The 230,686-nt window shown below is 30.9% G+C and carries 252 protein-coding genes, 1 tRNA gene, 2 pseudogenes and 1 CRISPR repeat array (2 of these 256 only partly in view); of the genes and pseudogenes, 121 read left to right on the forward strand and 134 right to left on the reverse strand.

Going from position 1 to position 230,686, the window contains the following annotated elements; all coding sequences use genetic code 11:
• On the reverse strand, window positions 1-220 hold the beginning of the coding sequence (locus DFR85_RS14285) for an ABC transporter ATP-binding protein (protein WP_110269164.1). 695 nt of this gene lie to the left of the window's left edge; 220 of the gene's 915 nt are visible here — the first part of the coding sequence; its start codon is at window positions 218-220; the stop codon falls past the left edge of the window.
• A 42-nt stretch (window positions 221-262) separates the two neighbouring features.
• Window positions 263-664, reverse strand: coding sequence for a transferase (locus tag DFR85_RS14435; protein WP_110269165.1), 402 nt, complete (start codon window positions 662-664; stop codon window positions 263-265).
• A gap of 125 nt (window positions 665-789) precedes the next feature.
• Here DFR85_RS14435 and DFR85_RS14535 point away from each other — a divergent pair, with 125 nt between their 5' ends.
• Both DFR85_RS14535 and DFR85_RS14560 read left to right on the forward strand, forming a co-directional pair.
• The gene (locus DFR85_RS14535) at window positions 790-2,472 is read left to right on the forward strand and encodes an MFS transporter (RefSeq protein ID WP_110269166.1); all 1,683 of its coding nucleotides are present in this window, start codon (window positions 790-792) and stop codon (window positions 2,470-2,472) included.
• Complete coding sequence (locus DFR85_RS14560; protein WP_162582518.1) at window positions 2,396-2,803, forward strand: MarR family winged helix-turn-helix transcriptional regulator; 408 nt, start codon at window positions 2,396-2,398, stop codon at window positions 2,801-2,803. Before DFR85_RS14535 ends, DFR85_RS14560 begins: the two co-directional genes overlap by 77 nt.
• Here the strand turns inward: DFR85_RS14560 and DFR85_RS14635 are convergent.
• From DFR85_RS14635 to DFR85_RS14960, 4 genes are all read right to left on the reverse strand, one after another.
• The gene (locus DFR85_RS14635; RefSeq protein WP_110269168.1) at window positions 2,792-3,484 is read right to left on the reverse strand and encodes a TIGR00266 family protein; all 693 of its coding nucleotides are present in this window, start codon (window positions 3,482-3,484) and stop codon (window positions 2,792-2,794) included. The two genes, DFR85_RS14560 and DFR85_RS14635, sit on opposite strands and share 12 nt — an antisense overlap.
• Window positions 3,485-3,633: 149 nt before the next feature.
• Window positions 3,634-5,412, reverse strand: coding sequence for a hypothetical protein (locus DFR85_RS14725; RefSeq protein WP_110269169.1), 1,779 nt, complete (start codon window positions 5,410-5,412; stop codon window positions 3,634-3,636).
• 4 nt (window positions 5,413-5,416) lie between these two features.
• The gene (locus DFR85_RS14880; RefSeq protein ID WP_110269170.1) at window positions 5,417-5,941 is read right to left on the reverse strand and encodes a hypothetical protein; all 525 of its coding nucleotides are present in this window, start codon (window positions 5,939-5,941) and stop codon (window positions 5,417-5,419) included.
• Between the two features lie 205 nt (window positions 5,942-6,146).
• Complete coding sequence (locus DFR85_RS14960) at window positions 6,147-7,133, reverse strand: alcohol dehydrogenase catalytic domain-containing protein (protein ID WP_210433925.1); 987 nt, start codon at window positions 7,131-7,133, stop codon at window positions 6,147-6,149.
• Between the two features lie 237 nt (window positions 7,134-7,370).
• Between DFR85_RS14960 and hsp14 the strand changes: the two genes are divergently transcribed.
• On the forward strand, window positions 7,371-7,751 hold the full coding sequence (gene hsp14 / locus DFR85_RS15845; RefSeq protein WP_110269171.1) for an archaeal heat shock protein Hsp14: 381 nt from the start codon (window positions 7,371-7,373) through the stop codon (window positions 7,749-7,751).
• Between the two features lie 4 nt (window positions 7,752-7,755).
• Here hsp14 and DFR85_RS16170 read toward each other — a convergent pair whose 3' ends face one another.
• The 5 genes from DFR85_RS16170 to DFR85_RS16190 form a co-directional block, all read right to left on the reverse strand.
• Window positions 7,756-9,216, reverse strand: a complete 1,461-nt coding sequence (locus DFR85_RS16170; RefSeq protein ID WP_110271719.1) for an ABC1 kinase family protein — start codon at window positions 9,214-9,216, stop codon at window positions 7,756-7,758.
• A 37-nt stretch (window positions 9,217-9,253) separates the two neighbouring features.
• On the reverse strand, window positions 9,254-9,985 hold the full coding sequence (locus tag DFR85_RS16175) for a DUF929 domain-containing protein (protein WP_162582520.1): 732 nt from the start codon (window positions 9,983-9,985) through the stop codon (window positions 9,254-9,256).
• 44 nt (window positions 9,986-10,029) lie between these two features.
• On the reverse strand, window positions 10,030-10,530 hold the full coding sequence (doxA, locus tag DFR85_RS16180) for a thiosulfate:quinone oxidoreductase small subunit (RefSeq protein WP_110269173.1): 501 nt from the start codon (window positions 10,528-10,530) through the stop codon (window positions 10,030-10,032).
• A gap of 5 nt (window positions 10,531-10,535) precedes the next feature.
• Window positions 10,536-11,084 (reverse strand): thiosulfate:quinone oxidoreductase large subunit, encoded by a 549-nt coding sequence (doxD, locus tag DFR85_RS16185; protein ID WP_110269174.1) that lies wholly within the window; start codon window positions 11,082-11,084, stop codon window positions 10,536-10,538.
• A 387-nt stretch (window positions 11,085-11,471) separates the two neighbouring features.
• A complete protein-coding gene (locus tag DFR85_RS16190) occupies window positions 11,472-12,671 on the reverse strand; it encodes an MFS transporter (protein WP_110269175.1) in 1,200 nt (399 codons plus the stop codon).
• A gap of 241 nt (window positions 12,672-12,912) precedes the next feature.
• On the opposite strand from DFR85_RS16190, the gene DFR85_RS16195 reads away from it, so the two are divergent.
• Together DFR85_RS16195 and DFR85_RS16200 are read left to right on the forward strand one after the other, a co-directional pair.
• The gene (locus DFR85_RS16195) at window positions 12,913-14,142 is read left to right on the forward strand and encodes an MFS transporter (protein WP_210433926.1); all 1,230 of its coding nucleotides are present in this window, start codon (window positions 12,913-12,915) and stop codon (window positions 14,140-14,142) included.
• Window positions 14,143-14,182: 40 nt separating this feature from the next.
• The gene (locus tag DFR85_RS16200; protein ID WP_210433927.1) at window positions 14,183-14,761 is read left to right on the forward strand and encodes a hypothetical protein; all 579 of its coding nucleotides are present in this window, start codon (window positions 14,183-14,185) and stop codon (window positions 14,759-14,761) included.
• A gap of 43 nt (window positions 14,762-14,804) precedes the next feature.
• Here the strand turns inward: DFR85_RS16200 and DFR85_RS16205 are convergent, their stop codons facing one another.
• On the reverse strand, window positions 14,805-14,996 hold the full coding sequence (locus DFR85_RS16205; RefSeq protein ID WP_110269176.1) for a hypothetical protein: 192 nt from the start codon (window positions 14,994-14,996) through the stop codon (window positions 14,805-14,807).
• A 279-nt stretch (window positions 14,997-15,275) separates the two neighbouring features.
• Here DFR85_RS16205 and DFR85_RS16210 point away from each other — a divergent pair, with 279 nt between their 5' ends.
• On the forward strand, window positions 15,276-16,268 hold the full coding sequence (locus DFR85_RS16210; protein WP_162582522.1) for a hypothetical protein: 993 nt from the start codon (window positions 15,276-15,278) through the stop codon (window positions 16,266-16,268).
• Window positions 16,269-16,324: 56 nt separating this feature from the next.
• Window positions 16,325-16,606, forward strand: coding sequence for a hypothetical protein (locus DFR85_RS16215; protein WP_110269178.1), 282 nt, complete (start codon window positions 16,325-16,327; stop codon window positions 16,604-16,606).
• A 4-nt stretch (window positions 16,607-16,610) separates the two neighbouring features.
• On the opposite strand, the gene DFR85_RS16220 is transcribed toward DFR85_RS16215, so the two are convergent.
• Entirely contained in the window at window positions 16,611-16,925 is a 315-nt protein-coding gene (locus tag DFR85_RS16220) for a hypothetical protein (RefSeq protein ID WP_110269179.1), read from the reverse strand.
• Window positions 16,926-17,420: 495 nt separating this feature from the next.
• Here DFR85_RS16220 and DFR85_RS16225 point away from each other — a divergent pair, with 495 nt between their 5' ends.
• Window positions 17,421-17,657, forward strand: coding sequence for a hypothetical protein (locus DFR85_RS16225; RefSeq protein WP_162582524.1), 237 nt, complete (start codon window positions 17,421-17,423; stop codon window positions 17,655-17,657).
• Here DFR85_RS16225 and DFR85_RS16230 read toward each other — a convergent pair.
• The 5 genes from DFR85_RS16230 to DFR85_RS16250 all read right to left on the reverse strand — a co-directional run bounded on the left by DFR85_RS16230 (window position 17,646) and on the right by DFR85_RS16250 (window position 22,769).
• Window positions 17,646-18,983: an MFS transporter gene (locus DFR85_RS16230; protein WP_349290784.1), complete on the reverse strand. Its 1,338-nt coding sequence runs from the start codon at window positions 18,981-18,983 to the stop codon at window positions 17,646-17,648. The genes DFR85_RS16225 and DFR85_RS16230 overlap by 12 nt on opposite strands.
• A 181-nt stretch (window positions 18,984-19,164) precedes the next feature.
• Window positions 19,165-19,761 (reverse strand): sulfite oxidase-like oxidoreductase, encoded by a 597-nt coding sequence (locus DFR85_RS16235; RefSeq protein WP_110269181.1) that lies wholly within the window; start codon window positions 19,759-19,761, stop codon window positions 19,165-19,167.
• A gap of 85 nt (window positions 19,762-19,846) precedes the next feature.
• Window positions 19,847-20,995: an MFS transporter gene (locus tag DFR85_RS16240; RefSeq protein WP_110269182.1), complete on the reverse strand. Its 1,149-nt coding sequence runs from the start codon at window positions 20,993-20,995 to the stop codon at window positions 19,847-19,849.
• Between the two features lie 36 nt (window positions 20,996-21,031).
• Window positions 21,032-21,868 (reverse strand): ABC transporter permease, encoded by an 837-nt coding sequence (locus DFR85_RS16245; protein ID WP_110271720.1) that lies wholly within the window; start codon window positions 21,866-21,868, stop codon window positions 21,032-21,034.
• Window positions 21,864-22,769, reverse strand: coding sequence for an ABC transporter ATP-binding protein (locus DFR85_RS16250; RefSeq protein WP_432417919.1), 906 nt, complete (start codon window positions 22,767-22,769; stop codon window positions 21,864-21,866). Before DFR85_RS16250 ends, DFR85_RS16245 begins: the two co-directional genes overlap by 5 nt.
• A 425-nt stretch (window positions 22,770-23,194) precedes the next feature.
• On the opposite strand from DFR85_RS16250, the gene DFR85_RS16255 reads away from it, so the two are divergent.
• The 3 genes from DFR85_RS16255 to DFR85_RS16265 all read left to right on the forward strand — a co-directional run bounded on the left by DFR85_RS16255 (window position 23,195) and on the right by DFR85_RS16265 (window position 25,586).
• On the forward strand, window positions 23,195-23,749 hold the full coding sequence (locus DFR85_RS16255) for a DUF3800 domain-containing protein (protein WP_110269184.1): 555 nt from the start codon (window positions 23,195-23,197) through the stop codon (window positions 23,747-23,749).
• A gap of 267 nt (window positions 23,750-24,016) precedes the next feature.
• On the forward strand, window positions 24,017-24,925 hold the full coding sequence (locus DFR85_RS16260; RefSeq protein ID WP_110269185.1) for a tetratricopeptide repeat protein: 909 nt from the start codon (window positions 24,017-24,019) through the stop codon (window positions 24,923-24,925).
• Window positions 24,926-24,980: 55 nt separating this feature from the next.
• A complete protein-coding gene (locus tag DFR85_RS16265; RefSeq protein WP_110269186.1) occupies window positions 24,981-25,586 on the forward strand; it encodes a hypothetical protein in 606 nt (201 codons plus the stop codon).
• 125 nt (window positions 25,587-25,711) lie between these two features.
• On the opposite strand, the pseudogene DFR85_RS16270 reads toward DFR85_RS16265, so the two are convergent.
• The 10 genes and pseudogenes from DFR85_RS16270 to DFR85_RS16315 all read right to left on the reverse strand — a co-directional run bounded on the left by DFR85_RS16270 (window position 25,712) and on the right by DFR85_RS16315 (window position 33,685).
• Window positions 25,712-26,737: pseudogene (locus DFR85_RS16270) on the reverse strand (transposase).
• Window positions 26,738-27,045: 308 nt separating this feature from the next.
• Window positions 27,046-27,483 (reverse strand): hypothetical protein, encoded by a 438-nt coding sequence (locus DFR85_RS16275; protein WP_162582526.1) that lies wholly within the window; start codon window positions 27,481-27,483, stop codon window positions 27,046-27,048.
• Window positions 27,484-27,494: 11 nt separating this feature from the next.
• Window positions 27,495-28,172: a hypothetical protein gene (locus DFR85_RS16280; protein WP_110269187.1), complete on the reverse strand. Its 678-nt coding sequence runs from the start codon at window positions 28,170-28,172 to the stop codon at window positions 27,495-27,497.
• A 156-nt stretch (window positions 28,173-28,328) separates the two neighbouring features.
• Window positions 28,329-29,951, reverse strand: coding sequence for a S9 family peptidase (locus tag DFR85_RS16285; RefSeq protein WP_110269188.1), 1,623 nt, complete (start codon window positions 29,949-29,951; stop codon window positions 28,329-28,331).
• A 272-nt stretch (window positions 29,952-30,223) separates the two neighbouring features.
• Complete coding sequence (locus DFR85_RS16290) at window positions 30,224-30,484, reverse strand: hypothetical protein (protein ID WP_110269189.1); 261 nt, start codon at window positions 30,482-30,484, stop codon at window positions 30,224-30,226.
• Window positions 30,485-30,609: 125 nt separating this feature from the next.
• Window positions 30,610-30,750, reverse strand: coding sequence for a hypothetical protein (locus DFR85_RS16295; protein ID WP_162582527.1), 141 nt, complete (start codon window positions 30,748-30,750; stop codon window positions 30,610-30,612).
• Window positions 30,751-30,758: 8 nt separating this feature from the next.
• Window positions 30,759-30,974: a hypothetical protein gene (locus tag DFR85_RS16300; RefSeq protein ID WP_162582529.1), complete on the reverse strand. Its 216-nt coding sequence runs from the start codon at window positions 30,972-30,974 to the stop codon at window positions 30,759-30,761.
• Between the two features lie 440 nt (window positions 30,975-31,414).
• On the reverse strand, window positions 31,415-32,563 hold the full coding sequence (locus tag DFR85_RS16305) for an MFS transporter (RefSeq protein ID WP_210433946.1): 1,149 nt from the start codon (window positions 32,561-32,563) through the stop codon (window positions 31,415-31,417).
• On the reverse strand, window positions 32,560-33,402 hold the full coding sequence (locus DFR85_RS16310; protein ID WP_110271721.1) for a glycine-rich domain-containing protein: 843 nt from the start codon (window positions 33,400-33,402) through the stop codon (window positions 32,560-32,562). The genes DFR85_RS16305 and DFR85_RS16310 overlap by 4 nt, the downstream gene beginning before the upstream one ends.
• A 43-nt stretch (window positions 33,403-33,445) precedes the next feature.
• On the reverse strand, window positions 33,446-33,685 hold the full coding sequence (locus tag DFR85_RS16315) for a hypothetical protein (RefSeq protein ID WP_246252955.1): 240 nt from the start codon (window positions 33,683-33,685) through the stop codon (window positions 33,446-33,448).
• Window positions 33,686-34,141: 456 nt separating this feature from the next.
• Between DFR85_RS16315 and DFR85_RS16320 the strand changes: the two genes are divergently transcribed.
• Together DFR85_RS16320 and DFR85_RS16325 are read left to right on the forward strand one after the other, a co-directional pair.
• Window positions 34,142-37,642 (forward strand): MMPL family transporter, encoded by a 3,501-nt coding sequence (locus tag DFR85_RS16320; RefSeq protein ID WP_110269194.1) that lies wholly within the window; start codon window positions 34,142-34,144, stop codon window positions 37,640-37,642.
• A 107-nt stretch (window positions 37,643-37,749) separates the two neighbouring features.
• On the forward strand, window positions 37,750-39,069 hold the full coding sequence (locus DFR85_RS16325) for a PQQ-binding-like beta-propeller repeat protein (protein WP_110269195.1): 1,320 nt from the start codon (window positions 37,750-37,752) through the stop codon (window positions 39,067-39,069).
• Here the strand turns inward: DFR85_RS16325 and DFR85_RS16330 are convergent.
• Together DFR85_RS16330 and DFR85_RS16335 are read right to left on the reverse strand one after the other, a co-directional pair.
• Window positions 39,034-39,807 (reverse strand): ParA family protein, encoded by a 774-nt coding sequence (locus DFR85_RS16330; RefSeq protein ID WP_110269196.1) that lies wholly within the window; start codon window positions 39,805-39,807, stop codon window positions 39,034-39,036. The genes DFR85_RS16325 and DFR85_RS16330 overlap by 36 nt on opposite strands.
• 36 nt (window positions 39,808-39,843) lie before the next feature.
• Complete coding sequence (locus DFR85_RS16335) at window positions 39,844-40,236, reverse strand: hypothetical protein (protein ID WP_110269197.1); 393 nt, start codon at window positions 40,234-40,236, stop codon at window positions 39,844-39,846.
• 125 nt (window positions 40,237-40,361) lie between these two features.
• On the opposite strand from DFR85_RS16335, the gene DFR85_RS16340 reads away from it, so the two are divergent.
• Entirely contained in the window at window positions 40,362-40,517 is a 156-nt protein-coding gene (locus tag DFR85_RS16340) for a hypothetical protein (protein ID WP_162582531.1), read from the forward strand.
• A 1,594-nt stretch (window positions 40,518-42,111) separates the two neighbouring features.
• On the opposite strand, the gene DFR85_RS16345 is transcribed toward DFR85_RS16340, so the two are convergent.
• A complete protein-coding gene (locus DFR85_RS16345) occupies window positions 42,112-42,729 on the reverse strand; it encodes a hypothetical protein (RefSeq protein ID WP_110269198.1) in 618 nt (205 codons plus the stop codon).
• Window positions 42,730-42,840: 111 nt separating this feature from the next.
• Between DFR85_RS16345 and DFR85_RS16350 the strand changes: the two genes are divergently transcribed.
• The 3 genes from DFR85_RS16350 to DFR85_RS16360 are packed head-to-tail and all read left to right on the forward strand — an operon-like array spanning window position 42,841 to window position 45,114.
• Window positions 42,841-43,617 (forward strand): hypothetical protein, encoded by a 777-nt coding sequence (locus DFR85_RS16350; RefSeq protein WP_162582533.1) that lies wholly within the window; start codon window positions 42,841-42,843, stop codon window positions 43,615-43,617.
• Between the two features lie 36 nt (window positions 43,618-43,653).
• Entirely contained in the window at window positions 43,654-44,496 is an 843-nt protein-coding gene (locus DFR85_RS16355; RefSeq protein WP_162582535.1) for a hypothetical protein, read from the forward strand.
• A gap of 33 nt (window positions 44,497-44,529) precedes the next feature.
• Window positions 44,530-45,114, forward strand: a complete 585-nt coding sequence (locus DFR85_RS16360) for a ParA family protein (protein ID WP_162582537.1) — start codon at window positions 44,530-44,532, stop codon at window positions 45,112-45,114.
• On the opposite strand, the gene DFR85_RS16365 is transcribed toward DFR85_RS16360, so the two are convergent.
• Both DFR85_RS16365 and bluB read right to left on the reverse strand, forming a co-directional pair.
• The gene (locus DFR85_RS16365) at window positions 45,106-46,557 is read right to left on the reverse strand and encodes a carboxypeptidase M32 (protein ID WP_210433928.1); all 1,452 of its coding nucleotides are present in this window, start codon (window positions 46,555-46,557) and stop codon (window positions 45,106-45,108) included. The genes DFR85_RS16360 and DFR85_RS16365 overlap by 9 nt on opposite strands.
• 77 nt (window positions 46,558-46,634) lie before the next feature.
• Window positions 46,635-47,300 carry a 5,6-dimethylbenzimidazole synthase gene (gene bluB, locus DFR85_RS16370; protein ID WP_110271722.1) on the reverse strand — a complete coding sequence of 222 codons (666 nt, stop codon included), beginning with the start codon at window positions 47,298-47,300 and terminating at the stop codon, window positions 46,635-46,637.
• A gap of 275 nt (window positions 47,301-47,575) precedes the next feature.
• On the opposite strand from bluB, the gene DFR85_RS16375 reads away from it, so the two are divergent.
• Complete coding sequence (locus DFR85_RS16375; protein ID WP_110269203.1) at window positions 47,576-47,848, forward strand: ACT domain-containing protein; 273 nt, start codon at window positions 47,576-47,578, stop codon at window positions 47,846-47,848.
• Entirely contained in the window at window positions 47,849-49,189 is a 1,341-nt protein-coding gene (locus DFR85_RS16380) for a DUF711 family protein (protein WP_110269204.1), read from the forward strand.
• On the opposite strand, the gene DFR85_RS16385 is transcribed toward DFR85_RS16380, so the two are convergent.
• Window positions 49,186-50,901 carry a hypothetical protein gene (locus DFR85_RS16385; protein ID WP_110269205.1) on the reverse strand — a complete coding sequence of 572 codons (1,716 nt, stop codon included), beginning with the start codon at window positions 50,899-50,901 and terminating at the stop codon, window positions 49,186-49,188. The genes DFR85_RS16380 and DFR85_RS16385 overlap by 4 nt on opposite strands.
• A 274-nt stretch (window positions 50,902-51,175) precedes the next feature.
• On the opposite strand from DFR85_RS16385, the gene DFR85_RS16390 reads away from it, so the two are divergent.
• A complete protein-coding gene (locus DFR85_RS16390; protein WP_246252956.1) occupies window positions 51,176-52,042 on the forward strand; it encodes a hypothetical protein in 867 nt (288 codons plus the stop codon).
• Here DFR85_RS16390 and DFR85_RS16395 read toward each other — a convergent pair.
• The 3 genes from DFR85_RS16395 to sul7d (DFR85_RS16405) form a co-directional block, all read right to left on the reverse strand.
• Window positions 51,929-52,564, reverse strand: coding sequence for an aspartate racemase/maleate isomerase family protein (locus tag DFR85_RS16395; protein WP_110269206.1), 636 nt, complete (start codon window positions 52,562-52,564; stop codon window positions 51,929-51,931). The two genes, DFR85_RS16390 and DFR85_RS16395, sit on opposite strands and share 114 nt — an antisense overlap.
• A gap of 113 nt (window positions 52,565-52,677) precedes the next feature.
• Entirely contained in the window at window positions 52,678-53,205 is a 528-nt protein-coding gene (locus tag DFR85_RS16400) for a hypothetical protein (protein ID WP_110269207.1), read from the reverse strand.
• A gap of 43 nt (window positions 53,206-53,248) precedes the next feature.
• Entirely contained in the window at window positions 53,249-53,431 is a 183-nt protein-coding gene (sul7d, locus tag DFR85_RS16405) for a Sul7d family chromatin protein (RefSeq protein WP_110271724.1), read from the reverse strand.
• 224 nt (window positions 53,432-53,655) lie between these two features.
• Here sul7d (DFR85_RS16405) and DFR85_RS16410 point away from each other — a divergent pair, with 224 nt between their 5' ends.
• Both DFR85_RS16410 and DFR85_RS16415 read left to right on the forward strand, forming a co-directional pair.
• On the forward strand, window positions 53,656-55,119 hold the full coding sequence (locus DFR85_RS16410; protein WP_110269208.1) for a thiamine pyrophosphate-binding protein: 1,464 nt from the start codon (window positions 53,656-53,658) through the stop codon (window positions 55,117-55,119).
• Between the two features lie 71 nt (window positions 55,120-55,190).
• On the forward strand, window positions 55,191-55,730 hold the full coding sequence (locus tag DFR85_RS16415) for a hypothetical protein (protein WP_110269209.1): 540 nt from the start codon (window positions 55,191-55,193) through the stop codon (window positions 55,728-55,730).
• Here DFR85_RS16415 and DFR85_RS16420 read toward each other — a convergent pair.
• From DFR85_RS16420 to DFR85_RS16440, 5 genes are read right to left on the reverse strand one after another with little or no spacing between them, the layout of a single operon-like run.
• A complete protein-coding gene (locus tag DFR85_RS16420; protein ID WP_110269210.1) occupies window positions 55,701-56,240 on the reverse strand; it encodes an RNA-processing protein in 540 nt (179 codons plus the stop codon). The genes DFR85_RS16415 and DFR85_RS16420 overlap by 30 nt on opposite strands.
• Window positions 56,240-56,998, reverse strand: a complete 759-nt coding sequence (locus tag DFR85_RS16425; protein ID WP_110269211.1) for a serine protein kinase RIO — start codon at window positions 56,996-56,998, stop codon at window positions 56,240-56,242. The genes DFR85_RS16420 and DFR85_RS16425 overlap by 1 nt, the downstream gene beginning before the upstream one ends.
• A gap of 1 nt (window position 56,999) precedes the next feature.
• Entirely contained in the window at window positions 57,000-57,323 is a 324-nt protein-coding gene (locus tag DFR85_RS16430) for a translation initiation factor aIF-1A (protein ID WP_110269212.1), read from the reverse strand.
• A 50-nt stretch (window positions 57,324-57,373) separates the two neighbouring features.
• The gene (locus DFR85_RS16435) at window positions 57,374-58,564 is read right to left on the reverse strand and encodes a thiolase family protein (protein ID WP_110271725.1); all 1,191 of its coding nucleotides are present in this window, start codon (window positions 58,562-58,564) and stop codon (window positions 57,374-57,376) included.
• Window positions 58,565-58,598: 34 nt separating this feature from the next.
• Window positions 58,599-59,855, reverse strand: a complete 1,257-nt coding sequence (locus DFR85_RS16440; RefSeq protein WP_110269213.1) for a tRNA (N(6)-L-threonylcarbamoyladenosine(37)-C(2))-methylthiotransferase — start codon at window positions 59,853-59,855, stop codon at window positions 58,599-58,601.
• Window positions 59,856-59,903: 48 nt separating this feature from the next.
• Here DFR85_RS16440 and DFR85_RS16445 point away from each other — a divergent pair, with 48 nt between their 5' ends.
• From DFR85_RS16445 to DFR85_RS16475, 7 genes are all read left to right on the forward strand, one after another.
• Window positions 59,904-60,320, forward strand: coding sequence for a translation initiation factor IF-2 subunit beta (locus DFR85_RS16445; RefSeq protein ID WP_110269214.1), 417 nt, complete (start codon window positions 59,904-59,906; stop codon window positions 60,318-60,320).
• Between the two features lie 5 nt (window positions 60,321-60,325).
• Window positions 60,326-60,622 (forward strand): DUF424 domain-containing protein, encoded by a 297-nt coding sequence (locus tag DFR85_RS16450; protein ID WP_110271726.1) that lies wholly within the window; start codon window positions 60,326-60,328, stop codon window positions 60,620-60,622.
• A 5-nt stretch (window positions 60,623-60,627) separates the two neighbouring features.
• Window positions 60,628-61,335, forward strand: a complete 708-nt coding sequence (locus DFR85_RS16455) for a 60S ribosomal export protein NMD3 (protein WP_110269215.1) — start codon at window positions 60,628-60,630, stop codon at window positions 61,333-61,335.
• Window positions 61,332-61,961: a ribonuclease HII gene (gene rnhB, locus DFR85_RS16460; protein ID WP_110269216.1), complete on the forward strand. Its 630-nt coding sequence runs from the start codon at window positions 61,332-61,334 to the stop codon at window positions 61,959-61,961. The genes DFR85_RS16455 and rnhB overlap by 4 nt, the downstream gene beginning before the upstream one ends.
• Entirely contained in the window at window positions 61,961-63,028 is a 1,068-nt protein-coding gene (locus tag DFR85_RS16465) for a TGS domain-containing protein (protein WP_110269217.1), read from the forward strand. The genes rnhB and DFR85_RS16465 overlap by 1 nt, the downstream gene beginning before the upstream one ends.
• Before the next feature lie 242 nt (window positions 63,029-63,270).
• Window positions 63,271-65,118, forward strand: coding sequence for a type II secretion system F family protein (locus tag DFR85_RS16470; RefSeq protein ID WP_168367099.1), 1,848 nt, complete (start codon window positions 63,271-63,273; stop codon window positions 65,116-65,118).
• A gap of 220 nt (window positions 65,119-65,338) precedes the next feature.
• Window positions 65,339-67,060, forward strand: a complete 1,722-nt coding sequence (locus tag DFR85_RS16475) for a type II/IV secretion system ATPase subunit (RefSeq protein ID WP_110269218.1) — start codon at window positions 65,339-65,341, stop codon at window positions 67,058-67,060.
• 20 nt (window positions 67,061-67,080) lie between these two features.
• Here DFR85_RS16475 and DFR85_RS16480 read toward each other — a convergent pair whose 3' ends face one another.
• The 5 genes from DFR85_RS16480 to DFR85_RS16500 are packed head-to-tail and all read right to left on the reverse strand — an operon-like array spanning window position 67,081 to window position 71,434.
• Window positions 67,081-68,322 carry a glycosyltransferase family 2 protein gene (locus DFR85_RS16480; protein ID WP_168367100.1) on the reverse strand — a complete coding sequence of 414 codons (1,242 nt, stop codon included), beginning with the start codon at window positions 68,320-68,322 and terminating at the stop codon, window positions 67,081-67,083.
• Entirely contained in the window at window positions 68,319-68,837 is a 519-nt protein-coding gene (gene ppa / locus DFR85_RS16485) for an inorganic diphosphatase (protein WP_110269220.1), read from the reverse strand. Before ppa ends, DFR85_RS16480 begins: the two co-directional genes overlap by 4 nt.
• A 38-nt stretch (window positions 68,838-68,875) precedes the next feature.
• Window positions 68,876-69,412 carry an HD domain-containing protein gene (locus DFR85_RS16490; protein ID WP_110271727.1) on the reverse strand — a complete coding sequence of 179 codons (537 nt, stop codon included), beginning with the start codon at window positions 69,410-69,412 and terminating at the stop codon, window positions 68,876-68,878.
• 2 nt (window positions 69,413-69,414) lie between these two features.
• Window positions 69,415-70,746, reverse strand: a complete 1,332-nt coding sequence (gene thiD, locus DFR85_RS16495) for a bifunctional hydroxymethylpyrimidine kinase/phosphomethylpyrimidine kinase (RefSeq protein ID WP_110269221.1) — start codon at window positions 70,744-70,746, stop codon at window positions 69,415-69,417.
• Complete coding sequence (locus tag DFR85_RS16500) at window positions 70,724-71,434, reverse strand: MoaD family protein (RefSeq protein ID WP_110269222.1); 711 nt, start codon at window positions 71,432-71,434, stop codon at window positions 70,724-70,726. The genes thiD and DFR85_RS16500 overlap by 23 nt, the downstream gene beginning before the upstream one ends.
• A 21-nt stretch (window positions 71,435-71,455) precedes the next feature.
• Between DFR85_RS16500 and DFR85_RS16505 the strand changes: the two genes are divergently transcribed.
• Window positions 71,456-71,884 carry a hypothetical protein gene (locus tag DFR85_RS16505; protein WP_110269223.1) on the forward strand — a complete coding sequence of 143 codons (429 nt, stop codon included), beginning with the start codon at window positions 71,456-71,458 and terminating at the stop codon, window positions 71,882-71,884.
• Here the strand turns inward: DFR85_RS16505 and DFR85_RS16510 are convergent.
• On the reverse strand, window positions 71,876-74,125 hold the full coding sequence (locus DFR85_RS16510) for a 4Fe-4S dicluster domain-containing protein (protein WP_246252957.1): 2,250 nt from the start codon (window positions 74,123-74,125) through the stop codon (window positions 71,876-71,878). The two genes, DFR85_RS16505 and DFR85_RS16510, sit on opposite strands and share 9 nt — an antisense overlap.
• Before the next feature lie 62 nt (window positions 74,126-74,187).
• Here DFR85_RS16510 and DFR85_RS16515 point away from each other — a divergent pair, with 62 nt between their 5' ends.
• Both DFR85_RS16515 and DFR85_RS16520 read left to right on the forward strand, forming a co-directional pair.
• Entirely contained in the window at window positions 74,188-74,931 is a 744-nt protein-coding gene (locus DFR85_RS16515; protein ID WP_110271728.1) for a pantoate kinase, read from the forward strand.
• The gene (locus tag DFR85_RS16520; protein ID WP_110269227.1) at window positions 74,886-75,677 is read left to right on the forward strand and encodes a 4-phosphopantoate--beta-alanine ligase; all 792 of its coding nucleotides are present in this window, start codon (window positions 74,886-74,888) and stop codon (window positions 75,675-75,677) included. The genes DFR85_RS16515 and DFR85_RS16520 overlap by 46 nt, the downstream gene beginning before the upstream one ends.
• On the opposite strand, the gene panB is transcribed toward DFR85_RS16520, so the two are convergent.
• Complete coding sequence (gene panB / locus DFR85_RS16525) at window positions 75,656-76,444, reverse strand: 3-methyl-2-oxobutanoate hydroxymethyltransferase (protein ID WP_110269228.1); 789 nt, start codon at window positions 76,442-76,444, stop codon at window positions 75,656-75,658. The two genes, DFR85_RS16520 and panB, sit on opposite strands and share 22 nt — an antisense overlap.
• On the reverse strand, window positions 76,332-77,009 hold the full coding sequence (locus DFR85_RS16530) for a hypothetical protein (protein WP_110269229.1): 678 nt from the start codon (window positions 77,007-77,009) through the stop codon (window positions 76,332-76,334). The genes panB and DFR85_RS16530 overlap by 113 nt, the downstream gene beginning before the upstream one ends.
• A gap of 53 nt (window positions 77,010-77,062) precedes the next feature.
• On the opposite strand from DFR85_RS16530, the gene DFR85_RS16535 reads away from it, so the two are divergent.
• From DFR85_RS16535 to DFR85_RS16545, 4 genes are all read left to right on the forward strand, one after another.
• Window positions 77,063-77,800, forward strand: coding sequence for an ABC transporter ATP-binding protein (locus DFR85_RS16535; protein ID WP_110269230.1), 738 nt, complete (start codon window positions 77,063-77,065; stop codon window positions 77,798-77,800).
• Window positions 77,794-78,018, forward strand: a complete 225-nt coding sequence (locus tag DFR85_RS31735) for a hypothetical protein (RefSeq protein WP_246252958.1) — start codon at window positions 77,794-77,796, stop codon at window positions 78,016-78,018. Before DFR85_RS16535 ends, DFR85_RS31735 begins: the two co-directional genes overlap by 7 nt.
• 95 nt (window positions 78,019-78,113) lie before the next feature.
• Window positions 78,114-78,971 carry an ABC transporter permease gene (locus tag DFR85_RS16540; RefSeq protein ID WP_246253093.1) on the forward strand — a complete coding sequence of 286 codons (858 nt, stop codon included), beginning with the start codon at window positions 78,114-78,116 and terminating at the stop codon, window positions 78,969-78,971.
• A 32-nt stretch (window positions 78,972-79,003) separates the two neighbouring features.
• On the forward strand, window positions 79,004-79,234 hold the full coding sequence (locus DFR85_RS16545) for an Lrp/AsnC ligand binding domain-containing protein (RefSeq protein WP_110269231.1): 231 nt from the start codon (window positions 79,004-79,006) through the stop codon (window positions 79,232-79,234).
• Window positions 79,235-79,382: 148 nt separating this feature from the next.
• Here the strand turns inward: DFR85_RS16545 and DFR85_RS16550 are convergent, their stop codons facing one another.
• Window positions 79,383-79,682 (reverse strand): ribbon-helix-helix domain-containing protein, encoded by a 300-nt coding sequence (locus DFR85_RS16550; RefSeq protein ID WP_110269232.1) that lies wholly within the window; start codon window positions 79,680-79,682, stop codon window positions 79,383-79,385.
• A 144-nt stretch (window positions 79,683-79,826) separates the two neighbouring features.
• Between DFR85_RS16550 and ccr1 the strand changes: the two genes are divergently transcribed.
• Window positions 79,827-80,003 (forward strand): aCcr1 family cell cycle regulator, encoded by a 177-nt coding sequence (gene ccr1, locus DFR85_RS16555; RefSeq protein ID WP_110269233.1) that lies wholly within the window; start codon window positions 79,827-79,829, stop codon window positions 80,001-80,003.
• Here the strand turns inward: ccr1 and DFR85_RS16560 are convergent.
• From DFR85_RS16560 to DFR85_RS16575, 4 genes and pseudogenes are all read right to left on the reverse strand, one after another.
• Complete coding sequence (locus DFR85_RS16560; protein ID WP_110269234.1) at window positions 79,993-80,607, reverse strand: MBL fold metallo-hydrolase; 615 nt, start codon at window positions 80,605-80,607, stop codon at window positions 79,993-79,995. The two genes, ccr1 and DFR85_RS16560, sit on opposite strands and share 11 nt — an antisense overlap.
• 16 nt (window positions 80,608-80,623) lie before the next feature.
• Window positions 80,624-81,733: pseudogene (locus DFR85_RS16565) on the reverse strand (isopropylmalate synthase); the annotation flags it as partial.
• Window positions 81,734-81,797: 64 nt separating this feature from the next.
• Complete coding sequence (locus DFR85_RS16570; RefSeq protein WP_110269235.1) at window positions 81,798-82,391, reverse strand: 6-hydroxymethylpterin diphosphokinase MptE-like protein; 594 nt, start codon at window positions 82,389-82,391, stop codon at window positions 81,798-81,800.
• 23 nt (window positions 82,392-82,414) lie between these two features.
• On the reverse strand, window positions 82,415-82,618 hold the full coding sequence (locus DFR85_RS16575; protein ID WP_110269236.1) for a hypothetical protein: 204 nt from the start codon (window positions 82,616-82,618) through the stop codon (window positions 82,415-82,417).
• 221 nt (window positions 82,619-82,839) lie between these two features.
• On the opposite strand from DFR85_RS16575, the gene DFR85_RS16580 reads away from it, so the two are divergent.
• Both DFR85_RS16580 and DFR85_RS16585 read left to right on the forward strand, forming a co-directional pair.
• Window positions 82,840-83,325, forward strand: a complete 486-nt coding sequence (locus DFR85_RS16580) for a hypothetical protein (protein ID WP_246252959.1) — start codon at window positions 82,840-82,842, stop codon at window positions 83,323-83,325.
• The gene (locus DFR85_RS16585) at window positions 83,315-83,731 is read left to right on the forward strand and encodes a 6-pyruvoyl trahydropterin synthase family protein (protein WP_110269238.1); all 417 of its coding nucleotides are present in this window, start codon (window positions 83,315-83,317) and stop codon (window positions 83,729-83,731) included. Before DFR85_RS16580 ends, DFR85_RS16585 begins: the two co-directional genes overlap by 11 nt.
• Window positions 83,732-83,827: 96 nt before the next feature.
• Here DFR85_RS16585 and DFR85_RS16590 read toward each other — a convergent pair whose 3' ends face one another.
• Together DFR85_RS16590 and DFR85_RS16595 are read right to left on the reverse strand one after the other, a co-directional pair.
• Window positions 83,828-84,223, reverse strand: coding sequence for a hypothetical protein (locus DFR85_RS16590; RefSeq protein ID WP_162582543.1), 396 nt, complete (start codon window positions 84,221-84,223; stop codon window positions 83,828-83,830).
• Entirely contained in the window at window positions 84,216-85,700 is a 1,485-nt protein-coding gene (locus DFR85_RS16595; protein WP_110269240.1) for a dihydropteroate synthase-like protein, read from the reverse strand. Before DFR85_RS16595 ends, DFR85_RS16590 begins: the two co-directional genes overlap by 8 nt.
• Before the next feature lie 219 nt (window positions 85,701-85,919).
• Between DFR85_RS16595 and DFR85_RS16600 the strand changes: the two genes are divergently transcribed.
• Both DFR85_RS16600 and DFR85_RS16605 read left to right on the forward strand, forming a co-directional pair.
• The gene (locus DFR85_RS16600) at window positions 85,920-86,888 is read left to right on the forward strand and encodes an NAD(P)/FAD-dependent oxidoreductase (protein ID WP_110269241.1); all 969 of its coding nucleotides are present in this window, start codon (window positions 85,920-85,922) and stop codon (window positions 86,886-86,888) included.
• Window positions 86,889-86,890: 2 nt separating this feature from the next.
• On the forward strand, window positions 86,891-87,664 hold the full coding sequence (locus DFR85_RS16605; protein WP_110269242.1) for an inositol monophosphatase family protein: 774 nt from the start codon (window positions 86,891-86,893) through the stop codon (window positions 87,662-87,664).
• Here the strand turns inward: DFR85_RS16605 and DFR85_RS16610 are convergent.
• Window positions 87,624-89,426, reverse strand: coding sequence for an AAA family ATPase (locus tag DFR85_RS16610; protein WP_168367102.1), 1,803 nt, complete (start codon window positions 89,424-89,426; stop codon window positions 87,624-87,626). The genes DFR85_RS16605 and DFR85_RS16610 overlap by 41 nt on opposite strands.
• 114 nt (window positions 89,427-89,540) lie before the next feature.
• Window positions 89,541-91,094, reverse strand: coding sequence for a phytoene desaturase family protein (locus DFR85_RS16615; protein ID WP_110269243.1), 1,554 nt, complete (start codon window positions 91,092-91,094; stop codon window positions 89,541-89,543).
• Window positions 91,095-91,241: 147 nt separating this feature from the next.
• Between DFR85_RS16615 and DFR85_RS16620 the strand changes: the two genes are divergently transcribed.
• Window positions 91,242-92,324: an alkaline phosphatase family protein gene (locus tag DFR85_RS16620; RefSeq protein ID WP_110269244.1), complete on the forward strand. Its 1,083-nt coding sequence runs from the start codon at window positions 91,242-91,244 to the stop codon at window positions 92,322-92,324.
• Window positions 92,317-92,847 carry a phosphoribosyltransferase gene (locus DFR85_RS16625; RefSeq protein ID WP_110269245.1) on the forward strand — a complete coding sequence of 177 codons (531 nt, stop codon included), beginning with the start codon at window positions 92,317-92,319 and terminating at the stop codon, window positions 92,845-92,847. Before DFR85_RS16620 ends, DFR85_RS16625 begins: the two co-directional genes overlap by 8 nt.
• On the opposite strand, the gene DFR85_RS16630 is transcribed toward DFR85_RS16625, so the two are convergent.
• Window positions 92,837-94,498: an acyl-CoA mutase large subunit family protein gene (locus tag DFR85_RS16630; protein WP_110269246.1), complete on the reverse strand. Its 1,662-nt coding sequence runs from the start codon at window positions 94,496-94,498 to the stop codon at window positions 92,837-92,839. The two genes, DFR85_RS16625 and DFR85_RS16630, sit on opposite strands and share 11 nt — an antisense overlap.
• 87 nt (window positions 94,499-94,585) lie before the next feature.
• Between DFR85_RS16630 and mce the strand changes: the two genes are divergently transcribed.
• A complete protein-coding gene (mce, locus tag DFR85_RS16635; RefSeq protein WP_110269247.1) occupies window positions 94,586-95,005 on the forward strand; it encodes a methylmalonyl-CoA epimerase in 420 nt (139 codons plus the stop codon).
• Between the two features lie 52 nt (window positions 95,006-95,057).
• The gene (gene hsp20 / locus DFR85_RS16640) at window positions 95,058-95,573 is read left to right on the forward strand and encodes an archaeal heat shock protein Hsp20 (protein ID WP_110269248.1); all 516 of its coding nucleotides are present in this window, start codon (window positions 95,058-95,060) and stop codon (window positions 95,571-95,573) included.
• Here hsp20 and DFR85_RS16645 read toward each other — a convergent pair.
• Entirely contained in the window at window positions 95,542-96,054 is a 513-nt protein-coding gene (locus DFR85_RS16645) for a ZPR1 zinc finger domain-containing protein (RefSeq protein WP_110269249.1), read from the reverse strand. The genes hsp20 and DFR85_RS16645 overlap by 32 nt on opposite strands.
• Window positions 96,055-96,115: 61 nt before the next feature.
• On the opposite strand from DFR85_RS16645, the gene DFR85_RS16650 reads away from it, so the two are divergent.
• Window positions 96,116-97,681: a GTPBP1 family GTP-binding protein gene (locus tag DFR85_RS16650; protein WP_110269250.1), complete on the forward strand. Its 1,566-nt coding sequence runs from the start codon at window positions 96,116-96,118 to the stop codon at window positions 97,679-97,681.
• On the opposite strand, the gene DFR85_RS16655 is transcribed toward DFR85_RS16650, so the two are convergent.
• Both DFR85_RS16655 and DFR85_RS16660 read right to left on the reverse strand, forming a co-directional pair.
• On the reverse strand, window positions 97,655-98,074 hold the full coding sequence (locus tag DFR85_RS16655) for an SRPBCC domain-containing protein (RefSeq protein WP_110269251.1): 420 nt from the start codon (window positions 98,072-98,074) through the stop codon (window positions 97,655-97,657). The two genes, DFR85_RS16650 and DFR85_RS16655, sit on opposite strands and share 27 nt — an antisense overlap.
• A complete protein-coding gene (locus DFR85_RS16660; RefSeq protein ID WP_110269252.1) occupies window positions 98,071-98,493 on the reverse strand; it encodes an SRPBCC family protein in 423 nt (140 codons plus the stop codon). The genes DFR85_RS16655 and DFR85_RS16660 overlap by 4 nt, the downstream gene beginning before the upstream one ends.
• 35 nt (window positions 98,494-98,528) lie before the next feature.
• On the opposite strand from DFR85_RS16660, the gene DFR85_RS16665 reads away from it, so the two are divergent.
• Window positions 98,529-99,095 (forward strand): nucleotidyltransferase family protein, encoded by a 567-nt coding sequence (locus DFR85_RS16665; protein ID WP_110269253.1) that lies wholly within the window; start codon window positions 98,529-98,531, stop codon window positions 99,093-99,095.
• Here the strand turns inward: DFR85_RS16665 and cutC are convergent.
• Genes cutC through DFR85_RS16700 form a run of 7 tightly spaced genes read right to left on the reverse strand, consistent with a single transcriptional unit; the run spans window position 99,037 to window position 102,995 of the window.
• Window positions 99,037-99,549 (reverse strand): glyceraldehyde dehydrogenase subunit gamma, encoded by a 513-nt coding sequence (gene cutC, locus DFR85_RS16670; RefSeq protein ID WP_110269254.1) that lies wholly within the window; start codon window positions 99,547-99,549, stop codon window positions 99,037-99,039. The genes DFR85_RS16665 and cutC overlap by 59 nt on opposite strands.
• A 5-nt stretch (window positions 99,550-99,554) precedes the next feature.
• Window positions 99,555-100,388, reverse strand: coding sequence for a glyceraldehyde dehydrogenase subunit beta (gene cutB, locus DFR85_RS16675; RefSeq protein WP_110269255.1), 834 nt, complete (start codon window positions 100,386-100,388; stop codon window positions 99,555-99,557).
• A gap of 12 nt (window positions 100,389-100,400) precedes the next feature.
• Window positions 100,401-100,550 (reverse strand): YHS domain-containing protein, encoded by a 150-nt coding sequence (locus DFR85_RS16680; protein WP_110269256.1) that lies wholly within the window; start codon window positions 100,548-100,550, stop codon window positions 100,401-100,403.
• 16 nt (window positions 100,551-100,566) lie between these two features.
• Window positions 100,567-101,292 carry a uroporphyrinogen-III C-methyltransferase gene (gene cobA / locus DFR85_RS16685; RefSeq protein WP_110269257.1) on the reverse strand — a complete coding sequence of 242 codons (726 nt, stop codon included), beginning with the start codon at window positions 101,290-101,292 and terminating at the stop codon, window positions 100,567-100,569.
• Window positions 101,293-101,330: 38 nt separating this feature from the next.
• Window positions 101,331-101,918, reverse strand: a complete 588-nt coding sequence (locus tag DFR85_RS16690) for a hypothetical protein (protein ID WP_110269258.1) — start codon at window positions 101,916-101,918, stop codon at window positions 101,331-101,333.
• A 5-nt stretch (window positions 101,919-101,923) separates the two neighbouring features.
• Window positions 101,924-102,163, reverse strand: coding sequence for a hypothetical protein (locus DFR85_RS16695; protein WP_110269259.1), 240 nt, complete (start codon window positions 102,161-102,163; stop codon window positions 101,924-101,926).
• Window positions 102,156-102,995, reverse strand: coding sequence for an SIS domain-containing protein (locus tag DFR85_RS16700; protein WP_110269260.1), 840 nt, complete (start codon window positions 102,993-102,995; stop codon window positions 102,156-102,158). The genes DFR85_RS16695 and DFR85_RS16700 overlap by 8 nt, the downstream gene beginning before the upstream one ends.
• A gap of 70 nt (window positions 102,996-103,065) precedes the next feature.
• Between DFR85_RS16700 and DFR85_RS16705 the strand changes: the two genes are divergently transcribed.
• The 5 genes from DFR85_RS16705 (at window position 103,066) to DFR85_RS16725 (ending at window position 107,572) form a co-directional block, all read left to right on the forward strand.
• A complete protein-coding gene (locus DFR85_RS16705) occupies window positions 103,066-104,199 on the forward strand; it encodes an amidohydrolase family protein (protein ID WP_110269261.1) in 1,134 nt (377 codons plus the stop codon).
• Window positions 104,168-104,929 (forward strand): tRNA 4-demethylwyosine(37)-methyltransferase Taw21, encoded by a 762-nt coding sequence (taw21, locus tag DFR85_RS16710; RefSeq protein ID WP_110269262.1) that lies wholly within the window; start codon window positions 104,168-104,170, stop codon window positions 104,927-104,929. Before DFR85_RS16705 ends, taw21 begins: the two co-directional genes overlap by 32 nt.
• A gap of 34 nt (window positions 104,930-104,963) precedes the next feature.
• Complete coding sequence (locus DFR85_RS16715) at window positions 104,964-105,191, forward strand: hypothetical protein (RefSeq protein WP_110269263.1); 228 nt, start codon at window positions 104,964-104,966, stop codon at window positions 105,189-105,191.
• A 99-nt stretch (window positions 105,192-105,290) separates the two neighbouring features.
• Entirely contained in the window at window positions 105,291-106,574 is a 1,284-nt protein-coding gene (locus DFR85_RS16720; protein WP_110269264.1) for a glutamine synthetase family protein, read from the forward strand.
• On the forward strand, window positions 106,574-107,572 hold the full coding sequence (locus DFR85_RS16725) for an alcohol dehydrogenase catalytic domain-containing protein (protein ID WP_110269265.1): 999 nt from the start codon (window positions 106,574-106,576) through the stop codon (window positions 107,570-107,572). The genes DFR85_RS16720 and DFR85_RS16725 overlap by 1 nt, the downstream gene beginning before the upstream one ends.
• Here the strand turns inward: DFR85_RS16725 and rtcA are convergent.
• The gene (gene rtcA, locus DFR85_RS16730) at window positions 107,559-108,563 is read right to left on the reverse strand and encodes an RNA 3'-terminal phosphate cyclase (RefSeq protein ID WP_110271729.1); all 1,005 of its coding nucleotides are present in this window, start codon (window positions 108,561-108,563) and stop codon (window positions 107,559-107,561) included. The two genes, DFR85_RS16725 and rtcA, sit on opposite strands and share 14 nt — an antisense overlap.
• 13 nt (window positions 108,564-108,576) lie before the next feature.
• On the opposite strand from rtcA, the gene DFR85_RS16735 reads away from it, so the two are divergent.
• Window positions 108,577-109,002 carry a hypothetical protein gene (locus DFR85_RS16735; protein WP_110269266.1) on the forward strand — a complete coding sequence of 142 codons (426 nt, stop codon included), beginning with the start codon at window positions 108,577-108,579 and terminating at the stop codon, window positions 109,000-109,002.
• On the opposite strand, the gene DFR85_RS16740 is transcribed toward DFR85_RS16735, so the two are convergent.
• Together DFR85_RS16740 and DFR85_RS16745 are read right to left on the reverse strand one after the other, a co-directional pair.
• On the reverse strand, window positions 108,985-110,034 hold the full coding sequence (locus tag DFR85_RS16740; RefSeq protein ID WP_110269267.1) for a Y-family DNA polymerase: 1,050 nt from the start codon (window positions 110,032-110,034) through the stop codon (window positions 108,985-108,987). The two genes, DFR85_RS16735 and DFR85_RS16740, sit on opposite strands and share 18 nt — an antisense overlap.
• Entirely contained in the window at window positions 110,031-110,876 is an 846-nt protein-coding gene (locus tag DFR85_RS16745; protein ID WP_110269268.1) for a PfkB family carbohydrate kinase, read from the reverse strand. The genes DFR85_RS16740 and DFR85_RS16745 overlap by 4 nt, the downstream gene beginning before the upstream one ends.
• 135 nt (window positions 110,877-111,011) lie before the next feature.
• Here DFR85_RS16745 and DFR85_RS16750 point away from each other — a divergent pair, with 135 nt between their 5' ends.
• On the forward strand, window positions 111,012-112,355 hold the full coding sequence (locus tag DFR85_RS16750; protein ID WP_110269269.1) for a RuvB-like helicase: 1,344 nt from the start codon (window positions 111,012-111,014) through the stop codon (window positions 112,353-112,355).
• Window positions 112,356-112,419: 64 nt separating this feature from the next.
• Here DFR85_RS16750 and DFR85_RS16755 read toward each other — a convergent pair whose 3' ends face one another.
• Together DFR85_RS16755 and nadB are read right to left on the reverse strand one after the other, a co-directional pair.
• The gene (locus DFR85_RS16755) at window positions 112,420-112,857 is read right to left on the reverse strand and encodes an NUDIX hydrolase (protein ID WP_110269270.1); all 438 of its coding nucleotides are present in this window, start codon (window positions 112,855-112,857) and stop codon (window positions 112,420-112,422) included.
• 6 nt (window positions 112,858-112,863) lie between these two features.
• Window positions 112,864-114,294, reverse strand: a complete 1,431-nt coding sequence (gene nadB, locus DFR85_RS16760; RefSeq protein ID WP_110269271.1) for an L-aspartate oxidase — start codon at window positions 114,292-114,294, stop codon at window positions 112,864-112,866.
• A 116-nt stretch (window positions 114,295-114,410) separates the two neighbouring features.
• Here nadB and DFR85_RS16765 point away from each other — a divergent pair, with 116 nt between their 5' ends.
• Window positions 114,411-115,142, forward strand: a complete 732-nt coding sequence (locus tag DFR85_RS16765) for a molybdate ABC transporter substrate-binding protein (RefSeq protein WP_110269272.1) — start codon at window positions 114,411-114,413, stop codon at window positions 115,140-115,142.
• Here DFR85_RS16765 and DFR85_RS16770 read toward each other — a convergent pair.
• The 3 genes from DFR85_RS16770 to DFR85_RS16780 all read right to left on the reverse strand — a co-directional run bounded on the left by DFR85_RS16770 (window position 115,126) and on the right by DFR85_RS16780 (window position 117,529).
• Window positions 115,126-115,773, reverse strand: coding sequence for a DUF3834 domain-containing protein (locus DFR85_RS16770; RefSeq protein WP_110271730.1), 648 nt, complete (start codon window positions 115,771-115,773; stop codon window positions 115,126-115,128). The two genes, DFR85_RS16765 and DFR85_RS16770, sit on opposite strands and share 17 nt — an antisense overlap.
• Before the next feature lie 88 nt (window positions 115,774-115,861).
• A complete protein-coding gene (locus DFR85_RS16775) occupies window positions 115,862-116,875 on the reverse strand; it encodes a PTO1314 family radical SAM protein (protein ID WP_110269273.1) in 1,014 nt (337 codons plus the stop codon).
• Between the two features lie 60 nt (window positions 116,876-116,935).
• Window positions 116,936-117,529, reverse strand: a complete 594-nt coding sequence (locus DFR85_RS16780) for a hypothetical protein (protein WP_110269274.1) — start codon at window positions 117,527-117,529, stop codon at window positions 116,936-116,938.
• Window positions 117,530-117,682: 153 nt separating this feature from the next.
• Here DFR85_RS16780 and DFR85_RS16785 point away from each other — a divergent pair, with 153 nt between their 5' ends.
• The 4 genes from DFR85_RS16785 (at window position 117,683) to DFR85_RS16800 (ending at window position 121,878) form a co-directional block, all read left to right on the forward strand.
• The gene (locus tag DFR85_RS16785; protein WP_110269275.1) at window positions 117,683-118,558 is read left to right on the forward strand and encodes a mechanosensitive ion channel domain-containing protein; all 876 of its coding nucleotides are present in this window, start codon (window positions 117,683-117,685) and stop codon (window positions 118,556-118,558) included.
• Between the two features lie 74 nt (window positions 118,559-118,632).
• Window positions 118,633-120,528: a COG1361 S-layer family protein gene (locus DFR85_RS16790; RefSeq protein WP_110269276.1), complete on the forward strand. Its 1,896-nt coding sequence runs from the start codon at window positions 118,633-118,635 to the stop codon at window positions 120,526-120,528.
• 179 nt (window positions 120,529-120,707) lie between these two features.
• A complete protein-coding gene (locus DFR85_RS16795) occupies window positions 120,708-121,463 on the forward strand; it encodes a helix-turn-helix transcriptional regulator (RefSeq protein WP_110269277.1) in 756 nt (251 codons plus the stop codon).
• The gene (locus DFR85_RS16800) at window positions 121,453-121,878 is read left to right on the forward strand and encodes a hypothetical protein (protein WP_110269278.1); all 426 of its coding nucleotides are present in this window, start codon (window positions 121,453-121,455) and stop codon (window positions 121,876-121,878) included. The genes DFR85_RS16795 and DFR85_RS16800 overlap by 11 nt, the downstream gene beginning before the upstream one ends.
• Before the next feature lie 5 nt (window positions 121,879-121,883).
• On the opposite strand, the gene DFR85_RS16805 is transcribed toward DFR85_RS16800, so the two are convergent.
• The 3 genes from DFR85_RS16805 to DFR85_RS16815 all read right to left on the reverse strand — a co-directional run bounded on the left by DFR85_RS16805 (window position 121,884) and on the right by DFR85_RS16815 (window position 123,952).
• Complete coding sequence (locus tag DFR85_RS16805; RefSeq protein ID WP_110269279.1) at window positions 121,884-122,306, reverse strand: PaREP1 family protein; 423 nt, start codon at window positions 122,304-122,306, stop codon at window positions 121,884-121,886.
• Window positions 122,307-122,389: 83 nt separating this feature from the next.
• Window positions 122,390-123,688: an APC family permease gene (locus DFR85_RS16810; RefSeq protein WP_110269280.1), complete on the reverse strand. Its 1,299-nt coding sequence runs from the start codon at window positions 123,686-123,688 to the stop codon at window positions 122,390-122,392.
• Window positions 123,689-123,712: 24 nt separating this feature from the next.
• A complete protein-coding gene (locus tag DFR85_RS16815) occupies window positions 123,713-123,952 on the reverse strand; it encodes a hypothetical protein (RefSeq protein ID WP_110269281.1) in 240 nt (79 codons plus the stop codon).
• A 91-nt stretch (window positions 123,953-124,043) separates the two neighbouring features.
• Between DFR85_RS16815 and DFR85_RS16820 the strand changes: the two genes are divergently transcribed.
• The 3 genes from DFR85_RS16820 to DFR85_RS16830 all read left to right on the forward strand — a co-directional run bounded on the left by DFR85_RS16820 (window position 124,044) and on the right by DFR85_RS16830 (window position 125,844).
• Window positions 124,044-124,409 (forward strand): hypothetical protein, encoded by a 366-nt coding sequence (locus DFR85_RS16820; RefSeq protein WP_246252961.1) that lies wholly within the window; start codon window positions 124,044-124,046, stop codon window positions 124,407-124,409.
• 27 nt (window positions 124,410-124,436) lie between these two features.
• Window positions 124,437-124,901, forward strand: coding sequence for an AAA-associated domain-containing protein (locus DFR85_RS16825; protein WP_110269282.1), 465 nt, complete (start codon window positions 124,437-124,439; stop codon window positions 124,899-124,901).
• Between the two features lie 202 nt (window positions 124,902-125,103).
• Complete coding sequence (locus DFR85_RS16830; protein WP_110269283.1) at window positions 125,104-125,844, forward strand: VIT1/CCC1 transporter family protein; 741 nt, start codon at window positions 125,104-125,106, stop codon at window positions 125,842-125,844.
• Here the strand turns inward: DFR85_RS16830 and DFR85_RS16835 are convergent.
• Window positions 125,828-126,751, reverse strand: coding sequence for an MBL fold metallo-hydrolase (locus DFR85_RS16835; RefSeq protein ID WP_110269284.1), 924 nt, complete (start codon window positions 126,749-126,751; stop codon window positions 125,828-125,830). The genes DFR85_RS16830 and DFR85_RS16835 overlap by 17 nt on opposite strands.
• A gap of 228 nt (window positions 126,752-126,979) precedes the next feature.
• On the opposite strand from DFR85_RS16835, the gene DFR85_RS16840 reads away from it, so the two are divergent.
• The 10 genes from DFR85_RS16840 (at window position 126,980) to DFR85_RS16885 (ending at window position 136,165) form a co-directional block, all read left to right on the forward strand.
• Window positions 126,980-128,353 carry a nucleotide-binding protein gene (locus tag DFR85_RS16840; protein ID WP_162582545.1) on the forward strand — a complete coding sequence of 458 codons (1,374 nt, stop codon included), beginning with the start codon at window positions 126,980-126,982 and terminating at the stop codon, window positions 128,351-128,353.
• Window positions 128,350-129,855, forward strand: coding sequence for a glycosyltransferase family 2 protein (locus DFR85_RS16845; protein ID WP_110269286.1), 1,506 nt, complete (start codon window positions 128,350-128,352; stop codon window positions 129,853-129,855). Before DFR85_RS16840 ends, DFR85_RS16845 begins: the two co-directional genes overlap by 4 nt.
• Before the next feature lie 20 nt (window positions 129,856-129,875).
• A complete protein-coding gene (locus DFR85_RS16850) occupies window positions 129,876-131,207 on the forward strand; it encodes a DEAD/DEAH box helicase family protein (RefSeq protein WP_110269287.1) in 1,332 nt (443 codons plus the stop codon).
• Window positions 131,194-132,639: an endonuclease Bax1 gene (bax1, locus tag DFR85_RS16855; protein WP_110269288.1), complete on the forward strand. Its 1,446-nt coding sequence runs from the start codon at window positions 131,194-131,196 to the stop codon at window positions 132,637-132,639. The genes DFR85_RS16850 and bax1 overlap by 14 nt, the downstream gene beginning before the upstream one ends.
• Window positions 132,636-133,256 carry an HAD-IA family hydrolase gene (locus tag DFR85_RS16860; protein WP_110269289.1) on the forward strand — a complete coding sequence of 207 codons (621 nt, stop codon included), beginning with the start codon at window positions 132,636-132,638 and terminating at the stop codon, window positions 133,254-133,256. The genes bax1 and DFR85_RS16860 overlap by 4 nt, the downstream gene beginning before the upstream one ends.
• Before the next feature lie 745 nt (window positions 133,257-134,001).
• Window positions 134,002-134,187: a Sul7d family chromatin protein gene (sul7d, locus tag DFR85_RS16865; RefSeq protein ID WP_110269290.1), complete on the forward strand. Its 186-nt coding sequence runs from the start codon at window positions 134,002-134,004 to the stop codon at window positions 134,185-134,187.
• Between the two features lie 104 nt (window positions 134,188-134,291).
• Window positions 134,292-134,642, forward strand: a complete 351-nt coding sequence (locus tag DFR85_RS16870) for a twin-arginine translocase TatA/TatE family subunit (RefSeq protein ID WP_246252962.1) — start codon at window positions 134,292-134,294, stop codon at window positions 134,640-134,642.
• Window positions 134,643-134,701: 59 nt separating this feature from the next.
• On the forward strand, window positions 134,702-135,040 hold the full coding sequence (locus tag DFR85_RS16875; RefSeq protein ID WP_110271732.1) for a twin-arginine translocase TatA/TatE family subunit: 339 nt from the start codon (window positions 134,702-134,704) through the stop codon (window positions 135,038-135,040).
• Window positions 135,024-135,884 carry a twin-arginine translocase subunit TatC gene (tatC, locus tag DFR85_RS16880; protein WP_110269292.1) on the forward strand — a complete coding sequence of 287 codons (861 nt, stop codon included), beginning with the start codon at window positions 135,024-135,026 and terminating at the stop codon, window positions 135,882-135,884. Before DFR85_RS16875 ends, tatC begins: the two co-directional genes overlap by 17 nt.
• Window positions 135,885-135,886: 2 nt before the next feature.
• Window positions 135,887-136,165: an ATP cone domain-containing protein gene (locus tag DFR85_RS16885; RefSeq protein ID WP_110269293.1), complete on the forward strand. Its 279-nt coding sequence runs from the start codon at window positions 135,887-135,889 to the stop codon at window positions 136,163-136,165.
• Between the two features lie 217 nt (window positions 136,166-136,382).
• On the opposite strand, the gene DFR85_RS16890 is transcribed toward DFR85_RS16885, so the two are convergent.
• The 10 genes from DFR85_RS16890 to DFR85_RS16935 all read right to left on the reverse strand — a co-directional run bounded on the left by DFR85_RS16890 (window position 136,383) and on the right by DFR85_RS16935 (window position 145,186).
• Complete coding sequence (locus DFR85_RS16890) at window positions 136,383-136,724, reverse strand: transcriptional regulator (RefSeq protein ID WP_246252963.1); 342 nt, start codon at window positions 136,722-136,724, stop codon at window positions 136,383-136,385.
• A gap of 54 nt (window positions 136,725-136,778) precedes the next feature.
• Window positions 136,779-137,219, reverse strand: a complete 441-nt coding sequence (locus DFR85_RS16895; RefSeq protein WP_110271734.1) for a GNAT family N-acetyltransferase — start codon at window positions 137,217-137,219, stop codon at window positions 136,779-136,781.
• Between the two features lie 240 nt (window positions 137,220-137,459).
• Window positions 137,460-138,794, reverse strand: a complete 1,335-nt coding sequence (gene pyk / locus DFR85_RS16900; protein ID WP_110269294.1) for a pyruvate kinase — start codon at window positions 138,792-138,794, stop codon at window positions 137,460-137,462.
• A complete protein-coding gene (locus tag DFR85_RS16905) occupies window positions 138,794-139,300 on the reverse strand; it encodes a DUF1955 domain-containing protein (RefSeq protein ID WP_110271735.1) in 507 nt (168 codons plus the stop codon). The genes pyk and DFR85_RS16905 overlap by 1 nt, the downstream gene beginning before the upstream one ends.
• Before the next feature lie 59 nt (window positions 139,301-139,359).
• Entirely contained in the window at window positions 139,360-140,442 is a 1,083-nt protein-coding gene (locus DFR85_RS16910; RefSeq protein WP_110269295.1) for an FAD-dependent oxidoreductase, read from the reverse strand.
• A complete protein-coding gene (locus tag DFR85_RS16915) occupies window positions 140,439-141,092 on the reverse strand; it encodes a hypothetical protein (protein WP_110269296.1) in 654 nt (217 codons plus the stop codon). Before DFR85_RS16915 ends, DFR85_RS16910 begins: the two co-directional genes overlap by 4 nt.
• A 2-nt stretch (window positions 141,093-141,094) precedes the next feature.
• The gene (locus DFR85_RS16920) at window positions 141,095-141,301 is read right to left on the reverse strand and encodes a MoaD/ThiS family protein (RefSeq protein WP_110269297.1); all 207 of its coding nucleotides are present in this window, start codon (window positions 141,299-141,301) and stop codon (window positions 141,095-141,097) included.
• 23 nt (window positions 141,302-141,324) lie between these two features.
• Window positions 141,325-142,152: a hypothetical protein gene (locus DFR85_RS16925; protein ID WP_110269298.1), complete on the reverse strand. Its 828-nt coding sequence runs from the start codon at window positions 142,150-142,152 to the stop codon at window positions 141,325-141,327.
• Window positions 142,153-142,155: 3 nt separating this feature from the next.
• Window positions 142,156-143,853: a glycosyltransferase gene (locus DFR85_RS16930; RefSeq protein WP_110269299.1), complete on the reverse strand. Its 1,698-nt coding sequence runs from the start codon at window positions 143,851-143,853 to the stop codon at window positions 142,156-142,158.
• Window positions 143,840-145,186 (reverse strand): glycoside hydrolase family 57 protein, encoded by a 1,347-nt coding sequence (locus tag DFR85_RS16935; protein ID WP_110269300.1) that lies wholly within the window; start codon window positions 145,184-145,186, stop codon window positions 143,840-143,842. The genes DFR85_RS16930 and DFR85_RS16935 overlap by 14 nt, the downstream gene beginning before the upstream one ends.
• A gap of 34 nt (window positions 145,187-145,220) precedes the next feature.
• Between DFR85_RS16935 and DFR85_RS16940 the strand changes: the two genes are divergently transcribed.
• From DFR85_RS16940 to DFR85_RS16950, 3 genes are all read left to right on the forward strand, one after another.
• The gene (locus DFR85_RS16940; protein WP_110269301.1) at window positions 145,221-146,465 is read left to right on the forward strand and encodes a sugar phosphate nucleotidyltransferase; all 1,245 of its coding nucleotides are present in this window, start codon (window positions 145,221-145,223) and stop codon (window positions 146,463-146,465) included.
• 174 nt (window positions 146,466-146,639) lie between these two features.
• Window positions 146,640-148,499, forward strand: coding sequence for a glycoside hydrolase family 15 protein (locus DFR85_RS16945; protein WP_110269302.1), 1,860 nt, complete (start codon window positions 146,640-146,642; stop codon window positions 148,497-148,499).
• The gene (locus DFR85_RS16950; protein WP_110269303.1) at window positions 148,496-150,331 is read left to right on the forward strand and encodes an amylo-alpha-1,6-glucosidase; all 1,836 of its coding nucleotides are present in this window, start codon (window positions 148,496-148,498) and stop codon (window positions 150,329-150,331) included. The genes DFR85_RS16945 and DFR85_RS16950 overlap by 4 nt, the downstream gene beginning before the upstream one ends.
• On the opposite strand, the gene DFR85_RS16955 is transcribed toward DFR85_RS16950, so the two are convergent.
• From DFR85_RS16955 to DFR85_RS16965, 3 genes are read right to left on the reverse strand one after another with little or no spacing between them, the layout of a single operon-like run.
• Window positions 150,318-151,757 carry a 4-hydroxyphenylacetate 3-hydroxylase N-terminal domain-containing protein gene (locus DFR85_RS16955; RefSeq protein ID WP_110271736.1) on the reverse strand — a complete coding sequence of 480 codons (1,440 nt, stop codon included), beginning with the start codon at window positions 151,755-151,757 and terminating at the stop codon, window positions 150,318-150,320. The two genes, DFR85_RS16950 and DFR85_RS16955, sit on opposite strands and share 14 nt — an antisense overlap.
• A gap of 9 nt (window positions 151,758-151,766) precedes the next feature.
• Entirely contained in the window at window positions 151,767-153,191 is a 1,425-nt protein-coding gene (locus tag DFR85_RS16960) for an acyl-CoA synthetase family protein (RefSeq protein WP_110269304.1), read from the reverse strand.
• A 31-nt stretch (window positions 153,192-153,222) separates the two neighbouring features.
• Window positions 153,223-154,389: a 3-hydroxyacyl-CoA dehydrogenase gene (locus tag DFR85_RS16965; protein WP_110269305.1), complete on the reverse strand. Its 1,167-nt coding sequence runs from the start codon at window positions 154,387-154,389 to the stop codon at window positions 153,223-153,225.
• 76 nt (window positions 154,390-154,465) lie between these two features.
• Here DFR85_RS16965 and DFR85_RS16970 point away from each other — a divergent pair, with 76 nt between their 5' ends.
• On the forward strand, window positions 154,466-155,554 hold the full coding sequence (locus DFR85_RS16970) for a zinc-binding dehydrogenase (RefSeq protein ID WP_110269306.1): 1,089 nt from the start codon (window positions 154,466-154,468) through the stop codon (window positions 155,552-155,554).
• Here DFR85_RS16970 and DFR85_RS16975 read toward each other — a convergent pair whose 3' ends face one another.
• Window positions 155,555-155,944, reverse strand: a complete 390-nt coding sequence (locus DFR85_RS16975; RefSeq protein ID WP_110269307.1) for a CBS domain-containing protein — start codon at window positions 155,942-155,944, stop codon at window positions 155,555-155,557.
• A 65-nt stretch (window positions 155,945-156,009) separates the two neighbouring features.
• A CRISPR array of direct repeats spans window positions 156,010-159,522; the repeat unit is 24 nt; unit sequence CTTTCAACTCTATGGAAGATTAAC.
• A gap of 1,618 nt (window positions 159,523-161,140) precedes the next feature.
• Here DFR85_RS16975 and DFR85_RS16980 point away from each other — a divergent pair.
• A complete protein-coding gene (locus tag DFR85_RS16980; RefSeq protein ID WP_168367103.1) occupies window positions 161,141-161,281 on the forward strand; it encodes a hypothetical protein in 141 nt (46 codons plus the stop codon).
• A 297-nt stretch (window positions 161,282-161,578) separates the two neighbouring features.
• Here DFR85_RS16980 and DFR85_RS16985 read toward each other — a convergent pair whose 3' ends face one another.
• From DFR85_RS16985 to DFR85_RS17015, 7 genes are all read right to left on the reverse strand, one after another.
• Window positions 161,579-161,854 carry a type II toxin-antitoxin system RelE family toxin gene (locus DFR85_RS16985; protein WP_110269308.1) on the reverse strand — a complete coding sequence of 92 codons (276 nt, stop codon included), beginning with the start codon at window positions 161,852-161,854 and terminating at the stop codon, window positions 161,579-161,581.
• Window positions 161,855-162,202: 348 nt separating this feature from the next.
• Entirely contained in the window at window positions 162,203-162,493 is a 291-nt protein-coding gene (locus DFR85_RS16990) for a hypothetical protein (protein ID WP_110269309.1), read from the reverse strand.
• Between the two features lie 61 nt (window positions 162,494-162,554).
• On the reverse strand, window positions 162,555-162,686 hold the full coding sequence (locus tag DFR85_RS32095; protein WP_281351053.1) for a hypothetical protein: 132 nt from the start codon (window positions 162,684-162,686) through the stop codon (window positions 162,555-162,557).
• A 218-nt stretch (window positions 162,687-162,904) separates the two neighbouring features.
• Window positions 162,905-162,979 (reverse strand) — tRNA-Glu (locus tag DFR85_RS17000).
• A 40-nt stretch (window positions 162,980-163,019) separates the two neighbouring features.
• On the reverse strand, window positions 163,020-163,502 hold the full coding sequence (locus DFR85_RS17005) for a hypothetical protein (protein ID WP_110269310.1): 483 nt from the start codon (window positions 163,500-163,502) through the stop codon (window positions 163,020-163,022).
• Window positions 163,499-164,116 carry a hypothetical protein gene (locus DFR85_RS17010; RefSeq protein WP_110269311.1) on the reverse strand — a complete coding sequence of 206 codons (618 nt, stop codon included), beginning with the start codon at window positions 164,114-164,116 and terminating at the stop codon, window positions 163,499-163,501. Before DFR85_RS17010 ends, DFR85_RS17005 begins: the two co-directional genes overlap by 4 nt.
• Before the next feature lie 32 nt (window positions 164,117-164,148).
• A complete protein-coding gene (locus DFR85_RS17015) occupies window positions 164,149-165,150 on the reverse strand; it encodes an acryloyl-CoA reductase (protein WP_110269312.1) in 1,002 nt (333 codons plus the stop codon).
• Between the two features lie 188 nt (window positions 165,151-165,338).
• Here DFR85_RS17015 and DFR85_RS17020 point away from each other — a divergent pair, with 188 nt between their 5' ends.
• Window positions 165,339-165,770 carry a PqqD family protein gene (locus tag DFR85_RS17020; RefSeq protein WP_110269313.1) on the forward strand — a complete coding sequence of 144 codons (432 nt, stop codon included), beginning with the start codon at window positions 165,339-165,341 and terminating at the stop codon, window positions 165,768-165,770.
• A 23-nt stretch (window positions 165,771-165,793) separates the two neighbouring features.
• Window positions 165,794-166,975, forward strand: a complete 1,182-nt coding sequence (locus DFR85_RS17025) for an amidase (RefSeq protein WP_110269314.1) — start codon at window positions 165,794-165,796, stop codon at window positions 166,973-166,975.
• On the opposite strand, the gene ppcA is transcribed toward DFR85_RS17025, so the two are convergent.
• The gene (ppcA, locus tag DFR85_RS17030) at window positions 166,965-168,497 is read right to left on the reverse strand and encodes a phosphoenolpyruvate carboxylase (RefSeq protein ID WP_110271737.1); all 1,533 of its coding nucleotides are present in this window, start codon (window positions 168,495-168,497) and stop codon (window positions 166,965-166,967) included. The genes DFR85_RS17025 and ppcA overlap by 11 nt on opposite strands.
• A gap of 52 nt (window positions 168,498-168,549) precedes the next feature.
• Here ppcA and DFR85_RS17035 point away from each other — a divergent pair, with 52 nt between their 5' ends.
• A complete protein-coding gene (locus DFR85_RS17035) occupies window positions 168,550-168,996 on the forward strand; it encodes a peroxiredoxin (protein WP_110269315.1) in 447 nt (148 codons plus the stop codon).
• Here the strand turns inward: DFR85_RS17035 and DFR85_RS17040 are convergent.
• Window positions 168,989-170,494 (reverse strand): NAD(P)H-hydrate dehydratase, encoded by a 1,506-nt coding sequence (locus tag DFR85_RS17040; RefSeq protein ID WP_110269316.1) that lies wholly within the window; start codon window positions 170,492-170,494, stop codon window positions 168,989-168,991. The genes DFR85_RS17035 and DFR85_RS17040 overlap by 8 nt on opposite strands.
• 328 nt (window positions 170,495-170,822) lie before the next feature.
• On the opposite strand from DFR85_RS17040, the gene DFR85_RS17045 reads away from it, so the two are divergent.
• The 6 genes from DFR85_RS17045 (at window position 170,823) to nurA (ending at window position 178,721) form a co-directional block, all read left to right on the forward strand.
• Window positions 170,823-171,371, forward strand: coding sequence for a rubrerythrin (locus DFR85_RS17045; RefSeq protein WP_110271738.1), 549 nt, complete (start codon window positions 170,823-170,825; stop codon window positions 171,369-171,371).
• An 88-nt stretch (window positions 171,372-171,459) separates the two neighbouring features.
• A complete protein-coding gene (locus DFR85_RS17050; RefSeq protein ID WP_110269317.1) occupies window positions 171,460-172,362 on the forward strand; it encodes an IS5 family transposase in 903 nt (300 codons plus the stop codon).
• Between the two features lie 152 nt (window positions 172,363-172,514).
• The gene (herA, locus tag DFR85_RS17055) at window positions 172,515-173,999 is read left to right on the forward strand and encodes a DNA double-strand break repair helicase HerA (RefSeq protein ID WP_110269318.1); all 1,485 of its coding nucleotides are present in this window, start codon (window positions 172,515-172,517) and stop codon (window positions 173,997-173,999) included.
• A 7-nt stretch (window positions 174,000-174,006) separates the two neighbouring features.
• Window positions 174,007-175,149, forward strand: coding sequence for a DNA double-strand break repair protein Mre11 (mre11, locus tag DFR85_RS17060; RefSeq protein WP_110269319.1), 1,143 nt, complete (start codon window positions 174,007-174,009; stop codon window positions 175,147-175,149).
• Window positions 175,139-177,736, forward strand: a complete 2,598-nt coding sequence (locus DFR85_RS17065) for an AAA family ATPase (protein WP_110269320.1) — start codon at window positions 175,139-175,141, stop codon at window positions 177,734-177,736. Before mre11 ends, DFR85_RS17065 begins: the two co-directional genes overlap by 11 nt.
• Window positions 177,729-178,721, forward strand: coding sequence for a DNA double-strand break repair nuclease NurA (gene nurA, locus DFR85_RS17070; RefSeq protein WP_110269321.1), 993 nt, complete (start codon window positions 177,729-177,731; stop codon window positions 178,719-178,721). Before DFR85_RS17065 ends, nurA begins: the two co-directional genes overlap by 8 nt.
• On the opposite strand, the gene DFR85_RS17075 is transcribed toward nurA, so the two are convergent.
• The 3 genes from DFR85_RS17075 to DFR85_RS17085 are packed head-to-tail and all read right to left on the reverse strand — an operon-like array spanning window position 178,709 to window position 180,587.
• Complete coding sequence (locus DFR85_RS17075; RefSeq protein WP_110269322.1) at window positions 178,709-179,506, reverse strand: cation diffusion facilitator family transporter; 798 nt, start codon at window positions 179,504-179,506, stop codon at window positions 178,709-178,711. The two genes, nurA and DFR85_RS17075, sit on opposite strands and share 13 nt — an antisense overlap.
• Window positions 179,507-179,515: 9 nt before the next feature.
• The gene (locus DFR85_RS17080) at window positions 179,516-180,121 is read right to left on the reverse strand and encodes a class I SAM-dependent methyltransferase (RefSeq protein WP_110269323.1); all 606 of its coding nucleotides are present in this window, start codon (window positions 180,119-180,121) and stop codon (window positions 179,516-179,518) included.
• Window positions 180,108-180,587 (reverse strand): hypothetical protein, encoded by a 480-nt coding sequence (locus DFR85_RS17085; RefSeq protein WP_110269324.1) that lies wholly within the window; start codon window positions 180,585-180,587, stop codon window positions 180,108-180,110. The genes DFR85_RS17080 and DFR85_RS17085 overlap by 14 nt, the downstream gene beginning before the upstream one ends.
• A gap of 302 nt (window positions 180,588-180,889) precedes the next feature.
• On the opposite strand from DFR85_RS17085, the gene DFR85_RS17090 reads away from it, so the two are divergent.
• Window positions 180,890-181,696, forward strand: a complete 807-nt coding sequence (locus DFR85_RS17090) for a CBS domain-containing protein (RefSeq protein WP_110269325.1) — start codon at window positions 180,890-180,892, stop codon at window positions 181,694-181,696.
• Here the strand turns inward: DFR85_RS17090 and DFR85_RS17095 are convergent.
• The gene (locus DFR85_RS17095) at window positions 181,693-181,989 is read right to left on the reverse strand and encodes an MTH1187 family thiamine-binding protein (protein ID WP_110269326.1); all 297 of its coding nucleotides are present in this window, start codon (window positions 181,987-181,989) and stop codon (window positions 181,693-181,695) included. The two genes, DFR85_RS17090 and DFR85_RS17095, sit on opposite strands and share 4 nt — an antisense overlap.
• Window positions 181,990-182,077: 88 nt before the next feature.
• Between DFR85_RS17095 and DFR85_RS17100 the strand changes: the two genes are divergently transcribed.
• Window positions 182,078-182,482, forward strand: coding sequence for a Fur family transcriptional regulator (locus DFR85_RS17100; RefSeq protein ID WP_110269327.1), 405 nt, complete (start codon window positions 182,078-182,080; stop codon window positions 182,480-182,482).
• Here DFR85_RS17100 and DFR85_RS17105 read toward each other — a convergent pair.
• Window positions 182,463-183,377 (reverse strand): nucleoside hydrolase, encoded by a 915-nt coding sequence (locus DFR85_RS17105; protein WP_110269328.1) that lies wholly within the window; start codon window positions 183,375-183,377, stop codon window positions 182,463-182,465. The two genes, DFR85_RS17100 and DFR85_RS17105, sit on opposite strands and share 20 nt — an antisense overlap.
• 304 nt (window positions 183,378-183,681) lie before the next feature.
• Between DFR85_RS17105 and DFR85_RS17110 the strand changes: the two genes are divergently transcribed.
• A complete protein-coding gene (locus DFR85_RS17110; RefSeq protein ID WP_110269329.1) occupies window positions 183,682-185,430 on the forward strand; it encodes an archaea-specific SMC-related protein in 1,749 nt (582 codons plus the stop codon).
• On the opposite strand, the gene DFR85_RS17115 is transcribed toward DFR85_RS17110, so the two are convergent.
• The 3 genes from DFR85_RS17115 to DFR85_RS17125 are packed head-to-tail and all read right to left on the reverse strand — an operon-like array spanning window position 185,396 to window position 187,259.
• Window positions 185,396-185,722 carry a hypothetical protein gene (locus tag DFR85_RS17115; protein WP_110269330.1) on the reverse strand — a complete coding sequence of 109 codons (327 nt, stop codon included), beginning with the start codon at window positions 185,720-185,722 and terminating at the stop codon, window positions 185,396-185,398. The genes DFR85_RS17110 and DFR85_RS17115 overlap by 35 nt on opposite strands.
• A gap of 33 nt (window positions 185,723-185,755) precedes the next feature.
• Window positions 185,756-186,250: a CBS domain-containing protein gene (locus DFR85_RS17120; protein WP_110269331.1), complete on the reverse strand. Its 495-nt coding sequence runs from the start codon at window positions 186,248-186,250 to the stop codon at window positions 185,756-185,758.
• 31 nt (window positions 186,251-186,281) lie between these two features.
• Window positions 186,282-187,259, reverse strand: coding sequence for a metallophosphoesterase family protein (locus tag DFR85_RS17125; protein ID WP_432417920.1), 978 nt, complete (start codon window positions 187,257-187,259; stop codon window positions 186,282-186,284).
• A gap of 76 nt (window positions 187,260-187,335) precedes the next feature.
• Here DFR85_RS17125 and DFR85_RS17130 point away from each other — a divergent pair, with 76 nt between their 5' ends.
• A complete protein-coding gene (locus DFR85_RS17130; RefSeq protein WP_110269333.1) occupies window positions 187,336-187,971 on the forward strand; it encodes a 2,3-diphosphoglycerate-dependent phosphoglycerate mutase in 636 nt (211 codons plus the stop codon).
• On the opposite strand, the gene DFR85_RS17135 is transcribed toward DFR85_RS17130, so the two are convergent.
• Both DFR85_RS17135 and DFR85_RS17140 read right to left on the reverse strand, forming a co-directional pair.
• A complete protein-coding gene (locus DFR85_RS17135; protein ID WP_110269334.1) occupies window positions 187,930-188,637 on the reverse strand; it encodes a D-aminoacyl-tRNA deacylase in 708 nt (235 codons plus the stop codon). The genes DFR85_RS17130 and DFR85_RS17135 overlap by 42 nt on opposite strands.
• A 17-nt stretch (window positions 188,638-188,654) precedes the next feature.
• On the reverse strand, window positions 188,655-189,539 hold the full coding sequence (locus DFR85_RS17140) for an NAD(P)/FAD-dependent oxidoreductase (protein ID WP_110269335.1): 885 nt from the start codon (window positions 189,537-189,539) through the stop codon (window positions 188,655-188,657).
• A 59-nt stretch (window positions 189,540-189,598) separates the two neighbouring features.
• Between DFR85_RS17140 and trxA the strand changes: the two genes are divergently transcribed.
• On the forward strand, window positions 189,599-190,027 hold the full coding sequence (gene trxA, locus DFR85_RS17145) for a thioredoxin (protein WP_110269336.1): 429 nt from the start codon (window positions 189,599-189,601) through the stop codon (window positions 190,025-190,027).
• A gap of 5 nt (window positions 190,028-190,032) precedes the next feature.
• Window positions 190,033-190,671 (forward strand): hypothetical protein, encoded by a 639-nt coding sequence (locus tag DFR85_RS17150; RefSeq protein WP_110271739.1) that lies wholly within the window; start codon window positions 190,033-190,035, stop codon window positions 190,669-190,671.
• Here DFR85_RS17150 and DFR85_RS17155 read toward each other — a convergent pair.
• Window positions 190,648-191,808, reverse strand: coding sequence for an NAD(P)/FAD-dependent oxidoreductase (locus DFR85_RS17155; protein WP_110269337.1), 1,161 nt, complete (start codon window positions 191,806-191,808; stop codon window positions 190,648-190,650). The genes DFR85_RS17150 and DFR85_RS17155 overlap by 24 nt on opposite strands.
• A gap of 22 nt (window positions 191,809-191,830) precedes the next feature.
• On the reverse strand, window positions 191,831-192,340 hold the full coding sequence (locus DFR85_RS17160; protein WP_110269338.1) for a DUF84 family protein: 510 nt from the start codon (window positions 192,338-192,340) through the stop codon (window positions 191,831-191,833).
• A 28-nt stretch (window positions 192,341-192,368) separates the two neighbouring features.
• Here DFR85_RS17160 and DFR85_RS17165 point away from each other — a divergent pair, with 28 nt between their 5' ends.
• Entirely contained in the window at window positions 192,369-193,235 is an 867-nt protein-coding gene (locus DFR85_RS17165; RefSeq protein WP_110269339.1) for an MqnA/MqnD/SBP family protein, read from the forward strand.
• Here the strand turns inward: DFR85_RS17165 and DFR85_RS17170 are convergent.
• Entirely contained in the window at window positions 193,232-193,951 is a 720-nt protein-coding gene (locus tag DFR85_RS17170; RefSeq protein ID WP_110269340.1) for a hypothetical protein, read from the reverse strand. The genes DFR85_RS17165 and DFR85_RS17170 overlap by 4 nt on opposite strands.
• Window positions 193,893-194,810, reverse strand: a complete 918-nt coding sequence (locus tag DFR85_RS17175) for a cation efflux transmembrane domain-containing protein (protein WP_110269341.1) — start codon at window positions 194,808-194,810, stop codon at window positions 193,893-193,895. Before DFR85_RS17175 ends, DFR85_RS17170 begins: the two co-directional genes overlap by 59 nt.
• 319 nt (window positions 194,811-195,129) lie before the next feature.
• Here DFR85_RS17175 and DFR85_RS17180 point away from each other — a divergent pair, with 319 nt between their 5' ends.
• Both DFR85_RS17180 and DFR85_RS17185 read left to right on the forward strand, forming a co-directional pair.
• Entirely contained in the window at window positions 195,130-195,273 is a 144-nt protein-coding gene (locus DFR85_RS17180) for a hypothetical protein (protein ID WP_168367096.1), read from the forward strand.
• 55 nt (window positions 195,274-195,328) lie between these two features.
• Window positions 195,329-195,910: a hypothetical protein gene (locus DFR85_RS17185; RefSeq protein ID WP_110269342.1), complete on the forward strand. Its 582-nt coding sequence runs from the start codon at window positions 195,329-195,331 to the stop codon at window positions 195,908-195,910.
• On the opposite strand, the gene DFR85_RS17190 is transcribed toward DFR85_RS17185, so the two are convergent.
• The gene (locus DFR85_RS17190) at window positions 195,896-196,555 is read right to left on the reverse strand and encodes a 16S rRNA methyltransferase (protein WP_110269343.1); all 660 of its coding nucleotides are present in this window, start codon (window positions 196,553-196,555) and stop codon (window positions 195,896-195,898) included. The genes DFR85_RS17185 and DFR85_RS17190 overlap by 15 nt on opposite strands.
• 52 nt (window positions 196,556-196,607) lie before the next feature.
• Here DFR85_RS17190 and DFR85_RS17195 point away from each other — a divergent pair, with 52 nt between their 5' ends.
• Genes DFR85_RS17195 through DFR85_RS17205 form a run of 3 tightly spaced genes read left to right on the forward strand, consistent with a single transcriptional unit; the run spans window position 196,608 to window position 197,605 of the window.
• On the forward strand, window positions 196,608-196,949 hold the full coding sequence (locus DFR85_RS17195; protein WP_110269344.1) for a ribonuclease P protein component 4: 342 nt from the start codon (window positions 196,608-196,610) through the stop codon (window positions 196,947-196,949).
• Window positions 196,876-197,127, forward strand: a complete 252-nt coding sequence (locus DFR85_RS17200) for a YhbY family RNA-binding protein (RefSeq protein ID WP_110269345.1) — start codon at window positions 196,876-196,878, stop codon at window positions 197,125-197,127. Before DFR85_RS17195 ends, DFR85_RS17200 begins: the two co-directional genes overlap by 74 nt.
• Entirely contained in the window at window positions 197,114-197,605 is a 492-nt protein-coding gene (locus DFR85_RS17205) for a DUF371 domain-containing protein (RefSeq protein ID WP_110269346.1), read from the forward strand. The genes DFR85_RS17200 and DFR85_RS17205 overlap by 14 nt, the downstream gene beginning before the upstream one ends.
• Here DFR85_RS17205 and DFR85_RS17210 read toward each other — a convergent pair.
• Together DFR85_RS17210 and DFR85_RS17215 are read right to left on the reverse strand one after the other, a co-directional pair.
• Complete coding sequence (locus tag DFR85_RS17210; RefSeq protein ID WP_432417926.1) at window positions 197,507-198,301, reverse strand: class I SAM-dependent methyltransferase; 795 nt, start codon at window positions 198,299-198,301, stop codon at window positions 197,507-197,509. The genes DFR85_RS17205 and DFR85_RS17210 overlap by 99 nt on opposite strands.
• A 107-nt stretch (window positions 198,302-198,408) precedes the next feature.
• On the reverse strand, window positions 198,409-199,410 hold the full coding sequence (locus DFR85_RS17215) for an NAD(P)/FAD-dependent oxidoreductase (protein ID WP_110271740.1): 1,002 nt from the start codon (window positions 199,408-199,410) through the stop codon (window positions 198,409-198,411).
• 163 nt (window positions 199,411-199,573) lie between these two features.
• Between DFR85_RS17215 and DFR85_RS17220 the strand changes: the two genes are divergently transcribed.
• Window positions 199,574-199,927 (forward strand): hypothetical protein, encoded by a 354-nt coding sequence (locus DFR85_RS17220; RefSeq protein WP_246252965.1) that lies wholly within the window; start codon window positions 199,574-199,576, stop codon window positions 199,925-199,927.
• Here DFR85_RS17220 and DFR85_RS17225 read toward each other — a convergent pair.
• Window positions 199,899-200,966, reverse strand: coding sequence for an MFS transporter (locus DFR85_RS17225; RefSeq protein ID WP_110269348.1), 1,068 nt, complete (start codon window positions 200,964-200,966; stop codon window positions 199,899-199,901). The two genes, DFR85_RS17220 and DFR85_RS17225, sit on opposite strands and share 29 nt — an antisense overlap.
• 58 nt (window positions 200,967-201,024) lie before the next feature.
• On the opposite strand from DFR85_RS17225, the gene DFR85_RS17230 reads away from it, so the two are divergent.
• The 4 genes from DFR85_RS17230 (at window position 201,025) to DFR85_RS17245 (ending at window position 204,347) form a co-directional block, all read left to right on the forward strand.
• A complete protein-coding gene (locus tag DFR85_RS17230) occupies window positions 201,025-201,774 on the forward strand; it encodes an NAD(+)/NADH kinase (protein WP_110269349.1) in 750 nt (249 codons plus the stop codon).
• Window positions 201,755-202,243: an NOB1 family endonuclease gene (locus tag DFR85_RS17235; RefSeq protein ID WP_110269350.1), complete on the forward strand. Its 489-nt coding sequence runs from the start codon at window positions 201,755-201,757 to the stop codon at window positions 202,241-202,243. Before DFR85_RS17230 ends, DFR85_RS17235 begins: the two co-directional genes overlap by 20 nt.
• Before the next feature lie 65 nt (window positions 202,244-202,308).
• A complete protein-coding gene (locus DFR85_RS17240) occupies window positions 202,309-203,193 on the forward strand; it encodes a hypothetical protein (protein WP_110269351.1) in 885 nt (294 codons plus the stop codon).
• A 29-nt stretch (window positions 203,194-203,222) separates the two neighbouring features.
• On the forward strand, window positions 203,223-204,347 hold the full coding sequence (locus DFR85_RS17245) for an aminotransferase class V-fold PLP-dependent enzyme (RefSeq protein WP_110269352.1): 1,125 nt from the start codon (window positions 203,223-203,225) through the stop codon (window positions 204,345-204,347).
• Here DFR85_RS17245 and nadA read toward each other — a convergent pair.
• Complete coding sequence (gene nadA / locus DFR85_RS17250; protein ID WP_110269353.1) at window positions 204,304-205,242, reverse strand: quinolinate synthase NadA; 939 nt, start codon at window positions 205,240-205,242, stop codon at window positions 204,304-204,306. The genes DFR85_RS17245 and nadA overlap by 44 nt on opposite strands.
• Window positions 205,243-205,260: 18 nt before the next feature.
• On the reverse strand, window positions 205,261-205,629 hold the full coding sequence (locus DFR85_RS17255) for a hypothetical protein (protein ID WP_110269354.1): 369 nt from the start codon (window positions 205,627-205,629) through the stop codon (window positions 205,261-205,263).
• Between the two features lie 77 nt (window positions 205,630-205,706).
• On the opposite strand from DFR85_RS17255, the gene cobT reads away from it, so the two are divergent.
• Genes cobT through DFR85_RS17275 form a run of 4 tightly spaced genes read left to right on the forward strand, consistent with a single transcriptional unit; the run spans window position 205,707 to window position 208,448 of the window.
• Window positions 205,707-206,732 (forward strand): nicotinate mononucleotide-dependent phosphoribosyltransferase CobT, encoded by a 1,026-nt coding sequence (gene cobT, locus DFR85_RS17260; protein WP_110269355.1) that lies wholly within the window; start codon window positions 205,707-205,709, stop codon window positions 206,730-206,732.
• Between the two features lies 1 nt (window position 206,733).
• Complete coding sequence (locus DFR85_RS17265; RefSeq protein ID WP_110269356.1) at window positions 206,734-207,510, forward strand: sugar nucleotide-binding protein; 777 nt, start codon at window positions 206,734-206,736, stop codon at window positions 207,508-207,510.
• Complete coding sequence (locus tag DFR85_RS17270) at window positions 207,461-207,766, forward strand: transcriptional regulator (RefSeq protein WP_210433929.1); 306 nt, start codon at window positions 207,461-207,463, stop codon at window positions 207,764-207,766. The genes DFR85_RS17265 and DFR85_RS17270 overlap by 50 nt, the downstream gene beginning before the upstream one ends.
• 10 nt (window positions 207,767-207,776) lie before the next feature.
• The gene (locus tag DFR85_RS17275; protein ID WP_110269358.1) at window positions 207,777-208,448 is read left to right on the forward strand and encodes an HAD family hydrolase; all 672 of its coding nucleotides are present in this window, start codon (window positions 207,777-207,779) and stop codon (window positions 208,446-208,448) included.
• Here the strand turns inward: DFR85_RS17275 and DFR85_RS17280 are convergent.
• The 4 genes from DFR85_RS17280 to DFR85_RS17295 are packed head-to-tail and all read right to left on the reverse strand — an operon-like array spanning window position 208,434 to window position 213,383.
• Window positions 208,434-209,117 (reverse strand): phosphoglycolate phosphatase, encoded by a 684-nt coding sequence (locus DFR85_RS17280; RefSeq protein ID WP_432417921.1) that lies wholly within the window; start codon window positions 209,115-209,117, stop codon window positions 208,434-208,436. The two genes, DFR85_RS17275 and DFR85_RS17280, sit on opposite strands and share 15 nt — an antisense overlap.
• A complete protein-coding gene (locus DFR85_RS17285) occupies window positions 209,110-209,937 on the reverse strand; it encodes a TIM barrel protein (protein ID WP_110269360.1) in 828 nt (275 codons plus the stop codon). The genes DFR85_RS17280 and DFR85_RS17285 overlap by 8 nt, the downstream gene beginning before the upstream one ends.
• Window positions 209,938-209,962: 25 nt before the next feature.
• Window positions 209,963-212,938 carry an FAD-binding and (Fe-S)-binding domain-containing protein gene (locus tag DFR85_RS17290; protein ID WP_110271742.1) on the reverse strand — a complete coding sequence of 992 codons (2,976 nt, stop codon included), beginning with the start codon at window positions 212,936-212,938 and terminating at the stop codon, window positions 209,963-209,965.
• Between the two features lie 13 nt (window positions 212,939-212,951).
• The gene (locus tag DFR85_RS17295) at window positions 212,952-213,383 is read right to left on the reverse strand and encodes an HIT family protein (RefSeq protein ID WP_110269361.1); all 432 of its coding nucleotides are present in this window, start codon (window positions 213,381-213,383) and stop codon (window positions 212,952-212,954) included.
• Between the two features lie 152 nt (window positions 213,384-213,535).
• Here DFR85_RS17295 and DFR85_RS17300 point away from each other — a divergent pair, with 152 nt between their 5' ends.
• Window positions 213,536-214,141, forward strand: coding sequence for a cysteine hydrolase family protein (locus DFR85_RS17300; protein WP_110269362.1), 606 nt, complete (start codon window positions 213,536-213,538; stop codon window positions 214,139-214,141).
• Here the strand turns inward: DFR85_RS17300 and DFR85_RS17305 are convergent.
• A complete protein-coding gene (locus DFR85_RS17305; RefSeq protein WP_110269363.1) occupies window positions 214,125-214,337 on the reverse strand; it encodes a hypothetical protein in 213 nt (70 codons plus the stop codon). The two genes, DFR85_RS17300 and DFR85_RS17305, sit on opposite strands and share 17 nt — an antisense overlap.
• A 57-nt stretch (window positions 214,338-214,394) precedes the next feature.
• On the opposite strand from DFR85_RS17305, the gene DFR85_RS17310 reads away from it, so the two are divergent.
• Together DFR85_RS17310 and DFR85_RS17315 are read left to right on the forward strand one after the other, a co-directional pair.
• Entirely contained in the window at window positions 214,395-214,991 is a 597-nt protein-coding gene (locus tag DFR85_RS17310) for a hypothetical protein (protein ID WP_110269364.1), read from the forward strand.
• Window position 214,992: 1 nt separating this feature from the next.
• Window positions 214,993-215,505, forward strand: coding sequence for an NUDIX hydrolase (locus tag DFR85_RS17315; protein WP_110269365.1), 513 nt, complete (start codon window positions 214,993-214,995; stop codon window positions 215,503-215,505).
• Here the strand turns inward: DFR85_RS17315 and DFR85_RS17320 are convergent.
• The gene (locus DFR85_RS17320; protein WP_110269366.1) at window positions 215,494-216,159 is read right to left on the reverse strand and encodes a chlorite dismutase family protein; all 666 of its coding nucleotides are present in this window, start codon (window positions 216,157-216,159) and stop codon (window positions 215,494-215,496) included. The genes DFR85_RS17315 and DFR85_RS17320 overlap by 12 nt on opposite strands.
• Entirely contained in the window at window positions 216,149-217,387 is a 1,239-nt protein-coding gene (locus DFR85_RS17325; RefSeq protein ID WP_110269367.1) for a hypothetical protein, read from the reverse strand. The genes DFR85_RS17320 and DFR85_RS17325 overlap by 11 nt, the downstream gene beginning before the upstream one ends.
• A 189-nt stretch (window positions 217,388-217,576) precedes the next feature.
• Here DFR85_RS17325 and DFR85_RS17330 point away from each other — a divergent pair, with 189 nt between their 5' ends.
• The 7 genes from DFR85_RS17330 to DFR85_RS17360 all read left to right on the forward strand — a co-directional run bounded on the left by DFR85_RS17330 (window position 217,577) and on the right by DFR85_RS17360 (window position 223,229).
• Window positions 217,577-218,242 (forward strand): uracil-DNA glycosylase, encoded by a 666-nt coding sequence (locus tag DFR85_RS17330; protein ID WP_110269368.1) that lies wholly within the window; start codon window positions 217,577-217,579, stop codon window positions 218,240-218,242.
• Window positions 218,243-218,267: 25 nt separating this feature from the next.
• Complete coding sequence (locus DFR85_RS17335; RefSeq protein ID WP_110269369.1) at window positions 218,268-219,875, forward strand: hypothetical protein; 1,608 nt, start codon at window positions 218,268-218,270, stop codon at window positions 219,873-219,875.
• Window positions 219,850-220,692, forward strand: coding sequence for an NAD+ synthase (locus tag DFR85_RS17340; RefSeq protein WP_110269370.1), 843 nt, complete (start codon window positions 219,850-219,852; stop codon window positions 220,690-220,692). The genes DFR85_RS17335 and DFR85_RS17340 overlap by 26 nt, the downstream gene beginning before the upstream one ends.
• The gene (locus DFR85_RS17345) at window positions 220,683-221,492 is read left to right on the forward strand and encodes a nitrilase-related carbon-nitrogen hydrolase (RefSeq protein WP_110269371.1); all 810 of its coding nucleotides are present in this window, start codon (window positions 220,683-220,685) and stop codon (window positions 221,490-221,492) included. The genes DFR85_RS17340 and DFR85_RS17345 overlap by 10 nt, the downstream gene beginning before the upstream one ends.
• Window positions 221,493-221,921: 429 nt before the next feature.
• Window positions 221,922-222,170 carry an ArsR/SmtB family transcription factor gene (locus tag DFR85_RS17350; RefSeq protein ID WP_110269373.1) on the forward strand — a complete coding sequence of 83 codons (249 nt, stop codon included), beginning with the start codon at window positions 221,922-221,924 and terminating at the stop codon, window positions 222,168-222,170.
• Window positions 222,171-222,228: 58 nt separating this feature from the next.
• Window positions 222,229-222,777 carry a hypothetical protein gene (locus tag DFR85_RS17355; RefSeq protein WP_110269374.1) on the forward strand — a complete coding sequence of 183 codons (549 nt, stop codon included), beginning with the start codon at window positions 222,229-222,231 and terminating at the stop codon, window positions 222,775-222,777.
• 122 nt (window positions 222,778-222,899) lie between these two features.
• A complete protein-coding gene (locus DFR85_RS17360) occupies window positions 222,900-223,229 on the forward strand; it encodes a PadR family transcriptional regulator (protein ID WP_110269375.1) in 330 nt (109 codons plus the stop codon).
• Here DFR85_RS17360 and DFR85_RS17365 read toward each other — a convergent pair.
• Window positions 223,211-223,582 (reverse strand): NifB/NifX family molybdenum-iron cluster-binding protein, encoded by a 372-nt coding sequence (locus DFR85_RS17365; protein ID WP_110271743.1) that lies wholly within the window; start codon window positions 223,580-223,582, stop codon window positions 223,211-223,213. The genes DFR85_RS17360 and DFR85_RS17365 overlap by 19 nt on opposite strands.
• A 52-nt stretch (window positions 223,583-223,634) precedes the next feature.
• On the opposite strand from DFR85_RS17365, the gene ilvD reads away from it, so the two are divergent.
• The 4 genes from ilvD (at window position 223,635) to DFR85_RS17385 (ending at window position 228,024) form a co-directional block, all read left to right on the forward strand.
• The gene (gene ilvD, locus DFR85_RS17370; RefSeq protein ID WP_110269376.1) at window positions 223,635-225,314 is read left to right on the forward strand and encodes a dihydroxy-acid dehydratase; all 1,680 of its coding nucleotides are present in this window, start codon (window positions 223,635-223,637) and stop codon (window positions 225,312-225,314) included.
• Between the two features lie 155 nt (window positions 225,315-225,469).
• Complete coding sequence (asd, locus tag DFR85_RS17375) at window positions 225,470-226,537, forward strand: aspartate-semialdehyde dehydrogenase (RefSeq protein WP_110269377.1); 1,068 nt, start codon at window positions 225,470-225,472, stop codon at window positions 226,535-226,537.
• Between the two features lie 91 nt (window positions 226,538-226,628).
• Complete coding sequence (locus DFR85_RS17380; protein ID WP_110269378.1) at window positions 226,629-227,423, forward strand: hypothetical protein; 795 nt, start codon at window positions 226,629-226,631, stop codon at window positions 227,421-227,423.
• 256 nt (window positions 227,424-227,679) lie between these two features.
• Window positions 227,680-228,024, forward strand: coding sequence for a hypothetical protein (locus DFR85_RS17385; protein ID WP_110271744.1), 345 nt, complete (start codon window positions 227,680-227,682; stop codon window positions 228,022-228,024).
• On the opposite strand, the gene DFR85_RS17390 is transcribed toward DFR85_RS17385, so the two are convergent.
• Window positions 228,017-230,686 carry the 3' portion of a S53 family peptidase gene (locus tag DFR85_RS17390; protein WP_110269379.1) on the reverse strand. It continues 567 nt past the right edge of the window, so only the last 2,670 of its 3,237 coding nucleotides appear in the window; the start codon falls outside the window, past its right edge; it ends in the stop codon at window positions 228,017-228,019. The genes DFR85_RS17385 and DFR85_RS17390 overlap by 8 nt on opposite strands.

Below are 230,686 nucleotides of genomic sequence, written 5' to 3' on the forward strand. Positions count from 1 at the left end.
TTTTCTCTTCCCTAGTGACACTGTGGCCTTCAATGAATGCATCTCCAGAAGTAGGAATAACTAAAGTAGAAAGTATTTTTATCAAAGTTGTTTTGCCTGCTCCATTATGTCCTACTAATGAGCCTATTCCACTTTTTAATGTGAACGAAACATCAGATAATGCACTGACTTGCTTATTCTTAAGCTTATAAATCTTAGTTAACTTAATAACGTCTATCAAAATAATTCACCAAAAACATTATTTTTATCAGTAATTAAGTATTTAAACTTTTGTATTAGTCTTTTTTAAAGGTGGAATAACTCCCTTCTGTTTAGCAATTTCTTCCAAAATTTTTATCTGATCTCGATGAAATCCAAGAAATATTCCTTTCCCTTTACCTCCAACATAAAGATTCCCCTTAAATTCCAGTTTTATCTCTGGTATTTCAAGAATCAGAATATGATCATAAATAGGAATCTCTACTTTATCCTTCCATTCAACTTCTGGATAAACACTATGTCTAGGTCTTATTAACCCTCTTATTTTCTCTCCTTCTATATCAATATGGGTAACCCTAGCTCTATTATAACCCCTCACATGTAAGAATAATTTAGATTCGACTTCTTTGCCATCAAGCCAAACTTTACCTTCTATCGGTATTTTCCCAGAAGGCTTTGCTTCCATATCATAAAAAGACGTTTCGATAATAATATTCTTATAAGTTTGCTTGTATTGTTACTTCCCTTTCTAAAAATATAATGATAAATACAAAGAAAATCTTAAAAAGTGGTTCAGTTCCGAATTAATTTATGGAAAGCAAATGGATAGCATTAACAAACACTACGATTGCAATATTCATGGCTTTTGCAAATTATAATATGATAATAATAGCCTTACCAGCTATATTTCAGGGTATAGATTTTAATCCTACTAATCCGAGTGCTATAGCTTACTTACTATGGTTAATCTTAGGGTACATGATAATAACTTCCTCCTTTGTAGTAACGTTGGGAAGAATTTCTGATTCTCTAGGTAGAGCTAAACTCTACACAATAGGATTAGTGATTTTTACTATAGCTTCAGCTCTACTCTCAGCAGTAACAACTAAAGGAACAACTGCAATTTTAGAATTAATAGTTTTTAGACTACTTCAAGGAGTAGGTGGAGGTTTCTTAATGGTTAATAGTGCAGCAATTCTAACAGATTATTTTCCTAGAAATGAACTAGGAAAAGCTTTAGGTCTTAATCAAGTAGCAGGATTAGTAGGAGGAATAGCAGGATTAATTCTAGGAGGAGTCCTTTCTGCTATAAATTGGAGATTCATATTCCTTGTTAATGTTCCAATAGGAGCTTTTGCTGCTATATGGTCATATAGAACTTTAAAAGATATAGGACAAAAAAGAAAAGGTAAGATAGACATCAAAGGAAACATTCTATTTACAGGTTTTATAACTCTCTTTCTAGTAGCTATATCTTACATGCTTATTCCTTATGGTGGATCTCAATTAGGTTTTGGAAATCCTATTGTATGGATAGGTTTGCCAATATCTTTAGCCATGCTTATGGCATTTATATTTGTAGAAACTAAGGTTAAGGATCCAATGTTTAATTTATCCTTATTTAAGATTAAAGATTTCTCAATAGCTAACTTAACAAACTTAACAGCTTCATTAGTTAGACAGGGTATAACAATATTGTTTATATTATTATTAGAAGCTATATGGCTTCCATTACACGGATATTCGTTTTCTTCAGTACCTTTTTGGGCAGGAATTTATCTAATACCTAATTTAGTAGGATTTGCAATATTTGGCAGTTTAGGCGGATATTTATCTGACAGATATGGATCTAAATATTTTACTTCTGGTGGATTATTTATATCAGCAGTTGGATTTGCAATATTGTATTTCCTACCCTATGATTTTAATTATACAATATTTGCTATTACAATATTCATAATAGGAGGAGGAATGGGATTATTCAATTCTCCGAATATGGCAGACATAATGAGTTCAGTACCTATAAATCAGAGAGGCGTAGCTTCAGGTATGAGAGCTGCTTTAGGCAATACAGGCTCCACTGCCAGTGTAGCTATATATTTTGTCATAATTATAAGTGGAATGGCTTTAGCTTTGCCTTCTGCCTTATCTTCTGCATTACATTCTGCAGGAATTTCTAGTGTACCTTATATACCAGCAGCTGTTGCGCTATTTTCTGCACTATTAGGGTATGATCCACTTTCCTCCCTAGCCGCTAAATTACCTCCTTCAGTAGCAGCACAAGTTTCTCAGCCTTCGTTCTTTTCTGACGCTATTGCTCCAGCGTTTATGGCAGGATTTAAAGAGATAGTTCTGATTTCCATAATAATTCTTATAGTGTCTGGAGTACTTTCTCTTATAAGGTCGGGAAATAGAATTGGAAGCGTTGGAGAAATGGGAGGAAATCCTCAAAGGGTTCAGGAATCTCAGGAGATTACTTCAAAGAGAAGCTGAAAAATACGGTTATAGTTCGACAGAGATACAAATATTATATCAATTACATATAAAACCTAGAAATATTACTGAATTATCAGAATTAATAGGTATAGGAAAATCAAGTGTAACGGAAATAATAGAAAAAATGGAAAAAAGAAATTTAGTAAAAAAGATAAAAAATGAAAATGATAAGAGATACACTATTATAAAAATAACTGAAGAAGGAGAAAAGGCGCTAGAACAAACCAGAGAAGAATATAAAAAGATATTATCATCAATTTTGGAGAGAGTAAACGCAGAAGAAGTTATAAAATTTTTTGAAGAAATAGAAAAAGAATTAAATAGGTAGTTGAAAACCACCCTGCTGGCCAGATGGTAAGAAAGGTATTAATGCAGATGCTAATTGTTCAGCAGTTAAGCTATGTATCCATACTCTACCGGGTCCTTGTAAAGTTACAAAGAATAGCCCCTCATGAGCAAATAATAACGATCTTAAACCTCCAACCCTAGATACAGAATATTGCATGCCTTCTTGAAATGCCATCAAATGCGATGCCTCAACTTGTATGATTTCTCCTGGAGCTAGATCTTTTATATATAATCCACCATAAGAATGAATAAATAGATTACCATTACCGTGGAATCTAGCTAGGAATAATCCTTCTCCTCCTAATATTCCTACTGATAGTCTTGCCATTTGGCTATCGTAATTTACTCCATCTTCTGCAAAAAGAAAAGTATGAGATTCTGCAATTATACCTTGTCCATTTAAAGGTATTTGAACTATTTTTCCTGGAAATATACCTGCAAATACTGCTTCACCTGGACCATTAAGTTCTGTAACAAAAAATGTTCCTCCTGTAAGTTCTCTTTTTAATGCTCCGAATAAACCTCCTCTCATTTTAGTTTGCATATTTACAGAAGCAGTTTTCATAAGAAGATGTCCCGCATCTCCAAAAATTTTTTCGCCGGAATTTAAATAAACCTTAACGTACTGTATATCCTGGCCTACAATTTGATACTGTGGCATGCTGTAAACTTAAATGAATAAGATATAAACTTTTTTATTATGATATCTACCTAACATTAAAAAGTAAGTTCTAAACAATTTATAAGCTTTAGTTACATAACTAACCAAGTTTTAGGTCGTAAAAATAGCTTCTTATTTTATAAAAAAGTTTAATCACTTTGAGGATAAACTATTGGTGGACTTTGGACCGGTAATACGAAAGTACCAGACGTTAAATACCCTATATTACTGTAGAATTCTAAGTTAATAGTTTCATATGTTGGAGTAATAACAAACATATTCTGTTGAGTTTTTAGTATATTACTAAGAGACACTGAAGAGAATAGTTGTTGCGGAATAGAGACTATAAGCGTACGATTAACTGATTCTCCAGGTGAAATATTAATGCTTAGTGGAACCTTAACTAGTCCTATAAATTCACCAGACTGAGGACCGCTAGAACCGCTTAAAGAAAATACAAAATATTCATCAAAACTTACATACGCATAATATATCTCTATCGTTTTATTTGATGGATTTGATATAGCGAAATTAAATTTAACAGTTATTGGAGTTTCAACGAAGAAGGATGAAATTTGAGGCTTGACTATGATATTTTCTTCTTTATAAACAGACAATTCCATAGAATTGGAGCTATATATCCCTGAATTGAAAGTACCATTTATTATCCCAGCAAATTCACTAAACCCAGCATTATTAAGATTAAGATTAAAAGGACCTATATTACTAACAATATTACTAACACTAATATTACCTTCCATATTTCCGTCAAACTCTGCATGATAATTAAATACATTAGATTCAGGGTTTTCTATAATAATTTTACCAACAGCAGATCCATTTATATAAGTAGTGAAGTAGCTAATTAGACCAAGAAATCCATAATAATATGATGGAGTAATAGAAATTATACCTTTGCCTTTAATAATAGTAGCACTAGTGGCATTAATAGTCAAAGACTTAATTGCAGTACCGTTTATTGTTCCATCAAAATTCGACAGAGATATCATACTACCTAAAACAGTCATAGAAACACTGCCATTAACTACTAATGTTGGTTGTTGCGAACTTAACAAACTTGGTACTAAAGTTATATTTCCATCAAACATTCCATTTAATGTCAATTGAGAGTTACTACTTAAATCAAAAATACCGGAGATACTTCCGTTAATCTCTAAAGGATTGCTTTCAGGATACATGGATCCGCTGTAATAAGAATTAATATAGAAGAAAGAACTTTCACTAGAAGGACATAATTCTCCACTATATAACGTTAAGGTGTTTCCATATTCTGCCATAAGTGCTTGAAGGGGAGCCGTAGAGTTTATCGTAAATTGAGGATTTTGTAAAACCTTAAAACTATTAGGATTTAGCGAAACAATTCCTGCTGGCTCTGTTTCATACGTTGTTAATATTACTGTATATGGAGGTACTGCTATAATATTACCAAGATTAGTGACTACTGCTATCGCATTATAGTTACCTGATACGGGTATTTTAACTGAGTCATAGCCATTAAACTTACTATTTATATTTGTTTCATTTATTACTATATTTACATTTTTATTTATTACAGTCCATTCATTTTTAGAGTTTAGTCCTAATATAGTTTTAATTACTAACGGAACAGATGGATTATTTTGGAGAATAAGTACATAAAGTTCGGAATTATCGTATACTAAACCAAAATATTTAGGAGTTATTGAGCCCATAGCATTATTAGAAGATAATTGCAGATTATTTCTAATTACTGTTATTTCACTTAGTTGTTGTTGTGAAGAAGTTTCATATATTTGCGCGTTGGCTTGAGCCATATCACTTGATGTGGGTATAGAAAAAATCATATACGATAATGGTATTAATATAACGATAACTATCAATAAAACAAATAGCATTGCTATAACAGGAGAAATGGCTTTTCTATTCATATTCTCACCCAGAAATCCATACGTAGCCTATTCTATAGTACTGCCCATTAAGATTTACAATAAACCATAATATCGCGTTCTCCCCATTTTTTAAATATATAAACTGTACAGAATTGGAATGAGTAGAGTAAATATAGGCATTACCATTATATAATACCGAACCAGAATCAGAATATACTACAATAGGTCTGTAAGAACCAATAGTATAATTAACATTAACCCAACCTTCCGATTGTAAAGGTGTAACATAAGTTTGAGAATTTTGAAGCGAGCTACTTACTTGAAACGCAACTATATACAAGGCTATATTGTAACTAGGAATAAACGGATATATAACGAAATTTATACCACTAGAATTTGAAATCTGTAATTCTCTTATTTGAAGTGACATGCTAATTTCTTGAGCTTGTTTAATATTATTAATATTTGAGGCTTGAATTCCGAAGTATCCACCAAATAAACCTAAAGCTATAAGTCCAATTATAATAGTCGCTATTACAAGTATGAAAGTAGATATTATATTATCCATTTACTTTCACCGTAGTCTATGTATTTTATAGGCGAACATTCTATTTAAATCTATTAGATAAAATAGTTACCATATAAAACCGCCAAAATGAATTATTATCTTAAAATAAAAGGAAAGGTAATTTATTAACAAGACAAAATATAAAATTATTTGGTACGATATTTTCTACATATAAATTATTATCCCTATATTCATAAATTGAATTTTATATAGAAATTAGAATTCTACCTTTTCTCTCTTTAGAAAATAAAGACAACAGAGCTTCTTTTCCATTGCTTAATGGAAATTCCTTCCAAACGAAGGATTTGCATTTATTACAGATTTCTGTTAATTCTCTAAATTCTTCGAAAGTTCCTCTAACAGTACCTATAAATGATATATGTCTAAGATATGCTTGCGTTAAGTCTATTGTAACTTTATTTCCACTTAATGTGCCGAAGAAAACCATTTTACCTCCTTGTTTCAATAATCTAAGTCCTAAATCCCAATATTTACTTCCCAGAGGATTTACGACAATATCTGCCATCTCACCATCAGTTATATTCTTTACTGCTTCCTCTACCTCAGTATACGTTACTACATTACTAGAAACTTTCAATTCATTATTAGTAACAGATACTACAATCCCTCCCATAATTTCAGCTAATTGTGATGCGAAAAGTCCAGCATTTCCTGAAGATCCAAAAACTACTACTACGTCTCCTTTTTTTATCCTTGAATATTTTAGTGCATGATAAGAAGCTAATGCAGATATTGATAATGCTGGCATGATCTCCCAGTCTAGATTTGCTTTAATTACGTTCCTTGCAGGTACTTTAACATATTCAGCATATCCTCCATTTTCATCTATTCCTATTCTTCTTCCCGCTTTGCATAACATTTCTAACCCTCTTTTACAATAGTTGCAATTTCCATCGAAAGTTCTTGTATATACAGCGACTTTGTCTCCTTCTTTTACATTATTAACGTTATTTCCTACTTCCTCAACTATTCCAGAAAACTCTGAACCCGCTATATGTGGAATAGGATTTACCTTCATAGAGGAAATAGTCATATAATCAAGCTGAGTAACTCCAGATTTTACTATTTTTACGAGAACTTCGTCATCTTTTATCATAGGCATATCGACGTCAGAATATTTCAAATTCTCTATTCCATTCTTATCGAAAACAAGGGCTTTCAAGTTCCTCACGATCCTCTAAAGTGCATTCTATGATAAGGTCTGCTTTTTTTCTTTTTGAATTTACCGTTCACTAGTTTCTTTAATATTGAGATTTTAAAAGATTTTTTCTTTTTAATAGATCTTTAAATGTGTAAATTAAGTAGAAGCTTTTTAACTTTGTTATTCATTATATATTATTATGAGACTACTTAGATGGTATTTAATATATAAAATATTGGCTTTCTTCATGAGAAGAGGTGGTAGAAAGTGAGTTTTTCAGGAATAGTAAAGAAAGAAATAACAAAAAGAGTTGAAGATTTAACTAGAAGTTTTTATGAATCTGCGTTGCCTCCTGTTGATATTTATGAAGAAGGGGGTTATTTAATAGTAGTAGCTGATTTAGCAGGCTTCAATAAGACAAACATACATGCAAGGATTACTCCTCAAAATGAGTTAGTAATTGAAGCAGATAGAGAGATAAGCGAGACAGGAACTAAATATCTAACGCAAAGACCTAAAAGTATAAGGAGAGTAATATCCTTACCAGTAGCTGTTAAAAAAGACGGAGAAATAACAGGAAAATACGAAAATGGCGTATTAACATTAAGATTCCCTGTAGAGGGATCAGCTACTGTAAAAATAGAATGATTTTTTAGCCTCTTTTTAATACTACTCCTAAAATAGCTAAGAGAATAGATAGGATAGGTTGCTTAAAAGCAATATATAATATAATTGACAGTACTATAATTGCAATAGGCAATGTTTCATATTTTTCCTTTTTTGGTTTTTCGGGTTTCTCTAGTAACGAGAGTCTGAATTTCCTTATAGCATTAGATAATGTATCCTTAACCTCGTCTATCATTGCTGGAAATACTAGTCCTTCATCTTCAATTAAATCTACTAATCTCTCAAAAAAATTAAAATCAGGATCTATTTGTGTACATGTTCCTCCTAAAGTAGACGTCATTCTAACATAGAGAACCATCTTTTCTGGCAATCTAAGCGGAAATCTATAGAATACCTCGTTTGCTGCCTGTATAAATTCCTCTACTTCCAACGTTTCTGGAGTAACTCCTTGAAACCCTTTTAAAAAGAGTTCTATTCCTTTAGCTAAAAGCTCTCTATCTGCTTCTGGTTGCACAGCATTAAGTTCCTCTAATACTCTTACTAAACCTACACCATCAAGTCTTATTAATGCAGTATATGCTCTTATTAGCTTATTTCTGGTATCCTTATCCATTCTTCCTATCATTCCAAAATCGTAAATTACTATGTTTCCCTCGTCATCAACTGCAATGTTCCCTGGGTGCGGATCTGCATGAAAATACTCTTTTTCTAAAAGGAGAACCATGAAAATTTTAAAGACCCTATAGGCCAAATAGGAGGGTTGAATAATTTTTTTAGCTTCTTCAGACGTTACTTTATGTGCCTTTATATATTCCATAATTAATACTCTTTTTGTAGCGAAATAAGGTTCCGGTACTCTAACATCTGGAAATTCGCTAAGCTCTTCCTTAATTTTTTTCATGTAAAACTCTTCTTTAGTGAAATCCATTTCCTCAAAAATTCTTGAAGAAAAGTCATTAACTATTGCCTTAAAACTCTCGTAGAATGATTCATCAAATAAAAATCTTAAAAATGGCAATAGCCTTTTTATTACTTCAACATCCTCTTTTACAACTTCCCTTATTTTAGGTCTATTCACCTTAAAGACTACTTCATTACCTTCTTTAGTCTTAGCTAAATATACTTGTCCTATACTTGCTGAGGATATAGGCTCATTATTAATTTCAAATTCATTAATTTTTTCTCCTAGATCCTCCTCAATTTCTTTTTTAACTTCTTCCCAAGGAGACGGAGGTACTTGATCTTGTAATCTAGAAAGAACCTTTAAGTAAGGTTCAGGTAAAACATCGGAATGAACAGAAATCATTTGACCCATTTTTATGAAAGCAGGACCTAAGGAAATTAACGCATTAAGAAGCTTTTCCGCTTCTTTTTCCATTTCCTTATCATCTAAACTTTTTCCCTCAAGCATCAATTTTCTATAATGTCTAATCATCAAAACACGTGGAAATAATTTCGTAGCTACCTCAATAGTTCTCTTAAGCATAAAATATGTATAACAAAGAAAGTAAAAGAGATTTGCATTAATCCAAGGTTTCTTCAAGCTTTTCATAATAAGAATAAATACTGCTAGGTACATTTCCGCTGTTTATGTCTTTTAGAAGGCTAGTAGAATTAGTAGAAATCGATAATATTTGCCCTGGAGTAAGAGATGAAGGATATCCTATCAACATCCATGTTCCTTTAGGATCAGTTATAATAAGTACTGTAGCTATATGCGGAGGATTTCCAGAATTAACTACTGATAGCATAAATCCTGCTAAGGGCTCATTAACTTCGTATTTCTCCACTAAAGAATATACCCATTCTGGCGTTTTATTCTTTATAATCTCTAGACCGTATTGAACTAAATTCGTAATCTTAGTACCATTAGGAGTTGCATTAAGGTACTGATTATAAAGATAAATATAATGAAATTGTATAGAAGAATTTGATGAGAAATTTGTAAATATTAAGCCTGGCACGGGTTCACCAATATCCGATTCAAAAATAGAATAATGCGGTTGTACACTAACATTTCCATAATGTCTTAGCATAACATATAGGGGCCAAGATAATGTAGCTCCATAAGGACATCCATACCAAGATATGAAATATATTTCAGTCGAATTACCTGCAAAATCTCTATTCGCTACCTTAACCAAATGGTTTAGTGGATCAGGCATAAATAAAGAAATAACATTCCCCCAATAACTAAAAAGAATTATAAATATAATTGCAATAGCAAAAACTATAGCAGTAATACTTCTTCTCATAATAGCACCATATTGATAAAAAAGAAATATAAAAAGAAAAAAAATTAGCTTATAGTTATTGTTGCAGTAGCCCATCTACTTGGACTTATGGCTGGAGTTACTAAAGTTATTTTATAAGTCCCTGGAGATAAGTGAACTGGAATTATTAGTTGGAACTGTGCCTCGCTTCCTAATATTATTACAAATCCAGAGTAACTATTTACTGAATCTTTCTTATTCTCGTTCCATGGTGCTTGTATTATCTTTACTGTATCATGATATATCTCTGATGAGTTTAGGGTTAATGAATATGTAGAGTTACTTATTATCATCATTGTTCCAGATGCCGGATAAGCGTCTGGTCCATCTATATCTGTTATGTTCAATATTATCTCAGTTCCATTAGATACTGGATATGCATTAGCATATGTAATATCGAGTTTAGGTAATTTCGAATTATTAAATAATGGTCCTACTACGTTACCATACGACCACTGACCTGTTCCTAATATCCAACCAGCAATTAATATTGCGAAAATTATTCCAATTATTACTGTTCTTTCCATTTATATCACCATAATTTGATCCATTTAAGTATTGGAACGTTTTTAGCTAATGGCCTATCTCCAAATTTCTTATATAGGAAATAATCTAAACCAAAAACTCTACCTGGTGCGGTAAGCATTAGAGTTACAGCGCCTGCAGTTAATAATGCTCCTATTTGCCATTCATCTTCACATGTTGATCCTAGCCAGTATGCTGGAGCAAATCCTACAGCCATACCTAATGCTCCTAATGACGCTAACCTAGTCAATAAACCAATTACTATGAATAATCCTACTATTATTTCTACGTAACTGAATATAGTTAAGAAAGTTACATCAAACGCTTTGTTTTCTAGTGTGAATAATAATAATCCTTTGAATGGGCCTGCATGTGGTAAAAAGTTTACTAGCTTTCCACCTACGAAAGACGCTGAATTAGGATCTAGTTTTGCTGGTTTTAATACTGCCTTTCTTAATCCGCCGTCTAGATACATCCAGCCTACTGCAAATCTTACTGGCCATAAGTATTCCATTCTTGTACTATTGCCAGCGTGAAGCATTTCTTTTCCTGCCATCTAATCACCAAATTGAAAGTATCTATCAGAAAGTTTATAAAATTTTCTTTAATTGACTACATTAGTTAATATCTAAGTACTTTTTATAACAAAGATATATATAAGTATTCATTAAAACTTTTACTTATTAAGAAAAATGTTTTATTTTATTAAACTTATTTAACTATAAATTATTCGTTTGATTGCTTACTTTACCTGATTATAATTTCTAATATTATGATCTTGCTAGAATTTAAATCTTACTCAAGTTAAATCTTTTTAAACGTATTATAGAATAGAGAATAAAAATTTTATTTTATCTTAAAAATTAATATAATAAAGTATACGACTTTATTCAAGAACTAAGGACCAAATTAAAACAATTACTTAATATAGTTGAAAAGCACTTTATTCTACTTTTAACTCGCTAGTTTTCAAGGTTTCTGGACCCATCGATAAACCAAATATTGAAATTATTGCTCCTATACTAAGAACTGTAAATGCAGCAATATATGGATTAGATATCTTAGAGAATAGTGAAATATAAATTGAAGAGAATCCTGCTACAATAAATGCTCCATTATAGGAAAAACCAACTCCAGTAGCTCTACTAAACGTCTTAAATCTCTCAGCAAGATAAGCAGGAGATATTGCTGAAGGTAGATTTATCCCAAAACCGAATATTAATGTAGGAAGTAAAAGTGCATGCTCAATTCCAAAATAGAATATTCCTGCAGCTAAAACTGATATTATAGAGCCTATAATAGCCATTGTTCTTCTCCCTATATAATCAGAAATTAATCCTGAAATTATCATTGCAGGTATTCCTATTAAGTTCATGAATAAGGCTAAAGGCCCATAAACTGCAGGAGATAAATGCATTACGGTTCCGAAAAGAACTGGTACGAATTGAGGTCCTGCGTAAATCATTATCCAAAAGCCTATCATTACTAAGATAGTTTGAATAATTGGTTTAAGACCAATTAAAGGAGACTCTTTTTTAGCTTCTAGAAATACCTTTGATTCTGTTAGTTTAGCTCTTATTATTACTGCTAAAGCAGCTGGGATTATACCTAGAATAAATATATATCTCCAACCAATAGATATAAAATCTTTAGTTGGAGCTAAAAATGTAAATAATAGATCAACTATAACGAAACCAACTAATGTACCTGACTGCATTATCCCTGAAGTTAAACCTCTTCTTCTACTTACGCTCTCCATTGCTAATGTAAAACTTGATGATACATCACCTCCTATAAAGACCCCTTGCATAAGCCTTAATAGAGACAGAATAACTGGAGCTAAAATACCTATTTGATAATATGTAGGTAAAAGCCCAGTTAAGCCTATAGTTAAGGAATATCCTAATACTGTGAAAATTAACGCCTTTTTCCTTCCTCTTAAATCTGCCAAATAACCAAAAACAAATCCTCCTAAAGGTCTTGATATTATAGTGAAAACTATTGGTAAAACAGCACCTAAGAGACCTAATGTAGGATAATATAATTTTTCTAATATACTAGCTGTAATAACAACTGCACCTAAATCATAAGAATCCATAACCCATGAAATATATGACCCAAGATAATTTGTCGAATTTGACATGATTTTTTGCACTGACTAGGTAATTAAAAAGTTTTCTAATGTTTGAGGCTAAATATTAACCTTTTTAATATATTGAAAATAAATATTATTTTAATTTATTATTTATAATCTAATATCGTACAAATTATACATTAAACCGATATTTTTTGATAATTATGATTCGTTAGTTTTCAAAGCTTACTTATACATATCGTATGTAAGATTTAAATTTATTTCCTAAAGAATAAACTATCGACCATGAATGATTAGCAGAAATACAGCATTTGTGGCTGTAACATCAGTAATTGCTTATGCTTTACCTACATACGTTATCGTTGCACCAGCATATACTGTAAACCAATTTAATGTAGCACAATGGTTAGCTTTTCTCATAGTTTCTATTCCATTTGGAGGAAGAGTTATAGGAGCTCTTTCATATCAAAAAATAATTGTCTCACTAGGTTCTAGATTAACATTCCTAACTTCATTGTTCTCTTTAGGTATAATTTCAATAGCTAGTGGAATAGTTAGTAACATTGGAATTCTCATAGTATTAAGGCTTTTAGTTGGAGTAATGTTTGGTCTAGCTACTTCATTTGCAGTCGAACAAGCTATAAAAACAGGAAATAGATTCATTACCGCATTAACCATGAGTGGTTGGGCAATAGGATGGATAGGCGGTGCATTTGCATATCTAGATTTGAAGACATGGTACCTAATAGCTCTCTCCGGAGGTATTACAATACCCTTATCTTTACTATATCAAAAAACAGATTCCTTTAAAGGTGAAAAAATAAAACTAGGATTACCATCACTATTGTCAGTCCTAGCTTTCTTTTTCGCCTTCGAACCAGCATTTATATTACAACTTGCTCCTACTATTCTTGAAAAAGAAGGAGGACTAAGTTGGCTTATATTAGGATATTCAATTTCAGTGCCTATGTATTTCATAATTCCTGCATTAGCTAGAATTTTAGGAGAAACTAAAGCAATAATTATTTCCACCTCTATTTCAGCACTATCAGGAACTTTATTCTTTGTTACTGGAATTCCTTATTTAGTAGTAATATTTAATGCGTTTGGTTTAGGTATAAACTCTTTAGCTCCTAGGATATCTCAGTTTTATGGTGCTGGAGCTAGGAACATGGGAGTGGCTTTAAATGCAGCAGCATTAGGTGGCGTAATAGTTCCAGTAGTGGGATCTATTAATATCAAGATTGTTGCATCATTAATAACTGCTATATCAATGATTGCATTACTCATAATGGGAATTAAGGTAAGAGAAGGAATAGCAGTAGGAAATTATAGAAGTACTTCAAATTATAGTTCCATATCAAATAGCGTGGAAAGGTATAATTTAAAATATATAAAAATAATAAATAAATTACAAAATTATATTACAAGAAGTTTTAAAAGAATTAATTTATCTAATAAAAGAGTCTTGGCTATACTAAGTACTATTGACTTTCATTTTTATCATAGATTTGGGTAAAAGTATATTTAATTATTGATTTAGTTTTTCTAGAACATAAATGAAAAATACTATTTTAGCCATAATAGTTATAACTATGTTCGTATCTAGTATGCTAGGATTTTTTATAGGAACTAAAGTAAGCTATGATAAAATAAACAATTATACAATAATAAACGTAAATAGTAAAAATTCTGATCCAATACCTCCTGCAAATATTGGAAACAATCAAGATTATTTAATAAACCCAGTATTTCCAGCCCATACAATAGCTAGCCAGTACGCGTATGTTACACAAGGACAAGGAAAAGTGTTTATAGGAGCTTTATATAATTCTGGAAATGGCTATCTAGCTGGAGCAAAAGGTGCAGCAGTTGTAGCATCAATGCTAGCTTATCAACCATTGACTGAATATAATTACTATCTTTACATAACGGCTCCTTCTCCAATAAATGTAGGAGGAGCAGTAAAAACAGATTCTGCTACAGTAATGTACTTAGCATCAATGCTAGGAGATGTTTCTAATCTTAATAAGTCAATGTACTTCTTAGGAGATGTAGGTTTAGAGGGATATATGTATTCTACAGGAGTAGTTTATCTGAACAAGGGGTTCAAAGGGGGCGGAAGACTCCATCCGTAAGGGTGGAGATGGATAGGCTCCACATGCTTTGCCTCTAACATGGCTAGGCGATGGCTTGAAGAGCCGAAGGAACTACTTGATTAGGGTCAACTTGAGGGCCTTCACTACCTCCTCCCCTATACCTAGTCTTCTTAGTCTCACCCTTGTAAGGCTTGTCTTCTTGTTTAGGAGTGTTGTTCGTGAAAATCGCCGTAGGAGCCCCCTTTGTAGTTACATTTAAATACGTATTTTTCAAATATTCTATTAATGGCAGTCACTGACGGAGTAAGCGTCACTGAGACGCCTTGGTTAAAGCGAGGGTCTATGTGGTACGCCTCTACTCCATTCAACAGTCCCATATTGGGATACTGTGGGTTCACATTAGTGCTCGGGGTCGGAACGACCCTTAGTGCCTGTGGAGCTGAGACCTCTACCTTTGGCAAGCCTCGGCTTTGAAGCAGGAAGCCACGCCCGTTAGGGCGGAGTAGTTCACCAAAGGATAGTACAGCTATATCAAGGAGGAGTTTATTATCTTGTGGTCCCTCAGATGATGGCATTAGCTGAAGGAAAAAATTTCAAAATGGCACAGGAATTTGCACTTCAACATGGTGATGTATTGTTAACTGCAACTTCATTACCCCAAATGTATCAAATAGAGACTCAAAATCCATTACCAGAACCTATAGGGTACTTAGATTTACAATATAACATAACAGCAGGTTTCAAATATTTATCACAAATTTACAGTACTTTATATAACTCATCTACAAATCAAACAATCAAAAATATGGCACAGTCCTATTGGTTAAAAGCCGAGGGATTAGCAGAAGAGGGAGATTATATAGCTTTCTATTTCTTACCTAATCCTGCAGTAAATGCAATTTGCTATCTTCTTAAGACTTCAAATTACAATATATCTAACGGAGTAAATAATGCGATAAAGAACGCAAGTTCTCTTAATAATCTATGGAAAATAGAAACTGCTGCAGAAGCTGCATATCTTTATGATGGTAACATGTCTGATAAAATATTAGCTACCTCGTGGGCAGCATTAAGTTTATCTATTAATGTCGGTCCTTCAATAACTCCTTATGGCTTTTATGAAGGATTATACAATGCGTTTTTAATTGATATCTATGCTGCAGAATATTATGACTCAGTTACTGGTTCAAATTATGGAAATGTGACACTATTGACCAACATTTACAATAATCCAAATGTATTGTATGATTATGGATTCTTTAACAACTATTATGCAGAGTTAGCTATAAACTTTAGTAACTATTTCCTTAAACAACTTAACTCCACATCGCTTTTAGAAGTAAAGAGTTCTATTTATAATTATATGAAGAGCGAAGATAATGTTCTTGAAAATGCCGCTGCATATTATGATGGTCCTTCAATAGTAGGATATCTTATGATGACATACGGTATTCAATCTCATAATATTCGGGATTTATATTATGCAATGCCATTTATAAGAAATACAATGAATACAGAACAACTAACATGGTACAATTCTGATTAAGTTTTATTTAAATTAAGGTAAATTAGTTTTTTAGATTAAATGTTTCACATATTTATATGGAAGAAGTTAGAAAGTTAAAGGAAACTGGTGAAGCTTACGAGAAACTATTAAACGAGGTTTTAAATAAACTTTTTATAATAATTCCTAATTGTGTTGCTTTAAATATGGAAGATAGTTTAATTCCAATTTACGCTCCAAGTGTAACTAAGAATAAGGGTATAATAGCTTTTCCATATAAATGTGAAGGAAGAATAGGTTATATTGTTATTACTGAAAAAGGAGAAGTAGTTTTTGAGGATACTGAAGGAGAATCGAAAATTATTGGAGAGCTCAAATAGATAATTATGCAGATATTATATTATTGATTTTTCCATATAATTTAGTATTTTTATTTTTTATTAGTTCTAATATTTCCTTTATTCCATTGATTATATTTTGCGGATTATTAACTTCGTTTTCTCCAAAAAGAGAAGATAAAAATACTTTTCCGTCTTTTATAACAATTTGAATTTTAGAAAATATTTCACCTATAGCTACTTCATAAGTTACTTCTTCATAAATTCTGAGTTCGTCATTTATTACAGATAGCCTTATCGAAGAACCTTCATAGCAGAATTCTACTGAATCTCCTCTAATATTTAACGATTTAATTTTCATAAATTAATTAACCAAGCTAAATATTAAAATCTTAGCAGATAACAAGCACAAAAGTATTGTAAAAAACATTAAATTAACTTTAAATCTTTTACTAATAAGCCTAATTATTGTTTTTTCTGCTCAGATCCTTGAGCTGGTTTCTTCTCTTTCTTTCCTTTTGCCATATTAGCTCTAATTTAATAAGAATCTTCTAAAGTATTTAAGAATTCCTATCTTATAATTTACTAAATATTAATTATGTAAGTTAACGATTAACTAAGATAAATTTTTAGTTAATCTATGGTAATACATATAAAGTTTATATTAATTTATCAGAATTTATGGATAGAGTTTATTTTTCTTTATTTAGAGTATAGTAACATTTAGCGTTAACTTATAATCAAAATATTACTGCTAATATTAATACCATATTAATTATTAAAATTGATAATTATGGATAATGAGAGGAAATATATACTTTAAGAAAGATCTAAATATATGGAAGAAGCCTTGAGAATGGCAAAGCAAGGGAAGCCTTTAATGGCTATGACAATGATAAAAAGTTACGTTCAAGATAATGTAGAGGGAAAAGATATTAGAAAAATGAATAAAGAATGCAGAGATTTAATTTATGCTATATTATCGACACCTTCTCTAAATGATGAAAGTTGGGGAGTTTTTGTTCCAGCTCCCACAGAAAAGGAAATAGAAATAGTTATAGAAAAAATTAGAGATTGCCTTTCACTCTTTTAATTGAGTTTGTGTCTCTAATTCTTCTAATTCATTAACTTCTTCTAATCTTCTTCCTAAAGTTCTAGGTATAGTAAATATTGTTAATATGCCTGCAATTATCATTTCAAATTCTATTACCATCCATCCTCCAAAGCTTCCTAATAATGGTATTAATGAAGATAGAAGTATTAACTGAGCTATAGCAGCACCCAAATGAGCCAAACCATCAGTCATAGCGTAAGCAGTAGCTCTAGCGTACGTTGGGTAGTTTTCAGTAGCCAATAGATAGTTTAATTGATTTGACCAGCCCACTCCAATAAAGTTACCTATGACCATACCCGTAAAGAATAACGGCATTGATCTATAGAGCCCACCTAATACTGCTATTGCCATACCTAATACAAAGCCAGTATTAGCTAATGTCACTAGAATTCTTCTATCCATTCTTTCAAGAAGTGGCCTAATACCTATAGATCCTAAGAAACTTGCTACACCAGCTAATCCAAATAAGAATATTGCTGAAGCTTCTAGGGAGGAAGTATATCCTAAGACGTCTTTAGTCCATGTAGTAAATAATGTTAAGTATGGGTATTCCCCAAAATACCAGAAAAATATTAGCGCTAAAAGTACAATGTATCTTTTTAAATACTTTGGATTCTTAAATATGCTGAAAGGATTTTTATGGTGAATAGTGTAATTCAATATTTGAGGTTCAGGTAACATATTTACGTTAGCCCTTCTCATTGAAGTTTCTTCCATTCTACTTACTAATCTTCCTGCTTCATCAAACTTATGTGCTTTAGCTAAGAATCTAACAGTTTCTGGTGCGGTAGCCCTTATGGCTAAAGCCATTAATGCAAGAGCTCCGCCAACAGCAAAAACTAATCTCCAACCTATAGTAGGATACGTATCTACCAGTACTGCTCCTAAAAATGGTCCCAAGCCTATTCCTGCCCATCCGCCTATGTAAGCCAGGTTTACGTAAAGACCTCTTTTGGAATTAGGAGCCATTTCTGCTAAGTATGTCATTACTAAAACTAGATCAGCACCTATTCCCATTCCAGTAAGGAATCTAAAAACTGCAAGCATTGGATAATTTGTAGCTAATGCGTCACCAAAGCTTCCTATAGTTGTTAAAAAGGCAGATATTATTAAAGTAGGCCTTCTCCCTATTATATCAGCTAAATAAGAAAGTCCTATTGCGCCAGGGATATATCCGAATAGACCTAAAGCTGCTATCATTGAAGCTTCAGAAGAATTAGTTATAAATGGAATTACTGGTAAAGCCACACCTACGTTTATTACATCGTATAATGTAATAAAGAAGCTAAACCCTAACGCCCATATTAGTGCATATGATAAGCCTCATGCTGGTAGCCTATCAACTCTAGCTATATACCAGTCTGGATTAGTTTTTAAATCGTTTTTATCAGGTCCAGAGCTCGTAGCCATATTTTTTAAAACAGTATAAGTAGTTTTTAAGCTTATCTTTTGTTTAATTATAGTTTGAAAAATTTAAAAATTGTAATTAAAGTATAGGTCTTTTTGGCGAATGTTTTCCTAAATGGCCTTTAAATCTTTCTTCTTCCCAAACGTTACCTCTTTCATGATACCCTCTTTCCTCCCAATAGCCATCTACATATTTATCAATAAATTCAATTTCTGTTAACCATTTAGCGCTCTTCCATCCATATAGATGTGGCATAAAAGGTCTAGCTGGAAAACCTTGCTCTATTGTTAAAGGTTTTCCATTAATTCTTAAAGCTATTATTGAATCTTCGCTTAATGCGTCCTCTATTGGTATAGTAGATGTGTAGCCATCTAATGAATAAAATATAACCCATTTTGCTTCTTCTTTTACTTTAGATTTTTCTACTATATTTCTAATTTTAATTCCTTCCCAATAAACGTCTTTAATACTCCAACCTGTTACACAGTGAAAATCTTTTGTGTATTTCGTATCTATCATTTTTAATAAATCTTCATAGCTAAACTCTAGTTTATTTTCTACTAATCCATTTATCTTTAACTTATAGGTAGAAATGTCCACTTCAGGGACTCCTAAAGCTGCATAATAAATGAATTTTTTAATATATCTTTGTCCATGAGGTAACTGAACTTCCATATCATAAATTGGTCATCTAGAATTAAAAAGAAGTTTTTAAAAAATTTGAATAAGTAAGTTTCTTATTTTAGAGAATCATAGAGTATCATATTTTCTGTTTTAAGAAAATTCTTATAACAAACAAGATAAATGCTAAAGCCACTGGAATTAGAAGAGCAAAGGAATCTCTTATTCCGAAGAAATTAACTATTGAAGAAATTATTATGGGTATAAAAGATGAAAATCCCATCATAATTGCAGAAAAATAACTATTAGCAATATTTCGTTCTTCTACGGAAAAACTTCTAGATATAGAAATTAGGGAAATTGGATATGTAAGACCATGAGGAATTCCAAGAATTACTAGAGCAAGTATGTAAAACATTAGACTAGGAGATATAAATACTAGTAAAAGTCCTATAACAGTTAACGATGCGGCTACCCATATTGGCGTCCAAAGATTTCTTGGTGGTATTACTGTTAATATTAACCTTCCTAGAAAAGAAGTTGCAAAAAATATTCCAAAGAGAGCTGTAGCTAACGAATAAGACGCCTTAAAGCTTTCTACAGCAAATATTCCTCCAAAAGTAGTTAACATACCGAACGGTATACCATACATTAAATTTAATGCTATAGATAATTCGAATCCAGGGTTTTTCCATACAGGAGTGGTTTTAATCCCATTTTCTGGAGCATCGTTAGGGAATTTAATAAAAAAAGAGAAAATAGCTACTAATATAGCAAATAGGGAAAAGAAAAGAAAAGCTTGAAATAGTGTAAATTTTAAGAGAACAACAGATTCAATTAAAGGTCCAAGGATTAATGAAGTACTCAGTGCTAACGTATAAAGAGAAAGCATTCTTTCTCTAGTTCTTTGATCTGGAAATAATCCCGCATATGTCATGATATTGGGCATTATAAGACCCATAGAAAAACCTAAGAATGAAGCAAAAAACCATATATTAAACGGATTAGAGAAATAAAATAATGGAAATATTATAGCATAGAAAATTGAAAATAAAACAAAAAATCTTCTTCGTAATTTAGACTTTAATTTAGAATTAACTAGTCCGCTTGAAATAAAAGCAAAAATAGCAGCTAAAGATGAAACTACTCCTATCAATATACTAGAAAAGTGAAAATCATACCTTGCTATTAATGGTAAAGTTGTTATAATCATATTGTTCGAAGCACGTAATGAAAATGTAATCCCTATAATTATTATTGCGGAAATTATAGGAAAACTCTTGTTCATACAAATGATAGGTGTATAAAAAGATATATCTTTTTCTTAACTTACACGCTTAGGAATGTCTCTATTAATAAAACTAAGGAAAGCTATAACCAAAGAAATGCCAGAGTAAAGTATAACATAAGCTATAGCATCTATTTGTGTTCCTGGTATTGCTGGAAATATTTCTAAGGCTTGCACTATTAATGATGCTCCAGGAATTGTTTGAGCGTAAAGAAAAGGAAGTTCTGTTGCTCCCCAAGAGGGTAATGATATTGCTATAGCTTTGAAAAGAAAAATCCCAGTTAGTTTAGCTACAAATACTAATACTGCACCTATAAGAATTGAACCTATAAGAATTGAACTGGCTATAAGGAAGGCTAAACTGCTTCTTCTTAGTAATTCACCTATCATAAAAGCTATTGAATAGAAAGTTAAAGCAGAGAAAAGAACTGTAGATATTAATTCTGGCAGATATCCAAGAAATTTTTGAGCACCAAAGAAAGAAAAGGAGAACACAAGCGCTAAAGTAACCATAAATAAGTAAATAAGTGACACAAGGATATATCCTCCTAGAAGTTTTCCAAGTGTAAATTGAAATCTTGTTATAGGTTTAGTTAGAAAGAAATCAACAGTACCTTGCTCATATTCTTCTGATAATGAACCTGAAGATATGGATATAGTTATAAAATGTAGAAGTAAACTCTGAGGTAAAAGGACACCTGCTAGCCATAAAAGTGGAGAAATAGGTGCCAATAAATGTTCTATTTTAGGAGTTTTTACTTCAGATAATGCCAAATATGTTCCTACCTCAAAAACTAATGTTATGCCTATTAAACTAATTACTTTTTTTCTAGCTATAGCTCTCTTAATTTCATAGAAAATTATTTTCTCAATCACTTTTACTTGCCTCCTTTATTGCCATTAAATAGGCTTCCTCTAATTCGTCATCTAAATAGAACGACCTTATTTTTATTCCAGATGTTACTAGATAATGAATTAAGTCCTCTCTTCTATCCTCTTTTAATTTCAATATTATCCTCTTATTATCGAATTTGATATTAGTTATATAATCTAAATCTTTTATTACAGATTTTATACTCTCTTTATCGTCACTCTCAACTATTACTATAACTCCTAAAAATTTTTTAATTAAATCTTCTGGAGACCCATGAAAGAATACTTTTCCATTAAAAATAAGATAAACATCGTCTGAAACTTTCTTTACATCATCAAGAACATGAGAAGTCATTAGTATACTTTTGCCATCCTTCCTCATTTCCTTAAGCATTTCCCTCATATTATAATTCAAAGATGGATCTGTCCCTATATTTGGTTCATCCATTATCAATAACTCAGGATTTCCAAGAATTGCTTCTGCTATTGCAATTCTTTGAGTCATACCTTTACTATATTTAGCTATCTTTTTATTTGCGCTATCTTCCATACCTACGATTTCTAAAACTCTTTTAATCTCACTTTTATCAATTCCTTTAATTCTACAACTCATTTCGAGTAATTCTTTTCCAGTCATAAATGGAGGAAGATTTGGTAGTTCTTGAACATAGCCTATTTCTTTAAATATTTTCTTATTTTTAAATGGATCTTTATTAAGAACTTCAACTTTTCCTCTACTGGGGAAAATTAATCCCATTATAATTCTAATTAAGGTAGTTTTTCCAGCACCATTAGGGCCTAATATTGATGTAATTCTACCATTTTCAGCTTCGAGAGATACTCCTCTCAAAGCATGCTTATTACCATAAAATTTCTCTACCTCTTCAGCTCTTACTGACACAAGTATTATTTTAAACTACAAGTTAAAACGGTTTGTTAAATGTGAGATATTGTATTAGTCAATATGCTTAGTGTGTATGATAATATTTATGAAAATATCATGAAAAATATTAGCTAACTGAGACTCAGAAAGTGATTAGTAAAAGACTAAAGTCTTTTTAGAAATATTATTGTTTAAAATAAATTTATAGACAAAAAATACAGCTATTCAGAATAACTATTCTAACTTAAAAATCTTCTAATGGAAAGTAAAGATTAAATACGTTTAGACCAAAGATATATCTTGAGAGGTATCTCTATGAAAATCCTGTTGGACCCCTCGGGGTATACCGAGGAGGATGAAAACAGGTGTATCTTGGACCCCTCGGGGTATACCGAGGAGGATGAAGAGATACTTAATTAATTTTCCTCGTCCTTATTTCTGAAATGAAAAAGTACTATGTTTATGTGGACGAATCCTATAAGGAGAATATATTCGCTCTATCAGTAATTTGGGTTAAAAATCCTGCAGAAGCAGACAGAATAAAGGCCGATGCAGTTAGGAAGATTAACAAGAAATATCATTTTCATTTTAAAAATGATAAATATAATATAAGGAGGATATTTCTTCTAGCTATCTTGAATTCTAAGATAAATTTTGGTATAATTTTGTTCAATAAGATACCAAGATGTTGTAAAGATTATGCAAGATATTATATAGCAGAAGTTATAAATAATTCTCCGTTTGATGAAAACTCACAATTGATAATAACTATAAAAGGAATAGAAGACTGGATAAACAGGAAAAAATGTAATATTTATGACGAATCCATTAATTTCGTTCAAAAAAGAATATTTTATAGAATAAAATATAATGATAGATCAGGATTGGAAATAGCAGATTATATTGCCTCAGTATATGTTTATTGTATATTTAATAATTTTGATTTATGCAAATCCATAAAGGAAAAGATAAGATTTAAAGTAAATGAGAATATTTAATTATATAGTTATTAATACTAAAATATAATAAAAGAGGTGATTCAGTTATCCGAGCGATTAAGGGGATTCATTGCTAATTGTAATAATACGTACTTACTGATATAATATTCAATTCGATTATCGCTGTTACTTTACATCATCTACGTTAATGATTGGAATATTTTAACTTAGCTTGTTTAAATAAAGTGAATTCACAAAGGAAACCTGAATCGACTCTTTTATAAAGGACATAAAAGTGTATATTTTAGTTATATTAATATTTTGGTTATGTTTAAAAAATCTGCTATTTATAGGCATATCACAAGAGCTCTAGAATTATTTAATTCACATAAGTACGATCTAGCATTAAAGGAGATAGATAAAGCACTAGAAATTGATGATAAAGACTATGACTTACATGTCTTAAAATCTATAATATTTTTAAATCTAGCGCAATATAATGAAGCTTTAAATGAAATTAATATAGCGCTCTTAATTGATAATTCTCCATTTGCATACGCTACTAAATCATTTATACTTACTGAACAAGGAAATCTAAGAGATGCTCTTAGCATACTAGATAACATAGAAGATTTAGAGGAATATGAAGAAATAATTTTACAAAAAGCATCTCTTTTAATTTTAATGGATAGAATAAAGGAAGCTTTAGCATTAATTAAAAACATGAATTCAACATCCGCGCATTACATTAGATCATATGTGTATTATAAATTGAAAGATTATGAAAAATCTTTAAATGAGATAGACGTTATTGAAGAAAATACAGTAATTAAGAATCTTTATAAATATATCATAAATATTAAGCAGGAAAAACTGTATAACATAGATTATAGTTCTATTGAAAACAATAATTCTCTTATTATGTTTCTATTTGAATATCTTAATGGGATATATTCATTAAAATATAACAAATATAATGAAGCTATAACGTATTTTAATAGAGCCCTTAAATATAATGAAGATATTATACTAAGATCTATTATAGAAAACATAAATTCAATAAATTTTGACTTAGATCACAAAATAAAATTCTATACGTTTAAGCACGGAAGCATAGTATCAGAATATATAATTTATGAACCTTATACATTAATAAAAATAAATGAACAAATTCATAACAAAAAATATAGACTAGTGCATACAATTAGGTCAACTTTTATTCCTTCTATTTATTAAAATTGATAATTATTATAGCAATGCTTATTTATTACGAAAAGCTCTTTTATCTATAATGCTAAGGTTAACTAAACGTACTGTGACATTACCTATTATAGGATATTCTTTGGCTACATTTTATCTAGTAGGATTTATTTTTTACTTAAAATATCTACATTTTCCAATATTTCTTGATACTGTACTAATAGGAATACCTTTTATAGGAAGAATGCTAACTCCTATATTATATCCTCTATCTGTAATAAAATATGGTATGGAAAAGATTCTATATTTATCTTTAGCAATAATGGGAATAATAAGTATTTTAGAAGAATTTTCAGATAGTTTGATAATACTAATTATATTTAGGTTTATTACTGGAGTACTGTATGGTCTTTCTACATCATCTGCTATAGAAATGGCAAGTATGACTAAAATCAGATTACTTATAGGTCTAACAATGGGTGGTTGGTCGATTGGATGGATATTTTCAGCATTATCTGCGTTTTTTCTATCAAACTTAATGCTATTTACTGGACTTATATCTATACCATTTATATTGTATCCTACACGAAGGCATGGAATTAATTTAATTAGTACTCCAGTAAATAGTATATCCACGCATATTTCAAAAAAGATTAATATAGATTTTTCAGTAAAAGCATTTATAATTTTTTTCTAGGATTTGAACCAGCATTTATCTTAACAAGGGGCGTTCAGTAATAAATATTTCGGTTGAACTTCAAGCATAATGTCAACTAAGATTGCCACGTGTACCTTTCAATCCACGTGGTGATTTGGGGAGGATCACTTAGGCTCATAAGGCTTATTATTATACCAAACACTCCAAATTATTCTAGCCAATTTCCTGGCTAAAGCAGACAACTTCTTTCCCTTCAACTTTTCCTTATGGTTCTCGTAAAATTCTAGTAATGTAGGATTACGAGAGTAATTCATCTCAGCGAGGAAAACAAGCTGCGCAAGTACTTATTACCCTTCTTCGATATTCCCTTACTTACAGTAGCTTTACCGCTCCTCTCAACTATTGGGTCTAAACCGCAGATACGAAGGACTCAGGGTTAGGAAAGCGTTTAATGTCTCCAACAATGCCTATTATTATTCCCGAAGAAAGTTTCCCTATTCCCGGTATAGTTAATAGAACGTGATTTTCAGACTGTAATTGTATCATTTTCTCTACTTCTTTTATTTTCTCGCTTGTTTCCAGTAGTGCTTTAGATAATACTTCGATTTCTTCAAGTACGATCTTTGTGTACTCTAAGTTGTATAATTGTATTTTGAAGTTTCCTTTAGAGAATTCTTCAAGCATTTCCTTGCTTATTTTTTCCTCGTCACTTAGGAATAGTGCTCTTTTTACCCTGTTCTTGTACTTTACTTCAAGGTCTTTTAGGAAGATATATAGTGTTACTAGTTCTTTCAATGGGTTGTAGTTGTACTCCTTTGCCTTGTTTGCCATGTTTATTAGTTTTTGTAGTAAAAATCTGTTTTCCTCTCAAGTCCTTCTCCTTCCATAGTTTTGGCTTACTTGTAGTATCTTGATCCCTTTTTCCTTGAAGTATTGACATGGTTTTATTGATGCTCCTGTCGGTTCGACCACTATTGTGTTTAGTTTCACTTTTAGTATTTCTTCATAACCCTTCTTGTTGTGTAGACCCTCCCCTCACTCGTCACATGATCTTTTGATATGTCTATTCCTAGGATCCCTACCTCTTTATCACACCTATATCCGTGCATATTATCACAATGTTCAGTCCGATGGTAGGGGTTTGTCACGCCCCCGTTCGAAGACTTTGCTTCAGTCAAAGGGTCGACCATGTTTCCCAGTTGGAGAGTATTACTCTCCCCAACTAATTAATCTATATAGGGTTCAAAGGGGGCGGAAGACTCCATCCGTAAGGGTGGAGATGGATAGCCTCCTTTGTGGTTACATTTAAATACGTATTTTTCAAATATTCTCTTAATGGCAGTCACTGACGGAGTAAGCGTCACTGAGACGCCTTGGTTAAAGCGAGGGTCTATGTGGTACGCCTCTGCTCCATTCAACAGTCCCATATTGGGATACTGTGGGTTCACATTAGTGCTCGGGGTCGGAACGACCCTTAGTGCCTGTGGAGCTGAGACCTCTACCTTTGGCAAGCCTTGGCTTTGAAGCAGGAAGCCACGCCCGTTAGGGCGTGATAGTTCACAGAGACAATACTCTCGTATAGTGTAGCTTTAATAGGATATGCATTACTTCCCATAATTGGAAAACCTAGAAGATCATTTATAATTTCTGGAATAATAGTATCAATAACTGGATTTTTAAGCTTTTTAACATTAAATGTTCCTTTATTCATAATATTTACAACATTTGGTCTAGGGATAAACTCACTCTTACCGATATTATCTAGAATAATAAGGATAAGATTAAGAGAAATAGGGCCCAGTATGAATCTAGCCGCAGCAGCAGGCTTCATAATACCTAACGTTGTTGAAATAGGTAATGTAAGGCTAAATTCTTCGGTAATAACCTTACTTTCCTCTTTAATACTTCTAGTATTTATATTATTTGAATTAAACAAAAATAAAATTACTAAATAAGCTTTATTTCAAAATTAGCATCTCCTTCTACTCTTATTTTATCTCCTTTCTTAACAACAAAAGGTCCTATGAAAACACCAGAAGATACATAACCATTTATCTCACCGATCTTTGTTAGCCATTTCAACATTTCCAAAGGTCCACCATAAACAAAATCTGGTTTTCCTTTTCCCATTAATTTATCATTTATATATAATGATACTCCCTTTACTGGAAGATCAATTCTTTCTCCAATGTATAATCTTCCAGCAGCTGAATCGTCTGCCTTTAATTGAAGAGCATTTAAATTCCAAGTATTAAATCTAGTACCTGGAATTTCTATTCCTAATCTAATATCTCTAATACATTCTGGAATATTATTGGAGGAACAATGATTGGCTAAAAATACTACTTCAACTTCAGCAAAATGATTTTGAAACCATAGTTCAACTTCTTTTTCTTGCGTTATCATTGGTTTAGTTAGTATACCATACATTGGTTCCTTTCCTTTAAAACGAATTAAATGTTCCTTTGTAACTAATGATATCTTATATCCGCCCAGACCTTCATCCTTAATTAATTTCGAAGAAAAGTCATTAAATATCCTATTGGACTCTTCCTCAGTAACTTCAAAAGGGTCAATAGATTTTCTAGTTTTATATGCTTCATAGAGAAGATTTGATTTATCCATAATTGTTTAACATTAGGAAAAAATTTAAATCTTAATCCATTCAGTCTCTTTTTTACATTCAAATACAAGATTTATTATAAGATTTCAGCTGAAACACGGTTCGTCATCTTTCAGCTTATTATTTTTCCACATTTACTACTTCTAACTTTCTGTAGTTTATTTGCATTTCTTTATAAATTCTACTGTATTTCTTATAGAGTCAACATAATTTTCTATCTTAGCAAATCCATGACCTTCATTCTCATATATCTTATATTCTATTTCTACTCCCTTTTCTTTCAATTTCTTTACTACTTGTTCAGTTTCCTCGGCAGGACATCTAGGATCATATTCTCCCGCAAGTATCATTAGAGGAGTTTTTATATTATCGATAAAGAAAATTGGAGATCTATCAACCAATAGGTTATGGTCATTCCCCATTTTTATTTCGTCGTACTGTTGAAGAAATTCTCTTTCAAATTGCCTTTCAGTAAACCAATTGACGAAAGGAACTACGGCTACGGCGCTGCACCATATATCCGGATATTTTGTAACAGCCATCATTGTTAAATATCCACCATAGCTAGCACCAGTAACTGCTATTTTATTTAAATTCAAAAATTTTGCAGCATGTATAACGTCTTTTAAGTCTCCTCCTCCTAAGTCTTTATCATTTAAATGATTGAATTTTCTTCCATATCCCGTAGAACCTCTATAATTAGGGCATATCACTTTAAATCCAGCATCTACTAAAAACTGAATCGTAGGACTAAAAGTATTTACACATTCCCAATCTGGTCCTCCATGAATGTAAACTACACCTTTAGTTTCATTACCTTTAGAATAAAGCAATGATGGTATATTTACTCCATCAAAAGATTTGTACTCAACTTTTTTAGGCCTTACGAAATTTCCGCTTATTCCTTCCATAGAATTTGTTAATCTTTCTATATTTCCGTCTTTATCTACTCTATATAAGTCAGAAAATCTATCATAATTTGAACCTAAATAATATAAATAGTTTCCGTCGACATATAAGTTTCTATTGTAACCTTCACTTACTATTATTTTATCATCCTTAATAATATTGAAATCTCCAAAATTATCTTCTATATACACTAATTTATCATTAAAGTATAAAGCTTCGTATTTCTCATGATTAGAAGTTTTTAACCATTTTATATCTCCATTATTAAATATCCCTATATCAAAATAATTATTCTTATTACTTATAAATAGAATTCCATCGCGTGTGAAACATTGGGAAGATGCAGGAAATTCCTCAGACTGCGATAAAGATACTATTTCTTCTCTCCATTTATCTACCTCGAGTATATGAAGATCTTGATCGTATATACCTTGAGAATATGCTACCTTTTTTCCGTCTTCAGAAACACAAAATGAATCTACAGGTATATTTCCTTCACTAAGTCTATTAATCTCTCCACCTTCGTATAAGAAAAGATGTATAGTATTACTTTCTCTATTAGATAAAAAATAAAATTTATCATCAGTTATAAACCAAGGATTTACGTTATCGTACTCATCCTTAAGTATAGGAGAAAGAGATCCTTCAAAGATATAAATCTCTCTCTTCTCACTCCCTTTAGGATCGCCTACAACAGCTAACTTCTTTTCATTTATCCAAGAGACCTCCTCAGCGTAAAAATTAGAGTCTATCCTTCCTTCTCCTAATATGTAAGCTCTAGGAATATCTTCTTCTCTAATGAAAGCTACTCTACCGTCTTTTACATCATAATTAGTTATTGGCTTTATCTTAAACAAGTCTTGGTATTGCATAAGAGGAATATTCACAGTGTTTAAATAACTTTATCATAGATATGTTTTAGAGATTAACGAATTTTCTTGTGCAAGTTAACTCTGAGTATCTATTTTAATACGTAATATTTTAATTTACTAAAAATATAGAAGATCTTTAAACTGCAAAGCAAAATTTGATAAAACCGTCTTTTATAGGATTAAGATTTTCTTATCTAAATATTAGCAATCCAGCAAAAGCGAACTTTATCTCTAAACCTTAATTTAAGATAAATTGTAAATATTTAGATAAATTATCTCAAAATAATTTCCTTAACCACTTTATTTTTTATTTTACTGTAATATCTATCGTTTTTCTTTTCGTAGTATAATCTTATTGAACTGGAAACATAATCGGCAACTCTAATCCCTGGAAGATCTCCCTTAATTTTAAATCTTACATTATTTGTTATTTTTGATAGATCTCTATCAAAACTAAAAATTTCTCTCTTAGGTATAGAAATTCTATCATAAAATATTTCTTTTATATCATGACTCTTCTTTTTAAACTCCATATAGTAGTTTACGGGAATTTATCTTGCTTAAATATTTTCATTCTATTATGTAACGAAATAAATTTTAACTGTTTTATGGCGATAATGTTTTAGGCTTTACGACGAGACATTTAACTTATCTTCTCTTATATTAAATTATTTTTAAGGTAACGTAATACTGCAGGGATTTTCGAAGAAAAGCTATCCATACTTTCAATTAGTTCTTCTACAAATATCTTCCATTTTTCTGCAAAATTTTTGTCATGAATTGCTAAATAATTTCTCACATCTTTATCTATAATAAGACAATAAATATCAATATCCATTTTAGATATATATTTTGTAAATATCTCTCTAACCTCGTCTTTATCATTCTTAAAATGAAATTTATTAATCTAGCTTCATTAATAGACTCATAATAGTGTTTTTCGATATTTCTAGGTTTATAACTTACTACTGCAGAAATTATATAATATTCTGAATCACTGCCTAAAGTTCCAGATTCGTCCATATAAATAAACATTGTAAAATAATAAAAATACTATATCTTAAATTTTAACTTTTCCATAGTCTATAGGATGCATCTTAGGATATAATATGAATATCTTAACAATTGATTAAATTCGATTAGTTTAACTTACAAGAAATAAAAGTACAAAAAAGTTTTTTATAGTAGTGTTTTAATAAAATAATAATATGTGAGAGGATCTGTAGGGGGATACCCACAGGATGAATCTTGAAATTGATAATTTTCTCAGTAAAGATCTATAAAATAAAAGTAATATTGATTTAAACATACATGGAACTAACAGCGTGGACTATATCTTAAGGAAAAAGTAAATTATTGATAGCTTCTAAACTTATAGCCAGTACCTATCGTATAAGTTTTCCTCTATAAGAATAACAAGATATGGTAAAATCTAAATATCATAATTAGAACTACGCTGATATCTAGTTTTCTAATGAGGTGTAAATAACTCTATTTGCAATAAGACCTATTATACCTACTAAAGAGAGTAGAGTAAAGCTTATCTCATAATCATGAATAGAAAACAGATAAGCTGTAATTGAAGTAGAAAATGCTCTTCCAAGTCCTTCTGCCATCCTAGTAGATCCCATTGCCATACCTATTCCTTTACTATGATATTTATATGATACTATATAAGAAATTGATAAAATTATTGGATTTAAAATAATTTCGCCTAACGATATAAATATTATAAACATTGTTAATCCAACTATATTTCCAAGATAGAAAATACTTAAATACGACATAGAAAAGACAAACGAACCTAAAATATACATGTACTTCAAATTTAATTTTGTCATATATCTTCCTATTGGTTCTTGAAATACAGCACCTAGTAAACTGCTTAAGGAAATAAAATAACCTATTAATAAACTAGAAATTTTAAGAATATTGGTAGAATAAACTGTAAAACCAAATAGTACTTGTGAACTTACGAACGCAAATATAAATTGAACTAGAATAATCTCCATTAAATATTTAGATGGTCTAATAAAATATTTTCTATTAACACCATTATTACCGTTTTTTGTATTATTTAATTTATAAGCTATAGGTATAGAAATTAAATTTCCTAAGCTACCTAAAAGAAGAATAAAGTTCCATCCAATATAATAATATAATAAACTACCTATTATAGGTCCAACGACCCAACCTAAATTTATCCCTGCTCTAAATCTAGAAAAAGATAACAAAAGATCTTTTACAGAGGGAGAACTTAAAGTACCAGTAGCTGTAGAAGATGAAGTAACATATAGAGAATTAAGAAATGCCTGAATACTTAGTATTATTATTCCACATATACCATTAGTTAAAAAGAAACCTAAAAATAATACTATCGACGTTAAAAATAATGAGACTACAATAGTATTTTTTGTCCCTATACTGTCAGTTAGATGACCAGCTAAAATATAGGATATTAGTAATATAGGATAACCAAGAGAATAGAATATAATGACTAATAGTGGTGGTAGATGATAAAAATCGTAAAGAGCTATACCAGTATAAGTCCATATTGCGGTTAATGATGAAAATCTTATAATATTTACAGAAAAAATAATTATATCTTTCAGAAAAGTTCACCCAATGGATGATGTATGAATTTTCCAAAAAATATTTCACAAAATTGTTTATATAATATAGAGTGAAGAATAAACAGATGGAAATACATGTCTACTACACCGCTTGGCGCTACATAACTCAATTCTTTTCCGCCATATGCTATATTTAGAGCCATCCATTTTTTAAACTCTAACTCTATTCTCTTTATTATCTCATAATCTATTTTACCAAAATGTGCTATTAACGGGAATCTTTGTTCCGGCACAAATTTAAACTCATCAATGCTATGAAGTAAATTTTCTGATATAGGTGAAAGGTCTAATCGTTCAAGCATAAGTATTCGATATAAACTACTATTATCTAATGATTCCAAAACTTTCTTAGGTAATATAGTTATTTCGTTTACATTATCAGGTTTTAAATTAAATCTTAATCCGAAACTATTGTCGTCATTATTTAATAATTTCTTTAATGAAACATTGTCATGTTTAGGTATTCCCCAAACACTTTTGCTAAATTTTTCGTATTCCTTAGTATGAAGAATAAGAAAGTGCCAATATAGATCCACAGCACCACCTGCAGTAAATAACCTTTTTGGGAAAATAACTGTTAATGCTACAAATCGCCTAAATTCTTTTTCAATCTTTTCTGCTAATTCCCTATCAGCTTTTCCATAATAAATTTTTATAGGCCAAACTTGTTCTGGAGAAAATCTGCGTCCTTTCCATATAAAATTTGATGTAATATATGATAGATCATACGAATCTAAAATCTCTAGCCTTTCTTTTACTTTATCTAATCTTTCTTCTGGAACATATTTACGCAATTCCTCATAATTAATAATACTCATAAAATCACCTTTAAAAACAAAAATAATATCATTTCTTAAAAAATTATTCAAATGGATCTTTATACTCTTCTACCGGATACTTCTTCTCGTCATAATCCACAAATGCACCGCTATACGAATCTCCACAAGGCATTGGAGTTTCTGGCCATATGCTAGTATCAATATTCCCAAAAATCTTTATATATAGCTCTCTAGTCTCTTTATATGCATCCCTAGCTACTGGTCTTGTTCTACTATTTGCTGGTATATGTTCTATTATTTTATATTCTTCGACTTTATCCATTTTTCCTCTAAATTTAGCTTTGCTAGACAGTTTTTTTAACTATAATAATACATTGAAACTTTTTAGAGTGCAATTAAGATCATACGTTATAATTCTCCTTAATATTAAAAAGTATAATAATTATCTATATTAGTAATATATACTTTTTAACATATCCTTAATATTAGAAAATACATTCTTGGTTATGCTACTAAAAGGATTATTAGCACTTTAAGAAGATTTTACAATTATTCTTAGCTTATACTATCTTAATCGCTGAGAATTTTATGAGATTAGTAACGAAGAACTCCAAATATGTATCTGAATTAGAAAATTATTGATTTCCGCTTATTTACTAAATATAAGATATCTCAAACTAAATCAGATCAAATAGACTAAGTTAAAATACCTTAATTTAAGACATAATTAACGTGGAAAAGCTTTTATTAGATATATCTAAATTGCTTTTGACCTTTAGTGTTTAACGGCTTAGCTAAATTCATATCAAAAAAATGGTATGTATTATTAGTAGTATGGGTAATTGTTTTAATAGTAGCAGCACCTTTATCTTCATTATTTTTTAAATCAGTAAGTTATAGTGTTACGATTTCTATCCCTGGAAGCACAGCCTCTAAAGCTGAAAATATAGTTTCTAATTATTTTAAGCTTCAGGGAGCTTCCTCAGCAAACGGTGTTCTGTTACTAAAGGGTAATGCAAGTAAATATTCACTTTTCCTCTCTAATCTAACTTCTTACGGTAACATATCGTTAGAAAGTTTCTACACAATTGAAAAGTCTACGTTGAACGCATCATTATCAAAAATATATCCATCAGCACTAAATTTAACTAAGAATTTTATTAAAATAGCAAATAATGAGACAGAACTCTATTACAATTTATCTAAAAATGCGGAAAAACTTAACTCTACAATACCTAAACTTGAGAATATTACAAATTCAACAAGATTGATTGAGTCAAAATTCTCAGAAGTTAAAGATAACATAAATACTACAACAAACGAAATAGAGTTTCTACATAACGGAATGTATAAGAATTTAACTTCTTTTGAGATACTCAAAGAAGGAGAAGTAAAGGTAAATTCCACAGCATTTAATCTAACTAAATTACTATTTTATCCACAAGTAGCGTTCCTAAAGGTATGGATATCAGTATATGACAATGAAAGTTTACCTTCATATCATAACGTTGCCATATCTAATGAAATCGCTTATAATTATGTTTCTAAAGAACTTGAGGAGCCAGAAGTTAAAGATTTCTTTAATATATTTTTTAAATATTGGAATTCTAGCTACAATTATCAGAAATTAAGTCAATTTCCAGAGAATTCTAGTGTACCATACATTGTTGCAGATAATAGTATATATGATGCTTCTCAGATATTTTTTGCGCAGAATTCTACCACGTTAAATTTTGTAGATTTCATGTTAAAATATTTTAATATAACCAATTTTAATCAGGAAAATACGTTTGAAGATTTTACAGTCAATTATGTTCATACGATCTATAATGTTCCAATATCTCTAGCATATACTTTATATACAACGTCTCCACTAGACGTAGTTCTCAATATATATCACGAAAAAACTAATATTTCCATTTCTCTCCTTAAGGACATTTTAGAAAGTAATACTACACAACAATTTAGTAATATCTCTCTAACTATAATATTGAGTAAAGTTAATTCTACTGAAAGACAATTTATATATCAAGTATTTTATAATATGAGTAAAACTCCTTATGAGTTTGCAGTAAACTACATAAGCTATAAGGCAAATATCTCACCAGAAATAGTAGGAGAATTAGCTAACTTTACACAACCTATACAATATATAAATTATATATCAGAAAAAGAAGCTAATCAAACTGGACTTCCTGTTTGGTTCTTTACTGAACTTATAGAAGACCATAATTATAGTAATTTAACTGCTTATCTAGTAGCACCTAAACTAGCAAAACTCAACTATATTTTAGAAAGATCAAATATTACCGCATTTAATCTAGCACTGTATCTAGAAAATGCTACATGGGAAAAGACAGCAAATATTTCGTCGTTGCTTATTGCCAACTTTGTAAATTCAACAACCTTAATCCATATTAATAACACGAAACTCTATCATACTCTGTATTCAATGATATATTCCAATATATCTCTATCAACTGAAATAAATAAATTAATTTCACAGAATACATTCCCTGTTGAATTAATACAAAATATAACAAATGGATTATTTACAAATAATTATTATATTATAGCAATGAAAGGAAACTTCACATATAAGGAAGCTGAAAATTTTGAAAGCTATGTAGAAAATCAAACACATTTGCAACCATATTTAACGGGACCTAAGCCAGTTACACACTCCTTAGAAGGTATAGCTAACTCGGCGTTTTCAATTGCTATCCCAGTAGGTATAGCTCTGGCAATAATTCTTGCAGGAATATATTTTAGATCAATAGTCGCTGCGTTTGCACCATTAGGAACATATTTAGCTGCATACCTAGCTTCTTCTGTCCTAATTTGGGCAATAGTTGTAAAAATTCTAGGAATAACGATAGATTTTCTGACACCTAGCCAGGTTCTACTGTTAGCCTTAGGATTAGGTACAGATTATGTAGTGTTTATTTCAAGTAGATACATAGAGGAAAGAAAGAAAGGAGTTAGTAAAGACAACGCAGTAGAAGAAGCAGTAAAGTGGGGAGGAAGAGCAGTAACAATTACTGCTTTCGTAGTTATGTTGTCATTCTTGTTCCTATATGTATATAACGTTCCATTCTTCTCTGATACTGCAATAGCCGAAATGTTAGCCGTAGCTGTAGTATGGATAGCTTCTGTTACTTTATTTACATCGATATTAGCAGCATTGGGTGACAAATTATTTTTCCCTAGAAAGCTCAGTAAAAGAGAAGAAAAAGAAGGAAAGGGAATAAGAAGAGCAGGGTTAATAGTAGGAGTTATAACAGCAATAGTAATAATTTCTGCAGTATATGCAGTAACTACTCCATTAACTTTTAACATTTTAGATCTATTACCTCCTAACCAGGCTACTGAAGGAGTTAATTTATTAAGTAGCCAATTTACTTCTGATAACGTATTTCCAATTTATGTTGTAATACCAATTAATAGTACATTTAATGAAAGTACATATCAGTATGCGTTATCCATATATCATCAATTGTCAAGTATCCAAGGAGTTACAGCAGTTGATTCTCCAGTCTCACCCTTAGGCGGAGTAGTATCTTATAATAATTTAAGTGAATACAATTATACACAGTACATCTCTCATGGTTATATGCTATTTTTGGTAAACCAAAAATATCAACCATTTTCTGATAAAGCATTTAACGTCGTAAAGAACATACTTTCAGTCATAGGAAATAAAGGATATGTAGGAGGAGGACCAGTTGATGCTTTTAATATATTGAACTTTGTAAACACAGATTTCGCGGAAATTTTCTTACTGATTACAGTAACTATGTACATTATTTTAGTAATAATGACTAGATCATTTTCAGTAGCTGGCGTAATAATTTTCACTATAATGTCAGCAGTAGCAATAACCCTAGGATTAGAAAGATTAGTATTTTCAAGTATGGGATACTCGCTATTTGCAATAGTACCATTATTCCTTGTAGCTATCATTATAGGCATAGGCATGGATTATAATATATTCCTTGTGGCAAGAATTCATGAGGAATTAGAAAAAGGAAATAATATGGAAAAAGCAGTCGAAATAACAAGAAGTAGAATAGGCAAGACTATAGTATTCTTAGGTCTAATATTTGCAGGCACAATGGGATCTCTTATGCTTGTTAATGCTGCAATACTTCAGGAGATAGGCTTTGCATTAGCTGTTGCAGCTATTTTAGAGACTTCCTTACTTTGGTATTATCTAGCTCCTTCTTTGCTAATACTATTGTATAGAAAACTTAAAGTCAAACCAAAAATGCTAATATAATCTCTATTTTTATATCTAATTTATGTATAAATTGATAATATAGCTAAGAATACATGCTCTATAGTAATAAAGAAAATTTATAATTATCTTTTAACTTATCAACTATAATGAAAAACCAAAAATTTTTGCTTTTTATCTCGTTAATAATTTTGTCTTTAACACTTTTCTCTTTTTTATCTCTATCTTACGTGCATGATTTAACTCTTATTATACATTTTTACAGTCCTCAAAAACCAAAAACTAATACCTTTCAGTTTGAAGGAAATCCTACTCATGTATACTACGTTAATACAACAACTGGATATTTTTCGTTAAATGTGAATAGTGCTATTGTAGTTCCACCTTCTATTTATGGCCAATATCTTATAATTACAACATCTGGACCAATGAATATGCAAACAAGAAGTTTAAACGAAATGCTAGGATGCGTAATAGCAGTTAACATAAATAATGGAAAAATTATATGGAAAGATGTATTTCCGAATCAAATAATGACACAGCCAATAATAGTTAATGGAACAGTAGTTGTAGGCCTTGGAAATGCTTATTTTATTAATTCCACGATCAGAGGAAATGGAACTAATGCTATAGTAGCAATAAACATAGAAAATGGAAAAGAGATCTGGAATTTTTCTACTCTAGGAGAAGATATGCCTACTCCTGTGTATTATAATGGAAATATAATAGAGCCTAATGGAAATGGTTGCATATATGCAATAAATCTGTTAACAGGAACTTTATCATGGAAGACTAAGATATACTCCTATGTTAGTATGTCATCTCCAGTTCTCGTAAATGGGAGTATGTACTTTGGTAGCGCATATCCATATGTATTTTTTGCAATTAATGCGTCTAATGGAAAAATACTTTGGGACGATAACTTTACTGCTTTATATAACAACTATTGTGTTCACGGACTAGACGATTCATCACCAGCATACTCTAATGGAATAGTAACAACATCATTTACTTTATTAAATAATTCTAATTCTTCGATGGTTAGTGATATGCTGACTGCAATAAATGCTACGAGCGGAAGAATTTTATGGGTTCTAAATGAAGGTGTAGGATCTATTCCACCTAACTTAGAATCTCCACCAGAAGTAATCTATAATGGAACTGTATTTCAAGATACACCGTCCGTAGGTATATTATATGCAGTGAATTTAACTACAGGTAAAGTAATATGGGAAATTGATACTGGACCCACTACAAGTAATATTGATATTTATAATAATTATGTAATGATTCAAAATTCTACTGGAACCCTGTTTATAATCAATAACGGAAAAATAACAGAAGAAACGCAATTAGGCGTAATGCCCGGACCTGGTAATTTGTTAATAACTAGAAATTCAATTATACTCGTTGGAATTAATGGAGAGATAGAATCAATCCCCCTTAAGGTATTTCAATTGCCTAGCTAATAATTTAATTTCTTCTGGAATCTCTAGATCCTCTATTTTACCGTTAAATTGAAATAAATTCTCAATAAAAGGTAAAACAAATCCAGAATTTAATTTCGTTTCCTCTAATGCCTCCTTCAAATCTCTTTTACTTTTATCCAATTCTTCTGGATAAGGAGGAACTAAATTTATTATTAGACCATATCCATTACCTAAATTATTTTGACTTTCTATTTTTTTAATGTAGTCTATAGTAGCTTTTATACTAGGCTCTGAAGGGTCAGTAACATAAATTCTTAATATTTTGACTTTTGGGAAATTTTTTAGAAAAATAGAAAGTTCATGTTTAACAATTTCATCATTAAAGTCAACTAAAGAAGGATTATCTACAATATAAAAATCAAATTTCTTCTTCAAAATTTGACTATATAATTCTTCAACCTTGTTTAAGAGGACGGTATTCTTATGAATAATACTAACATCAGTGAAAAATCTTGGGCCTTCTCCGTAAAACTTTATTACAGATATTTTACCATTATTATATTTTTTCTCCGCATAGAATTCTCCATGCTCTTTTCCCTCTATTATTGATTTTACTAATCCATCTCCTTCTAAACCTAATATTCTAGATGTCCAGCCTAATGGATCTCTATCAATTAATAATACTTTTTCACCCATTTCAGATAAAGCTTTAGATAGCAATAAAGAAATAGTAGATTTTCCAGAACCCCCCTTAACGCCAATAATAGATATTCTCATTTTCCCGTTTTATGATGTTTATATATTTTAAAAAAATTATGTTCCTTTTATTATTGAATCTAGATACTTCATTAAGCCAGATTCTACATGTTCAGTCCAAAGAATTTCTGGAACATCCACTGCTAGAAATAGTGGGCTTACTATTAATGCCTCTACTGCAGTAACCCCAAGATTTTGAATCCATTTGCCTATTCCTACATTCACTTTCAAATTCTCAGGTGTATTTTCAAAAGTAAATGTTAATGCTCTGTCTGCAGCTATTAAATCCCTTAATATTCCAGCTTTTTGAGCCTGAACTATTGCTTTATTTCCTTCAACTTTTTGCTGTACTTTATATCCTTCATTTTGAAGATATTGAACAAATTGATTTATTATTTGATTAACATCTTGTTGGGAAGGATATTCTCTTTCTTTCTTAAATATAGCCATGTAGTGAATATTTCCTTATTCAATTTAAAGTTAGTGATTACGAAGAATATAATGCAATTGAAGGATTTAAATATTAAATTAGATAACTTAAAAAAGTTTATATAGTACTTTATCTAAAGCTATTTATGCAAAAATATTTTACTATTTTAAAAACAAACCATTGTAAGACAAACTATGGTCTTTTTGAATGTAAAATTGAAGATGGAAAAGAAAATTGTAAACTTATAGCTTGTGTAGTTCCAAGAGAAAACGAAGAACTATCTCTATACACTAATATTTAAGTTGAAAATTGTTAAGACTATGTTTTTCAAGTTTATATTTTGAATCTTAATTGCAAAGTCGTTTTGAATTTGAAAATAATAATATATTATTGTACTTCTGTAAAATACTAAATATTTTAATATAATATTTACATTTTCAATATATAAAGATTTTAGTAATTAGGTTGAGCTTCATAGAATTTATCATATGTTAATATCAATCCTTAGTTCTTGAGTTCAGTGAGTTGTAGGTAGTTATTCAACTCACCAAAGATATAGTCCTAACGTATACGTTCAGAATATCAAGAATGTGAGAAACTTGCATACCTATCGTTCTCTCATATCTCATAGGATAACAGAAACTCCAAACATTGTTCTATTAATTTCCTTATTACACTCTAATCTCCTTCCCGTCCATAACGGTAGATCCAAAATCATATTACAAATATAAATTCAACACTAAACCTCATATTTTTTCTTCATAAGGAACATATTTCATTATACTCATAACCATGAGTAATAAGAATAAATATATTAAATAATCAATGTAAATAAAACGGATTCTATCATATACATCCCATCATTTTCTAATATTATAATAATATTCCTCAGTTAATCGTATAGAAATATAAAAGATCTAATACAATACTTAAAAATTTCTAAAAAATATTGCAGAGTTAATTATCTAATTTCATTAAATTCACATAAATAACTAATAACAAATAAAAATTATTTTTATTAATCAGATTTTGAGTCTACCGCATGGTGGAGTCTTCCGCCCCTTTGAACCTCCATAAAGATAAATTGTCAAGAAAACTATTATGTTATTTTAATGTATCTAAATAAAAATAGAAAATTTTAAAGCAAGATACATCTAGAATGTTAATTTTTATATGTATAAAAAATTATAATGAGCCGAAGAGCTTATAAACTGTTTAAACATATATAAAAAATATGGTTAAACAAGATAAACTAGGGATTTATTTTGAGGAATGTGACAGTCTTAAAGGATTAGAAATTTGTAGAAGCTACAGTATAGGTAGTGACGTTAGGAGAAGACTATAGTTTGCAAAATATATATTTCTGCAATTTAACTCAAATTTTATGACTGACCGTAAATAGTTATGGCATAGGAAAATATTTCTGATTTACGATTAATATAATCATAAAGATCATGGTTGGAAAATATTTTCTATATGCTAGTTATTTTATAATTATATATTAACTTAGTTCCCAATTAAACTACATATTTGGAATTTTTAGTAGTTTAAGGATTTTCATGAAAAGAGTATTCCAGGATTATGAAAAGATAAATAATCAAGAATATTGAAGCAGTTCATAAAAATACATAGCAAATTAATAATTCCTTAGCTTAATTGAGAAGTAAAGATAATGAGAAACTTTAACAACTATAGACGTTAGAAAGCGACATTTGCTTATATATTTAATATCTGAACTCCATTATTTCAAATAATAGATTAAAAATTATATGATTTATTAGAACTAGATTAGCGGAAAATTCTCCTAACATTTTATCATACAGATATATAAACATAAACTAAATCAAATAAATATAAAAAATTATGGAATTAGTGGTAATGTATTAGTCTTTTAGTCAAGTTGGAGGTAATGGAACAGCAACTGTAGAAGTTACTACATTATCGCCAAAATATACCGTAAAAGTAGCTATAGATGAACTACTTGGAGATGGTAATGGAGTATTTGGTTGAATAAGTATTCCAATATAGTATGTACCACTGGTTAAGGTAATAACAGAAGATGGTGAGGAGACTGCAGATCCTGACGAAATAACTTTAAACTCACCGTTATACCCCCCAGTTGAGCTTTCTATAATTATCCATGCATTAGTTATCGGATTCGTAGTTGAAGTATATGAATATGAAACGTTAGTTATATACAAATTCAATGTTGACGAGGCTGTTAAGGTAACCGCTTCATAGAAGTAGTCATAGGAGGAGTCTGTTATATTTATATCTGCAGTAAAAGAGTTAGCAGGAGTTGTAGTTACGTCAATATAGTATCCTTTCCCGGAAGGTAAAGACACTACTCCATTTGGTCCTACACTTATGGTTAAAGGCGATGAAGTAGAGTATATATTTACTACTCCAGAATAATAATAAATTACGTCTGCCGCTACAACTGGTACTATAGCTACGAGCACTAATATTGGAATTAAGATTCTTCTACTAATATTTAATTTCCTCATAATCATCTATATAAACCTTCTACATGATATTTAATAAGATTAGCTAGAAGATATAGCTTCTTATTTCTACTTTTCATACGAAAGAACTTTTTAATTAACATTTTTATAAACAATTTTGTGGAGATTAATCTAAAGATATTCGTGGTCATTGTTATAATACTCTTAGTTATTGCAATGTTTTCAACCATATACGCAACTAAATTTACAATAAAAAGCGGAAAATTTTATCCTCCTTACGCTAAAGTTATAGGCGCATTTACGTCTAACGGTAAAATTAATGTTGAAATAAAGATAGAGAACGAATCTTTTCCTATAAAAATAGAAGGAGGATATGTAAGTATACTTAATACTCACCAGAAGGAGAATATATCTCCAACTAATTTAACAATATTTAATGTTTCATTTCCCATAACTCGCGATTTAGCTTCTTTTTCAACTGTAAGTGTTAATGGAGTTATTCAAGGCATAATGAAAGGAAATAAGGTTTTTATTACATTTTCTTCGGTAGCTATTCTCCATATATCAATTTCGGTTACTATAATTAATTTTACATACAATAATTATACTGAGGATATTTATTTAAAGATTTTTAACCCTATAAATATAACAATTTTTGGTATAAAATACCCTAGTATATCGAATGCAAATTTATCACAAAGTGTTGTTGGAGGATATTATTTTCCGTTAAATATAACTTTGCCTATAGGAGTTCATTACCTTAATATATCTCTCAATTTTAAAAAATATCCGAACAGCTTAATATATGATAGAAATCTATCTATAGGATACTATTATTACTTTTCCGGTTATCTTCTAACTAGATTATATTTCATACCTCCTCAAAATGATACATTTTATTTATATCATATAGAAGAGTTTAGTCCAATTAGATGATAGATTTAATAATTTATGTTTTTAAAGAAGACGTATATGGGAAAAGAATTAAAAATAAGACCAGAAATAGCGATATATTTATCTATAGTCTTGTTGATACTTTTTACTTGGGTATTTTATCCGATATGGAATTTGAAAAGCATCAATTATGCTCAATTCATAACTCCACTAGGCTTTAAGGTTTATTTCTTTAAGAATAGTTTTCTATTAATATCCCCATTAACAATAACAGCAATTGTCTTCATGATAATTTCAGCTATTATACCAATAATATGGAGATCAAGTAGGTATTCTCTATACGCTTCCTCATTTTCCTTATTTCTTAGCTTTATAATGATAATAAATTCCCTAATTTTCCAGCAAAGATATCTATTTTTTCATGGATATTCTGCTATACCTACAGTAACTGGAACTTTTTACATACTTTTCCCATATAAAACTTACTTTTCTATACCTTTTTACCTTATTTTCGTAGCTATAGCAATTTCTACATTAAATTCAGTAAAGAGAGCTAGATGGATTCCATATAACAGGCTTACATTATTAGAAAAAATAAATTCTGACATTAATAATAAGGGTATAATAACTACTTTTTCTGAATGGTTTGAGAAATTTGGTATATCTTATGCAAGTGAAAGCAATCTATTAAAAACTAAAGATTTGGTTCTCTCTACTGAAGATAAGAAGAGAAATTTATCTGTATTTTTCCCAAGTGGAGAGACAATAGTCTTCGGTAAGAAATACGTTCTTTATATTACAAAGGAAGGCGAAACAAAATATTTGAACATTAATGATGGAATTAAATTGGCTATAGCTAAAGCAATAGAAAGAGCAGATGTAGAAAAAACCCAGATAAAAGAGGAAAAAACATATTTATGAAACAACTAATTTTGAAAGGTGCAAATAATAAAAGTGTCGAGCATTAAGGGAGGAGTAGGAAAATCTACAATCTCAGCTTATCTATCAAAATATCTTAGTAAAAGACATAAGGTATTATTAATTGATGCAGATCTCATAAAGTATTCAGGCTATATAGTAAAGGTCTTTGAAGGATTCTGGAGATTGAAAAGAAATTTAACAGTTTATGAGATCGAGGAGAATGATAACATTGAAAAAATTCTGAAAAATAATTATGAATATGCGGTAGTAGATTGTCCACCTTTTCCAGAAATTATTTGCAATAAAATAGATAGTAATATAGACATCTATGTAAGTGATATAACTTCATTAGATTTACTATTACAATATGTAACAAATAAAAAAATAAAAATTCTTGTCATTAATATGGTACCTCCTTTTCCAGAAGATCTTGAACAAATATCAGAAAAAATAAAAAATCTGGACTTCAATCTTAAAGTTGTTATTCCTTTTATACCTAAGATCTTTATGAGCAAATTTAGAGATATAGAAAATAGCGAAATAGAAATAATAGAAAAAATGTCTAATAGAATAGAAAAAAACAGTTTTAATGGAGAAGTAATTTCACCATTAAGCTAGGTATTTGTCTTTTAGATATTCCACAAAATAAGAAGGATTATAATCCTCATTGAATGCTCTATTAAGTAAAACCTTAGGTGAATATATTGAACCATAGTAACATATCTTATTTTTTAGAAAATCTCTAACACTATCAAAATCTCTTTCTTTTATCTTCTCCTTTAAAGTAGGGAAATTATGATATAACATTCCTGCAACAACGTTTCCTAAAGTATATGTAGGGAAATAACCAAAAGACGCTTGTGACCAATGTATATCTTGTAATGAACCTTCTGCGTCGTTCTTTGGCTGAATTCCTAAATATTTCTCCATAAACTCGTTCCATATTGAAGGTATATCCTTAACATCAATTTCTCCAGCTATCAGCCTTTTTTCTATTTCATACCTTAAAGCAATATGAAAATTATATGTAACTTCATCAGCGTCTACTCTGATCAAACTAGGTCTTACTACATTGAAATATTTATAAATATCTTCCGAATCATATTTTTCCAAAAACTGAAGATTACTCTTCAAAATCGGATATATTACTGATACAAATTCTCTACTTCTACCTATTATATTTTCCCAAAATCTTGATTGCGATTCATGTATTCCAGAAGAAACCCCGCCCCCTACTGGAGTCATATCCAACGACTTATCTATTAATAGTTCATACATGGCATGTCCGCTTTCATGAATCACAGAAAACATAGTCTCCTTGAAATCTTTACCTTCATATCTTGTAGTTATCCTAACATCATCAGCAGAAATTTTAACTGTAAATGGATGAGGAGAGATATCAAGTCTAAATCTAGTTAACGGCATTCCTAGCAGTTTGATGATTTCTTCGTTTACTTTTTTCATTTCGTCTACATTATATTCTACATCTTCTAATTCATGTTTCTTAGGAAATTTATCATCATTCATAATTTTATCTAAGATCTGTTTTAGCTCTGGAAGAAGATATGAAAAAATCTTATCAGCGTCACTAACTGTAAAGCCCTCTTCATATAGATCCAATAACGCATTATATGGATGACCTTCATATCCCAGTTTTTCTGCTATTTTTCTTTCTAATTCCACTATTTTCGTTAAGTATGGCTCAAATTTGAGAAAATTGTTTTCTTTTCTAGCTTGTCTCCACACAATTTCGGCTTCTGAAGTTAGTCTGTTTAGCTCTTCATCTATTTCTTTAGGAACAGCTAAAAAATATTTTATTTCTCTACTTAAAACTCTTTTAACTCCTTTACCAAAATCGTCAAGATCTTCGTCTCTTAGCTTTTCTACGTTTTCCTTAAGCTGCATTATCTTTTCTCTACGTAGTGTAGAAAGTTGAGCAAAGACCTCTCCTCTTGCTTTTGCTCCTTCTTGCGGCATGTATGTTTCTAAATCCCATCCTAAAAGACTTATGGCATAAGAAATACTCCAGGCTTTTCTATATTCGTTTAGAATCTCTTGCATAAACATACTTAAAATGAATGGTTATAATATTAGCTTCTAAAATTCTCATTATGAAGATTAAGTGAAAATGTAATTCATTAGATGGATATGCCATCAAATATGCGCTTAGTGTTCTCATCTGGAATTCCGTTCCACTTGTCTAGAAATATTACTGATGAAAGAGGCAATCGCTTATTCCAGCCTTTTTCTTCTAGCTCAGGCTTCTCTGGAAAATCTGTAACATAACCTAAATCTAAATAGGCTATAAGTTCTACATTAGATGGTATACCTAGAAGTGTTTTTATTACATTCTTGTCCATAAAGCTTACCCAGCCGACACCAATATTTTCAGCTCTAGCAGCTAGCCATAGATTTTCTATTGCTAATACAGTACTGTAAATACAAGTTTCTGGTTGAGTTATTCTGCCTAAAACGTTTGGGCCACACTTATTAAGATCACATGTAACAGCAATGTTTATCGGAGTATCTAAAATTCCTTCTATTTTTATGTTATCAAATAAGTTTCTTTTTTCATTATCAAGTATTTTCCTATATCTTTCTCTTTGTCTTACAACTTCTTCTTTCACCTTTTTTCGCAACTCATAATCTTTTATTATAATAAAATTCCAAGGTTGAGAAAAACCAACCGATGGTGCCAAATGAGCCGCAAATAAAATTCTACCTAATACGTCTAATGGAATTGGGTCTTTTTTAAAATAACTTCTTATATCTCTTCTACTTTTTATAGCGGTATATAATTCCATGGATAAGATATCCATATAAAAAGAAATTAATTTTTCTATAGTATCAATGATTAATTTTTTCAATTTTACTAATAGTAAGTAAATTAATTCCAATAAAAATGATTTATAGTTCATTTAATATCCAAAAATACTAAAAGCGTATTAATAATTATTTTATATAACAATTAGTTAAGGACTAGATCCAATATACTCTTCAATTACTTATAGAGCGATTGAAGTTATAACATGACCAATGAAAACAAAAAGTAAATTAATCCATTATTTTCACTTTCTCTATGGAAACTGCAGTTGTGGTGGTTATTGGAATAGATAAACCTGGTATAGTGGCCGGAATTTCGAGTAAATTGGCCGAAAATAACATTAATATTATAGATATTTCTCAAACAGTTCTAAGAGGAGTTTTTTCAATGATTATGATAGTAGATATTTCTAAAAGTAAAGTAAATATAGGAAAGTTAAGGGAAGAATTAGAAGCTAAGGGAAAGGAACTAGGAGTCGACGTTCTTGTTTACCATGGAGAAGTTTTCCAATATATGGAGAGGATATAAATGAGGTATGATGCTGAAGAAATTGTTGAAGTTATAAGAATGCTTAATGAGCAGGACTTAGATATAAGATCAGTTACTCTTAGTATTAATACTCTATTTGCTATCTCAGATTCTGAAAATAAGGTATTCGATAAAATTAGAAATATAGAAAATATAATAAAAAGATTTGTTTCTGCAGTAAATAAAACTGAAGAAAAGTACGGCATACGAATAGTAACTAAGAGAGTTGCAATATCGCCCTTGCAATACTTTTTAGAAGTCGTTCCTAAAGAAGATTTTGCAATAGAGTTAGCAAAAATACTAGATAGTATTGCTGAAAAAAACTCTGTTGATTATATTAGTGGATTTTCTGCTCATGCTGAAAGAGGACTTAGTTTAGGAAGTAGAGTATTAATGGAGTCCTTATCTTCTGCTTTAAACTCTACAAAAAGAATAACAGGTATGATAAATGCCGCATCAACGTCTGCTGGATTAAATACTGATGCTGTAAAATTATTTACAGATAAAATTTTTGAAATGAGTCCAGAGGCTTCGTCAAGAGTATCGATAATGGCTAATTCTCCTCCAGATTCTCCATTTGTGCCTTCTGCACATCATGGAGAAGGAATGCCAGACGTTATGATAAACATAGCGATAAGTGGACCAGGAGTAATAGAGAATGCTATCAAAACATCTAATCCAAAAAATTTTGTTGAGCTCTATGAGATAATTAAAAAGTCATCCTTTAAAATAACTAGACTTGGAGAGTTAATAGGTAAAAGTGTATCAAAGGAAATTAATGCGCAATTTGGTTCTGTGGATCTTTCAATAGCACCTTCTCCTAAGATTGGAGACAGTGTAGCTGGAATAATAGAATCTATGGGAATAGGAAAAATAGGTGGACATGGTTCAGTGGCAGCTATGGCTTTGCTAATGGATGCAGTAAAAAAAGGAGGAGCTATGGGTACTTCTTCAGTAGGTGGCTTAAGTAGTGCTTTTATTCCAGTAAGTGAGGACTCAATAATGGCTGAAAGAGCATTAGACGGTTCAATAGATTTCTTTACGCTATTATCAATGTCTGCAGTATGTAATTCTGGTATAGATATGGTTGGAATAAGTAAATCACAAGGGAAAGATAAAGTAATAGGATTAATTCTTGATGTGTTATCAATGGGAATAGTTTTGAATAAAATCTTAGGAGTAAGAATTATTCCAGTAGATCAAAAACCTGGAGAGTATATAGATCTTGGTGGGCTCTTAGGCAAGGTTGTTGTCATGAAACTTAAGGATATTAATGTAGAAAGATTCTCAAATATGAAAGGATTTATTCCTAATACGATCAAGAGATTGGAAATGGGCTAGTTTAAGTATAAATAATACACACTTAACATGTCACCATAATAGACTTGAAGTTCCACTTGAGTATAATTAGGAATATCAAATATAGGGAAAGGCGACTTCAGCTCTATTATTTCCCACTTTCCTTCATAAAGTGGTTTTGCCGTATAATTCCATATATAGCCATTAGCAGTTATCATGACCTTATTAATAAATAGCCTAAATTGAGGATAGACAAAAGTTGGTAAATTGCCATTTGATGGATCATAACTTACATTCAAAATTATTTCTGAGTTACTAAATTTAATGACATTAACATGGAAATCATCAGTGTATCCTACGTAATTATAATGATATAACATACCAAGGGAAAATAGTATAATTAATGTTGCTACAATAATAGTTTTGCTATTGATAATATGATTTCTTATAGAATTGAATTTTATTTCTTTTATATCACTTTCTTGCGCAAAACCTAACCAAGACCAATACATTATATAATTCCATAATACCCTATATTCTAAGAGGAAAATAAAATAAGGAAAAGAGCTCCATCTATTCCTAAATTTAGGATAAGTTACAATAAATAAAATTATTTCTGAAATAGCTATTATTATCATAGATATGGTAAAGAAATTTCTCTCTATATAAAACATGCCGTTAAATGAAAATATAGATGGCCCAAAACCAATTCCTATTAACGGCGACGTTATTGGGGATAATACTGCAGAAAAATATAGGCTAGGGGATAATAGTATAAAATAACCATTAGTTATCATAAAAGATAAAATTCCATATAATATAAAATTTTTAATATTTCTTTTTTCCTTATATAAATAAATTAAATAAAATGGCAGTAACGCTAAGGGAGTCTGCTTATATGAGACTGCTAGCCCATAAAATATACCTTTTAGTCTCTCGCTATTCACAAATAGAGATAAAGAAACAAAAAATACCCAAACTATATCGTCAATTCCACCTGCAGGATAGTTAAGATTGTTAATATTTACCATTATGCCTGGAATTAATGCATTAAAAATAGGTAGCATTTTTTTTCTTTTTAAAAAAACATAATATACAAATACTGTCATAAAATAGAAAAATACTAAAGTATATGTAGGAGAAAATCTAAAAAATCTTGCTGGTATTTCAAAAAGAAAGGAAAGAGATGGATACCCTAGCCATGTTACATATCCGCCAGTAGTTAATGGAGTACCAAAAAAATAAGGGCTAAAATCTCGTATAACTTGATAGAGATTAGAAGTCGTAATAGGATTATACGGATTATGTCCACTTAAAAAAACTCCAGCCGATAAATAATCTATAGCTAACTCGTCTGTACCAAATCTAGCAGGTCTTAAAAATAACATATTGAAAACGAAAAACACTAGAAGAATTGCCTCTGATAAGTAATTAAGTAAATATCCTAATAATAATAACCCATAATAGATAATAAACAAAATCACTTCCAAAGATAAACTTAATCCAAGATTAAGTCCACCATATTCTACATAAACAAAAGGAATAACTATGTATTCCGCTATTATTATCCAATAGAAATATTTACTTATATTATATAAATTACTTATAAATAGAAATGTTCCAGATAATAGTAGTAAAAATATATTAATAGAGATATATACTAAATTAAGATAATTAGGATTAGAAAAGAATAGCATATCTAGTGCTAAAAGTACTTGCGAGATATTAAGAGACAGTAATCTTCCCTTATCCACATTAATAGGGACATTACGTAATAGTTATAAGATTATTCATAATCAATTTTTCTTATCTAATATGCTAAATTATGGAAATTAATCTTCTACTTCTTTAAGCCCTAAGGACGAAGATTCCTTCAACACTACGATAAACGTATAATCTAGAAATAGGATTGTATTTAGGAAATACTAGTACGATAATAATGGCTAATATTAAATAGTATGATTCTCGAACCAGATTACATAATAGTAGGTAAATTTTTTTCTTTAGTTCTATACATTTTATCTTAGGTTGAGTATTAACTGTAGATCTGATAGTTGCAAGAAAGTCTTTAAATATCTCTCTAGAAAAGAGGGTACTTTAGAAATAATAGATCAGGCTCCAAAAGCATATCCAGGATTTAAGTCTTATATAAGAAAAATAATTAAAAAAGAGGAGCTCTTATTTAAGGATATAGTTCTAGGCGAGGATATAGTATCCGCAATGGAAAGCGGATATAAAAATGCACTAATGGGATTTTTAAGATCTGCTGAAGAAAGTAATAGATTTATAATAGAACGTGCTTGTCTTACAGTATTCGTTTCTGCTACTACACCAAAGTATATAGATCTTCTTAGAAAAAAGAAATGGCATACTCTTGTTGATCTAGGTTATATTATTAGAGCAGAAAGTGAAGGAACAGGTAGAATGAAAAAGTTTGCAAACAGAAAAGTAAAGCTAGATCAATGGTCTGTATATTTAATGGGGAAACCTTTTTGTAAAAAACACGTCAAAATCCTTGAATATTCCATTCCAGTTGAAGATTTAGAGGAAAAACTTAAAATGAGAATTGATGCTAGATGTAGCTTATGCCATAAACCTGCTGATTATTTCACATTAGCTATGCCTAAGGCTAGTGCCCTTATAGGTCTTGCTGGATACATTAAAGGAAAAGATGTTACAACATTAATGAAAACATACGCAAATATCTCTAGAATATTGCATCCTTATGGATTTAACGATATAAATAAGGATAAAGTATTTACTATCTGGGCTAGAGATTTTTTAACTGTTATTACGGAGATTAATGATCTCCTTAACCTTGTCGACGGAAGCAGAAGCAGCAGTGACGACGGGAATCCTACCATTAAGTCTATCAAGAATAGGAAGGGTAGATAATATAGTACATGCTATATATATTGCATCAGCAGATGATTCTTGGGCAACCTTAGTAGCATCAATAACTAGTTGATGAGGAGTAGATGCTATAGCTGGACCGCCTGTCCTACCTAACGCGATTGATCCTACTACTTTGAATCCTAAGCCATAAAGCCATTTAATTTCGTAATCATGGCGTCTTTGATTATAAGGAGTTATAACGTATAAATTATTAGCCTTTAAGTCTTTCAATTTCTGAACTATAGCCTCTGTTGATATTATTACCGGTTTAGAGAAGAAATTCTTAAGCCTTTTCATTCCATCACTATAGAACACACCATATGAACGAGCGTAGATTATTGCATCTCCTTTTTCTGCTTCCTTCTTTATTTTAGATAATTCATTATACATTCTCTGCATTTCGTCCCTGGAGTTCCCATGTCCTGGGTAATATTTCATATAAAATACATTAACTTGATCAAATACTAGTTTTATGTCTTTGGGTAATACAGGATTCTCCTCTGATACTATTAAGGATATCATACAAAACGATCTAGCTTTGCCGAAAATAATTTTTTCTATAATATTTCTTTAACTATATTAAAACATAGATATCTATCTTATAAGAGAAAAATTGATCTATATTGTAAATATTTTTATGCATCTCCTTGAATTACCCTTACTTTTACTCTATATCCTTTTCCTTCTTTAGTCATTTCGTACTCTAACGTGAAACCACTACATTTTCTTTTAACTATTATTTTATTTTCTGAAAAAGAATACACTGGAGAGCTACAATTCTCATAGAATGGTCTTAATCTATCTTCTATTTCGTCCTGATCTTTGGCATAAAATTCCATATTTAATGAATTTTCGTTATAATACGAATATACCATATGTCTAGAAACTAAAAACGCTACAAACGCGCTTATACCTATCCCAACTATAGAAAGAATTATGGACAAAAATTGTAAAAGATCGCCTAATAGAGGTACAAACAGAAATTTTACTGCAAGAAAAATATATACAGTGGACGCTATTGCAGAGGAAATTATCGATGATATTATTGATGAATATAGTTTTCTTTCAAGAAAAGAATTAGCTAAGCCAACTATTATGGGACCGAGTATAGGTAGCCACCATATAGCCAACGCTAATGGTATGGAATATTTTAGAGATCTCACTAGAAAAAACTCTATCTTAAAAATAAAAAGTATTTCGTTTTCATTATTTTCCTAGCTTGTCTAGTAATTCTTTTGGCGCGTCTTTTTCGCTTACTGCTCCTCTACCAGTTTTTCCGTTATCGTCGTATGTGAATGATACCATTTTCCCTACTTTCCATACTTTCTTTACTTTTGATATGTCTACTTCCTTCTCTTCTCCCTTATACTTGAATTTTACAGTAGTCATATGAGTATGCTTTGCGTCATTAGTTAAAAACATTTCGGCGATAAAGGAAATATTACCATAAGGTTACCTTATGTTTTTCCCTAAATACCGTTAATTTAATCTTATATTATACATAAAATATTCAAAATATTTGTTAATTGGTATTTTTTTCTTAAATATATATACATAAAAGTTTATATACTTTTTATAAAATCTTTTTATACTTCTTAGTATGCTTTAAATTTATGAAATTAGGTTATGAGATTTACAATGTGATTAGAGATTTTACAGATAGAATTTATGGAAATCCTGGCACAACTGAACTATCGTTTTTAAAATACCTTCCAGATGATTTTAACTATTATCTAGCATTAGCTGATGGTATTGCAGTTGGAATGGCGGAAGGATATTATCTTAAGACTGATAATCTAGCCATAGTAAATTTGCATGCCGCTCCTGGTCTTTCTAATGCTGCTGGATTTATACATACTGCTTTCATGGATAGGGTACCAATGCTAATAATAGACGGCGAACAAAGTTCTAAGTATATAGTAGATGAGCCAAGACTCTATGGAGACTTAAAGAACTTACCTTCAGTTAAAGGTTTCTTTGAAATTAAAAATTCTCACGAAGGTCTCAAAATAATTAATAAAGCTATAAGACTTTCCCTTACTCCACCGTATGGACCTACTGTGGTCTCTATACCACAAGATCTAGTAGACGAGGAGGTTAAGTCTATTAAGTTAAATAAATTCAGTGTTAATCAAAACTGTAGTGAATGTACACTAAATTATGTAACAGAAAAGATCAATTCATCAGAAAAAGTTGCCATAGTAGCAGGTTATGAGATAGATGTATTTAATGCCCATGAAGAATTACAAAAATTCGCGGAAAAAATAGGAGCGCCTATATATGCTGAGCCGTTTGCCTCAAGAGCTCCGGCCCTTCATATTGATGGAACTCTACCCAGATATGCTAGTCAAATTAATAAGATTCTTGAGAATTACGATCTGGTTTTAGTTATAGGAGGAAGTCTAAATAATGTTTTATTTCCAGATGAAGAAATTATAGGAAATATAATTGAAATAACGTATGATAGTCTTGAGGCATCAAAGAGAATATGGGATTGTTTTGTATGTAACCCGAAAAGCTTTCTAATAAATATTTTTAATGGAGTCAAACAAAAAAATAAAAAATCACCATTAATATCCATACCAAATGGTAAAAATAAAGAGATTGAAGAAGCTATCAAAACACTATCACTAAATCTTAAAGGATACACAATATTTGAGGAGGCTCCTTCATATAGAGAAACTATTAGGGAAATAATGGGATACAATAAAAGATCATTTTTTGCTAATAGAGCAGGGTTCATAGGCTGGGCTATACCAGCCTCTTTTGGATATTCATCGGCTAAAGGAAAAGCATTCGCCATAGTAGGAGATGGGAGTTTTAACTATAGTTTTCAAGGACTATGGAGTGCAACTAAATATGGAGGAAAAATGAAAGTTCTGGTAATAAATAATGGTGGATATAGATCACTAAAAGGATGGGCAAATTACAATAAGGACTTCCTCTCTCCTGCCACGGATCCTTGGAAATTGGCAAGTTCGTATAATTTTGAATCGAAAGAATTTGATAATCAAACAGAAGCCATTAAATGGCTTATGGAAGACGATTCCCAGAAATTAGCAGAAATAAGAATATGAAAATATCTTACTAAATATAATAATTGAAGTAAAAGAAACGTTTTTATTTAACCCATCATTATCATTTAGTTGTGAATACATTAGAACAACTTATGGAAGAATTCGGATTTACAGATGACGAGATATCTTATGCCCTTGATAAGGCTAAAGGAATAATTTTAGGCTTTGCAATGGAGTATAGAGCTAGGCAGGTTTTGGAGAGTATGAATTTTATTAATGTGAAATCTGTAGATCTCCCTACGCACGATATTGAGGCAGAAAAAGACGGAAGAAGATATTTCATAGAAGTTAAAGCTACAAAAAAATCTCCTACCAAAGAATATAGCGCGTATAAAATTGCTATGATAGCGAAGTTAGGCGGAACTCATTTGACACTTTTAATGACACCAAAACCAACTTTGTATCTAACTGAAGATATATTAAGTGAACCAAAAAGAATTCTCCTTAAATTCTTCAGATTAATATTTGCAGAAGATCTAGTAGATCTAAAAGATTTCTTAGATAATGATAAAAATAGAAAGATAGTTACATCATATGAGAAAGTAATATCGTCATATTTAGATAAAATACCTAATGAAAATTTACTTGATATTGTTAAGTCTGTTTTTTGAGAAATATCTCACTAACTCTTCTTCTGCTTTATCTAGATATTTGTAAACAGTATTATGTTCCCTCCCTTCTATAAGCATATCTATTGCTTTACGCGCTATAGACAATTGATCATATGTACCTATCATCGCAACATAATGATCATAAATAGAAATTATAACTGAAGTGTATTCTTGAATAATTCTCTTGGCCTTACCAGCTTCTCCTATAATTCTTCCTTTTACTCGTCTTATTAAGTCTGGATTACTCCCTAAACTTATTTTTAAATCTATTACGTCTAACTGATATTCGTCACTCATTAATCTTAATGCGTCGTCTATAGAAAAACCTAAACCTAAAGCTTTTATTACTGAAACTACCTTTAGTGCTTCATAAGAATTTTGAGTTTTCGGATCTATTTCGAAAAATTTATTTTTATCATCATAATGTATTTCAACTCCAGATATTTCTTGAAGCCTAGGAATAAGTGATTTTACTTCATTTAACTTCTCGTCAGAGACAGTTACGAACATTATTCTTCACGATTAGGTATCTCAAGCGTCTTTAAAATTTCTTCAGTATCAATAATAGATAAACCTTTCGACTCAAAAAATCTGTTTACATTATTTATATCTCTAATTAGAAAATCCATAGCATTTTCATGGTCTATAGGAACTGATTGACTAACGTCTATAATATATACTCCATCGTAAACCATTATATTATATTCGCTTAAATCACCGTGAACTAATTTTGCTTTATTTACCATGAGTTGCAATTGTGAAATAATGTCACTATATAGGTTATTATCTATTTCTTCGTCTGGAAGCTCTTTAAGTAAAGGAGCTCTAACACCATTTTCGCCAATAAACTGCATAACCAATATATTCTCATAGACATAAATTGGTTCTGGAACTCTTACTCCGGCTTCATGCATTCTTTTTAGATTCTTGAATTCCTTCCTTGCCCACGTATATATTAATTGTCTAGTATTGGATATCTTAATTTTCTCGAAACGCTGATCACCTAGGGTATATCTCTCCACGGCTCTCTTATGAGATGCCGTCGAAACATAATAGATTTTTACTGCATAATATTTTCCATCATATGTACGAGCTGGATAAATTTTAGCCTCTTTACCAGAAGAAATAGATCCCAAATATGTTTCTATATCTAGTCTGCTTGCAATATTTTCTAAATTAACGTAAGTCTTGGGATCTAAAGTAGAATCAACTACTTTAAAAAGATCCTCATCTTTTCTTCTTTTCTCAATTTTTCTTTTTTCCAAAATATTAGCCTCTTAATTGATCTATAATATCTCTTGAAACAATGTTTTCTTCTGTAAGCTTTCTTATTTCATCATGCATATATTTATGTATAATATCACACTTATCCGATTGAAAATCCCAAGGTGCAGTAAGTACTACATCTCCTTCTTTTATCCACACTTTTTTCCTCATTCGCCCAGGTATTCTAGCTACTCTTTGCTTGCCATCAACACATGCAACTATAATATGCTCAGCCCCAAGCATTTTCTTTACAACGCATATAACCTCTCCTTCTTCTGGTTTCATAACCTCTCTTGTAGGAGCTTCCGATCTATCTTTTTTTGGCAATTAATTGACCACCATTTGTATTAGAGATTTCTATGCATAAAAACTTAAGCTTACTTTAGTGGTTTTAATAATTCTATAGCAATAGCAGTTGAGCCTCCTACACCGTGACAAATACTTGCTATACCTCTTCTACCATCCATTTTAGATAAGACATTTATTAATGTTGTTATTATTCTCGCTCCACTAGCTCCTATTGGATGACCTAATGCTATTGCACCTCCAAATACGTTAAGCTTATCATAAGGAATACCTAGATATTTATTAGCTAAGACACTGTTAACTGCAAACGCTTCATTATTTTCAAAGTAATCAAAGTTCGTAATTTCCATATTTATTTTTTTCAATAATTTTTTCACAGCAAAGATTGGAGCTTCAGTAAAACGCCAGCTTTCAATACCTACCCAAGAATAGCCCAAGATTTTAGCTATAGGCTCAACGCCTAATTCCTTTACTGCTTTCTCACTCATTAAAACTAAGGAAGAAGCACCATCAGATAGCTGAGAAGAATTACCTGCAGTATGAAATCCATCATCGCTAAATGCTGGTTTTAATTGAGATAATTTTTCAATAGAAGTATCAGCTCTTATTCCTTCATCTCTATTAATTTTTTTGCCTTTAACCTCTATTGGTACTATTTCTGAATTAAACAAACCTTTTTCTGTAGCTTCAGCTGCACGTCTATTACTTTCATACGCTACTTCGTCTAGCTCTTTTCTTGTAAAATCATGTGCCTTAGCTACCATATCTGCCTCCTTACCCATAAGCATCGTATTGAAAGGATCCGTTAAGCCGTCTACTAACATAGTATCTACAAATTCTAATGATTTACCTAGAAGATATTTCACTCCCCATCTAGATTCGGATTTGAGTGCTAACGCTGCTTGGCTCATACTTTCCATCCCGCCTGCAACAATGACATTAGCATCTCCGCTCTTTATCATTTGAGACGCGTTTATTACACTCATCATGCCAGAAGAACAAACCATATCTAAAGAATATCCATCAACATCGTATGGAATTCCAGCTTTTATTGCAGCTTGCCTAGCTAAATCTTGACCATGACCTGCCCTTAAAATATTACCCATTATACTGATATCGACTAACTTTGGATCCAAATTTACTTTTTCCATAGCTGATTTCATTGCAGTAGCTCCAAGATCTACTGGGCTTACGTCTTTAAACTGTCCTCCAAATTTTCCTATCGGCGTTCTAACTGCCGAAACTATGTAAACATCTTCCATAGATAATAGTAATACATCATACTTTTTAAATTTTTTAAACAATATCTCCTCTCAAATCATAAAATGAAAAGTTATTTATCCTAACATTGTACCACTTGCCTATCTCTGCATTCTGCACTATAACAGGAATATAATTTATCGTTCTGCCTATTTTCGAATTATCTTTACCATTCTCGGTAATAATAACTTTAGAGACTTTACCTAAATATTCTGAATGATTTTCCCGAGCTATTTCCTCATATAGGGAATTAATGATTTTCATCCTTTCAGTTTTAACACTATCCGGAATTTGCTGCATTAATGAGCTCTTTGTATTAGGACGTAATGAGTAAATAGCAATATGTAATTTCTCGAACCTTATTTCCTTAATTAGATCTAATGTATTTTTAAACGCATTTTCGTCTTCTCCAGGATGACCAACTATTATATCAGTAGTTATATTAGCATTCGGTATTTTTTTCCTAATTTCCTTAACTAAGTTCCTATACTCATCAACAGTATACTTTCTATTCATTATTTTCAATACATTATCATCTCCGCTTTGTACTGGTAAATGGAAAAATTTGTATACTTTAGGATCTTTGAATGTATCTATCAAATCATCTATGTTTCTCATAGCTTGTTCCGGCGTCATCATACCTATTCTTAACATGAAATTTCCATCTACCTTAGAGGCCTCTCTAATAACATCCGATAGCTTTACTTTTCCGCCATAATCTAGACCATATGCAGCAGCGTCTTGTCCAGTGAGCTCTATTTCCACTGCACCTTTACTAACAAGATCTTTTATAGTATCAATTATAGCTCTTAATGGATAACTTCTTAATTTTTTCCTAGCAAGCTTCGTTATGCAAAAATTACAATCTCCTGCACATCCGTCTGCAATAGGGATTATCCCAATTTTATTCATAAAAATTCTAGGAGTATGATTTGGTGCATCAGATTCAAGAAATATAACTCTATTTTTAGCTTCAGTAGCATCTATAATTTTGCCTAAAGCTTGCGGACCTATTATAGATGCGTTAGGAGCTATTTTGCTAACTACTCCTGGTTCTGCTCCAGCAAAACAACCGGCTACAATTAATTTTTTACCTAGTTTATTTAATTGGGTTATTCTTTTTTTCATTCTTTCTCCAGTCTCTAGTCTTACATCGCAAGTGTTTAGAACTAGCACGTCAGCATCTTTTGGTGAACTAACTATTTCATGATTTTTATCTTTTAATAACGTCATCATTATATATGTATCTCCTTTATTTAATGCACAACCGTAAGTTTCTATGTATACCTTCATTTTCACCACATATTTTAACCCCGATCTTAATAGATTTAATGTAGAAAAATGTCTTCAGACAAAGAGTATACATATTTGCTTGATAGAGTTTACACAAAGATACCTAAGAAAACTTCAGAGTCTACACAAAATTTACCGTCTTTAATAATATTGAATATAGGAAACACTACTATAATAAGAAACTTTAGTGAATACTGTGATAGATTACGTAGAGAAGATAAATTATGCATGAGGTACTTACTTAAAGAGTTAGCTGCCGCAGGCTCTATAAGCGATAATGGCCAATTAGTTATACAAGGTAAGTTCTCATCTTCAATAATAAACACACTGATGGAAAGATTCATAAGAACCTATGTGCAGTGCAGTACATGTAAGAGCTTAGATACTGTACTAGTAAAAGAGAATAAAGTATGGTTCATACAATGTTTGGCTTGTGGAGCTAAAACTTCTGTTAAACCTTTGTGAGAAAAATGAAAGTAATACTAAATATAATTAGAGGAGAAGGCAACGTTTTTGTTAATATATGTGAAAAAGATTTGCTAGGAAAAGAATTTAGAGAGAATGAAGTAATACTAAATATAAATAAGGAATTTTATGAAGGTGATGAAGTAGATATGGAATATGCTTTTTCACTAGTGGATGAAGCTACTGTAGTTAGCATAGTAGGGAATATACTAGTTGATGAAGCTATAAAGAGAGGATTTGTCCATAAAGATTCAGTATTAGAAGTTTCAGGAGTTAAGTTTGCACAAGTATATAATTTGTGACTACCATGCCGTCTAAATTTTGTGTCCGATGCGGAAAAGAAAACGTAAAGCTCATTGATAGATTATGTATTGATTGCTATATTAAAACAAAAAAGCTTATCCTTCTGCCGAAGGAAATTAACGGCAAAGTTTGTAAGATATGTTATGCAGAATTTCTAGATGGAAAATGGGAAAATATTCATGACAATTTACAAGATTCCGTGAAAGATTTGGCACTAAGAGAAATTTCAAAGAAAATTAGTATTGATAAAAATGTATTAGATTACTCAATAGATTTAGGAGATATATGGAAGGATAGTAATGGAAAAGAACATGTAAAAATAATAGCTAATGGAAAAATAGATAATGAAAAGTTTACAATAAGTGAAGATATTAATATTAACATAGACTATACTATATGCGATGCTTGTAAAAAAAGAAAATCCAAATATTACGAGGCTATAATACAACTTAGAGGAAAGAATGGAAAGTTTTTACTCGAAAAGAGACGCTTATTCGAATCGTTCTTTTCTGAAGAAGAAATATCGAATTTATCTGATATAATAGAAGGAAAAGAGGGAGTAGATTATTATTTTATTAAAAAATCAGTTGCTAAAAAATTAGTATCGTCAGTAGCGTCTATGACAGATGCACAAATAAATGAAAGTTTTCAAGATGAGACAACAAAAAAAGGTAAAAGACTGGCTAAACTAGTAATCTCACTAAGATTATGAGATTAGGAATAGATGAGGCTGGAAGAGGTCCAGTTATTGGACCTATGATAGTAGCAGGTGTATTGATAGACGAAAATGAGGCTAAAATATTGAAAAATTACGGAGTTAAAGATAGTAAGAAATTAAGTAGAAAACAGAGAGAAAATCTAATAAATATCATTACAGAATTTAGCGAATCTTTTGTTGTAACTAAAGTATGGCCTGAGGAAATAGATATTAGAAATTTAAATTGTATAACATATGAAAAAGTTATACAGATAATAGATGCTATGTCAGTGTTTAAACCAGAAATAATTACAGTCGATAAAGTAGGAAAGGAAGAAATAGTGATAGAACAAATAAAACAGCTAGGATCAATACCAAACGTAGTTTTTAAGGCTGACGAAAATTATATAGAGTGTAGTGCTGCTAGCATAGTGGCAAAAGTCTTTAGAGATAGGATAATAGACGAGTTAAAAATAACTTATGGCGACTTTGGAAGTGGATATCCATCTGATCCAAAAACTATAGAGTGGATAAAAAAGATCTATTCTGAGAAAAAAGAACCTCCAAATATATTAAGGCGTTCTTGGAAAATCTTACAAAGAGTAGCTCCTGATTTTTACATAGAAAAGAGGTTGAAATAATGGTTACCAATTTACCCGCAGAGGCTAAAGTTAAATGGCTTAGAGTAATGGATGCAAAAACTACTGACGAGAAGATTAAAGCTATACAAGATTTCCTTAGCAGCGTACCTAAACATAAAGGGACCGAAAACTTGGTATATTGGGCACGTAGACGTTTAGCCGAATTAAGAGAAGAGACTGAGAAACAAAAAAGGAAAAAATCAGCTTCAACTTCCTTCTTTATAGAAAAAGAAGGAGCAGGACAAGTCCTAGTCTTAGGTCGAGAAGAGTTAAAAAATAAAATAGTCAGATTATTAACAAATGTGAAGCAAGATCCCAAAGATTTTCCTATCCCTGCAATGACATATTATGAAGATGTTGGAATCCAACTTATAAATCCCCCTCCTTTGATATTAAATTCTAGATTAATAGTTAGTAAAATACTAGGTCTAGTGAGAAATGCCGACGCATTATTAATAATTGTATATGATGAGAATGAATTTATTAGAATAAAAGAATTTCTTGAGTCAAATAATATTATTCTAGGTAAGCCTAAAGGAAAAGTTATAATAGAACGATCAAGAAATAGTAAAGACGGATTAAGAATAATAAATATGGGTAAAATAGTAGGTTCTTCTGAAAATGATATACGAAAATATTTAGAAGATTTTGGAATTAAATCTGCAATAGTTAAGATATTTGGAGAAATAACTCTAGACGATGTAGAAAAATCTCTTTTTGAAGCTATAGCTTACAAACCTACTGTTATCGTAGCTCTTCATAAATTTAACTCTAATTTACCTGTAATAGAATTTTCTGAGCTTAATAAACTCAGTAAAGCACTTTTTGAAAGTTTAGATGTAATTAGAGTCTATACTAAAGAACCAGGAGAAAAACCTACTAGTGATCCATTAATTCTAAAAAAAGGTACAACAGTACTAGAAGTTGCAAGAAAATTACATAGCGCGCTCTCAGAGAATTTCAAATTTGCCAGGGTATGGGGACCATCTGCTAAGTTCCCTGGACAAAAAGTAGGAGGAGAGCATATATTAGAAGATAAAGATATATTAGAAATTAAAGCTAAGTAAGATATCACTTATACCCTTACTATTCATTTAGTCATTATCTAGTAGTTATACTTAAGAAATTAATTCCATTTCACATATATTATTAGTTATCAAATACATATGGACAATCATAAAATATAATAGAATCTTATAACTCATACAAAGTTTTCATAAGCAGATTAGTTGTATCTGAGAGATCTCTGAAAATATTCAATTAATAGCGTTAAGCAAATAATTTAAACCACAATATGAAAGAGATTTATATGGCAATAAAATTAAAAAGAACATCGAAGTCTAATGTTCAGCATAATTCTAATATCTCCATTCCTTCTATTTTCATGAGTTTTTATAATTGGAACATAGTAGCTAAAATGTCCAAGAACTATGAGAAAAAACTTTTATTAGCAGGCTCAACGGAAGATCCTAGAATATTTGCAGCGAAAATACTTTTCTATACGCTTATTAGCATAGCTCTATCTTTAGTACTTATAATTTTTGGAATAATAATCTTTGTAAAATTTTATCTTCTTTTTAGATTAGCTAAGTATATAGTATTATCATTTATGATGATACTATTTGGGATAATTATTCCGCCAATTACCTACCTCTTACTTAGTATTAATGTCTCACAAGCTATAGATTCTAGGAAAAATGGCATTAATAGTGAAACTTTTGCATTTTCTTCTGTTTTTATCATATTCTTAAGATCTGGACTAAGTCCTAGATTACTTTTTGAAAAGTTACCGAAGACTCAAGCTTTCCAATATATTAATCAAATTATGCTCTATACTAATAAAAGAATAAAATACTTAGGTGAAAGTGTAGAAGAAGCTCTAAGAAATACAACTAGGATATCTCCTTCGAAAATATTTAATGATTTCATTCTAACTTATGTTACAGCAATTCGAACAGGAGCTCCAGTAATAGAAACTATGGAATCAAAAGTAAAAGACCTATTGAAAGAATTCGAATTAATTGGATCATTGGCATCAGATAAGCTTCAGGGAGTAGCCGAAGGTTATGTCATTTGGTTATCTTCTGGTTATATAATGTTCTTTCTTGTATTGATCCTGCAAGCTATATTTCCACAATTAGCAGGAAGTATTCCATTACCACTTATAGGAGCTATTGCAATATTCCTTATTCCAGCAGTAAATCTTGTTTTTATTCTAATGGCTGATCAGATTCAATTAAAGTTTCCTGAGAGAAAAATGAATGCGTATAAAACATTCTATATAACTTTTCCAATTGGTATTATCACTATGTTACTAATTCTAGCAGCAGAACATCAACTAACATATCTAATATTTCTCGACGGATCAACATCAAATATACTGCCAGTATCTTTTGCGATAGCTATAGGTCTTATAATTGCTGCAATTCCACCATATGTTATCTCAGAAAAGGAACTACGAGCTGGTTCTGGCTATGATGAATATGTGGCTGGATTCTTAAGATCTATATCGGAAGGGCTACGAGCTGGCTTACCCCCTGAAACCATAATTTATAATATAAAAGATGCTAAGGAAATGGGGAAATTAAAGGAGATACTTAATTCTGTATATGCTTATATAAAGCTAGGATACCCCCTCAAAGATGCTTTTCAAAAAGCATCAGAAAAAATTAATGATTTCACCTCTAAGATAGCATTAGTCTCAATTTCAGACATGATAGATATAGGGAGCATGACGCCGGAAACTATAGAATCCTTGGCAGATGAAATAGATAGCCAAGTAAGAATAAAAAGAGAATATGAAAGTAAGGTTAAAGTACTAATGTTTACTCCTTATATTGGAGTAGTAATAGCACTAATAGCGGCTATATTTCTTGGAATTGCTTTAGTTAAACTAATAGTCTCACAAAATTTCATGTTAGTAGGACCTTTAGCCGATGCATCAATTCTATTACCTAGAGCCGTTTTCATAGCGTCTATATCTTCAATATTTAATTCATTCCTTGCTGGCTTATTAGTAGGTAAGATAGGGTCAGGCAAAGCAGCTACTGGATTTAAACATTCTGTAATTCTAGTAGTATTAACAATTTTAGTTATATTAATATTACTACACGTAAATCTCTCATTTAAACCGCCGTCTTCTAGTGGATTAATATAATTTTTATACGAATTTGGTTTTTATTATGACATAGCTTCTATCTTACTTAGATTTAAAATTTATATAATTTCATATTATTTTTTGAGAGAATTGTAGAATTATCCAATAATATAAACCACAAGCTAATAGCCTACGTACTCAATAGAACTACAATAAGCTTGAATTATCCAAAATAATATAAACCAAACTATTTATAAGGAAGTTTAACGTAACTTTTTCTATGGCAAGTATTCTATCGAAATTTAAGTTTAATGGTAACAAAGCATCCCAGGGCACTATAGAAACTGAGAAAATTCCTGTAAATCTTTTTCCTGTTTCAGCACCAGTAGAAGAAATAACTGAAATAATATCCGATTATGAAATTGCTATCTTAGATTATGTTCCTCCATCAGTCAAAAATAGTTTCAATAAGGTAAATGTAGAACTAAATATAGCTAATCCACATGTTTTCATAACCTATGACCAAGATAAGGGAATATATAAATATGTGCTTATAGAGCCCCCAATAGATCCTTCTGTATTTAACATTTATAAATTTTTTATATCTGAAATAGAGAGAGAATTGTTAGATAAAAAGGAACAAATAGATTTAGGAAAAATAATTGCGGAATCTGCAATAAAGAGAAAGGATCTTGAAATTATACAAGGAACAAGAGGAGATTTACAGTTATTAAGTACTAGAGGAAAAGTTGCTCTATACTACTTATTGAGAAATATGTTTGGATATAATATACTTACTCCATTGTTAGCAGATTTCAAGATTGAAGATATCTCGTGTAGCGGTCTAGATTTACCAGTATACGTTTACCATAGAGATTTTGAATATATACCTACTAATATCACATTTAGAGAGAAAATGAAAGTAATAGATCAAGATATTGATGGAACAGAATTATTAGATGAGATAGTTATGAGATATGTTTCCTTGTCTGGAAAGACTATTTCAATTGCTAATCCTATAGCTGACGGAATTCTGCCTAAAGGAGATAGAATAGCTGCTACTTTTAGGAAAGAAGTTAGCGCTAGAGGATCCTCATTCGTAATTAGAAGGTTCAATGATAGACCAATTACAATCTTAGATCTAATAAACAGCGGAGTATTATCTCCTCAAGCTGCAGCTTACTTATGGTATGCAATAGATCTTAGAATGTCTTTCATGGTCATAGGTGTTACAGGTGCTGGAAAAACTACAATGCTTAATGCAATTCTGAATTTATCTAAAGAATCGATGAAAATAGTTTCTATAGAAGATATTCCAGAGCTAAGGCTAGCTCAAGATAATTGGGTTCAACTATATTCTAGAGAAGTATATGGAACTACTGGTAAAGAAATCTCACTAATGGATTTATTGAAATTATCTTTAAGATATAGACCAGACATGATAGTTGTAGGAGAAATAAGAGGTCAAGAAGCATATGTATTGTTTCAGGCTCTGTCTACTGGCCATGGTGGTGCTACAACATTTCATGCCTATGATACTGATAGTGCATTAAAAAGGTTAATGAATGAACCATTAAATATACCTAAAGAATGGGTTCCTATGATGAATATTGTTGTTAACGTTAGAAGACTTCCTGTTTTTGTAGGAGAAAAGTTAGTATTAAGGAGAAGAGTGGTTGGCATAGATGAAGTAGCTGACTATAATGATTTTAGAAGAGTTGTAAATTGGGACGCTAGATCTGATTTTCATAATTTGGATTTGGACAGTGCAAAAGTTATGAGACTAAGAATTGAGGAAATAGGTAAAGGCCTGGATGAAGTAAAACAAGAAATAGACAAACGTGCACTTTACTTAAAGTTATTAGCGGCATCTAAGGATGTTATTCAAAATCCTGAGAGTTATAGAGAAGTAAAGAAGTACATTATTAAATACTCATTAAGGCCAGACGAAGCATTAAAAGAAGCGATGAGAATAACATCTATAAAAATTACTAATGTATAGTAAAATCGATATTTTAGTTTTTACAATTCAAACATGGTTATCGATAACAAGAACATTATCAAGAAAAATGAATATTTATTCAATAAAATATCAAATATAGAAATGATAAAGAAAATATATCTCAAAATCTCAACAGAATTTGGTGTAAGATTATCACTATGTATCTTAGGGGTAACACGCCAAGAGAACTTAACTCTAAAAAACCCTTGGATAAAACCAATCATCGCCGCAAATACTACTATTATCCCACTTAAATCAGCTTCCTTCGGATTTTTGGATGAATAAATTAATAGCGAAAATCCATAAATAATGATTGAAATAATGAATATATATACATTTATAGAATATGGTAATAAGGATAAAAGTATAATAATGGATAGAAAAAGTGAATATACGCCCCATTGTATTACATAGAGGAATCCTTCTAGTCCCTTAATTCCTTTTTTAATTAATTTTAATCCATCTAAAAATAACTCTCCTGAACCATATGCCCAACGTTTTATCTGCATATATAAATCATAATAATTCAATGGCGAAAGGATAGATATCGATGGCTCATCAAAATAATATATTCGTATATTATTAAGAGCTAATCTTATTCCTAGCTCAAGATCTTCTGTAACAACATTTTCCTTCCATCCGCCTATATTAACTAAAATAGATTTTTTTATAGCAAACGCCGAGCCATTAGGAAATATATATAACCCTCTCATGAACCTACCTCTGAATAATGAAGACATTGAAAAATCAGTGAAATATGAATATATTCTGCCTATACCTTGAGCATTTCTAACTTTCAACCTTAATGAAATTACGTTATATTTTAGTAAATACGATACATGTTTCAAAAAATCTTTATCTACTCTTGCTTCTGCATCAAGAAATACTAAAAAATCTCCACTGCTCAAATTTACTCCAAAATTTAATGCACCTGCTTTTCTCCCTGTTGGCACTTCTCTCCTTACTATCTTAAAATTCTTTGGATATGGAATAGATAAATATTTTTCAAATATTTCCTGTTTGTCATCTGAAACTATTATAACCTCATAATTATCATAATCAAGTTCAGAAAGGTTCCTTATTAAATCTCTAATAGTATCTACTTCCTCGTCTTTTATTGCTATTATTATGGATATTTTTTTATTTCTATCATATCCTATCTCAACAATCTTCTTACTGGAAAAATATAATGCCTGTAAAACAAACCATATAGAAGAAATAATTGATGATAATAGCAAAAGTATACTTAAGAAAAAACTCATTCCTTCATTTTCCTCTCTATTGCCTCTTTTATTTTTTCCTTAGCTACTGATACTGTGCCCCAACCAGAAGTTTTCACCCATTTGCCTGGCTCTAGTTCTTTATAATGGTCAAAGAAATGATTTATTTTATCTTTAATAGATTGAGGAAGATCTTCTATATCTCTGATAGTAGAGAAACTTGGATCTATTTTATCCTTAGGAACGGCTATTATTTTTTCGTCCTCTCCTTCTTCATCTCTCATATATAGCATTCCAATTGGACGAGCTTCTACTACTGTTCCAGGATAAAATGGATAATTACTTATTACTAGTACATCAATTGGGTCTCCATCTTCGCCTAAAGTGCCTGGCACAAATCCATAATTAAATGGATAAAACATCGAAGTATAAAGTATTCTATCTACTTTTACAATTTCTTCTTCATCATCATATTCATATTTAATATTTGATCCCATAGGGATCTCTATAAATACGTTCACACTATCTGGTGCGTTTTTGCCTGGACCAACTTTCATTTAAGATCAATAGTAACTTTGAGTATAAAGATTTATATTTATTCATAGTTTTTTTCTATAATATTATTTACAAAATCCTTAATCTTGATTAATGGCTCAGTAGAAACTAGATAGTTTATTTCATCTAAATAACTATTAGCTATTTCTTGAGCATCGTATCCTAGTTTTATATATCGCTTAGCCTGAAGTACAGTAGATAGTCTATCCGATAATTTAGCTATATTAGATTCTAACGTTTTTTTCTCCTTGAATTCTATAAATAGATCTACTCCTACTCCTAATTCCTTAAAAGCTTCTAGTTCGACATCTCTTTTATTTATTTTTTCAGAAGTCCATTTTGGAAAATCTCCTAGAATACTCTCTCCAACGTCGTGAAAAAGGGCTATTACAGCGGCATGATCAGGGTTAACATTAACTCCTTTGTCTTTTAGTTTAGAAGCTATGGTAAAAGCTAGTATTGCCGCTTCAAAGCTATGCGAAGCTACTGTTTCTCCAATGGAAGGCGGAATACCCTTTTGCATCCAACCTGTTCTTACAAGATTTTTACACGATATAAGAAGTTTTTCTAATTGCATTGTCATAATGATTTGCATATATATCCTAAAGAATTTTCCATCTCTTCTAAGCTATTTGTCCAAAATCTTATCATAGCTTCTTTGCCTTTTGTCCCTTTATCGAATATTACCTTAGGAATATTACCGTAATTCGCAGCTATGTATTCTATTATCCATTGCATTGTCTTATTTTCTCCGTGAGCTGGTTCTAAATCCCTGTTAATTTCTATTACTTCGTATCCTATTTCTTTGAATAAAGAAATTATTTTCTCGTCGTATTTTATATTAATTAATGAGTTAGCATTATATCCTTTAGAAATTATAGAAAAAAGTAATCTAGCAGTGTGTGTAGGATTCCCGAAAACAGCAGGAAATCCTACTTTAACATTATTATTCCATGTCTTAACTATTCTTCCTCTGAAAGTAGCAATATCATCAATGCTATTAACATAATTAGAATCTATAGAATGTGCAAAATTAGACTGAACTTCTGGAATTAACTTCCAAAAGTTTTGCGTATTCACTATAAAATCGCCAAATTTTACCATATCTTCTAGAACCTCATATTTCATTATTTCTTTAAGTAAGAAGAAAGGATCTACTGGTCCTATTCCCTTTCCTATCTCAAGACCATAAGCTATAGATCCTTGTAGTAAATCTCTTGCGATTCTTATGGCATCTACAATATTATTTCCTTTAGCGATCTCTGCAGCTATGGCAGATGCAAAAACAGAACCAGTACCATGTGTATTTTTTTCGCTAATTCTTCTATATCCTATTTCATAAAAATCCTTTCCGTCATATAAAACATCAAAGCTGTAGTCTCCTTTTATATGACCGCCTTTTATTATTACGTATGGTACTCCATATATCTCGTATATTTTTTTAGCTGCAATTTCTTGATCATTTTTACTCTCTATTTTAACTCCCGATAGTATAGAAGCTTCTACTGCATTTGGAGTTAAAACTGTAGTATTTTTAATAATGTATTTTTTATAATCTTCTATATCATTAATTAGCTGAGTACCGTCTTTTGCATAAATAACAGGATCTGTAACTATTTTATATTGACGTAACTTGTCATTAATCACTTTAAATTGAGCCGAATTATATAGCATGCCTAATTTAACTGAATCTACTTTAAAGTCCGACAATAACCAAGAAATTTGAGAATCCAAAAGTTCTGAAGAAATTGGAAAAATTTCCTTAATACCTAGAGTGTTTTGAACTGTTATTGCACTTACTGCTAAGATTCCGTGAACGCCTAATATCTCAAATACCTTAATATCAGTTTCTACACCAGCTCCATTTCCAGTATCTATACCTGCAACACTAAGAGCTACTTGCTTTTTCATTCTTCTTCACTCTAGTATTTCCTGCAACTACCCAATATTCTCCGTCATCTCTTATTTCAAGTTTCCATATTCCAGTAGTATGTTTGACTAATTCTATAGCTTCGCCTATAGCATTAATAGCATCTTTTCTACCTTTCCCAATACACATTATCAATATCACATTATCTCCAGGCTTCATGTTATCAATTGCATGAATAATCTTTATATTTATTACATCTTTATATTTATCTATAATATATTTTTCTATTTCATTAATTCTTCTTTGTGTATATGTTTCATATGCTTCGTAATCTAGTTCATAAACTTTATGTGAATCTACTAATCCCTTTACGAAGCCCAAGTAAACAACTAATGAACCTGCTTCTGGTGGTGCAGTTTCTCTAAATTTTCTTATTTCTTCTAAAAAATCGAATTTTCCTCTTATTACATCTCCGCCTGCTGGCGGAGGAAGAAACGCTATTTCGTCGCCATTGCTTATATTTCTTATATTTGTCTCACCGTTAATTAAAATGGCTACCTTAATTCCGTTTACACCATTTTTGACATATTCAGAAAATTTCCTACCGTACTTTTTTTCTAAGTCGTTTATTAGACAATCTATATCACTACATTCAGTAGATAATTCTTCCTCTGAAACTCCAGTAATATCTTTCATAAAGGCAAAGTATTTTATAATTACTTTCAACATTCCCACTCTCTACCAGAATTTATGTTAGTTTATATGGAAGAAGATGATAAACTCTTCGATTTATTAGATCCAAATCTTCAAAGTAACAAAAATACTGAAATAATAAAGAAATTGAACGAAATAGAATTCATGGTTAGATCTTTATTACAACAAAGGAGCAAAGAAGCTAGAAGCAATAGTTTATGTGAAAATATATTGGAAAAAACCTATATAATAGTTAATCGAAGAATTAATGAGAATACAAATCCTAACCTATTTATATTAAGAATAGATAACAATAATTATTTGATAACATTTAAAGATACAATTGAACTTTTATACTTTTATATGAAACTAGGAGACAAAATAGAAGATGAAATTCCTAAAAGATTATATCCATTATTTAGTTTTCTAAAAAGAAACGGATTAATTTATCTTGATAGAGAGACAAAGGAGTATAAACTAACTTGAAAATGCTATATCCCCTATTAAATCCCTTATAACTTTCTCTTCTATAACTTTTTTTAGAATTTCTAATAGAGCATCAGAAAATTCCTTTTTAGATACGAGATCTCTTGCCTCAAATTCCAGTTTTGAAGATTCTAAAATCTTTTTTAATAATTCTTCTACTAATGTTAGTATATTTTCTGCTTGTATTGCCTCAATATATCTACCAATTTTTTCTTCCAATAAAACATTATCATTAATTAAACTTTTAAAGAAATTTTTGATATTATCATTCTTTAGTACGTTAGATCTAAAATCTGTTGTAAATCTTTTCCTTACTATAGGTATTGTTAACAATATAAAATAATTTCTACCACCTACTATCCATGTCTCAACTTTTTCAGCTATATCATCAACAGATTCTAATGCTGACTCCCTTAGTGATGTTAACATCACCTCTACAATTTCAGTATCAGAAACTTGTACATTATTATCTCTTTTTTCAGTATTTTCTTTTAAAAATGTAGAATAAACAGATCTGGTACCAAATTTCCATGTAGAGAAAGGACATATAGTTAGCATATCTTTCCTCTTTAATGGAATAGATTGCCCTTTATAAGCAGTAAAAAATAATCCCGCACACTCTTTATCCGAACCTTTAATGCCAAGTTTCTGAGCCCAACATCCTGCATGGAAATCAATATTAATGAAAGGCCTTATAACATCGAAAGCTAAGATCCCTCTATCTCCACTAAGCGTATTATAAACATACAATCCTTCAGGACACATAAAGTATACTCCCTTAGCTCCATATTTTTTCTTCATCTCAATAATCTTTGATACGTCTAATTTTGCCCCTTCAATATTTCCTGAAATATATTTATCAAAACCGCAACAGAGATTATCTATAATTCTAACTCTAGCTGAAGTAGATATTTTACTGCCGTTTTCTAAGAGAAAATCTAAGAGTCCTTCTACTCCCATTGGATCATATTTGTATGAACAACCTATAAACAATAAATAAGGAGGTTGACTTTTATATTTTTCATCTATTTTTGCCTCTAAATCCTTTATTCTAAAACTAACCGGCTCTAGCGATATAGAAACGTTTTCTTTTACGGTGCTTAAAGAAGGTAATATTTCAGTTATTTGCGATATATTTATACCTTCTGGACATGAATCTTCGCATTCCTTACAGCCAAAACATATTTCAAAATTATTTTCTCCAGTTATCATTCTATTGAATTTTCCTAATGGAGAGTAAATTAGATTATTAGTAATCCTAAAAGAAGTACAACTTTCTAAACATAAACCACAATTAACACATCTTGACGCATCAATATATTTATCTTTTATTTTCTCAAAGTTTTTAGGTATTCTAACAGATTTCTTATATTTTTCAATAATAATTTTATGAATAGTATCATATTCTCTTAAAGATGGGAAAGGCAAAACATTAGGATGTTTCTTCAAAAATTCAAACGTTTTATCTAATTCGTCCTCTTTTATATTTCCACACATGACAAAAAATTTTGATGGACTATTGAAACGTATTTCATATCCAAGATATAGCATCCCAGGAAATTCTTTAAGCGATTCTAAAGTAGTAGATCTTAAACATATAGGAATATATCCTTTTTTTATAATTTTTAAAGATTTATCAAAAATAGATTTAATTAAATCTTTAGTATATACTGTATTATTTTTTTCTTTAACAAATGACTTATAAAGAATAGGAATATAGTATCTTTTTTCTCCATCTATGATTAAACTAGACCATGCAAATTGATTTTCGGTGGATGATTCTATTAACTCACTATAATTAACTACAGTAAGTCTAGAGTCTTTTTCAGTATTTTCATAGATATTTTTCTTAAATTTTGGAAATCCAAACTTATAACTACCGAATCCAGAGCCATTAGTTGCAATAAAACCGCCAACACTCCCCCTAGGATATAATGGGAATACTGCTGGATAATAATCCTCCTTTTCTAAGACATTTATTAATTCTTCAAAAGTAGCGCCAGACGCTGCAGTAATTATGGAAAAATTTTCAGATCTGCTTTCAAATTTTAATATAGAACCGTCATCCAATCTTTTTTTAGAAGTAACTATTTTTGGCCTCAAAAACTTCAAAACACTACCGTCCATAGAAGTTGCTCTACCTAATACAATTTCATGCTCTTTTTCATCCATATACTTTTTCAATGATGAAACATCCATAGATACTAGAGCTCTACTAAATATTGATGCGTCTAAGATCAAATATAATCACCATATCTTCAATCAAACATAAATTAAACTTTTATATTGTACCATAATTAATGATTGAGACACACATACCAATAAGTATTTCCGGTATATGGTATCCAGAAGTGTATAAAGAAGCTAAATTTTCTGGTTCAATAGGTCTTTCCCTCGTATTAGAACCTTATACTATTTTTGAAATAAGAAAATCTGAGTCACCAGAAGTATATATTAATGGATTAAAGATAAATTTCCCTAATTTATTAATATTAAAAAAACTTGGCAATCTGCAAATACAAGGTATAGCAAAAGTTCCATTAGGTTATGGCTACGGTTTAAGTGCGTCTATAAGTCTTGCATATGCTTTAGGAGCATACGAGATTTTTAATATAAAAAAGAATATAGCACTAGAAACTGCTCATGAAAGTGAAGTAATAACTAACAATGGCTTAGGTGATATTATATCTCAATATTATGGCGGAGGATTAATATATAGGAAAAAACCTGGTGCTCCAAATATTGGAGAGATTGAGATTATTAATGTTGATTGGCATAAAATATTTTCTAAACCTATAGAAAGGCTTTCAACTAGTTCTATAATAAAACCAATAAAAGAAGCAAAAATGCTTATTGATGAATTCCTAAGAGAAAGAACGCTTGAAAAATTTTTTGAAGTTTCCAGAAAATTTACAGAACTTTTAGGATATAGTTCGCCCTATCCTCTTTCTTTTAGGAAAAAAGGATTAATAGTAAAAATGGATAAACCAGAAGAGGGAGAATGGATAGAACACAACCCAGCAAAACATGGAGCTTACGTGATATGATACCAAAGAATCATCCAAGGAGAGAGTCTTTACTACTTAGAGAAAAGTTAGTAGAAGCATTAGAAAACAATATATTAGTTCCACAAGGCTTAATAGCGCATGGAAGAGGAGAATGTTTTGATTACCTATTGGGAGAGAAGACTCAATATTTTGCTGACGATGCTGAGAAAGTAGCCGCAGCGATGTTATTAATAGCTAAAAATCCAGTAATATCTGTAAACGGAAATATGGCGGCTCTGGTGCCAGAAAGCATAGTTAAACTTTCTGAAGTAACAAATTCAAAAATAGAAGTAAATCTTTTCTATAGGGATGAGAAAAGAATAGACGCCATTTCAGACGTTCTGATTAAGAATGGAGCTAAAAATGTTTTAACTGAAGGTAATGCAGTTATTCCAGAATTGTTCAGTGAGAGAAGAAGAGTAAACAAAGAAGGAATATTTTCCGCAGATGTAGTACTTTTAGCTATGGAAGATGGAGATAGAACCGAGGCATTAATCAAAATGAACAAAAAAGTCATTGCAATTGATCTTAATCCTCTATCTAGGACATCTCTCACAGCTACTATTACAATAATTGACAACGTGATAAGAGCCATCCCTAATATAATAAATTATGCTATGGTATTGAAAAAAGAGAATCCAGATGAGCTAAACTATATTATATCTCAATATAATAATAAGAAAATTATATCAGAATCAATGAAATTTCTAAGTGATAGACTAGCTCAATTATCTAAAGATCTATAATATTCCTTACTAGGGAACTTGCTATTTCTGACATCATCAATAAAGCTATTTACTGCACTTAGTATTTCGTTATTTAAATCGAGATATTTCTTAGCAAAATATGGAGTAAATTCTCCAAGGCCTAGTAAATCATTTATAACGAGTATTTGTCCATCGCAAAATGGACCTGCACCTATACAAATTGTTGGTACATTAACTTCTCTTGTTATTTTTTGTGCAATTTCAGAATACACGTTCTCGATTACTATAGAAAATACACCAGCACTTTCTAAAGCCTTAGCGTCTTCTAAAAGTTTAGCCTCATCTTTAACAATTTTATATCCACCAATCTCAAGAAATCGTTGTGGAGTAAGACCTATATGCCCCATAACAGGTATACCAGCTTTAACTATTTTACTTATTTTTCCTGAAATTTCTTTTCCACCTTCCAATTTTATTGCATCAGCACCATGTTTAACTAAGATACCCGCGTTTTTAATTGCTGCTTTACTTGAGTATTCATATGATAAGAAAGGCATATCCGCAACAATCAATTGATTGATCTTGGCATTTACTACAGCTTTTAAATGATGTATTATATCTTTCATATTTACTGGAAGAGTGGAATTATAACCTAAAACTGCCATACCTAAGGAGTCTCCTACAAGTATTCCATCAAGCTGTGTCCTCCCTAAGATTTTCGTTATCGAATAATCGTAAGCCGTTAACATTACTATTTTGTCTTTCCCCTTCTTTTTCAGAAAGTTCTTTATTGTTACCTTTTCCATTTATCTTCACTGAAACTTTTGAGGCAAGAATTAAAATTCTCTTTATTCTATCAACAATATATTGTGTCTCTTCATAGGATTCTGCCTTCTTATACACATCTATCAAATAGTTCAGGTCGTCAAATGCAATTTTCTTAAATAATGCCTTATCTACGTCAGACAATTTAGTCTTACGAAGCATAAACTCTAATCTTTTTTGAATGTTATCGAGGTCTAAGCTATTAGCCTGAATCTTTATTAACGTTATTTCAGGATCGTCGTTGTTATCGTCTATAACACTTTTTACTTCATTAACGTCAATAAATTTCCACCAATGCTGGTTAGCAGATTTATATGAAGTTTCAATTATTCCAAAATCTCTCTCTAATGCCCTTAATATCATTTTAGGGTCTCCGCTATAGCCCTCTCGCTGTAATTCTGCGATCAATGTCTTATAGTCAAAGTCGCCTAACTCTTGATTTCCTCTTTCATCATATATAGTTATAGCAGATCTCAAGATAATCCTAGCTTTATCACCATATTTCAATATTGCTTCCAGTGTTCTATCTCTAACTCCTCCTATCACTCTTAACTATTTCGCTAAACATTATATTATAGTAATTACAAGATAATCCTAGTATGACTAATAATGACATTGCAGTAAGTGTTACTAATTTGAAGAAAAACTTTAAGACTAAACTTATACTTGATGGCATATCGTTCAAGGTTAAAATAGGAGAAGTTTATGGAATTATAGGGCCTAATGGTGCTGGGAAAACTACTACGTTAAGGATTTTAGCTGGAATAATTAAGCATTATTCTGGAAACGTGGAAATTTTTGGGTTAACACCAGAAATTGCTAGGAAGAATGGTTTAATCTCATATATGCCAGAAGACGCATTTCCTTATGATCGACTAACTGGATATGAAAACCTGATGTTTTACGCCCAGATATATTCTAGAGGAAATAAAAAAGAGACAAAGGAACTGATTGAAAGAGGTATCAAAATAGCAGATTTAGGAGATAGAATATACGATAGAACATCAGAATATAGTAGAGGAATGAAACGAAGGTTGCTTATAGCGAGAACGTTGATGGTAAGGCCAAAAGTAGCTATTTTAGACGAACCAACGTCAGCGTTGGATGTCGAATCTGCAATAAAAGTTAGAAAAACAATAAGAGAACTAAAAGGAGACACTACTATTATACTCTCTTCTCATAACATGTTAGAGGTAGAATATCTCTGTGATGAGATTTCTTTAATAAATAATGGAAAAATTGTGGCTAATGGAAAACCTCAGGAAATTGTAAAATTAACCGGTACAACTAACTTAGAAGAGGCATTTATAAAGGTTACAGATGGTGAAAAATGTTAAGATACCTATTATCCAAAGAATGGCTAGACGTAAAAAGAGATAGAAAGCTAATTTTAGGCTCTATAATATTACCTCTACTATTATTACCACTAATCGGGATAATAATATTTGCTGCTGCTGTTTCTCAACCACCAGTAGTAGAAATTGTAAATGAAAACTATTCAAATCTCCCCTATGTAAGAAATCTAGAATCTTATATACAAAGTAATGGGGTATAGCATATATTAATTCATCAGTTCATATTCCAGATGTTCAAGTTGTATTTCCTAAAGAATTTGCAGAGAATGTAACAAATATAAATAGAACTGCAATAATTAAAATAACCTATGTTATCTCGTCTAATAGTAGAGCTTTTGATCTAGTTGAAAATGGACTTTACAATATTTTATATAATGTTTCTATTTACAGAATTCATGAGATAGAAAATATATCTCATGTTAACGTACCTCCACAAAAAATTCGAGAACCAGTAGAAATGTATCTACAATATATACAACCTACTGGAAAACATGTTACAAGTGCACAAGATCAGTTTGCACAGTTAGCTAGAATAGTGGCAATAATTCTTTTTCCAGCATCTACGCCAGTAATATATTTTGTAACTGACGGAATACTTGGAGAGAAAGAAAGAAAAACATTAGAATCACTTCTGGCATCGCCAGTATCTGCAAGAGCCTTCATATTTTCTAAGATAATAATATCTATGATATTAGGCACAATATCCTCTATAGGTGATATAGCAGGCTTAGTTATATTCTCTATTTTTGCTCCATTTATTGTTGGTGCATCAGTAAGTTTTTCGTTAAGTTTTGCAGTAGTAGTTCTCATATTATATTTAACAATGATCTTCCTAACCGCAGCATTAAGCACTTTCGTTCTAGTTCTAGTAGGGGGATCTAGCAGAAATATACAAATAATCAACTTCCTAATAACTAGTTTCGGTCTTTTAGCTTCTTTTTCAGCGTTATTTGTTAACTTTGGAAACTTAACTTTTCCTATGTCTATGATTTTAGTAATACCTTATGTACAGATTGTAGCGTCACTTCTTTTATATGTCTTCGGTTTAATACTAGAATCTATATTCTATATATCAGGAACAATATTAGCTAGTATATTATTAATACTGATATCGTCAAAACTCCTTGATAACGAAAGACTTCTACTCAAATAAGATTTTTAATTTTTGAAAGACGAAGATAAGATATGAGTATTGTAAAAGGATATGTACTTTTAATAACTTCAATAGGTAAAGAAACGGATATAGTAAACGATTTAAAAAGAATTCAAGGAGTTAAAGAAGCAACACCTGTATATGGAGAATATGATATAGTAGTAGAAATAGAAGCCCCGACACTCGAAGAGTTGAATAAAGTTATATCTCAAATTAGAAGAAATTCAAATATAATAAGAACAGTAACACTTATCTCAATGTAACTCAGTTATTTTAAGTCAACTCCTCATTTTTTCAGTACGTCCCTGCGACATCATTTTTTAAATAATTGGGACCCACCTATGCTCATATGCTCTCGGAACACGAGAACATTTCACATAGGTCCACAATATAATTACTTATAAAAGTATTTTAAGCGTTTTCTCTTTTAATCTCAACTTCTTCAGTATCTTCATCTTCTCCTTCTTCTAAAAGCTTAATTTTCTTTACTAGCTCAGAAACCATAGCGTCAAGCTGAGCTACCTTAGCTTCCAGAAAAGCTACACTTTCTTCATATTGCTCTCCATTTTCTTCTCCTGTATCTTCTTTACCTTCTATACCTTGTTTTATAAAAAACTTAACTAAGTCAGTTATCTGAACTCCCATATCGTCAGCTTTTCTCCTTAATTCTTCATATAAAGACTCTGGTAGTGATAAATGAATTGTCGGCAACTGTATTCTCCTCTCAATAATAATCTATGAAATACAAATATATTAATCTTGCATATTTAGTCTTCCTCTTTTAGTTAAAAGACTGTAATATCGCTCTAGAAAATACTTAAACCTTACAAGAGGAAGATATAATATAGATCTAGAATGAGAGTTGTTACATTTAAAGCAGAAGAAGACCTATTAGAACTATTAGATAGATATGCAATAAGATATGGATTAAATAGAAGCGAAGCTATACGAAAAGCAATAGAAAAAATGGTAGGGGACGAAGTTAAAAAAGAAACTGTACCAGTAGCAAAAGTGGAGAAAATTAGGCTTTAAAATAGATTATTTCTCCCTTTTCTATATCTTCAAAGTAATTTTTGTTTAATTCTCTTATTTTCCATCCCATTTTTCTTAAGAATTCATCTGGTGGATCTAACGGCATTAAATGTCCATTAACCCAATAATGCATTGGTATTACCGTACTTGGTTTTAAATCATTTATTAAATCTATAGCCTCCTTATAATCAATTGTTATTAGCCCTCCTATTGGTATCATCAAGATATCTGGTGAAGAAATTTCTTTAATGATTTTTTCACTTAGTTTATCACATACATCACCTAAATGAACTATGATACTTTTTCCAGTATCAATTCTATATATAGCAGTTTCTCCTCTTCTTTTTCCATTCTCCTTATCATGGAATGCTCTTAAACCCAATATTTTATATCCTTCAAAAGTATAATTTCCATAAAAGGACTGTTTTATTTCCTTAAATTTTAGTAATTGATAGGCGTTATGATCATAATGATCGTGAGTTATTAAGACTAGATCTGTATATTCTACATTAGGTTTAGTTAATCCTATACTGCCTCCATCATGCGGATCTATTAAAATCTTATCATCTATGGAAAACATAGAATGTCCAAAATATTTTATCATAAAAAATATAAGGAAATTACGAGTTCAAAAGCTTGATTGCTATGTTTTTAGCTTCTTCTGAAGTTATCTTATTACCTTCATCAGCAAGTTTCTTAACTTCTTGTAGAACTATTTTCAGCTGATCGTCGTTCAGATAAATACCTTGATCTTCTAAGACTTTCTTTAATCCATGAATTCCACTATGTTTGCCTAATGCTATTCTCCTAAAATTACCTACTTCTTCAGGGCTTATAGGCTCATAAGTTAATGGATTTTCAACTACACCATGAACATGTATTCCGGCCTCATGTCCGAAAGCGTTTTCACCTACTATTGCTTTAAAGTATGGTATAGGAATTCCAGTAATTTCGGAAACTAACTTACTTGTATCGTAAAGCATCCAAGTTTTAATATTTACATCAAATCCCATAAGTTTCTTTAAAGCCATGACTACTTCCTCTAGTGATGCATTACCTGCTCTTTCACCTATTCCATTTACTGTAACATGAACTTGTCTAGCTCCCGCCGCAACGCCTGCTATAGAATTGGCAGTAGCTAGGCCAAAATCGTTATGACAATGCACGCTTACTATCTTATCATTTGTAGCGCTAACTATTTCTTTTATTAAGTTATAAAATCTGAAAGGATCCATTGTACCTACAGTATCTGGTATATTTATCCTATCAGCCCCTGCTTCTAGTGCAGTTTTTATAGCTCTAATCAAAAATTCATTTTCAGTCCTCGTAGCATCTTCTGGACTATATTCAACAACTAATCCATGATCCTTGGCATATCTAACATTATCATATATTTTTTCAAGAACCTCGTCTCTAGTCATTTTCAGTTTATATTTCAAATGTATATCTGATGTAGCTATAAATATATGAATACTAGAAAGACCCGTACTAATTACCTTATCTATATCATACTTATTTGCTCTAGCTAATCCAATGACTTCAGTGTTATCACCAACTTCCTCTAGAATTTTCTTAGTAGCTATAAACTCTCCTTCTGAAGATGCAGGAAAACCTGCTTCAATTACATCGACTCCTAATTTTGATAATTGCTTAGCTATTCTAACTTTTTGCTCCACAGTTAGATCAATACCAGGAGCCTGTTCACCGTCTCTTAAGGTAGTATCTAAGACTCTAACTTTAGGCTTGGAGAATACTCATACCCCAACACACTCAGATTGATAACTATTTTAACTTTTATAAATTTTGCTCTAAAGTCAACTTGACAATTTCTTTAGCAATTTTTAGTTTGTTTCTCTTTATCCATGAAATTGGTACATCAGACAACAAATACGGTTTAGAAAATTTTCCTATCAAATTTGAATCAAAATCCATTCCATATAGAATTATTTTTGAAGCTCCAAATTTTTTTGCTATAACAACTGCTCTGTCTCCATCAGTAAATCCTCCAAATAAATTTATTCTCCCAAACGGTGAGACTTGAGCTGTGCCTATAACCTTAGTCATATTATATACTTTATGGAGTAAATTGATGTTATTTCCGTGAGCATGAACTACGTAAACCGAATTGGGAAATGTTTCTATTCCATCTAAATCTGTTACAATAATATCTGGAATTATTCCCTTAGATACTAGATAATTGGTAGCTCCATCAGCAGAAATAATGACTTCTTCCCTAATTTTGTCTATTTTTTCTAAACTTGGGCCTGCTCCTATTACTGCAACCTCTTTGTGATTTAATATATTAAGTAAATCCACCGGGTTATCACTTAATATTTCGTTCAAAATTGATGCTGATTTATAATCATCTATTTCCTTAAATCCAAAAATTGACCTTATTCTTGAATAAAAATTTAGCCACCAGAAAGTACTGTAAAGAATATTTTATCACCATCTTTCTTTAATATTTCTATATGAAAGATTTTTATAATATCTTCATAATAAGGATTACTAGTAGAAATTATAAATACTATGTCTTTTCCTTTCAAGAAATATATTGCATCAATTGGATTGAATCCGCATTCCTCAGAATCTAAATTAACATAATCTAAAACCATTATTATGTTTATCAGTATAGTAGGGAAAAATCTTTCTATACTATCTCTCAATCACGAAAGATAGTTGTTCTAGAGAAATACGCTATCAAATAAGAAGGTTTAAGTTTGTTTTTAATGAGAAGAAATGAAATAAATAGTACTTTTACATTATATAAAATAATTACAAATTTACTACATAAGTTAGCTTTAAGTTTATTATTATCACTTATAAAATAGACCTTATGGAAAAGGAATACTTAGAAGATAAACCTTCAATGGATATTAATATTATCGAAATTAATGTGCCTTGTGGTATTCATTGTCTAGAAAATTCCAAATATAGAGATCTTCTAAAAAATGAGAACTTTAGGGCTCAGCTTGAAGTCGTAGATAGCCTAACTGATTTAATTAACACAAATGTAGATACTTTAAAACGTGAATTAGAAGATATTTTTAGTAATTACAATGTAAATATATATAATTTAATTTATACTATATTTAGGCTTATAGAGTATGGAGGAGACGTTATAATAGGAAATGGAATTAAATATAATGATAAGATTATAGCAGAAGGAAATTTTGAGACTTTAATGCAAATATATAAAAAAATAGAAGATATCAGAAAAAATTCAAATATTATTTCTATATGCGATGAAATAAGATATCTTGAAGAAGCTTTATGGGAGCATTTTAATAAGAATCTAAGGAGGTCATTATATGAAAGTTAAAGTTGGAATAGAGGGTTTCACGATAGATTCCGCACACTATACATTATCTTCTCCTCAAGATTCGCAACTTCATGGACATACTTATATATTAAATGTAGAGATAGAAGGTGAGGTAAATCCTTCCAACGGTTTTGTAATTGATTTTAATATAGCAAAAAAAACTATTCAAGACATAATATCTAAGTGGGATCATAAATTTATAGTACCAACAGATGATTATAATAAGATAAATATAGAAGCACCCTTCAAAGTTGAAGTAAAAAATATAGATGCGCCTTTTCCTACTGCAGAATATATAGCAATAGAAGTGGCTAGAGACATATATGAGAAGCTTGATAGAAAATTCAAAATAGCTGTAAAAATCTATGAAGGAAAGGATTCTTATGCTATTGTAGAATATCCATAATTTTCAAAGTCAAAATCATACAAATAGACTTAACATAAAAAAGAATTTTAAGTAAAATAACACACATTCTTGTGGAAATATTTTAGATAATATAAATTAAATAATAAATCTTAATCCTACATTATCTATAGGAATACAATTATTACATTTTGATTTTGTAAAACATAATGTTTCTTTTTCAAAGGTATAGCATTTCTCCCTGACAAAATCATTAATATTAAATTCGTCATATTTTTGCTGATCTATTCTTACGTACCCCTCGAACTCATATCTAGTTAAAACTTTATCGTCTAAGAATACGAATATTCCGCCAAATAATAAAGGATAACATTCGATATAATCACAAACAGTTACGCTCATGCTGTTTCTTAGCTTCTCTATAATTTCTCCCTTAGTAATAGTAGGTAGGACTGCCACGACAACAGTATAGTTCTTATATTTTTCATAAATAGTATTAGGTATTGCTATAATTCGTGGGCCATACTCATTCATTTCTTCTCTCCACATATAACTTTTTAAATAGAGGGCTATCTTGAATATAATTCTTGTCTAGATTCATAGCTATTTCAGCCTTAGCTAATTCATATCCTATATATAATGCATGCTGTGGAGTTAGATCTATTTCTTTAACTAATTTTCTTCCTATAGCTAAACCGTCATTGCCTATAATACTAATTTTTTTCTTACCATAAAATTCTACTCCTATCTTATCTTCAAGTTTAAATATCTTAGCAAATCCTGCTGAATCCATATCTGGAGGAGAATACTCGGCAACTTCTGCCTTTTCTATATTAACTCTTTCTTCTATTTTCTTTTTATCCTTAAGTATTAGTAAGTCTATTCCAATATCTTTTGGTGGCTTTCTTTGTAACATAGAAATTCCTACCAGTTTTGATGCAGTCTTAGTTTCCCAAGAGCTCCATTTTGTCTTGCCTTTTTCCATAACAAGGAGATTAGATATACCTATTTCTCCAGCTATAGATGTCATCAAAGCATTTACACCGTGGCTATCTGCGTCTATTAACTCGGAAACATTCAATATTCCCATAAGCAAAGGTATGTCTGGTAACAATTTTCTTACTTTCCTATATTCAAAAAGACTATCTACTAGTCCTTCTAGTGGCGGAGATAAAACAGGATCAGCTATAAGCATATCGTAACCTAGATTTTTAGCTTTCTTTACTAAATTAATGGTAATATCTCCTCTATTTTCTACATTAAAAGGTGCTACAATAAAAGCAGCTTCCTTTTTTGCCTCTGTCAATTTATCAATATTAATTTCGTTTAAATTAAAGACAAACTTAGCGCCGTTTTTTATTCCATATATTAATTCACTTGGTGACTCGGCATCAATACCTACAATAACTCCCTCATCAATAGCAATGTTTAGTTTTCTTCTTACTTCTTCGTTATCATTATGTCCAACTGGAAATCCTATAACAAATACATCTACGAAATTTCTAGTTCTCTGTATTTCTTCTCTTATTTTATCACAACCCCACTTGGGATCCATCTCCAAGAATATTCTAAAAGGCGGAGGATATAATGGAATCCTTACACCAAGGTCGAATGCTATTTGGGCATTATTTATGATTTTTTCTTCATAACTATCAATATTTTTCTCTTTTATTCTACTTATTATTTCATCAGCTGGATCTATTGTAGAAAGCGGTATTCCCTTATCTAACGCATCAAAGACTAGTGGAATATCCCACGCATTTTCTGTTCCTTTAAATGTTTTTATACCCAAAGTATCTTCTATTATTTTGACGTCTCCATTTACAAGCCCTGGCAATATTATAACGTCGTACTTTTTATCAATATTTTTTAGATTTTCTAGTATATATCTGATACTCATTAGAGCTGCTACAGGGTAATTTAATACTTTCACATCGACATTATCATACTTTTTTGTAACCTCCCTAACAATAGGGTAAGCTAATTTGCCAGTCACTACTAACGCTTTCACATCCTATATTTTGAATTACACCTAAATATTGCCTTCGTTTAATCTATGATCTAAAAGTGTTTCGATATTAATAACGAATTATAAAGGACTAAAATTTCAATATTCTATATAATATATTTGGTAAAAATTTAAATTAAGTATAACGCTATGACTACTAGTCCTAGCGATTAAATGTTTGAAAAAAATAAGCTTTAAAAAAACTGTATTTAAAATAATAGTATGAGTCTTTTACCCAAATCCTCAAATGTTGACTTAAACCAAGTTTTTGATACTGTAATTATAGGTCTTGGACCTGCAGCGTATAGTGCAGCATTATACTGCGGTAGATATATGCTTAAGACTCTAGTTATAGGAGAAACTCCTGGTGGGCAATTAACAGAGGCAGGAGAGGTAGATGACTACTTAGGATTAATTGGAATTCAAGCACAAGAAATGATAAGAGTATTTAACTCACATATAGAGAAATATAATGTACCAGTGATTCTTGATTCTGTAGAATCTTTCAAAAAAGAAGGAGACCTATATATCGTAAAAACTAAAAGAAAAGGAGAAGTAAAAACTAGGACTATAATTGTTGCAGTAGGAGTAAAAAGAAGGAAACTAAATGTACCTGGCGAAGATCAATTTGCTGGTAGAGGAGTATCCTATTGTTCAGTATGTGATGCACCACTGTTTAAAAATAGAATTGTTGCAGTAGTTGGTGGAGGAGATTCTGCATTAGAAGGTACAGAATTAATTTCTAGGTACGCTACTAAAGTCTATTTAATTCATAGAAGAGATCAGTTTAAAGCTCAACCATTCTATGTAGAAAACGTTAAGGCTAAGCCTAATGTAGAATTTATCTTTAATTCTTCTGTTACAGAAATCAAAGGAGACAAAATTGTAAAACAAATTACTGTAAAGAATTTAAAATCTGGAGAAACTAGACAACTAGATGTTAATGGAATATTTATAGAAATTGGATTTGAGCCTCCTGTTGATTTTGCAAAAGCTAACTCCCTTGAAACAGACAAAAACGGATATATAAAGGTAGATGAATGGACGAGAACTAATTTACCCGGTGTATTTGCTGCCGGCGACTGTACTGCTACATGGATAGGATTTAGACAAATTACCACGGCCACTGCTCAAGGAGCTGTAGCTGCACATAGTGCATATACATATCTAAATGAACATAAGGTAAGATAAAATTGGAAAAAATACTTAGAGATATAGGCAAAGAAGCAATTGATTTCCTAAATGAATTAAAAGGTAAAGAAGGAATAGACAAGATAATTGGACGGCATGGAGATGACACAACAAGAGTAGTTGACAAGAAATCAGAAGATTATATTTTTGAATTATTAAGAAATACTGGATATAAATTTTTATTTGTTTCGGAAGAATCCGGGACTATTAATGAGAATAATTATGACTACATAGCTGTAATAGATCCATTGGATGGAAGTACTAACTTTATAAATGGTATTCCATGGTCCTCAGTTTCAATAGCACTTTACAAGAACAATGAAAAAAACTTTATAAGATCATATGCAGGTGTTGTAGCAAATATATTTTCAAAAGAAATATATACATACTATAATGGAAAATCGTATATTAATGGAAATATAGTAGAAAATGTTAGACCTAAAAGTAATATAGTACTAGCATACTTCGGTAAAAAAGAAATTGATAAAGCTTATCAAATTTTAAAAAAACTAGAAGGATTCAAAATACGAACTCTAGGATCTTCATCATTAGACATGATATTAATATGCACTGGCAAAGCATACTTCTACTTTGATATAAGAGATAAAATAAGAAACGTAGATGTAGCGGCCTCAACTGGTTTTTGTTCATCATTAAAGATATATCCATTCAACTCTAGAAACGAAATTATAACTTCATCCTTAGAATCTGTAGACGTGATAGGAGAAATAATGCTCACTTATGATGAAGAACTGAAGAAGAGACTTTTTTTATAGTAGAGGGCTTTATTTTCTTATATGCTTCTAATAGATCTTCCTCTGAAATAACTCTATTTGTGTTACCCTTTATTACGTCCTTTAAGACTCTTATTTTAGCTTCTCTAGCTAATGCAGCTAAATCTGCACCACTATAATTGTCTGTCAACTCAGCTATTTTTGCGCAGTTAACTTTTTCGCATGTATCTTTACCAAGGTATTTTTGCAATATATCTAACCTTTCTTCCTTGTTAGGTAACCCCATTTTTACTATAATATCAAATCTGCCAGGTCTTAATAAAGCAGGATCAATAGTTCTTATTCTATTTGTAGTACCTATTACTACTACCTCTTTAAGATTTCTTATACCGTCCATTTCAGTTAGGAGCTGATTTACTATTTTAGAAGATTCACCTCCATTTTTCTGAGATCTCTTCGAGGCTATTGCGTCTAGTTCGTCCAACAGCACTATTGATGGTCTATTTTCCCTAGCTCTGTTAAATACTTCTTTTATGGTAGAAACTGCTCCCTCATATCCTTTATACATAATTTCTGCAACGCTAACAGATATTAACTTAACATCAAGAGTTTTAGATAGTGCTTTTGCCATCATTGTTTTTCCAACTCCAGGAGGTCCATAAAGCAAAATTCCTCTTATTGGAGGAACCTTCATTTGTTCCATCAAAGCAGAATATTTCAATTGGAGTTCCAATAACTCTTTTAACTCAATTTTAACCTTAGTGTATCCACCTATATCATCAAGTGTTATTTTGTCGCCTATTTCTGTTTCTATATCATCGCCTTTTCTTGATCTTCTTTCATAATCTAATCTAAATTTCTCAAAATCTTCTAACATCTGCAAAGTTATGCTAGGCTTATATCTTTGAATTATATCTAAGAAATCTTGCATTGTTATTTTCCTGTCTTTGTTAGTCTCAAGCGCCTCAACTGCCACTTTCCTAGCTGCTTCTTGACAAATATTAGCTAAATCTGCACCACTATATCTTTCTGTCATATCAGCTATCTTTTCAAGACTAACGTCATCAGCTAATGGTTTCCCACCACAATGTATTTTAAGAATCTCTAGTCTTGCATCCTTATTGGGAGGACCTACGTAAATTAATTTGTCAAACCTGCCTGCTCTTAAGAGCGCTTTATCCAATGTTTGAGGAACATTAGTAGAACCTACAATTATCACACCGTCATCACTATGTAAACCATCTATTTCCGACAACATCAATGATAACAATCTAGGTGTAACTGAGTCTCCTGTATGACTCTCTCTTTTTACTCCTATAGTGTCTATCTCATCAAAGAATAATATACAAGGAGCATTTTTCCTAGCGTTTGCAAAAAGTTCTCTAAGTCTAGCCTCGCTCTCGCCATACCATTTACTCATTATATCACTTACATTAACATAAATGAAGTTTATTTTGGCGTCAGAAGCTAACGCTCTCATCATTAACGTTTTACCACATCCGGGGGGACCAAATAAGAGAATACCTTTAGGAGGCCTTAAACCATATCTTCTAGCAACGTCCTTGTTTTTGAGAGGAAATTCAACGTAATCTTTTATTTCCTTCTTGACATCTGGATACCCGCCAATTTCTGTCCAGCTAACTTTTTTCTCCTCTTCATCTTTTTTCTTATTTTTTACTTGTAGTTGCGTCGCTTTATCGCTTGACATGAAATTTGTAGTAAACTTCTTAAATATCCCCATAAGTAAGAATACAATAATAGAAAGTGATATAAAAAGTATAATTAAGGTCTCTGTATAGCTCATTTAAATCAAGATATATTATTGGCATGGCAATATTTAAGCGTGTTATAATGAGTATTTTATAAAAAACTTATAAAAAATAATTTAACTAGGTAAAAGAAAAACATCATAACCAAATCATTTATAATAACCAGACCTAATATCTTCCAAAATTTTTGTTGCTGCATTATAACCTGGTGCTCCAGTAACTCCACCTCCTGGGTGTGTTCCAGATCCGCATAAGTAAAGCCCCTTAATTGGAGTAGTATAATCACTAAAGCTAGGTATAGGACGAAATACATATAATTGATCAGGAGTCATGTCAACGTGAAATATATTGCCTTCCCATATTCCGAATCTTCTTTCAATATCTAGAGGAGTTAAGACTTCATATTTTATAGGATTGAAGTTTGGTGCAAATTCCCTTATTTTATTAATAGTTATCTCCGCTATTTTATCTTTAATACTATCTAATTTCTTAGAATAAGGCAAATATTGTCCAAAAATTGAGAAAACAAACTTTCCTGGAGGAGCTACTGTAGGATCCACGCTAGATTGTATATTAATAGATAGCCAAGGTTCTTTTGAGTATCCAAAAAATTTTGCATCGTAAAAGGATTTCTCTATATACTCTACACTAGGCATAATTAACTCGGAAGCAATATGCTCTGGAGCTAGTGAAGTTCCGTTCCCAAAATTAGGTAATTCTTCAAGATATCCAACTATTTTGAAAGAAACACCCGTAGTCTTAAGATTCCTTATCTTTTTAATAAAATCATTATCCATATCGGATTTTACTAATCTCAAGAAAGTTGTTTTAGGATCGGCATTAGACACAACTATTTTACTTTCTATTACTTTTCCAGAATTTAACATGACTCCATTAACTTGATTATTTTTAATTTTTATTTCAGAAATTTCCGATTGAGTAAAAATATCTACACCAAATTTTTCTGCACTTCTTTTTAATGCTTGCGTTATGCCTCCCATTCCACCCTCTACATAACCCCACGCACCTTTTATGCCATTGACTTCTCCTATTACATGGTGAGCAAGGACATATGCTGTCCCAGAAGTTGAAGGAGAAGCGTAAGTGCCGACTACCGCATCTTCAATTAATGCTGATTTTACTTCATCACTTTCGAAAAATTCGTCTAATAAAGACTTTCCATCTTGTACGAAAGTTCGCATAAAATTAAGTGCTTTTTCTTCATCTATATTTAAATTTTTTATTAAACTTACTATATTTTCAATCTCAGAAATTTTTATAGGTCTATTTAGCATCAATAAATCCGCCAACTCATAAAAAGGATCCCAGAATTTTACCCACTTTTCATAATTCTTAGAATCTTGCTTGGAAAATTTTTCTATTTCTTTTTGTGTCTTCTTTAGACTAGACCATATGTAAAGATTCTTACCATTTGGGAAAGGAACAAATAATCCAGGATCTTTGGTATATACTTTTAACCCATTACTATAAAGGTTCAAGTCATCAATAATTTTTTGCCTAAAAAGACTTAAGACATAAGCTCCTGTAGAAACTTTTATACCAGGCCACAGCTCTTCTGTTACTGATGCTCCACCTACTATGTTTCTTCGCTCAAAAACGGCTACCTTAAGGCCATTTTTAGCTAAATAAGAAGCTGTTACTAATCCATTATGTCCAGCACCAATTATGATTACATCATACATAATTACTTCCTCTCTATCATCCACGCTAAAAGAGCTAAAGCTATAGAAATTGATACTAAACCAATTGCTATATATGAAAATATTATTATTAAATCTTGAGTAGCCATTGTAAGTTATTTTATAAGGGGGATTTTAACATTATTTGCTATGATATTACCTAACTATAACGAAAATCTGTACTCTTTAGCATGTGGAATATCTGACTTTCTAGGTGTAAATAGAGAGTGCTTAAGCAAAATAGATATTTCTGGAAGAAGATTAGTTGTAATACTTATGGATGGTTTTGGATGGAATATAATGCAAAAAGCCAACATTAATAAACCAGAAGCAAGAAAAATTCAAACAGTATTTCCATCTACTACATCTACAGTTTTAACAACATTATTTACAGCCATGACTCCAGGCGAACATGGAATCCTCGGATACAACACTTTTGTAAAGAACATGGGAGGAATAATAAATACATTAAAATATACTCACCCTGCAATAGATGAGAGAGATTCTTTGAAGGGCGCAGTGCCTTTTGATAAAGCTTTCCCTAATGTAAGAGGATATTTACAAGAAATAAAAGATAAGAAAACTTTAGATATAGTTCCGAAAGGAATAGAAGATACAGAATTTTCTAAAGCTACACATGCACGAACTACTGAGCATAAACCATATGTAGATTTTTGGGACGCTATGTATCTTTTCTCTCAAAGCCTTAATAATAATTATGATTTTATTTACTTTTATTTACCATACGTGGATACGTTAGCACATAAACATGGACCTTATGCCGAACCAACAATTTCAGCGGCTAGAGAAATTTTCGAGTCAATCTATTCTATAGCAAATAAATTTAATCAATACACATTTATCATTACAGCAGATCATGGCCACGTAATGGTATCTGATAATATAAACATAAAAGAAGACAAGGAATTTATGGGAATGCTTGACGTACCTCCATATGGTGACTCTAGAGCTTTATTTCTAAGAAGTAGGTATGATATGAAGACCTATTTATCTCATAAATTTAATCTAAAAATATTTACAAAAATAGAAATGGAAAAACTATTTGGAAAAATAGGTAATATAGATTTACCAGATTTTATAGCAGTACCAGAAGATAATAAGGCATATATCTTTGATTATAAGGAAAATGGAGATTATGGAAAGCTTAAAGGACACCATGGCGGTCTACTTGAAGAGGAATTTGAAATTCCGTTGGTGACTATAAATGGTTGAATATTATATTCCTACATGGGACGAAATAGAAGAAGACGTATTTCAAATAGCAGAAAAAATAGCCAATGAAAAATTTGTTCCTGACGTTATAATAGCTATCTTAACAGGAGGAGTAATTCCAGCTAAACTTTTTTCTGATATTTTTGGAATAAAAACGTTAAGATACATAGAAATAAAATTTTATAGAGGAGTTAATAAAACAGATGCTAAGCCTGTAGTAAAAGCAGTTTATGTTAATGACGTCGAAAATAAGAAAATTCTAATAGTTGACGATGTTGCAGATAGTGGAGAAACACTAGAGGCTGTAACAAACGTCATAGCAATGTTCAATCCGTCATTAATAAGAACAGCTACTATATATGTGAAACCATGGTCCAGAAAATATCCAGATTATTATAGTAAAATAATAGATAAGTGGATAATATTCCCTTGGGATAAATGGGATGTAGTAAGAGAAAATAAAGACGCACCAGTAAAAAATAAGGAAAGATTTCTAGAGTTACATAATTCTATTAAAAAATAATAGGTTCCCTATATTCTCCCCATACTTCTCTTAGTGTATTACTTATTTCTCCTACAGTAGCTCCTGATTTTACTGCATTAAGTATATGAGGAAACATATTTTCTTTTCTACTTTCTGCAACTTTTCTTAAACTATTTAATGAATCTCTAGTCTTCATTTCATCTCTTTCTGATCTATATTTTTTCAATCTTTGTAGAACTCTTTCTCTAACCTCTGGATTAACTCTAAATACTTCCGTAGTTCCTAACCAGTCTTGTTCAAAAGCAAAATTTACTCCTATTTTAATCATATCACCGTCTTCAATTTTCTTTTGAAGCCTATATGCACTCTCGGCAATCTCGGCCTGCGGATATCCTTTTTCAATTGCACTCATCATACCTCCCATGTCTTCAATTTTATGAATTATTTTCCATGCTTTATCTTCTATTTCGTCTGTTAACCATTCTATATAATAAGAACCTGCTAATGGATCAACAGTTTCTGTGCTTCCACTCTCGTAGGCTATTATTTGCTGTACCCTTATTGCTATTTTTGCTGCTTTTTCTCCTGGCAATGCCAGGGCCTCATCATACGCGTTAACATGTAGGCTTTGAGTTCCACCTAATACTGCTGCCAATGCTTGTAATGTTGTACGAATTATATTAATTTCTGGCTGCTGTGCTGTTAACTCAGCACCTCCAGTCTGAGTATGAAACTTTAGGGTCATAGAATCTGGTTTTTTAGCGTTAAACCATTCCTTCATTATTTTAGCCCATATCCTTCTTGCAGCTCTAAACTTGGCTACTTCCTCAAATATGTTTGTATATCCTGCAAAAAAGAACGATAGTGTTGAAGCAAAATCATCAACAGGAATTCCTCTCTCAATAGTTTTTCTAACGTACTCTATTCCATCTGATAATGTAAAAGCTACCTCAAGTACGGCATCAGCTCCCGCTTCCCTAATGTGATATCCACTTATACTTATTGGATGCCATTTAGGGAAGTTCTTATAGGAATATTCTATAAGGTCTACTGCGTACCTCATTGAAGGTTCAGGAGGATAAATGAAATTTTTTCTGGCTATATATTCTTTTAAGATATCATTTTGTACTGTACCGTCAACTAATCTAGTGTCGATTCCTCTATTTTCTGCCGTAGTAACATACATAGATAACAATTCCATTGCTGTAGCATTGATAGTCATAGATGTAGATACTTTATCTATAGGTATAGAACTCATTACATTATCCATTTCTTTCCAGTGGAACATTGACACTCCTACAACGCCTACTTCTGTATATGCTAAATCATTGTCTGGATCTAAACCTAATTGTGTTGGTAAATCAAAAGCCATGCTTAAGCCCGTTTGTCCTGCTTCTAAAAGTTTTCTAAAACGCAAATTAGTATCTTCAGAGGATCCAAACCCAGCATATTGTCTTATTGTCCATATCCTTCCTCTATACATATTAGGATATATACCTCGTGTGTAAGGATATTCTCCTGGAAATCCAATATTCTCATTATAATCTCCTTTTAAATCCAAAGGGGTATACAATGGTTTTATTTGAATTCCAGAAGGAGTTGTAAATACAGCTTTACGTTCTTTTCTCTTAGCAATCCACTTCTTATATACGTTATCTTCCCATTCTCGTAATCTATCTTCTACATCCAATAGAAATACCCAATATACAATTGCTTAAACAGTATAAAACCTTTGCTTTTTAATCAAATTTATAAGTGAAAATGAATCAATTAGCATATGGAATCAGAAAATGTAGATCATATAGGTATAGTTGTGGAAAACCTAGAAAACGCGATTAATTTTTATCAAGAAAAATTCGGTATGAAAGTTATCGATAAGGAAATCCTTGAGGACAGAGGTCTAAAAGTAGCATTTATGATAGGTAAAAATGGAGAGACAGCTTTAGAGTTATTAGAACCAGTAAACCATGAAGATCTCAATAATACAATAGCAAAATTCTTAAAAAATAGGGGGCCGGGCTTACATCATATAGCGATAAGAGTTTCAAATATTGAAATGTCTTTAAAAGATTTACAGAATGAAGGACTAACACTAATCGATAAGGAACCAAGAAAAGGGGCAAGAGGACATTTAGTGGCGTTTATACATCCTAAGAGCTCTATGGGAACGCTCATTGAACTTGTTCAAGAAAGATAGTATTTTTAGTAAATTTTAAATTCCTACATTGAGATAACATACACGACCAAAGATGGCCGGAAGAAAAGAAAGAAAAGATCCATTCAGTTACTTTGATGACATGATTAGAGATCTAGAAAAAGAATTTGAAGATATGGAAAGAGAGTTTTTTGAGGCAGCCAAAAAAGGCGAAGTTAAGACATACGGACCTTATGTTTATGGATTTAGCGTAACTGTAGGACCAGATGGAAAACCAGTAGTAGAAGAATTTGGCAATATTAAAAGACTAGGAAATAAACCAGTAATAAGTGAAGAAAGGGAGCCAGTGGTGGATGTTATAGAAAAGAAAGACGAAATAAGTGTAGTAGCAGAAGTACCTGGAGTCGATAAAAATAGCATAAAAGTGACAGTTGATGGAAATAAATTAACTATAAGTGCAAATTCTCCCGATAAGAAATATTATAAGGAAGTTGAATTACCAGCTAAGGTCGATGAGAATTCGGCAAAAGCCACATATAAAAATGGAGTATTAGAAGTAACTTTCAAGAAAATAGAGACTAGCTCTGGGAAAGAGATAAAAGTTGAGTAATTTTTGCTTTTTCACTTTTAATAAAACTTAAACCAGAAGGATCTTCTATTATTAATGTGAAAGTTAACTCACCATTTTTTGCTTTATATAGCTTTTTACAATTATTTTCGTCGCATAAACTTCCTAAATTATCCATTATAGCTTCTATTAAACCTTCGACTGTAGATATTATACCTTGAGACCCTGCCATTGGTGTAATCTCAACATCTAATTCTGGTATAAACATTGAAGCAAAAGCTGATCTATAAACTAGAATATTTAAATCTTCATCTCTCTCTATTTTCAACTCAATTTTTTTAGGCGTATAAGTCTCATAAGGTTTAACGTCTCTGTATCTATAGTTACAATTACTACAAACCCAATTTGATAAAATAAGTTTTCCAGTATTTTCAGACTCATAAAGGTAATCCCTAGCTACAAGAGTATTTTTACCGCATACTGGGCATTTTAATGTTTCTTCAAATATTAATTTAGGCTCCATTATCTCAACCAAAGCTTATTTGGTAGTTCTGCATTAATTTTAATTTGAGATAAGTGGTGAAATGAAATATCCACGAGAGAATGATATAGGTAAAATAGAATATAAGCTTATCCTATCTGACGTTCCAGACGAAAGATTACAAGAACTAGCAAGTCAGATGAAGTTTAGAATAGAAGAAGGCGGTGGAGAAGCTATTTATATTGTAGGCGTAAGCGACGATGGAGACGTAATAGGATTAGATCAAAACGAATTATCAAACACAATTTCCGTCTTAGAAAAAATAGCTAAAATGATAAATGCCAAAATTGTTCACCAAAGACTAGTCGAAGTTAAAAATGATAGATATGTGGCTGAACTCCTTATTAGACTCCATAAAGATAACATGCCAATCCAAGTAAATGTTGCAGTAATGGGCCACGTTAATGCTGGAAAAAGCACAGTTACCGGAACTCTAATATCAGGGAAATTAGATGATGGTAATGGCAGTTTAAGAATAATGATAGCAAGGTATTTGCATGAGATAATCAGTGGAAGAACATCATCAATAACCATGAGAATACTAGGATTTAACGATAGCGGTAATATAGTAAACCACTTTCTTAGAGATCCTTTAGATGAGGCAGACGTTACTATTAATAGTTCTAAAATAATAAGATTAATAGACCTTGGAGGACATGAAAGATATTTGAGAACTACTCTAAAAGGGTTAATGGGTTATGATGTTAATTACGTTATGCTAGTTGTAGGTGCAGACGATGGATTAAGTATAATGGGACGAGAACATCTAGCAGTAGCTTCAGTACTTAAATTCCCTATTTTCGTCGTTATAACTAAGGTTGATAAATTTCCTAAGGAACGCGTAGAGAAAATTGTTTACGACATAAAAAACGTTCTTAAAATACCTGGCATAAATAGGTTTACAATGGAAGTAGAGGATGAAAATGATGTCTTAAATGCAATTGTCGGATTAAAAACCGGGAGAATAGTTCCAATTTTCCAAGTATCAAATGTTACAGGCCAGGGTATTAATCTGTTAACTAGATTTCTTTATATGTTACCGCCAAGAAAACTAGAGACAGTAAGCCGCAATCCATTAATATACATTGATGAAATATATAATGTGACAGGTGTTGGAATTGTTGTACTGGGATCAGTAATTAGAGGTAACGTTAACTCCAACGAGCAAATATTTATAGGTCCAACAAAATTTGGAGATTTTATACAAGCAAAGATAAAAAGTATTCAAGTTAATAGAGTTTTCGTGGATGAAGTAAAACCTGGCACTATAGCAACTTTTGCAGTACAAGGAATAGAAAGAGATCTATTAAGAAAAGGAATGGTAATAACTAAAAATAAACCGAAAGCCGTAATGAGTTTTAAGGCAAAAATAATTGTATTACATCACCCTACTACTATAAAAGAAGGTTATGTTGCTACAATGCATTTATATACTATAAGACAAGCAGTTAGATTTTCAAAGATAAATAAAGGGCTATTAAGAACTGGAGATTCTTCTGACGTGGAATTAACCTTTCTATATAGACCAGAATATATAGAAAAAGGTCAGATATTTATATTTAGAGAAGGAAGAACAAGAGGTCTAGGAATTATTACTGACGTTGATTAATGATAGTGTGCATGCTATTATTTCCTTTGTCACTTCTTTAGCCTTAGAATCAATAGTTTTACGTATAGCATTAGAAAGAGGTCCTCTAACATCATAACTTGCATGCCACTCAACATATTTATCTTCTACTTTAACATTAGTATTTATGGTAATAATTATTCCTGGACCAGAAACTTCTATTACATTCTTAACTTCATTATTTAATACTTGAAAGTCTCTTATTTCACCTTCTAATTCAATTTGTAATGGACCCATTTTCATTTCTGCAGTAAACTTGTTTCCTTCGACTTTTGTCACATTTGGAGTACATTTAAGAAGATTATCTTTATTTCCAAGAATTTTTATAGCAACTTCTTTATCTCTTATTTCTTCTTTTCCACTAATTTCGTTCATTTCTTGTCAACCCTTTGCTTTAAGCAGTCGAAAAGTTCTCCAATTATTTTGTTCATAGCAGGTTCCATTAGTCTACCTCCAACCGATGCAAGAATTCCAGATACTTTAACGTCAGCTTCATAAGCTATTTTATTGTCTTCAACTATAACATTAGCTAAAATATCTACATTACTATTTAGTCCAGTGCCCTTTGCGGTTAACGAGAAACCGTTATCTCGCATTTCAGTAAACTTTACGGTAGCCTTATAATCACCTTTTATAAAACCTATACCTGTACTCCCAGTTACTTTATATTCATCTCCTTCCTTTTTTATCTCCTTAATTCCAGGGAAACACTTGGCTACATCCTCAAGATTTTGTAATATATTCATTATTTCAGATTTATTTGCTTTTACTTCAACACTACCTTGATACTTCATAGAGTTCTTTAATCACTTCACAAAAATATCTTTTAATGACAATAGCTTCGATAATTCTAGCAGGAGGAGAAGCGAGAAGATTTGGTAAAAATAAGTTAATTGAAAAAATTAATGGAAAAGAAATAATTTTGAGAGTATTAGACGCAGTACCTACAGAAGAAAGAGCAATAATAGTAGGGAAATATTGGGAGGATATTCTAAAACTAATACAAAACGAGATAATAATATATAATCCGTTCTGGAAAAGCGGGCTTAGTTCCTCATTAAAACTAGGCATAAAGTTCTTCTATAATTATGAAGCTGTAATGGTATTTCTAGGAGATATGCCATTAATAACTAAGGATATCTCTAACAGAATAATTAAATCATTCAAAGACATGTGTGTAGCTATTGTGCCTACATATTCTGGCATATGGGGAAATCCAGTTATTTTACGCAAAAATCTTTTTGACGATATCATGCAACTAACTGGGGATAAAGGAGCCAAGGATATTCTAAAAACAAAGAAAAATATATGTACTGTAGAAATAGGAAAAGAAGTGCTTACTGATGTTGATACGGAGTCTGATTTATCCTTAATTTCTGAGAAGCAGACTTTATAGCCTCAACTATATTTTGATATCCAGTACACCTACAAAGATTACCAGATATTCCTTCTCTTATTTCTGTTTCTGTGGGATTTGGATTTTCATTCAATAACCAATAAGCTTCCATTATCATACCTGGAGTGCAATATCCGCATTGGAGAGCGTGCTTCTCCCAGAAAGCCTCTTGAATAGGATGTAATTTTCCATCTTTTGCAAGTCCTTCTACAGTGAGTATTTCTGAGCCATCTGCTTCTACTGCTAATACAGTACAAGATTTAACTGATTTCCCATTCATTATTACAGTGCAAGCTCCACAATTCGAAGTATCGCAACCTACATGCACTCCAGTAAAACCTAATTCCCTTAGAACATGCACTAGCAATCTTCTTGGTTCGGTTTCATATTCATAAACATTACCATTTATTTTTAAGTGAATTTTTGTTTTTTCATTATTTTCTATAACTTTCATTTAATTCACCTTCTTATTGCTTCTATAATTGCCCTCTTAGTCATTATTTTAGTTACCTTCTTTTTATATTCTGCTGAACCTCGTATATCTGAGGAAGGATTAGCATATTTCAGAACAAGATTAGAAGCCTCCTCTATTGTCTTTTCATTTATTTTATCTTTTAATATATTTTCTGCGTCATAAGCTCTCACTGCCTTAGTATTAACTGCAGTAAGACCTATTCTTACGTCTTTAGCTTCTTCACCTTCCATCTTAAGCAAAACTGCTACACCTACTATAGCAAAATCTCCAGCTCTTTTCTCTAATTTCTGATATGAAAACTTATATGACGAAAAGTCATTAACTCTTATTTCCTTAAGTAATTCTCCTTGATTTAAGTCTGGACTAAACATATCTTTATCATATGCCGAAAAATCTTCTGTTCTTTCGCCATTTTTTCCAACAATTTTTACTTTAGCGTCCATAGCTATTAATGCTGCAGGATAGTCTGCTGATGGATCTAAATGAGATGCGCTTCCTCCTATAGTTCCCATATTTCTTACTTGTGGATCTCCTATTTTGGATGCAGTTTCACTTAGTAATGGAATATTTGCTTTCGATATTTCGTAATGAGTAGAAAGAGCTCCAATTGCATATTCATCTCCTTCTTTTTTTAAATAATGTAATTCATTTAGCTTTCTGATATCTACTAAATAAGAAGGTCTTATGATTCTTAGTTTTAGCATCGGTATCAAACTATGACCTCCAGCTAAGGCTTTTGAATCATCATGTTTCTCTAAGAACTCTAATGCCTCATTTAAATTATCTGGAAAGACGTAACCAAATTTTGGAGGATACATTGTGGTTATATTTTACTTTTCTTTAATATTCTTTACGTATTTATCTGGATTTTTCTTAAATTCGGCCATGCACATGGGGCTACAAAAATAGTACGTAACTGATTTATAAGTATATTTGTAGGTAGTATTATTAACTTCTTCTCCACATACGGGATCCTTCATTGTCTATCATGAATATTTATGATAATTGCCACAATTTATTTCTTAGTTTAATTACTTCCCCTACTACTATTATTGCTGGAGATTTTACATTATTTTCTCTAACTATTTTTTCCAGGTTAGATATTGTGGAAATATACACTTTTTGAGTATCTAAAGTTCCATCTTGAATAATTGCTACTGGTGAGTCAGGGTCTCTAACTTCTAAAAGTACTTGCTTTAGTCTATCAACTTTATTTATACCCATTAAAATTACTAAAGTGCCTTTTTTTGGAATATAGCCTTTGTCTATTACTTCACCTCCAGCTTTAGTCCCAGTTATTACGCAAAATCCAGAAGAAAACCATCTGCTAGTTACTGGAATTCCAGCATATTCTGGAACTGCTATCGCACTAGTTATACCTGGTATAACCTCACAGTCTATACCAGAATTAATTACAAACGAACATTCTTCTTCTCCTCTCCCAAAGACATATGGATCACCACCCTTTAGCCTAACTACTATTTTTCCTTCCATAGCCTTTTTGACTAATATTTCATTAATTTCGTCTTGATACCTAGAATCACCTATATTTTTTCCAACATATATTAGTTCAACATCTTTTTTACAATTATCTAATAGCTCCTTAGATATGAGTCTATCATATACTACAACATCTGCGTTTTTAAGAATTCTTAATCCTTTTACAGTTATTAACTCTGGATCTCCAGGTCCTGCACCTATAAGGTAAACTCTTCCATACACTACGTGATATACTATAATAAGAATAAAAATTTAGACTCTTATATGGCGTTTATTTTCTTTATAACATAAACTGCAAATATAACGCCTTCTGAAAATTTTATACCATATACATATCCTAATACATTATCAACTAAAACAGTTTCAGGTAGTCCATAGATTTGCGAGAATATATAAAGTACTATCACGTAAAATAAATCTCCTGCGAATGCTAGACTATATAATACTACTTTTTCCATAAATTTTAATGATGAAATAAAATATCCTGCTATAAATCCACCAGAGAGCTCAGAAGCATATGCAAGTATTGATATAGCCGCATTAGTTTCTACTGCCCTAAAAGCTAATGGAGTTAACCAAGGTATAACAAGAAAAGAAAATATTACAAAACCTATCCAACTTCTTTTTCTTAATAAAAGTGAGGCTATAGGCATTTGAGTGCCATCTAGATCCACAAACTTATCTTTTGGAGTAGAAGAATTCATAACATACCAGCCTAATATAGCTCCTCCGATAATAGGACCTTGGTAAGATATTAATTTTTGTAGAGGATCACCAATAACATAAACTACGCCAGAAATAATCAAAATAAAAAAAGATAAATATTTTCCGAGATTAAGAAAATTCATGATTTTCACGGCAGATATATGTTATATATCACTTTACCATCTAATATTTCCTTTTTTAATATTTTAACTCCTTTTTCTTGCATTGCCATTGCCCACATTTCTACCTCGTCCGCCTGTACTCCTTGTTGAGCTATTATTCTTACTTCTTGGTTACCTCCAGTCTCTAACCAGAACTTCATTAGTGATACGGATGTTGTACTGGCACCACAGCCTCCGGGCTGTTTGCTAAGATCCAATTCATTCATTATATATCATTTTCGAACTTACGTCTAATATTTTTTTATCCTCTAAAAAGTATATTTTATTCCAATTCTTTTTCTGCATCTCATTCAGTACGGACCTAATTATAGTTCTAGTATTACAGAACGCTCCTTCGCATTTAGTAGCATAAACATTAGTAAAATCTATTAATGAATATAACTTTCTTTCTCTTTTGTCATTAGATGATAAAATTATCACGTTACCGTTTTTGGATGAAAAAATAGGAGAATGACAAAACTGTTCTAATCTTTCATAGTTTGATTTTTGACCGAATATTTCCGCAATCTTTAGATAAGCATAGAAGGCTATACCGAAATTTTCTCCTTTTCCAATAAAAAATGGATTACATAGAGGAAAAGGATCGTCCGTACCTTTATCTTCCTCAATATTAGCTATAGAATAAAGAGCACTTAAACTCATTAGAAAGGACAATGTTCCCGGTAATTGATATTTAGAAGAATATGGAATTTTTATTATTAGGTCAGATAATTTTGCCAGTTCAGTATTTTCATTAGCTGTTATTGTAATAATTTTTACTTTTTTACTAAATTTTTTTGCTAATTTAATATTTGATATAGGCTTTCCAGATACTGAAACTATTATAAGTGGCTTATCTAGTTCATTGTAAGTAAGTGCGTCATATGGATCTATTGCCCTAAATCTACCATTTGTTTTTCCTTCAATTACTAAAGAGGCTGCAAAAGAATCTCCTGCACCAGTAACATATGCACTATCTAAATTTATATCAGCTTTAATTTTATATTGTGTATTAAGCTCTTCATTAATAATCTTTATATAATCTATTTTGTCACTCATTCCAATGTCAGATTTTTAATACATCTAATACCTAATTAATTTGTGAGTTTTTAGCTCGGGTGCGACTAAGATGAAGGTTCTAATAAAAGCTGGTCTTGCATTAACAAAAGATTCTCCATTACGTGATATTTATATTGGCATAAACAATGAAAAGATAGAAGTAATTTCTAAGGATGAACCAGAAGATTATGACGATGCAGAATTATCTATAGGTGGATTAGATAGATTAGTCTCTCCAGGATTTATTTCCATACAAACATTTCTGTCTTTATATCCTTTTAGATATAGAATATTTTCTGGCAAACTAAATGTAAACGATATAGTATCGGTAATGGACGAGAAAGACGTTTATTATTTCTCCTTACTTGCTGGTTATCATTTACTAAAAACAGGAATAACTAAAATTATCACTGCAGATCCTAAGCCAGAACATGCAGCAAGAGCTTTAATGACTATTGGACTAAAACCGATAATTGCAGTAAGTGTTGGTTGCAGCTGGAGTTCATCAGACTGGAAAAGAGAATTTAAGGCTTTATACTCAAGATGGTCTACAAAAGAAGAAAATAGAGTAATAATAAAACTTTGTGATGAAGATGAAGCTGAGGAAGTTTTTGGAATATCAAACGAATATAAAATTCCAGTTCTGGTAGATAGATCAATAAATTTATCCAGATTTAAAGAAATACCACGAAATATAATAGCTCTAGGTGGAGGTTCTAGAAAAGATTTAGAGATAATAAGAAAAGAGAATTTAGGACTATCTTTTACACCGTCTTACGAAATATGTAAGTTTACGCTAGGAAGTTATATGCCATCAATATCTTTAGACAGCACGCCTAGGTATGATATTAGAACGGAAATGGGAATTGCAGCATCAAGATTACTATTGACCTCAGAAGAAGCATACAAAGCTGCTACTATATGGGGATACAAGCAGGTAGGTATAACAGAAGGTATAGAAAGGGGATCTTTAACTGATCTAATTATATTTGAGGTAAACGAACCACCTTCTTTTCCTCTAGATAAAGAAAGCCCATTCGAAAGCATAATTTATTCATCGTACAATTTAGAAACAGCTATAGTTGGAGGAGAAGCAATACTTGATGGAGGAGTGCCATTAAATATAGGAATTAAGGATATAGAGGAGGCTAACAAGAGAATTGAAGAGATCGATGAAAAATATAGAAATATGGAAAAGGATTGAAATAGTAGGAGATATAGCAATAATAGGTATTCCATTTAATGAGGAACCTTCAGATTTAATAGATTATGCAAAACTTCTTTTACAAGAGTATAAATACATAAAATCAGTATGGGGAAGATTCAGGAATACTTCTGGAGAATATAGGCTTCCTGAATATCATTATTTGGCTGGAGAAAAAAGAAGTTATACATTGTATAAAGAAAATGGCTGTACATATTTCTTAGATTTTACAAAAGTTTTCTTCTCTCAAACTCTTTCTTATGAGCATCTAAGGATTGCAAAACAGGTTAGGAAAAACGAGATAATAATAAATATGTTTGCAGGCTTCGGGCCTTTCTCTATTCTTGCCGACAAGATAGGATATCCACAAAAAGTCTACTCTATTGATATTAATCCATATGCATACTACTTTATGAATTGTAATATAAATATAAATAAAACATATGATGTAATACCAATATATGGAGACGCATTCAAAAAAATATATTCACTAGAAGATGCCAACAGAATAATTTCCCCTCTTCCTGAGAAACATAAAGAGGCATATGAAGTCGCATTACAGAAAGTAAAAAAAGACGGTATAATTAATCTATTTGTAGAGGTAGAAGTAAAAAAAGGAGAAAATCCTATAAAAGTCGCTATGAAAGAGTATCCTAAGTCTATTTTTGGTAGAATAGTTAGAAGTGTTAATCCTAGAAAATATCATGTTATTCTAGACATAAAGCCATAATGTTTATAAATTCAAAATAAGAGTTATTTATCTAATGAACATAGATAAAATGATATTAGGTTATAATTTATCACAAAAGAAAAAAGTTACAATAGGCAATTATATGATAAAATTTCATAGAAGAAAAGTTTCTAAAAAACAATATGATTACTTATATGTTATAGAAATATTTTTTATGAATAGCCTTATCAAAAGAGGCATATTTTCTGAATATGGTAATGCTGTAGATTTTGCTGGAGAATTTTTGTATTCATTATTATAAATTTATTAAATAACGAATAGTCAATAAATATGCTTATAGACGAAATATATTTTATGAAATGCTTATATTTTAAACCACTATTGTGCTTTAAGGGATAAATTGTCAAGAGATGACGTGATTGAGACATTAAAATCAGGAAGAATAGATTACGTTAGAGTAGAATTTATAGATATATTAGGTAATGTAAGAGGACGTTCTTTAAGAAGGGCAGAATTTGAAAACCTAATATTAAAAGAAGAAGGAGTTCCATATCCAGAGTCTTTGGTATTACTAGATTATAAAGACGCTCCTATAAAAACAAGATATGAAGACATTATAGCTCAACCAGATCCGTCTACCTTTGTAGTCCTACCGTATCTTGAAAGAACTGCAAGAGTTTTATCATACTTGACATATCCAGATCTGACACCGTCTCAGTATTGTAGTAGAGGATTATTAAGAAAAGCTACTCAAAAATTAGAGGAAGTTGGTTATAAATTGAATGTAGCATTTGAACCTACATTTTATTTATTGAAAAGCGATGATGGAAACATTATACCTGCGGACTATGGGAAAGCTTTTTCTCCTGAGGGATTGATGGAAGAACAAGGTTTTCTAAGGGATATGATAAAATCTCTTGAACAAGTAGGAGTACAGGTCGAGATGGTTAATAAACACTATGGGCCTGGTCAATACGAAATTACGTTCTCCAATAAAGAAGCTCTACAAGCTTCGGACTCATTAGTTACAGCTAGAGAAGTAATTAGAGACGTTGCAAGAATATATAACACGTTTGCTACATATATGCCCAAACCTTTTTCTGATAAACCAGGAAGTAGTATGGATATATATTTTAGCTTAGAGGGTATAGATGGTAAAAAGGCAATAGATACTAATGATACAAAAGGTCTTGGATTAAGTAAGTCTGCCTATAGTTTTATAGCGGGTATTATGGAGCATTTAAGCGGTATACTAGCGTTTGCTGCACCTACTATAAATTCTTATAAGAGATTTAAGGAGATAATAACACCAACGTTGCCTGGAATTGGAACTGAAAGACATTATATAATCAGAATTCCTAGTAATTTTAGGGATACAAATCTTTTAGAGTTTAGACTAGCCGATCCTTTATCAAACTCATATTTGTTATTGTCATCAATAATATTCTCTGGAATTGACGGTATAGAAAAGAACCTAGATATAGAACCTAATGCAATAATGGGAAATATTCCTACAAATATTAATGAAGCTTTAGAAAAACTAGATAAAGATAACTATCTTAAATATACTTTAGGCTCAGATCTAATTTCTTCGTTTATAGAACTTAAAAAGAGAGAAGTAGAGAATTATGAAAGTTATATAACTGATTGGGAGCTAGATGCTTATCTAAAGGCAGGCTGGTAATGAAGGCTGCAGTATTTGAAACTCAAGGAAAACCATTAGTAATAAAGGACGTTAAAGCGCCTATACAGACAAACGACGGCATAGTTCTTAAGGTATTGGCTACTGGACTTTGCCATGGAGACGTACATATAATAATGGGTGATTGGCAAGGCGATCTGGATATAAAAACACCTATAATTCTAGGCCATGAAATAGTAGGTGAAGTAGTTACTGACGGGAAAAAAGTTAAAAAAGGAGATATGGTTTTAGTTTATAATGCTTTTGGATGTAATTCTTGCAAATATTGCAAACTTGGGTATTACCAATACTGTGAAAAAGTTAAAGTACTTGGAGTTCATGAAAATGGAGGATTTGCAGAATATGTTAAAGTTCCAGACGAAAATAATTTAATTAAAGTAGAGGGAAATCCTTTTAGTTTAGCACCATTAGCTGATGCGGGCATAACGGCATATAATGCATCGGAAGGAATACAGAATGGAGATAAAGTAGCAGTATTAGGAACTGGTGCAGTAAGCATGCTTGCTGTTCAAATATTAAAATTTTTTGGAGCAGAAATAACTGTAGTGGGCAGAAATCCATTAAAACTATCTAAAATGCAAGAAATTGGTATAAACGAAATAATTTTTTCGCGCGGGGAATACGCAAAAGATTTGTCTGAAAAATCTACTACAAGAAAATTTGATTATATCTTAGATTTTATAGGCAATGAACTTACTTTAGACGACGTCTCATGGATGTTATCTAGAATGGGAGAATTAAGAATAATAGGGGAATTCGGAGGGACGTTAAGAATACCAGAACAGTTAATAGTTTTAAGAGGCCTACGAGTGAAAGGTATACTTTATGGTAAAATGGAACATTTGACTAATGTAATAAAGCTTTTTCAAGAAGGTAAAATAAGAACTTTCCCTATTCTCTATAGGCTAGACGAAATCAATTCTGCAATAAACGATCTAATGTCTGGAAGAGTAATCGGAAGAGCAGTTATAGTGCCTTAAATATAAATGGTGAATTTCCTTCAATTTCTATAGATCTATTCTTAATAAATTTTTTTATTATTTCGTAGTTAGTAATAGCATGTTTGGTTAGTTTTGCCCCAGAGAATATACCTCCGTATAATGCAGCATAAATCATAAGCATATCAGACATGTGACTATCAACTGCAGCACCACTATTTAATTCAGTTATTAACGTTCTTGCAGCTTCTTCTCCTACCTTTTCCGCTCTTTTACCCTTTTCTCCCAACGAATCGGCTCCAATAATACTTTTTCCGTATGCGGCCAATGTGATTCCTGTCCCTTCACTTTCATTATCTCTAATATCTAACTCAATATCTATATTATTTGAAATATTGGACAATATCTTGATAGCCGAGTCTTTCTCTCTTTCAGCAATATTTAAAGGTAATGAAGAAACATGAGCAATGCCTAATATTTTTTCCAATTTTCCAAATTCTGTTATATTAAATTTATTAGGGTATCCCCTAAAATTTTCTATACTTATAATACCTCCACCTCTTGGATAATGACCTCTTTTAATAACTTTTACCTCGCCATGTATTCCAATTAATTCCAAGATTTTCATATAAACTAATCTAATATAATCTATGGTTGGAGCCTTAGGAACGTCTGTACCTCCTATTAATGTTATCCTGATTTTTTTATTTATTATTACTGGTATGACAGACACAGAAATTAGAGTCACACTGCCAGCAGAGCCCACATCATAAGTTATTTCTCCCTCGTCTAATGTATCTTTAGGTGTAAACTCCAATTCTTGAGATCCAAGGAAGTCTCCTCTAGTCTCAGCGTTACAAAGTTGTTTCATAATTTTAACTGCTGCTAAATGCTGCCTTTGTAAACCTGGCTTAGACCTTTTTGATCTTATGTTAAAAATTCTAAAAGGAGTTTTAGTTACTACAGCTAATGAAAGAGATGTTCTTAATATTTCTCCTCCTCCTTCACCGAAAGACCCATCTATCTCAAGCATAAAGTAGTTTATTATGAGAGTAAAAATAAAACCGCTATTAAATATCATAGGTCATGAAGAGCTTTATGTAATACCTATTAAGAGAAATGGAGATTACTTACTATGTCTTAATTTTTATGAAGATATAATAGGAGGCACATTAGCTAGATTAGTTATAGTTTTGGATAAGTATAATGAAATAAATTCTATAAAAGTTATTGAAGGAGACAAAGGTATAGTAGAGGTTTTTGGAATTAAGGAAGATTTTGATTTATTAAAGAAACAAATAAGATTACCTAAAATACTTGTGTCTACAAGAATTCCATTTTTCATAAATATTAAAATAAAAAATCAGCCTGAAACATTAGATAGAGGAATTACAGGTTACTTGAATTATGTAAAAAAATATGGGGAAATTAAACCACTTAATTTGAATTTAGATTTAGAAATACTTGTCTAATGTAGATGACTTATATATCTTGCCTAGTCTTACACCCACTCTTCTTACTTGTCTATTATCATCTTCCAAGATTTTCTTAAGTAGAAGAAGAGATTCCTGAAGAGCTTTTTCCCTATCTATACCGTATGGAAAACTTTTTTCTCTACTTATAATATCAAGGTCATTCATGATAGTTACAACAGCTATAGATTTTGGAAGACCGTCTATCTTATTATATGCTTCATCTATAGCTTTCTTTAGAAACGGCAATATAATTTCTATATTACGAGTATTTTTTGAAAGTGTAACGTATCTACCTTTATGTTTACTTATTCTAGGTCTAACTGGTTCATCGTATGAGTTATTAGCAAGTGACAGTAAATAGTTAGCCTTAGCTTTACCTATTTTGTTCTTTATAGTCAGGAAATCTACTTTAAGTACATCTCCTAAGTAGTTTATTCCTATTTCCCTTAATCTGTCTTCAAGAACTTTACCTATACCTGGTACTTTGCCAATATCTAGAGAATTTATAAAATTATTAACATCATTATCCCTCAATATTCCTAAACCGTCCGGTTTACTCATGTCTGCCATTATTTTTGCGAAAACCTTGTTAGGTGCTATACCAACAGTTATAGTAAGACCTTCCCTCATTTTTACTTCTTCTTTTATTTTTTTACCTAATTCCATAATATCTGAATAGCTTTTTACTTTTTTGGTTATATCTAAATAAGCCTCATCTATACTAGCTACCTCTATTCTATCACTAAAATTTTCTAAAATTTTCATAACTCTTGAAGATACTTGCTTATATAGGTCTTTTCTCATAGGCAAAAATATCGTATCTGGGGCTATTTTCTTAGCCATTATTATAGGCATACCAGATTTTATTCCTAGTTTTCTTGCCTCATAATTAGAGGTAGCTATTGCACCACTATCCTTAGTTCTGCCAGAAAAAACACACACAGCTAATGGTTTACCTTTTAACGAAGGATTCATTATCTCTTCTACTTGAGCGAAGAAATAATCGAGATCTGCTAATGCTACTATCATCTACATTTAGCATTAATCTTCACTTTTTTTAATGTTTGCACTACTTCTTCAAGCGTTGGAGAACTAGTACCTCCAATTCTTGATACTTTTAATCCAGCAGAGACATTAGCGTATCTAAGAACATCTTCTAAATTGTTTCCATTCAAATAAAACACATTAAACGCTGCGTCGAATACATCTCCTGCGCCAGTAGTATCTATTACATCAGTCTTTAACGCTTCTGAGTAACACTCTTCATCATCTCCATAAATCATAGCTCCCTCACTTCCCTTTTTGATTACAGTTAATTTAGCGTTTATTTTATTTTTAACATCAGCATATTCTTTTTTGTTAACGAACAATATATCTACCTTTTCTCCTTCGTATGCTTTAGAATATGCACCTGGATCATATGTAATAAGTTTAGAGACTTTTGATATTACATTAGCTGGAATAGATGCAAAATGAGTAACGTCAAATATTCTGTTATATTTTGCTACATCTTCTGCTGTAGGTAAAAGAGAATTAGAAGTCCTTCTTATCATAGAAATATTACCGTTTTCCCTGAGTAATATTAATGCATAATTAGGTGGTGAATTTATTTCTTCTACTAGATCTAAACCTACACCTTCCTCCGCTAAATGCGCCATTAAGGGCTTTACAATTTCGGTCTTACTTACCTTTGATAATAACTTAGAAGTATGACCTAATCTAGTAACAGCCACACAGTAATTAGTAGCAGATCCTCCTGGCAAAATTTCAAAGACGTCCGTATTTAGTGAAAAATCAATTTCTGGAATTTTATTTACCTTAACTATTACATCTACATTAAACTTTCCTACGGCAAGATGTATCGGTTTCATCAGTTAGCCGCCACCTCTTCATTGTTCTGTCTCAAAGGTCTTCATCACTATTAACATCTTCGGTTTCGAATATTTAACATTAGGGTCTAAAAGTTAATTTCATAAACTTATAGTTAAATCGTTTTTACGATCTTAATGGTAGAAATAAAGGAAATAAGGAAAGTTGAAACTGAGAAAGCTAGTATTCATAGTCATATTACTGGTTTAGGTTTAGACGAAAAAGGTAAAGCTCTACCTAAAGGAGATGGATTAGTAGGCCAATTAGAAGCCAGAGAGGCTTCAGGTATAGTAGTACAACTTATTAGACAAGGAAAAATGGCAGGAAAAGGAGTACTTTTTGTTGGTCCCTCTGGAACAGGGAAAACGGCCCTTGCTGTGGCTATCGCTAAAGAATTGGGCGAGGGAACGCCATTCAATATGTTAAATGCTTCAGAAATATATTCAACAGAACTTAAGAAAACTGAAATTTTGACTCAAGCAATACGTAAGTCTATAGGAGTAAGAATAAGGGAAAAAAGAACAGTATATGAAGGAGAAGTAAAAGAATTGAGACTTAAGGTAGCTAAAAGTAGATTAAATCCTTACTCTGAAGTACCTAGAGAAGTAGAAATAACATTAGTCACAAAAGATGATCAAACTAAACTTACTGCAGGAGAAACTGTAGCAGAACAAATAGTTAGGTTAGGTATAAGAAAAGGTGACGTAATATGGATAGATGCTGAAACTGGAAACGTTGTTAAGGAAGGAAAGGCTAAGGGATCAGTTCAGTATGATATAGGAAAAACCATTGATATACCGTCTGGAGCTGTTAAAAAAGAAAAAGAACTTGTAACCACAGTATCGCTGCACGATCTAGATTTAAACGTTGCGGCACAAAGCGTTTCAATAACCGCCATATTCTCTTTATGGACAGAAAGAGAAATTACACAAGATGTAAGAAAACAAGTTGATACATTAGTTAAGGATCTAATAAATAAAGGAATGGGAGAATTATTGCCTGGTGTATTATTTATAGATGATGCTCATATGTTAGATATAGAAACATATTCTTTCTTAACTAAAGCTCTTGAAGCAGATTTAGCTCCTATATTAATACTTGCAACAAATAGGGGAATAACAAAAATTAGAGGAACTGACATCGAATCTCCACATGGTATTCCGTTAGACCTACTAGACAGATTACTTATAATACCTACAAAACCTTATACTCCCGAGGAAATAAAAGAAATTATTAAAATAAGATCTGATGAACTAGAAATAGAAATAGAACCTACAGCTTTAGAAGAACTAACAAAGATAGGTTCAGAAGAAAGTCTAAGATATGCTGTACAATTATTAGAACCTGCAAGAATAATTGCACAAAGAAATTCTAGAAACATAGTAAAAGTAGAAGATATTAAGGAGGTATATTCATTGTTTGCAGATGTAAAGAGAAGTGTTAAATATGCGAAAGAGTATGAAAATCTATTATTAAAATGATGAATGGTGACGGATGTGAAAGGTGAAAGGATCGTTGCCGGGCTGAATAATTATTTGCGATATACTATAGTAAATGGATATTATTGAAATTTTTGAAATAGTCTCGAAGTATTCTGAAAGTCATGCCCCATATTCTATAATTATTATACAGATACGCACCATCTTGCTCTACTAAGTCCTCACGAGATATCCAAAAATATTTAGAAATTTCATTATTATCTATTTTTATTTTTTCATTCTCATATTTGCCCAGAAAAACTGCAACCTTAATTTTAACATTATTAGGAAAATAATATCCTAAAAAACCTACTATTTTAGGTTCAAAACCTATTTCTTCTTTGCATTCTCTTAATGCCGCATCAACACAACTTTCGCCGCTTTTTACATGACCTCCAGGTAATCCCATATCTCCACTCCAAGGGTCACCTTTTCGTTCGGCTCTTTTTATAATCAGAAATTTATTCTCGGAGACAATAAGGACAACCGCGGCTTGACAATCCATATATTTCTATTGAATCTTGAAATATATTCTTTTCTTCCACTTATTATCCTTACTAGGATAATCTTCTCTGTAATGATTACCTCGACTTTCTTTTCTAATTTCGGCAGCTTTTGCAGTAAGAAGCGAAACTAAAGCAGCATTAGAATTCTCATTAGTAGAAAAAGTATCAGCTTGAGTATAAATGGAAATAGCCTTATTAAGTTTCTCCTCATTTCTCACTATTCCAATATTTTCCCAATTAATAGTTCTTATTTCATTTATATCAATTAAATTACCATTGGTCAACTGTAATGAATAAATTTCACCATCATTAAAATATAATCCTTCCCATTTATCAATATAATTTGATATGTTTATACCAAATACAAGACCTTCTGCTAAAGAGTTGCTAGCTAGCCTATTAGCTCCGTGAAGACCAGTATCACTAACTTCGCCTATAGCATATAATCCTTCTATATTAGTTTCACCTCGAGTATTTACTCTAATCCCTCCGTCTACAAAATGAGCTCCAGGGAAAATGGGGATCTTGTCTATAACAGATAAATTATGTCTTTTTAAATAATTATTAACTACAGGAAATTTTTCCTCAAAATTTTCAATATTACTTAAATCCATAAATACTTTATTGCCCTTTAAATATTCTGAATAAATTGCTCTAGATAAAACGTCTCTAGGAGCTAGCTCACCTTTTTCATGATATTTAAACGTAAATCTCTCTCCCTTATCATTGATAATTTTTGCTCCTTCTCCCCTTAATGTTTCAGTGAGTAAAAATGTTTCATCATCTAGTGCTGTAACTGTAGGATGAAATTGAACAAACTCCATATCAGCTAAAAAAGCACCAGCCCTAAATGCTATTGCCATTCCATCTCCAATATTAGTTGATTGGTTGGAACTATATTTATATAAATATCCATATCCTCCAGTTGCCAAAATTATCTTATCAGCACTTATTTCTCCTCTCCTTTCAGTTATAAATCCCTTTATTTCATTATTTTCAACTTTTAATGATTTAACTCTATCTTCTACTAACTGTATCCCTAATTGTTTAGCTTTATACATCAAAAAATCATAAATATCTCTTCCAGTCTCATCAGTCTTATGTAAAACTCGCCTTCTAGAATGACCTCCTTCTAATCTTAAGTCAGATGCAAATCTAAATCCCCATTTTTCTAAAATTTCTACTGCTAATGGAGCCTCTTTTGTTACATAACTTACTGCTTTTTCATCACATAGCCCATCTCCTACAATTATAGTATCTTTTGCATGAATTTCTGGCGAATCGTTTTCTCCAACAGCTGCTGCCAAGCCGCCTTTAGCTATATAAGTAGATCCACCCGTAATATTCTTTGTTATTACTGTCACCTTATAGCCAGAATTAAAAAGTGATATTGCTGCAGAAAGACCAGCTATTCCATTACCTATAACATATATCATTTTATCGAACATATGTTCGAACACTTAAAATCTTTTCTATAATAAAGATAATTATATCGTTTTTATATAATAAAACTTCGAAATAAGCATTAATATGTGTTTAATTAGATAAGCATATGGATCTAACTTTACCTTTGTTTGATACTTTAGAGGATCTCTGGGGAGATATAAATGGCATAAAAATGTCATTTGCAGGAAATCAATGGTTTGTAAGCAAAGCTCTAATTTCACTATTAAATTCTAAAGGATACAAGGTGTATTTAGAGACTATTCCTCCAGGAGTAGTTAGGAAAAGGGCTGAAGGAGAATCGCTTAAGATAGGTAATTTAGAAATTACTTTTAATCCAGAAATTATATCTTTGCCACCCTCCATGATGGATGGACTAAAAATAAGGGAAAAATTTGATTACGTAGAAAATGAGATTGTAATAGTATATACAAAAAATGAAATAAATGACTGGTGCGAAGTACTAGGAAAAAGAATAGCTATACCAAATCCTAAAACTGAAGGCATAGGGAAAAACTTCATGGAATTATATCAGGAAAATTGTGGAAATTATGAAGAATTAGCAAACTCTGGAGTTTATATTACAATGGTGCATCATAGAGAGATACCTCATATGTTAAAGCTAGGAGATATAGAAGCTGGAATAATGTGGAAAACTGAAGCAATGTATTGGGGATTTAAATATTCAATACCATCAAAGAATAGAATTTCTAAGCTAAGTTTTGCGTTACTAGAAAATTCTAGTGAAAAAGCAAGACAAGTTTATGATATCCTAAAAAGCAATGAAGTTAAAGCCATATATGAAAAATTTGGGTTTAGGTGGATTAAAGGAAGTCCTTGATTAGATTTGCAAATCTAGTATCATCATGTAATCTATTAATTTCTAATACTGAGTTTTTCATAGATCCTATAATAAAATCTTTTGGAACAGACATAGGTAAAGTTGAAGCTATGAACTCACTACTTCCTTCTGGATCTTCTTTAATTAATTCTATACCTTCTGTATATAGCCTTATAAATTCGTCCTCGTTTTTGTAAACTTTAGCTCCACAGCTCCCAGGAATATTAAGCAATTCTTCAAAACTTTTACCTTTAGCTACTGCAGAAGATAAAACAGCACTGTCAATATTTTTTTCTTTAAGCATTTTAACTAGCTCTTGCATCTCGTTAGCGTAAATTAACTCTGCATTAATTTTTTTCTCCCTGAGTAATACTCTTGTAAGAACATCTGCAGCACTTCCTTTTCTCCAAACTCCTATTTTCTTTCCTATATCTGGCGAAATTACCATTAGGCCTTTTATTGTTATATAATCTATTTTTAGATTTCTTCTTACTAAAGATACAGTAGAATCTAATATAACATCCACATCGTTATTTCCATCTTTTCCAAAAACTATTTGTATATCTTTATTCTTCATTTTTGAGGCTATTATAGGGTATGAAACAGGACCGGGCGCAGCTAATACTTTCATAGGTAACATTGTTACTCTATATATATTAAATATATGTTAGATAAAGTTATTAATGAAAAATTTAAATAGGTAACATTGTTACCTATTTTTACCTAGTCATTAAAGATATTATACCATCAATTATCCTTTCCTTAACCATGGATGGATTAGACCATGAGAATAATGACGGCTCTAAATAACAAGATAATCCGCATTTATTGCAACTATAATACTTATCCCACTCATACTTTTCCCATAAGTCTTCTATGTCAGTATCCCATACATATACAGAACCGTTATACTCATTCAAGACATAACAAGGTAAAACTACTCTACCTTGAGGATCAATATTTATGGTAAGCCAAGGCTTACATTCCCAAGGTATTTTTCTATACCAAGAATTTATTATTGATTCAAAATACTCTCTTGAATTCGTAATAGGCGCTCCTGATTTTTTTAATTCTAATAATTGCTCTAGTATAGATCTTAACTCTATAAAATCCGGAGATAATTTATCTGCTGTAGAATAATTATATGCTACTTGAAAATTAACTGAAACATTTAAATCTTCGGCCAATTTCACAATTTTAACTGCTTCATTCATATTCTCGCTAGTTATAGTAAAACTTATATCAGTAGGAACATACTGCGACGCTACTTTTATCCCTTCTAATGATTTCTCAAATGCCCCTTCTACGCCTCTTATTGAATCATGAACTTCCCCTATTCCATCTATAGATACAAACAGAAAATCTAAATTCTTCTTGATAGAATCTATTTTATTTTTTAATAGAATGCCATTAGTAACAAGAGATGTATGAAACCTATCATGTGATTCTTTCAATATTTCCGGTAAATCTCGCCTTAATAACGGCTCTCCTCCTTCAAATCCCATAAATATAACACCTGCATCTGCAAGCTTTTTCATCATTTTTATTTCGTCATTTAAATCAAGTAGCTTTTCATCTTTTCTTCTCCAAAAAGGGCACATTTTACATCTCAAATTGCATGAATATAGCAACTTATGGCCAGCTATCAATGGTAATTTTTTATTACTTTTCAAAAGCCTATATGTCCCTTGAATTATAAAAGGCTTTATATTAAAAACCTTAGAAAGTGTCATTATCGTAGTTATAGTATATTATAGCATTTAAACCTTATTTTCATAATAAATCGATGAACTTTAGTAAAAAAGATTATGAAGAATATTTAATCTATATTTTAAGATTCTTAAGCTTAAATCAATATGTTCATTTGCTACACTCTGCGTATACATAGAACAGAAATTTAGATCTAATATTTCCTTAGAAGTTTCCTTAAGGATTTTTTCAATAGTCTTAAAATCTATAGATTTTATGTTTCTTACACCAGAGTAAAAAGATTCATAATCACTCCACAAATTAAACCTCGATACCTTAGAATTAATTATCTGTTGTATGTAATATAATGGTTTCCATGCAGTTAAAGTATGTCCATGGTCTATTATGTATGCATTATTATCCTTCATTAATACATGATCTTCCTTCAAATCTATGTTTAGAGTCCATTCTTCGAATGCCAAAGCTTCTTTCAACTTTTCTATATTTAAAACAGTAGGAATTGCCCTATCAGGCAAATACTCCATAATGAAGCCTTTTTCTCCATCTTTTTCTATTATTTCAAGATCTAGAATCGGATATCCCAGATATCTTCCTAATTTTGAAGAAGATAATTCAGAAAAGACTTCTATTGCTATATTAACATCTTTCTCTTTCTTAAATTTCTTGAAAAACTTCACGCTATTTGCTCATGCTGCTAGATTTTAAATTCTTCCTAAAGTGACACAAATACTATCTATAGCTTACGTTTTCTAATATGTAATTATTAAGTATATAGATTAGGAAAACTGTTTTAACATTAAATTAATAAACAGTTACTACTAAAAAGTTCCATGGCATATAGAAATCAATCTATAAAAATACTTTTAACATTAATAATATTGGCAATAATAGCATTCTCATTACATTTAATATCACATTATTTAATAACATATGTTAAACCATTAGCTCCATATGTTAATTACGTCGATTTAGCTATAGACGCTGCAATTGTAGGAATTGGAGGATATATACTTATAAGAATACTTCAAAAAATAATTTCCATTTATCTACTATCTAAAGTCGAAACGTCTACTGCTCATACTTTAAGCTTAGTCCTTAATATAATGCTATATTCTATCCTTGTTTTAGCAATATTAGCCGCATTGGGAGTAAATTTAACAGGAGCAGCTATTGGAGGAGCTATTGGAGGTATAGCTATTGGTTTAGCAGCTCAAACATTCCTATCAAATATATTATCAGGACTTATGGTTACCTCTAGTAAAACTTTAAGGCCAGGCGATGCAGTATCCTTGTCTTCATGGATATGGGGATCTCCCATTATAGGAGAAACCCAGAAAGTAAGTATTTTATTCACAGAAGTAAAAACAATCTACGGCAATGTAGTTAAGATACCAAATTCTGCTTTCTTAGGTAATACGGTATTTACAAAATTAGAGGGAGGTAATTCACTTATTTACTCATTTCAAGTTACACTAAATGCAGACGTAGCAGCTGATCAAGTACTAGTTAAGGCACAGAATTATATAAAAGACGATTTCACTAAATTACGATTAACATTTCCAGAAATATATTTCTCTGGCAAAAATGGAGGAACAAATACATTTACAGTGATACTACATTTTCAAAATTTAATAGATTTGAATAAATTGCTTGACCTAATAAATAAAGCATTCGATAAAGCCTATTGGGATTCTAAAAAACAATGATAATTAAAAAAATTTCTTAGATATATCGATATAACTTAGAAGAACTTAAATATTTAGATATATCTTTTTTCATTATGCGATACAAAGCCTTATGGAAAACACTTTTAGTATTATTCTTAATAATTATTAATTCTGAAGGAATATATTTAGGTTTCAATCAAAGTTCAACGTTCATAGGTTATGCTAAGCCTCAAACGCTAATTGCCCCAGGAGAAACCGAAGTTCCAATAACATTTAGCATAACCAATTTAGGAAATACTTTATATAACGTATCTATAACTCCTCTTCAGATTTTTCCATTTTACCTTTATAAATACTACAACACTACAGATATAGTCAATATACCAATATGGGAACATGGACAAGAAATCAATATTACTTTCCTTTATAACATAAATTCCACAGCATTAGATGGAGTTTATAAAATATCATTGGATATAAATGCTACAAACGTAACTAAAATAGTATCTTTCTCTGTACCAATCTTAGGTTATGTAAAGATAACAGCGCAAGGTGTCTGGGGATCTTTAAACTCACCGCTAGTAGTAGCACCAGGAGAGACTAATTTGCCATTGAGTATTATACTAGTTAATGAAGGAAACGTAGAAGGATATAATGTATCTATAACTCTTAACTCAACATATCCAATTAAATTCGAGCAAAAGAAAGTTGATATAGGATATTTACCAATAGGTCAACCAATAACAGCTACTATATACGCATCTATTTATAATAATGCATCAGAAGGAGTATATAATATACCGATAACCATTAACTATTTTAAGAATTCTAATGAAAAAACATTAATTTCAGTGCCTATAAATGGATATGAGAATTTCTCAATTTCTGCTTTATGGGGAACTCAATCTAGTCCCATGACTGCGTCACCAGGAAGTGAAAATTTGCCATTGACATTTATAGTCAAAAATTTAGGTAATGTATTAGCATCAAATGTTAGTATATTTCTAAAACAAGCATATCCGCTTAAAATATCTCAGAAATATGTTTCTATTGGAATAATACCAGCGGGAGAATATAATTTAGCTACTATAACTGCTAGTGTATATTCTAACGTTACACCTGGTATATATTATATACCAGTAATATTACATTATTTTGAAACCAATGTAACACAATATGTTCCACTCCTTATTTCCTCACCTAAAATTGCAATAAATATTCTTACGCTTCCGCCCCAAATATTTCCAGGATTCTATGACGTTAGAGTCAGTGCTATAGTATTAAATTATGGAAACGGAATAGCTGAAAATTCCACAGTTTCATTGTCATCTCCATTTCCGATTGTTTCATCAAATAATGTATCTTTAGGTGCTATACCTATAGGTGTTCCAGAAAATGTGACATTCTTAATAAATGTTCCAAATTCTACACCTGCTGGAAATTATATATTAAAATTCCATATAAAATATGACGGAGGAAGTTTAGTTAAATATTATAATCTTACAATCTATCCAAAAGCCAATATTATAATAGTCTCCACTTATTATCCTACACTTAATCCAGGCTCTTCCAAAGTACCTATAACATTAACTTTCAAAAATATAGGAAACGCGGAAGCTAAAAATATTATAGTAAGATTAGGAACGTCAAACGTAATATATCCTCATGTAAGTTCTTCAAATCCGTTAGCAGCATTAACTGCTTCTGAAATATTTATAGGAAATTTAAAGCCAGGTCAAGAGACCAATGTTACATACATAGTTGATATAAGTAGTGGAGCTACAGCTGGAAAATATCCATTAGCATTTGCCTTAATTTGGAATCAGACAGGATCCATAATACCTCTTTACGAAACAGATCAAGTTAACATTACTATATCTCCTACTCTTCTCTCTCAAATAAGCAGTGTAAACGTTGTTAGTATTCCAGTTTTATATTTAATAATAGTTATCATTGTACTTATAGTTATAATAGCTATAATAAGTGTAAGAGCTAGAAGAAAGAGATAAAGCTTTTTTATACAAATATCTTCCTACTAATTAATGAGTAGTGTAATAAAATCATTAACAATACTAGGTATTTATCTAAGGCCAATTTATTCTGCATTAGCCATGATACTAGTTTTCATATTATACTTTATTCTCTCCTTGATATCGCTTTTAACTTTATTTTTTACTCGTGGACTATAATGAAGGCTATATTATTACTTATTCTACCTATTATATTTTCTTTAGCATCTAGTGCATATAATACAGTAAATATTAACTATAATGGTCATGTAATTATTTATGATACACAATCTAAAGAGCTCTATATACCCCCAAATGCCAGAAATCTTTCAATAAACGTAAAATACGTGATCGAAAACAATACTATTATATTATCTTCAATTCCAGCTACAATAAGCTATTATGAGAATTTTTCTGGTGTAATTTCGTTTTCTGAGAATTTTACATCTAAAATTATAATAATTTTACCATCATATATTAAACTATCATACATTTCTATGTCACCAATTTCCTTCAAATATTATAATGATTATTTTAATTTAACATTTATCTCTAAAAACATAACTATATTATATTACGTTAGTGGCTATACATATACTACGGAGGTTTCACATAATAAAATATCTATCTTTTTTATTGGATTTTTAGTTTCTTTATTTTCTACTACATTTCTCTTATTTTTGCTGATAAAAAGAAATAGAGTTAATATTAATTTTGAGGAAAATACCAATACATTAGATGATCGAGATAAAAAAATTATTGAAGCTATAAAAAATGGAGCAGATAATTTAACTAGAATATCGGAGATGACGCAATTACCTAGGACTACTGTTTATAGAAGAGTAAAGAGGCTAAAAAGTCTTGGCTATTTAGCAGAAATTAGAGAAAAAGGAAAGGTAAAATACCTAGTGAAGGGAGATAAAAATGAACAATAAACTATTACTAGCCTTATTTATAATCTCGTTATTAGTTCTTGTATATTCTACAACTGAACTTACTAGTAATATCGTAATTCATAAAATTTCTAGAACGCAGTATTATACTTTCTCGTATAATTATAGCCAAGTTATATTAATACACTTTAAGAACTTTGGAGACTATACTTTCCATTTAAATGTTACTAACAATAACATAAACCAAGTATATGCTATTGTTATAGTAAAACCAATAATGTCACCGATAATTTTAAAGAGAAATGTCATTACTTTGTCGTCATTGAATAATACCTTTGTAATATTTCTTCATCCTGGAAAATATGTTCTTGAAATATATATATCTGGTATAGCAACAAAGAATCTTACAGTAACACAATTACGTAATTATATCAGCATAACGTTGTATAAATCCTAGACTTTTTAACTTATTGCTATTTCACAATTTTCTATAAATCTTTCAACTTTAACAAAATAGAATTGTAAATCTGATTCCTCAAAGTTCTCGGATATATAACCCTCATAATGTAACTTTAATCCTAATTCCCATGCTTCGTCTATCCAATCTCCCAGGATATCCGAAATCTTAGGGATTGCGTTCCTCAAATCTTCTGAAATACCCAAATAGCTCTTGAGAGATTTCATCCCTTCAAGTATTGCCTTATATAAGTCTTCTGAAGCTGCAGCAGGTAGACTCATGTTAAGTTCAGCCTGCTCTAAATAGAATTTAGCAGATTCTAGTCTTATCTTAGCTACCTCTTTTTCATCTACTTTCCCTTCTAATGCTTCTGCTAAATCTTGTGGACTACTTTTACCTACTTCTAAAATTACTTCTGCCAGATTCACAAGATATAAATTAATGAAGAAGATGTTTTAAAGTGAACTATTAGATATTACATAAAAATTTCAATTTTTATATCATTTATATATCAGTATTTAGATTTACTAATATACCTATAGATAATCACGATTGCAGCTACAAAAAGAATAACACCTATTGAAATTATTGAAGTAAGTTGAATAGGAATTAGGTTAGAATAAATTCCATACATCATTATTCCTGAACTAGAAATTGCTAATAAAATATCTATAAAGGAAATTTTAGATATCTTTCTGATAAAAAACGGATATACGGCAGAAACTATAGAATGAGAGGCAAATAAGGTAATAAGAGATATTTCAGTGGTAAAATAATATATTAATTGTAATTGTCCTGTTATACTACCTAACACATTAAAAATAAGAAAAAATATAAACACTGTAAGAATAGATTTTAGCATATTTTTAGATACTAATGTATATGTTAGCCTAGATAATGCTACGTATGCAGAAATAGCCGAACCTAACAAACTATTTACTGTAAAAATAAAAATAATAAATGCAAAAGTAAACCCCATAAATTTCTCTGATATATAGAATCCTGGAAATTCAGTTATATTAAGCAAATTAGTTACTCCTAGATTACTGTATCCAGCAGCAGCTATCTCATAATATGAGGCAAAAATAACCGCTATAGATGCTATCACAAAGGCTATAAGATAAGAAGAACCAATTGTCTTTCCTTTACCCTTAGCCTCATAGCCTAAAAAGAAAGACGCGCCGCCTCCAGCTAATGTGAATGCTACAGCTAAAGCCCCACTCCAGAAATCATATTGCGGTACCGTAATGAAAAATGGCTCTAATGAAAAACCTTTAATTATCAAAACTTTGAAACCTAGAATTATTATCAGAATTACCTCTATAGTTGAAGATATTAATGAATAAAATAATGGTGGCTTTATTCCAGATATCATTAATAATGTCAATATTATTGGAATAGTTACTTCAATAATAGATAAATATATGCTTTGGAAGTTAATGACAGTAGGTAATACAATACCTACTAGATAAGTTGTGACAGACGGTAAATATATGGCATAACTTATCCAATAAAGCCATCCTGCTATTGAGCCTATTGTTTCTCCAGATGCTTGTCTAGCAAATTCATATGTTCCTCCAGTAGATGCTATTACTTTTGAATATCTATAGCCTATTATAACCCAAAGTAAATAGACGAACACTCCTACTATAGAAGCCAATCCTGTTGAAGCTAATGAGGACGCTAAAGCAAACGTTAGATATGCAGAAACTGAACCTAATGGAGCTATTGAACTCAAAGATTGAGAAATTACTAGATATTTTGGTATAGAATTTTCTTTTGGCTCGAGCTTCTTGGATAGACTAACCATATTGTAACTTTAATGAATTTACTTTTATATATAAAGCTTCTTCAAGAATTTCCAGACAATTATAGGCATTATTATGAGGAATGCTGTTATTATGGCAAGTACTATCATGTGGAAATAATAAAGTATAAGCCCCATATAATAACCAGCATATATACTATAGAATATTAACGTATCTCCTAGTTTAGGCTTTTTTATGATAAAGAACGTTATAAAAGCAGTGGTTATAAAGAAACCACCTATTATTGCTGGTATTAAAATATTCATAAAGCAATAATACACTTTAAAAAATAAAAGCTTTGTTTTTGATTTTTATTGAAAGAAATGTTTATCACTAACCTTTTTTAATAGGTAATAAATGATTAGATATTCATACTATCTACTAGGATCTTCAATATCTCTGTTTATTGGAGGTATAATGTTAATTGGAAAAGTTCCCTTAATTTTGACAATTTCTACATTAATTATAGTAATTTTTCTTATATATCTAGCATATTCTATAAATTCTAAAAAGAAAAAGGCACTAATAAACCTAGGTTTAGTTTTAGGAATATTAAGCATAATAATTTCAGCTACTTCTCCTGCACATTTTAATGCACTTAAACAGTTTGGTAATGGATATTACATTACAATTTTAGATATATTGATGATCTTAGGTTTTTATGGATTTCCACTTGCATATATAATTGAATGGCTAACACAAATGAAAAAATCGAAAGTTTAATATACTAATATCCTTAAAAATGTTCATGTGAAAATCGTAGACCCTGGAGCTAGAGTAGCAGATCTTTTAGGATTATTAAGTATATTACAAAATACATTCAATGGTAAAACGGACCTTTATCAACTTGAAAAAGAAATGGAAGTAGATTTAGATGATCTAATGCCTATAGTCTATACAGCAAGTTATTTAGGGTTCATTACCGTAGGAGAAGGTGATATAATAATATCTGATAAAGGAATAGATTTCCTTAATTCTAACATAAAGAAGAGAAAAGAAATCCTAAAGGAAAGTTTACTAGATGTAGAACCATTTGCTACAGCTAAAGATCTAAAATCATTTACGCTAGAAGAATTAAAAGATTCGTTAGAGAAAAAGGGTATTAACATATATAATAGTCCTGAAGGCCTCTATGATTTGCAAATAACCTTATCAGAATGGGGAATTTATTCTGGCTTTATCTCTAGACATAACGACATATATAAGATAAATTAATATCTCTATATTTTGCAAGCATTGGGTAACATAATTTATGGCTAAAATTTCTTATTTTAGAAATTTTTAGATGATGCTTATAAAAAAATTCATCTAAATACTAATTTATCTTATTATTACGAAAAGTCGTAATTGAAGAAATCTTTTTACGAAATGTCGTAATCCAAGAATAATTTTTAAGATTATACTATATAATGAATTTATGCAAGAGTCGCAAAAAGAACCTGTTATACATTATACCGAGGAAGCCGATACTTTTAGGACAAAGGTCTTCGGAATTCAGGACGGACTTATTGGAGTAGGTAGCATAACTATAGGTGCAGCAGGTTTTTCACATGATCCTTTGATAGTTGTAGTTATGGGATTAATAGCAACAATAGGTCAAGGATTCTCTATGGGAATTGGTGAATATATCTCTACAAGAGTTAGAATGCAAGTTATAGCAAACGAGATAAAGAAAGAAAACTATGAAATTAACAATTTCCCAGAAAAAGAAAGAGACGAGCTAATAGGATTCTATATGAGGAAAGGCTTGGGCAAAGAAGAATCAGAAAAAATAGCCGACATAGTAATGAAGGATAAAAAAGTAACTCTTAATGAAATGATGATGCATGAACTAAGAATATTTCCAGAAGAATTTGAGAATCCTATTAAACTTGGTTTTTTGATGAGCCTTTATTTAATTATAGGTGGTATAGTTCCGCTTGTGCCTTTTATTTTATCAATTTTTATTAAATTTGACTTCTATTACGCATTATTAAGTTCTGTCGCAATAATTATAGCAACACTAGGAATATTTGGAAGTCTAGCTACAAAGTATACTGGATTGCATAAAAGTAGAGGAGCACTAGAGCAAATAAGTGTAGGAATAATAGCATTAATAGGAAGTTATTTGGGGGGTTTAATATTAGCACACTTTATACCTATTAGCTATCTACCTTAAGAATCTCAGCTAGGTTCCTTGGTATACGAGCCGGTTTATTTTCCTCCTTAAATAACTCTTTTCTTCTGGCCTCCAATATTTCTGGTTCTTTATTAAGATATTCTGCAGCTGTTATAACTCTAGCATTAACACTTTTAGCTACTTCATAAACTCTAGATAGTACTGATTTATAATTAATATCCCTCAAAACATGATGATCAACTATCATAGTTTCTAATCCTTCTTTTACGATATGTTCTAAATTATCTATTGATTTATCTAAATCTTCTTGCTTTAATGCGTAGCCCAAAAGATAACTTAACGGACCGTCAATAATTATTGTATTAGGTTTGAGTTCTTCTGTGAACTTTATATGCATGTCTCTTGGTGCACCTTCAATGTCCGAAGTTATCAAAAGAGTTTGATCACCGTCTCTTATACCCACTTGAACCACATATCCTAATCTCTCATCTGCTCCATGAGGTACTGCATTAGAGAAAAATATTTTTGTAGAACCTATCTCTATTTTTTTACCTTCGGCAACCTCTATAGAAGATGGCAAACTTTTAATGGAGTTTAGAAACTTAGGAGCTCTTATTCTCCTTTGACTGTTATTTATCATATTTTTAGGATCTTTTATGAAAACTTTTTTATTTTTATAGATATCTCTTGGGATAATATACCCAGGATCATGATGATCATAATGGTAATGTGTAACTATAATGACATCTGCTAATCTTGCTTTTTCAGTTACGATTTTGGCTAATTCAGATAACTTATCGACTTCTTTTTGATGCGGAGGTAGACCATATCGTCTCGGAGCTAAGGAAACCGCCGGGTCTATTAGAATTCTAATGTCTTTAGTCTCAATAAAAGTAGCCTGAGATCTCACGCCTAAACTTTCAAACGCTAAAGGTTCGATTATCATAGTTTAATTATATTTGTCACTACCCTTATAACTCAATAGTAAACTTAACTAAATATTATATAAATCAAACTCCGATAATAGTTAACTTAACATCTTAAGTTTTATATTACCCATAAAGAAGGTTTTTAGTAAATAATACTAACGCTATAAGACACTAATATTATACTGAAAATAATATAATAAAAGTCTTTAAATATTTTTATATACTACATATTGTTTAAGATAGATTTGAGTACTAGTGAGGTCTACAGAATTACAATACTAGGAATAAAAGGAGGAGTAGGCAAATCTACAACTGCACTTAGCCTAGGAAAAGCGCTGGCTATGAATTCAAAGAATGTTTTATTAGTAGATAGAGATCTTATAGGATATTCTTCTTATATTATGGGAATAAGAGATAAAGGTATCTTAGCTAAAGTTGTAGATGATGAGGATAATTTTGGCAATAGTTACAAGGAAATAGCCATAAATGAGGGAACTTTAGGAGTTATAAAATTATTTGGGGATGGAGATAGATTTCAGGATGATATAGATAAAATACATAAAAACAAGTATTTAATGGAACAGTTTTCGTTATTATATAAAAGATTCTTAGTTTATAGAAAATATGATTATTATATAATAGATAATCCTCCATTGGTTACGAGTAATAGTGAAGTAGCAAAACATGAATTACAAGTATTTTATTCTTTATTCGAAAATGCCAAAAATCTTAGGATCTATATAACTAATTACTCAGAAAACTCTATCCAAAATACGATAGATTACATCAAAAATATTGAAGGTAATACAACATATCCTGGGATACCGCTATCATTTATTATAAATTTGGTTCCAAATACATATGACGAACTTCAGCATGCTAAAGATAAAATGAAAAAAATAATTTCTAATCTTAATATAGCTTTTGGACTAGTTATCCCATTAAATGAGAAATTAATTAATTTTTCTGGAAATATAGTTGAAATTCCAATTCCAGAAGAAATAAATGAGCTTGCCATAAATATTATTGATAAAAAATTTGCTGATCATAAAATATTGTCTGTTGCTCCAAAATCTTTGGAAAATATATTAAATTCTAATTCAGTCATATTAATAGAGGGTGTACCAAATTCTAAGAAAACAAATCTGATATTAAATATTTCTAAAACATTAAATAATAGGAAAAAAGTAATAATATTAGTTTCTACTAATGATAGAATATATGATATATTTAAAAGAAATGATATTAATTTTATAAATATTTCTATATTGCCAAAATATAGAGAAGAAAGATTTGTGATAAAGAACATAAGTGATGTAATAAAACTTTCAAAAAGACTAAGCAACGAAATTCTTGACGAGATTAAAGATATTGACAATCCAGCTATAATACTCCATAGAACTAACGATATAACACCGGCATCTAACTGTTGCGATTTGCATGCAGAAAAAAATGAATTTTGGAATTCATTTATAAATTATTTAAAATATAAGAAAAACTCACAAATATTTTTAATTTGTGATAAAATTGCAGACGATTGCGATGAAATAAAATCATTTGTTGAGTATGATATTTACACTTTTGAAAATGGAGAATATGAAATAAGGGATATTTTGTGAAAGTAGCTAACTTGATATTCTCTCTATCCCCTTTTTTCGTATCTACCATTTTTACATATATTACTTTTGTCAGTTTTGCAACTGCAATTATTGCTTTTGGAATTTGGATTTCAATGGTAGTTGGATTTTATATATTTCTAGATTTCTTTATTTTAAGTATAAGATCTAAAAAATATTCTGTAAAACTTGTAGGAAAGGAAACTAGATATAAAGTAGCGGCATTTGTCACCTCATTTAACGAGGATCCAAAAATAGTTGAAGGAACTCTTATGTCTATAAAGACTGCTATAGGTAATTTGGGAAATGTCTTCTTACTTGATGATTCCACTAATAATAAAATCTCTACCGAATTAAAAAATTTTTGCAATAAAAATGATATAATTTATTTACATAGAGAAAAAAGAAGAGGATATAAAGCAGGAGCAATAAACGATGCGTTAAAGAATATTAGCGAAAAATATGATTTTGTAGCAATATTTGATGCGGATCAGAGACCTGTTGAAGACTTCTTTAAGCAAGTATTACCATACTTTTCAGATCCTGCAGTAGCCCTAGTTCAAGTTCCTCAAAACTACTCAGAAATAAATTCTGGGATAGCATCAGGTGCTAAATATCAACAAGAACCATTTTTAAGAATAATTATGAGAGGGAGATCCATGTCCTCAGCTTTCTCACTAGGTTCTGGTAGCGTTTTTAGAATAAGCGCTCTAAAAGATGTTGGATATATGTCTGAAAATAGCGTTACAGAAGACGCTGCTACTTCGATAAAGATTCATGAAAAAGGATATAAATCAATATATATAGACGCTCCATTAATATGGTATGGCGAACCTCCACAAGATCTTAATGCTTACATGATACAACAATCAAGATGGGCATTTGGATATTTTCAATTAACAAAAGAAATTATATTTAGTAACTTAGATTTTTCAAAATTTTTTGATTATTTTTCTGGAACATTGTATTGGATAAAAGAAGGACCTATTACCCTGATAGAATTTTTAGCTCCAATATTTTTCTTAATGTTTAAAATTCCTATTATGAAAATAAATCCTGTGTGCTACCTTTTGGCATACATACCATACTTGATTTTCACTATAGCATTATTTATTTTTGCTACAAGAGATAAAACAGAATATGGAATAAAAGGATTCTATTTTCATCAAAGTGTAGAGTATCTAGAATTTCCTAGTATAACATTAGCGTTCGTTTCATGGATAATGAGAAAAAGAACTCCTTTTAAGGTTACTCCAAAAGAAACAAGAAAATTCAACTTAAATTTAATATTGCCTCATTTATTTATACTTTTCTTACTAATATTTAGCGATATTTTAGGATTTATATGGCTATTTTCCGTAAGATCATATACCTTAGCATACGCAATAAGTATCAATATATTTTGGGCAAGCTATCAAATTCCATTTCTTATTGGTGGTGTAATTCTCTCAAAAGAATTTTATAAGGAGAAAAAATACGTTAGTATGAGTAAAGTTAATAATTAGCATAACATTTTTTTATCAAATTGGTAGTCCTTAGATATTACAAAGGATTAATAATTTCTGATTCTTATGCACCAGGCTTAGAATGGAATGATGAATTAAAGAACTATGTTGGGTTTGGATATAAATATAGAGATGTTTTGAAATATTTCAAAAAATCTGGAATTGAAATCAAAGACTACGTAATGCAATCATTGCCATTCCCGTTGATTAAAGATAGTTTAAAATTGAGAGAATATCAAGAGAAGGCTTTAGACTCATGGTTAAAGTTAAAGCGGGGCATAATAGTCTTACCTACAGGTTCTGGAAAAACTGCGGTAGCATTGAAAGCTATTTCGGTTCTTAAAGTTTCAACTATTATTATAGTTCCTACAATAGATCTAGTAAACCAATGGTATGATAATATTCTCAAATTTTTGAGAGTAAGTTCAGGAAGAATAGGAGGAGGATATGATGAAATTAAAGGAATTACAGTAATAACCTATGATTCCGCATATACTAGAATAGAAGAGATAGGCAATAGATTTTATTTTGCCATATTCGATGAAGTTCATCATTTACCTTCTGAAGGATATTCTAATATAGCTGAAATGTTGGTCTCTCCATATAGACTAGGTTTAACCGCTACGCCAGAAAGAGAAGATGGAAGACATGTTATATTGCCTAATATTGTTGGACCAGAAGTTTTCAGAATAAAACCATCTCAATTAGCTGGAAAATACCTATCTCAATACGAAATTGAAAAAATATACGTAAATTTAACAGATAAAGAAAAAGAGAAATATGATGAATTAAGAGAGAAGCTTAATAATTTTCTTAAAAAGAAGAAATTTAAATTAGATAGTTTAAGAGCTTTTCATAGACTTTTAGCTATGGCAGGACGGGATCCAGAAGCTAGAGAGGCATTAATGGCCTGGCATGAATCATTAAAATTATCAGTAAATTCTGAAGCTAAAATAGATAAACTTAGAGAAATCCTAAAGGATAGTGAACAAGACAAAATTATAATATTTACTAGAGATATTGATATGTGCTATAGAGTGTCGAGAGAATTCCTAATACCTGCAGTTACATATAAAACACCAAAAGATGAAAGAAATGAAATACTAAGGAAATTTAAGGAAAATAAATACAGAGTTATAGTAGTTTCTAATGTGTTCGACGAAGGAGTTGATATTCCTGATGCTAATTTAGCAATAGTATTAGGTGGTTATGGTAGTTCAAGACAATTTTTACAGAGACTAGGACGTATCTTAAGAATGAAAGAAAATAAAAAGGCAAAATTAATAGAAATTATAACTAAAGGAACATCCGATTATAGATTAAGTAAGAGGAGGTCTCGTGCTACCATCTGAATTATCAAGATATAGAATAATTGGAAATAATATAGTTCCATTATTAGCGTCAGAAGAAGACATATCTATAGCATCTGAAATAATTAAACTCTTTAAAGTAGGAGATAAATTAGGTAACATTCAAGATGGAGAGAAAGTTCTAGAACAAATATATCAGTATGATTCGAATCTTCTAAAATTTATTCGTGGGCTATACAGAATTATGTTAAGAAAATGTACGCTTACTGGAGAATCTCCTATAGAGCCAATACTGATAAGAAGAGAATTATTTTCTAAAGGACCGGCAATTAATGATAAAGATAGACAAAAAATACTAAATCATGTGTCAAATTCACTAAAAATCGATGCAGAAAGGTTTATGTATTCCGATTTAGATAGCGAGAAGGTAGTCTCGTCAATAGAAGATATATCTCCAGAGAAATTATTAAAGGAATATAATTTATCTTTATTACAAACTTTGTTATTCAAATGTTATAAAATTAGAGTTCAAGTTCAGGATAATTGGAAAGAAATAGCAAGAAGAATTAAGTGGCTAGGTTTGATGTACTTTGCTTACGAGAATCCAATAAGTATAGAAATCATGGGACCCGCAACTCTCTTAAAACTTACAGAAAAATATGGAAGAAATATAGCTATTTTATTACCATATATTTTATCATCTAAAAACTGGAAAATAGAAGCTGAAATAGTAATCGGAAAGAATAAAAGAAGAATTTATAAACTTGAATTATCTAATATTGATTTTATAGAATATAATAAGGAAAAATATGAAAAGGAATTTGATAGTTCAATAGAAGAGAAATTCTATAATGATTTCAAAAATAGTATTAAAGATTGGAATATCGTAAGAGAACCAGAAGCATTAGTAGTAAATAAACATCTATTTATCCCAGACTTTAAAGTTATGAAAGGGAATTTGTCCATTTACATAGAAATAGTAGGCTTTTGGACTAAAAATTACATTAGAGAAAAAATTTCAAAACTAAAAGATACTAAAGCTCCCATATTAGTGCTTTTAAATTCTGAACTCAGTAAGGAAGATTTTGAGGATTTTCAAGTAATAAAATTTAAGGGAAAAGTTAACATAGCAGAAGTTTACAAATGGTTAAAAGATTATGAAAGGAAAAATGCCAAATACGAAATAAATTATTCTTTAGATAAGGATATAGTATCAATAAAAGAAATATCTAAAAAGACTAATATACCCGAAGATATCTTAAGAAAGAATCTAAAGAAGTTTTCAAATTATACTTTTATAAGAAATTATTATATTAAAAACAATATACTAGACGAGCTAAAACAAATAGATTTCTCAAATAAAAAATTAAGTGAATTAATTAATAAATATGGAGATTATATAGTTGAGGTATTAGACTTTTTAGGATATAAACTTAAATGGATTAACATAACAGATGCTATTGTAACAAAATGATTAAAGCAGCAATATTTGATTTAGATGGAACCCTTGTATCTACTGCAAATGTTCATAAAACTGCATGGGAACTAGCTCTTAAAGATCTTAACATATCAGTAAATGTTAAACTAGATAATTTAATGGGTATGAGAACTATAGAAATTGCAAAAATATTAGGTGGAGATAGATACTTAGAACTATTTAATAAAAAGAACGAATATTATAAAGATCTTGTAATAAAAATGGCAAAGCCAACACCATGTGCAGTAGAAATTCTTAAGAATTTAAGAGAAAATAACATCAAAATAGCTATTGTAACATCTTCGCTTAAGGCCTCTGCTGAATTATCATTAAGTATTCTAAATTTTTCTCCAGATCTACTTATAGCAGGCGATGAAGTTAAAAATGGAAAGCCAAACCCCGAACCGGTTATCTCAGCATTAAATAAATTAATGGTAAAAGCAGACGAAACTTTTGCTGTAGGCGATACTATGCAAGATATTATAGCATATAATAGGTCAAATATTCAAAAAATATATTTAGTAATAAACGATATAAACATAAATAGAGAAGAAGCTAAAAACTACGGGGCAAGAATAATTAATACCTTATGCGATTTATTTAAGGAGATTTAATACATTTTTACCACCCGCCTAATTTTTACCTAATAGTTTAGTTTGATCTAAAGCAATTATTGGCCCGTGTTTAAACACTTTTACAAAACTTCTTCTCAAAGCATATTTGTTTACCTTGTAAACTATTTTTTTTAACATTTTTCTCATTCATCTCTATGTCGATTGAACATATTTTATCTTATTTTCATAATACTATAAAGTTTTTATGCCCTACGATGTAGAACTTAAACAAAATAAAAATATAATGTGGACAAATTATATAAATCTGAATATTTTTCAACGTAAACTAAAGTTAAGTATACTACAATAAGATATAGAAAAATTTATATTATAGTAATTAGGAATATAATGTTCTAGTCTTCCAGCTAGAAGCTAATAGAAAATTATTATCATAATTATTCTAGTATATTACAAAATTATTCTGCATTTTACTATGTAAAACTCTATATTTTGTCAGTATTTATTAGTATATACTTTAATTCATTCCATAATTTAATTATTATATTAAAAATTGCAGCTCTTATCTCATGAAGTTAAATTTAGATTAAAAAATCTCAATATAATTTAAATAATTTATAAAAAGATAATAAATCAGCTTCAATAAAATTTTCTCTTGTTTAGTTTTGACTCTTTCAAGATAAAATTGTCAAAATAAAAGTATACGTTTCCCTAAAGGAAATATCATAAGTAGTACTCAACTTGTTAACGTAATCTTTTTTAACCTCGCTGAGAAGAGAAGAACTTGATGGCAACAAAAATAAAATTCAAGTATAAGGGAGAAGAGAAGGAAGTAGACATATCAAAAGTAAAGAAAGTATGGAAAGTAGGAAAAATGGTATCATTCACATATGACGACAACGGAAAAACTGGTAGAGGAGCAGTAAGCGAAAAAGACGCGCCAAAAGAATTACTAGACAAGCTAGGAAAATAAATTAATTATTTTTTATTTTTTATTTTATAAAAACGTAATCTTTAACACTGTCCACATTATTTATGAATTTTCCACAATCGCAATGTTTTTAAACTTTGGTTCGTATGTGTTATTTAAGGATTGATAGAATGATTGGTGGTAATTTAAGCCCAACAGATTTAGGTATTATAATCCTCGTAGCGGTTTTATTATTCTTTGGAACAAGCAAGATTCCAGAATTATTTAGAAATATGGGCAAGGCAGTAGGGGAATTCAAGAAGGGTAGATTAGAGTCCGAAATGGAGATTAATCAAATGCAACAAACTGTTCCTCAAACTCAAGTAAGTCAACAACCCACTCAACAAACTACTCCTGCTAGTTCACAAGCTAATCCACAAGATTTAGAGAAGCAAATAAGAGACCTACAAAACCAGTTAGAACAATTAAAAAAGCAACAAAACCAAACAACAAGTTAAATAATTTTTTCCAAAAAATATTAAGATATTTAAAAGTTTTATTTAGGTGAGTGATAGTAATGCTTAGTAATATCTCTGACATGATAATTATTATTATAGTCGGTATACTGCTTCTAGGTGGAGAAAAAGACATTTCAGGAACTGTCAGAAATTTAGGTAGAACGTTTCAGGAATTTAAAAAGAGACAAGAGGAATTTAGGAATGAACTCACTAGAGAAATTAATAATGTTGGAGATATCCCTAGACAAGCCGGACAAAGTTTAGTTAATGATGTATCTTCCTCTTATAGTAGAAGATATAATTCATATAATCAGGAGAAGATTAATCAACTAGAAGAAGAAATAAGAAAAATGCAAGCAGAATTAGAGAGGTTAAAGAAAAATGGTGGCAAGAACTGAAGAAATAGCTGATCAAGAACGCCCTTTATTATCTCATTTGAGGGAATTAGCACTTAGACTTAGACGTGCATTTATAACTCTGGCTATAGTATTTGTAATTTTATTTGCGTTTGATTTTAGGTTTATCACGATTTATGGTTATTCTATACCTATAATATATCCTAATTTGTTTCATAGCATATCAACAAGACTTATAGTATTTTTTATACATGCAGAATTACCTCCACAATTACATTTATTGAATTTAAATCCCTTTGATACTATATATTCATCCGCATATATCTCTTTTTACTTCGCCTTTTTTGTTGCTTTACCTATAATTTTTAAAGAAATATGGGGATTTATTTCGCCAGGTTTGTATGAGAATGAGAGAAAATTATTTAGAAACATTATATTACCTGGTATTACGCTGTTTGTTGCCGGTTCGAGTTTTGCTTATTTCATTATTGTTCCATTTATGATGAAATTCGTGCTTATATTTACGCAATCTTTAGGTGTAGAACCTACGTTAAGTTTAAGAGCATTTATTAGTACGCTTATTACTTTAATGTTAGCAGTAGGTTTAGCATTTGAATTTCCATTAGTAATGACCATCTTATCTTATATAGGATTAGTAAAGGCTGAAACTTGGAAGAAGAACTGGAGATGGGGAGTACTAGGTTCTTTTATAATAGCATGGGCTATATCACCTGGTACTACTGGAGGAATTATTGAAACTACTATAGGATTAATTCTTTCTGCATTATTTTTTGTAGGTGTAGCGGCATCATCCTTTGCCCAAAAGAGACGTTCGGCTTCCTTAGAACTAAAACAAAGTTTAAATTCTATAAAGAGAAATAGTTAAGTATGAAGATAATAAAAAGAGATGGAAGTGAAGAAGATATAATTTATGAGAAAATCGTAGTAAGTGTACTGAAAACTGGAGCATCCATTGAGGTTGCAAGAAAAATAGCATTTATGGTAATAGGTAAATTATATATGGAAAATAAGGAAAAAATTTCGGCTAAAGAATTGACATCGTTAATATTATCCTTTTTAAGAAAAGAAAATGAAGAATGGTATAGAAATTGGATAATATTTGATAAAGTAGTTAAAAAGAGAGAAACTGAAAAAGAGATCTCATAGACTCTTCGAGAGTTGAGCATAATTTAGTGTTATCTTAAGTTAAAATAGAAAAAAATAAAGTTATGATAAACGTATGGTTTACCCTAGAGAATGATGATCTTCCAGACTTAGTGATAGATGAACTAAGGGTGCAAACACTGATTTTATAACAAATTAATAAAACGTTTTAACCTTTAAAACTTAAATAAATTCGCAAAACGTCTATTGGAAAACAAAGTTACCAATCAAAAGGACATGAACTTCCGTCTTTTAATATTTTCTTTCGTGCAATGCTGCATAACGTACAAAGATTTATAACGTCGGTGTCATTTATAATTTTCTCTACAGTAGAACTTACAGTATCCATAAACTCTACGTCAGACTGTAACTTATTTATAATCTCATTATTTCCTCTCTTACCTTTTATATAATAGTTTACTTCTGCAGTCGTTATTCCTAAAAATGAAGCTATTTGAGTCTGAGATGTGCCTTTCTTATAAAGTCCTATAACTATAATTGCTCTAATAGCAGGAATTATATCTCTACTTGCAATTTCACATGGTGCAATAACTTTCTTCAAGGCTGAAATTCCTTCTGTTTAACAGTATTAAAGCTTTTTTTAAAAAGTAATATGCTAATGTATATATTTTATACCAAATACTTCATCTTCATCAAATTTTAAAGAAAACCCTAATTTCTTTCCAATCTTTATCATTGGAATATTATCAGGAAGTGTATAAAATTTAATCTTATCTAACTTATGTTCCATTGCCTGATTTACAAGTTCCTCAACTAGCTTAGTTCCTATACCCATTTTTCTATAATTTGGAGACACTACTAATGAGAATTCCCCATCTTCATACAATGAGGCTTCTCCTACAATATTATTATCTATTTCTGCTATTAAAGTAACCAAAGCTTTTCTTGAAATTAAATTTTTTATTTCTTCTTCTGTTATTTTCTTAAAACTAAAAAATCTCATATAAAGATCATCAGGACTTAAGGAACTATACAAGTTATATATATGTTCAACATCATTTATAGAAGCTGTCCTTATTTGTAAGTTTAGGTTCACTGACATTTCATTTATACTTTCGTATTCATGTATATAATCTTGTGTCTTTACATATTATAGACAAACGTCTATAATATTTTTTAATCAGAAGAAATTTTTGATTGTAAACTACTAATTTTTAAGATATAAATATTATATATGATTAATAGTGCAAAGAATTAGAGAACGTAATAGTATAATAATTAGATATAAAATCTTATAGAGTTTTATATTTAAAATTAAAGATAAAGTAAAAATGTATCAAGCCCTATGTAGCTTTATGAAATTAGTTCTACCTTCTTCTAATTTAGGATCTCCTCCAGCTATAACTATACTCTCTCCTTCTTTAACGTAATCCTTTGAATATTCTTCCACCAATTGAGTTATCTCGTCTAAAGACCTTACTTCTCTAACATAAAACGGATAAACTCCCCAACATAATTTTAATTTTTTGACAATATTCTCATTTGGACATAAAGCTATTATAGGAACTTTTGGTCGAAGTCTAGAAATTCTTATTGCTGAAATACCACTTCTGCTATGTACGGCTATTATTTTTGACTTAGAAACCTCTGCTACATTTACAGCGGCAATAGCTATAGCATCATCAGAACTGCTCTTTGGGGGAGGTCTCACAGTTTTAACTCTCTTCTCTACTGCAGTTATTATATTATCAAGATACTTAACAGCTTCTATAGGAAAATTTCCTGCGGCGGTTTCATCGCTTAACATTATTGCATCCACGCCTTGAGAAATGGAGTTTGAAATGTCTATAACTTCAGCTCTAGTAGGCATTGGGCTATTTACCATAGATTCTAAAACTTGCGTAGCTAAAATGACAGGTTTTCCGTTTAATTTTGACAGCTTAATTATCTTCTTCTGTACAAATGGCAAATTTTCTAGACCTATCTCTACTCCTAAATCTCCTCTAGCTACCATAATTCCATCGCTTTCTCGTATTATATTATGAAGATCATTAACGGCACTCTTTTTTTCGATCTTTGATATTATCCAAACCTTGTCTTTAACCATGTTCTTTATTTTTATTACATCTTTATAGCTTATAACAAAAGATAGGCCTATAAAATCAGCACCCAATCTCAAAGCTTCATTTAGTAATTTTAGGTCATTATCCGTTATTCCAGAATCTAATTTTATATCTGGTATATTTATTCCCTTTCTTGATGTTAATATACCGCCTTCTATAACAGTAGCTTCTACTTTATCTGAATCTACTTTATCGATTTTTACCTTAATATTTCCATCAGCTAATAAAATATAAATACCTTCCTTTACGGCCTTATAAAAGAGAGGATCTTCTACCGGAATTCCTTCTTTTTCTGAAAAAACTATTTTATCTCCACTTTTTAAGTCTAGTTTACCATTTATATCTCCAATTCTTATTTTTGGTCCTGGTAAATCAACTAAAATTGATGCGTCTTTAGCATAATCTTTTATTAAATCAAAATATTTCTTATGACTATTTTCATCGCCATGAGCAAAATTCAATCTAAAAATATTAACATATTTTGATAGTTCTTTTACTTTATTTTCACTAGAAGGGCCTAAAGTTGCAACTATTTTTGTCTTTCTCATTATGAAAAACTAGTTGAAATCTGGTTAATATTCTCACAACCTTCCTTTTCTCCGTTTTCACATGCCTTTCTTAAAAGTTCATTAGCTTTTTTCTGATCTTTAAGTTTTGAATATGCTTGAGCTAATTTTAGTAATATCTTACCATTATTACCTACATCTGGTAATATTTTATCTAATTGATCTTTTCTTCCTTTAGATACTAACGTATCTATTGCTATATCTACAAATTCGCCATATTTACCTACACTAGCGTAACATTTTATGACTCTCTTAATGTTTCCACATGCTGTTATATCAAACATTTTGCCTATACTATCTAGCACTGAAACTACTGCATTACAATTTCCAGCGTCGATAATATTACATATAACCCAATTTGATTCCTTTATATTATTTGGCGTAACTGTTTTTTCAATTATATCTAACCCTTCTTTTATGTGACCATTGAAAATTAACTCTTTGGCATTAGTAAGAGTTTTAATTAATTGTCTATATTCTGCTCCCATTATAATCATTATACTCTCTCTAGCTTAAATATGTTATACCAAAAATAAGGGCCGTAAAATTAAATATTATCAATAAAACGCGACATGTAACCTAAAGATTTTATTTTATCAAGAGCTAAATCCGCGGCATATTTACCCATTGCAGGTGCATAACTCCATCCTAACCTACAAGCTCCAGTAGCTATAGTAACTTTTCCTTTTTTCCCTAATATTGGAAACCCGTCTGGAGAACACGGTCTAAATCCCATATCCATTTCATAAATGTAATTAATGTCTACAATTTTTGAAGCTTTCTTTAAAAATAGTTCTGCTCTACTGGAATCGAAAGAGAAATCTGCATCGAAACCACCCGTAATTTTAATATGATCAGATAAGGGAGATATTGCGACGCCATCATCTACTATTACTATAGCGTTTTTAAACTTAGAATTTCCATTAACTCTATAGCCATATCCTTTAAATGCAGTTAAAGGAATATTAATAAATTTAGTAGTCCATATTCCTGAAGCTAAGACAATGGAATCGAAATCGTTTAACTCGTCTAAAGACGCTATTTCCTTATTTATTACTTTTACTTTACTTATCTCGCTTGATATTCTTTTAATAAACTTCTCCGTAGAAATTCTAGATAATTCGGGGAAATAAATAGCTCCTGCAAATCCTTGTAACTCTTTTACTTCAAACCTAACAGAAAATGGGCTTTTCTTCTCCTCTTCTATTCCTTTTTCTAAACTTTTTTCATCATTATAGGCTTCATATAGACCATCATTAAAATAATCGAAATCGTTTTTTTCTTCGCTCATCTCTTTATATTGCGATAATGAAAACTCAGCCATTTCCTTCAGTGTATTCCAGGCTTCTTTTGGTGGATTTTTATTTAATTCTTTGATTAATTCGGTTAACCATAGTTTATTTGCAGATTTTATATATGTATCTCCTCTTATTGTATATTTTAACATTTTTACTATCATTTCAGTTGAATTTATTTTATCAAATCTGTATGGCTCTATTAGCCCTGCTGCATGAATTGAATAACTTCCTAGTTCGGCTTTTTCATATAAAGTTACATCAGTACCTTCTTTCTGAAGAAAATATGCTGTAAAAAGTCCTATTATTCCTCCTCCTACTATGGCTACTTTCAAACGTTTAAACCTCTGAGAATATTTTGAGCTATTTTCTTAATATTACTTTCCTTTGTTAAAAGTTCATTTAAATACTTTATATTATTTTTTATATCTTCTTTACTTAAAAAACCCATATTTAGGAGTAAAATGGATTTCTGCCAAGCTTTAATTCTAATACTAGGCTTTGGATTTTTCAGAAATTCAAGAAATCTATTTTTATCTTTTTCTAGAAAAAATCCTTCCTTAACCAGAATAGGGAAAAGATTCCATGCTTTTTTCCGTATTGTAGGATAATAACTTTTCAGAAGTTTCCAAAAATGGTCTCTCATCGCTATTACATCCCCTTTATCTAGAATACCCAAATTTATCATATCAGCCACGTGCAGCCATGCTGTGATTTTTAATTTATCTGAAGATAAACTAAGGCTTCTTTCAATACCGTCTACTGATAATATCTTATATATACTTAAATGACTCCACGCATCCTCTCTAACTCCTTGTAATTTATTCCATAACAAAGATCTTAAATAACCTCTATACCTATAAAGATAAGATGGCTCAAACTCGCTTATTTTTTCAATTTCCTTCCATGACTTTTCTCTTGTAGCTTTATTGATACTTCTCAAACCATAAAGTACTCGACTTAAATTTTTCTTTCTTGTTTCCATATTTAACCGCCCGAAGCTGTTAAGAAAATAGTAAAACTATCACCATCATGAATCTTTTCGTCCTCGATTATAGGTATTCCATCTTTCAAAACAACTACTCCTTGAACATTATATCCTAACAGTCTTAATAAGTCCTTTACAGAAGATTTATCATTTAATTCTACATTCTTCTCTGTATTTTCCCTCACTAATTTAACTTTTACTTTCACAAAGTATTTTGTTTAACACTTCTTTATTTTAATTTACCGCTTATTTCTTTAATCTTATTTATATCGCTTATAACTTCGTTTAGCGTATTTGTATTATCGGAATAAAATGATATGCCATCTCCAAAAGCACAAGGTTTTTCCTTAGGAAGACGTATTTTACCACATATTCTTGTGTTTCCTATGTTGGTAATGTTGATTTCAGTGAATGGCTTATAAATATATCCTTCACCGTCTTTTATCTCAAAATTTCCAATATATTTACCATTAATTATGTTAAAAAGTGTAATAAATGCCGCTAAATCAACAAATTCTGCCTCCTTCTGAATATCAAATTTTAAATTACCTATTTCTATCTTATCTGAGATCTTTGCATTAATTTCATGACAGTTTTCCAATTTATCTACTTTATAACTGAATAAATCCCAATTAATATTTTCTGATAGTAAACTAAATTCATCTATAGCGACTATTGTAAATCCTTTAAGACCTTTTTCATTTTTTAATTTTGTCATGCATTTTTCATATTCTTCTTGTGAAATTTTACCATTAAGAAGTTGTATGGTCTTTTCAGATAATATATCATCTATATAGTTTATTTTTAGAATTCTATACAATCCGTATCCATAACCTATATTATAAATTAATAAATATCCTTTATAGTAAATATTATAGAATCCATTCTTTAATGCTGAAAGTAAAATATTTACAGCATTCTTGTCTAAATCCTTACATAACCTTACATTTATTCCCTGTTTTTTTATCAAAATATCAGTTTTTCTTATTAAAATAGCATTTTCATTATCAATATAGAATGTAAAGTCGTTTATAATACCGTTCTTACAAATAAACATATCTTACATAAATGCTAAACCTCTATATTTAGCCATTAGTATAGATTTCTCATAACAATTCAATGCCTCTTTAGCTACAACATTCCACCTGAAGTTAGCATCAACCCTATTTATGCAATTTTGCCTAACTTTAGACCAGAATTTAACATCGCTTACTTTAACTAGATCTGCCTTATTTAAGTAATTTGAGTCTCCGTATTCTTCAGCTAGTGATAAATAAATTGCATTTTTAAGTAATTTGGCTAATGAGTCTATGCTATTTGGCTCTGAAAGAAATCCAGTTCCTTCTGGACTCCATCTTACATCTATTATGCTCTCTGATAGACCTCCTAAAGAAGATGCTACAACTGGAGTTCCTACAGCCATTGACTCTATGGCATTTATGCCAAAAGGTTCCCATCTAGAGGGGACAGCAAATACTGAAGAAGCATAATGCCATAGTTTATATATATTAAAATCTAATTTTCCTATAATTAATCTTACATTGTCTTTTATTTCAGCTGATCTATCAATTACGTCTTGAAGCAAACCATAGTCACCTGCTGGTATACCTAAGACTACTAATTTAGCATTCCATATTTCATTTACTACTTGTCTAAAAGCTCTCAGAAGTAAATCTATTCCTTTTTGGTATACTATTCTACCAGTGAAAATTACTAATGGACCGTCTTGCAATGCTTCATATGTCCAATCATCCCTTATTCCTATTCTCCATCTATTATTCCACAACATATTTCCTGAGCTATAATCATCAGGAATTACTTTCATATTAGGCAAAGACGAAAATAACCTTGATCTTATTTCCTTTCTATTAGTTGTTCCAAGATTTTTTCTTGCGTAATCTTCAATCTCTTGTATTGTCCAATCTGTACCATTATATGTAACGCAGCTTTTATTTTCCATCATATTACCAACGAATTGAAAAACATCGTAAGTAAGATAATTTTTACTAACACTAGCTATTGAATCTGCCTCATAGCAACCAAATTTCTCAATCTTTCCATCACACATATCCCATAAGGTTCTAGTTTTGTAAAGCACGTGCCGTGAAACCATCCATATATAATGATCATAATTTTCTAATCCTGCCCAATCTTCGGAGGCAAAGTGCCAAGGAGCTCCTACTTTATTAAGCAAGTGTATAGTATACATTAAAGGAACTATTATTCTCCTTTCCTCAAATGCAAATTTTGCTTTTACTCCGGCTAAAACAGAATGCCAATCGTTGACATGAATTATTGATGGAATATCATTGAACTGAATACTTGAAACATAACTCTCTAAAGCTCTAGCTAATAGAGCAGATTTTTCCATAGTATAATCATAAATTTCCCAACTGTCCATGATCTTTCCTGAAGTGTAATCTAGACCTTTAACTAATACTATTTTAATACCATCTAATTCTCCTTTTTCAAATCCTAATTTGTAAGGATAAGAATTTCCATCACTACCTTTTCTGTTTCCTATAGCCGCTATTGGCATTTCCGTAAGTCTAAGTTTATTTCTGTAATAATCATTCAAATGTCTTCCATGGCTAGGCATAATTACAGTTACATTAATTCCGTTATTGACTAAGGCTTTACTTAAATTATATACTGCATTTCCTAAACCGCCCATTGAGGCTATATTTAAAAGTTCGAACGTTATCATCCATACTTTGTCTACTTTGTCTGGTATCCAAAAAGACTCAATTCTTTTCATTTTTTAACCACTCTTTAAGATGCTTTTCGTTTTCTTTAAGGCTATTATCTCGCTTAATTATATCATTAAATTCTTTTATATTCCAAGCAACATCAACTCTTTTACCGTTTTTAGTAAAAAAGAAAGGTTCATTATTAATCTTAAGTTCCTTTAATTCATCATTTAAAAATGAATTTATGGCATAAAATTCATTAAGAAACGCATCAACAGGTGACGAATATGAACTAAAATATGAATGCACTTCTCCTGGTCCTCCTCCACCTGTAAAAAGATAATAATAATTATCACTTGTAGTAAAGTATTTCCAAGCTTTTAGAAACTCATTTCCAAGCTCTCTAGATGGCATTTCAGACCTTTTTACAGCTTCATCATAAGCCCATTGCATTAAATTGCCTAGCCAAGAAGTTTCGTCCTTATTCACGTCTGCCCAAGACGACGTAGTATCTATGTCGGTTTCATAATATGCTTCATTTATTAATTCGCTTGGTAAGACCATTTTGACGCCTCTTTTATTCAATTCCCTAGGTAGCCATCTAAGAAAATCAAGTATTCCAGATTCTGGCCAATGATGCTCCCCAAAAGTTTCGTAATCTACAAATATCAATATTGATTGCCCTGGAGAATCTTTTATCCAATTAGAAAATTTATCTGCAGTCAATGGATACTGGTTCCAGTCTCTTTTAGAAAACCTAAACGCTATATCATCACTCAATTTGTAATTTCTAAAAAATAATGATATTTTGCTATCTTTTAATTTATAAACATAGTTTGGACTTTTTCCTTTTAAATTTGATTCCTTCCCTTCCAATATATAACCTTTAAAACCAAGTTTTTCTGCTTCCTGGATAAGATCCTTTCTGGTTAGGAGTTCGGTATTCTCAAAAATCTTAGGATCTTGACCAAAATATTCCTTTATTAGTTCTTTATGTGACTTTATTTGATCTATCCATTCATATTTATCTTCCCACAAAGAGGTTACAGAATGATAATATGTTTGTGAAAGGAACTCTACTTTTTTAGTTGACGCTAATATTCTAAAAATATCTAAAACATCTTTTCCCCATTTCTCAGCTTGTTCTATAAAGGTCCCAGATAATGAAAAAAAGAATTTAACATCTCTTCCTTCATTCTCTGCGTTTTCTATTTCTTCTAGAATTATATTGGTTGCAGGCAAATAACACTTCTTTTTAACTCTTTCAAAAATTTCTTTGTTTAATTGCATATCAAAGTACTTTTCAAATACGCTTCCAGTATATCTTGGGTTCCAAAATGCGTCTTTTCTTACTCTAAAAGGTTGGTGTACTTCAAAGCCTACTATTATTCTCTCTACCATAAATTCTTATATGATTATACATAAATAAAATTGTATGAAATGGGATCCAGCTGACATAAAAGTTATAATACCTATAGGTGGAGAAGCCACAAGATTAAGACCATTGACTATAGAGACCTCTAAGGCAACAGTAAGGCTTTTAAATAGACCGATGATTGAATTCTCTATTTTAGAATTAGCTAAACAAGGAGTTAAAGAATTCATTTTTGGTGTAAGAGGATATATAAACTATAAATCACTTTTTGATACGTTTAAAGAAGGAATAGGTTTCTCTGCTAGATATAGGATAAAACCTAGAGTACATTTTAAATATCAACCAAGAGTAGATAGTTTAGGGAACGCTGATTCAGTAAAAATAAACATGGAATATTATAGAATAGAGGATATAACATTAGTAATCCAAGGCGACAATATTTTTAGAATAAATCTAAAGAACCTTATTGATTATCATTTAAATAAGAACTCTATAATGACTATTGTACTTAAGAAGTGGAATAACGTAGAAGACTTTGGCGTAGCAGATCTTGATAATGATATGCGTATAAAAAGATTCGTAGAAAAACCAAAAAAGGAGGAGGCTCCCTCAAATTTAATAAATACAGGAATATATGTGCTCTCTCCAAAAATAATGGAAATTTTCAATAACGAAGACGTGCAAAAAATGAGAGAAGAAGGTAAAATGGATTTCGGAAAGGACATAATACCTTACTTAATTGAAAATGGTTACCCTGTATATGGATATGAGATGAACGATGTATGGTTTGACGTTGGAACACCTGATAGATATTTGGACGCGATGGAGACTCTTTTGGCTACATTATCTGACCAAGAAATTGGTGGAAAGAGAATTGACGAAAATAAGAGAATATTTGTGCAAGGTTCTAGTTCAGACTCTATACGAAGAAGAAATATTATAATTAGTAAATATAAAAGAGGAAGGTTGGAAATAGAAGGAAATGCGTTAATAGGGAGACATTGCCAAATTGGAAGTAATATTTTCATACAAAATTCAACCGTAGATAATTTTTCCATTATAGAAAATGATGTTAAAATTATAAAAAGTTCAATAATGGATAGAACATATATAGGAAAAAACGTTAGAATAGAAAATTCAATAATAGGAAGACATTCCGAAATTAAAGACGGAACTAAAATAATAGATAGTGTAATAGGCGACGATGTAACTATAGGAGAAGAAAGTGAAATAGTTAGATCACGAATTTATCCTCATAGAGCAATAAACTCTGGTAGCAAAATACATGATACTATACTTACATGACTGTCTACATTAACGTAAGCATGAAGCCTATAGCAAAGATAAGAATATTATTTTATAGTTGTATTTCAATAGAATAAGGATTTTTTGTTGAAAGTATAAAAAGTTTATCAAGAGAATAATCTTCTCAAGAATAATGTTATATTCACTATATGCACTAACATAAATATAGAAAAAATGAGATACGCTAGTTTAGGAAATGGAAAGCTATTAATTAATCTTGACGAAAATGGAAGAATAGTCGATATTTACTATCCATATATAGGTTTAGAAAATCAAATTTCTGGCATTCCTATTAGGAAGGCCTTATGGGATGGTGAAAATTTAAAATTTGATTTAGATTGGAAAACAGAGGTAAGCTACTTAGATAACAATAATGTTGTAGAAATAAAAAGTGATCTGGAAAAGCCAAAAATTTCTATAACATCTTATGATTTTGTTGATATTGATCAACCTATATATTATTCAATTATAAAAATTCTTAATCATGACAATATAAAAAGAAATATTAAATTATTTTATTATCACGATTTCAATATATATTCAAATCCCTTTGGAGATACGGCATTATTTGATCCATACACTTTTTCTGTAATACATTACAAATCTAAACGATATTTCGCTACTAAGCTTCTTTCAACTTCAAATATAGATATGGACTTCACAACGTCCAAAGATGATATAACAAGAGACATGGAAGATGGAAAGCTAAGTAAGAACCCTATAGCTCACGGTAATGTACAATCTGCCATAGGTATAGATATTGAGATTGAACCACTGTCCTTTGGGAAAGTATATTATGTAATAGCAGCAGAAAAGACATTGGAAGGAATAAGAAATTTAATCAATAGAATTTCTCCAGCAGAAATAGAATCTAAATTTGTTTCTAATTATATGTTTTGGAAAAGTTGGTTAAGCAAAGGAAACAAGTTAAGCAATGAACTATCTAGACTTTACAATATAAGTCTTTTAATAATAAAAAATCATATGGATATTAATGGCTCTTTTATAGCATCTTCAGACTATTCTTTTGTAAATTTATATGGAGATTCTTATCAATATTGCTGGCCTAGAGACTGTGCATACGCTGCTTATGCATTAGACGTAGCAGGTTATGGAGAATTAGTAGTAAAACATTTCAATTTCATAAAAGATATAATTAACGACGAAGGTTTCTTATATCACAAATATAATCCAAATAAGACATTAGCAAGTTCTTGGCACCCTTGGTATTATGAAGGAAAACGAATTTACCCTATTCAAGAAGACGAAACTGCACTTGAGGTATGGAGCATAGGAAGTCACTATGAAAAATATAAAGATTTAGATGAGTTAATAGCAATTTATAAAAGAGTAGTCAAGCCATCTATGTATTTCATGATGAGATTTGTAGAAGATGGATTGCCTAAACCTTCGTTTGATCTTTGGGAAGAAAGATATGGCATACATTTATTTACTGTAGCTACAGTTTATGGAGGTTTAATCAAAGGATCTTTACTAGCTAGAGATATGGGAGATGAAACATTAGGTAATGACGCAGAGGATGTAGCAAAAGTTATGATAGAAGAAACAAAAAAGAAAATGGTATATAATGGTAGATTTATAAGAAGAATAGATGAATATGGCAATATTGACTATACAGTAGATGCTAGTATGTATGCACCATATTTCTTTGGAATGTTTAACATTAATGATCCTTTAGTTGTTAATACCATGAAAATGATTGAAAATAAACTCATTGTAAATGGGGGCGTAATAAGATACGAAAATGATTATTACCAAAGAAGGAAAAATCTTCCAAACCCTTGGATAATAACCACATTATGGTTAACAGAGTATTATGCAGATGCTGGGAATACTAGCAAAGCTAAAAGTTTAATTGAATGGGTTAACTTAAGAGCAACCAAATCTGGTTTATTACCAGAACAAGTAGATCCAGAAAATTTCACATCTACGTCAGTAATACCTCTAGTTTGGTCTCATGCTGAGTATATAATTGCTTTAAATAAATACCTTGCAAAAAGTAATATACAATGATTGATCCAGAGGAATGCGAGCAACGTGAATGGCTGATACCAACAGGAACTGGAGGATATTCTTCTTCTACTATCTGTGGTATAAATTCCAGAACATATCATGGATATTTGATAGTCCCGCAAGATCCTCCGCATAAAAGATACATGATATTATCAAAATTTGAAGATTTTCTTATTTACAATGGGAAAGAATATCCATTATCTACAAATAGATATAATTATAATGTTTATTATCCTAATGGATATAGATATTTAAATAAAGCAATTCTTGGTGAAAATTTCATAAGCTGGAATTATAATTTCGGTGATTTAAATACTACTAAAACGCTTATAGTAAATAAAGGATCAGATTCCATTTCAATATCTTATTCTTCTGAGAATGGAATGTTTAGGATTTGCCCACTTATAACATTCAGAAGCCACCATGTTGCGCTAAAAACTAGACCAGGATTTTTTGATTTCAGTATAAATAATAATATAATAGAAATTAAATTAAATGAAAAACCTATACTTTATTTTAGAATAAACGGAGACTTCTCACTAGAGAACACTCAGTACTGGTATTATAACTTTTTCTATAATTTAGACTATGAAAGAGGGTCAAATTATTTAGAAGATCTTTATAATCCATTCTGCATTGTAAGTAAATCTAACGAAATTGAAATAGACGCGTATGTTTTATATCCAAAAAAATGCAGTATTATGCACCTAAATAAAGATATAGTAAGGCTCTTATCAGCATCTAGTAGAGATTTTGTAGTAAAAGGAAAAGATTGGGCAATAATAGCTGGATACCATTGGTTTGATGAATGGGGTAGAGATACCTTTGTCTCTATGGAAGGATTACTTTTGCTCAACGGAGAATATGAAATAGCAAAGAGTATAATAAAAAGATACTTAGACTTTGAGGAAAAAGGACTTTTACCTAATGGATTTCTTCATAATGGTGAACCAATATACAAGGGAGTTGATGTATCATTATGGGCCATAAACTCAATATACTCATTTTATCAATATACTAAAGATAAATCATTTATAATGAAAATTTTTCCAAAAATTTTGGATATAATAGATTGGTATTGGAAAGGAAATGGGATAATAAATAATACTAATGGAATGTTATTCCATATAGGCTCGCCACGAACCTGGATGGATGCTCAATTTGATGGCACAGTAGTTACTCCAAGAGAAGGCGCTGCAGTAGAAGTTAATGCATTATGGTATAACGCTTTAATGATTACGAGTATACTATCTAAGGAGTTGGGTTTAGATTATACAGAATTTATTGAAAAAGCTAGAGTAGTTAAATCAGCTTTCAAGGAAAACTTTGTAGGGCAAAATGGACTATATGATTATATAGATCTTAACATGAAACCTAATGAAGAAATAAGACCTAATCAGATTTTTGCTATATCTTTGCCTTTTCCCATTATAGATAATGAAGAAATAGCTAACAAAATTCTTTTGACAGTAGAAAATGAATTATTACGACCATATGGATTAAGTACATTATCTAGAAAAGACCCCTCATATATACCATACTATAGAGGAGATAGAATTAGTAGGGATAAGGCATATCATAATGGACCTATATGGCCTTGGCTTATAGGAGCATATACTGATGCTAAAATTAGACTAGAAAAAAATATAATAAAGGTTAAGAATTTATTAAATGAGATCAAGCCTTTATTGGATATTGCAGGAAAAAATAATGGCTATATTCAAGAATTGTTTGAAGATATTCCTCCATACAAAAGCGGAGGATGTATCGCACAAGCATGGAGTGTTGCAGAAGTTTATCGTTCTTTAAACAAGATCATTACTTTTTCCTAACATCGGCTATTTTTGAAACTAAATCTTCTGCTCTATCAAAGTTATATTCACGTAACATAGCAATTTTACTGGCAGCTACTGAACCTTCTGCGTGAATCATCCATCCAAGCATATAACCGGCGAAGGGTCCACCAACTAATTCTCTTACAAATCTTAGGAGCTTAAATCTTTCTTCGCCAGTAAACTGGGGATTGCCCCTTAAATATTTCTCTATGTACACTTTTTCTTGAGGATTATTAATATCTGCAGTAGATGGAAGAGTAGATACTATACCTCCTGCTATATCAATAACGTCCTTAAGTATTTCAGGAAAATACGCATTAGAATACAATTTGCCTATGTTGGTATAAAGAGAATTAGGTACTGCTATACCACTATTTGAATCTATATTAGGTTCTAAGGCAGAAATCCTTGCTGCCATGTACATGATTTCTCTATACATTATAGAATCAATAATTTCATCTTTTACATGAGGCGCACTCTCTATATTATTATATCTAGCAGATAATTTTGCAGCACCCAAATATAGATCTGCCTCCACGGTTCTATATGATATTGCAGTAAATCTATGAAATAAGGCAAAAAGATTAGCTAATTCCCCTGCATATTTCCAATCCTTAAACATAAATACTCTTTCCCAAGGTACGAAAACATCGTCTAGTATGGTCATTGTTTCGGCTTCTGCGTGCTTAGATGCTAAAGGAGCATCTTCTTTAGATGGCAAACCTTCTATTTCTATCATAGGTCTTACTATCATTTTAAGTCCCTTAGTATTAGAAGGTATAGCGAAAGCTATTGCATGATCCTTATCTCCTTCTATCATTGCCCTATATGGTAAAAATATTATCTCGTTAGAAGCTATACTTTGAGTAGTATGAACTTTAGCACCTCTAACTACTATTCCATCATCTCTAACATCTACGACTCTTACATAGAGATCTGGATCTGACTGTTCAGAAGGCCTTTTTTGCCTATCACCCTTTACGTCAGTTTGTGCAGTAGCTACGGCAAGATCTTTAGTTGCAAGGTATTCATAATATTTTATTACATTAGAATAAAATTTCTGATCATTTAATTTTTTAGTTACTATCATCAAAGCATATAATGCGTCCGTACCTATAGCTTGAATTATATTAAATAGCCCACTGCTAAGTCTTGTTGTTTCTTGAATTAATCTAGACCTATACCATAAATCGTCAGAATTTTTAGGTATCTTATAAAAACCACTTATTTCACCTAATTTGGAATCATTAAAAGTAAGGAATTTTCTTAGTTCCTTATCTTCTCTAAAATCAAAAAAGGATTTAGCATGAGATATTGGTACTGAAAGTATTGGATGTGTTGTTACATCATCTACTTTAGTACCTCTATAATAGATACTTCTACCATCTCTTAAACTCTTAATGTATTCACTACTATTTCTTATCATAAAGATTCATTTATTTTTCTTCCTCTGATCTATAAAAACTTGCAATTTATATCCAGTCCATATTGTCTTACCAGGCTCTACCCATTCGATATCTATATCATCTGAATTTAAGCCTATTCTATTAGCTAAGAGTTCTCTTGCTTTTTTATCATACAGCGCGTCAACATTACCTTTAACAGTTTCTATTCTAATTTTTAATTTATCCATGTCATTATCATAGACGAAAACATTAAACATACCAGTAGTATCAGGAATTTCATCTACAGCATCCTCAATATATATAGGAAGTAAGAGCTTACCTTTCACCTTAAACATCCATTCTACTCTACCCGGTATCGGTTCGGAAAACCTCATATGAGTTATTCCATATGTTGGATCAGGATCTGTGAGAAACTCGTTTTTAACGTAGTCCCCCAAACTGTAACGTATTAAAGGCATAGTAAAGTGATTAAGCAAAGTAGCTATTAATTCACCTCTTTCGCCTTCATTACTTGGCTCATCAGTTTTAGGATCAACAATGTCAAATATCTCCATATCCTCCCAGACTACCAACTGCCCATCTAAACCAGGAACTTCTATTGCCATGTGTCCATCAGTAGTTCCCCATACACTTATTGCAAGCTTTGCATTAGGATGAACCTGGAAAAGTTTTTCCTTGGTATTTTTTGCTGCTGCTCCGCCATGAAGTAAAAGTACTTTAAAAGGAGTTTCCCATCCTTCTTTCTTAGCTTCTTCCCCAATAAGTCTATGCAACCATGGAGTAGTAGCTAGTACATCAACTTTCCACAGTCTGAAAATCAAATTATGCCTATTTTTCCAACTAAAGTAAGTTTCACCTCCGCCGGCTATTGCAGTGGCACCACATCTCCACATAGCTGTTTCTACTAAAGGAGGACCCCAACTGTAAAATCCACTCATATTCAAATAATTTGCGTAAACTACCGTAGGCTTTACACCAGCAAAACTCCACAGATATCTTGCCTGGGCCTCTTCAAAATAGTCCAATTCTAATGCGCCCCATCCTTGGAAAGTAGGCATTCCCGTTGAACCAGACGTTGCGCCTACAAATCTTATTCTCCTAGCTAGTTCTGGAACCATTATAGATCCAAAAGGAGGATTAGCAGAAAGATCGTTTCTTAGATCGTCTTTTCTTAAAATTGGAATTTTAGTTACGTCTCTCCAGTCTTTAATAACTTCAGGATCAAAGCCTCTAGACTTCCAGAATTTTCTATAAAATTCAGAATTTTCCCATGCCCATTTAACTATACGCTTTAATCTAAAGGATTTTAATTTATCTAAATCTTCCCTTTTCATTGTCATTATTTTCCTATTCCATAATCTTTCACTAGGATTAATATTACCTGAATTAATGTACCCTTCTTCCTTTAATTCCCTGTGAATCGACTCATAATAGCTTAAAGATGAAGACATAAAATATTGTTGCTTATACTGTTTAAAAACTTTAAGAATATTCGTAGAACCCTTTTCCAGACTTTCTTCCAATATATCCGTTATTGACCATATTTTTTAGTAAAGCGTTAGGCATATACGCACTGTATCCTTTAGAATATATATCTTCTAATTCGTATAAAATACTATCTAATCCTAAATTATCTGCAATTTCAAGTAATCCTTGTGGGAAATTAAATCCATACTTCATTACTGTATCAATTTCATTAGCATTAACTATTTTATTCTCTATAAGCCAAGATGCTTCATTTACAGCTAGTGAGATAAGTCTAGATCCCTTTACGTCAGACTCTTTAGGAAGTTCTGGTTTAGAGTATTTACCTGCAGGATAATTATAAAATCCCTTCCCAGACTTTACGCCAAGTTCCTTCAATTTTACTTTCTCACTAAATAGAGAACATTTAACATCAGTAGCCCCCCTACTTACAATAACGTTCCACAAATCTAATGAAACATCTAATCCAACGTAGTCAGCTAATTCAAAAATTCCCATTGGTAATCTAAGTTTATATCTTGCAGCACTATCTATGCCTTCTATAGTAGCTTCTTTTGCTTCAACTTCTCTACAAGCCTCTTGTAATAGTCTAAAATATATTCTATTAGAAACAAAACCTGGAACTTCTACCTTTAGTCTAACTGGAATTTTATTCATTTTTTTAGATAATTCTATTATTTCATTTATAGTATCACTAGAAGTATATTTACTTGGAATTATTTCAACAAGCTTCATTATAGGCGGTGGATTAAAGAAATGCATTCCAATGACCTTTTCTTTTCTACTAGTTATTTCCGCAATGTCTGATATAGGAATTGAGCTAGTATTAGTAGCAAGAATAGCGTGCTGGGGGGCTACTCTATCAAGTTCACTAAAGACTTTTCTTTTTAAATCTATTATTTCAGGAACTGCCTCAATTGCAATATCTATATCCTTCGCAACGTCATATGTAACAGCCATCTCAATCTTACTCATTATTGATTCAGGAGAATCTTTTATAGTACCTTTTTCGTAAAGTTTTTTAAGAGATTCAAGCATTTTTTCTTTAGCTCTATTAAGAATTTCCCAAGAGATATCTACTAATTTAACATCAAATCCTGATATAGCAGCAACTTCTGCTATTCCATGTCCCATTGTACCGGAACCTACGACCAAAATTTTCATATTAAAACACCAGACGTGTTTAATAGAGATTAAACTTGATTAAATAATTTATACTTCATTATTAATATAAGAGTATGTGAAAGCTGCAGTTTTATATAAATATAATGAAAAATTAAAAATAGTTGACAATGTAAAAATTGACGAGCCTAAAGCTGGAGAAGTAAAATTAAAGGTAGTAACAACAGGAATGTGCCACTCCGATGTAAATGTATTTGAAGGAAAAACTCCTGTTCCAACTCCAGTCGTAGCTGGCCACGAGATTGCAGGAATAGTGGAGGAGATAGGAGAAGGAGTTACTAGAGTTAAACCAGGAGATAGAGTAGTTTCGGCATTCATACATCCATGTGGAAAATGTAGAAATTGCGTATCAGGTCATGAGAACCTTTGTGAAGTTTTTTCGCAAGTAAGATTAAAGGGAACAATGATGGACGGAACCACTAGACTAAGGATAGACGGACAGCCAGTAAGAGCATTTCTAGGAGGAGGATTCGCAGAATATTCTATTGTTGGCGAAAATGCTCTTACAGTAGTTCCACCAGACATGGATCTAGAGAAAATAGCAGTACTTGGTTGCGCAGGCTTAACAGGATATGGTGCAGTAGATTTAGCAAAAATAGAACCTGGAGAGACGGTAGCAGTTATAGGAGTCGGAGGTGTAGGTCTTTCAGTTATACAACTCTTGAAAGCCTCGGGTGCAGGAAAGATCATAGCTTTAGGAACTAAAAAATGGAAGCTAGAAAGAGCAATTGAATTAGGAGCTACTGATACTATAAATACGGAAGAAACGGATCCGATAAACGCTATAAAGGAAATAAGTAATGGAGGAGCTGATGTTGTTATTGAAGCAGGAGGAAACGAGAAGACTATCCAAATGGCACTAGACTCTGTAAGAATAGGAGGTAGAGTAATCCTTGTAGGATTACCTCCAGCTAATGCATTAATACCAATTAAAGAAGCTTCCATAGTCAGAAATGGGATTACGATAATTGGAAATTATGGAGGAAGACCAAGAGTAGATATGCCAAGATTACTTGACATGGTAAAATTAGGCAGATATGATCCAACCAAACTAGTTACTGGAAAATATACATTAGATGAAATAAACGAGGCTGTAAAACTTTTACAGGAAGGTGAAGCAATTAGAAGTTTAATAGTACAAAAATAATTACCAAATAGACAAATCTGCTGTTACTAATCCTAACGCTCTAGCTACATCTCTTAAAGAGACTACACCTATTATTTTCCCAGATTCTATAACAATTAAATGTCTAATTTTTTTAGTCGTCATTAAAAGTGCAGCATCGCTAACATCCGTGGAAGAATCTGCAGAAACTAAGTTAGTACTCATAATATCTTTTATAGGAGCACTTAAGGATATGTCGTCTGCAATAGCATAAACTATATCTCTCTCAGTAACTATACCTTTAGGTTGTTCACCCTCAGTTATAAGAAGAGAACCTACTCCTTCCTTTTTCATAATCTTACATGCAAAAGATATAGTAGTATCTTCTTCAGCCGTTACGGGAGGCCTAGAAACCAACTCTTTTAATATCATCGCTTATACTTAACTATAAAGAGATATTTATTACTTACTAGCTAAGGCTCTGTTTCGTTATCATTCTTTCAACTCTATGGAAGATTAACACATACCTACTGTTTCTTGTCTGATAGAACGCATATGTACTTTCAACTCTATGGAAGATTAACATACAGAAGAATCTTAGAGCAATTTCTTCACCTATAAGAACCTTTCAACTCTATGGAAGATTAACGGAAACTTTTGGCGGAGTTTTGCTCCACTGGATTAGATATCTTTCAACTCTATGGAAGATTAACTGCTAGCGTCTTGGCCTTACATTTTAGGAGCGATAGCAATCTTTCAACTCTATGGAAGATTAACCATTGGGTTTGTTGCTTTAGTGGGAGGAATCGTCGAGTACCTTTCAACTCTATGGAAGATTAACAAATGTACTTAGTAACAATAGTATACCAATCATGCCCAGACTTTCAACTCTATGGAAGATTAACCGATATTATCAAGGTAACATATACAGTATGGGGAAATGGCTTTCAACTCTATGGAAGATTAACAGACGTTTGTACGTCTTCAGCATACGTTAGCCATAATGTCCTTTCAACTCTATGGAAGATTAACAATAATCCAGATAGCTCAACTTGCGGGATTTGGGAAGTTACTTTCAACTCTATGGAAGATTAACAAAAACCTTGAGGAGTAAAGGCATAGTAATAAGTGATAGAACTTTCAACTCTATGGAAGATTAACTAGAGGTGAACCTGTGGATTTTAGTAAGAATATTATTGTCTTTCAACTCTATGGAAGATTAACCAATTTAAAGGGTTTGACCACGCGTACTTAGACTCACAACTTTCAACTCTATGGAAGATTAACCAAAAGAGGTTGGTTGGAAATATTTTTCAACAATAATACTTTCAACTCTATGGAAGATTAACAAAGAAATATTTAAAAACCCCCCAATATTTCTCAGAGAAACTTTCAACTCTATGGAAGATTAACATTTCAGATGGTGAACTTGCAGTTAATTTTAAACAATTTTTCTTTCAACTCTATGGAAGATTAACAGAACACATAAGGATATTCTTAGACTCAAATGCAGACAGGCTTTCAACTCTATGGAAGATTAACTAACGTTTTCAATGCATAGCTATTAATTATTTTGTAAATTCTTTCAACTCTATGGAAGATTAACCAACTTCACCTGGGATACGTGAAAGAGACGAGACGATCTTTCAACTCTATGGAAGATTAACACGTACCAGCGGATGGTCGGAACTCCTGAACTCGTAAAGTACTTTCAACTCTATGGAAGATTAACGCGTCGACCATGTCAACGCCCACGCCCCAGCTCATTTCTTTCAACTCTATGGAAGATTAACATTATTATTTAAAATCAGGGTTGAAATTGCAAAACTCAAACTTTCAACTCTATGGAAGATTAACTCATAGATAATATTGACACTTATAAAAAGAAAACTGCGGAACTTTCAACTCTATGGAAGATTAACTGTACTGCTCCAGTCACAACGTTGACTATTGCGTTTAATACTTTCAACTCTATGGAAGATTAACGGTTCTCTTTAACAGAACCTAACGGTGTCTTCTTAGGTGCTTTAAACTCTATGGAAGATTAACAGGTTTTGAGTTTTTAGAGTCTGGCGATAAGCCAGAAATTCTTTCAACTCTATGGAAGATTAACTCGAAAAGTTAATTGAGAAGGTAAATTCGAGTAAGAAACTTTCAACTCTATGGAAGATTAACATGGTGGAGCAGAATACGACTTTAGACTAGAATATAGCTTTCAACTCTATGGAAGATTAACTTCCATGTTAGCCTATAGGTATTCTGTTGATGGTACTTTTATCTTTCAACTCTATGGAAGATTAACCTTATACTCAAACCGACAGAAACAGCATTAATTACTACCTCTTTCAACTCTATGGAAGATTAACAAATGGCTCAAAAAAACTCCCCAGTTTAGTGTAGGAACTTTCAACTCTATAGAAGATTAACAGCTGTAAAGTAAAAGCTGCAAAAGTGAAGAGTTAGACTTTCAACTCTATGGAAGATTAACACATTTTCTACTGCGTCAGCACCGACACCTAACGGTTTTACTTTCAACTCTATGGAAGATTAACTAGGTTTCAGCACTTTAGGGTATTCTTTTCTCAGCGACGACTTTCAACTCTATGGAAGATTAACTTAAAAATCGGGGTTTCTTATATGGATAAAGTGAAAGCTTTCAACTCTATGGAAGATTAACAAATCATCAGTCGGCGGTTCTAGATAAGCGTTAGTAAACCATGCTTTCAACTCTATGGAAGATTAACACGGAGTGGATTATACGTTTATGCTTTATGACGTTGATGATACTTTCAACTCTATGGAAGATTAACGATTTGTAATTGATGTAGCTTATTTACAGTAGTAAGGGCTTTCAACTCTATGGAAGATTAACGTTTTTTTGGCTATTGATGGAGACGATGATATAAATTGAACCTTTCAACTCTATGGAAGATTAACAGACTTTATGAATGATAAGCTCAAGATCCTGGACAAACTTACTTTCAACTCTATGGAAGATTAACACAATATACAGCACAGTTTACAATGTTAAGTCTTATTTCTTTCAACTCTATGGAAGATTAACCCAGCATTTCTTCTACCTGAACGCTGCTACTGGCGTATCTTTCAACTCTATGGAAGATTAACAGCGGGAAAAGCAAAGCAGCTTAGAAAGGAGCAAAGAAAGCTTTCAACTCTATGGAAGATTAACCCGTACTAATCGTGGTTTATATAATATCATTCTTTCTATCGTTCTTTCAACTCTATGGAAGATTAACACTTGCCTAACTTCATTCTAATTCTTCTAATTCTATCTTTCAACTCTATGGAAGATTAACTATTCTATGGATGGAGAAATATAATGAAATGGATGGCTTTCAACTCTATGGAAGATTAACCCATTAAGTATAAGCTTATTATCATTATTACTAACTCCTTTCAACTCTATGGAAGATTAACAAAAGGCTAATAAAATGGGGATTTGTAGAAGCTGAAGGTATCTTTCAACTCTATGGAAGATTAACGGTTGAGGCTAGTGAGGTTCTTCGTAGGTGCACCAACTGCTTTCAACTCTATGGAAGATTAACGTAATTTTCCAACTGTTTTACCAGGAAATCCAATCCACATCTTTCAACTCTATGGAAGATTAACATGTTCTCATTATCGTTGGGTGGAATGTAATGAAGCCGTTCTTTCAACTCTATGGAAGATTAACGAATATAAATCAAAATGACAAAATAATTCAAAGGTATAAACTTTCAACTCTATGGAAGATTAACAGTCATGTATCTCAAAAATGTCGAGTCCTCTCTGGTAACACCTTTCAACTCTATGGAAGATTAACTGTAGATTATAGTAATAGCATGTGGTGCATGAGACTTCACTTTCAACTCTATGGAAGATTAACTCCACTGTTGAACCACATCCCCAGAACACTTCGATACCTTTCAACTCTATGGAAGATTAACTAATTCTAACTATGAGGCTAGAGGAAGGGCGTGTACTAACTTTCAACTCTATGGAAGATTAACCGAATGTTTTTATACTTCTATTATTTTTCTTTTTCCTTCTTATTTAAGGTTTTCTTTTTGTTGGTTTTTTAGTTGTTTTCTTTTTTTCTTTTTTAGAATTTTTATTCATTTTTTATCTATCCCGTGTGATTTCGGGATTCTCATGAAGAGAAATTTTTTGTCTTCATAAACAGAGCGTTAAAAAATTTTATCGTGAAGTGAAAGATTATCCCGATTTTAGAAAAAAATATAGGGATGAAAAGAAAAAATGGAAAATGCTAACAATCTCTTAATAATGAAATTTTCATTCTCACTTCATTAAGCAATTACCTTAAGTACTCATAATACCGAAGGAAATTTTAGGATAAGCAGACTAAATCAGTAATGTTTTAGTATTTTTAATTAATATTACTAAATTTCGTGAAGTAGGGGTCTTTTTATATTGCCTATTATTTTCTCACCCTTTTTCTCTATCAAATAGGTCTTCTTTTCTGTCTTTTGGTCTTTCGTCAAATAACAGGTTCTGCCCCAGAAGTAAATAAGCTTGTACCATTTTCTCTCTTTTTAAATTTCTGAATAATAATATGATTAATACGAATCCAGCAGAAAGAAATGCCTCCTTCGATAAAGCGAAAGCTGCTAAGAATATTTCTCCTAACGAACTTGTAATGGTTTTCTTCCTACTTTGTCTATTAATGGAATTCCACTGAACGAGAAGCTGAAAACCGCTGATACTATGATGGAGAACATTGCAGGGTTGTGAACTATCACGCCCTTTCTCGGTAGACCCAAAATCTTATTACTAAAAATAATTTTTATTTGTTATTAGTAATTCATGAGGATTTAATGAAATTAGATAATTAATTTTACAGTATTTTTTAGAAATTTTTAAGGATTATATTAGATCTTTTATATTTCTACAAGTAAACTGAGGAATATTATAATATTAGAAAATGATAAAGACATGAATAATGAAATCTGCTTTATTTGTATCAATTATTTAATACATTATTCTTATTACTTATGTTTATGAGTATAATAAAATATATTCTTTTACTTATGAAGAAAAAATATGAGGTTTAGTGTTGAATTCATATTTTTAAAATAATTTTGGATCTACCGTCAGGAGGGGTCTTCCACCCCCTTTGAACACCTGATCATGATAAATTCCTATTGACAACGTTAGTCAGAATAGTCAGTTTGCGTATCCAGTTAGTCATAGAGGAACTATACTCAGGAGAATGAGGGCTAGTATGAAATACAATGAAACCCTATGGAGGTCTTACATATAACTATAAAATACTTAATTTAATTGAAACTCGTTATCACTAGTATTTTCGAAAAGTTCTTAGACTAGGATTTAAATGTAAATCCTTAAGACTAAGGCTATAAACTTTCTGAAAGCGCTAACATTACAATAAATGTATAGTGCACCCATACTGCATTATCTCGCCACTCACTTGCATATTATTAACTAAATGAAAGAATTTTTGCTGAGTTAACTGGAGTTTTTACATTTTTTAATTGAATAAAGCTGGAATCCTAGGATAGGCTTATGCTACTTACTTAATATTTTTCAAAATTAAAAGGAACTTGATTAGCACATTGTTTTAATAACCTCTTTGAGAAGTTCATACATATGAAGAGCGGAAAAGAGGGCGAATATTATTTCGTAACAATTGAAAATGATGAGGAGTTGGAGAAGTTAAAGGAATTAACGCTCAAGAAAGTTAGTGCTAGAAACGGTAAGCTTTCTTATGCCTCCCAATCCTCCAAGTGAACTACCACGTCCTAACGGACGTGGCTTCCTGCTTCAAAGCCGAGGCTTGCCAAAGGTAGAGGTCTCAGCTCCACAGGCACTAAGGGTCGTTCCGACCCCGAGCACTAATGTGAACCCACAGTATCCCCTTATGGGACTGTCGAATGGAGCAGAGGCGTACCACATAGACCCTCGCTTTAACCAAGGCGTCTCAGCGACGCTTACTCCGTCAGTGACTGCCATTAATAGAATATTTGAAAAAGAAGTATATAAGTTTTACAAAGGGGGCAATCCATCTCCACCCTTGCGGATGGAGTCTTACGCCCCCTTTGAACCCCTTGTTAAGATAAAGATCGTACAATTTTTTGGTTCAAAACTATAAATTATCCTTATATCTCCGGTTACTTCTATAGAGAATAAAGGCCTTCCGTCCTTATCCGTTTGGTTCTTCAATTTCTCTCTAGTATACTTTTTAGGGTCTTCTCTGAGCAAATATAATCTATCAAAGATTAACATTACAACTTCCTCATGAGGAAATTTCTTAGCCAAAAATTCAGATAATTCTTCAAGATTAGTTATTCTCTTCCTAAACATGAACTTCAATTCTCACTTCTCACAAGCCACGATAAAAGAATAGGAAAAATGTATTTAAAAATTTTTCTACTCATTTATTATCTCATTAGGGATAATAGTTGTAATAATGATAATAGTGGTAATCATAGTAGTGAATGAAATGTATTGCTACAAACAGCATTACTCCTAAGAGGATTGCCAAACCATTGACAAATGGATTATAATAAGAAAAGTGGGCGAAAGCAATTCTCCTCCATTTTCCATTCACTTTATGGTATCCCTCTCTCGGTGAAGACATCAAGAAGCATATGAGAAGAACCAACAAATCATTAGGTGACTACAGAAAGAGGGAAAGGGTTTAAAAAGGAACTAAGCCTCATGGGGTACTTCTATCATAGAGACGGGTTTACTTTTACCTATAGCGTCATATTGATGATGCTCCTCTCTAACCCCAAATGGAGTTTTCAGTATTGTATAACCATAACCATCATTACTAAAATCTCTTATCCTTATATCACGAACTAACAAACCGTCTATCATTGCTATTTCGCCGGCAAACTCCTTAGGTTCTTCTATTAAACCTATACCGTAAATATGACTTTTCAAGACACTATTTTCCCTCTCTAATTTATCTGAAGAAAATATTACTCGTATTTCCATGCCGAATAACTTTGCTATGTCTCTCTTTTCACTAGTATTCCCTATATAGGAAAATACTAGTCTACTGTTTAAAACCGTAAAGTGTATCTGATAGTTCTTCCAAACTAAGCATTTCCGCAACTTCATCTACCACGTCGTCTGGAACTTTCTTTACCTTACTTGAAATATACCTATATAAAGTACTCCGATCCACGCCCAGCTTTTGTGCGACATAGCTTAGCCCATATTTCTCTGTCGCTTTTTTTCAAAATTCGGATTTTTGCTCACTATCGAGTTTATTTATGTCAATCTTTGTAGTAATCTCACATTCTATTATTAAATGGTGAGGGTGTTGCAAAAATATCCTTCACTGTTGCAGATCCATTATATTTATAGAGGACTTAACTCTCTTTCAATTCAAGGGAAAATTAGTGCTCCGGCCGGGATTTGAACCCGGGCCACGGGCTTGAGAGGCCCGCATACTTGACCGGGCTATACTACCGGAGCAATTAATACTAGAATATAAGGTAATATAAAATTTTCCAGCTTAGCCTATAATTTTTATTATTTCTTTTATTGCAGCTTCTATATTATCACATAATAATTCAGCATAAATTATTTGATTATAAGCTATGACAAATCCATTACAAGAATTTATAAAAGAAAAAGTATATCCTTTTCTATCGAATTCTATTCCCCTTAATATTTTCTTAAATCCATTGGAGTTTATTGAGTATATTAATTTGCCTTCAGTATATATTATCCTTTCATAATCAGAACGTGAAATACGTTTAGAAAATTCGTACAAAGTCAGTCTTAATATGTCCTCTTCTGATATTCCTTCTTTACGTAATATGCTGGGGACTTCAAATAATCTACTAGATTTTTCTATTGCATTATTAATGTCCTTTTTTATTCTCTTAGCGTCTTTTAAATCCCTTATACACTTTTCTACAATTTTATTTGAATTTTTAACGTCCCCTATCCAGGAAAGTAAAAATGCTCTATTTAAGTCATCAATACAGCTCATGGCTTAATCACCAACATAAGGGAACTAAGTCCATTATAGTTCATTACATATGATAAAAGTGAATAATTATCTGGATATCGTAGGTTCTCAAGATTTAGTATATCTTTTTTAATATTCTCTGCAGTTATATATCTATTGTAATTTATTGATGATCTAGAGTTTACTAGTAATATGGCAGATTTAGTAATTCCTAAAAATTCTACTAATTTTTTATTATTGTCTGAACTAATAATAGTATCTGGAGAAACACCTAAATATTTAACTATTCTTAATGGAATAATTCTTGAGATATCTATATCGAATTTAGTGTAAAGAATAGCATATGTTAAACTTTCACCTAATGTGGCCGAAATATCGCCAGAAAATAATTTGCCTGACCATCTGCCGTCATAGTAATCTATTAGATTATCTGCTATTCCTTCCACTATTCTACCACTGAATATTCCTAAAATAGTAATTAATTTTGGATCTATTTCTAATTCTTCAAAATAATCTCTACTTTCAAATTCGTCTAAAATACAATTTACAACTTCATTTAAGTCTGAATTTGAGTCTTTGTCAGTATGAGGTAAAATGTCTGAGTCTATGCTAATCCAATATAGTTTAATCTTCACGAATATTAATTAAAGGACTACAAAATAAAAATTTAGGGTTTTAGAAGTACTTTGCCTACTTTATGTTTATCCTTCAATATTTCATATCCTTTATCAATTTCTTCCAAATTTACACTTCCAGCAATTACTGGAGATATCTTACCTTCTGCAGTAAGCTTTAATGCGCCTTCTACATCTTTCTTTGTAGCACTAGCATGACCAATTATTTCTATATCTTTTAGTATAACGTAACCTAATTTTAGCTCATAAATTTTTGAAGGATCGACATTACCTATTTGAACTATCCTACCACCCATCCAAAGACTTTTAAGACTTTCATCGAACGTAGGAGTTCCTACAGTATCTATAACTACGTTAACGTCGTCTATTTTTCTTGCTTCTTTAGAAAAATTTGTACCAACTATAACATAGTCTGCATATTTCTTTATAATATCTGCTTTTTCTTCTGAAGTTGTTACTCCTATCACTTTAGCACCCATAGCTTTTGCCACTTGTAAAGCATGTATTCCGACTCCTCCACTAGCTCCAGTAACCAATACTGTTTCTCCTTGTTTAAGTTTAGCTCTTGTCAAACCTCTATAAACCATACCAGTAACACAAGGCACTAATACAGAACCTTCATCTTGAGTTCCTTGAGGGACTTTTACTAAACTTGTCACTTTAATTTTTGCATATTCTGCAAAAAATCCGTCTAATTCCTCAGAATAACCTAATCTGGAATGGCAATATGCCTCTTCTCCTTGCTTACAATACTTACAAGTGCCATCTGGAGCGTAAAGAAGAGAAACCACTTTGTCGCCTTTTTTAAAGTTAGAAACGTTATTTCCAATTTCTTCTATAGTACCTACAACCTCATGTCCTAATATTACAGGGTATTTCATTCTTGGATAATAGCCTTGCAACTGTAATAGATCTCTATAACATAATGCTGCTCTATCTACCTTTATTACTACCTCATCTGAGGAAGGTTTAGGATCAGCTACTTCTTGGATCCTATAACCTTGTTTATATCCAGTTACTACAACTGCCTTCATAAATTTAAACATGTTTATATTGCTTAAAAATATATCTGAGACATTATAAGAACATTTTTGATATTACTATTAGCTATGGTTTTGTAGTAAAAGTAATTTTCAAAATTCTACATCCCCGTTTTAATTCCTTCATTATAAAGACATTTGTAGATATAAGGATTTTATCTTTTTATAATCTAGATAATAATATGAAACTTAAAGTCCCCCCAAGGATAAAAGTGTTAGAGGCGTTAGGGGCTATAGCCGATGGCAGAATCAAAAAAGTCGAAGATCATTATGAGGTTATTTCCTCCGAAGGAGATCGCATTTACAATGTAAAGATAAATGGAGAAAAAGCATATAGTAACGACAATGGAACGGTTTATAGAAATTATATAGGATATCCCATAATAGCAGTACTAATGTTAGAAGGTAAATTAAAATATGATGAGAAAATATCAAAATCCCTAAAAGGAATAGATTGGAAAAGACTTAATGAAACATATAAAAATTATGCTAAAGTAGAGGAAATAGTAGATAAAATAGCTGAAGAGAAAGGAGTTAATAAGGAGGAAATAAACAATATAGTAGAGGAAGTTTTAAATGAGCTCAGAAGACTATCTCTTGAAAAAGCTTCCTGAACCATTATTTTCAGTGAATAAAGATGTCATTAGAAGAATTAAATACCAAATACAATGCGTTTATAACAATTAAGGAGGTAGCTCCTAATTCTAACGGCCCATTATCTGGGCTAACATTTGGAGTTAAGGACATTATACTTACAAAAGGAATTAAAACCACTGCTGGCTCTAAAATTTTAAAAGATTATATTCCACAAAACAATGCATGGATAGTTAATAAAATACTTAATAACGGTGGGAAAATAATAGGGAAGACAAATACTCATGAATTTGCTATAGGTGCTACAAATACTTCTTCTATAGCTGGACCAGCCAAAAATCCTATAGATCCTGAAAGAATAAGTGGAGGATCAAGTGGAGGATCTGCTGTAGCTGTAGCACTAAATATGGTAGATGTTGGTATAGGAACCGATACTGGAGGTTCTATAAGGATTCCTGCATCATTATGTGGAGTTATTGGATTTAAACCTACTACTGGAATAATACCTACTACTGGAATAATACCATTTAGTTGGACTTTTGATACAGTAGGCTTTCTAACTAAAAACATGAATACTTTAAGGAAAGTTGTTGAAACTGTAATTCCAGTTGAAAATAAAGATGTTCTAATTTCTAAAACACGATTAAAACCGAGATTAGGCATCTTTCTATTTTCTGACGATCCTGCATCAAGAGCGTTAAAACCATTGTTGAATAAGTTAACAAACTATTTTGATTTAGTTGATATTAATCTGAACTTTCTCCAATTTTTCGGTGGGAACATAAGAGGAACAATAGCATTAGCCGAGGGTGCAAGTTATCATCGTGATTGGATAGAATCAATTCCTGGTGAGTATTTTCCTGATGTCAAAGCTTTATTAATGGAGGGAGTAAAAATTAAGGCTATAGACTATTTAGAATCTCTAAGAGCTAGGAGAGTCGTCCTGGAAGAGTATATAAAAGCATTTGAAAATATTGACGCAATAATCTCTCCTACAACTAAAATTCCTGCACCTAAAATAAGCGAAGTAATAGGAAAAGAAAAGGATTTTAGAAGCTTGCTTGTAGCTAATACTGAGCTTTTTAGTGTAGTAGGTGCACCGTCAATCAGCATACCTGCAACAAAAATTAATGGTTTACCTATAGGTCTAATGATAAGTGGAGAACCTTATAATGATGGAGTTGTATTAGACATAGCTGAAAAAATTTTATCTATTATCCAATAGATTTTCTTATAAGAGCCATTTCTTTAGCATATTGCCTTATTTCTTCTTCTCTTTTTTCTCTGCAAGCTAAAAGTAATAAAGAGGACAACAGAACATGTTTTTTGGAATTGAAATCTTTATTATCTATCTTTATTCCTAGGTTGTTTTCGAGAAATGTTATATCGTTTTCTATCATCTTTATTATATTCTCATCTATATTCCATATTTTTCGTATTAAATCCAGTGAATCTGGATTTATATATTTCGCACTTTCCTCTAAGTCCTTTTTCATCATGATGTAACTCTTGTTTAATAGATCCGTTTCTTCATTAGATAGAGAAAGTAACGAAGAAATTCCAAATATTTCTGGTGGCAGACCTATAGAGTACAATGTTCCAACAAATGTTATTGCCCTAGGTAGGGTTACTTTTCCAGTACTTCTAGCATATCCAAATAAGCTTATATGAAGTTTTCTAGCTCTCCTCTTAGGTAAGAAAAATGCTATGTAATTTATAGCAGGAGCTAGACTTTCAATAATTGGTTGATAACTTACTACATATCTCTCTATTATCCTCTTAAGGATCTTCTCTTCTTCTTCCGAAAATACTAATGGCTCCGTTATTCCTGTGTTGTTTATATTATTTATAGATTCTTTAATTTTATTCTCTTCATAATCATATTTATATGCAGATTGTATAGTAAATGTATATACGCCTTTATACTCTTTAAGATGATTCTCGTAATTATCAGGGCTTAAGTGGCCTCTAAAAGGTAAAGAACCTACTCCTATTATTGGAAATATATCAATGTTCAATTTAGACTTTAACGTATATAATTTGCTTAGTGCATACTTTGCGAGAAGTACTGCTGAAAGCATTCCATAATTCATAGCTGGATCAGACCTTGCTATAAATATCCTCATATAATTGGGTTTTATCGCTTTATAATACCCAGTGACTATATCCTCAACTTTTAGGAGTGAGTCTTTATCTTCTATTAAAGGTATAACTTCAACCTTTTTTGGATTTATTTCTCCTACAAAATCTTTAACATATATACCATCATTAAGTTCTATATTTTCCTTACCAGATACTGCCTTTTCATAGTACTTTGCTACGGCAACTATTTCAGTATAGTCTGTTGTAAAAGGAAGAATTACTTCGAAAACTGGTATAACTTTTTTGTTATAGAATTTTTCTGCTACATCATAGGCTATAGGTATGCTTTCCATGGTTTCTGCAAAAACTTTTCTTTCTGCACCTTCTATTTTAGGGTTAGGTAACCTATAAGTTAGAAATATATCCTGACCCAATAGGTTTTCTTTAAAATATTCTGAATAATTTGATAAAAGTTTTCTAACTACGTGAGTATCTACATCTTTACCTTCAGCGTCCCACATTACTTCGTGAGTCCCTAATGTCATATAAGAATAATATGCTTCAACTACTTCATCGTCTCCTTCTATAACTTCACTTCTAGCCCATTCTGGCACTCTTGCGTTATCTGGGTGTTGTGTAGACATAGTTCTAGGTATTTTTCTCATTTGTACCTTTTTCAAAACTAACATTTTTAAGATTTAATTATACACTCAAGATATGGTTTTAGAAAAAGGTCAAGAAGCTCCAGATTTTGAAGCTGAAAGTAGTAAAGGAAGAATAAAACTCTCTTCACTTAGAGGAAAAAAGGTTGTATTATATTTTTATCCTAAAGCATTTACGCCTGGCTGTACTAGAGAACTTCAAAGATTTACTGAGCTTTATGAAGAATTTAAGAAGAATAATAGTGAAGTTATAGGAGTAAGTGTTGATAGCTTAAATACACAAAAGAAATTTTCAGAGAAATATAATTCTACTTTTCCACTAATTTCAGATAAAGAAAAACAGATTGTAAACACTTATGGTGTTATTAATGAAAAAGGAACCAGTGCTCAAAGAATTACGTTCATAATAGACGAGAATGGCAAAATAATAGAAGTTTTGAAAAATCTAAAGAAGGCTGAAGAGCATGCAGATAAAGCCTTAGAGATAGTAAAATCTAATTAAGAACTCTAGTATATGGTTTTTTCTTAAATGATTCTATAGGGTCTTGCAAAACATTTGGAATCTCATTAATAATTTCTGTAGAAAGTATATGATTACCTTCTTTAGCATATACTAAAGAACCGGCTAAACTATTGATAAAAACTCCTATAGACGCAGCATTAAAAGTAGAAAGACCTTGAGCTAGTAAAGTTGCCACTATTCCCGTTAAGGTATCTCCAGTTCCACCTACAGTCATTCCAGGATTTCCTGTCTTATTCAATTTGAATTTTTTACCATCGCTTATTACATCAAAATACCCTTTAAGTAGCACAGTACAGTTACACTCCTTAGCCTTTTCAATAACTTGATTTATTCTTTGTATTGGATCTTCTAAGACATCTATTCCAAAAAATATTTTAAACTCTCCAGCATGTGGTGTTATTATAAAGTTTTGATATAATTTCTCTCCCCTTATTGCTTTTAAAGCATCAGCATCAATTACGGCAAACTTACCCTTTTCCTTCATATAATTTACTATTATCTTTGATGCTTCTATAGTCTCGTCAGAGAGCCCCATACCTGGACCTATTACTATAGAATTTACCTTATCTATCCATGGCTTTAATTCGTCTAAATTATTAGGATTTATATTTTTCCCTTTTAGTTTTATTGTTATTAAATCCGGTGAATATGAGGCTATTATAGAGGCAGTATCTTCTGGTGAAGCAACATAGACTAAATCGGCTCCGGTTTTTAAGGCAGCAAGTCCAGAGAGACTAGGCGCTCCACTATATGTCTTGCTTCCGCCTATAATTAATACTCTCCCTCCAGCACCTTTCTTACTTTTCATTTCTCTTTTCCTTATATTGGTAAGAAGATCACCAGGTCCTACAAAAATCTCAGCTTCTGGCGGAATCCCTATCTTATCTACTACTACTGTAAAATTATGTTTTAATAAACCAGTTTTTATATCATGAAAAGTTACTACTAAGTCTGGCTTAACGTAATCGCCCGGAGCATCTCCTGTATCGCTGTCTATTCCTGACGGTACATCGATAGATACCTTGAAACCCATACTCTCATTAAATACCTTAATAGCGGTTCTAAATGGCTCCCTAGGTTTTCCCCTAAATCCAGTACCCAACATTGCATCTACTAATATATCAGCTTCAACTGGTTTCAGATAATCAATATCTTTTATTTCTAAAAGTTTTATAGTATAATCCATTTCTTGAATAGCTGACTGATTAAATAGTGCGTCTTTATGTTTGTTTTCACCTAACAGAATTACATTTACGTTAGCCCCTTCTCCTGCCAAATGTCTAGCACATACTAAACCATCACCACCCTTTCCTCCGTGGCCTACAAAAACATATACTGACTTACCTTTTACGTCGCCTATTTTCTTTATTATTTCATCCTTTACTGATCTGCCTGCATTTTCCATAAGTAGAAGAGTAGGCACGCCTAACGCTTCACTATTTATTTCAATAGCCCTCATTTCTAAACTAGTTATCATATTATACTTCATTGATAAATTGATTAATAATTTCAGCTTCGAGTTACTTCCTCACTTTTCAGGATTGGAGTCACTCATCACTACGAGTACCTTAGTAAATAATATTTAAAAATACTTCTTTTCATACTGAAAATGTCGTATTTAGATTTTGTACTCATGAAGAAAAAAGGTTAAATGCTTTAATAATAACTATTCATACATACAACTGTTTTCATTAGTACTTTTCAAAGAATATTAAATGATATGTGTATTATTGTCTGTAGTATTATTATGTCATATTAATAAAAGTTTATAAACTATCATGGATAACTATTTTTGGAGATCAAAAATGGCTCTAGGTAAAGAAACCGAAATGGGATTAAAGGAATTATTTAAAGCAAATGCAGAAGATTATCTAATGTTAACATTCTTAGCAAATAAGTTAGAAAAGATGGGAAGAACAGAAGAAGCTAAAATGCTAAGGGAAAAAGCTACAGTAGAATATGGACACGCTACAGGTATATTTGAAAAGTTACTAGCTAATTACGACGCTAGCAAGTTATTAGGAGATTTTGCTAAAGAAGAAGACGAAGAACACGTAAGCGAATACAATAATGTAGCTATGAAAGCAAAAGAAGAAGGACACAATGACATAGAAGCTATGTTATGCGCTTACGCAGATCAAGAAAAGGGAATAGCTGAAGCATCTAAAAAAGTTTTAGCGATGATAGGAGATTTTGCTAAAGAAGAAGACGAAGAACACGTAAGCGAATACAATAATGTAGCTATGAAAGCAAAAGAAGAAGGACACAATGACATAGAAGCTATGTTATGCGCTTACGCAGAACAGGAGAAAGATATAGCAGAAACTGCAAAGAAAGTTGCTAAGGCACTCTAAAGCTATTTTTACCTTTTTGTATTACCTACGTTGTGGATCGCTTCAGAATTATACAAAAATTTTTAAGTAATTATGCAGAGTATTACCCATGGAAAAGAAGAACACTAGGGATTGGAGCAAGTACGATGAGAACGTGGTAACAAGATATAAGCTAATGTTCCCCTTCTACGTCTTCGAACACTGGTGGGAATTACTCCAGGAAGAGAACAGGTATGCTAAGACCAAGTACAAGGCACCAAAGGAGTTCAACGACTTCCTAGCATTCCTACACTTATTCTTACCTTACAGAGCAATAGAAGGAGTACTAAGCGCACTAGCAGAAATGAAGATAATCCCGACAAGCCTAGATTATTCAACAATATGGGAAAGGGTAAGAAACATGAATATTAATTTCCCTGAAGCGAGTGACGAACTTGAAGTAATAGCTGATGGTACTGGAATAAGCACAACAAGAGGAGGACAATACGTAGTAGCAAAGTGGGGCAAAAGGAGGGATTCAAAATTCCTTAAGATTGAAGTAGTTATGGAGAAGGACGAGTTCAAGATAGTAAGCGCTGAGGTGACGAGTAATGAGGCCGAATCTGCTTCAAATACTGTAAAGGACTTGAAGGAAAAGGGTAAGGAAGTTAAGAGGTTCTATGGCGATAAGGCTTATGATACTAACGAGATTTATAATCTTGGTGTTGATGTTGTTGTTCCTCCTAGGAAAGACGCTTCTACTAGGCGTGGTCATCCTGCTAGGCGTAAGGCTGTGCGCGAGTTCAAGAAGTTGGGTTATGAACGTTGGCGGGATGAGAAGGGTTATGGTAATAGGTGGTTGGTTGAATCCTTGTTCTCAGCGGTTAAGCGTACTTTTGGTGAGTCTGTTAGGGCTACGAGTTTTGCTGGTCAAGTTGTTGAGGCTAAGCTCAAGTTTTGGGCTTATGCTTGGATGATGTACATGGCCAACCTTGTTGTTGGTCGAGCTAAGGGCTTTGAGGTCAAGAAGTAGTATAGTAAATTATTTAGGAGAGATATTATTTTCTATAGAAAACATATTTTTACTGTATCATCCTATTGAAATATATTGAACGAACCCACAAAGCATGTATTACCGTTTTCTTTCTAATATGGTTTATATTTTTATAAGATTATTTATTAGTGATGATTGTCGGTTACATTATTGGTACAGCAACAACACAAGAAGCCACTATGCTGGCTAAAGAACCTGTTAGACTTGGAAGATATGTAATTTTAGAATATGATAATCTTAAAGTATTAGGACTAATAACCGCCGTAACTAGAGGTAGTCCATTAATAAATGATTCTATGGACGACGTAGAAATTTTAGATGATATGACATTTGTTAATCAAATCCCTAGATACATAAAATCAGAAATAAAATTAGTATTTGATTTTAATTCAGGTTCACAGCCAGATATTCCCCCAATAGCAGGAACGCCAGTAAGATTTGCAGAAGACGATGAATTGAAAAAACTATTCTCTGACGGAGATATTAGTATAGGCAAATTAATTGGGACAAAGGTTCCAGTAAAAATAAAGATAAACTCTTTGGCTAGACATTTAGCAATCTTGGCTGCTACTGGTAGTGGAAAATCTAATACTGTAGCTGTAATTTCCCAAAGAATATCTAATATTGGCGGATCTGTATTAATATTTGATTATCACGGAGAGTATTACAACAGCGATATACAGTTTTTAAATCCTATAGATCCAAAGCTGAATCCTAGATACTTAGCTGCGAGAGAATTCTCAACACTTTTAGAAATACCAAGGAATGCTCCTATACAGTATAGGATTTTAAGGAGGGCATTTACAGAATATCAAAAAGAAATTGAGGAAAAAATAAATTCTGGGGAAATTGATATGTCGCAGTTAAATGATTCTTTTATTGACGATATTGAGAGAATAATAAATGACATACTTAAAGATGACCAGCAGAAAAAAGCTAAAGATTCTGCAGATGAGGTCAAAAATAAACTTGAAGAATTTGCAGAAAGGTATGCAGGCATAATAGACTTAACTGCCCCTGATATAACTCTTCAGATAAAAACACGAAGGGTGAATGTAGTAGATATTAGCCATTTAGATGAAGACGCTATGGACGCAATAGTTTCTCATTATCTAAGAAAAATTTTGGAATGTAGAAAGAATTATAAAAGGAAAGGCAAAGGACTTAGTTTTCCAGTAATTTCAGTTATCGAAGAAGCACATGTTTTCCTTTCTAAAATAGACAATACACTAACAAAAATTTGGGCGGGGAAAATAGCTAGAGAAGGAAGAAAATTTGGTGTAGGTCTTATAATAGTTAGTCAAAGACCGAAGGGACTAGATGAAAATATATTAAGTCAAATGACGAATAAGATTATTTTAAAAATAGTCGAACCCAATGATAAAAAATACATATTAGACGCAAGTGACAATTTAAGTGAAGATTTAGTAAATCAATTGTCGGCATTAGATACTGGAGAAGCAATAATAATTGGCAACCTAGTTAAGATTCCTGCATTTGTTAAAATAGATAGATTTGAAGGAAGATTAGGAGGAGCAGATCCAGATATGATAGGCGAATGGCAAAAAGCTGAAGAAGAAGATAAACTAAATTCAACAGCGGCGGATTTTGGGTGAATAAAGGATGCAATTTCTTCATATTTCAGATACACATTTAGGTAACAGAAGATATAATTTAGAATCAAGAGAAAATGATATATATAATACTTTTAATGAACTCATAGATACTGCTGTAAGGGAGCATGTAACTGCAGTAGTTCACACTGGAGATCTCTTCGACGAATACAAACCTTCTAATACTGCAATAATGCAGTGCATTAGAGGCTTAAAAAAGCTTAAAGAAAAAAATATTCCTTTTATAGCAATACCAGGAGATCATGATACTCCAAAGAAGAAAGGAGAAATTTATACCCATAGAATACTTAGCGAAAGTCTAGAATTAATGCACTTAATAACGGGAGATGAGATAAAATTTTATGAAATGAATTACAATGGTGATACAATAAAATTTTTCGGCATCAAACATATACCTACAGTTGCGAAGCAGAAATTGCTAGATACTTTAAGTACGTTGAAACCAGATGGAAAGAAAAATGTACTGATGCTTCATCAAGGTCTTAGAGATAAGTTACCGTATGACGGAGCATGGCAAATCGAAGAAGGCAATCTTCCTAAAGGTTTTGATTATTACGCATTAGGCCATTTTCATACTCGATTCATAGAGCACATCTCAAGCGGAGTTCTAGCCATAGCAGGCTCTCCAGATATAATTAGAGAAGAGGAAATAGAAGGATATAAAAACCTTGGTAAAGGAGCGTATTTAGTAGATTTATCTGGAGATCAACCTAATGTAGGAAAAATAAATTTAGAGATAAGACCGCAAGAAGTTATAAGTATTAATACATCAAGAATAGATTCTGATATAGACAATATTCTTAAAAAATACGAAAATTATAAATTAAAACCAATTTTACATGTAATACTAGAAGGAGAGAAAATTGAAAGAAATAAATTATTTCAGAAAATAAGTAATTTAAATAAAATAGCAGAATATTATAGAATATTTAAAGATAATACAGAAGAAGGAGAGAAAACGAAAATAAAAGTTCCTACTGGCTCAACAATAAATCAAATTATTAAAAATTATTTACAGGCTAGAGGTTATTCCGATAATGAGATTAATTCAATAATAGAAATTATAAATAATTATAACTCTGATGAGATAGAGAATATGATTAAAAAATTTGGTGGTATGGATGAGAATTGATAATATATATTTAAAAAATTTTTTAAGTCATACAGAAAATTCTGTAAGTTTTAAAGGAAAAGTGAATGTAATAATAGGACATAATGGTGCTGGAAAGACTTCTATTATCGATGGAATAGTATATGCTCTATATAGGGAGAGTAATAGAGCTAAAGCTAATAATCTAATAAAATTAGGTACGTCTAGTGCAACAATAAATCTTACAATTTCAAATGATAACAGTAAAATAATAGTAAAACGAAACATACCAAGTGGCACTAGCGACATTTTATATATTAATAATTCTGCAACGGCTCGAGGAGCTGAAAAAGTTACTGAAGAGCTAGAGAAAATTATGCAAATGGATAGAGATGTTATGTTATCTACTATAATAGTTAGACAAGGAGAAATAGAAGACATCTTTAGAAATTTAACCAACGTTATGAAAAATATTATGAAAATAGAAAATATGGAAAAACTTACGGAAAGTACAGGACCCATTTTCTCTGTATTAAAAGATATAAACTCTAAATTAGAATATATTGAAAAAAGTGAGAAAGAATATAATGATGTAAAAATTAGTTTAACAGATCTCAAAAATAAGTATGTAGCTCTAAATGAAGAATTAAAAGATCTTAATGAAAAAGAGAAGGAAATTAATGAAAAAGAGAAGGAAATTAATGAAAAATATGATAAACTCACAATGATACAAACTAAATACAATTCACTAAAAAATATGTTAATTGATAAGGAGAATAATTTAAAGAAAATTCTACAAGAACTCGAAAAAATGGGTGATCTTGAGAAAAATAAGCAAGATGTGGAAAATAAAATAAATAAGTTAGCTGGAATAGAGCAAGCTAGAAATCTATTTGATGAGTTAAAAAGAATTACTAAGGAATTGGATATGGAGAATAGTGATAAAAATAAGTTAGAAATAGAAATTAGTAGTATAGAAAAATCCTTACAGAGAAAAGAGCAAATATCTAATGAATATCTAAGATATGTAGAAATAGAACAACTACTAGAGGATTTAGAAAATGAAGAAAAAGACTATAATAATAAACTCTCTGAAAAGAAAATTAGAGAAAAAAGAATTAATGACCTAAGAGAGAAACTTAACAGAATAAAAATAGAGAATTTAGATGAAATACAAAAAAATATAGACGAACTAGATAAAAGGATCTCTGATTTACGTACGCAGAAGGGGCAGTCACAAGCCGAATTAAACGAAGCTGAAAAAATACTTACCGGATTTAAAGATATAAAAGATAATAAATGTCCATTATGTAAAAGACCTTTAGATGAAGAACATAGAACAAAGTTAATGCAAGAAGCTAATGAAAAATACGCTGAAAAGAAAAAGGAAATTAAAGATTTAGATAAAAAAATAAGTGAGGCTCAGTCCGAAAAGGATAATTTGACTAGAAAATTAGATAACTATAGAAAGAATCAAACAATATATAACCAAATATCGCATGATTTAAATGACGAAGAAGAAAAACTTAAGGAATTAGAAGAAAAACTTAAGGAATTAGAAGAAAAACACAATTATTATCAAAATTTAAAATTAGAAGAGAAAAGATTAAAACAATTCTATGAGGAGTACATGACGTTACGGAATATCACTGAAGATTATCTAAATTCCAAAAAACAACAGCTTAATAACATAAGCAAAATAATCATTGAAAAGAAAAATCGTATTGACGAAATTAAAACTAAATTAGGGAATTTAACTGAACAAGATATTTCAGATAAACTAAAGGAATTAAACGAAGCTAAGAATGAGTTACAAAAAATAAATATCCAGATAGGTAAAAAGAAAACTTATATGGAAAATTTACAGAATTTACAAGAAAGTATAGATCAAATTAAAAGCGATATATCCAAGATAAATTTTTCAGAAGAAGAATACCAGGAAGTCAAACAGGAACGAGAAAATATTCTCAAAGAACAAAAAGATATTATATCCAAAATCTCAGAGATAAAAGGAAAATTAGAGCAGATATCTATTAGCATAAAAGAGAAAGAGAATAAGCTTACTGAAATAGAAAATACTATAAAAGATAAGACTAAGTTGGAAAACGCTAAGAAAAAACTTCAAAAATTAAGAGAAGATTTAGGAGAAAAAGGATTGCAAAACTATATAATATCTGCAGTAAAAACAAAAATAGAAAATAATCTTAATGAGATAGCTCCAATGTTTAATCTTGCTTTTACTAGAATTTCTTTAAATTTCGATGCCTCCACAAGAGGACAGAAAATAAAAGCTAATATTTCGGCATACGATAATTACGGCAGAGAATTTTCTATAGATATGTTAAGTGGTGGAGAAAAAATCTCTATAGCACTAGCATTAAGATTAGCCATAGCAAAATCGCTAATGGATACTGTTGGTTTCATGATATTAGATGAACCTACTATACACCTTGATGATGAAAGAAGAAAGGAATTAATGAATGTTATAAGAAGCTCTTTAGATATGGTGCCACAAATTATTATAGTTACTCATGATGATGAAATCTTGGAAATAGGAGATTATGTAATAAGATTGGAAAAAAGAGGATCGGAAAGTAAAGTATTCGAAGAGGTTCCAGGGAATGATTGATAAAGCTTACAAAGAATTAGCAGAAAATTACGATAATCTAAAAAATCAATTAAAAACTTTTTATAAAAATATTGGGAAAGAAGTTTCGAATAAAGTGAAAGAAATATGGATTCCTTACACACCGAAATCATCAATAAAAAAATATCTAGCTATTGATGGAGGAGAATTCGTAAAAGAAATGAGAGTTGGAACAATATTTATAGTAAACGCTGAAGCTATATTAAGTAATGGTATAAATTCTGAACCGATAGATACATATACAAAAGTAGGTGTTTTTAGGCCAGGTAATCTAGCAAAAGAAAGAGTTTCAGAATTAATGGCAACAGTTGAAACTAAATTGGCATTAAAAAATAGTGATAAGTCAGATTTTATTTTAATGGACGGAAGTTTTAATAAGAAACTAAATAAAGGTAAAGGAATAGAATCAAACCTTGAATATTCCTTAGATGACATAAATTCTCTTAAGTTTTATGATGAAAACGAAATGTACAAATCATTAATAGTAGAAAAACAGATAACCATTTCTAAACTTATTAATGAGCTAGATAAGAGAGTATTATGGATATCAAAAACTAGTAGAAGTAGAGACATATTTCTCCAACAACTATCTGATTTAGTAATTCTAGAAACTTTCACATATGAGACAGGCTATACATTACCTGTATGTAAGAGGATTAATCAGGATGATTTAGTAACTCATCCACTTGTTAATTTATCGGATTTTAATGTATGTACTTCTTTTATTCGTCTAAAAAATGGCAAAAAGATTCTTAGACTAGATATAGTATCTAAAGATAAAATAGAAGAGAAATATATACAGCAAATTATAGATAATTTAAGCCCAGTAAGTATTAAGGGATATCCGTATCCTTTATTAAAAGTTCATTATGACGTAAAGGTAAACATAAAGGATAGAGAAAGAATTACACGAATGTTAGGATTATCTAGATCTGGAGTCGATTGGTGGCCAAATCAATTTTTCTGATCTTCTCTTTTGGATTCAAACTGTATAGTTACATGATTTATATTAAATTTTTGCGAAAGAATTTTTTCTATTTTTTCTCTTTTTATATCGAGTTCCCTCAGTGTAACGTCCGGATTCTCTTCTACATGTAAAGTAGCAATTCTCATATGATCACAAAGTGCCCACACATGAATATGATGAGCACCAGGAAATATTTCCCTTATATTTTTTTCTATCATTGTAATATCTACAGGAGATTTTTCCATTAGAACGTCTAATGATATTTTTATAGTATTAACGTTCAAAAGTAACATAACTAATACCACTAATAGTGCTGTAATTAGATCTATTATATTCTTAAAATTATAGAATATTGATATGAAAGCTCCAAAACCTCCTATTAAGTATCCAATTATATCAGATATAGTATGAAGCCTAATCCCTCTCTCCTTATGATTTATTGTTAGTAATAATATTAAAGAAACTAAAATTGAACTAATAACTACTAGAGATGAATTTTCTATTATTTTAAATTCAACATAAACTATGGAAAGAATGACCGACAATATTGTGCCTATAAATACAATACTAGTATTGACTAATGCTGATAAAACCTCGAGTCTATGAAGCCCGTATGTATAGTTAGAATTTTTCATAAAATAAACAGCTAATATGGAAAAACTCACTGTAATAGCATCAAATAATGCATGCAAGGACTCAGCTAAAGCTATAACGTTTTTGGATAAAATAAATATCATCAAAAGTATTGAAAATACTAGCCAAAAACTAAATACTGATTTTTCCATTAATATTTTTTAGCTATTGATAGCTTTTATACCTTTAACACATACATAAGACCCGCTAGAATCTAGTCTTGGCTCTTCTTCTTTTTCTTGATCAAAAGGAGAATACGTGAGTGTAGATATTATTTTAATTATTCTGTAATATTTACTAATGTATTTAATAAGTTCATCTTTTGATATAAAATGAGCTTTAGAATAGTATTTATGCCCTTTCTTACCTAATTCTTCATAAAACTCTCCCCACGGTGAATCCTTAGCTACTATACATGTATTAATCTCATTAGCTACTCTCCAAATTTCTCTTATAAATGCCTCTACATCACTTATAAAACATATTGTTACTGATATGAAAGCGCATTTTACTGCATTATCTCTAATAGGAAGATACAAAGCATCTGCTACTATTTTATCATTCTCAACGTCTTTAAGCATGAATTCTGAAATATCTATAGAAATTGTTCTACCTTTCATTACTTCATGAAACACTGCTGGTCCAGAGCCTATATCTAGGCAGTCATTTAAGTTTAGTAATTCCACTGCTTTCTTTTCAGTATTATAGATTTTTATGTGTTTTATATACCAACCCTTATATTCGTTAGGATTATTAAATATTTCCATTATTATCTTGTTTTATAGAAAGTTTAATAAGTATTAGTGTTACATTTAGCTTATCTTCTATTTCATTAAGAAAATACATTAATTCTTCTTTCCTTCTCTTTAGCGAAGAAGAATTATACATGAATTCATTTAATCGAGATTCTATATATTCTATTTCTTTTACTATATTATTTTTTATTTTCTCATAATACGAATATATCTCTAGCAAATCTGTTATTGAATATAAATTTTCATTCCTTATGGAGAAAAAAGGACATATAAAACAGAGTACTGGATGAGGATTTATCTTATTCTCAGACCTCCAAATAGTAACTATATTTTCTTTTATATTTATTCTACTACAGAAACCATTGGTAAAGTATGCACAAGAATCTTTCCTACTTTTTCCCTCATATTCAATTTGTTCATAATTCTTTATTTTAGAAGAAAGAAAGACATCTAATATTTTCAGCCTAAACTCCTCCATACATAATATTATAACTTACTAGAATTAATATCTTGCAAATTACTATAGAGCTATTGAAACGTATTACTTCAATAGTCTTACGATTTCAAGTGAAATTCTTAGTTGATAGAAATGATTTAATAATATTATCTAAACTTCTATGTTTACAGCAAAGTTGAAGAAGTATCATTTGAAGTTATTAACGAATTTTACTATAGCATCAAATGATTGTAAAAAGGTGTATTTGAATAGTAAAGAAGTTGCTAAATAATTAACTAAAAAACTGGAATGATTTTTTAAGCTTTGATATCTATAAACAAAATATGGGAATAATTAGAGAATCAGTAATTTTACGTCCTTATGATTCGATACTTTACGCAATAAAAGTAATGATAATGGAATCTGTACCAAAAGCTGTAGTAACTGACGAGAAACAATACCCGCTTGGTTTTTTAACACAGAAGGACATCATAAGATTTCTTTTTGAAAAATCAGAGAAAAGAAACCTAAAAGATATATTTATTTCAGAAGCTATGAGAAAGGATTTCATTTGTGTCAATCAATCAATAGATCCACTAGAAGCTGCACAAGTAATAATAGATAAAAAACAGCCTCTTCTTATAGTATGTTCTGATGAAGATAAGTATATTGGAATGATAATAAAAAGCGACCTTAATAGTTTCTATTCCAGTCAAATAAAAGGTCTTCAGAAAGTATCAGAATATATGACAGCACCTGCAATTACTGTAAGTCCTAAGGAAGATTTATTCAACGCAATAAAAATCATTTTAGAAAAAAATCTGAGTAGACTTATTGTTTTTGATGATAAAATAGAAGGAACTATAACTACTACGGATCTATTGTATATGGCTCCCATAATAAAATATAAAGATGTAAAAATAGAGGTTGCAGATGTAATGAGCCCAAATCTTATAGTAATAGACGAAGAAGAGGACTTGTCTAATGCTGCTAAACTTATGGCATCAAGAAAAATTAAAGGTATACCGGTTGTTAAAAAAGACGGTACACTTTCTGGAGTAATTACAACTACAGATATCGTAAAAGCATTATTAGATGATAAAGTTAGAAGATATCTATATGAAATAAAAATGTATACTTCTACCTTTTAGGTTTTTATAACTTCTAGTTTATGCTCTATTGAGTTTTCTTTATCTCTTCTATCATCTATCTTCATAAAACTAACTATTCTTTTAATACCCTCAGAAGCTAAAGCATCATCAATATCTTTTAAAATATACCCTAATTGAGTAATATCATCTAATTCTAAGCTTGTCATAGAAGGAGCTGGATAGAATTTTATTCCCTTTGATTTTAGCACATCGTAGACTATTTTTACATATTTAGATATACTTGTAGTTCCAGTTCCTATAGGTTCTACACTTATATCAACTATGTATTTCATAATAATATCTAACCTAAAGACTGTTAAAATAACTTTCGTAACGCTAATGGCAAATTTTAAATTACTATAAGATAATAGTAGCTATAGAATGGAAACTGATAATGTTGAATTATTGAGAAAGAAGGGATTGAAAGTAACTCCACAAAGAATTGCTATCTTAAAACTCCTAAATAGAGGTGGGCATTTCAACGGAGAGCAAATTTTTGAGGAACTGAAAAAAACTGAACCTAGCATAAGTTTATCTACTGTATATAATACGCTCGACGTTCTAGAAAAATCTGGAATAATAAATTCTTTTGAAGCTAACGGAATAACATGGTACGAGATGAGAAGAATACCACATATAAATGTATTTTGCATAGATACTAACGAAATAATTGATATGGATGTAAATTTGGAAAGTATAAGTGAACAATTAAATGAGAAAGGAATAAAAGTGATTAACTTAAGCCTTGTAGCTTATGCAGAATGCTCTAGTTTGAAAGAACATTAAAGAGCGTTTTTATAAAATTTTCTCTATTTGCCTCTAGAACAATTTCTGCATTACACTTTCTTTTAGAGTTTTTATAAAAATCTATCAGCATTGCTCCCCTTGATATTGAACAAGTTTCTACATCAACAAAATATTTCTTAGACTTTAATATAGAAGAATTATCATATGCTAAATAAACTGTTAAAGAATCTGTTTGAACACTTCCTGGAGCACCATGAGCTTTAGAATATTCCCTTAAAGTGCTATTTACTGAAACAAAGAAATTAGAGGATCTAGTGTTTAATTTTTCAATTTTATTCCATAAGTTATCATCTATAAAGGCAGCATCTTCAGTTACTTCCCAGGGTACTATAGTAATATCAAAGCCAGCGTGCAACACTATCTTTGCTGCTTCTGGATCTACCCAAAAATTAAACTCTGCTATGCACGTTGTATTACCTCTACTAAATGCTCCACCCATTATCCAGACCTTTCTTATTCGTTGAACAATTGATGGATCTTTCAAATAGGCCAATGCTAAGTTGGTTAGGGGAGATACCGCCAGAATTTCTAGGTTATCGTACTCCTTTGACAATCTTATTATAGCATCTACTGCGTGCTCTTTCTCTGCCTTCCTATTAGATTCTAAATGCTCTATTTTTCCCATACCTTTTTTGCCATGAACTTCCTCCACTGTTTTCCAAATACCTAATATTGGTCTAGAGCTTCCCATAAATACTGGAACGTCCATATTAAAATATTCTAAAGTAAAAAGTGCATTTTTTACTTCTTGTTCAAAGTTTACATTTCCTGAAACTATTGTAACTCCTACTAAATTGAAAAGTTTAGAAGCTAATAGAATTGCTATAGTGTCATCGCTAGCCGTATCTGAATCTAATATTACATTTCTAGCCATAAATTGAGTAAAGATAGATCAATATTTATGATTTTGGCCTATCTAGAAGGATAGTTCTACCATTAATATATATTTATGTTTAAAAATATCATTTAATATATTTTGAATTATCATATGGAAAGTTATTTCCTATTGCGCTGTTTAGTTTATATTCAATAATTTAAAGGCAAGACAGCAGAGTGAAGAATCAAAACCATTCACAGTTGTAACTTGCCATTATATTGCTAACCAGGTAAATATTGAGGTATACATGGTGTAAGTTCATGGAAAAGATTTTTTAATTATATTTCAATACACTATCTAGATGAAGTTCAAAGTATATAATATCGGTGGTATAGTTAATCCGTTAGAGGTAGAAATTTCAAAAGGTGTCAGCGTATATAAAGCACCAAATGCATACGGTAAAACATCAATAGCTAGAGCATTACTATCGCTATTAACATCTAGCATAAAACCTGATGAGTTACTTAATGTATTTGCAGATAATGGATATATTGAGTTAGAATATGAAGGGAAATCATATTACAGAAGAATTAAAAGAATAAGAAATAAATTGTTGGAAAGCTCCAAACTTTACATGGATGATGATAGAGCCCTGCTATTATCATATTTCTCACCAGAGAATAAGCTATTAAATCAAGTCTTAGGCGGGCAAGAAAACGTAGAGTGGTTTATATCATCAACATCAAAAATAGATGAGATAAAGAAGAAGAAGGAAGAGGTTGAAACTAAACTTTCGAGTTTACAGAAGGAAAGAGAAGAATTAAATGACAAATATAAGCAGGCATTGGATCTTAAGGCAAAAATGAGAAATATAGACGACGAGATAGCTAGATTAGAAAAAGAAAAGGAAAGTGATAAAATCCTTAACAAGACTACGCATGCTATTACTACAACAAGACAGAACAAACTAAATGAAATCATAGATAAGATAAACGCAAAAAGAAACGAACTTAACGAAATTCAAACAAGACTCACTAAATTAGAATTAGAGATCCAACAAAAAGAAAGTATGATAAAACCTGAAATTATAAAATCATTCCAAGATCAAATAGCCCAGATCGATGAAGAATTACAAAGAAAATCCTCCTTGAGAAATGATACTGAAATAGAAATAAGACTATTAGAAAGAGTCCTTGATGAAATAAAAGAATCAGAAAAGAAAAAATTGTCCACTTGTTACGTATGTGGAAGTCATGTAGATCCTGATGCATGGAAAGTAAGAAGCGATATTATATCAAAAGAGTTAAGAGAAAAAATGGCCAGTTTTGATAGTATTAAGAAAGAGTCAGAAGAATTATCAAAGAAGAAGGATGAATTGAGCAGGAGAATCAAGGAAATAGAGGCATTACAAAATGATGTAGCTAAATTAAGAACTTCCAGACAAGATCTTATAGATAAAATAGAAGCAATAAAAACTCAGATAGAAAATTATGAAAGACAAAAAAGAGAGATGGAAGATAGATTTAGTAGAAGCTCTGATATGCTCAGAGTAGTTGAAGTCGAGGATGAACCTACTAGAAGGATTCATGAATTACAGAAAAAGAGAGGAGAGCTCGAATATGAACTTTCATTGCTTGGAGTACCTAATGCACTCCTAGAAAAACTTTCTGAAAAGGAAAAAGAGATTGAAGATTTACAAAAACTATCCGAAGATCTAAAGAAAGAATATATAAGAAGATTAACAATAGCTAGAGAAGAATTTATGAAAATTTCAAATCAGTTACTAAGTCAATTAGAATTTGATTTGGAAGCTGAAATTAATGATAATTATCAGCTAGTGGTAAAGAGAAATGGCGCTACACTAGATTTAAAGAAACTATCATCTTCAGAAAGGACTACTTTAGCGCTAATATTAGTAATAACTGGTCTGAAATCATATTTCAAGACGCCATTCTTCATAGTAGACGAATCATTTATGACATTCGATCAAAAAAGATTTGATAGATTAGTCAATTACCTAGCCGATGTAACTGACTATATAATAATAACAAAAAGCGATGAAAATGTTGAGTTTGTTAAGGAGACCATGGAACCTCAAGTCTCTTCATAAGTATTTTATTTAAATCTGTATTTACTGCATCTTGAACTTGTTGCGGAATACTAGTAATTGGCGTGAACCATCCTACTGCTGTTGTCATTCCTAACTCTTCTGCCTTAGACTTTAACCATAATGCCACTGCTAAACCTGCTAATGTAGGTTTAAAAATAACTATAGACGGACCTATAGACGAACTAGATATCTTTATAGAATGTTTTGATATGGTCTTCCATCTTGTTTTTGTTATTATTCTAACTAATTCTTTTGCCCTATCTTTTTCCCCTATAGCATAAAATATTATCATAAGTAGAAAACAGTTATAACCTATTAAAAAAGTTTAGCCAGACCCTGTTCCGCATCCACAATATCCATATTCATCTATTTCCATACCACATACTGGGCATATAACGCCGCTTCCCTTAACTTCTGTCCATTCCTTGCCAAACTGTAAAAAATGTGGATCTAGAACAGCTTTAGCTAAATCGCGTATAGAAACTATTCCATATACTTTTCCATCTTTCTCTATTATAGGCAAATGTCTAAATCCATTTTCAAGCATTATATTTAACGCTTCTGCTACAGTTGTATCTTCAGTAACTCCTTTAACATCTTTAGTCATGTATTCTGATACTTTAGCATCAATGTTTCTATCAGCTACTACTTTAACTAAGTCTCTTTCAGTTATTATACCTACAACCACTTGTTCCGAATTTAGAACTAAAAGAGAACCAAGATTAAATTTTTTCATCTCTTGAGCTGCAAAGCTAACTGTATCAGTATCTTTAACAAAATGGATTTTTGTTGTTGCAACTTGTGAAACTTTAGTTGACATAAATCAAATTCTTTCTAATAAGATAAAAACTTTACCCTATGATAAACTGATGTGCTTTTACCTTGTTGCCTTCTAAGACTATATATACAGCGTGTAGAATACCTTCTCCATACTCACTTCCTGGATTTAATACAAGAGTTCTTCCAACCTTGTCAAAAGCTCTAGATTCATGAATATGTCCATGTAAACCTAATAATGGTTGGTATTCTTCCTCTATTTTCCTTACTGAAGTAGAACCTACATGTGTCATAACTATTTCTCCACCTTTAACTACTGGCTTCAAATTTTTATCAAGCAATGGAGCATTATCTAAATTACTACCGTAAGGAGGTGCATGAAAGTTAAATATTGCCTTCTCTGGATTAGATACTTTTTCAGCTTCTTCCTTCAATTTCACATACAAGTCTTCCTCTTTCATTTCTCTAGGAGTATTCCAAGGAGTTGGATTAACGTAGCCATAAGATACCATCTCATAATCTCCTAATTGAATCAATTTTCCTTCAGTCTTTATCATTCTGTCACTTTCAGATAGAACATCAAACATGTATTCAGGGTCATCGTTACCTAGATTATAATATAAGGGCATATTTGTATCTGATAGTTTTTCATCTGCTATCTTTATCCAATTTCTTAATACTTCTGAGATAGCCGTCTTAAAAGCTTCATTAACTTTTTTCTTATCATCTTGCATAACTTCCACATCTTTTTTATCAGTTATTATATAATAATTTCCAGCATTTCTGATCTCGGTTATAATTTGTTGTAAACCTTCTTTACCCACAGTTTTTCCATCAGCTTCATATTTTCCTTCACCTAATTCTATTATGGGAATTAATGCCTTTCCTGCCAAATCTCCGCCTATAATTAATGCGTCTACTTTATACATTTTACCAGCATTTAGAAACTTTTTGAAAACTATATCTGAACCATGTATATCAGACGTGTATAAAATCTTGAAAGGCTTTGAGTCTACATTATTATTGTTTTGCTTTCTATGAAATAAGCCCACGATATTTACTTTTAATCACATCATATTTAAGTTTTATTAACGTTTACTTAAAAAGAAGTTCAGTGATAATATAAAAATGGTCCTACTACTCTTTATACGGCATGGACAAAGTGAATCTAATGTTAACAAAATTTTATCACATGATATTAATGGCTATCCTTTAACTAATGAAGGTAAATTACAAGCTAAGAAGACTGCTGATGAACTGAAAAAAATAAGAATTTCGAAGATTTTTACAAGCCCAGTGCTTAGAGCATATCAGACTGCATCAATTATAGGAAATGAACTTGGAATAATACCCATAATAGATGATAGACTTAGAGAAAGGGGATTAGGTGAATTAAATAATAAGAAATTTGATCCAAATGATCATTGGAAATTGAAGTTAACAAAAGGGCAAATAGAAGTTAAAGGTTTAGAAAGCTGGGATTCAATGAAAAAAAGACTATCAGAATTTGTATATTCGCTCGCTGACAATGATTGCGCAATAGTAGTAGTAAGTCATTATGATCCTATAAGAGCACTAATAGGATATATTTTAGATTTAGACGATCTATCAGCGTATGGAATTTCATTACCAAACGCTAGTATAACTACTGTAGAATTCGAAAAAGATAAGAATATGTTTAAAATACACTCTATAGGTTCACCGATTATATCCCAGAGCCTATTATCTAAACTCAATAGATATATTATTACTATTAATACTTGACATTATTTTTTGACGTAAATTACGGTTTACACTATCGAATATTATGGTATCAATTCTATCAATACTATTTTGTATTACCTGATTAATTATGTTCGAATCTAATTCTGTTAAATAGTGTTTTGATATAATATGAGATATACAATATTTTTTGGCTAGTTCGCTAAAATATGTAGCATAATGAGGGCCACCAAAACCAACTGCTATTTTTTCGCATGATATAGATTGATATTTATCTATACCGTTAACTACTGAATTTACCAGCTCTTTTACTAATTTTTCATTTTCCCAATATTCTTCACTGCTTCCTATCTCAGCAAATACCACTGGCTTATTTAATGTAGGGCCATGATGTGTGGCCTCTATCACTTTGTCTATATTCACATTAATTTTAAGCATTTCTCTATATATAGACGTTAAAAGTCTAGGAAACGCTATTCCTAAAGTTTTAGGCCGACCTCCCATAGCTTTTTCAGAAGGATTACCAGGGTAATGTACAGTGAATGCTGGTATATGTGATGAGCTTTCGTGCCTACTAAGTATAACTATAGCATCTGCATCATTATAAGTAAAATCTGTTACATCATCCTTTACTTCTTTAAAATCAAACAATTTCTTAGCCGTTCTCCCTACTGGGTCTTTTTCTGAAACTATTATCTCTATGTTCAATTAAAATCGTCTCCCAACTATAATAGATCTTTTACTTGGCTTATTAGAATTGGAGCTAATGCAAAACCAAATTTATAGCCTGTTACCAGAACTGTATTATCAAATATTTTTTTAATAATAGGATCGCCATTATCAGAAATAGTCCTAAAACCTACTTTTATTGAAAATTTATGTGTATCTATTGGTAAAACTTCTCCAATTTTTTGTACACTCTTATTAACTTCATCATAGTTTATGTTTTTGGTAGTATCATTATTTGAATCCCCATTAATGTAAAGATTATTTCCTTCTACGGCTATTCTGTCTTTATAAATTAATATTCCATTTAATCCAACTTTATTTAGAATTAAAAGATGACCCTTGTATAAATTTATATTTATGTTAGACAATAAAGACTTAGTTTTATATCCAGTAGTTAATATAATATTTTTGGCCGAAATTTCACCATTTGTAGTAAGTATACTTTTAACGTTATTGTTACTAATTCTAAGTTCTTTTACTCTAGTTATATACAGCTTAACTTTTTCTGAGAGTTTATCTATAAGCTCGTTTCCTTCAACAAAAAATCCATTATCATAATATTCTGCATTATCTAAATTTAGATTAGGCTCAATTCTACTTAGTTCAGTCTTATCTATCTCCTTTCCACCTATTTTATTATCTGAATATCTTATTATGTGAGTCCTTTTACAATAAACATGAAAATTATCACATAATTCACTATAATATTTCTCAGCATCAATACACTGATTATAGAATTTTCCACATAGTGGTGGAATTATACTCCAAAGACTAGCTCTCGAATTACCAGAATTATCATCTATCACAATAGTATTCCCGCCTATATAATAGGCTGCTAGTAATCCAGTGATTCCCCCACCAATAATTGCAAAGTCATACATATAGCTATCTTTAATTTTTCCAATATAAACTTTTTAAACATCAAATCATAGTATAAATTATGAGCAGCGATTACGATCCTGAACTTGATAAGCTCTTAAAGGAAAAACTTAAACAGATGGTTAGCGAGAATAATAATATGCAAGAAAATAAACCAGAAAAAACAGAAGAAGAGCCAGTAGCTCATTTAAATTCAAACAACTTTGACTCATTCGTAAAATCTCACAAGGTAGCTGTTGTAGATTTTTGGGCTGAATGGTGTGCTCCATGTTTAATGCTAGCACCAATAATTGAGGAATTAGCTAAAGATTATCCGCAAGTAGGATTTGGCAAGCTTAACTCTGATGAGAGTCAAGATATAGCAGCCAGATATGGTGTAATGAGTTTACCAACAGTGTTATTTTTCAAAAATGGAGAACCTGTAGATGAGGTAATAGGCGCTGTTCCAAGGGAAGAAATAGAAATTAGGTTAAAACAACTCATTGAGTGAGAAAAATGAAACCACTTTTATTGGGAATAGATGGACTTAGCTATTCTAGCTTTATGAAATGTAACCCTAGATATCTTTTAGCATTATTTAGTAGTACATTTAGAGGAGTTGTAGTTAATAGAAGTCCTCAGCATCCTGCCTCATCTTGGATGTCTATCTTGCAAATGCAAGATGTAAGAGGAAATGAATTCTATAAAAGTTTGGAAGAAACACCATTATTGATAAAAGAAACTAATGCAGTAGCTATCAATTTACCTATAACTAACCCAACTTATGGAGAAGTAAACTTACCATATGGAGATGGACTTTCAGCTAAAGATGAGATAAATAAAGTAGTAGAAGCAGTATTAGAAGAACTAGAAGACAGACCAGTAATAGCTAGTATTACAGCTCTAGATAGATTACTGCATGTTAATAAGGAAAATAAGTGCGAAATATATAAAGAACTAGATGATGCAGTAAAGAAACTTATAAATAAGGCTGATGATTTTATAGTATTCTCTCCATATGGGGAGCCAAAATCGAGTAGTTTTTGTGACCACGAAGATTACGGTGTCTATTTATCTACAGTACCTAGACCCAATGAACATGATGTTGTAAAACTACCAGAAATCGGCATGCTATTTAAAAGAATAGTTAAATGATAAAGCTGCGTGATATGATACATCAAAAGCTCTATTTACTAAAAATCTAGAGTATAATTTTTTAGCATTCAGATAAATTTTGCCAAAATCTAATATAATTTTAGTTGTATTATTGTTTTTATCAAATCTTAAGATACCTCCATCGTCTCCACCAATCATCATACAAAGGATACCTTGTGAGTAATAAGGTAAGTCTATTCCTTTTACTTCGTGTAATAAAGTTGATACTGCATTTTCAGCAGAAATCATAGCACCTCTAGCTGTTTTAGAAGGTACCATACTCTTAGCTGAGTCTCCTAGTCCAAATATATTCTTAAAATTGATGTGTTTAAAAGTCGGTATAGAAACATTAATAAAATTAGAACTATCAGTTAAATTAGCAGATTTTACTATATCGGGAGCGCTTAAAGTAGGCAAAACAGACTTTATATCAGCGTATATTTCTGTATTATCGGAAAAGATTACTTTATCTTTTCTAATTTCCTTAACGCTTTTGCCTTTTAGAATCTTTATACCCCTTTTTTCGAAATATTTATTTGCAGCCTCTGATATCCAAGTTTCTGGTATAGGACCGAAAACTCCTTTTGGACTTTGAGTAGATAAATAAACTTCTCCCTTTATTCCTTTTTTCCTCATTAAATACTCTGCTATTAACGCTACTTGATACGATGGACCTTCTATAGGACTATTTTGTGAGTTACCCACAAAGACCCTAACTCCATCTTCCATTTTATCTAAAGCGTTTTTAAGACCTAGAAAACCTTCTAATGTATGATGCATAAAAGCAAATTCATGACCAGGAATTTTACTAAAGTTTTCTTCATATGCACCTCCTAACGCTATAAATAAAATATCATAGTCGAATTTGCCTACTGATGTTTTAATTTCATTTGATTCAGGAAAAATTCCGTTAATATCAGCTTCTACAAAATTTATTTTCCTTTTTGATGCCTCCTTATATGCATCAAATTCTGTATCCTCTATCTTAACATCATCAGTTAGTAAAGCTGGAAATATTGTATTCTCCTTTACAATTCTCGACTTTGATATTATGGATATATCAAAGTCTGTAAATTTTCTTAGTTTATAGGCAGCAGTTAAACCAGCGTATCCAGCTCCAAGTATTAAGATTTTCATATGCTCTGTAGATACTTATAAATTAATCAATACTGTTATAAAACGGGTATAAAGCCATTATAACAGGATCTACATAAAGTCTAGTTCTATCTATATATTTTGTAAGAATGCCTACTGCACCTGATTTATGTTTAGAATCATGGGTAGAAAAAGCTAAATCTGTTGCACTGCCCAGTTCAATTCCTCTATATATTAACTCGGCAATTTTAGCTGGTAATGTAAAAGAAGCAGATTTAGCAAAGTTCTCTTTACCATTCTTATTAACAGCGTAAACTACAGCAAAAGCGACTAGCCTATTCTTTTCAACACATATTCCTCCTTCTATTCCGATCCCTAAATCTGCATGAGCCTCTAAAAGTGATCGTATAGCTCTGTTTCTGGCTCCTACAAAAGTTTCATCGCAAAATGGTTGATTAGATACTCCTGAACTTACAGAAACTGCTACTAAATCATATTCTAATCCTATAATTTGAAGAGCACTCTTAACTGCGTTAATTTTAGTAGGATTAGTACTGCCTATCGAAACTAACATTTTTAATCCTGCTTAATTTCTTTTAATCATGGTAACAATAAAAGTTGGTGCATTAGCAGATTCAGGCGATTTATATCCGTTTATACCCCTAATAGAAGACATAATAAAGCCAAGTGGATTTAATTTAGAAATAGAAGTAATTCCTACAGTACAAGAAGTTAATGAGAAAGTATTAAAACATGAGGTTGATGTATCAGTACCTTCTGCTGCAATGTACCCATATATTCAAGAAGATTATTACATCTTGGGTAATGCAGTAGCTTCTGCTGTAGATGGTATAACCGGTATGCCTATTTTAGCTGTAAATGAAATGAGCATAAACGATCTAAAGAAAGCTAGGCTAATTGTACACGGACAAAATACTAGCGCATTTACACTTTACAGACTGTTAATTGGGAAATACGGTAAATTAGTTATAATAAAGAGAGTTTTAGACGAAATTAAAGGTTTGGGAAAAGAAGGTGATGTCTTAGTAGCAGTTCATGAAATAAAAATGATGTACACTATGAAGAAACTAGGTATAAAGCCGTTTGTAATAAGTAGTATGTGGGATTTATGGAAGAATATTTCTAATAATTCTCCAATGCCTATGGGAATGGTAGTAATAAATAAGGACCTCGGAAAAGATCTGGCTATGAAGTTTAAAGAAACGTATGAGCAAAGCAAGAAATATGCTGAGAAACATTTAAATGAAATAATACCAAAGGATATAGAAATAATGAAGAATGCACAAGGTGCGAACTTAGACAGTGAAATTGTGGAAAAAACTATTTGGGCAGATATTCAAGAATATAATGTACCTACAGATAAAGTAATAGACGGTATGCGGAAGTTTTATGAGTTAACTGCAGAAAAAGGTATATTACCAAAAGTAATTAAACTAGACGTAATTTAAATAACGCCATTAAAATAGTAAGGTTTTCTAAGAGTAAATAGAATATCAATATATTGTCTCATTTCTTTCAAAAGTTCTAAAATAAATAACAAATCTTTATCTGAAATTAAAAGCTCTATTATGAAGAGGTTATTAGATTCTAAATCTAGAGAAATAGAATATCTTATAAATGGTATATACTCTAATCTTTCTCTGACCTCTTTTTCAGTAGTAAAAACATCAATAACATAGTCTCTTTTTCCATAATCTATTATAAATCCACTTATAAGGCCATAATTTAATGACGTTTTAAGAATATCGTTAAAAGAGTAAAAAGATCTTAACGAAGAATATAGAAGTGGTTCTGCATTATCTTCATATTGTATAAATGGCTTTATTCCTTCGGCTTTAATGTCCATATGTAAATCCCATTCATCTGTAATAAAGTCATAAGCTTCTGGTATTCCTGAGTAGTTTATGAATTCATTTACTTTTAATCCTTCTCTAGATATAGACAGACAAAAATCTTCCCTAAGATTTTTCCTTATTAATGACTTATCATTTAGATTTAATTTAAATATTCCAAAACTTGGTATAGGCGTAAAATATAGATTATTAATTTTTAATAATTCGTTTTCTATATTTTTCTTACTATCTCTAATTACATTTGAAATAATATCAAGATTTGGACCTAACGACCGCATTAGCTTTATTATCGTTACTAGTTTTGGATACATTTGACTTTATATCTATTTTTAAAGTATTTTTAACTTTTTGAGGAACTATCTTCACGTCTACTAATGCTACAGAATCAAAAGAATACACAATTCTACTAATCTTTTTCCTTATTCTATAAACTTTTCTTAGTTCAGTTCTAGAAGGCATAGTGACTACTACATAAACCATGAAAAACGAGCCCAATCGTCTTACATACACGTTAGAGACATTTATGCCAAATCCCTTCAAAATAGTGTATATTCTATCTTTAATTGGACAATCGCAACTAGCTCCTATTAAAGATAAAATAGCTTCTTTCACTTGCCTTATTGTATCTGCTAATATAAATCCAATTATACTCAAGATAACGGCCATATTGAAATAAAAGTTTTGAGATAGTATAGCAATACCACCTATTATTTCCATAAGCATGTCAAGCTTGCTATGAACCAAATCTGTTCTTACTATTTCTATCCATCGGTATTTTCGTTCCATGTAATATATAATTAACGTTATTATCGATGAACCCCAGATAATTGACGCTAGCCAATCTGGAACATCATAACTAGCATGTAATCCTTGGAATAAATAAGTCATAGAAAGAAATACTATAATTGCAGACGACATTAATATTGCTAGGCTTTCCAGATTATATAATCCCCATGGAAATCTTTTACTTTTTCTATATATTATCTTTAGTAATACTGAAAATAATATTGCACTTGTTGCGTCAATGAAACCGTGATACGAATCGACTACTAATAACGAAGAAGAATATTTTTCACCAAAATATATTTCCAAAACGGATATAGGAAAAATTAATATACCAGAAACTAAAAATATTCTAGATGCGGAATTTAACTTGGATAAAGGAAGCAATTCTCATCACTCTCCACTATATATATGAGCAAAATCTATTTAAAAATCTCGCTATCTATATAGATTAAAATATTTTTTAGGAATTTTTATAGATATATCAAACTGAACTTTGCTTCTATATTCAATAATTGATTAATAGTTTTGTAGTATTTTGAACCACTTAATAGTTTTAAAATAAGTCTATTCTCTAATATCAATAAACAATAAATTAGCATCTTATGGTTTTTGTAAACATAGCCTTTAGTTCCTTATTTCCACAAAGACAAAAGCGGAAATAAAGAAAGTTAAATTTATAATTAATTTATAATTAATGATGTATATGGCAGAAGACAAAAAGCAAGAAATAAATAGTTTCAGTGATTTAATAAAGTCATTATTTAAAGATTGCAATTGGTATTTAGGAGGATTTATTATTGCTTTAATATTATTTATAATATTTGATCTAGCAGTATATCATCCATAAACTAAAATAAGAAGATTTTTTTATATACTAATGTATTCACATTTGTGGGATTTAGTTGGCAAGAGTTAACATAGCTGCAGATGCCGAATTAATAAAGGAACTTGAAAAAGAAGTAAAAAGTAGAGGATATACTATATTTGCGGTAACGAATATAGCATTAAAGGCTATATTAGAATTACTTAAAAGTGGGGAAGACTCTACTACATTACAAAACTTGGTAGAGATGTATAAAATTACTAAAGATCTAGATATAATTCCCATTCCGTCATGGTATATAGAAAATTTAGTAAAGTTAGCTTATGAAAAGGATAGTAAATCTTTTCAAGATATATGCGATGGTACTGGAGAGCAACTATCTTCATATCTAAAGTCTAGAGCATCAAGTTTTGAAGATTTACTCAATTTATATTCCGAAATAAGAGGTGTATTACCTATAAAGGACATAAACGTTAAGAAAGGATCAGGAGATTCTATAGATATAAGATTAACTGGAACAGGATTCAATATAGAATCTACTTTATGCGCAGGAAGAGTATTCAAAAAAATTTTAGAAGCATATTCATTTGAGGTTATTGAAATGACTACATCACCAGGAGGAATAATATTCGTTAAAGCAAAATATTCAAGGCCAACCTAATATTTCATTGCATGCCGAAATTAGTCTACAAATTGTTTGTTGAGTTTCTAAAACATATGAGCTAATCGAATAGATAAAACTAGCATAATCCAGAACCTCTTTAGAAAATTCTCCGTGAGGGAACGCACCTATACCTACAATTTTATCTTCAGTAATATCGTTACATATTTTTTCTGGTTTAATTTTTTTACCATTTTCGCTTAATAATATAATATTATATTTTTTTGCTATATCCTTTAATTGTAAACTAGTAACTTCCATTAAAGGATTATCTGAATTAGGTGGAACTTTACCCATTGTTAATAATTGTTCCATTAGACTGACAAATCGATCATAATTTTTTGGCGGTCTCATATTGTTATTAACCTTTATAATTTTTGAATCGATAGTATGAATATAAAAATCTCCCTTGATATTAGACTCACTTAAGAACATGATCATAGCTAAATGTACTATGTCAGGCCGACCTCTTTTTTCTGAATTAGGAAGATTTTTCATGGCAAAATAATGTAATGAAACGTCCAATAATACTTCGCAAGGTTTTTTATTTCTTTTCTTTGCGTTGTTTATAACGCTAGGATGATTCCTAATTACCTTTGGTACAAGTTCTAATGAAGAATCAAGCAAAATAAGATTAAGCTTCACTTTAGGTTAACCAAGCTTAAGAGTTAAAAGTTAAAAATAAATCTTATTATTAATGAAAAAATTGGTCGAATCTAGATCACTAGATCTTATAGACATGGCAGTAGATTTAGTATATGAAGGAGAAATTGATTTAGCTAGAGAATATATCAAATTAGCTAGAGAATATTCGGCTAAGGGAAAAATTAAGTTACCTATAGAGTATAAAAGAAAATTTTGTAGACGTTGTAATGTTCCCCTAGTCCCCGGTATTACAGAAAGAAGAAGAATAAGAAGAAAGGTTTTAATTAGAACGTGCTTAATATGTGGTTGGATAAGAAGATATGAACTCAGAGAAAATAAAACAAATAAGAGCTCAGAATGCAGAAGTGAGAATAGGGAAAAACGGAATCACTGAAGGAATAATAAACGAGATTAAGAGAAGATTAAAAGATCATGAAGTAATAAAGATAAAAATAGGAAGCAAGGATAAAAATAGGAAAGAGATTGCACTAAAAATAGCCGAATTAGCAAACGCAAAACTTATTGAAGTTAGGGGATACACATTTATATTGAGCAAGATTGATAGCGATTGATTTCCTAAAGATAAGGGGACATAAGAACGTAAAAGGTACTCATAAAACTACTCTAGAATTTACAAAAGATACTTATCTAACCCCAAGAGGGGATTGTATAATAGGAATATATGCAGACAAAGGCGTGAATGATTTAAAAGACGATATAAAGAGAATGATTAAGAATGAAGGTTTTATCTATATTGTAATTAATGTCTGTGGAATATTCGATATTATTTCAGCTAGAGGTTCATCAAAACTCACGTTAAGTAATAAAAACAAGATGATAATAAGAAAATCTAGTTTCATTTCAGATGCAACTTTAGCTATAAACTCCAATAAATCCGCGTTTGATATAAAAAGGGAAATAATAAAAGGTCTTCAAAATGAACATAATGGTTTAGTTTATATTGTTACATCTGATATACCCCTTAAAAATGAAGAGATTCTTGGAATAGTCATTAATTTTAATCCATTTGAAAGCATTAAGACGTGCTAGCTCATTTTCATCACTCAGAATATAAATTTCCAAGATTTCTTTAGTTACTCTACATAGCTCTTGAATAAAATCTTTTATCATAGTAGGGTTATCACCATAAACCCTATTGAATACTTTATCTCTAAATGGTAAAAATCTTGCATCATAATTTATTATATCTATATTATATATTTTATTTATTTGCAAAGATTCTTTAAGTAATAACAACCCATCAATGTTAAGATCTCCTGCTATTATATATACATCTTTCTTAGCCAAATTCAGCGATATAGCACCATAGCCAGCAAATGCGTCAAGTATTTTCTCGTTATCATTGACCTCTTTTCTTATGTTTAATCTCTCATTAGCTAATGATGGATTAACATAAACTTTTGAAATATCTACGACGAACTTTACTCCATTCTCCTTGTATATAGTCTTTGTCTTATATTCTCCTCCTATAAATTCTATGTCATTGATCCTTAATTCACCCTTTACTTTTTTTCTCAAAAAAACTGATTTAACGTTCTTATTTATGGACAATATAGCTGTTAAAAGTTGATTAAAGTCAATTTTTTGATTTTTTACATTTACCAATGCTATGTCACCTATGATATAATAGCTAGAAGCATTGTCAATTATATCATGTAGTCTAGGTGTTTTTCTCTTAGGCGAAGGATTACATTCGACTATTTCAATTGATTTATCTGCAGACATTATTGGAATCAATATATACTCATCATCAAAAATAAATGAAAAATTATTATCAACATTTAGCTTAGATTTTATCTTATCAAATTCCCGTCTTTTTATTTTAGCGCACATCATGGTTTCTTAAACTTATCCATTTCTGAACTATGACCTGCAAATACTGATGCATTAGGATCTATATATTTTTTAGCTACGCTTGTGGCTATAGCAACTTGACCGAATCCGACAGCTATTAATGCTAACTTTGGTGCACCTTCTACTTGTGCAATATCTCCAGAAGCATATATACCAGGTAAATTAGTTTCCATTTTCGTATTAGTTAATATATCTCTCCCTTTCATATTTATCCCCCATTTAGGAATATTTCCAAGATCTCCTTTATGTCCTATACTAATTATTACGGCATCTACATCAATAGTTTTCTCGTCTTTTGTTCTATTGTCAAATATTGTAGCTTGAGTAACTCTTTGGCCATCTCCCTTAACTTCCTTTAATTCATGCCATGTATAGACTTTAGCTACTTGGTAAAGTTCTTTTACACTTCTCTCATGAGCTCTAAATTGATCTCTTCTATGTATTAGGGTAACAGACTTAGCTACCGGAGCCAAAGTCAATGCCCAATCTACTGCTGAATCTCCTCCACCTACAATTAGGATATTTTTACCTTCGAAATCTTTTTTCCTTCTTACGGTATAATATACTCCTTTGTTTTCATATTCTAATTCACCTTTAGCTCCTAATCTACTAGGAGATAATCTACCTAGACCTATAGCTAGTAAAACTGTTTTAGTTTTAAATTGATTTCCCTTATCAGTCTTTATTACATACATTCCGTCACTAGTTTTATCTAGAATATCAGCCCACTCTTTTGTTCTTATATCTGGAGAAAACATTTTTGCTTGTTCAACTAACTTTATTGCTAAATCGTAAGCGAGAATTCCTGGATATCCGCCTACATCGTAAACTATTTTTTCTGGATACAAAGTAACTAATTGTCCTCCTAACTCGTCTTGAGAATCTATTAATAAAACTTTCATGTCTCTTAAAGTAGCATAAAATGCTCCAAAGAGTCCTACTGGACCTCCACCGACTATTATCATATCGTATTCTGACATAGCTATCACTTAGACTCATTTATTTAAAATATTTAAACTTTGCTAAAAGAGTAATGAGAATTCTGAGAAAATTATTTAGTTTTTATGATAAAAACCACATAAATTATTGAAAATAATAACATAAAATTTTATAGCTAGATATCCGATAAGATGTTGAACTATTGTGATTTCAGAAATAACACTACTTTTATTGCCATTTATTTTTTTATGGGGTCTATGGCTAAGGTTCTATAGAAAAATAATAAGTGAAGGCCTAGCATTTCCTGGCAGTGATTATAAAGAAGAAAAGATCAAAATAAAGCCTAATAGTTCAGTAATTCTTCAAGTTAAAGGAAAATGTACCATTCTTGTCAACAGTATGACTGGATGGGCTACAATAAGAATTAATAATGGAGCAAAGCAAAAAATATATAAAATTAGATTAATAAATATTGATGGCAAATTAGAAATAATAAACGAAAGTAAAATATTTCCTTTAGATATTATAGTTAGATGCTCATACTTAACTTACGAATAAGAAATAACGGAATTATAGATATTAAGACTAAAATAATCCAAGAATAAAATCCTGTAAAAGTAGCTAATGGATCGAGCCACGTTCCTAATACTATATTTAGAGAATTAACTTCTGCTAAGCCTATTCCTGTATTAGCTCCTTTAGCTTCAACAGCTACCATAGAATACATTATAGATATTGCAAGTTCGTTAAATATTCCAAGAATTATAATTCCTATTATGAAAAACTTAGTATATAATAATAAACTTGGAAATATTCCTGCAAGAGAAGCTAATATTAATCCCCTTAATTTGCCAATCTTATCTCCTATAAATCCTAATAATCCTCCAATAAATGATGAAAACAATAGTAAGGATGTTATTTCGCCACTTTCTATAGCACTTAAGTGCAGAAAATTAAACGCAAAATTGGGAAAAAGTTCGCCTATAGCATAATATATTCCCCAAACTCCTGAAGTAGATAGCCCTAAATATAATATGTTCCTATTTCTTATTGTTTTCCAGGTTGGTTTTACATTTGGTAATTTTACATTAATAAAAAGGGAAATCAAAGTTAATAATGAAAGCAATAAACTAGCATATGTAAAACTTAAAACCTTATCAAAGAATATCCAATTTAATCCAACTATTCCGCCTATACTAAAAGCTGCATTATATAGGCCCATTATTCTACTTAAATTGTTTTTATTGAGCTCAGCTAAAATAGCTCCTCCACTGGAAAAAAACATAGAAGCACCTATTCCACCAACAAAATAAAAGATAAGTAATTGAAGAAATGTAATCGACAATCCAATAAACAAAGAAGAAATAGACATTATTAAAAGACCTAAACATAAAGTATTTCTTAAGCCTATTCTAGTTGATAGGTAAGCTGAAGGTACTTGCATTGTTCCAGATCCAATAAAAAACGCAAATGGAACGAAACCAGCTAAACTAGCTTGAATATTGAATTTATAAATTATATATGGTATATATGGAGCTAAGTAGAACCAGCTTATAGAATATATAACTCTCGCGATATATATTGACTTACCTTTCATAGAAGAGTTCTAACAAATAGAAGATTATTATAACTTGTGAATGAACTAAATTTTAAAAATGAAGATAAAAATAGTTAGAAAACCGTCAGTGCAGATAGAAGATATAGAGAATAAAATAAGAGATTTAGCAAAGAGTTTCGGTTATGAAATAACTGAGGAAGATCCAGATATAGTATTTGCGGTTGGAGGAGATGGAACGCTTTTAAGAGCTATAAAGTATGATAAGCCTATTATCACAGTTAAAGCTGGAAGAAGAGGTTTTTTAATGGACGTTAATCCAGAAAAATTAGAAGAAGTTTTCAAAAGATTATCAAACAATGACTATACTAAAGAAGAGTATATTCTTTTAGAGACTAATATTAATGGTATAAATGCAATAGCCTTTAACGAAATAGGAATACTCTACGATAAACCAGAGGCATTAAAAATAAATGTAAAGTTTCTAGACGAAAATATAATCTTTGAAGGAGACGGCGTATTAATTTCTACTCCACAAGGAACGAGTGCTTGGAGTTTTTCAATAAGTGGAAATTATGTTTACAACTTAAATGCACTAGAAATATGTCTTGTAAACCCCATATTAACATCATTAAAATCTATAATAATACCTCCGTTGAATGTTAAATTAAAACTAGAGAATAAAGGATATCCACAATTAGCTAGAGTTGTTGCTGATGGAGAAATAATAGCTAGAATAGAAGTAGGGAACGAGATAAATATATGGAAAAGCAATAAAAAAGCTAATATATATAGATTCTATGAAATAGACCCGATAAAGGGAATATTAAATGGAAAACGTGATATTTGACACAGCAGGTTTTTTAGCTGGTTTAGAAAATTATTTTGATAGAGTTTATACAACACCATTAGTTATGAATGAAGTGAAAGATTATGTATCTAGAAGCCTTTTAAGTCTTGCATCAAGTTCTGGAAAGATAATAATATTAGAACCAGAAAAAAGAAATATAGATATTACCAATAACACGTTAAGGAAAATAGGTGAGTATTCCTTATCTAAAACTGATATTTCCATTATAGCCTTAGCTTTACAATTACAGCCTTCAATAGTATTTACTGATGATTTCTCTGTACAGAACATACTATTAAAATTAGGAATTAAGTTCAACTCTGTAAAGCTAAATAGATCAATAAAATACGAGAGAGAATATTACTATGTTTGTGAAAATTGTGGAAAAGTGTATCAAAGGAAAAAGGAATCTTGCGATATCTGTGGTGGAAAAATAATAAAGAAATCTAAACTTGATAGTAAAAAATAGTTTACTTCGAGATTTTTATTATTCTACTAGATAAGCTTAACTTATAGAATAATTATTAATTAATCGTGCATCAAGCTAATATACTATTGCAAAAAGCCTTAAAGGTTGGTGGGAATCCTTATGCATTATCTAAACTTACTACTTTTACTGTTACTCAGATTAAAAATACTTTTAACTATTTAATTGTTAAATACGATTTCGCACTTTTTCCTCTAGTAATATCAGAAAATTTAGGATTAAGAAAGGCAGTTCTTATATGTAAAGATACAAAGATAAACATGGAAAATAGAAAGAACTTGTTTTTTCCTTTAGTAAATGTCTTCAGACACGATATCGAAAAAAACGAGTTTATTCTTACATTATACGTGAATAAAACTAGTTTAAATGAAGTAAGTAGTGCAATAGAGAAGTTAAATGCTAAAGGTTATGTAAATTGTAAACTTATCCTAGTGAAAAATGTTTTCAGATTCACAAGAGATCCTTTATGTTTCGACTTTGAAAAAGGTAAATGGATTTGTGAAGATAAAATTGTCATAATAAACAAGTATTTTAAAGTAAATCCTGATGCTGATGATATTAATTTAATAACGTCTATACAAAGAAATCCATATTTAAATTATATTAGAAATATTCACTGGAGACATATAAAATCTGTAATAAATGCTTTCATTTATACACTTGGAAGGTCAAATTTCATTTTAGATGTTTTCTCTAAAGAAGATATCTCTGATAAATTTCCTAATACGATTTGGACATTAAAAACTGATGAAATGTTCATATCTGAAATATATTGCTATGATGAGTTAGAAAAAATTATAGAAAAAGTAAAGAAATACTCGTCAGATTTTCTGATAGTACCTAAGACGCCCGGATATGCTGAAGGATACTCTATACCTTATGAAATTTTCAAGAAAAAGACATGGGAATTTCCAAAAATAGTTATAGAATAATTTAAAGGTTGTATCACACAACCTTTTTTATGATAGACAATTTTAGAGATCTAGTTCCTATAACAAAAAATTACATTTATTTAAATCATGCAGCAATTTCTCCTACGCCTTTACCTGTTCTTTTTGAAACATTTAATTACCTATATAATGTATCGCAAAACGGTACTTATACAGTAAATGAAGAAGAAAAAGATGAATTTTTACATATAAGAGAAAAAATTGCTAATTTAATTAATTCGTCTCCAAATGAGATCTCATTTATACCTAATACAAGTTATGGAGTTAATATAATAGCTAATGCATTAGATCTTAAACCTGGAGATAAAGTAATTACAGACAGCCTAGAGTTTCCTGCCACAGTATATCCTTTTCTTAAATTGAGAAAAAAAGGAATCAATGTTGATATAGTAAAAACTAATCCAGAAAATATTGAACAGGACATATTAACAAAAATAGATAATAATACTAAACTAATAAGTGTAAGTCATGTAAGTTTTAACACTGGTACAAAATTGGATATTAAAAAAATAGTATCTAAAGCGAAAAGCGTTAGCGCTTACGTTTTACTTGACATAATACAAAGTGCTGGTGCAATTAATGTTGACGTAAAAGACTTAGGTATAGATTTTGCTGTAGCTGGAGGATATAAATGGCTAATGGCACCTCAAGGTTCAGGATTTATTTATGTTAAAAACGGTTTAATAGACGATCCACCTTTTTACGGCTGGAAATCATCCAAAAATTACTTAGATTTTAATGCTACAGAATTCGAGCTAGAAAAAGGACCTAGGAGATTTGAAATAGGCACAATAGACGTTGCAGCTAACATTGGCTTAGGAAAATCTGCAGAGATTATATCACCTTATAAGAAGGACATAGAGAAAAAAGTATTAGAATTAAGTAAACTAGCTATAGACCTAGCAGAAGATAAGGATCTTGAAATAATAACTCCTAAAGAGAAAATATCTGGAATAGTAGTAATAAAATTACATAATCCTAAAAAAATAGCTGAAGAGTTAGCTCAAAAAAAGATTATAGTATCCCCACGGGGAGAAGGAATAAGAATATCGTCTCATTTTTACAATACGGACGATGAGATAAGGACTACTATTAATGAGATAGCAACTTCATTGTATTCTCAAAAGCACGTTTAGCCTTTTCGGCAACATCGTTAGGAACTTTTACTTCATATTTCTCGTTAACTAAAGAAGATTTTATCTTTTCTAAAGTTACCATTGCCATGTATGGACATCTGGCACATGCGCAAGTCTCCATAGACATAAAGGGATAAAATCTCTTATTTGGAACTTGTATTTGGAGTGCATTTAACATACCAATTTCTGTAGCAACTACAAATTCTTTGGATTCACTGTCCTTTGCATATTTTATCATTTGATTAGTAGAGCCAACAAAATCTGCAGCTTCTAAAATTTCTAAAGGAGATTCTGGATGTGCCATTAATTTTGCATTTGGATATTTTTTCCTAGCCAATGATACTAATTGCTTAGTATATGAAGCATGAACTAGACACCTACCATTAGGAGGAACTCTAATTAACTTCTTACCAGTTTTCTTTTCAACGTAGTTAGCTAAATTAGCGTCAGGACCAAATAAAACAACATCAGCATCTAATGATTTAACTACATTAATTGCCGTTGATGATGTAACTATATAGTCAGCTAAAGCTTTTGTATATATGCTTGTATTTATATATAATACAACAGGAGAATTGGGATACATTTTCTTATATTTTTTAAGAGTTTCTACATCTAGTGCGTCTGATAAACTACACCCAGCCATAGGGTCTGGAGATAATACTTTCTTGTCAGGATTTAATGCAGAAGCTTGTTCTGCCATAAAATATACACCGGCGAACACTATAATGTCAGCATTAGTTCTCATAGCTTTTACAGCCAGATCGTAGGAGTCTCCAGTAAAATCAGAAACTAAGTGAACTCCATATTCCATGTAATTATGTCCTAAAATTATTGCGTTTTTATCTTTTTTAAGTCTATTTATTTCAGTTATTAGATTTTCAATATTTGGCATTCTCGAACACATGTTCGATTATGCATTACTGCTTAAATACTTTTGTATTGAAAAATATAATTCTTCTAAATCTTCCATTATTCTTACTAACATACTATAAATTACTGCATCATCTATACTGAAAATATTAGCAATTATTTTTGAAATGTCTATTAATTCTTGTGCTAGAGATACCGAAATAATATTTCTCCTTAGTAATTCCCATATTATTTTAGAATCCTCGCTTTCATTAACTATCCTTGAAGCTTCTGTTATAACATCCCTATATAACGATAAAGAAGAATTCCTAACTTCATAATTTAATTCTTTATTTTCTGAAAATTCATCAAGAGACACTTTAGTACCCTTTTCAATATTTTTATATAGTAACCAAAATCTAGTGCTCACTTCGCCTTCCCTCTTATCCTAGCAATTAACCACAATTCAGTTAAATACTAATCTACCTAGCTAATAAAGTGTCAATTATGGTAGATGTTATAGGTAATTTCTCTGAAAAAATATCGGGTAAACGTTCCCTATTCTTACTAGTCATAGCAACCACAGACGTTAGCCTAATACCTGGAATAACGATAGCAGGAGCAACTGAAGAACTGACGTTATTTACGCCAGCTGCAGACGCAGAATTCCTTGTTCTAGGAAAATGTAAAGTAATAAATTCTGTTCCTGTAACTCCTACAGGAATTCCTACACCAGCCATTATAACTAAGGCATCTTTATCACTCTTAAACATTCCTAAATTAGTAGTAGACGCTGGTTCTAAAATTAAACCAAATATTCCTTATATCTCTCTAAATGGAGAGCCTGGTAAGGATATTAGAAAAAGGTCATTAGACCCTATTACAGCAGAGAGAATAATAGAGAATGGAATCACATTAGGTAATGAGCTATCTAAAAATTTTGAATTACTAGTAATAGGAGAATCGATAGCAGCAGGAACAACTACCGCTATGGCTACTCTATTAGGTTTAGGATACGATGCTATTGATAAAGTTAGCTCTGCATCGCCCGAAAATCCTAAAGAAATAAAAAGGAAAGTTGTTCTAGAAGCGATAAAAGATCTTCCATCGAATTTCATTGATAAGATATCTAAGCTTGCAGATCCCATGCTCTTAGGAGTAGCAGGAATAACTGTAGGATTTAAAGGAAATGTGCTTTTAGCAGGAGGTACTCAAATGACTGCTGCCTCGGCTATAATAAAGGAAATCAATAAGAAAAAAATGAATGATATAGGAATAGGAACTACTAGATGGATTATAAACGACAAAAGTTCTGATATAATATCTTTATCTAAAGAAGTTGGAGTTAATCTAAGTTACGTAAATCTTGACTTTTCTGCTTCTAAGTTTGATGGCCTAAAAGCATATGAAAGAGGATATGTGAAAGAAGGTGTAGGTGCAGGCGGTTCTTCACTTTTAGCTACATTAAACGGAATTACTGAAGCTAATATTTTAAAAAGAATAGAGGAAATTTATGAGGAAATAAGGGTTTAATATGAAAATAGCGTTTACTGACGAAGGAGAGTTAGCTAGAGTATTAGCTAGATCTTTAAAAAACAACGAGATAATTATTGTGGATAATCCTCAAAGAGTTATAAATGAGAAACCAGACGTAGTCATTCACACACTAGATATTCCATACTTTGAAAATAAGTCATATGTATGGAATTTTAATACATGGTATGCCATTAATATAGCTAGAGCAGCACATAAGGTAAACGCTACAAATATATATTTATCGACATTTATGATTTTTAATGGGAAAAAAGGATATTATCACGAAAATTCTACTCCAGATCCTCTAAATTATTATGGCATATCAAAACTAGTCGGAGAGACTGGAACAGCGTCGTTAGGCAATTTTCTTATAATTAGATGTGGGGTTTTATACTCACTAAATTATAAAGGACTTTTAGCATCTTTCTTTAAGGCAGCTCTAAACGGAAAAAACTTAAAGTGTAACAAAAATTTTTATATATCTCCAATAAGTATTTATTCATTATCAAATATAATTGCAAAGTTTGTAAATGATGAAATAAAAGGTGTAATAAATGTTGGAGGACCTAGAATCTCTATTGTAGAAATGTGCAATCTAATAGCAGACCTATTTGGAGTTAACGTTATTGAACTGAATGGTAAAAAGTATGATTTTTCCTTAGATACATGGTTGTTAAATACTTTTAATATAAAATTATCCTTAAAAGAAGATTTAGTGAATGCTATTGAATACAGAGTTCTTAACAACGAGAGAAAAGGTATTTCTATTACTTAAGTATAGTGAAGATCCACTTACTGCAAAAGATATAATGAAAGCGTTAGATATAAAGAAAGAGAAAGAAGTTTATGATCATATATATCATTTAGCTAAGTCAGCTAAAAGAAAAAATTATGTAGTAATATTGTTTCCTCCTAAATGTGAGAATTGTGGATATATATTTAGTATTGATATGCCCAAAAAACCTAGTAAATGCCCAATCTGCAAATCTGAAAGAATTATTCCACCAAAGTTTTTAATTAGGGAAAAGTAATTGTTAAAAAATGGTTGCTATCTTCGTAGACATGGGAGAGACCTTAGTTAGATTTAAACCAAGATTTCACGAATCAATAGCTAACGCAATACGTGAAGAAGGAATTGAAGTTTCGGATATAGAAGTATTCAAAGCTCTAATGAGACATTTAGGTAGGAGTTGCTTCCCTCATCCTCAGTTCGATGGATTATCGCAAATAGATTTTAAAGATTTATTTTATGAATTAAATCTTCATATTCCTAATGACATAATAAAGAAACTAGAAAATAAAAATTATTTGGCAGACGAATATGAGCTTTATGATGATGCAATACCTTTTTTGGAAAATGTTAGAGAATTAGGGTTTAAAACCATATTAGTTACTAATACTACTAAAAAAGTGAATAAGATAATAAAAGATCTAAATCTAGATAATTATTTGGATGGTATTATAGCCTCCTGTGATTATAATATACTAAAACCACATCCTAAGATATTTTATTATGCAAAAAAATTAGCTGGAAGCGAAGGTATACATATTGGCGACGTGTATGAAATAGATGTTATAGGTGCTAGGAGAGCTTATATGAACGCTATCCTTCTGGATAGGCTAAATTTATATCCTGAAATAAAAAATAATAAGGTAACAAATCTACATGAGGCATTAAATATTATACAAAAATTGGAATTAACTCAAACCTAGTTTATAAATTTCTCCAGACTCTATATAATCTAGAAGTTCTATTATTCCTTGTCCGTCATCTTTGTTTAGTACCAAATCTGCCATTTCCTTAATTTCTTTTAAAGCATTATTTACCGCAACCTTGAAATCTGCAGCCTTAAATAACGATACATCATTTTGTGAATCTCCGACTGCTATAATTCTTCCCTTAAATCCTAATATCTCAGCAAATTTTTTAATTCCGTTTCCTTTATTAACTCCCTTTGGCATGATCATAACATCGCTTCTATTCCATTCAACCGAGACCTCATATAAATCAGAAAATAAATCACATATATTATTTGATACGTTATTTAGATATATTATTACCTCTCCATAAGTAAAATTCAATCTTTCTGCTGATAATCTTTTGCCTATTTCAAACCTCAATTTAGGCCATGATTTTGGAATATTATAGTAAACTTTATCATTTATCATTATTAATGCACCATTTTCTAATACCCAGCCTGTTGGCTCTAAACCGTACGCTAATCTATCTATAAATCTTCTCTCCCTACCTGTTACTACAACAAAATAATTATTCTTTGAGAATTTGTTGATTTTTTCCCTTACTGCGTTATTTATTACAAAGCTGTCTTTTTCGTCTGATATTGTCCTATCATAATCAGAGGCAACAAGTATGTCAGTCAAATTTATACCCTAATTTTTCAATAACATTTTTCATTATAAGAGCATCCTTTTCTAATTCTGGACTCTCACAAATGAGCGTTATTGAGATATCACGTTTAAGAATTTCTTTAGCTAACGGCTCAAATGGCGGTGTGTTATAAATTATAGATCTATGCACGTCTACATATTTACCGTTTCTAATCTCTAACGATTCAAAATGAGAATTTATATGAGAAATATTTAGTTCTTTAATAAGCCTATCGATGATATCACCATAATCTATTTTTCCACCCTGTCTGCCAAAAGTGTGAGCCCAGTCTATATATGGGACTACATTTTTAATTTCTTTAGAGATTGATATAACTTCGTCTATTGTTCCAAAGGCTGTCTCTTTTGCCATAGTTTCTATACCAAATTTAACTTTTATTTCGTTATCTTTTGCAATATCTACAACCTCACCTAATTCACTCTTTACCCTACTGTAACACTCTTCTGGACTCATTTTACCATAGAAGGCTATATGAATCGCTATAGCATCAGCATTCATAGCATTTGCTCTATCTGCTGAATCTAAGATTCGTTTTTTAGACGAATTAACTTTCTCTTTGTCTTCTGAACATAAATTAATAAAATAAGGAGCGTGAACAGATAATCTTACGTTAAGGTTTTTAGCAATATTTCCTGCTCCCCTTGCTTTTTCAATTTTCATTCTTACTCCTTGAACAAACTCAACTTCCATTGCGTTTAGGCCTAATTCTCTTATCCTTTTTATGCCTTCTATAGTATCTTTCGCTTTTGTTGAAAGAGGAATACCTGCAGTTCCCAGGTATATTTTTGCCATAAAAATATATAGAATTACGTTTAACTTAAAAAGAAAGACTAACTAAAGAACTCCTTATTTTATTCTCATTATCCCTTATTAGGTCTAACAATACAGAAGAGAGTGTTTTTTCATCGAATTTCTCATTAGTTATCGTTTTTATTACATTTATAAGCTCTTGTATAACATTTTCTAAACTAATAGATAACAAAATACTAGATATCTCTTTAACATAGGTAGACGTTATTATTGATTTTTTAGATAAATCTTCATTACCGTATTCATTGGATAACATTGTTTTAATTCCTTGAACAAAAGACTGTGATACTTCGTCCATAGCCTCTACTATTATAGGCTCTATAATTTTCTTATATTCATCAGGTCCTGAAGAAATAAATGACAACGTATCGGCAATAACTTGAGTTCTTTTGTTTAGAGAAGCTAATATAGATGACAATAGAGTATCGTTTATTTTCTTCTTGTCTTCATCTGGAACTTTAAATGAAGAAACTTGTGTAGATATTATTATACCTGCTTTTTCGGCTATAAATTCTATTAATGATTTAGCATTAACTCCAACTGATCTAAATTTCATTTCTGCTAAAGGACAAAGTGTTATCAAGTTAGGATATGTCTCTCCTAATGCTTTAGCCATTCTATCCGATCTTTTGCCTAGGTTACGTTCTAAGATAGCACCAGAGCATCCTTCAATTTTTTTCACTTTAAAGCCTTTTTCTCTTAATCTTTTTATTATCTCGTCTGCATAAGATGAAGAGAAGCATGCAACATGTAAATTAATTTCATCGTTACCTTCAAATTGTATAGACTTTAATAACCTAACTTCAATAGGTACGACCTCGAAGACATTAGAATAACCAGCTAATTTGGAATATTCTCTATAAGCTTCTGAAAATGTCTTGTAATCTTCTGGAGAAATTGTAATTAGCTCTAAAAGATTTATATTGGAATTTTCTTTTATTTTTTCGATTAATGAATTACCATTACCACTAATATAGTCCATGAACCCACTATCTTTTGATGTTCCAAAAACCTTCACTTTAAGTCCTAATCTTTTCAGTAAGTCAAGAGTTACATAAACTATTGAAGGATTATCACTCAAATATCTACCTAACCATAGTCCTATTTCACTATCATCTGAAATTACATCCTTATAATAGTCTGGAATTCGTATATCAATAGTAGGTTCTTCTGGAATTTTTCTAGCTACCAGGCTATTTAACTTGATTAAAAGAGTAGATATTGGAATCCTAGCTGGACAAACACCATCACACAATCCACATTTATGGCAACCAGATATTTCTGCTATTGTGCTATCAGGGATATCTACAGTATCATGAAGTTCAAAATATGAAATAATACCTCTAGTGAAATCAAACATTCCTTTAGGTGCATAAGGCCATTGAGGAATTAGCCTATATTGCGGACAAACAGTAACGCACATAGCGCAGTCTATGCATGTTAACGCATAATCTGCGAAGATATCTAGATATTTCTTTGCAACCTTATAGCCTTCTACTTCTCCACCGGGGGATAATGACTTTGCAATACCTATTCCAAACCTGAACTTTAAAGCCTCATTTTGTTTATCGACTATTTCTAGTACAGTCTTAGCTCTTTTCTTAGGTTCAAATACTTTTCCAGGATTAAATATTTCCTCGCTATCCATTTCCTCCTTATATTTTTTCATAACCTCATAACGATCTACTCCTAAATCTTGAAATGTCTTTCCCATGGTGCTAAGTCTATTCCTAGCATATTTATGTACAAACATACCAACTGAAAGCATTGATCCTCCAAGTTTAACAAAATCTTCCATCATCAACGTATTTTTTGCTAGATCATAAATAATTTTCCTATCAACTGGATTTAGTGAAACTTGTGTAAAGGCATTTACTAATAGTACTTCTCTTCTTTCTAGGTCTATATCTAGGTCAAATCCTTTATTTGGTTCTAAGACTCCAATATTGCCTAAGTCTCTTTGTATGCTATCAATCAGATCCTTTATCTTAGTATAATGAAGTAGTCCATGTTGATGAATTAACAATCCCTTAGATCTTAATGCTGCATTAACGCCGTGATTAAATGACCACCATCCTGTCCATTCTCCTTCAAAAACCTTCCCGTTGTATGTTTGAGCTATTTTGTAAAGTTTAGGTTCAACTATACTAGACCTTGTAGAAGGATAAAGGACTACCATATTCCATTTTCCTGGATCTAATGTAGCTCTAAATTTATCATGAATATAGGAGGATATTGCAGGACCTCTTACTTGTATATGCCATGCTGGAATTACTTCTCTATAAAACTCCCCTATAGCACCATACACTTTCTCAAAATCTTCGAATGAAATTACTAGAGATTCAGTTGAAGAAAATGGCCTTAGTTTTATACCAACTTTCGTTATTATTCCAGTTGTACCTTCAGCTCCACAAACTATTGCTAAATCTTTTCCTTCTAATCTTACTATTTCACCTTTAGGATTTACCATTTCTACAAAGGCTATATTATCACAAATGAAACCATACTCATAAGAACCTACACCTAACGCATCTCCTGCTGTTCCACCACCTACTGTAGAATCATATGAAGAAGGAAATGTTCTTAATTGAAGACCTTTTTGTTGTGCAGCTATGTCAACTAGTTTCCACGTAGCTCCAGCTTCTGCTACAGCTATTCTATTAGCTTCATCTATTTCTATTTTATTCATTTTCGAGAAATCTAATACTATTCCTCCATCTGCAGGAATAGCATTACCATATCTGTTAGTTCCTCTTCCATAAGGAGTTAAAGGAACATTATTAGATATTCCAATTTTTACTAAGTCTATTATATCTTCTGTATTTTGAGGATATACAACATAATCTGGAATTACATTAATTTTTATTCCAGACCATACTAATTCTGGGACAAATCCCATATCCACTGAATGAGAAAGCCTTTCAACTAACGCATCCGAAAAATTCTCTCTAAATCTTGATTCTAACTCGTCTCTCAAAGTCAAATAAATCACCAAATTATTTTCTATTTAAGATTCTCTGTATGTTGTAGCTTATAACCTTTTTTAAGGTTTCATAATATTCTAATGGTTGCTCTTTTCTAGGCTCAAATTCCTTATATTCTGAAGGAGGATCAGACCATGATGGAATTATATGAACATGAAGATGAAATATAACTTGTCCTGCACTTTTACCAATATTAGTGAGAATTCTAGCTCCATCGGCATTTACAGAACTTATAACAGCTTTTGCAACTATACTACTCATTTTTGCTATTTCACACGAAATTTTTTCCGGACATTCCAAGAAATTATCATAATGTTCATTAGATAAAATTAACGTATGTCCAGGAGCTAATGGAAATTTATCTAAAATTACTGTAATATAGTCATTCCTATAAATTACATTTGATTGAAGTCTATCATTAACTATATCACAAAATATACACATAATTCCTCTAACACTTACTATAAGATTTAAATTTATTTTTAAAATTATAATATACGTATTTAAGAGTCAGTATCCATCCCAGAGTAACTTAAATGAACCATGAAAAAAGATAGTTAATTCTTTATTCTATGGTTAAATGATGTGAGTTTGCAATGATAAGAATTGGTTCAAAACTAGTATATAATACTTTACCCGAAATAGTAAATCCAGCCCATACTGCATTAATAGTTTGGGACGTGCAAACAATACTGGTTCAAAGCATATTCAATAGAGAAGAGTTCATGAAATCTATTTATAATGTATTAAACTCAGCTAGAAGAGCTCGTGTAAGGATATTTTTCACTAGAATAGAGCCTTTACCTATAGATTTTGAGTCTCCTGCTAAACTATATTTATACTCAAAATGGAAGATTAATAGACTAGATTCAAGAGGATTAACATTAGCATTAAGACCTCTTCCGAACGAACGAGTAATATCAAAACATTCTGCTAGCATATTCTTTGGCACAGATTTTGAAAATATGGCAAAAAATGCTGGAATACAGACCATTGTTATTACAGGGATTGCGACAGAACTTGGAGTAGAATCTACTGTGAGAGACGCATATAATAGAGGATTCTATAGTGTAGTCGTAAAAGATGCAGTCTCATCTTCAGATAAAGAAGCCCATGAAAGATCATTAGAAAATATGAAAAAATTTGCTGATATAGTAACTTCTTCCGATTTAGCTAGAATATGGTCTACACGTTCAAGGTAAATTTTGCATAATTCCCTTTTTCCGTTATTATCTCCAAAATATGATTTCCTTTTAATAAATTCTGTCTTATATCCAATACTATCTGAGTAATACCTTGCGGTATAAAGTCGGGAGAAAAATCTGGAGAAAAGCTTCTGTCTATTCTTATTTCTACTATTTTGCCTGAAATATCTTTAGTTGGTAAGATTATCTTCATAGAATATTACTTTTTGGAAAACAAAAATAAAGCATAACACTCTATAGTCTATTAACAATGAGCATAGATTATCTAATAATAATATTTGCTATATCATTTGCTACTAATTCTACACCTTTCTTTGGAACCCCTTATACTTTGGTTGCGACTAGCTTCTTAGTAAAATCGGGTATAACGCCACTAAATATGATAGAAGTAATCTTGATAACTGCAATTGGGGCAGCATTGGCTAAAAGCGTAATGTACTCTCTAGGATATGGCGTTAGAAATACATTTAAAAATAATAAAAATGTGAAATTTTTTAGCAAATTCATAAATAAGAGATCGTTCTTTATTGCACTATTTTTTGCGGCATTGTTTCCTTTCTTACCATTGGACGATTTTATTTTCCTTATTGGCGGTGCTGGTAAAGCCTCACTACTAAAGATGTTAGAAATAACCTTTGTTTCCAAAATTATAAAAAGTTCTATAGAAATAACTGTAGAAGCCTTTGGTCTTATTGCGATAAGCGATTTAATAGGCATATCACCGTTTTTGCTAGGCATAATATCCTCAATAGTTTTTACAATCCTTGGAATTGTACTATTCAAGATAGACTGGGAAAGCATATATACTAAACTAAAAGATAAATTTGACTTATTTTATACTGATTAACATGAAAGTTTTCTCTTGTAAAAAGTTCGAAGTAAACGTTGATAAAATAACATTACCTAATGGTAAAGAAAAGGAATTACAATATATAAAGCATAGAGGCTCTGCAGTTATGATACCAGTTATAGATCGAGAAAACATAGTATTAATTAAACAATATAGACCAGTAATAGGCAAATGGATCTATGAGTTTCCTGCTGGCACTATAGAGGAAAACGAAGAACCAGAAGTTACTGCAAGAAGAGAACTTATAGAGGAAGTAGGATACGAAGCTGGAGAATTAATTCATCTCTTTGATTTCTATCCATCACCAGGTATAACTACTGAACTAATGCATATGTATCTAGCGAAAAACCTGAAATTTGTAGGAAGTAAACCAGAAGAATACGAAATTATAGAATCAGAGAAAATGTCATTAGACAATGCAATAAATATGTTTTTACAAGGACAAATAGAAGACGGAAAAACAATAATAGGGATTTTATACTTAGCTAGAAATAGAGATTTAATACAATAAGTACCCCTGATCCTTTAGTTCACCTACTAATAGAGGTTCTTCTTTTATCACCCATTTTCTAGCTTTAGCCTCTCTTAATTTTTCCACTACTTCAACCCAATCTGGTAAGCTAGGTATTTCATAAATTACTACAAACTCGTAATCTCCTAGCCCAAAAGAATAAGTGGTATAAGATCGTATACCATTATTTTTTGGATGATTTTTAGCCATATTTATATGCTCCATCATTATGTTTTCTCTTTCATCAAATGGAATCAAATACCAATCCACAGATTTTTTCATAGGATACGCTACAAAATATTTTAGAGGTTCCACCTTTAAGACTGATAATGGATCAAAATCTGACTTCATATAAGGAGAAGGAGTAAAAATCGAAAATAATGAAACGTCTTCTACAGCATTACCAGAAAATGACGATAATATAGATGACTTAAAATCTATAATTGAGGAGGTATTTAATGCAGACGCCCAATATATTAGTTGGGAACCTTGAGATAATGAAGCATATTTTTTAAGGGAAATAAATTCATTGTTAAACCTCTTCTCTGTCTCTTCTACTTTACTTAGTATACTTTTCCTTTCTATTACTGGTAATCCCCACCAATTTCTGTCTAATCTTAAAGCCAATACTATCATATATGCCTCATTTGTCATCTTTGCTCAACTCGTTAAATATGTCTGAATAAATTATTAAGGCTTCCTCAACACTCATAAGATAGCCTATAAAGTAACTTGATATATATTTTTTGACGGCCTCATCTAGAATTTCATATCCGTCAGAAGTTGGTCCATTAAGAATTCTTTCAACATAATTATCAAAATCTTGTTTATTTTCAGTAATAATAACAAAGGCAACTGGAATAACTCTCATTCCAAGATATACATCACCTTCACCAAATTGTGGCTTATAGTTTACTAATTCTTTTATGAGAGTATCATTTATTCCAAAATAATTCACATCTGTTATCTTATATTTACCTAATATTTTATCTACTTTTCCTTTTATTTTATCAACTTCTTTTGGAATATCATTAAGAGGAACTGCAGAACTTGATAACAGAACCTCTACTCCACCATCGTCAGATAATTTATCTAAATATAATAATGCCCTTAACAATTTAACAAATTTACTCTTATTTCTAACATAAATTCTCTTAGAACTAACTTCCTTTATAGAAGAAGAGGGAAAGAATCCCATAAAATATTTAAAAACTACACCAACGTAATATCTTCCATTATCTGTCGTAATTTCTTTTGGAGAAGGAATTTCATCTAATGACTCCTTATAAACTACTGCAACGTCTGAAGAATTAACTAAAGACTTAACGTACTCCTCAAAATCTTGAACTTTTTCTCTTCTTTCCTCCACTAATTGACCAATTTCATTATATATTTTAATTTCGTTATTAGAGGAATCCATAAAGATTTGCAAAAGAGGAAAAGTATCTTCTTTTCTTAATACAGTAGCCGCATAAATAAAATTAGAGAATTTAACTATGCCAATTATAACCTTAGATTCTACATCATTAGCTAATGCAGCATGTTTAGACGCCGCTAATGCAAGCTTTTCTATATCATACCATGCATCACTCAGTATTAGATCATCAGTCTCCTCTAGGTCGCTATTTTCGCCGTACCTGAAAACTACTGTTTGGACATTGAGTTCTTCGGCTATTTGTTCAATAACTTCTCTTATTAGCATATCTATTTGAGGTATTGGAGGTATTATGTAATGATCGTCCTTTTCTATGTTTTTATGAACATGAATACCGTTATCCTCCAAAGTTATTGTTAAAATTTCTTTCTCGTTTCCGTTTTCATCAACTAGTGAACATGATATTACTGCTTTAGCAGGATTAGAGTAAACTTGTAATACGCTCACTTTCCCAACCTTCTACAACTTACATTTTACGAAGTTATAGTACAAAAGCATTATCATACTAAAAATGTTTATTAACTATTCATAAGAAATCCACTAGCTATACCATATCTAAGCTCAAAGTTTTTAAATAGTTATCTTTTTACTATTAGGGTAAAAATATTTCTATCTAAACAATAAAGGTAACTAGTAATGGATCAAATGGATGTAAAATATCTAAATAGTGCCATAATACGATGTAGAAAGTGTGACAGATTGATTAATTACATAGAAAAAATTAGAGTAGAGAAGAAAATTCAGTTTAAAAACTGGGATTACTGGAGTAGACCAGTACCTGGTTTTGGAGATAAAAACGCATGTATTCTTATAGTAGGACTTGCGCCAGCAGCTCATGGAGGAAATAGAACTGGTAGAACATTTACTGGAGACGAATCAGGCAAATGGGTTATAAAAGCCTTATATGAAATAAAGTATAGTAATTACCCTGAAAGCATAAGTAGGACTGATGGACTAAAATTAACTAATGTGTATTTAACTAATGTAGTTCATTGCGCACCACCACTTAATAGGCCTACTAGAGAAGAAATATTAAACTGCGAACCGTATTTGAAGACTTTAATTCGCTCACTGTCTAATCTTAAAGTAATAATTACTTTAGGTAAATTGGCATTTGACTCTATATGTGAAATTTTTTCTGTTAAATTAAAGTTTTCTCATAATAATATATTTAAGTTAGATAATTACTATTTGATTTCTAGTTATCATCCTAGCCCAAGAAATACTAGAACTGGTAGACTCACATGGAATTCATGGTTATCTGTTTTTAATAACGCCAAACATATCTGCGAAAATTCTTAAAGTCTGTTATACTTTTATTTAGTTAATGAATGAGGTAAGGCGATACGTTGTTTATGCTATTATAGGGGCAGTTATTTTGTCTACTCTGTTTCTAATTGCGTACAGGGATAATATTTTAAATAACCCTGTTCAAGCTTCAATTTTGGCTATAGCTTTTTTCTCTGCCATAGCTATTCTAATTATAAGTCTAAATCCACAACTTATAAATCCGAATAGAAATATATCCAAAATAGATGATCTTATTTTTACAATTTCTATACTTACATATTCAATTGTAGCTATAGCACTAATTAATGGTTTTGGAACCGATGATATGGAATATATAACTCAAGCTATTACTAACCTCCTTAATGGTAAGGATCCATATACACAATTTTACCATCCTGTAAACGTTCAGCCTACTTATCTGATATCAGGAAAAATATCATCTAACTTTATCTATCCTCCTCTTTCGTTTCTATTATATATTCCTTTTTATTTATTTTTAAAAATAGCTAATTTAAACCTTTACTATATAAATATAGTTAACATTATTTTCCAAGATATTCTTATATTTTTAATATATAATGAAGGAAAGAAAAGAGGTGACCCAATAGCTACACTACCAGTAATTTTCTTGTTTGTAACTGCTGGTATTCTAGCACCGTCTTTTGCAGGAGTGAATGGAGCTATATGGGCGACATTTATAGCTCTTAGCTATATTTATGATGGTAAAAAATCTGGTATTTTCTTAGCTATGGCAGTTTCTTTCAGTCAGTTAGCCTGGTTAATTACACCTTTTCTATTTCTGTATAAACGACAAAATCTTTATGACATATTAAAGAGCTTTTTAACTTCTATAATCATTTTTAATTTGCCTTTCTTTATGTGGAATCCTCATGCTTTTCTCGATATTATAACATTAGATCAGGGTACAATACCCGTAGCTGTAACTGGATTTACAATTTTTAATTTAACTACATTATTGAATGTAGAGCCATGGTTCTTTACTTTAGCCATTGCAGTAATTGGAGGATTATCATTATATATTTATTTCAGATTATTTCCAGCAATAAAAGAGTCATTATGGATATTTCCAATGTTAATTCTATGGTTCTCATGGAGAACTTTAACAGAATATTTTTTGTTTTGGCCAGAATTAATGTTTATATCTATATTTAGACTAGACTATACTAACAAAATAAATATAGATATTACTAAGATTAAAAGAGAGTTAGTAGGTGTTTTAGTATCAGTACTATTTTTATTAGCTGCGGTAGGAGGCTACTCGCATGCGGAATATATTGCACAAAATCCCATAAAAATATCTGAAGTGATAGTTCCACAAGGGAAAACTCCCATAAATCAGGTTTATATTGTTGTTAAAAACAACGCTAATTATTCCGTAAATATTACATTGGTCAGAGTTTCTGTACCAAACAGCCTAAATATGGTTTGGAATTTTACTCAAGAGAAAATTCCTCCTAATTCTACAAAAGAATTAGTTGCTTTTACAAATAATCCAAAACTTACTATCAATACAACTGAATTTACAGTTGAGGTATACTATAAATATTTCATAAGTTCATATAAAGTATATATTAATGAATCTAATACTACATTAGTCTATGAGAATACAACAAACGTTAATTAAAATTCTTAATATTGATTATAAAACTATTTCTGATTATATAGTAGAAAGACTAAGGGAATACTTAGAAGAAAGTGGAAAATCTGGTATGATACTAGGATTAAGTGGAGGGATAGACTCATCAGTAGTAGCATATCTTGTAAGTAGAGCAACAGAAAATTTTTATATACTATTAATGCCATCGAATTCTACTCCAAAAGAAGACGTGGAAGATTCTTATGATGTAATATCTAATATTAAAGCCGAATCTAAGTTTAAAGTCATAAACATAGACGGTATAACTAAAAATTTTTCAGATAATATAGATACAAGCGATAAATTAATAATTGGTAATATTAAAGCTAGAATCAGAATGATATTATTATATGCTTATGCACAAAAATTCAATTATCTTGTTGTAGGAACTGGAGATAAAAGTGAACTTCTCTTAGGCTATTTTACAAAGTACGGAGACGGAGGGGTCGATATATTACCAATAGGAGATCTATATAAAACTCAAGTTAAGGAGTTAGGAAAAATGCTTGGAGTACCGGAGAGAATAGTTAAAAAACCAAGTTCACCAGCATTGTGGGAAGGCCAAACAGCTGAAGGCGAACTTGGAATATCTTACGATATAGCTGACGCTATACTTTATTTAAGATATGAGGAATTGAAAAGTATTGATGACGTGGCAAAAGAGTTAGATATTAGTAAAGATGTTATAATTAAAATAGATAAAATGGTAAAAACATCACAGCATAAGAGATTGCCACCAGAGATTTTTAGATTAAGTGGAAGAGCAATAAATTCCGATTGGAGGTATCCAAGAGAATGGGCTTAAAGATAGAACTAGCACAGATTAAACCAAAACTTGGAAACATAGAATATAATCTCAATAGACATTTGGAAATAATAGAGACGTCTTCTGCAGATTGCGTAATATTCCCTGAACTTTCTCTAACAGGTTATGTTCTTAGAGATTTGGTATATGATATATATAAAGAAAGCGAAAAAGCCGCAATTAAAATTCAAGAAAAATCGAAATGTGCTATATTTGGTATGATAAAGGAATATAATCCAGGAATATTACGAAACACCGCTGCCGTGACTATAAATGGTAAGATAGATTACGTGTATAAGTTTTATCTACCTACATATGGATTATTTGAAGAAAGAAGATATTTTCAGCCCGGAAACCCTTTAAAAGATATAAAGATATTTAATATAAACGATTTTAAATTTGGGGTTGCAATATGTGAAGACGCATGGCATACAGAGCCGTTACAAGCATTATCTCTACTAGGAGCTGAAGTCGTTTTTATTCCTTCAGAATCACCTATGAGAAGATTATCCTCCAGACTATTGATAGAGGATCAGTGGGAAACATTAATTAAAGCTCATTCTATAATGAATGGTATTTGGACAGCATTTGTGAATTCCGTAGGAAGTCAAGAAGAAGAATATTTCTGGGGCGGATCTATGGTATCTAATCCTTCAGGAGTTATAGTAGCTAAAGCAGAAAAATTTAAGGAAGAAAGATTACAAACTTCCATAAATAAAGAAGAAATAAGAAAATCTAGATTTTTTAGTAGTTTCAGAGATTATAACAGAGATTTTCATAAATTCCTGTATAATGTTTAATACTTTCAAACATTAAGACATAATGTATATGCTGAAACAAAGATTTAATCCAGAAATTGTGATGCTTATATTGATGTTAATATTACTGATATTATCAATTATAATCCCAATACTTATTTTAGGAGCAATAGGTCTAAGTTTAATCAGTAGTTATACTGATAGGATATTTATTCCAATATCAGTTTTATTACTGCTACTTTTAGAACTGCATGGAAATTTTTACATAATAAGTATTCTATTGTTATTAGTTCTTATCATATTTAATCTGTATAAAAATATAGTAAAGTATTTATTTAAATAATAATCGGAGTAAATTTGGCGAATAAAAATATTAGAACATTAAATAAATTGATTTTAGCTTGGATAAAATAAGTTTTATTATACTTTCTAAAGCCTAGAGTTAATATACATTATGTTAAGCCATTATTTATGATAACAAAAATTGACGAAATAATAGAAGGAAAAGGTTGGGAAACCCGTAAGAAAATATTAGAAGAACTATCTAAGAGACCTTCTACTGCATATGATTTGTCTAAGAGATTAGATCTAAACTACTCAACAGTTAAATACCATTTAGAATTACTAGAGAAAGCTGGAATGATAACGTGCAATAAAGATAAAAGAAACAGATATTTCTACGAAGTTTCCAAAAATGTAAATCTATTGAAAATATTATAAAGGATAGCAATACTATCTAATGAATAGATTTTTTATTACTGAAAAATAGTTTAGACTTATGTTAACGTTACTCTTATTGCTATTAACGTTGGCACAACCATCTCATTCATTGCTTTATCAGGTAACAATCAATGTTAATAACACTTTATATACATATGATTACAATTTTAGTATATTATATCAAAATACAACTAATATAGTATTTAATTTAACTATTACAGGAAATAACTTTTATCAATTAAAAACATACACTGTAAATACAACTAATCCTTATCCCTTGCCTATTAATTATAATGCATTTAATACATCAAAAATATCATTTATTAAAAACACAATAATAAACGGGAAATCTGCAGAAATATATAGCGGTTATTTTGATGCTCTAGGCAAATATACTATTCCTGTTACAATATATTTTATTAATGGTACTTTATATTCACTTAATGGAACCAAAAACAATATCAATGTAGTAATAACTCAAGAACAACAGCCTATTACAACTATACCTCCAATTTCACAAGATCTGGAAACATACTTTCCTCTAATATTGTTTGGAATAATATTGGTAGTAGGTGTTATTATACTTATTAAAGTAGGTAAAATATAAATATTCATTATAAAATAAGTATTAATGAATGATTAAATTGGTCTTTACTGAACGATGATTGGAGCACGTCAGGATGAAATAATATGGAAAAGATTTTAAATATATTATGTAATAAGTTTTCGATGAACTACAAAGAATCGCCAAAATTCATGGTTCTAAAAGGATTATTGCAAATTATAGTGGCTTACATTCTTTATAGATATGGAGATATGTACGGCTATCAAATAAAAAAGAAATTAGAGGAAATAAATCAAAAAAAGGTTCCTCAGGGGTTAATATACGTTACACTTAAAAGAATGGTAAATAACGGTATTTTAGAAACTTATGATAAAGAGGATAAAAAATACTATAGACTTACTGAAGGAGGTAAAATGTTCCTTATAAATCACATCGATATTCTCAAAAGAGTAGATAATATAATCCATGATATACTTCAATTCATGAGTCGGTGAAATCTTTCAAAAATTGCAACAAAACTAGAATAAATAACTTCTTTCATATTCAGTCCCCACGGATCAATTTCGTTTAGTCTTTTACCGTTATTATCTACAACTACTTTGAGATGGGCTGTTTTAAAAATCCTGTAAGAGGGAAAGCATGTAGAACCATGAGGAGCTAAGACTATATCTGGTTTTGCCCTAACACATTCTCTGGCTACTGCCGGTCTTTTAATTTTAGCCCACATTGCTGGATTAGGTTTCTTTTCAATTATCTCTTTTTTATCAAGATCATAAAGGATAATATATTCTGCTCTTGAAAATTCCATTAACCTTAAGTTCTTATCTACTGTAGTGCAAATTATCATAAAATAAGAAATATGAATGCTTATATAAATCTGCACATTAGGATATTTTACCATGATAAAAAAGTCTCGTTCCCAAAAAGTTTATGGAGGTTTTGAAAAAGCTCCCAATAGAGCATTTCTGAAAGCTATGGGACTGACAGACGACGATATAAATTCTAAACCACTGGTAGGAATAGCAACTGCATGGAATGAAGCAGGACCATGCAATATACACACTTTAGGCTTAGCCAATGTAGTAAGAGAAGGAGTAAGAGAAGCAGGAGGTACACCAAGAGTATTTACTACTCCTGTAGTCATAGACGGAATAGCTATGGGTAGCGAAGGAATGAAATATTCGCTAGTAAGTAGAGAAGTAGTAGCTGATACTGTCGAACTTACTGTAAACGCACATGGATACGATGGTTTCGTTGCAGTGGGTGGATGCGATAAAACTCAACCAGGCTTAATGATGGCTATGGCACGCTTAAACATTCCTTCAATAATAATGTATGGTGGAACAACATTACCAGGATATTATAAAGGGAAAAATATAGCTATAGGAGATGTTTATGAGGCAGTTGGTTCTTATTCTAGCGGAAAAATTTCTGCAGAAGATCTAAGAATAATGGAAGATAATGCTATACCTGGCCCAGGAACTTGCGGAGGACTTTATACTGCAAATACCATGGCCCTTATGACTGAGGCATTAGGATTATCCTTACCTGGTAGTGCGTCTCCTCCGGCAGTAGATTCTGCAAGAGTTAGATACGCTAAAGAGACTGGAAAAGCATTACTAAAACTAATGGAGCTAGATTTAAAGCCTAGAGACATACTTTCATTTGAAGCTTTTGAAAACGCAATTGCAGTTTTAATGGCCTCTGGAGGATCCACAAACGCTGTATTACACTTATTAGCTATAGCATACGAAGCCGGAGTTAACTTAACATTAGATGATTTTGATAGAATAAGCAAAAAAGTTCCAGAAATTGTTAACATGAAGCCTGGCGGAGAATACGTAATGGCAGATTTAGATAAAGTTGGAGGAGCTCCTTTAATAATGAGAAAATTTTTGGATGCAGGATTAATTCACGGTGATATTATTACAGTTACTGGGAAAACAGTTAAGCAGAATTTAGATGAGTTTAAATTGCCAAATATAAAATATGATAGTATTGTTAAAGAAATTGCTAATCCATATAATCCTACTGGAGGAATTAGGATCTTAAAGGGAAATTTAGCTACAGAAGGAGCTGTAATTAAAGTATCTGCAAGCAAAGTTAAATACCATAAGGGATCTGCAAGAGTGTTTAATTCAGAAGAAGAGGCATTTAATGCAGTAATAAAAGAAAAAATAGAAGAAGGAGACGTAGTAGTAATAAGATATGAAGGACCAAAAGGCGGACCTGGTATGAGGGAAATGCTTGCGGTAACTAGCGCAATAGTAGGACAAGGTTTAGGAGAGAAAGTAGCTTTAATCACAGATGGTAGATTCTCAGGTGCTACTAGAGGCATAATGGTAGGGCATGTAGCTCCAGAAGCTATAGTAGGAGGTACTATAGCACTTCTTGAAGATGGAGATACAATAGTTATAGATGCAAACAACGGAAGACTTGACGTAGATTTATCAGAAGAAGAAATAAAGTCTAGAGCTAAAGACTGGGTTCCACCAGAGCCTAAATATAAGACTGGATTACTAGCTAAATACGCTAAACTAGTATCATCGTCTTCAAAAGGCGCAGTTCTTACTGTGTAATTTTTTCTATATTGTTTATTTTTAAGTTATTTTTATTATCGTTTTATTGTATTTTGAATTTTAAATATATTTAACATTAACATTAGATAAATTGTAGAACTTATATTTTTAAAGTAAGTTTATATTCCAGAAATCTATAAAGTATTAGATTAACCATGAAAAGAATCCTAAAAGCCGCAATATTAGGTGCTACTGGCTTAGTAGGAATTGAATACGCTAGAATGCTTTCTGAACATCCTTATATAAAACCCGCGTACTTAGCAGGGAAAAATTCGGTAGGTAGACCTTATGGAGAGATAGTAAGGTGGCAAACAGTAGGTCAAGTTCCTAAAGAAGTAAGAGATATGGAAGTAAAGCCTACTGATCCTAAGCTTATGGACGATGTAGATATTATTTTTTCTCCATTACCTCAAGGAGCTGCAGGCCCTGTAGAGGAACAGTTTGCAAAATTAGGTTTTCCAGTAATAAGTAATTCGCCTGATCATAGATTTGATCCTGATGTACCATTATTAATTCCTGAAGTAAATCCTCACACAGTGTCATTAATAGACGAACAGAAGAAAAGAAGAGACTGGAAAGGTTTTATAGTAACTACTCCATTATGCACTGCCCAAGGTGCGGCGATACCATTATCGCCAATATACATGAATTTTAAGATGAACGGTGCTTATATAACTACAATTCAATCTTTATCTGGTGCCGGTTATCCAGGTATCCCTTCTTTAGATATTGTGGATAATATACTTCCTCTAGGCGATGCATATGATGCTAAAACCATTAAAGAAGTTACCAGGATATTAGGCGAGGTAAAACGAAATATTGGAGAACCTTCAATGCAAGAAGTTTCATTAGCAGCAACTACACACAGAATAGCTACTATCCATGGGCACTATGAGGTATCTTATGTAACTTTTAAAGAGGATACAGAAGTAAGCAAAGTAAGAGAAGTATTAGATAACTTTAGAGGAGAACCTCAAGATCTTAAATTACCTACAGCTCCAGAAAAACCAATTATAACCATGAATGAAGATAATAGACCGCAGGTCTATTTTGATAGATGGGCAGGAAATCCTCCCGGTATGAGCATAGTAGTAGGAAGATTAAAGCAAATAAACAATAGAACAATAAGAATGGTTTCATTGATACATAATACAATAAGAGGTGCAGCTGGAGGAGGGATTTTATCTGCAGAACTATTAAAGGAAAAAGGCTACATAGAATAAATTAACTTTTTTAGTTGTAACTTCTTATTTCTTTAATGATGATCTCATCCTTAGCAGAAGGGTGAAGAATAAAATACACTGAGGTTTAAAAATGGATTATATAGCATTATCAGAAGCTCTAGGAATAGAGAAGGATAAAGCAACTTACGTATATAAAAGACTTAATGGCGGATATTACATTTCTTTATATTATTCAAAACCGCCTATTTTAATTTCGCTTAGAAACTGGCCTTTATTGTACTTAAAGAAAAAATATTTCCCAAAATTTTCACAGCCTGGATATAATGAGGAGTTTCAATTATTAGTTACTTTAGACATCTATACTATTTTAGGAAGTTCATATTTTCTTATAAATAATGAATATAACGTTCCACATAAGTTAGTTAATAAAGAATTAGAAGGGGTATATTATGCTATAGAGCAGGTAGCAAAACAAGAATCTATATATCCATACCCTACTATGAGCATTGATAACATTGATACAGATTTAACACCTTTTATTAAAGATATAGTAGAAAGACGAGTAAGAGATAATAAAGAAGACATAGCTAGGTTATTTCAAAGTATTGCATTCAATAGTACTGTTATGGAAGAGTTAAGGAAAAATTATCCATGGGCTAAAACAATAAATGAAAACAACAGCCTTAAGGCTATTGCTTTATCTAATAAATTCGAAGATTTTATTAAAGAATATTCCAATTATATTTTCTATTTAGCTGCAGAAAAAACTTTCTTATTCGATAAAATAGTTATAGATCAAGGTATAAGAGACGCTATAAATTACGTCGAGAAATCTGAAATAAAGGAAAATCCTTCAACAGATTACGAAAAAGAAATTACCAACATTTATAATATAATAAAAGCAGAAGCAAATTATATTGATTAAAATACTTTATTAATTTTTTTCTTAATAAACATCAATGTATAAGTCTTTCTATCTGTATATGCTATTAAAGAATCGTAGTATATAATGAACTTAAATATTTAAGCTAATATAGCTTTAATATTTTGTAAGAGTAAGATAATCCATATCAAATTTATTAATAATTAATTTTTAATGATTGAATAATATCATATTTTTATGAAGTAGGTTGTTTCATTAGTAGATAAGTACTTATATGATTCTATACAAGACTTCTTTTGTGAAAACTAGAACAGAGAGTAGACGAAAAAAGCTTTCAAAGGGAGAGAGTATTACTGCATTCAAAGAAGAATTAAGAAGTTTAACGTTTGAGCCTATATATGGTGAGACAATAAAGAGCATAATAACTAGTATAACTACTAAAATTCAAACTCTAGCGGAAGAGTACGGTTACGAGATAGAGTTCCCCAAAAGAGCTGAAATAGAGACTGATGGAAACATATACTATTTTATATACACACTAAAAGTTAGAACAAAGATTACAACAAAAAAAATTCGCTTACATGTTCAGTATATTATGTACGAGGAAGAAAACTGGATTGGCATAATAACGGAGGTCAAGTAGGTTTCGATTTTTTGATTAAATATATAGTTATTATAGTCGATATTATTACCACAACTAGTGATAAAATCGTTGATAAACTAATTGAAACTGAGACATGTTTCAATTCTGTATTACTTGAACTATTAGGTATTGATGCAAAATTTTGAGGATATACTATATTGCTATGATAGGGCTTTATTGTTCCATTAAATATTATAGTTCCATTACTAACTGAATAATTATATAGTTGAGTATTTATCAGTGTTACGCTACCGTTAACTATGGTAATATTTTTTACAATTGAGTTTATAATGGTTGCATTATGATTAACTATTCTAGCATAATCAATATAATCATCATACGCGTAACTTCCATTGAAGTATTTTATATATGTATATGGCAATAAAATAAATGTAGATTGCGGTATTTCTGGAATTATATTTAGTGTATTAAAATTAACGGTAGATGGTAAATATGTTGGATAGCCAGAAGCAGATACTCCAAAAACGTAGATGTACCAGTTAGAAGATACAGCTTCTTGAGAAAGACCTAATGAGTTAGATATAGAACCATTAATTACGCTAATATTGGCTAACCATATTCCATTATGATACGATAATGGATATGCATAGTTATCACTTAATGAGTCAAAATTTTGCGATAAAAACGATGGTAATAGCACAGCAGTAAATGCTCCGTATTTCACTAGAGTACCATTAGGATAAGTAATCTTTGCTTCTAAAATAATATTTGTTCCCTGTAGAACAACCTTCGGATGCTCGTAAATTAATGATGATAGAGAATTTGACGATATATATATTTGAGTAAATCCTATTCCAGAATCCGTATAGCCGTTATTTGAGTAATTAGCCCTTGCTATTATGGTATAATAACCTTTAGTTAGATTATTCGGTATTTTTATATTACTGAGATAATATTGATTATTATCTATACATATAGAGTTAATTTGAGTTTCATACATTAACTCACCATGTCTATAGAAATATACTGACACGTTTGGAGAACCTACAGTTTCTGCCAGTACTCCTATGGTAATATTGGAACCAGGCGAAGCAGTTGTTGGTTCAGTAAAGACTGAAGGAATAATATAAGGAACTACATATATCCCTTCTACAAATTCATCAAAACCAAAGGTATTATTAATACTAACCAAATAGTTACCTCCAATATTCTTACTAATATTATATATTCCATAAATATATTTTGGACTTGTAATATTTATTCCAAATAATGATATATCTATTATTCTAACTTTTGAAAGACTTACTAAAGTAACATTAGTAAATGTATTATTTAGTGGATTATATGAAAGTATTTTTGCAGTATAATTTGCATCAGGTTCTGCTACAGATCCATTAGGATAAAGTAACTGAACTAAGATAGGGATTCCTCCAGGCTGATAATAGATTCCGACTTCTGGCAAAAGGAATTCTGCTTGAAGACCGACAACTATATATGTTCCACTAGTCTCATTATCACCAGATATTATAACTTCTTGAACTCCACTACCTTCTGCAGTAAAGTTTCCAACCCAATACGTTCCATTAAAATACAACGGAAACTCCTTAATTATAGATTTTCCATTATATACGTAACCCTTTAGATGGAAATAGTAGGGAGCCTTAGCAATTACACTTACAGTCTGACCATCTAAGTATGACTCATTTTGAACGGCTACAGATATTTGCGGCTTATAACTTATCATATTTACGAAGTATCCAGCATTAATATATCCTAAACCTGTTACTGGGTTATACTGACTGCTAACAGCGTATGGTGTGTTATAACCAAAAGTAATTGGAGTAATTGCCTTAGTATTATTCAATTTATATATTAAAGGATTTATAAAACCTAGTTTGCCATGAATCTGTGTTGCTAAATCTATTATTCCAGAAATAGTTGGACTTGCTACTGAAGTACCTCCTATCAAGTAAGTTTCGTTATAATAATATAATACTGGAACACCAGTATATGGATTTCCGTCTGCTACTAAATCTGGTACTTCTCTAAATCCTTGTGCTCCTTGATACCAAGGTGATGGAAATATTGAGCTATAACCACCAGTAGTTGCACCGTAAACACTCTCTCCACTCCATGCTGTCTGTACTGAAGAATTACCAGAAATATAGAGTGAAGAACCACCCGCAGCTAAAACATATGGATCTGAAGCTGGGAAAAGTAAGCTTCCCTTGGGAAATAGATAATAATTATAACCATCTCCTCCATAATCTCCACTAGCAGCCACAAAAGTTATACCTTCTACTTCGCCTAACCAATACTCATAGTTTAGACTCTGAATGCAAGATATTGAAAGTATTCCTAAGTCAAAATATATTTCTGGTATTCCAAAGCTCTCAGAAACTACATTAACTTTATCTTGTTGATCTATATAAGCTATTGCGGCAGGCAAAGATATACTTGGATTAGCAACGTACAAATATATTCCTGCATCGGGAGCTATCTCATGTGAATATTCAACATCTAAGGAAATTTCTAAAGCCCATCCATTTAATATTCCATCATTAGGATTATACGGACCTATAGGCACTACTTTAAAAACTGGTGGATTTGAAATATTATATAATTTATCAAATTGTACTAATTGCTGAGAAATATAAGGATCCCCGTAAAAGTCTAATATACCTATATTCGTACCATTTCC

The sequence above is a fragment of the Acidianus brierleyi genome (assembly GCF_003201835.2).
Taxonomy (GTDB): domain Archaea; phylum Thermoproteota; class Thermoprotei_A; order Sulfolobales; family Sulfolobaceae; genus Aramenus; species Aramenus brierleyi.

Coding starts and splice junctions, on each gene's coding strand:
- DFR85_RS14435 (WP_110269165.1), bottom strand. CDS start 664: ATGGAAGCAAAGCCTTCTGGGAAAATACCGATAGAAGGTAAAGTTTGG.
- DFR85_RS14535 (WP_110269166.1), top strand. CDS start 790: ATGGAAAGCAAATGGATAGCATTAACAAACACTACGATTGCAATATTC.
- DFR85_RS14635 (WP_110269168.1), bottom strand. CDS start 3,484: ATGCCACAGTATCAAATTGTAGGCCAGGATATACAGTACGTTAAGGTT.
- DFR85_RS14725 (WP_110269169.1), bottom strand. CDS start 5,412: ATGAATAGAAAAGCCATTTCTCCTGTTATAGCAATGCTATTTGTTTTA.
- DFR85_RS14880 (WP_110269170.1), bottom strand. CDS start 5,941: ATGGATAATATAATATCTACTTTCATACTTGTAATAGCGACTATTATA.
- DFR85_RS16170 (WP_110271719.1), bottom strand. CDS start 9,216: ATGCTTAAGAGAACTATTGAGGTAGCTACGAAATTATTTCCACGTGTT.
- DFR85_RS16175 (WP_162582520.1), bottom strand. CDS start 9,985: ATGAGAAGAAGTATTACTGCTATAGTTTTTGCTATTGCAATTATATTT.
- doxA (WP_110269173.1), bottom strand. CDS start 10,530: ATGGAAAGAACAGTAATAATTGGAATAATTTTCGCAATATTAATTGCT.
- doxD (WP_110269174.1), bottom strand. CDS start 11,084: ATGGCAGGAAAAGAAATGCTTCACGCTGGCAATAGTACAAGAATGGAA.
- DFR85_RS16190 (WP_110269175.1), bottom strand. CDS start 12,671: ATGTCAAATTCGACAAATTATCTTGGGTCATATATTTCATGGGTTATG.
- DFR85_RS16195 (WP_210433926.1), top strand. CDS start 12,913: ATGATTAGCAGAAATACAGCATTTGTGGCTGTAACATCAGTAATTGCT.
- DFR85_RS16200 (WP_210433927.1), top strand. CDS start 14,183: ATGAAAAATACTATTTTAGCCATAATAGTTATAACTATGTTCGTATCT.
- DFR85_RS16215 (WP_110269178.1), top strand. CDS start 16,325: ATGGAAGAAGTTAGAAAGTTAAAGGAAACTGGTGAAGCTTACGAGAAA.
- DFR85_RS16220 (WP_110269179.1), bottom strand. CDS start 16,925: ATGAAAATTAAATCGTTAAATATTAGAGGAGATTCAGTAGAATTCTGC.
- DFR85_RS16225 (WP_162582524.1), top strand. CDS start 17,421: ATGGCAAAGCAAGGGAAGCCTTTAATGGCTATGACAATGATAAAAAGT.
- DFR85_RS16235 (WP_110269181.1), bottom strand. CDS start 19,761: ATGGAAGTTCAGTTACCTCATGGACAAAGATATATTAAAAAATTCATT.
- DFR85_RS16240 (WP_110269182.1), bottom strand. CDS start 20,995: ATGAACAAGAGTTTTCCTATAATTTCCGCAATAATAATTATAGGGATT.
- DFR85_RS16255 (WP_110269184.1), top strand. CDS start 23,195: ATGAAAAAGTACTATGTTTATGTGGACGAATCCTATAAGGAGAATATA.
- DFR85_RS16260 (WP_110269185.1), top strand. CDS start 24,017: ATGTTTAAAAAATCTGCTATTTATAGGCATATCACAAGAGCTCTAGAA.
- DFR85_RS16265 (WP_110269186.1), top strand. CDS start 24,981: ATGCTAAGGTTAACTAAACGTACTGTGACATTACCTATTATAGGATAT.
- DFR85_RS16280 (WP_110269187.1), bottom strand. CDS start 28,172: ATGGATAAATCAAATCTTCTCTATGAAGCATATAAAACTAGAAAATCT.
- DFR85_RS16285 (WP_110269188.1), bottom strand. CDS start 29,951: ATGCAATACCAAGACTTGTTTAAGATAAAGCCAATAACTAATTATGAT.
- DFR85_RS16290 (WP_110269189.1), bottom strand. CDS start 30,484: ATGGAGTTTAAAAAGAAGAGTCATGATATAAAAGAAATATTTTATGAT.
- DFR85_RS16300 (WP_162582529.1), bottom strand. CDS start 30,974: ATGGACGAATCTGGAACTTTAGGCAGTGATTCAGAATATTATATAATT.
- DFR85_RS16310 (WP_110271721.1), bottom strand. CDS start 33,402: ATGAGTATTATTAATTATGAGGAATTGCGTAAATATGTTCCAGAAGAA.
- DFR85_RS16315 (WP_246252955.1), bottom strand. CDS start 33,685: ATGGATAAAGTCGAAGAATATAAAATAATAGAACATATACCAGCAAAT.
- DFR85_RS16325 (WP_110269195.1), top strand. CDS start 37,750: ATGAAAAACCAAAAATTTTTGCTTTTTATCTCGTTAATAATTTTGTCT.
- DFR85_RS16330 (WP_110269196.1), bottom strand. CDS start 39,807: ATGAGAATATCTATTATTGGCGTTAAGGGGGGTTCTGGAAAATCTACT.
- DFR85_RS16335 (WP_110269197.1), bottom strand. CDS start 40,236: ATGGCTATATTTAAGAAAGAAAGAGAATATCCTTCCCAACAAGATGTT.
- DFR85_RS16340 (WP_162582531.1), top strand. CDS start 40,362: ATGCAAAAATATTTTACTATTTTAAAAACAAACCATTGTAAGACAAAC.
- DFR85_RS16345 (WP_110269198.1), bottom strand. CDS start 42,729: ATGATTATGAGGAAATTAAATATTAGTAGAAGAATCTTAATTCCAATA.
- DFR85_RS16355 (WP_162582535.1), top strand. CDS start 43,654: ATGGGAAAAGAATTAAAAATAAGACCAGAAATAGCGATATATTTATCT.
- DFR85_RS16365 (WP_210433928.1), bottom strand. CDS start 46,557: ATGCAAGAGATTCTAAACGAATATAGAAAAGCCTGGAGTATTTCTTAT.
- bluB (WP_110271722.1), bottom strand. CDS start 47,300: ATGGAATTATATACCGCTATAAAAAGTAGAAGAGATATAAGAAGTTAT.
- DFR85_RS16375 (WP_110269203.1), top strand. CDS start 47,576: ATGGAAACTGCAGTTGTGGTGGTTATTGGAATAGATAAACCTGGTATA.
- DFR85_RS16380 (WP_110269204.1), top strand. CDS start 47,849: ATGAGGTATGATGCTGAAGAAATTGTTGAAGTTATAAGAATGCTTAAT.
- DFR85_RS16395 (WP_110269206.1), bottom strand. CDS start 52,564: ATGATATCCTTAATAGTATCAGAGGAGAATCCTGTATTACCCAAAGAC.
- sul7d (WP_110271724.1), bottom strand. CDS start 53,431: ATGACTACTGTAAAATTCAAGTATAAGGGAGAAGAGAAGGAAGTAGAC.
- DFR85_RS16410 (WP_110269208.1), top strand. CDS start 53,656: ATGAAATTAGGTTATGAGATTTACAATGTGATTAGAGATTTTACAGAT.
- DFR85_RS16420 (WP_110269210.1), bottom strand. CDS start 56,240: ATGTTCGTAACTGTCTCTGACGAGAAGTTAAATGAAGTAAAATCACTT.
- DFR85_RS16435 (WP_110271725.1), bottom strand. CDS start 58,564: ATGGAAGATGTTTACATAGTTTCGGCAGTTAGAACGCCGATAGGAAAA.
- DFR85_RS16440 (WP_110269213.1), bottom strand. CDS start 59,855: ATGAAGGTATACATAGAAACTTACGGTTGTGCATTAAATAAAGGAGAT.
- DFR85_RS16445 (WP_110269214.1), top strand. CDS start 59,904: ATGTCTTCAGACAAAGAGTATACATATTTGCTTGATAGAGTTTACACA.
- DFR85_RS16450 (WP_110271726.1), top strand. CDS start 60,326: ATGAAAGTAATACTAAATATAATTAGAGGAGAAGGCAACGTTTTTGTT.
- DFR85_RS16455 (WP_110269215.1), top strand. CDS start 60,628: ATGCCGTCTAAATTTTGTGTCCGATGCGGAAAAGAAAACGTAAAGCTC.
- rnhB (WP_110269216.1), top strand. CDS start 61,332: ATGAGATTAGGAATAGATGAGGCTGGAAGAGGTCCAGTTATTGGACCT.
- DFR85_RS16465 (WP_110269217.1), top strand. CDS start 61,961: ATGGTTACCAATTTACCCGCAGAGGCTAAAGTTAAATGGCTTAGAGTA.
- DFR85_RS16470 (WP_168367099.1), top strand. CDS start 63,271: ATGGCAATAAAATTAAAAAGAACATCGAAGTCTAATGTTCAGCATAAT.
- DFR85_RS16475 (WP_110269218.1), top strand. CDS start 65,339: ATGGCAAGTATTCTATCGAAATTTAAGTTTAATGGTAACAAAGCATCC.
- DFR85_RS16480 (WP_168367100.1), bottom strand. CDS start 68,322: ATGAGTTTTTTCTTAAGTATACTTTTGCTATTATCATCAATTATTTCT.
- ppa (WP_110269220.1), bottom strand. CDS start 68,837: ATGAAAGTTGGTCCAGGCAAAAACGCACCAGATAGTGTGAACGTATTT.
- DFR85_RS16490 (WP_110271727.1), bottom strand. CDS start 69,412: ATGCAATTAGAAAAACTTCTTATATCGTGTAAAAATCTTGTAAGAACA.
- thiD (WP_110269221.1), bottom strand. CDS start 70,746: ATGAAAAAGCAAGTAGCTCTTAGTGTTGCAGGTATAGATACTGGAAAT.
- DFR85_RS16500 (WP_110269222.1), bottom strand. CDS start 71,434: ATGTTGAAAGTAATTATAAAATACTTTGCCTTTATGAAAGATATTACT.
- DFR85_RS16505 (WP_110269223.1), top strand. CDS start 71,456: ATGTTAGTTTATATGGAAGAAGATGATAAACTCTTCGATTTATTAGAT.
- DFR85_RS16520 (WP_110269227.1), top strand. CDS start 74,886: ATGGATAGAACACAACCCAGCAAAACATGGAGCTTACGTGATATGATA.
- panB (WP_110269228.1), bottom strand. CDS start 76,444: ATGGAAAAGGTAACAATAAAGAACTTTCTGAAAAAGAAGGGGAAAGAC.
- DFR85_RS16535 (WP_110269230.1), top strand. CDS start 77,063: ATGACTAATAATGACATTGCAGTAAGTGTTACTAATTTGAAGAAAAAC.
- DFR85_RS31735 (WP_246252958.1), top strand. CDS start 77,794: ATGTTAAGATACCTATTATCCAAAGAATGGCTAGACGTAAAAAGAGAT.
- DFR85_RS16545 (WP_110269231.1), top strand. CDS start 79,004: ATGAGTATTGTAAAAGGATATGTACTTTTAATAACTTCAATAGGTAAA.
- ccr1 (WP_110269233.1), top strand. CDS start 79,827: ATGAGAGTTGTTACATTTAAAGCAGAAGAAGACCTATTAGAACTATTA.
- DFR85_RS16560 (WP_110269234.1), bottom strand. CDS start 80,607: ATGATAAAATATTTTGGACATTCTATGTTTTCCATAGATGATAAGATT.
- DFR85_RS16575 (WP_110269236.1), bottom strand. CDS start 82,618: ATGGTTTTAGATTATGTTAATTTAGATTCTGAGGAATGCGGATTCAAT.
- DFR85_RS16580 (WP_246252959.1), top strand. CDS start 82,840: ATGGAAAAGGAATACTTAGAAGATAAACCTTCAATGGATATTAATATT.
- DFR85_RS16585 (WP_110269238.1), top strand. CDS start 83,315: ATGAAAGTTAAAGTTGGAATAGAGGGTTTCACGATAGATTCCGCACAC.
- DFR85_RS16590 (WP_162582543.1), bottom strand. CDS start 84,223: ATGAATGAGTATGGCCCACGAATTATAGCAATACCTAATACTATTTAT.
- DFR85_RS16600 (WP_110269241.1), top strand. CDS start 85,920: ATGAGTCTTTTACCCAAATCCTCAAATGTTGACTTAAACCAAGTTTTT.
- DFR85_RS16610 (WP_168367102.1), bottom strand. CDS start 89,426: ATGAGCTATACAGAGACCTTAATTATACTTTTTATATCACTTTCTATT.
- DFR85_RS16615 (WP_110269243.1), bottom strand. CDS start 91,094: ATGTATGATGTAATCATAATTGGTGCTGGACATAATGGATTAGTAACA.
- DFR85_RS16620 (WP_110269244.1), top strand. CDS start 91,242: ATGATATTACCTAACTATAACGAAAATCTGTACTCTTTAGCATGTGGA.
- DFR85_RS16625 (WP_110269245.1), top strand. CDS start 92,317: ATGGTTGAATATTATATTCCTACATGGGACGAAATAGAAGAAGACGTA.
- mce (WP_110269247.1), top strand. CDS start 94,586: ATGGAATCAGAAAATGTAGATCATATAGGTATAGTTGTGGAAAACCTA.
- hsp20 (WP_110269248.1), top strand. CDS start 95,058: ATGGCCGGAAGAAAAGAAAGAAAAGATCCATTCAGTTACTTTGATGAC.
- DFR85_RS16645 (WP_110269249.1), bottom strand. CDS start 96,054: ATGGAGCCTAAATTAATATTTGAAGAAACATTAAAATGCCCAGTATGC.
- DFR85_RS16650 (WP_110269250.1), top strand. CDS start 96,116: ATGAAATATCCACGAGAGAATGATATAGGTAAAATAGAATATAAGCTT.
- DFR85_RS16655 (WP_110269251.1), bottom strand. CDS start 98,074: ATGAACGAAATTAGTGGAAAAGAAGAAATAAGAGATAAAGAAGTTGCT.
- DFR85_RS16660 (WP_110269252.1), bottom strand. CDS start 98,493: ATGAAGTATCAAGGTAGTGTTGAAGTAAAAGCAAATAAATCTGAAATA.
- DFR85_RS16665 (WP_110269253.1), top strand. CDS start 98,529: ATGACAATAGCTTCGATAATTCTAGCAGGAGGAGAAGCGAGAAGATTT.
- cutC (WP_110269254.1), bottom strand. CDS start 99,549: ATGAAAGTTATAGAAAATAATGAAAAAACAAAAATTCACTTAAAAATA.
- cutB (WP_110269255.1), bottom strand. CDS start 100,388: ATGTATCCTCCAAAATTTGGTTACGTCTTTCCAGATAATTTAAATGAG.
- DFR85_RS16680 (WP_110269256.1), bottom strand. CDS start 100,550: ATGAAGGATCCCGTATGTGGAGAAGAAGTTAATAATACTACCTACAAA.
- DFR85_RS16690 (WP_110269258.1), bottom strand. CDS start 101,918: ATGAATTTTCTTAATCTCGGAAAATATTTATCTTTTTTTATTTTGATT.
- DFR85_RS16695 (WP_110269259.1), bottom strand. CDS start 102,163: ATGAATGAATTGGATCTTAGCAAACAGCCCGGAGGCTGTGGTGCCAGT.
- DFR85_RS16700 (WP_110269260.1), bottom strand. CDS start 102,995: ATGAGTGACAAAATAGATTATATAAAGATTATTAATGAAGAGCTTAAT.
- DFR85_RS16705 (WP_110269261.1), top strand. CDS start 103,066: ATGAAGGTTCTAATAAAAGCTGGTCTTGCATTAACAAAAGATTCTCCA.
- taw21 (WP_110269262.1), top strand. CDS start 104,168: ATGAAAAATATAGAAATATGGAAAAGGATTGAAATAGTAGGAGATATA.
- DFR85_RS16715 (WP_110269263.1), top strand. CDS start 104,964: ATGAACATAGATAAAATGATATTAGGTTATAATTTATCACAAAAGAAA.
- DFR85_RS16725 (WP_110269265.1), top strand. CDS start 106,574: ATGAAGGCTGCAGTATTTGAAACTCAAGGAAAACCATTAGTAATAAAG.
- rtcA (WP_110271729.1), bottom strand. CDS start 108,563: ATGCTTGAGATAGATGGGTCTTTCGGTGAAGGAGGAGGAGAAATATTA.
- DFR85_RS16735 (WP_110269266.1), top strand. CDS start 108,577: ATGAGAGTAAAAATAAAACCGCTATTAAATATCATAGGTCATGAAGAG.
- DFR85_RS16740 (WP_110269267.1), bottom strand. CDS start 110,034: ATGATAGTAGCATTAGCAGATCTCGATTATTTCTTCGCTCAAGTAGAA.
- DFR85_RS16745 (WP_110269268.1), bottom strand. CDS start 110,876: ATGAAACCGATACATCTTGCCGTAGGAAAGTTTAATGTAGATGTAATA.
- DFR85_RS16750 (WP_110269269.1), top strand. CDS start 111,012: ATGGTAGAAATAAAGGAAATAAGGAAAGTTGAAACTGAGAAAGCTAGT.
- DFR85_RS16755 (WP_110269270.1), bottom strand. CDS start 112,857: ATGGATTGTCAAGCCGCGGTTGTCCTTATTGTCTCCGAGAATAAATTT.
- nadB (WP_110269271.1), bottom strand. CDS start 114,294: ATGATATATGTTATAGGTAATGGAATAGCTGGTCTTTCTGCAGCAATA.
- DFR85_RS16765 (WP_110269272.1), top strand. CDS start 114,411: ATGGATCTAACTTTACCTTTGTTTGATACTTTAGAGGATCTCTGGGGA.
- DFR85_RS16770 (WP_110271730.1), bottom strand. CDS start 115,773: ATGAAAGTATTAGCTGCGCCCGGTCCTGTTTCATACCCTATAATAGCC.
- DFR85_RS16775 (WP_110269273.1), bottom strand. CDS start 116,875: ATGACACTTTCTAAGGTTTTTAATATAAAGCCTTTTATAATTCAAGGG.
- DFR85_RS16785 (WP_110269275.1), top strand. CDS start 117,683: ATGGCATATAGAAATCAATCTATAAAAATACTTTTAACATTAATAATA.
- DFR85_RS16790 (WP_110269276.1), top strand. CDS start 118,633: ATGCGATACAAAGCCTTATGGAAAACACTTTTAGTATTATTCTTAATA.
- DFR85_RS16795 (WP_110269277.1), top strand. CDS start 120,708: ATGAAGGCTATATTATTACTTATTCTACCTATTATATTTTCTTTAGCA.
- DFR85_RS16800 (WP_110269278.1), top strand. CDS start 121,453: ATGAACAATAAACTATTACTAGCCTTATTTATAATCTCGTTATTAGTT.
- DFR85_RS16810 (WP_110269280.1), bottom strand. CDS start 123,688: ATGGTTAGTCTATCCAAGAAGCTCGAGCCAAAAGAAAATTCTATACCA.
- DFR85_RS16815 (WP_110269281.1), bottom strand. CDS start 123,952: ATGAATATTTTAATACCAGCAATAATAGGTGGTTTCTTTATAACCACT.
- DFR85_RS16820 (WP_246252961.1), top strand. CDS start 124,044: ATGATTAGATATTCATACTATCTACTAGGATCTTCAATATCTCTGTTT.
- DFR85_RS16830 (WP_110269283.1), top strand. CDS start 125,104: ATGCAAGAGTCGCAAAAAGAACCTGTTATACATTATACCGAGGAAGCC.
- DFR85_RS16835 (WP_110269284.1), bottom strand. CDS start 126,751: ATGATAATCGAACCTTTAGCGTTTGAAAGTTTAGGCGTGAGATCTCAG.
- DFR85_RS16860 (WP_110269289.1), top strand. CDS start 132,636: ATGATTAAAGCAGCAATATTTGATTTAGATGGAACCCTTGTATCTACT.
- sul7d (WP_110269290.1), top strand. CDS start 134,002: ATGGCAACAAAAATAAAATTCAAGTATAAGGGAGAAGAGAAGGAAGTA.
- DFR85_RS16870 (WP_246252962.1), top strand. CDS start 134,292: ATGTGTTATTTAAGGATTGATAGAATGATTGGTGGTAATTTAAGCCCA.
- DFR85_RS16875 (WP_110271732.1), top strand. CDS start 134,702: ATGCTTAGTAATATCTCTGACATGATAATTATTATTATAGTCGGTATA.
- tatC (WP_110269292.1), top strand. CDS start 135,024: ATGGTGGCAAGAACTGAAGAAATAGCTGATCAAGAACGCCCTTTATTA.
- DFR85_RS16885 (WP_110269293.1), top strand. CDS start 135,887: ATGAAGATAATAAAAAGAGATGGAAGTGAAGAAGATATAATTTATGAG.
- pyk (WP_110269294.1), bottom strand. CDS start 138,794: ATGAGAAAGACAAAAATAGTTGCAACTTTAGGCCCTTCTAGTGAAAAT.
- DFR85_RS16905 (WP_110271735.1), bottom strand. CDS start 139,300: ATGGGAGCAGAATATAGACAATTAATTAAAACTCTTACTAATGCCAAA.
- DFR85_RS16915 (WP_110269296.1), bottom strand. CDS start 141,092: ATGGAAACAAGAAAGAAAAATTTAAGTCGAGTACTTTATGGTTTGAGA.
- DFR85_RS16925 (WP_110269298.1), bottom strand. CDS start 142,152: ATGTTTATTTGTAAGAACGGTATTATAAACGACTTTACATTCTATATT.
- DFR85_RS16930 (WP_110269299.1), bottom strand. CDS start 143,853: ATGAAAAGAATTGAGTCTTTTTGGATACCAGACAAAGTAGACAAAGTA.
- DFR85_RS16935 (WP_110269300.1), bottom strand. CDS start 145,186: ATGGTAGAGAGAATAATAGTAGGCTTTGAAGTACACCAACCTTTTAGA.
- DFR85_RS16940 (WP_110269301.1), top strand. CDS start 145,221: ATGAAATGGGATCCAGCTGACATAAAAGTTATAATACCTATAGGTGGA.
- DFR85_RS16945 (WP_110269302.1), top strand. CDS start 146,640: ATGAGATACGCTAGTTTAGGAAATGGAAAGCTATTAATTAATCTTGAC.
- DFR85_RS16950 (WP_110269303.1), top strand. CDS start 148,496: ATGATTGATCCAGAGGAATGCGAGCAACGTGAATGGCTGATACCAACA.
- DFR85_RS16960 (WP_110269304.1), bottom strand. CDS start 153,191: ATGTCTTCATCTTTAAGCTATTATGAGTCGATTCACAGGGAATTAAAG.
- DFR85_RS16965 (WP_110269305.1), bottom strand. CDS start 154,389: ATGAAAATTTTGGTCGTAGGTTCCGGTACAATGGGACATGGAATAGCA.
- DFR85_RS16975 (WP_110269307.1), bottom strand. CDS start 155,944: ATGATATTAAAAGAGTTGGTTTCTAGGCCTCCCGTAACGGCTGAAGAA.
- DFR85_RS16980 (WP_168367103.1), top strand. CDS start 161,141: ATGAAGAGCGGAAAAGAGGGCGAATATTATTTCGTAACAATTGAAAAT.
- DFR85_RS16985 (WP_110269308.1), bottom strand. CDS start 161,854: ATGTTTAGGAAGAGAATAACTAATCTTGAAGAATTATCTGAATTTTTG.
- DFR85_RS16990 (WP_110269309.1), bottom strand. CDS start 162,493: ATGGAAATACGAGTAATATTTTCTTCAGATAAATTAGAGAGGGAAAAT.
- DFR85_RS17005 (WP_110269310.1), bottom strand. CDS start 163,502: ATGAGCTGTATTGATGACTTAAATAGAGCATTTTTACTTTCCTGGATA.
- DFR85_RS17015 (WP_110269312.1), bottom strand. CDS start 165,150: ATGAAGGCAGTTGTAGTAACTGGATATAAACAAGGTTATAGGATCCAA.
- DFR85_RS17020 (WP_110269313.1), top strand. CDS start 165,339: ATGAAACTTAAAGTCCCCCCAAGGATAAAAGTGTTAGAGGCGTTAGGG.
- DFR85_RS17025 (WP_110269314.1), top strand. CDS start 165,794: ATGTCATTAGAAGAATTAAATACCAAATACAATGCGTTTATAACAATT.
- ppcA (WP_110271737.1), bottom strand. CDS start 168,497: ATGAGAAAAATACCTAGAACTATGTCTACACAACACCCAGATAACGCA.
- DFR85_RS17035 (WP_110269315.1), top strand. CDS start 168,550: ATGGTTTTAGAAAAAGGTCAAGAAGCTCCAGATTTTGAAGCTGAAAGT.
- DFR85_RS17040 (WP_110269316.1), bottom strand. CDS start 170,494: ATGATAACTAGTTTAGAAATGAGGGCTATTGAAATAAATAGTGAAGCG.
- DFR85_RS17045 (WP_110271738.1), top strand. CDS start 170,823: ATGGCTCTAGGTAAAGAAACCGAAATGGGATTAAAGGAATTATTTAAA.
- DFR85_RS17050 (WP_110269317.1), top strand. CDS start 171,460: ATGGAAAAGAAGAACACTAGGGATTGGAGCAAGTACGATGAGAACGTG.
- herA (WP_110269318.1), top strand. CDS start 172,515: ATGATTGTCGGTTACATTATTGGTACAGCAACAACACAAGAAGCCACT.
- mre11 (WP_110269319.1), top strand. CDS start 174,007: ATGCAATTTCTTCATATTTCAGATACACATTTAGGTAACAGAAGATAT.
- DFR85_RS17065 (WP_110269320.1), top strand. CDS start 175,139: ATGAGAATTGATAATATATATTTAAAAAATTTTTTAAGTCATACAGAA.
- nurA (WP_110269321.1), top strand. CDS start 177,729: ATGATTGATAAAGCTTACAAAGAATTAGCAGAAAATTACGATAATCTA.
- DFR85_RS17075 (WP_110269322.1), bottom strand. CDS start 179,506: ATGGAAAAATCAGTATTTAGTTTTTGGCTAGTATTTTCAATACTTTTG.
- DFR85_RS17080 (WP_110269323.1), bottom strand. CDS start 180,121: ATGGAAATATTTAATAATCCTAACGAATATAAGGGTTGGTATATAAAA.
- DFR85_RS17085 (WP_110269324.1), bottom strand. CDS start 180,587: ATGGAGGAGTTTAGGCTGAAAATATTAGATGTCTTTCTTTCTTCTAAA.
- DFR85_RS17090 (WP_110269325.1), top strand. CDS start 180,890: ATGGGAATAATTAGAGAATCAGTAATTTTACGTCCTTATGATTCGATA.
- DFR85_RS17095 (WP_110269326.1), bottom strand. CDS start 181,989: ATGAAATACATAGTTGATATAAGTGTAGAACCTATAGGAACTGGAACT.
- DFR85_RS17100 (WP_110269327.1), top strand. CDS start 182,078: ATGGAAACTGATAATGTTGAATTATTGAGAAAGAAGGGATTGAAAGTA.
- DFR85_RS17105 (WP_110269328.1), bottom strand. CDS start 183,377: ATGGCTAGAAATGTAATATTAGATTCAGATACGGCTAGCGATGACACT.
- DFR85_RS17110 (WP_110269329.1), top strand. CDS start 183,682: ATGAAGTTCAAAGTATATAATATCGGTGGTATAGTTAATCCGTTAGAG.
- DFR85_RS17115 (WP_110269330.1), bottom strand. CDS start 185,722: ATGATAATATTTTATGCTATAGGGGAAAAAGATAGGGCAAAAGAATTA.
- DFR85_RS17120 (WP_110269331.1), bottom strand. CDS start 186,250: ATGTCAACTAAAGTTTCACAAGTTGCAACAACAAAAATCCATTTTGTT.
- DFR85_RS17130 (WP_110269333.1), top strand. CDS start 187,336: ATGGTCCTACTACTCTTTATACGGCATGGACAAAGTGAATCTAATGTT.
- DFR85_RS17140 (WP_110269335.1), bottom strand. CDS start 189,539: ATGTATGACTTTGCAATTATTGGTGGGGGAATCACTGGATTACTAGCA.
- trxA (WP_110269336.1), top strand. CDS start 189,599: ATGAGCAGCGATTACGATCCTGAACTTGATAAGCTCTTAAAGGAAAAA.
- DFR85_RS17150 (WP_110271739.1), top strand. CDS start 190,033: ATGAAACCACTTTTATTGGGAATAGATGGACTTAGCTATTCTAGCTTT.
- DFR85_RS17155 (WP_110269337.1), bottom strand. CDS start 191,808: ATGAAAATCTTAATACTTGGAGCTGGATACGCTGGTTTAACTGCTGCC.
- DFR85_RS17160 (WP_110269338.1), bottom strand. CDS start 192,340: ATGTTAGTTTCGATAGGCAGTACTAATCCTACTAAAATTAACGCAGTT.
- DFR85_RS17165 (WP_110269339.1), top strand. CDS start 192,369: ATGGTAACAATAAAAGTTGGTGCATTAGCAGATTCAGGCGATTTATAT.
- DFR85_RS17170 (WP_110269340.1), bottom strand. CDS start 193,951: ATGTATCCAAAACTAGTAACGATAATAAAGCTAATGCGGTCGTTAGGT.
- DFR85_RS17180 (WP_168367096.1), top strand. CDS start 195,130: ATGGCAGAAGACAAAAAGCAAGAAATAAATAGTTTCAGTGATTTAATA.
- DFR85_RS17195 (WP_110269344.1), top strand. CDS start 196,608: ATGAAAAAATTGGTCGAATCTAGATCACTAGATCTTATAGACATGGCA.
- DFR85_RS17200 (WP_110269345.1), top strand. CDS start 196,876: ATGAACTCAGAGAAAATAAAACAAATAAGAGCTCAGAATGCAGAAGTG.
- DFR85_RS17210 (WP_432417926.1), bottom strand. CDS start 198,301: ATGTCTGCAGATAAATCAATTGAAATAGTCGAATGTAATCCTTCGCCT.
- DFR85_RS17215 (WP_110271740.1), bottom strand. CDS start 199,410: ATGTCAGAATACGATATGATAATAGTCGGTGGAGGTCCAGTAGGACTC.
- DFR85_RS17225 (WP_110269348.1), bottom strand. CDS start 200,966: ATGAAAGGTAAGTCAATATATATCGCGAGAGTTATATATTCTATAAGC.
- DFR85_RS17230 (WP_110269349.1), top strand. CDS start 201,025: ATGAAGATAAAAATAGTTAGAAAACCGTCAGTGCAGATAGAAGATATA.
- DFR85_RS17235 (WP_110269350.1), top strand. CDS start 201,755: ATGGAAAACGTGATATTTGACACAGCAGGTTTTTTAGCTGGTTTAGAA.
- DFR85_RS17245 (WP_110269352.1), top strand. CDS start 203,223: ATGATAGACAATTTTAGAGATCTAGTTCCTATAACAAAAAATTACATT.
- nadA (WP_110269353.1), bottom strand. CDS start 205,242: ATGCCAAATATTGAAAATCTAATAACTGAAATAAATAGACTTAAAAAA.
- cobT (WP_110269355.1), top strand. CDS start 205,707: ATGGTAGATGTTATAGGTAATTTCTCTGAAAAAATATCGGGTAAACGT.
- DFR85_RS17265 (WP_110269356.1), top strand. CDS start 206,734: ATGAAAATAGCGTTTACTGACGAAGGAGAGTTAGCTAGAGTATTAGCT.
- DFR85_RS17275 (WP_110269358.1), top strand. CDS start 207,777: ATGGTTGCTATCTTCGTAGACATGGGAGAGACCTTAGTTAGATTTAAA.
- DFR85_RS17285 (WP_110269360.1), bottom strand. CDS start 209,937: ATGGCAAAAATATACCTGGGAACTGCAGGTATTCCTCTTTCAACAAAA.
- DFR85_RS17295 (WP_110269361.1), bottom strand. CDS start 213,383: ATGTGTATATTTTGTGATATAGTTAATGATAGACTTCAATCAAATGTA.
- DFR85_RS17300 (WP_110269362.1), top strand. CDS start 213,536: ATGATAAGAATTGGTTCAAAACTAGTATATAATACTTTACCCGAAATA.
- DFR85_RS17305 (WP_110269363.1), bottom strand. CDS start 214,337: ATGAAGATAATCTTACCAACTAAAGATATTTCAGGCAAAATAGTAGAA.
- DFR85_RS17310 (WP_110269364.1), top strand. CDS start 214,395: ATGAGCATAGATTATCTAATAATAATATTTGCTATATCATTTGCTACT.
- DFR85_RS17315 (WP_110269365.1), top strand. CDS start 214,993: ATGAAAGTTTTCTCTTGTAAAAAGTTCGAAGTAAACGTTGATAAAATA.
- DFR85_RS17320 (WP_110269366.1), bottom strand. CDS start 216,159: ATGACAAATGAGGCATATATGATAGTATTGGCTTTAAGATTAGACAGA.
- DFR85_RS17330 (WP_110269368.1), top strand. CDS start 217,577: ATGGATCAAATGGATGTAAAATATCTAAATAGTGCCATAATACGATGT.
- DFR85_RS17335 (WP_110269369.1), top strand. CDS start 218,268: ATGAATGAGGTAAGGCGATACGTTGTTTATGCTATTATAGGGGCAGTT.
- DFR85_RS17340 (WP_110269370.1), top strand. CDS start 219,850: ATGAGAATACAACAAACGTTAATTAAAATTCTTAATATTGATTATAAA.
- DFR85_RS17345 (WP_110269371.1), top strand. CDS start 220,683: ATGGGCTTAAAGATAGAACTAGCACAGATTAAACCAAAACTTGGAAAC.
- DFR85_RS17350 (WP_110269373.1), top strand. CDS start 221,922: ATGATAACAAAAATTGACGAAATAATAGAAGGAAAAGGTTGGGAAACC.
- DFR85_RS17355 (WP_110269374.1), top strand. CDS start 222,229: ATGTTAACGTTACTCTTATTGCTATTAACGTTGGCACAACCATCTCAT.
- DFR85_RS17360 (WP_110269375.1), top strand. CDS start 222,900: ATGAACTACAAAGAATCGCCAAAATTCATGGTTCTAAAAGGATTATTG.
- DFR85_RS17365 (WP_110271743.1), bottom strand. CDS start 223,582: ATGATAATTTGCACTACAGTAGATAAGAACTTAAGGTTAATGGAATTT.
- ilvD (WP_110269376.1), top strand. CDS start 223,635: ATGATAAAAAAGTCTCGTTCCCAAAAAGTTTATGGAGGTTTTGAAAAA.
- asd (WP_110269377.1), top strand. CDS start 225,470: ATGAAAAGAATCCTAAAAGCCGCAATATTAGGTGCTACTGGCTTAGTA.
- DFR85_RS17380 (WP_110269378.1), top strand. CDS start 226,629: ATGGATTATATAGCATTATCAGAAGCTCTAGGAATAGAGAAGGATAAA.